Source organism: Kribbella italica (genome assembly GCF_014205135.1).
Classification (GTDB): Bacteria; Actinomycetota; Actinomycetes; order Propionibacteriales; family Kribbellaceae; genus Kribbella; species Kribbella italica.
The window spans coordinates 5004547-5230253 of sequence record NZ_JACHMY010000001.1 but is presented as its reverse complement, the minus strand read 5'-3'; the positions used below and the strand labels follow the sequence as shown (position 1 = coordinate 5230253).

The window sequence follows — 225707 nt, the reverse complement described above, 5'->3', positions numbered from 1 at the left end:
CAAGGGTCCCAAGGGTCAGCTCTCGCACGTCGTGGCTGAGCCCATCGTGGTCAACCGTGACGAGGACGGCACCATCGCCGTCGCGCGTCCGGACGACCAGCGCAAGAGCAAGGAACTGCACGGCCTGTCCCGCACTCTGATCGCCAACCTGGTGACCGGCGTGACGGTCGGCTACGAGAAGAAGCTCGAGATCGTCGGCGTCGGGTACCGCGTCCTGGCCAAGGGACCGACCCAGCTGGAGTTCTCGCTCGGCTACAGCCACACGATCACGGTGGACGCGCCCGACGGCATCACGTTCGCCGTCGAGTCGCCGACCAAGTTCTCGGTGCAGGGAATCGACAAGCAGTCCGTCGGTGAGGTCGCCGCGAACATTCGCAAGCTGCGCAAGCCCGAGCCGTACAAGGGCAAGGGTGTGCGGTACGCGGGCGAGCAGGTCCGCCGCAAGGTCGGAAAGGCTGGTAAGTAACGATGGCGATCGGTTTGCGGCACAACAAGCACGCCGCCAGGACGACAGCTTCGCGGCTGCGTCGGCAGATCCGCGTCCGGAAGAAGATCAACGGCACGGCCACGCGGCCGCGCCTGGTGGTCAGCAAGTCGTCGAAGCACCTGTTCGCTCAGGTCATCGACGACGTGGCCGGCGTGACGCTGGTGTCGGCCTCCACGATGGAGTCCGACCTGCGCGGCGCGGAGGCGAACAAGACCGACAAGGCCAAGACGGTGGGCGGCCTGATCGCCGACCGTGCCAAGGCTGCCGGGATCGACTCGGTCGTGTTCGACCGGGCCGGGAACAAGTACCACGGCCGCATCGCGGCACTGGCCGACGCCGCCCGCGAGGGCGGGCTCGGCTTCTGATGACGGCGACAAGGGAAGAAGGTAGTTCGAAATGAGCGGAGGCCAGCAGCGTCGCGGAGGCGGCGCCGGTGGTGAGCGCCGTGGCCGCGACGGTGGTCGCGGTCAGGCAGCTGACAAGACCGCCTACATCGAGCGCGTGGTAGCCATCAACCGGGTCGCCAAGGTCGTGAAGGGTGGTCGTCGCTTCAGCTTCACCGCCCTCGTGGTCGTCGGCGACGGTGAAGGCACCGTCGGTGTGGGGTACGGCAAGGCCAAGGAGGTGCCCGCGGCGATCGCCAAGGGTGTCGAGGAGGCCAAGAAGTCGTTCTTCAAGGTCCCGAGGATCCAGGGCACCATCCCGCACCCGGTCCAGGGTGAGAAGGCCGCCGGCGTGGTCATGCTGCGCCCGGCCGCTCCTGGTACCGGTGTGATCGCGGGTGGCTCGGCGCGCGCCGTCCTGGAGTGCGCGGGGATCCACGACATCCTCAGCAAGTCGCTGGGTTCCTCCAACGCGATCAACGTGGTGCACGCCACGGTGGCCGCGCTGCAGGCCCTGGAGACGCCGGAGGCCGTGGCCGCGCGCCGTGGTCTGCCGGTCGAGCACGTCGCTCCGGCGGCACTGCTGAAGGCGCGGGCGGAGGCGACATCCTGATGGCACGCTTGAAGGTGACGCAGACCCGTTCCGGCATCGGTGGCAAGCAGAACCAGCGCGACACGCTGCGTACCCTGGGCGTCAAGCGGATCGGCGACACCGCCGTCCACGAGGACAAGCCCGAGGTGCGCGGCATGGTGCGCACGGTTCGCCACCTCATCACCGTCGAAGAGGTTGACTGACATGGCGCTCAAGGTTCATCACCTGCGTCCGGCGCCCGGAGCCAAGACCACCAAGATCCGCAAGGGTCGTGGTGAGGGCAGCAAGGGCAAGACGGCCGGCCGCGGTACCAAGGGCAGCAAGGCCCGTAACAACATCCCCGAGTGGTTCGAGGGTGGCCAGATGCCGCTGCACATGCGGCTTCCGAAGCTCAAGGGCTTCAAGAGCAGGAACCGAGTGGAGTTCCAGGTCGTTAACCTGGAGAAGCTCGGACAGTTGTTCCCCGAGGGCGGCGAGGTCGGTGTGACCGAGCTCGTCGCGAAGGGCGCGGTCCGAAGTGGTCAGCCGGTGAAGGTGCTGGGTGACGGCGAACTGACCGTGGCACTGCAGGTTTCGGTGAACAAGTTCTCCAAGTCCGCCAAGGAGAAGATCGCGGCGGCCGGGGGATCCACCACCGAGGTGTGAGTGCCAGGGCTCGTACGGCTCATGCGCTGATATTGTGCGCTGGTTGCCGGACGAGCCCTGGTTCGTCTCTTGCCCAGCTGCTTTGCTAGGCCCTTGCCCTGAGCGGGCATCGGATAACTGTGGGAGGACAGGGTGTTAGGCGCCTTTGCCAACGCGTTCAAGACTCCGGACCTGCGCCGGAAGATCTTGTTCGTGCTCTTCATCGTCGTGATCTTCCGAATCGGTTCGGTCGTGCCGGCGCCTGGCGTCAACGTCAAGTCGCTGGACACCTGTTTGCAGCTCTCCCAGCAGGGTGAGAACGCGAACCTCTACAACCTGATCAACCTGTTCTCCGGCGGTGCGCTGCTGCAGCTCGCGATCTTCGCGCTCGGCATCATGCCGTACATCACCGCCAGCATCATCCTGCAGCTGCTCACCGTGGTGATCCCGCGGCTCGAGGCGCTGAAGAAGGAGGGTCAGGCGGGACAGGGCAAGATCACCCAGTACACCCGGTTCCTGACCGTCGGCCTGGCCGTCCTGCAGGCGACCGCGTTCGTCGCGCTCGCCCGGACCCCCGGCCGCCTCTTCCAGGGCTGCAACGAGCAGCTGCTGCACAGCGACAAGGTGTTCCCGGTCGTCGTCATGGTGCTCACCATGACCGCCGGTACCGGTGTGGTCATGTGGCTCGGTGAGCTGATCACCGACCGCGGTGTCGGCAACGGTATGTCGATCCTGATCTTCACCCAGATCGTCGCCACCTTCCCGACCCAGCTCTGGGCGATCCGCAAGAGCCACGGCATCCCGACGTTCCTGGCGGTGCTGGCGGTCGGTCTGGTGATCATGGCCGCGGTCATCTTCATCGAGCAGGCGCAGCGCCGGATCCCGGTGCAGTACGCCAAGCGGATGGTCGGCCGGAAGATGTTCGGCGGGACCTCGACGTACATCCCGCTGAAGGTCAACCAGGCCGGGGTCATCCCGGTGATCTTCGCCTCCAGCCTGCTCTACCTGCCCGTCCTGGTCAGCCAGTTCCGGCAGGACGAGAAATGGGCGCAGTGGATCCAGGGCAACCTCGTCAAGGGCGACCACCCCATCTACATGGTGACGTACGTCGCGCTTATTATCTTTTTCACGTACTTCTACGTCTCGATTACCTTCAACCCGAAGGAAGTTGCTGACAACATGAAGAAGTACGGCGGCTTCATTCCGGGGATCCGGGCTGGGCGGCCGACGGAGGAGTACCTCTCCTACGTTCTGTCCCGCATCACGCTGCCTGGCGCGCTCTACCTCGCGGTCATCTCGATGATCCCGCTGATCGCGCTGGTGCTCTTGAACGCCAGCCAGAGCTTCCCGTTCGGTGGTACGTCGATCCTGATCATGGTCGGCGTCGGACTGGACACGGTGAAGCAGATCGAGAGTCAGCTGCAGCAGCGTAACTACGAAGGGTTCCTGCGCTGATGAGAATGTTGCTGATGGGTCCGCCCGGGGCGGGCAAGGGCACGCAGGCAAAGGTGCTTGCGGAGCGTCTGAACATCCCGGCAGTCTCCACCGGCGACATCTTCCGGCAGAACGTGAAGGACGAGACCGAGCTGGGTCTCGAGGCGAAGCGGTTCATGGACGCGGGCAACTACGTCCCCGACGAGGTCACGAACGCAATGGTGCGGGACCGGTTGTCCGAAGCGGACGCCGGCGCGGGCTTTCTCCTGGACGGTTACCCCCGGACACTGCCGCAGGTCGGCACGCTGGACGACATCCTGGCCGAGCACGGCCACAAACTGGACGCGGTGGTGGCGCTGGTCGCCGACGCCGACGTCCTGGTGGACCGGATGCTCAAGCGGGCCAAGATCGACGGCCGGGCGGACGACTCCGAGGAGGTCGTCCGGCACCGCCAGGACGTCTACACCGCCGAGACCAAGCCGCTGCTGCAGGTGTACGCGCAGCGCGGTCTGCTGGTCGAGGTGGACGGCGTCGGCGAGATCGACGAGGTCAGCGAGCGCGTGCTCGCCGCCCTGAAGTCGCTCGGCGAATGAACTCCGGGTCCGCCCGGCGACCACACGTCGCCGGGCGGACCTTTTTGCTGTCCAGGGGCCGAACGGGCCGCCACCGAAGTGGAGTACGGAGCAGATGATCTTCAAGGACCGCGGGATCGAGATCAAGACCCGCGAGCAGATCCTGGCCATGCGCAGGGCCGGCCTGGTGGTCGGCCGCACGCTGGAGCTGCTCCGGGCCGCGGTGAAGCCCGGCATCACCACCGGTGAGCTGGACGCGATCGCCGAGGACCACATCCGGTCCTCCGGCGCGACGCCGTCGTTCCTGGGCTACCACGGCTTCACCGGGTCGATCTGTGCCTCGGTGAACGAGGAGATCGTGCACGGCATCCCCGGTGACCGGGTGCTGGCCGACGGCGACCTGATCTCGATCGACTGCGGTGCGATCGTCGACGGCTGGCACGGCGACGCGGCGATCTCGGTCGGCGTCGGCACCATCTCCGACGAGCTGCAGGACCTGGCCCGGGTCTGCGAGGAGTCGATGTGGCGCGGCTTCGCGGCGGCCAGGCTCGGTGGGCGGCTGACCGACATCTCGGCCGCGGTCGAGGCGCACGTGCGCGCCAGTTCGCCGTACGGGATCGTCGAGGACTTCGTCGGGCACGGGATCGGGTCGGCGATGCACCAGCCGCCGAACGTCCCGAACTTCGGCAAGGCGGGCAAGGGCCCCAAGCTGGTCGAGGGGCTGGCCCTGGCGGTCGAGCCGATGATCACGCTGGGCAAGCAGGACAACCACACGCTCGAGGACGACTGGACCGTGGTCACCGACGACGGCACCGTGGCCGCGCACACCGAGCACACGTTCACGCTGACCCCGCAGGGTCCGTGGGTGATGACCGCGCTCGACGGTGGCGAGGCCAAGCTGGCCGAGCTCGGGGTGACGTTCGGCCCGCTGGCCGACTGAGCTGCTCACCCGGGCAGACTTCGGGGCAGCCGTCCGGCGGACGCGCGGGTCAACCCATCGGGGGACGCCGCGCGGTCCCGCGCTGAGGCACACTGGGGGCATGCCCAGCTCGTACCAGCCCCACCAGCGCTTCACCGAAGCCGATCGCGACAAGATCGCCGGCCGGTTGCGCGACGCCTTCGCGGACGGGCGGCTGGACCAGCCGGAGTTCAGCCGGCGACTCGACGACCTGTACGGCGCGCAGACCTACGGCGAGCTGGAGCCGCTGGTGCGTGACCTCCCGCCGGTCCGGACGTACCAGACGCCCGCGGTGGTGCAGAACGTGCAGCCCGCCCCGGAGCCCGGCACCTTCCCGGAACGCAAGAAGGAGAACCAGCCGCAGCGCAACCTGCAGGGGCTGCTCGGCGGTTTCACCGGCGTCGTCGTCATCAACGTGATCATCTGGTTCGTCATCGGCGTCGCCAACGGCGGCGAATGGCCGAACTTCTGGCCGGTCTGGCTGCTGATCCCGTGGGCCCTGATGGGCATGGGTCACTTCGGAAAGCGTCGGTGACCGAGACCGGCGCCGAGGGGTCGCGGCTGCGCCCGGACTGGGCCTGGCAGCTGCGCCAGGGCTCCGCACTGGTCTACGTGCTGTGGTTCCTGGTCGCGGTCCCGCTGGTCGTCGTCGGCCTGCTGGTCGAGCCGCGCTGGGTCGGCTGGCTGGTGCTCGCGTGGTTCCTGGTGCTGGTCGGGCTGACCGCGGCGTTCCGCATCTCCGAGAACCGCCAGCGCCGGGCCTGGTCCGACATGGCCCGGCAGCTGGGCTGGCAGGTCAGCGCGGGCGATCCCGAGCTGATCGACCGCTGGCCGTTCCCGCCGTTCGACGTCGATCCCGCGGCCGAGGTGTACGACGTGACGATCGGCCGGCACCGGGGCCGGGAGCTGATCGCCGGCCGGTTCCGGCACAAGGTCCGGCGCCGGCAGCTCGGCTTCGACTTCCTGGACCTGGAGGTTGACCGGCCGCTCCCGCCGATGCAGTTGCTGCCGACCTCACTGGCGCCCGTCGCCGCGGCCAGCCTGGTGCCGCTGAAGCTGACGGTCGACGGGCTGCCGGAGAAGTACTGCCTGTTCAACGGTCGCGAGGACCTGGCGCTGGAGGTGCTGCACCGGCGGGCGGTCGACGTACTGGGTCAGGTGCCGCCGTTCGGCTTCAGCTGCGAGGGCCGGCGGTTCGTGGCGATCTTCCCGGCGTACCGGGAGGCCTCGGTCGTACTGGCCCACCTCGACGCCGCCTGCGACCTGCTCGCGCTGATCCCCGAGCACGTCTGGCAGACCGGCGAGCAGTGGGCGGCTACCCAGCAGTCCTGAGCAGCGGTACGACGGCCGCGATGTCCTCGTCGCCGTGTCCCTCCCGTACGGCGCGGGCGAGCAGTTCTCCCATCGGGACGAGCAGAGCCGGATCGACGCCCTGATCGCGAGAGGCGTCGAGCAGGTTCACGAACCCGGCCGACTGCATCGCCAGGTTCGAGCCGGCCGCGTCGTCGGCGCCGTACTCCAGTTCCCTTGCCAGAGCAGGGATGCCGGCCATCATGGCGGTGAGCCAGGGGACCAGGAGCTGCTCGGTGAACGCGGTGGGGGAGACCTTCTCGCTGGAGGTCAGCGCGAGGGCCTGGATCGCCCCGGAGAACATGCCGTACATGCCGCTCAGCAGCGCGAGGTCGTGCAACGCGGCGAGGCCCGGGTCAGCTCCGACGAACTGTGGACGAGCGACGGTGGAGAGCGTCGGTCCGTGCTTCTCGAAGGCGGCTTCGGACCCGCTGTAGAGGACGAAGGCGGCCGGACCGCCGATCATCGCGGGGACGGCCATGATGCCGCCGTCCAGGTAGTCGGCGCCCTGCTGCGTGGCCCAGTCGGCGGTACGACGGGCGTGCGCGGGCGTGCCGTTGGTGAGGTTGACCAGCGTGCGGCCGGCGAACTCGGTGGCGGCCGGCGCGAGCGCTTCCTGGACGGAGGCGTCGTCCAGCAGGCAGACGAGGACCAGCGAGCTCGCGCTGACGGCGTCGGCGACGGTCTTCGCGCGGGTGACGCCGGTCAGGTCGGGCGCGCGGCCGGGAGTGCGGTTCCAGACGGTGGTCGGGTGGCCGGCGGAGACGAAGGCCTGGGCGAGGGCGGTTCCCATCGCGCCGAGGCCGAGAACGGTCACGGGTGTCTTCATGGGCCAAGCCTCACGGACACGGTTTAGGATGGACAAGTACCGACTAATTAGTCAGGTACTCACCGAAAGGTAAGTATGAAGCCGTACACCTGTGGGCTGGACGCCGCCGCCGACGTGATCGGCGGGAAGTGGAAGCCGCGCATCCTGTGGGCGCTCAGTCACGGACCGCTACGGTTCGGTGAGTTGCGCAAGGAGGTCTCCGGCGTCACCGAGAAGATGCTGATCCAGCAGTTGCGTGAGCTGGAGTCGCGGCGGATCGTGCACCGGGAGGTCTACCGTCAGGTCCCGCCGAAGGTGGAGTACTCGCTCACGCCGCTCGGCGAGACCCTGAACGTGGCGCTCGGGCCACTGGATCTGTGGGGCGCGGAGCACATGGTGGAGTTGGAGTCCAGCCGTTGCTGAGGCCCGATTGGGTTTCTCACCGGTCAGTGGCGTAGACTCTTCCCTTGGCTCTTTGTAGCCTCTGGTCGCTATGCCCAACGCTCGTTCCGGGCCCGGCGATCGCGCACCAACCATCATTCAGTACGTCGTCTACAGAAGTGCGAGGACATGCCCAAAAAAGAGGGAGTCATCGAACTCGAGGGCACCATCGTCGAGGCTCTGCCGAACGCGATGTTCCGTGTTGAGCTGTCCAACGGGCACAAGGTGCTCGCGCACATCAGCGGCAAGATGAGGCAGCACTACATCCGGATCCTCCCCGAGGACCGGGTCGTCGTGGAGCTGTCGCCGTACGACCTCACCAGGGGTCGGATCGTCTACCGGTACAAGTAACCACAGCCACCTGTCGAAGAAAGAAGCTCGATGAAGGTCAATCCGAGCGTCAAGAAGATCTGCGACAAGTGCAAGGTGATCCGCCGCCACGGCCGGGTCATGGTGATCTGCGAGAACCCGCGGCACAAGCAGCGGCAGGGCTGATCCAAGCCTTACCTCGCACCACAGCACTTTCGCACCACAGCGCGCACGCTCGTCCAGCACCGCAACACGCTGGACGTCGCCCCCGGAACAGAGGCCGGGGCCTTGCCGGTGAAGGAAACATCACCGAGGCGGGCAAGGACGCGGCGCGCCCCCACACCTCTGCCGACGAAAGGAACACCGCCACATGGCACGCCTCGTTGGCGTCGACCTCCCGCGTGACAAGCGCATCGAGGTCGCACTCACCTACATCTTCGGTGTAGGTCGTACTCGCGCCCTGAAGACGCTCGAAGCCACCGGCATCTCCGGTGACAAGCGCGTCCACGAACTGGGCGACGAGGAACTGGTCAAGCTCCGGGACTGGATCGAAGGCAACTACAAGATCGAAGGTGACCTCCGTCGCGAGGTGACCGCGGACATCCGCCGCAAGATCGAGATCGGGTCGTACCAGGGTCGCCGGCACCGCAGCGGCCTGCCGGTGCGTGGTCAGCGCACGCGGACCAACGCCCGTAGCCGGAAGGGTCGCAAGAAGGCGATCGCCGGCAAGAAGAAGAAGTGACCCGGATGACCGTCGTCGACCACCCCAGGAGCAACTGACTTATGCCTCCCAAGAGCCGCACCGCGGCCGGCGCGAAGAAGGTGCGCCGCAAGGAGAAGAAGAACGTGGCCGCCGGCCACGCGCACATCAAGAGCACGTTCAACAACACGATCGTGACGATCACCGACCCGACCGGCGCGGTCATCTCGTGGGCTTCCGCGGGCACCGTCGGCTTCAAGGGTTCGCGCAAGTCGACCCCGTTCGCCGCGCAGATGGCCGCCGAGGCCGCCGGGCGCCGGGCGATGGAGCACGGCATGCGCAAGATCGACGTCTTCGTGAAGGGTCCCGGCTCCGGCCGTGAGACCGCGATTCGTTCGCTGGGTGCGGTCGGCCTCGAGGTCGGCACCATCCAGGACGTCACCCCGACCGCCCACAACGGCTGCCGCCCTCCCAAGCGGCGCCGGGTCTGATCCCAGGAAAGGTAGGCAGCGAAAATGGCCCGTTACACCGGACCCATGACCAAGAAGTCGCGCCGTCTCGGGGTCGACCTCGTCGGTGGCGACAAGGCGTTCGAGCGTCGTCCGTACCCGCCGGGTATGCACGGCCGCGGCCGTCCCAAGGAGAGCGAGTACCTGCTTCAGCTCCGTGAGAAGCAGAAGGCCCGCTACGCCTACGGCGTGCTCGAGAAGCAGTTCAGCCTGTACTACAAGGAGGCCTCGCGGCGTCCGGGTAAGACCGGTGACAACCTGCTGATCATCCTCGAGTCGCGTCTCGACAACGTCGTGTACCGCGCCGGTCTGGCCCGGACGCGTCGTCAGGCCCGTCAGCTCGTCGTGCACGGTCACTTCACCGTGAACGGCATCAAGGTCAACATCCCGTCGTACCGCGTCGCGGCGCACGACGTGATCGACGTCCGCGCGAAGTCGAACGAGATGACCCCGTTCATCATCGCGCGGGAGACGCACTCGGAGCGGGTCGTCCCGGCATGGCTCGAGGCCCTGCCGGAGCGGCTGCGGATCCTCGTGCACCAGCTGCCCACCCGGGCGCAGATCGACACCCAGGTCGCAGAGCACCTGATCGTCGAGCTCTACTCGAAGAACTGATCCGCTTCCCGCCGGCGGCCTCCGGGCCGCCGGCGGGATCGGTCGTTCTTCACCTCGCGACCTCAAATAGTGGTCGTCGCGACAGAAGAAGGAAGTAGCACAAGTGCTTATTGCACAGCGCCCCACCCTGACCGAAGAGGTCGTCGGCGAGCACCGCTCGCGGTTCGTGATCGAGCCGCTGGAGCCGGGCTTCGGCTACACCCTCGGCAACTCCATCCGCCGCACCCTGCTGTCGTCCATCCCGGGCGCCGCCGTGACCAGCATCAAGGTGGACGGCGTGCTGCACGAGTTCTCGACGGTCGCGGGGGTCAAGGAAGACGCCACCCAGCTGATCCTGAACCTCAAGGACCTGGTCGTCTCCTCCGAGCACGACGAGCCGGTCACCATGTACCTGCGCAAGCAGGGCCCCGGTGACGTCACCGCCGCCGACATCGCGCCGCCGGCCGGCGTCGAGGTGCACAACCCGGACCTGAAGATCGCCACCCTGAACGAGAAGGGCCGGCTCGAGATGGAGCTGGTCGTCGAGCGGGGCCGCGGTTACGTGTCCGCGATCCAGAACAAGTCCGCCGACGCCGAGATCGGCCGGATGCCGGTCGACTCGATCTACTCGCCGGTCCTCAAGGTCACCTACAAGGTCGAGGCGACGCGTGTCGAGCAGCGCACCGACTTCGACCGGCTGGTCGTGGACGTCGAGACCAAGCCGTCGATGCTGCCCCGCGACGCCGTCGCGTCGGCCGGTAAGACGCTGGTCGAGCTGTTCGGCCTGGCCCGCGAGCTGAACGTCGAGGCCGAGGGCATCGACATCGGCCCGTCGCCGGTCGACGAGCAGATGGCCGCCGACCTGGCGCTGCCGGTCGAGGACCTGCAGCTGACCGTCCGGTCCTACAACTGCCTCAAGCGCGAGGGCATCCACACCGTGGGTGAGCTGATCTCGCGCAGCGAGCAGGACCTGCTGGACATCCGCAACTTCGGCTCCAAGTCGATCGACGAGGTCAAGCTGAAGCTGGCCGAGATGGGCCTGTCGCTGAAGGACTCGCCCCCCGGCTTCGACCTGCGCGCCGCTGCCGAGGCCTACGGTGACGACGCCGAGGACGAGGACGAGAGCTTCGCCGAGACCGAGCAGTACTGACCTTTCGAAGGCCTCACGGCCCGTTCCCAAGGTCCGCACCCGGGCCTGAGATTTCTGGAGTTGGACAATGCCTACCCCCACCAAGGGATCCCGCCTCGGCGGCAGCCCGGCGCACGAGAAGCTGATCCTCAGCAACCTCGCGACGTCGCTGTTCGAGCACGGCGCGATCACCACGACCGCGACGAAGGCCAAGCGCCTGCAGCCGCTGGCCGAGTCGTTCATCACCAAGGCCAAGCGCGGCGACCTGAACTCGCGCCGTCAGGTGATGAAGCGGATCAAGGACAAGAGCGTCGTGCACGTGCTGTTCACCGAGATCGGTGAGCGGTACGCCGACCGTCCGGGCGGCTACACCCGGATCATCAAGCTCGGCCCCCGCAAGGGCGACAACGCCCCCATGGTGAAGATCGAGCTCGTCGAGGCGCTGGCCGACTCCCCGAAGGCCAAGAAGGCCGCCGCGAAGAAGGCTCCCGCCAAGAAGACCACCGCGAAGAAGGCGGCCGCCAAGGCCGACGACGCGCCGGTGGCCGACGAGGTCAAGGACGACGCCGAGGTTCAGGACGTCGTCGCGGCCAAGTACGAGGGTTCGGCCGCTCCGCTGGCCGACGGCTCGGCGCCCGAGGGCTTCGACATCAAGGGCAACGAGAACTCGATGAAGTTCCACACCACCGACTCGCCGTGGTACGACCAGACCGAGGCCGAGGTCTGGTTCGCCACCGAGGAGGCGGCCGCGGCCGCCGGCTTTACCAAGGCCGGCGAGACCGAGGACAAGTAACACCCAGTACGTCACAGCGCCCCCGCACCGGTCACGGTGCGGGGGCGCTGTTGCGTTAGATTGCCCTGTGCGTTGGCGGATAGACCTGAGATACGACGGGACGGGATTCCACGGCTGGGCCAAGCAGGCCGGGCTCAGGACGGTGCAGGGCGACTTCGAGGAAGCTCTCCGGACGATCCTGCGGACCGAGCTCGCCCCGACCGTGACCTGTGCGGGCCGGACCGACACCGGGGTCCACGCCCGTGGCCAGGTGGCCCACGTGGACCTGGACACCCCGATGACTGCCCGGGAGTTGCATCGCCGGCTCAACGGCGTCCTGCCCGAGGACGTCTGGGTGACCTCGGCCGCGGTGGCCCCGGAAGGCTTCGATGCCAGGTTCTCGGCGCTCTACCGCCGGTACGTGTACCGGATCTGCGACGACCCGGTCGGCTGGGATCCTGTCCGCCGTCAGGAGGTCCTGCGGGTCGGCCTCGCGCTGGACGTCGACCGGATGAACGACGCCGCGCAGCGGCTGCTCGGTGAGCACGACTTCGCCGCCTTCTGCCGCAAACGCGAGGGCGCGAGCACGGTCCGGGCGCTGCGCGAGTTCTCCTGGGTCAGGGTCGCTCCCGGACGGATCGAGGGCACGGTGATCGCCGACGCGTTCTGCCACTCGATGGTGCGCGCGCTGGTCGGCTCGATCGTCCCGGTCGGAGACGGACGCCGCGAGGCGGACTGGCCGGCGACGGTGCTCGCGGCGCGCGTCCGCAACTCGGCGGTGACGGTGCTGCCGGCGCACGGGCTCACGCTGGAGGAAGTGCGCTACCCCGCGGACGACCAGGTGGCTGCCCGAGCTGTCGAGACCCGCCAGGTCCGAGGAGAGGTGCACCGCCGTGGCTGACCACTTCTTCTCGGAGGACCCGGCCTCGGCCGACGTACGGCGTACTGTGCAGGCCCGGATCTGGGACCGGGACTACGAGTTCATCACCGCGAGCGGCGTCTTCTCCCGGGACCGGCTGGACCTCGGTACGTCGATCCTGCTGCGCGAGGTGCGCCCTTCGGGCAGCCTTCGGACGATCCTCGACCTCGGCGCCGGCTACGGGCCGATCGCGTGCGCGCTGGCCGTCGAGCTGCCGGAGGCCGACGTCTGGGCCGTCGACGTGAACAACCGGGCGCTGGAGCTGACCGGGCTGAACGCCGCCGCCGCGGGCGTCGCCGAGCGCGTGCACGCGGTGCAGCCCGACGACGTACCGGACGACGTGGTGTTCGACGAGTTGTGGTCCAACCCGGCGATCCACATCGGCAAGCCGGAGCTGCACAAGATGCTGCTGCGCTGGTTCGGCCGGCTGAAGCCCGGGGGCGTCGCGTGGATGGTGGTCGGCAAGAACCTCGGTGGCGACTCGCTGCAGCGCTGGCTGACCGAGCAGGGCTACCCGTGCGAGCGAGTGGCCAGTTCGAAGGGCTTCAGGATCTTGAAGGCCACTGCAACGAACCGAGGCGGATCGCCGTCCTGAGGGTATGGAGGCAGCCTTGGCCGAACCGATGACCAGCGCGCCCGCACTCGACTTCGAGACCTTCGTCGGCGAGCGGGCCGACGCGCTGCTGCGGTTCGCCTACGTGCTGACCGGTGACAAGTCGCTGGCCGAGGACGCCGTCCAGGACGCGCTGACGACGGCCTGCGCCCGTTGGGGCCGGGTCAGCCGCGCCGACGACCCCGAGGCGTACGTCAAGCGGATGGTGGTCAACGCCCACATCTCCTGGTGGCGCCGGTTCCGCCGGCGGGAGGCGCCGGTGCCGGAGCCGGACCGGTCCGCGGCGGCCCCTGACGGTACGGCGGACCGGGCGCAGGCCGAGGCGGTCTGGGAGCTCTGCAAGACCCTGCCCGACCGGCAGCGGGCGGCGGTGGTGCTGCGCTTCTACGAGGAGCTGTCGTACGCCGAGATCGGCGTGCTGCTGCACTGCGCGGAGGCGACGGCCCGGTCCCACGTGCACCGGGCGCTCGCCGTACTGAAGAAGACGCTGACCAAGGAAGGAGCCGACGATGCCTGAGTACGACGACCAGGAGCAGGAGCTCGGCCCTGCCCTGACGGACGCGTTCAAGACCAAGGCCGACACCACCTTCGAGCTGCACCGGCGGGGGCTGGCTGCCAAGGCCCGCCAGCGGGTTCGGCAGCGGCGGAAGAACCTGCTGGCTACCGCGGCCGCGGTGGTCGCTGTGGCGGTGGTCGGCGGTGGTGTGTGGGGTGTGATCGGTTCGCAGTCGCCCATAGCCACCAATAGCGCCGGCAGTGCCGACAGCCGGGCGGACGCTCCCGAGTACCAGGGCGAGCAGCAGCCGCAGAAGGACACGGCCATGGGCTGCCTGCCCAAGCCGGCGATCTACAGCGGGGACGCCGGTCCGTCAGCCGCCAGCGGTCTCGACCTGGCCGACCCCGTGTCCAGCTTGGAGGCCTGCCGGTACCGGCTGACCCCGGGCAACCAGGAGTTGCTCGGCTCCGAGCGCTTCAACGAGAACACCGCCCAGCAGGTCGTCGACGCGATCAAGGTGCTGCCCGAGCGCAACCCGGCGCTACCGGTGTTCAAGTGCACGCCCGAGGCAGCCCGGCCGTCCGAGGCGATCGTGCTGCGCTTCACCACCGCGGCCGGTGTCCGCGAGATCTGGGTCCAGTACGACGGCTGCGCGACCGCCGGATTCCTCAACGGCAGTACGACGTACGGGCTGTTCGCCGCGCCGCTCAAGCTGTTCATGACCGGCTCGGTCCGCCCGTCCGGCGGCATCTACCTGGACCGCCTCGAGGGCTGGTAGGCGATAACCGTTCGCCGTCCGAGCGACCGGCCCGTCAGACTGGGGCCATGGGTCATGTGGACGTCGCCGGGATCGGGTTCGAGCTGCCGGACGGGCGGGTGCTGCTGGACGACATCACGTTCCGGGTCGGCGACGGCGCCAAGGTCGCGCTGGTCGGTGCGAACGGGTCCGGCAAGACGACGCTGACCAAGATCATCGCGGGCGACCTGAAACCGCACAGCGGCAGCATCGCGCGCTCCGGCGGGCTGGGCGTGATGCGCCAGTTCGTCGGCTCGGTGCGGGACACCTCGACCGTGCGCGACCTGCTGCTCAGCGTCGCGCCGGAGGCGATCCGGACCGCCGCGGCCAAGCTCGACGAGGCCGAGCTGAAGATGATGGAGGCCGACGACGAGAAGACCCAGCTGCGCTACGCCCAGGCCGTCTCGGACTGGGGCGAGGTCGGCGGGTACGACGCCGAGGTGCTCTGGGACGTCTGTACGACGGCCGCCCTCGGCATCCCGTTCGACAACTGCCGCTGGCGCGAGGTGAAGACGCTGTCCGGCGGCGAGCAGAAGCGGCTCGTGCTGGAGGCGCTGCTGCGCGGTCCGGACGAGGTGCTGATGCTGGACGAGCCGGACAACTACCTCGACGTACCGGGCAAGCGCTGGCTCGAGGAACAGCTCAACGCGACCACCAAGACCGTGCTGTACATCAGCCACGACCGGGAGCTGCTGGCCAACACGGCGACCCGGATCGTCACCGTCGAGCTCGGTGCGGCCGGCAACACGATCTGGACGCACGGCAGCGGCTTCAAGACCTACCACGAGGCCCGCAAGCACCGGTTCGAGCGGCTGGAGGAGCTGCGCCGCCGCTGGGACGAGGAGCACGCCAAGCTCAAGGCGCTGGTGCTGATGTACAAGACCAAGGCGGCGTACAACGACGGCCTGGCGTCGCGCTACAAGGCGGCGCAGACCCGGCTGGCCAAGTTCGAGGAGGCCGGCCCGCCGCAGGCGATCCCGCGCGAGCAGAAGGTCAGCATGCGGCTCACCGGCGGCCGGACGGGCAAGCGGGCCGTCGTGACCACCGGGCTCGAGCTGACCGGTCTGATGAAGCCCTTCGACCTGGAGGTCTGGTACGGCGAACGCGTGGCCGTGCTGGGCTCCAACGGCTCCGGCAAGTCGCACTTCCTGCGTCTGCTGGCCAACGGCGGCTCCGACCCGGACGTCGAGCACCAACCGGTCGGCGAGGTCGAGATCCCGTCGGTCGCCCACACCGGCGGCGCCAAGCTCGGCGCGCGCGTGCGGCCCGGCTGGTTTGCGCAGACCCACGAGCACCCGGAGCTGGCCGGCCGGACGCTGCTGGAGATCCTGCACCGCGGCGACGAGCACCGCGACGGCATGGGCCGCGAGCTGGCGTCACGGAAGCTGGACCGGTACGAGCTGGCGCACGCGGCCGAGCAGTCGTTCGACAGCCTGTCGGGTGGTCAGCAGGCCCGCTTCCAGATCCTGCTGCTCGAGCTGTCCGGTGCGACGCTGCTACTGCTCGACGAGCCCACCGACAACCTCGACGTCGAGTCCGCCGAGGCGCTGGAGGAGGGCCTCGACTCGTTCGACGGCACCGTCCTCGCCGTCACCCACGACCGCTGGTTCGCCCGCGACTTCGACCGCTACCTGGTCTTCGGCTCCGACGGCTCGGTCTACGAGTCGACCGAGCCGGTCTGGGACGAGGGCAGGGTCGAGCGCGCTCGCTAGGGCCGGTCGACCCGGTAGACGAAGTGCAGCGGGTCGTCGACCGGGTTGTCCGGCTCCATCGCCCCCTCGGCGACCCGCCGTAGCCCGGCGCGCTCCAACGCCCGCCAGGAGTTCCGGTTCGCCGCGACGACGGCGACCAGCACCGCCGGCGTACCGGGCAGGTCGGTCCAGGTCCGTTCGATCAGGGCGGCGATCATCGCCGTACCCAGCCCATGCCCGGTCTGTTGCTCGGCACCGATGAAGTAGTCCACGATCACCGTGCCGTCCGGGACCTCGGTCAGCTCGGCGAAAGCCTCGAGCTCCTCGGGGTAGTCGGCCAGCCGGCTGCGCTGGATCAGGCCCGCCCGTACGCCGTCCACCAGCAGCAGGAAGTCCTCGGAGGGCTCGGTGCCGTCGACGGCGGCGCCGAAGTCCCGCTCGACTGCTTCGGGGCTGGTCTCGTGGTTCCACCAGCGAGCGACGTGCGGATGCGCCAGCCACTCGGCGAGCAGCGGGAAGTCGGCACGAGTGACGCGGCGGAAGGTGACTGCGTTCATTGCTTGACCCATCCGTTCCCGTACGCCGTCCAGTCGGCCTCGGTGGCGGTGAAGTCGACGTAGATGGCCAGGCCGAAGTTCTGCTTGGTCGACGAGCCCAGGCCGAGGCGGGCGCCGCGGACCGCGGCCTCGACGGTTTCGGCGTTGCCCCAGTGGCTGGGGTTGTTCTCCCAGTACGCCGGGAGGCCCATCAGGAGGTCAACACGGTCGGGGGTGACCTCCAGGGCCAGCTGGGTCTGTTTGGCGACGTAGCCGCCGTACAGGGACTCCAGGGGCATGGCGGTGTCGTAGGACATCACCGCGATCTGCTCGACCCGGCGGGCGACCTCGGCGAAGTAGTCCTGGGACCACCACTTGCCCTCGTCGGCGATGGCCAGCGGGACGGCGTTCAGCTTCCACAGCGGGTCGATCTGCGCGGCGGCGACCGACAGGGGGACGTTGCGGGCGGCGGTGAGCTGGTGGACCTGGTCCAGGACGGCGAGGAAGCCCTGCGACCCGGAGCGGACCGGCTCGAAGTCGAAGTGGATGCCGTCGAAGCCCTGGTCGAGCACAGCCTCGGACGACGCGGTCACCCGGTCGCGGACGGCCTGGTCGTCCAGGTCCATGCCGGGGTTCTTCGCAGGCTGTACGACGTCGCCCAGCCAGCCCTGCACCCGTACGCCGGGCGCGGCCTTGCTCATCGCGTCGGTGAACCAGCGGGCCTTGGGGGAGACCTCCGTCAGCGGCAGGCTGCCGTCGTGCTCCAGCGGGCCGGCGTGGACGTACAGGTCGCGCACTCCGGTCGTGGAGAGCCGCTTGGCCAGTGCGGTGACGTCAACTGCGGTCTTGCGGCCGTCCACCCAGGCATGGCCGAGCCAGACGGCGTCCTGGCCGCGGGTGAGGGCCTGCGGCGACGGGTCGCCGGTGTACTGGAGCCGGAGCGACACGGCGTACGCCCCGAGAGGTACGGGGATCGCCAGCAGGAAGACCAGCAGCAGGACGGTGATCACCCGGCGTCGCCTCGACCAGCGCCTCTACCGCTTCACCGGCGCGGCCGCAGCCCGTCGTACAGGACGGCGAGCATCCGGTCGCGGACCTCCAGATCCAGACCGGTGGCTGTCGCTCCGCGGGAGGCCCCGACGAGCAGGGCGTACACCTCGGCGAACTGGGCGTCGGCGCGGACCGCTCCGCTGCGCTGGGCCCTGGCGAGCAGTTCGCCGAAGGCCTGGCGCATTTCGAGGCCGGCCTGCCGGGCGTGCTCGCCAGGAGCGCTGCCGGCCGCGCCGAGCGCCTCCGCGATCGCCAGCTTGGACCCGGCCTCGGCGACGACCTGGCTGAAGAACTCGTAGAACGCCGTCCCGGGGTCGCCCGCACCGGCCAGCTCACGGGCGGTGTCGCGCAGCCGCTGCAACCGCAGCGTCAGCACCGCCTCCAGCAGCTCCACCTTGGTCGGGAAGTGCCGGAAGACGGTCGCGATCCCGACCCCCGCCAGTTTGGCCACGTCGTCGGTCGAGGCGGCCGTCGACCGCCCGAACACCTGCTCGGCCGCGGTCAGGATCCGCTCCCGGTTGTCCCGCGCGTCAGCTCGCACCCGCCCACCCTCCTTCGTCCCGCACAGCGTAGGAGACGCACGCCGAGCCCATTCGGTTGTAACCGAAGTTTGTACTCCATATATTCGGAGTCACCACTTCGTTTAGGAGCCTCAGATGACACCCACCGAAGTCTTCCTGCGCCTGGTCCACGGCGTCGCCGACGGCGACTACGCCAACCTCCCCGGCCTGTACGCCGAACAGACCGACGTCCGGCACCCGTTCGCGCCCGGCGGCGACCATCCGCTGCTCACCCGCGACGCGCTCCGCGAGCACTTCGGCGGCACCGGCCCGAAGGTCGCCCAGGCCATCGCGTTCGAGCCGGACAACATCCGGGTCCACGAGACCGCCGACCCGGAGGTGATCGTCGCCGAGTTCGAGTACGCCGGGACGCGGGCCGCCGACGGCGCGTCGTTCCGGGTGCCGTGCATCTTCGTCCTGCGGGTGCGGGACGGGCTGATCGTCGAGTCCCGGGACTACGTCGACCACGTCGGGATGGCGCGGGCCCGCGGAACGCTCGACCAACTCTTCGCCGTGGCCCGGGAACCGCGTGGCCCAGTGGCTGCGTCCTAGTCGGCAGAAGCGCAGAACGGCCCCGGTCCGCGGCAGACATGCCGGGCCGGGGCCGTCCCAACTCCTCAAGCCCGCAGGCCTTTGAGCGGCGCCAGGGCCTTGGTCGCGATCACCAACGCCGCGGCCGCGAGCACGATGTCCTTCAGCACGTACTGCGCCTCCAGCGTCGGCGCCCCCGGGAAGAGGTCGCCGAAGAACAGCACCAGCGGCGACATGATCCCGACCAGCGCCGCTCCCAGGACCAGCAGACCGGTCCGGAGGAACTTGCCGGTCATCAGTGTGAGCCCGATGAAGCACTCCATCGCCGCGGTCAGCAGGACGGCGTACCGGCCCTCGATCACGCCGAAGGTGAGGGTGTCGAGCGTGCGCATCACCAGCGCCTCGGCCGGACTCGCGCCGGGGAAGAACTTCAGCAGCCCGAAGCCCAGGAAGATCAGGCCGAGGCTGATCCGCAGGATGTCGACGCTGCGCCGGCCGACCCAGTCGGTGAGCAGGTTTCCCTTGTGCAGAACGGTGTTCATGGTGGTGTCTCCTGTCGTGGTCGATGTCCATGACAGCGTCGCGAAGATCACCTCTCCACCGCGTCGGGTCAGCGACGGCACCTGCCCTACGCCGTACGGCGTACTGCTCGGGGTGACCCTGAGGCTCGGGGGAGTACGGCAAAGGCCCCCACGGAGCACCGTGGGGGCCTTTGTTGCTGAGGGCAAGCGGTCAGCGGTCGCCCATCGGCACGTAGTCGATACCGCGCGCGCCGGTGTAGATCTGCTTCGGGCGGGCGATCTTCTGGTCGCTGTCGCCGAGGCTCTCCAGCCACTGGGCCAGCCAGCCGGACGTCCGCGGGATCGCGAACAGCACGGTGAACATCTCCGGCGGGAACTGCAGGGCCTCGTAGATCAGGCCGGAGTAGAAGTCCACGTTCGGGTAGAGCTTGCGGGAGACGAAGTACTCGTCCTCCAGTGCGATCTTCTCCAGCTCGACGGCGATCTTCAGCAGCGGGTTGATCCCCGTCACCTCGAACACGTCGTCGGCGGCCTTCTTGATGATCTTGGCGCGCGGGTCGTAGTTCTTGTAGACCCGGTGGCCGAAGCCCATCAGCCGCTCTTCGCCGTTCTTCACGCCCTCGATGAACGACGGCACGTTGTCGACGGTGCCGATCCGGCGCAGCATCTTCAGCACGGCCTCGTTGGCGCCGCCGTGCAGCGGGCCGTAGAGGGCGGCGATGCCGCCGGTGACGGCGCTGTACGGGTCGACCTGGGTCGAGCCGATCGCCCGCACCGCGTTGGTGGAGGCGTTCTGCTCGTGGTCGGCGTGCAGGATGAACAGGATCTCCAGCGCGCGCACCAGGCGGTCGTCGGCGGCGTACTTCGGCTCGCTCATCTTGAACAGCATCGACAGGAAGTTCGCCGCGTAGCTGAGCTCGTTGTCGGGGTAGACGTACGGCTTGCCCTGCGCGTGGCGGTAGGCGAACGCGCCGAGCGTCGGCATCTTCGCGATCAGCCGGCGGATCTGCAGCGCCCGCGACTGCTCGTCGAAGATCTCGCGGGACTCCGGGTAGAACGTCGACAGCGCGCCGACCGAGGCCAGCAGCATGCCCATCGGGTGGGCGTCGTACCGGAAGCCCTGCATGAAGGTCTTCAGGTTCTCGTGCACGAACGTGTGATACGTCACGTCGTGCGCCCAGCCCTCGTACTCGGCCTTGTTCGGCAGCTTGCCGTTGACCAGCAGGTAGGCGACCTCGAGGTAGTTCGACTGCTCGGCGAGCTGCTCGATCGGGTAGCCGCGGTACTCCAGGATGCCCTTGTCACCGTCGATGAAGGTGACCGAGGAACGGGTCGAGGCGGTGTTGACGAAGCCGGGGTCGTAGGTGGCCAGGCCACCGTCTCCGTCGGTAGCGCTGATCTGCTTGAGATCTGCGGCACGGATGGTGCCGTCGGTGATGGCAAGGTCGTAGTCCTTGCCGGTCCGGTTGTCCCGGACGGTGAGCGACTGTTCGGTCACGGTGCCCTCTTCGGAAGCTGGCGTCATCGCCGGTGCCAGTGAGGGTGATCGTCAGCGGCGGGACGCGGTTCGGACTTCTGTTCTTCACCGCTAAACTAGTGCGGTCGGAGTTCGGTTCCAACCCGGGGTCCCCGGGTCGTTCACGCTCACTTTGACCCCGACGTGTCCCCGCCGGTATTCTGGGCTGCTGTTGTGCGTTCCAGGTCTGCACCGGTCTTCGGTGATACCGCTCGCCGACGTCCTATTTTTGTCAACCTCTGAGAAACGAAGGTCAACGACCGTGCGCACGTACAGCCCGAAGCCTGCTGACGTCACCCGTGAGTGGCACGTGATCGACGCCACCGACGTCACGCTCGGTCGGCTCGCCGTCCAGATCGCAATTCTTCTGCGTGGCAAGCACAAGCCGACCTTCGCCCCGCACATCGACGGAGGCGACTTCGTCGTCGTCGTCAACGCGTCCAAGATCGCCCTGTCCGGCAGCAAGCGGACGGACAAGCTGGCCTACCGTCACTCGGGTCACCCGGGTGGTCTGACCGCCACGCCGATCGGCGACATCCTGGACAAGGACCCCCGTAAGGCCGTCGAGAAGGCTGTCTGGGGCATGCTGCCGAAGAACCGCCTGAGCCGGAAGCTGCTCACCAAGCTGAAGGTGTACGCCGGTCCGGAGCACCCGCACGCGGCCCAGCAGGCGAAGCCGTTCGAGATCACCCAGATCGCCCAGTAGAGCGATCGACGAGCCAGGTAAACGAGGATTTCCAGCGTGAGCGACGTCACCACCACCGAGACCGAGAACGACCTTGAGGTCCCCATCGACAACGAGGGCCCGGTCGCCTACACCTCCGAGACGAACCCGAGCCCGGAGCAGCGCGCCGAGTCCGGCCGCGTCGCGGTGATCAACCCGGCCGGCGCGACCGGTCGCCGCAAGGAGGCCGTCGCTCGCGTCCGCCTCGTTCCCGGCACGGGCACCATCACCGTCAACGGCAAGCCGATCGACGTGTACTTCCCGAACAAGGTTCACCAGCAGCACGTGAACGAGCCGTTCGTGGTCGCCGGTCTCGAGGGCTCCTACGACGTGATCGCCCGGATCAACGGCGGTGGCATCACCGGCCAGGCCGGCGCCCTGCAGCTCGGCATCGCCCGCTGCCTGAACGCCGCCGACGAGGAGGCGAACCGTCCGGGTCTGAAGAAGGCCGGTCTGCTCAGCCGCGACGCGCGGATCAAGGAGCGCAAGAAGGCCGGTCTCAAGAAGGCCCGTAAGGCTCCGCAGTACAGCAAGCGCTGATCACCTGATGGCGCGTTTGTTCGGCACGGACGGCGTCCGTGGCCTGGCGAACGTGGACCTGACCGCGGAGCTGGCGCTCGACCTCTCGGTCGCCGCCGCTCACGTACTCGGCGAGGCCGGTGCCTTCGAAGGGCACCGGCCACGCGCCGTTGTGGGCCGGGATCCACGTGCCAGTGGTGAGTTCCTGGAAGCCGCCGTCGTGGCCGGTCTGGCCAGTGCCGGCGTCGACGTCTTCAAGCTCGGCGTACTGCCGACCCCCGCGGTCGCGCACCTGACCGGTTCGACCGGCGCCGATCTCGGCGTGATGCTGTCGGCCAGCCACAACCCGATGCCGGACAATGGCATCAAGTTCCTGGCCCGGGGCGGGATCAAGCTCGACGACGTGATCGAGGACGCCATCGAGGCCCGGATGGGCGAGGAGTGGCAGCGTCCGACCGGCAAGGCCGTCGGGCGGGTGCTCGACGACGGCCAGGGGTTCGAGACGTACGTCGCGCACCTGGTCCGGTCCGCGCCGAACCGGTTCGACGGTCTGAAGGTCGTGATCGACTGCGCGAACGGTGCCGCGTCCCTGACGGCACCGGAGGCGCTGCGGCGTCTCGGGGCCGAGGTGATCACGTACGCCGCCAGCCCGGACGGCCTGAACATCAACCTCGAGTGCGGCTCCACCCACATGGAGGGTCTGCGCCGCGAGGTGATCGGGCACGGCGCCGATCTCGGCATCGCGCTCGACGGCGACGCCGACCGCTGCCTGGCGATCGACGACACCGGCGAGATGGTCGACGGCGACCAGATCCTCGCCGTCCTGGCGCTCGCGATGCGCGACAGCGGGCGGCTGTCCAACGACACCGTCGTGGCGACCGTGATGAGCAACCTCGGCTTCGTCCAGGCGATGGTCCGGGAGCAGATCGCGGTCGAGCAGACCAAGGTCGGCGACCGGTACGTGCTGGAGGCGATGAAGGCCGGCGGCCACAAGCTCGGCGGTGAGCAGTCCGGGCACGTGATCCTGTCCGACCACGCCACCACCGGCGACGGCACGCTGACCGCCGTCATGCTGCTGGCCCGGGTCGCCTCGACCGGCAAGTCGCTGCGGGACCTGGCCGCCGTGATGACGCGGCTGCCGCAGGTCCTGGTCAACGTCCCGAACGTCGACAAGAACCGCGCGGGCACCGACCCGGACGTCCAGACCGCGGTCACCGAGGCGACTCGGCGGCTCGGCGACACCGGCCGCGTCCTGCTCCGCCCCTCCGGCACCGAGCCGCTGGTCCGGGTGATGGTCGAGGCGGAGTCCTCGGACACCGCTCACGACGTGGCCCACTCGCTGGCCGACGTCGTCGCGGGCGCACTGAAACTCTGAGCACGATGCAACGCCCAGGCCTGTTCCGAACGTGGCGCATGGCCTGGGCGTTCCTGCTCGTGGGGCTGGTGACGTCGGTCAGCCAGTTCCTGTCCGGCCGGGTGCTGTTCGGGATCTTCGAGCTGGTCGCCTTCGCCGCTGTGGCCGCCGTGCTCTCGCCGGTGGTGTTTCCGCGTTCGACGCCCGCTGCCGAGGCCGAGCGCCTGGCGGCCGTCGACGGCCGGCCGATCATCTACTGGCGGCCCGGGTGCTCGTACTGCCTGCGCCTGCGACGCAAGCTCGGCCGGCGCGCGCGTACGGCGTACTGGGTGAATGTCTGGGCCGACGCCGACGGCCTCGCCGGCCTTCGCGAGCTCACCGACGGGTACGAGACCGTTCCGACCGTGGTCGTCGGCGAGGAACACCGGGTGAACCCGGATCCGCGGTGGGTTCGCGAGCAGGTCGGCTGACCTTTCGGCGAGGAGCGAATTCTCGTGAGATCGGCGCGCGGGACTGATTGGCTCTGCGCATGACTGGATTCCGTCGCTTGTTCGTTGCCGTCGCCGCCCTGCTCGTCGTGACACCGGCCGTCGCCGTCGCCCAGCCCCGCGCGGTCACCACCGTGCCGGTGCTCACGTACAACATCCACCACGCGCAAGGCGTGGACGGCGTACTGAACCTCGAGCGCATCGCCACGGTGATCAGCCAGTCCGGGGCCTCGGTGGTCGGCCTGCAGGAGGTCGACGTGCACTGGAGCGAGCGCAGCGACTGGGTCGACCAGGCCGCCTGGCTCGCGAACCGCCTCGGCATGGAGTACCGCTTCGCGGCGAACCTCGACCTGGACCCACTCACCCCCGGCGACCCGCGCCGCCAGTACGGCACGGCGATCCTGTCGCGCTACCCGATCAAGGACTTCAGCAACACCCTGCTGCCCTTGTACGCCGGCAGCGAGCAACGCGGCCTCGCCGTCGCCACCGTCGACGTCAACGGCCAGGACGTCCGCTTCGCCACCACCCACCTGTCCAAGCTCACCTCCGCCGAGCGCGTCGAGCAGGCCCAGAAGATCATCCAGCTCCTCGCCGGCCCCACCACCCCGACCCTCCTCACCGGCGACCTCAACGGCGTCCCCACGTCCCCCGAGATCAAGGCCCTGACCGCCACCTGGAAAGACACCTGGCCCGAGGCCGGCCTCGGCCTCGGCCTCACCAACCCGGCGATCTTCCCCCTCTCCCGCATCGACTACGTCCTCCACTCCCCAGCCTTCAAGGCCAAGTCCGCCCGAACCCCCATCACCCACGCCGCCGACCACCTCCCGGTCGCAGCAACCTTCGAGCTCTCCTAGCCTTCAACTCCCGGCCTCGGACAGGATCCGGCACCTTGAACGACTGCCGACCTGTCCGAGGCCGAAAACTGCCCCGAGCTGCCCCTGAATGCCCTGGGCACGTCGCCGCCGATCAGCCGACGGAGGCTGCAGGATCCGAGGATGCCCAGCTCTGTCGCCGGACCCAGCCCACTGGCCTGGGTCGACGAGTCGATCGTCACCGCCCGCCCAGGAATCGAGGGAACTTACACGATGGCGGCGGTCGTCACCGCTGCCCAGTGCGACGACCTGCGGCGCATCGCTCGCGATCTGGCGGTCCGGCCCGGCGTACGGCTGCATTGGGTGACCGAGTCGGTCAAGCGCCGGGACCGGATCGCGGCCGTGATCGCGAACCTCGACGTACAGGCGATCGTGGCGGTCGGAGCACCGATGGCGAACACGAAGCAGGAGCGGGCTCGAAGCTGCTGCCTCGAGCGGCTGCTGTACGAGCTGGACCAGCTCACCGTCCGCGAGGTCTGGCTGGAGTCTCGGCGTGAGATCCAGGACGGGCGGGATCTTGCGCTGGTGGACAGTGCCCGTGACAAGGGCTTGGTGTCGAGGCACCTGAAGGTCGGCTTCGCGAAGCCGGCTGACGAGCCGATGCTGTGGTTGCCCGACGGCGTCGCTGGAGCGGTGACCGCGGAAGTGCTGGGGGATCGGCGGTGGATCGACGTGCTGGTGGGGATCATCACCCGGCACAGGGTGGCGCTTCGATGACCCCGGAAAGCGCGAAAGCTGGGGCCCGTCGTTCCGGCGGGATGCCCAGCTTCACTTCTCTCCAAGCTGCACCTGGTGAGCTGGCTCAAGCTTCGCACACCCGACGACATGCTGTCTGCCAGTTGAGTGATCTGCCCCGGGAAGGCCCGAGATGCCCCGGAATCACCGCGGAGGGCCGACCGACTCGCCGGGTAGCAGTCGGGCGGGGACGAGTTGTGGGGGGAGGGGGTCGGCACCCTCCAGGTGGCGGATGAGGGACTGGGTGCCGAGGCGGCCGAGTTCGGGGCCGGGGGTTCTCATGATGGTGAGTTCCGGGTTACTCATGGCGGCCGTCTCGGGGACCATCAGCAGGGGGAGGACCGAGAGGTCGCCGGGGATGTCGCGGCCCAGGCGTTGGAGGCCGGCGGTGACGCCGAGGGCGGCGAACTCGTTCATGACCAGGACGGCCGTCGTACGAGCGTGGTCGCGGAGGATCTGGGCGGCGGCTTCGTGGCCGGCGCGGGTGGTGTCGGAGCACTCGACGACGACGATCTCGAGGCCGTGCTCGGCGGCGATGCGGCGGTAGGCGTCGCCGATCCGGACCCACGGGCCGTAGGCGTGGAAGCGGGGATCGTCGAGGTCGCCGGAGACCAGGACGAGCCGCCGGTGGCCTAGGTCGTACAAGTGCTGAACGGCATCGGCGACCGTGGTGTCGAAGTCGATGTCGACGTGGGTCAGGCCCTCGAGCTCGGTCGTCCGCCCGATCATCGCGAACGGCGTACCGGTCTCGCGCAGTACGCCGACCCGCGCGTCGTCGAGCTGCACCTCCATCAGCACGACCCCGTCGACCAGTCCCTGCCCGAGCAGCTCGCGCAGCTCGACGCCGTCGTTGCCGACCGGCCAGAGCACCAGGTGGTAGTCGTCCTCGCGGGCGGCCTCGGCCGCGCTGGTGAAGAACTCCGCGGTCGACGTCCCGAACTTGTGCTCCAGCGCCGGGTACGCCATCGCGATGATGTGCGTACGCCGGCTCGCCAGCGCCCGCGCCACCACGTTGCGCCGGTAGCCGAGGTCGGCCATCGCTTGCTCGATCCGCGCCCGGGTCGCGGCGGCGACCGGCTTGGTGTCGTTCAGCAGGAACGACACCGTCGCGATCGACACCCCCGCGCGGTCCGCGACTTCCTGCATCGTCGCCATACGTCCCCCTCGAACCCTTGACAGCCACGTGACCCAAGGAACATAGTCCTAGCCAACTCAGTTAAGCGCTTTACTGCTGATGCTGCAAGCGTGGTCAAGCGCTGTGATCGTCGATTCCCCGAAGGAGTCCGATGTCATGATCAGCAAGCGGATCACCGCTCTTCTGGCGGGTGCGACAGCGCTTCCACTCCTGCTGGCCGCCTGTGGCGGCAGCGGCGACAGTTCGTCCGCGTCGGGCGCGAGCGTCAGCAGCCTCACCGTGCTCGACTACTACAACAACGACCCGGACAAGGCCCTCGTGCAGAAGGGCCTCGACGGTTGCGCGACCAAGCTCGGGATCAGCATCCAGCGGGAGACGGTGCCTGGTGACACCTTGATCCAGAAGGTGCTGCAGCAGGCGTCGTCGAAGACGCTGCCCGACGTCCTGATGCTCGACAACCCCGACGTCCAGCAGATCGCCGCCACGGGGGCGCTCGCTCCGCTGAACGACCTGGGCGTGACCGCGGACGGCTTCGCGCAGGGCATCGTCGACGCCGGCTCGTACGACGGCAAGCTCTACGGCCTCGCGCCGGTGGTCAACACGATCGCGCTGTTCTACAACACGCAGATGCTCACCGAGGCGGGCGTTCAGCCGCCGAAGACGTGGGACGAGCTGAAAGCGGCGGCGAAGAAGCTGACCAAACCGGGCCGGTACGGCATCGCCTTCAACGCCAACGCGACGTACGAGGGTGCCTGGCAGTTCCTGCCGGCGATGTGGACGAACGGCGGCGACGAGACCGACCTGAACAGCCCGCAGGTGGCCGAAGCCCTGCAGCTGTGGACGGATCTCGTGCAGTCCGGGTCGGCGTCGAAGAGCGTCGTCAACTGGACGCAGGGCGACGCGAAGGACCAGTTCGCGGCCGGCAAGGCCGCGATGATGGTGAACGGCCCGTGGCAGATCCCGTCGCTGCAGTCCACGCCGAACGTCAAGTGGGGCGTCGTCCAGTTCCCGGTGAACAAGGCCGGCCAGACGCCGGTCGCGCCGCTCGGTGGCGAGGCGTGGACGGTGCCGCTGAACAAGGACCAGGCCAAGCAGCAGAAGGCCGCGGACTTCGTGAAGTGCCTGACCTCGGACGAGAACGAGCTGACCTGGGCGAAGGCCCGGTTCACCGTGCCGACCCGGACCGCGCTGCTCGACACCTACGTCAAGGACGTGCCGTCGATGGCCGCGTTCACCGAGCAGGTCAAGAACGCCCGGTCCCGGACCGGCAAGCTGGGTGAGAAGTGGCCGGACGCCGCCAAGGTGATCTACCAGGCGGTCCAGCTGGCCCTGACCGGCAAGGCCTCTCCCCAGGACGCCTTCAAGCAGGCCTCCGGCGGCTGAGCGCGATGGCGGACGGAACGCTGACCCGCACGGCCGTACGCCGGTGGCCGCGCGCCGCCGGCCGCGGTCGCCGGGGCGAGGAGCTGACCAAGATCCTGTTCGTCCTGCCGGCGGCGGTCGCGATGGTCGCGCTGTTCGGCTACCCGGTGGTGAAGAACCTGCTGATGAGCCTGCAGGACTACGGCCTGCGGACCTTCTTCACCGGCGAGGCGCCGTTCGTCGGGCTGGCCAACTACACCGCGATGGTGAAGGACCAGCTGTTCTCGCAGGCGATGGTGAACACCGGGCTGTTCACGATCGGGTCGATCGCCTTCCAGTTCGCGATCGGGCTGGGACTGGCGCTGTTCTTCCGGCGCCGGTTCCCGCTCAGCGGGTTCCTCCGGTCGATGCTGCTGCTCCCGTGGCTGCTGCCGCTGATCGTGTCGAGCGCGACCTGGCGCTCGATCCTCGAGCAGGACAACGGCATTCTCAACCGGACGCTGATCGGCGCCGGCCTGCTCGACGACCCGGTGCCGTGGCTGAACTCGCCGTCGGTGGCGCTGATCGCGGTGATCGGGGTGAACGTCTGGATCGGCATCCCGTTCAACGTCACGCTCCTGTACTCCGGGCTGACCGAGATCCCCGACGAGCTGTACGAGGCCGGCCAGCTGGACGGCGCGACCGGGTGGAGTGCCTTCGTCCACATCACCTGGCCGAACCTGCGAGCCGTCGCGAGCGTGGTGCTGATGCTCGGCGTCGTCTACACGATCAAGGTGCTGGACATCATCCTCGGCCTGACCGGCGGTGGCCCGGCCAACGCGACGCAGACGCTGGCCACCCAGTCGTACGAGCGCTCGTTCGTCGACTTCAAGTTCGGTGAGGGCGCGGCCCTGAGCAACCTGCTGATCGCCCTGTCCTTCCTGTTCGCCATCTTCTACCTGCGCGGCACCCGCCGCGCCGTCGACGAGTAGGGGCTCCCGATGACCGACTCGACCGTACGTCGCGTGGTGTTCTCCGTGCTCGGCGTCCTGATCCTGGTCGTGATGCTGTTCCCGGTCTACTGGATGGTGAACGCGTCGCTGCAGCCGTCGGGCAACACGTTGACGGCCGGCCTGCTGCCGCTCGACCCGAGCTTCTCCGGGTACCGGCGGGCGCTCGACGAGCAGGGCGGGAACCTGGTGACCAGCCTGATCATCGCGACCGGGACGGTCGTGCTCAGCCTGCTGATCGCGACGCCGTGCGCGTACGCGCTCTCGCAGTTCCGGTCCCGCTGGGTGTCGATCGGGCTGCTGGCGATCCTGATCTCGCAGATGATCCCGGGCATCGTGATCGCCAACGCGCTCTACACGGCGTACGAAAGGATCGGGCTGCTGAACTCGATCCCGGGGCTGATCCTGGCCAACTGCAGCAGCGGGATCCCGTTCGCGATCCTGATCCTGCGCTCGTTCATGCTCTCGCTGCCGCCGTCGCTGGTGGAGGCCGCGCGGGTGGACGGTGCCGGGCTGGTCCGCGCGTTCGTCGCGATCGTGCTGCCGATCTCGAAGAACTCGTTGATCACCGCGGGACTGTTCGGTTTCCTCTTCTCCTGGAGCGACTTCCTGTTCGCGCTCACGCTGACCACCAAGGGTGGCGCGCGGCCGGTGACGCTCGGGATCTACCAGTACCTCGGCACCCAGGTGCAGAACTGGAACGCGGTGATGGCCACCGCGGTGCTCTCGGCGATCCCGGCCGTCGTGCTGCTGATCGTCGCGCAGAAGTACATCGCCGCCGGCGCCGTCGGCGGAGCCGTCAAGTAAAGGACAACGGATATGAGCATTCGTGTACTCGTCTGGGGCGAGAACCGGCACGAGCAGGTCGAGCCGCACGTCGCCGAGCTCTACCCCGACGGCATGCACGGGGCGATCGCCGCCGGCATCGCGGAGAACCTCGGCGACCGGGCAACGGTCGGTACGACGACGCTCGACGAACCCGAGCACGGCCTCACCGAGGAGGTGCTGGCGACCACCGACGTCCTGGTCTGGTGGGGCCACGCGGCCCACGGCGAGGTCGAGGACAAGGTGGTCGACCGCGTGCACCAGCACGTGCTGGCCGGGATGGGCCTGGTCGTGCTGCACTCGGGCCACTGGTCGAAGATCTTCGGCAAGCTGATGGGCACGTCGTGCACGCTGCGCTGGCGCAGCGAGCGCGACCGCGAGCTGGTCTGGACGGTCGCGCCGACGCACCCGATCGCGCAGGGCGTCCCGCACCCGATCGAGATCGAGCAGCAGGAGATGTACGGCGAGTACTTCGACATCCCGGTGCCCGACGAGCTGATCTTCGTCTCGTCGTTCACCGGCGGCGAGGTGTTCCGGTCCGGCTGCACCTGGCGGCGCGGGCACGGCAAGATCTTCTACTTCTCGCCCGGCGACCAGGACTTCCCGGTCTACCACCACCAGGACGTCCGCAAGGTGATCGCGAACGGCGTCGCCTGGGCGCAGACGGTCCGGCCGGAGCGCGCCGTACCGACGTTGCTGCGGTACGAGACGGGTGAGTTCTTCACCGGGCAGGGGTACCAGGGCGCGATCGAGGAGCCTGCCGATGCCTGAACCGCTGCGACTGATCCAGGTCGGGGCCGGCGGGATGGGCCGCGCCTGGTTGCGCACGATCGCCACCAGCGACGACGTCGTACTGGCCGGGCTCGTCGATCTGGACCTGGAGGTCGCGCGGTCGGCGGTCACCGGCGAGGTCCCGGTCGCCAGGTCGCTGGACGAGCTGGCCGTCGAGGCCGACGCGGTGATCGACGTGACCGTGCCGGCCGCGCATCCGACCGTCAGCATCGCCGCGCTGCTGCGGGGGCTTCCGGTGCTGTGCGAGAAGCCGCTGGCCGAGACGGTCCGTGAGTGCCTGCCGATGGTCGCCGCGTCGGAGGTGAGCGGCAAGCTGCTGATGGTCTCGCAGTCCCGTCGCTACTTCCGGGTCGGTACGGCGTTCGGCCGGCAGCTCGCCGAGCTCGGCCCGGTCGGCACGCTGACCTGCGAGTTCTTCAAGGCACCGCACTTCAGCGGCTTCCGCGAGCGGATGGCCGAGCCGCTGCTGGTCGACATGGCGATCCACCAGTTCGACCTGGCCCGCAAACTGATCGGTGCCGAACCGGTCTCGGTGTACTGCGACTCGTACAACCCCGACTGGAGCTGGTTCGACGGGCACGCGGCGGCGAACGCGCTCTTCACCTTCGCCGACGGCACGCGCTTCTCCTTCACCGGCAGCTGGTGCGCACCCGGCCAGGAGACCTCCTGGAACGGCCGGTGGCGAGCAGTCACCGCGGCCGGCACCGCCACCTGGGACGGCGACAACCCACCGGTTTCCGAGGGCCTCGGCGCTGAGTTGCCCGACGAGCCGGAGGAGATCGCCGGCTCGCTGGCCGAGTTCGTCGAGGCGGTCCGGTCCGGCGGAACTCCGCAGTCCGAGGTGCACTCCAACCTGGTCAGCGTCGCCATGGTCGAGGCCGCCGTACGGTCCGCTGCCCTCGGCGTACCGGTCCTGATCGCCGATGTCGTCAGCGACGCGTTCACCCAGGCGCTCGACACGGTTCAGCAGCCGGAACTGCTCGCGGCCCTCAAAGCCTGGGAGGATGACTTGCCGTTTCCCCTTGACCCACCTGGGTGACGTGGGTAACTTTCGCGTGCGGGGGACACGCGTGTTACTCAATTACCTCAAGGGGTCGGTCATGTCGTCGTTGCGCCGCTCTGCTACCGCCAGTCTTGCCGTCGCGACCGTGGCCGCACTCGTGCCCGCGGCCGCGGTGGCCGGTCCATCGCCCCAACCGAAGCAGCCGATCACCAGCCTCCAGCAGGCCACCCAGGCGATGAAGGGCATGTCGCTGGAGGAGAAGATCGGCCAGCTGTTCGTGCTGTTCGCCTACGGCCCGGACGCGAGCAAGCCCGATCCCCGCAACACCGCCCTGTACGGCGTCGCGACGCCGGCCGAAGTCGTCGCGAAGTACAAGCCGGGCGGCTGGATCTACTTCAACGCCCGCGACAACGTGCAGAACCCGACGCAGCTGGCGACGTACTCGAACCAGCTGCAGTCGGCGGCCATCAAGACCGGCCTGCACCTGCCGCTGACGATCGCGACCGACCAGGAGCAGGGCGTCGTGGTCCGGATCGGGCCGCCCGCGACGCAGTTCGGCGGCAACATGGCCCACGGCGCCACCCGCAGTACGGCGGACGCCCGGACCGCGGCCGGCATCACCGGCCGGGAGCTGAAGGCGATGGGCATCCGGCAGGACTACGCGCCGGACGCCGACGTGAACGTGAACGCGCTCAATCCGGTGATCGGCGTCCGCTCGTACTCCAGCGACCCGAAGCTCGTCTCCGACATGACCGTCGCCCAGGTCCAGGGCTACCAGCGCGACGCCGGCATCACCGCGACCGCGAAGCACTTCCCGGGCCACGGTGACACCCGCGACGACAGTCACAACTCGCTGCCGACGATCAACCACACCCTCGAGGAGTGGAACACGATCGACCGGCCGCCGTTCGAGGCCGCGGTCAAGGCCGGGATCGACTCGATCATGACCGCGCACATCGCGGTCCCGTCGCTCGACCCGTCCGGCGACCCGGCGACGCTGAGCAAGCCGATCATGACCGGCATCCTGCGCAACCAGCTCGGCTTCAAGGGCCTGATCATCACCGACGCGCTGGAGATGGCCGCGGTCCGGGCCAAGTACGGCGACGCCGAGGTCGCGGTCCGCGCGCTCGAGGCCGGGGCCGACCAGCTGCTGCTGCCGCCGGCTCCGGACGTCCAGTTCAAGGCCGTCGTGGACGCGGTGAAGTCGGGCCGGATCAGCGAGCGCCGGATCGACGAGAGCCTGCTGCGGATCCTGCTGGTCAAGCTGAAGAACGGCAGCCTGCTGTCGCCGTTCTCCGACCCGGCGAAGATCCCGAGCAAGGTCGGTACGCCGGCCAGCCTGGCCACCGCGCAGAAGATCGTCGACAAGTCGATGACCCTGGTCAAGAACGACACCAACACGCTGCCGCTGAGCAACACCGCGCGCAAGATCCTCGTCACCGGCTGGGGCGTCAGCACCACGCAGTCGCTGGCCAACAGCCTGACCACCCGCGGCGCGACCACCACCGTGGCACAGACCGGCGCGGCCCCGACCGACGCGGCGATCGCCGACGCGGTGACGAAGGCGCAGGCCAACGACGTCACCGTCGTCCTGACCCAGAAGGCGTGGGACACCACCGTCACCGACAAGCAGGCCAAGCAGCAGAAGCTCGTCAAGGACCTGCTGGCCACCGGCAAGACCGTGATCGTCGCCGCCGTCCGCGACCCGTACGACATCGCCTACTTCGACCAGGCGCCGACCTACGTGGCCACCTACGGCTACCAGGCGGTCTCGATGGAGTCGCTGGCCAAGGTCCTGTACGGCGAGATCAAGCCGACCGGCAAGCTCCCGGTCGACATCCCGGTGGCAGGCGACCCGGCCACCCCGCTCTACCCGTTCGGCCACGGCCTGAGCTGGTGACCCGGATGGAGCTCACCCGACGCCAGACCCTCGGCCTCGCGGCAGCGGCCGTCGCCGGTACGACGCTGGGCGCGACCGCTCCCGCGGAGGCGGCGGGCAGCCGCTGGGTCCGCGAGACCCTGCGTGGGATGACGCTGGAGCAGAAGGTCGGCCAGCTGTTCGTCTGCTACGCCTACGGCCCGACCGCGACCACCGCCGATCCCCGCAACACCGACCTGTACGGCGTCGCGACGCCGGCCGAGGTGGTCCGCAAGTACCACCTCGGCGGTGTCATCTACTTCGCCTGGACCGACTCGGTGAAGGACCCGCAGCAGATCGCCCGGCTGTCCAACGGCCTGCAGTCCGCGGCGCTGGGCACCGGCGGCGTTCCGCTGCAGATCAGCACCGACCAGGAGCACGGCGTCGTGTTCCGGGTCGGCCCGCCGGCGACCCAGTTCCCGGGCGCGATGGCGCTCGGCGCGACGCGGTCCACGCAGTACGCCCGCCAGGCCGGCGGGATCGGTGGCCGCGAGCTGAAGGCCGTCGGCGTGACGACCGACTTCGCGCCGGTCGCCGACGTGAACGTGAACCCGCTCAACCCGGTGATCGGCGTCCGCTCGTTCTCGTCCGACACCCGGCTGGTCTCGGACCTGACCGCCGCGCAGGTACAGGGCTACCAGCGCGACGGCCGGATCGTCTCGACCGCCAAGCACTTCCCGGGCCACGGCGACACCGCGACCGACAGCCACACCGGCATCCCGGTGATCAACCACACCGTCCAGGAGTGGAACGCGATCGACCGGCCGCCGTTCGCCGCGGCGATCCGGGCCGGGATCGACTCGATCATGACCGCGCACATCGTCGTACCGGCGCTGGATCCGTCCGGTGACCCGGCGACGCTGAGCCGGCCGATCCTGACCGGGATCCTGCGCGAGCAGCTGCGTTTCGACGGGGTCGTGATCACCGACTCGCTCGGCATGCAGGGCGTTCGGGACAAGTACGGCGACGCCGAGATCCCGCTCCGGGCGCTCGAGGCGGGCGTCGACCAACTGCTGATGCCGGTCGATCTGGACCTCGCCTACAACTCGGTCCTGAGCGCGGTCCGCGGTGGCCGGATCAGCGAGCAGCGGATCGACCAGAGCGTCGAGCGCGTGCTGAAGCTCAAGCTCAAGACCGGTGTGGCCGATCGTCCGTACGTCGACCTCGCGCAGGTCGCGAAGGTCGTCGGTACGCCGGCCAACTACGCCGTCGCGCAGAAGATCGCCGACCACACGACGACCGTGCTGCGCAACGACGCCGGCCTGCTCCCGCTCTCGCCGGCGCCGCGCACGATCCTGGTCGCCGGCTACACCCCGGCTCTCCTCGGGACAGCCCTGCAGAGCCGCGGTCACACCACGGTCGTCAAGGACACCGGCGCGACGCCGACCGACGCGAAGATCACCGACGCGGTGGCAGCGAGCGCGGCGGCCGACCTGACCGTCGTCCTGACGATGAAGGCCTGGGACACCGCCGTCACCGACAAGCTGGCCAAGCAGCAGAAGCTGGTCAACGACCTGCTGGCCACCGGCCGTCCGGTGATCGTGGTCGCCGTGCGGGACCCGTACGACGTCTCCCGCTTCCCGGCGGCGCAGACCACGCTGGCGACGTACTCGTACGCCGCGGTCTCGATGGAGGCGCTGGCCAAGGTCCTGACCGGGGAGATCGCGCCGACCGGCAAGCTCCCGGTCGACATCCCGACCGTGGACGACCCGGCGACAGCCCTGCACCCGTTCGGTCACGGGCTCACCTGGGACGCGCGCGAGACCCGGCTGACGGTGGCGTCGTACAACATCCACACCGGCGCCGGCGAGGACAACGTGTTCGACCTCGACCGGACGGCGCTGGCGCTGAAGGCGCTCGACGCGGACGTGATCGGCCTGCAGGAGGTCGACGTGCACTGGGACGCACGCAGCCAGTGGCTCGACACGCTTGCTCTCCTGGCCGAGAAGCTCGGGATGCACGCCGGGTTCGCGCCGATCTACGACCTGGATCCGCCCGCCGCCGGACAACCTCGCAGGCAGTACGGCGTCGGGGTGCTGTCGCGGTTCCCCCTGGTCCGCACGGAGAACCACCCGATCACCCGGCTGTCGACCCAGGACCCGAACCCGGTGCCCGCGCCGGCGCCCGGCTTCCTGGAGGCCGAGCTCGACGTACGGGGTCGCCGCGTGCACGTGTACGTCACGCACCTGGACTACCGCGCCGATCCCGCCGTACGCCGGGCGCAGGTCGACGACACGGTGAAGATCCTGGCCCGCGACCGGTCGAAGGACCTGCAGATCCTCACCGGTGACTTCAACGCCGAAGCGAACGCGCCGGAGCTCGCCAAGCTCTGGCGGCGGTTGACCGACAGCTGGTCGGCCGCGGAATCCACGACCGGCGGGCCGTCGACCTACCCGGCCGGTGTCCCGGTGAAGCGGATCGACTTCGTCACCGTCGGCCGCGGCTTCCGCGTCGACCACGCCGCCGTACCGCCCGAAGCTGAAGCCAGCGACCATCGCCCTGTGGTCGCCGGTCTGTACTTCCGCCCGTAACCTCCCCTGCCTGAAGGAGAACCCGATGAAGCGCCGCAGTCTGCTGGCGGGTGCCGGAGCCCTGGCCGCCGCACCACTGATCGACACTCAGGCCGCGTCCGCGGCCGCGCAGCCCAAGCACGGCGGCAGGGGTGTGCTGACCGGTGCCCAGGCGCTGGCCAAGGACAACTGGCGGGCGCTGGCCGGCCAGAAGGTCGGCGTGATCAGCAACCCGACCGGCATCCTGAACGACCTGAACCACGTCGTCGACACCATGCACGCCTCCGGCAAGGTCAACGTGGTCGCGGTCTTCGGCCCCGAGCACGGCTTCCGGGGCAGCGCGCAGGCCGGCGGTTCCGAGGGCGACCACGTCGACCCGCGGACCGGGATCATGGTCTACGACGCGTACGGCGCGAACGCGGCCAAGCTGGTCACGCTCTACCAGAAGTCCGGTGTCGAGACCGTCGTCTTCGACATCCAGGACGTCGGCGCGCGGTTCTACACCTACATCTGGACGATGTACGAGGCGATGCTCGCGGCGGTCCAGACCGGTGCGAAGTTCGTCGTCCTGGACCGGCCGAACCCGGTCGGCGGGTACGCGCGCGGGCCGATGCTGAAGCCCGGTTTCACCTCCGGCGTGGGCAAAGAGGAGATCATCCAGCAGCACGGCATGACGGTGGGCGAGCTGGCCCGCCTGTTCAACGCCGAGTACCTGCCGGTCGACGCGAACGGCGCGCGGCTCAAGGAGCTGCAGGTGATCAAGGTCGAGGGCTGGAAGCGTGACCAGATCTACAGCGACACCGGGCTGACCTGGGTGATGCCGAGCCCGAACATGCCGACGCCGGACACCGCGCTGCTCTACCCGGGCACCTGCCTGTTCGAGGCGACCAACATGTCCGAGGGCCGCGGCACCACGCGGCCGTTCGAGCTGATCGGCGCGCCGTACATCGACTACAAGTGGGCGCAGGCGCTGCAGGCCAAGAACATCCCGGGCATCGACTTCCGCGAGGCGTACTTCACGCCGTTCATCTCCAAGAACGCGAACGTGCTGTGCGGCGGCGTCCAGGTGCAGATCACCGACCCGCACAAGGTCGAGGCGATCGTCGCGGCGACGCACATGATCGTCGAGGCGAAGAAGCTGTACCCGGGCTTCGCCTGGCGGACCGGTGACAACCCGCCCGGCCGCTGGATCGACCTGCTGACCGGGTCGGACCGGTTCCGGACGATGCTGGACGGTGGCGCGAGCGCCGAGCAGATCGTCGCGGCCTGGAAGTCCGAGACCGACGCGTGGACCGCGCGGCGGGCCAAGTACCTGCTCTACAAGGGAGCCCACCGGTGAGATCGCGAGTCCTCGGCGTAGCGGTAGTGTCGACCCTGATGCTCACCATGGCCGCCCCTGCAGTTGCTGGGGGCAACAAATCTGGACGTTTCGACGAGCCGTTCTCCGGCTACGCGCCGAAGGGAACGCTGCTGCGCGACTCGACGCCCGCCAAGGCCGGACTGGACCCGGCGCCGATCGACGCGGCGCTGGCCCAGGTCACCGGCTGGACGCAGCCGAGCGGCACCGTCAAACCCCTGTACGCCGGCGCGGTCACGCTGCTCGGCCACGACGGCAAGGTCGTCACCCGCAAGGCGACCGGTCTGGCGCTGAAGTACGCCGACGGCAGCGGCACCGAGCTGCCGGCCGACCAGCAGATCCCGATGCGCACCGACACGATCTTCGACATGGCCTCGGTCTCGAAGCTGTTCACGTCGATCGTCGTACTGCAGCTGGTGGAGAAGAACAAGGTCTCGCTGGACGCGCCGATCGCGACGTACGTGCCGGAGTTCGCCGAGAACGGCAAGGCGGCGATCACGGTCCGGCAGGCGCTCACGCACACCACCGGCCTGCCCGCGTTCCTGCCGCTGTGGAGCGCCCAGCCGGACCCGGCGTCGCGGATGAACATGGCGCTGACCGCCAAGCTGGTCAACCCGCCGGGCAGCACCTACCTCTACAGCGACCTGAACCTGATCGCGCTCGGCGAGCTGGCGCACCGGGTGACCGGCAAGACGCTGGACAAGCTGGTCGCCGACGGCATCACCAAGCCGCTGCAGATGAAGGACACCGGCTACAACCCGGACCCGAAGAAGAAGCCCCGGATCGCCGCGACGGAGTTCCAGGTGACCCCGAACCGCGGCATGGTCTGGGGCTCGGTGCACGACGAGAACGCCTGGTCGCTCGGCGGCGTCGCCGGTCACGCCGGTGTCTTCAGCACCGCGGACGACCTCGCCGTCCTGGCGCAGACCTTCCTGAACGGCGGCAGCTACCGGCACGCCCGGATCCTGAAGGAAAGCTCCGTCACCGCGATGATCACCAACTTCAACCAGGGCTTCCCGGGCAACGACCACGGCCTCGGCTTCGAGCTCAACCAGCGCTGGTACATGGGCGGCCTGTCCGGTCCCCGCGCGGCCGGCCACACCGGGTACACCGGGACCTCGGTCGTGATCGACTTCGACTCCCGTTCGTTCGCGATCCTGCTGAGCAACCGGGTGCACCCGAGCCGGAACTGGGGCAGCAACAACCCGGCCCGGCGCGCGGTCGCCCAGGGGCTGGCGCTGTCGCTCGGTGTCGCGCCGCGGCACGGCCGGGACGCCTGGTTCTCCGGTACGACGGACGCGGCGACGACGACGCTCGCGCTGCCGGTCGCCGTACCGGCTGCTGGGGCGAAGCTGGCCTTCGACCTGTTCGTCGACACCGAGGACACCGACCTGCTGTACCTGGAGAGCTCGACGGACGGGACGACGTGGACCAAGGTCCCGTTCACCATCCGCGACCGGGGCACGGTGATCGACACCGACGGCTCGACCAGCGGGTCCGGTGACCGGCACTGGCACCAGGTGTCGGCCGACGTCGCCGGCGGCGACCAGACCCTGCGCTGGCGCTACACGACCGACCCGCTGTACCAGGGCCGAGGCGTCTACGTGGACGGTGTGAAGCTCACCGACGGCCGGAAGGTGCTGTTCGACGGCGAGCGCAACCCGGAGGCATTCACCGCGACGGGTTGGAGACTTTCGCGTCGGTGACCCCGTCCGGTGCTCATTCGCCGTACCGTGGCGTCATGACTTCCACGACCTCTCCAGGACCCACGGGGCCGCTGCTGGTCCGGGTCCGCGCGGTGATGCCCGCGCTGGCCCCGGCCGAGCAGCGGGTGGCGAACGCGGTCCTCGCGGACCCGGGCGGAGTCGCGGCGATGACGATCTCCGAACTGGCCGAGGTGGCCTCCACCTCGGAGACCACGGTCATCCGGTTCTGCAAGCAGATCGGCGTGCCCGGCTACCCGCAGCTCCGCCTGCAACTGGCGGCCCAGTCGGCCCAGGAGATGGTCAGACCCGAGGTCGGCGGTGACATCGCACCGGGTGACTCGCTCGACGACGTGGTCGGCAAGGTCGCGTTCGCCGACGAGCGGGCGGTCCGTGAGACCGCCCAGCAGCTCGACGTGGTCGCGCTGAGCAAGGTCGTCGCCGCGGTCGCCAAGGCGCCGCGGGTCGACCTGTACGGCGCGGCCGCGAGCGCGTTCGTCGCGCTCGACCTGCAGCAGAAGCTGCACCGGATCCGCCGGGTCGCCTTCGCCTGGTCCGACGTGCACGTGATGCTGACCAGCGCGGCCCTGCTGGGCGACGAGGACGTCGCGATCGGGATCTCGCACACCGGCACCACGGTCGAGGTGATCGAGGCGCTGGAGGAGGCCAAGCGGCACGGCGCCACCACGGTCGCGGTGACCAACTTCCCGCGCTCGCCGCTGGCGCAGACGGCGGATCTCGTTCTGACCACGGCCGCGCGCGAGACGACGTACCGGTCCGGGGCGATGTCGAGCCGGATCGCGCAGCTGATGGTGATCGACTGCCTGTTCATTGGGGTGGCCCAGTCGGTGCTGCCGGACGCCCGGAAGGCGCTCGAGGAGACCGCGACCGCGGTCCGTGGGCACCGGGTGAAGAGTTCCGTCAACGATCAACAGAATTGAAAAATCTTCAGTAGAAAACTAACATCGAGGGTGTGATGACACCCACGGAAGCGCGCAACCCCCGGACGCTCGCGATCGACGCGGTGGGGACCGCCGAGATCCTGCGGATGATGAACGCCGAGGATGCCCGGGTCGCCGACGCGGTGGGTGCCGTCGTGCCGCAGCTCGCCAAGGTCGTGGACGCGGCCGTGGAGGCCGTGCGGGCCGGTGGGCGGGTGCACTACTTCGGAGCCGGTACTTCGGGCCGCCTGGCGGTGCTGGACGCCGCTGAGCTGCTGCCGACGTTCCACGCGCCCGACGACCTCGTGGTCGCCCATCACGCCGGAGGGATGCCCGCGCTGCTGCGCGCGGTCGAGAACGTGGAGGACTCCGAGGAGGGCGGGGCGGCCGACGCCTCCGAGGTCACCGGGCTGGACGTGGTGATCGGGCTCGCGGCCTCCGGCAGTACGCCGTACGTGGCTGGTGCGCTGCGTCAGGCCCGGTCGGTCGGCGCGACGACGGCCCTGATCACCTCGAACCCGCAGGCGCCGCTCGCGCCGCTGGCCGACGTACTGATCGCTGCGGACACCGGGCCGGAGGTGATCGCCGGCTCGACGCGGCTGAAGGCCGGGACCGCGCAGAAGCTGGTGCTGAACGCGTTCTCCACCACGCTGATGATCAAGCTCGGCCGGACCTGGTCGAACCTGATGGTCGACATGGTTGCCACCAACAACAAGCTGCGCGGGCGGATGCTGCGGATCCTGGCCGAGGCCACCGGCGCCGAGCCCGACGCGTGTGCGGCCGCGCTGGTCGAGGCCGACGGTGAGCTCAAGCCGGCGCTGGTGCACCTGCTGACCGGCAGCCCGGTCGCCGCGGCCCGCCAGGCGCTGGCCGACGCAGACGGCCGCGTGGCCGTCGCGCTCGGCAAGCTCGGCGCGCCTGCGTAAAAGTGTTGTGGTGGCTCGTGGGGCCGTCTCTAGAGTGAGGCGGTGAGCACACCGGAGCGAGTGGACCCGTCCGACAGTTCGGCCTTCGACGCCTGGTTCGACGTCTTCAGCGTGGCGGACGACGACGGCCGGCCGTACGCGGTGGGGTTGATCCGCGAGGACCTGCGCGTGAGTTTGAACCGTCCGGACCCGTACCGGGCCATCGAGCTGTGGGCACTGCGCGACGACGCCGGAGAAATCGCCGCGACGATGATCCTGGACGTGCCGCTGACCGACAACACCTTCCGGCTGGGCGCGGGCATCGCCGTACGGGCTGATGTCCGGCGGCAAGGGTTCGGGCGGGCGCTGGGGCGGGTGCTGGACGATCGAGCGGCTGCGCTCGAACGGACCACGCTGGTCACCCAGGTCGAGGTCCCGCTGCCCCCGGCCATTTCGTGGGTTAACCCACCAGGTGGGCTGTTGGCCCCCGAAATTCCGGTGGGCCAACGGTCCACCTCGCGGGTTGACCCACGAAATGCGCAGCGGGTGGAGGGGATGACGGCGGGACAGTCCTTTGCTATGGCTCTGGGGTTCTCCGCGGCGAACTTCGAGGTGCACCGGGTGCTGGAGCTGCCGTTGGCCTCGGCGTTACTCGACGAACTGTCCGCGAAGGCCGCCGAGCGGCATCAGGGGTACGTGCTGCGCAGCTGGCGGGATCGTTGCCCGGACGACCTGGTCGACGCGTTCGCGGCGCTGCAGACCACGTTCGTGCTCGAGGCGCCGCAGGGGGACCTGAAGGTCGAGGCCGTGCAGTGGGATGCGGTACGGATCCGGAGGGCTGAGGAGCTGAACGTCGCCCAAGGGCGGAAGTCGTGGACCACGGTCGCGATCGCGCCGGACGGGACGCTGGCCGGGCACACCGAGCTGGTGATGATCAGCCAGGACGCCGGCAAGGTGTTCCAGTGGGGAACGCTGGTTTCGCCCGCGCACCGCGGGCACCGGCTCGGGCTGGGGCTCAAGGCCCACAACCACCGCGAGCTGCAGAGGGCGTACGGCGAGCCGTCGGTCGTGCACACCTGGAACGGCGAGGAGAACACCGCGATGAACGCGGTCAACGCCCAACTCGGCTTCCGGCCGGTGGAGCGGCACGAGGAGTGGCAGAAATTTCTCCCGGCCCAGACCCTTGCTAGCGACTGAAGTGTTGTTTGTTTCTAACCGCTGAAAGCTGACCTTGTGGTTTGTTTTATGAGCTAGTGCTTGGTTTCTGAGGCCATTTCACAGGTCCCGTACCGGCGGTTGCATTGGGTAGTACGGTCATCACTTTCGGTCCGTAGCGCACGCTCCGTTCCGTGTCGTATCGTCACGTCATCGCCAGGCCTTGGTGGGGGTGCTGGTGCTTCGAATCCTTTGTGTTCAAGGCGAACTCGGAGCCCTCATGACCATGGACGGTGCTGTCGTGGTGCCCGGAACCACCGTGGGTGCCCAGTGGGTCGACGACGTGCTGCTGGCTGGACCGGCAGGCGACGTCTGCTTTTCGCTGCCCGCTGTTGTGGACCGTGGAATGCTGCGCCGGTTGGTGCGGGACCGGCAGGCGGAATTGGCCCAGTCCGGTTTACGTGCCGGTGGGGCGGCCGCATTGCGTTTACCGCCGTCAATCGCATTTGTGACGCATTTGCTGGCGGTCTGGCGCAGCGGCGGGCAGGCGATCCTGCTCGACCACCGGCTGACCGACTACGAGGTCCGGCGCGCGATCGAGCGGCTGGTGCCGCAGGTCGTGGTGTCGCCGCAGCGGCCGGTCGCCTCCGGGCTGCGCACGTTCGTGGACATCGACACGGACGTCGCGTCGTACTCCGGGCATCCGGCGGGGACGTCGCACGCCGTCGTACAGCTGAGTTCGGGGTCGACCGGGCCGTCGAAGGTGATTGGGCGGACCGCTGAGGATCTGGTCGAGGAAGTCCTGCGGTACACGCAGATCGACGGGGTCCCTGAGCCTGGCGAGCGGATCATTCTGCTGCCGTCGATGGTGCACGTCCTCGGGCTGGTGGGCGGGTTGCTGTACGGGTTGCACGCGGGCGTCGAGCTGGTGCCACCGGCGCGGCTGACCGGGGACGCGATTCTGCACGCGATCGCCGGTGGGTCGAAGCCGGCGACGGTGCTCGGGGTGCCGTTCCACATCGGGCTGCTGGCGTCGGTGGAGAACCCGCCGTCGTTGCCGCAGTTCAAACGGATGACCACGGGCGGCGAGCTGGTGCCCGCGTCGGTCTCCTCGGCCTTCGAGGAGAAGTACGGCGTACCGCTGGGCAACATGTACGGGATGACCGAGGTCGGTGTCATCGGCACCGACCTGTTCGGCGCCCACCGCCCGCAGATCCTCCCCGCACCGGGCCTCGAGGTCCGCGCGGTCGACGGCGAGCTGCAGATCCGCCGGCCGGAGTCGCCGTACCTGGGCCTGACGGACCCCGCGCGCTGGTCGGACGGCTGGCTCCACACGAAGGACGCCGGGGTCGTCGATCCGGCGACTGGGCTCGTGTCCATCCGCGGCCGGCTCGACTCGCAGGTCTCCGTCGGCGGGCTGAAGGTCGACCTCACCGAGGTCGAGTACACGCTGGGCACGCTGCGCGGCGTCGAGTCCGCGGTCGTCGTCTACGACAACGCCATCACGGCGTACGTCCAGCTGAACCAGCCCCGCGAAATCCCTTCCCTGGAAGCCGAACTCGCGCAACAGCTGGCGCCGTACAAGCGCCCCCGCACGCTGCGGCTGCTGACTCAGTTGCCCCGCACAACCACCGGAAAACTCGTCCGGGACCTGACGGTCCTCCGCAAGGCGGTCCCGTGATGCAGAACCACTTCACGCACGGACACCGGAAGAGCAAGGGCAAGCACGACTTCCCATGGCAGGTGGACCACCGCGAGCTCGGGTTCGGACGGAACCACGTGGGCGATCAGATGGCTGCCGGTGGTCGGTTGGTGCGTGAGTTCAGCCGGCATGGGGCGGCTGAGGCCGCTGCCTCTGAGACCTCTTCCTTTGGCTTTGCCTACTGCTTCTTTGGCGGTCCAGAGGTGGAGGAAGGCCTCGGGGTCGGTGGTCGTCTCCGAGGGGGCGAACCAGCGGCGGGAGAGCGCCTCGACGGGGAAGTCCCGGCGGAGCTCGACGTCGATGCCTACCGGGCCTGCGTGGGTGGCGGCTACAGCCGCGACGCCGGTGGTGTGGGTGAGGGAGATGTGGAGGCCTTCGATCACCGGCTGGCCGGTGGGGGTGTGCGTCAGGGGGTCCTCGTGGCCGAGGGACGTGGCGAGGTCGCGGAGCAGGTGGTGGGCGGTTTCGTGGGGGGTTTCGGTGCTGGTGCTCACCCAGACGTGAACGGGTTCCGGTGTGGGGCCCGCGGGTTCATTCACAGGGAGAAGGTAACGCGATGAGGGACGAGGTTCGCGAGTTCGTGCTCGCGCAGCTGGTGGACATGAACTACGACGTCGAGGGGATCGACGACTCGACCACGCTCGGACCGGCGGGAGTCGACCTGGAGTCGCTGGCGCTGGCGGATCTGTCGGTGCGGGTGGAGGACAAGTTCGGCGTACGGTTCTCGGACGACGAGTCCGAGCAGCTGGCGCTGATGACCGTCGGTGAGTTCACCTCCGAGGTGGCCGGCCGGGTTGCGCAGCAGGTCTGATGAGCCAGATCGTCCCGCCTCCGTCTCAGGCTCCGGTGCCATCGCCGCCCGGGCCTCGGACCACGCCGCCCCCGCCCGGGCGGGCGGAGATCGTCGACTGGCTCGCCGGCCTCGGTGAACGCCCGCCCGGCAGCGAGCGGATCGACTCGATGGAACTCGCCTGGCTCGTTCACCAGGTCGAGCAGCGCTACGCCGTCGAGCTCACCGACGACCAGCTGGAGCGCATCCACACCATCGACGACGCGGTAGCCGTCTTCGCGGAAGTGCTAGCACGCCATGTCTGACTTTCGTTCGGTGGCAGTCACCGGTGTCTCGGTGATGAGTGCGTTGGGGCGTGGGGCTGAGGCTCAGCTGGCGGGGGTGTTGACGGGGGCTGCTGCTTTCAACGAAGTACTGCGGTTTGAGACCGGGTTGCGGCGGGTGCGGGTGGCGGCTACTTCACCGGACGCGGGGGCGTTGGAAGAAGAGCTGCTGGAGGCGGTGACCACCGCCTGTGCGGAGGCTGGGCTGACTCCTGGGCAGCGGGCGAGTACGCCGTTGATGCTGGCGGTGCATGGACGGTCCGAGGTGCGAGCGCTGGCCAGTAGAGCAGGACGGATCTACACGAGTGCTTGTGTTTCAGCTAGTACGGCGGTGGCTGATGCCGCCACGTTGATCAGCCGGGGCGCGGTCGATCGGGTGGTGGTTGCCGCGGGCTACCTGGTCGAGGCCGACCAGTTCGCGCTGTTCGACGCCGGCCGGGCGTTGGCCGACGACGGCGTGGTGCGGCCGTTCAGTCTCGATCGTCGTGGACTGCTGCTGGGCGACGGCGTGGCGGCCGTCGTACTGGAGGCCGGTGAAGGAATCGCCGAGATCGCCGGCTGGGGTCGCGCGGGCGACGCCTACCACCCGTGCCGTCCCGACCCGGACGGCCGCGGCCTGTCGCGCGCCATCGAGTCCGCCCTGAAGAAGGCCGGCCTCCCGCCCGACGTCGTCGGTTACATCAACGCCAACGCGACCGGGACCAGCTACAGCGACGCCTCCGAGGCCGCCGCGATCAACCGGGTCTTCGCGACCGACGTACCGGTCAGCTCGACCAAAGCCGTGCACGGTCACGCCCTCGAAGCCTCCGGTCTTCTCGAGCTGGTCCTCACCATCCAGGCCCTGCGCGAAGGCAAGCTCCCGGTCAACGCCGGCTTCACGACCGCGGATCCGGACTGCCGGCTCGACGTCATCGCCGACGCCCCGCGCCCGGCCGGTTCGGCGTACGGGCTGACGCTGAACGCCGCCTTCGGTGGCGCCAACACGGCTCTGCTGGTGCGTGCTGCATGATCCCTACGCTCGGAATCCCGGACCCCGTTGTGGTCACCGTCAGTCACTGGCCGCAGCCGGGCGACGACGCGGCGGCAGGCCCGCCCGCGCTGCCGGGCTTCGTCGGCTCGACCTTCAGCCCGATGGTTGCCGTCGTCGCGGAGCGTTGCTTCGAGCAAACGACTCCGCTGGAGCGGACCGGGATCGTTCTGGTCAGTCGCACCGGAGACCTCGAGAGCACCCTGCACGTGCGCGAGGCGGTTGCTGGAGGCAAGCGAATCGGCCCGCTGTACTTCTTTCAGTCCGTCCCGAACTCGGTCGCCGGGTACGTCGCGTCGCGGTTCGGTCTGCACGGTCCCGTGGTCTGCGTCAGCCCGTCGATCGACCCGCACCGCGCCGGTCTCGACGAGGCCGCGCTGCTGCTGGCCGACGGGGAAGCCGACCAGGTGCTCGTCGTCCTGGTCGAACAAGCAAGCACCGGCGACACCGCAGTCGCCCTGTTGGTGAGTGGGGGAGAACAGTGAAGAGAAGCCTCCGGGCCCAGCTGGCCGCGGACCCGTCCGTCGGTACCGGCAACGTCCTGGCCACGGTGATCGCACTCGGCGCCGACCTCGACGGTCCGGGCCTGACGTTCGACACCGCCGTCGACCACTTCCCGGCCGAGCACCCGCTCACCCTCGGCGAGCTGGACGACCGGGTCCAGGCCCGTACGGCGTGGTTGCACGTCCACGGCATCGGCCGGCGCGACGTGGTCGCGATCTGGGCGACCGACGCCGCCGACATCGTGCTGAGCTTCCTCGCGCTGACCCGGGTCGGCGCGATCCCGGCGTTGCTGAACGGCAAGATGGCACCCGCGATCGCGTCGGAGTACATCCGCCGCCTCCGGGTGAACGGCATCCTCGCCGACAGCACCCACCGTGAGCTTCTTGCCGGTGAGTCGGACCAGCCGGGTTCGTTGCACGGGGCGCCGATTCTCGGAACACCGAAAGAGCTTGGGGCCGGTGACTCGGCCAAGGCTCCTGTGCACTACAGGCACCACCGGGACGACCCCGTCGTGATCACGCATACCAGTGGGACGACCGGGGTGCCGAAGGCTGTTTTGCATACGCACACAACGCTGTACGCCGCGCTCAAGCATCTGCTGACGATGCCGCAGGCGCAGGGGACCGATCGGATTCTGAATGCGTTGCCGATTCCGCATACGGCGACGATCTTGATGGTCAACCAGGTGCTGGGGAATCGCGCCGACATGTTGTTGCTGTCGAGTCAGGACGCGCCGGTGGTGCTGGCGGCGATCGAGCGGTGGAAGCCGCGTGGTGTCTACGGGTTCGCGGTGACCTGGGCGGGGCTGGCGCGGGAGGACCTGAGCCGGTACGCCGTGGGTTCGGTGCGGATGTGGTTCAACACGGGGGACTGCGCGCACGAGCCGCACATTCGGAAGCTGGTCGCGGCCGGGGCGCGGGAGGTTGTGACGCGGGAGGGACGCCTGATGGTGCCGGGGTCGCACTTCGTCGACGGGCTCGGGTCGAGCGAGATGGGGCACAACGGGTTCCACGTCACGCACACGCCGGACAGTACGCACTACGGGCGGTGCATCGGGAAGCCGTACCAGTTCGCGTCGGCCGCCGTACTGGATGCTGAGGGCAACGAATTGCCGGACGGTACGCCGGGGATGCTGGGCTTCAAGTCGCCGTCGGTGTCGCCGGGGTACTGGAACGACTCGGTGAACACGTACCGGTTCCGGCTGAACGGGTGGTTCCTGACCGGCGATCTGGCCTACCGGGAGGCGGGTGGGCATTTCTTCCACCTTGACCGGGTTCCTGACGCGGTGGCCGGGTTCGACGGGCCGCAGTTGTACACGTCGCTGTCGGAGGAGCGGATCCTGGCCGCGCTGCCGGAGGTGCTCGACTGCACGGTGATCGTGGTGCCCGAGGGCGATGGCTTTGTGACGGATGTGTTGCTGGAGCTCAAGCCTGGTGTGGATGCGGAGCTGGAGGCGGAGGTCCGGGCGGCTGTCGGTGAAGAGGTTGCGGCGACGATCCGGCGGGTCAGTGTGGTGGGGGCCGAGGGCGTGCCGGTGACGGTGACGGGGAAGGTGCGGAAGGTTGCGCTTCGGCAGGACCGGCTCGCGGAGGCGACACCGTGACGGGGGCCGGTACTTGGGACGTGGGCGGCGGCCGTGAGTCGTCCGGCGAGGTTGGCGGGGAGCTGGCCGGCAGGGCCGTGACGATCACCGGGATGGGCCTGCTCACGCCGGTTGGGCGTGGGGTCGAGGAGGTCTTCGATGCCCTGCTGCACGGGCGGTCGGGGATCAGCCGGCCTCCGGAGGGACATCCGGTCGAGAACTCTGTCGAACTGGGCGGGTTCCTGGGACCAGTAGATGCCGGCGCCATCACCAAAGGCCCCGACGGCAAGGTGATGGACCGGACGGTGATCCTCGCGCAGCTCGCTGCCGAGGACGCGCTCGAAGACGCAGGACTGGTGGTCGGAGAGAACGTCGATCCCGAGCGGATCGGCGTGATCATCGGGGGCGTGGGTGGCATGGCCACCCTCGAGAACCAGGTCCTGGCGCGCGCCGAGCGGGGGCGGGCTGCTGTCAGTCCTTACCTCCTGACCGGAATCCTGCCCAACATGCCCGCCGCCCGCGTGGCCATCCGCTTCGGTTTCCGCGGCTACACCAGCTCGGTCGGTACGGCGTGCGCCTCCGGCGCGCAGGCGATCGCCGACGCCGTACGACTGATCCGCGCCGGCGAGGCGGACGTCGTACTGGCAGGGGCGAGCGAGGCACCGCTGTTCCCGACCTTCGCCGAGACCTTCGGCAACGCGCGAGCGCTGGCCCGCGGGTGGGACGACCCGACCCAGGCCAGTCGCCCGTTCGACCTGCGCAGGAACGGCTTCGTGCTGTCCGAAGGCGCCGGCCTGCTGGTGCTGGAGAGCGCCGAGCACGCGAGAGCCCGCGGTGCACGGGGATACGCGGATCTCGCCGGGTACGGCGTCAACGCCGACGCCCACCACCCGACGGCTCCGCGGCCGGACGGCGCCGGAGCGGCCGCCTGCATGCGCCAGGCGTTTGCCAACGGCAACGTCCAGCCCGAGCAGGTTGGCTACGTGAACGCCCACGGGACGAGCACCAAGCTGGGCGACGTCGCCGAGTCGACAGCGATCGGGCTGGCCTTCCCAGGCGTCCAGCCGGCGGTCAGCTCGACGAAGGCGCTGACCGGCCACATGCTCGGCACCTCCGGTGTCGTCGAAGCCGCCGCGAGCGCGCTCGCCGTGCAGCGGGGGCTGCTGCCCCCGACGTACAACCTCGACGACCCGGACCCGGCCTGCCCGCTGGACCACGTCCGGAAGGAACCGCGCGAGGCGCGGCCCCAGTACGCGCTGTCGAACTCGTTCGGGTTCGGCGGCCAGAACGTGAGCCTGCTGCTCGGACCGTCGAGCACGCCGCGTACCGAGAAGAACCAGTGAGGGGATGGGATGGAGATCTACGGGATCGACCATGTGGAGCTGTACGTCGGTGACGCGAAGCAGGCGGCGTTCTACCTGACGCACGCCTTCGGTCTGCAGGTGCACGGCCACGGAGGGCCGGAGACCGGGCTGGCCGATCAGCGGTCGCTGCTGCTGCGGGAGAGCGCGGTGCAGATCGTGCTCACGTCCGGGCTGTCGTCGGACCACCCGGCGGCCGAGTACGTGCAGCGGCACGGGGACGGCGTCGCGGTGGTCGGCCTGGAGGTCGACAACGCCGCCGTCGCCTACACCGAACTGCTGGGCCGCGGCGCCGAGTCGGTCGCCGAGCCCACGACGTACACCGACGAGCAGGAGACCACCGTCGTGGTCGCGGAGGTCGCGGGCTTCGGCGACGTGATCCACCGGCTGGTCGAGCGGCACGGGCCACGGCGGGAGTTCCTGCCCGGGGCGTTCCAGATCAGCGAGCCGTCGAGCGGGCCGGACGAGAAGCTGTTCAGCGAGATCGACCACCTCGCGATCTGCGTGCCGTCCGGGCAGCTGAAGCCGACCGTCGACTTCTACGAGAACGTCTTCGGCTTCCTGCCGATCTTCGACGAGTACATCGAGGTGGCCGGCCAGGGCATGGAGTCGACGGTCGTGCAGAGCCCGTCGAAGCACGTCACGTTCACGCTGATCGAGCCGGACCCGAACCGCCGGCCGGGCCAGATCAACGACTTCCTGACCTGGCACGCGGGGGCCGGCGTCCAGCACATCGCGCTGCGCACCAGCGACATCGTCGAAGCGGTCGGCACGCTGGCCGGGCGTGGCGTCAACTTCCTCGCGTCGCCGTCGACGTACTACCAGGCCCTGCCCGGACGGGTGGGTGAGGTGGAGACGCCGATCGAGGACCTGGAGAAGCTCGGCATCCTGGTCGACCGCGACCACTGGGGTCAGCTGCTGCAGATCTTCACCGAGTCGATGCACGTCCGCCGGACGCTGTTCCTGGAGATCATCGAGCGGCGCGGCGCGATGACGTTCGGCAGCGGCAACATCAAGGCGCTGTACGAGGCGAAGGAGCGCGAGCTGCAGGGGGTCGAGGTATGACCGCGCTGGAGTTCCGGCTGTCCGAGGAGGAGGTCGAGCTGCTGCCGTCCGACGAGGACGTCGCCTTCTACGCCGAGCACGGCTGGTACCTGTCGAAGAAACTGCTGACCGACGACGAGACCGACGAGCTGGTCAACGCCAGTGAGCGGTACTACGCCGGCGAGCGCGACCGGACCCTGCCCGCGGCGCCGCCGAAGCTGGCGTACTGGGACCCGTCGAAGGGCGACGTCCAGCGGCACAACGACTACGTGCACTACGAGCACGACGGCCTCGCGAAGATCCTGCGCAAGCCACTGATCGGCGCGGTCGCGGCCCGGCTGGCGCGGGTGGACGAGATCCGGATCTTCCAGTCGACGCTGATCTACAAGCCGCCGATCTCCGGCGAGCCGTCGAACATCGTGCCCTGGCACTTCGACAAGCACTACTGGTCGTCGTCGTCCTCGGAGCGGATGCTGACCGCGTTCATCCCGTTCCACGACTGCCCGCCGGAGATGGGCACGATCACGATGGTCGACGGCAGTCACCGCTGGCAGGAGATCGGCTCCGACGACACCGTGGTCCGGCACTTCGCCGAACGCGACCGGTCGCAGCTGGACCAGATGCTGACCGAGAACGCTGAGCACAACGGCGTCGAGGTGGTGAAGATCCCGGTCACCATCCCGCGCGGGCACCTGAACTTCCACCACTGCCGGACCTACCACGGCTCGGGCGCGAACGTCAGCGACCGCCCGCGCCGCGCGATCTCCCTGCACCTGCAGGACGGCGGCAACTCCTACCGGGAGTTCCCGCTGTCCGACGGAACCCTGGCGGCGTACAACCACGACGCCGTCGTCCGCCGGACACCCGACGGGCGGCCGGACTACGCCGACCCCGACTTCTGCCCCACCCTCTGGGCCGACCGCTAACAAGGAGCATTGTCATGTCACGTTACGACTGGGGTCAGACCCACCCGGGCATCGAGCGGCTGGAGAAGGCCGTCAGCGAGGCCCGCGACACGGTGGTGCAGCACCCGCTCTACGCGAACCTGGACACCCACGAGTCGCTGGTCACGTTCATGGAGCACCACGTCTTCGCGGTGTGGGACTTCATGTCGCTGCTCAAGTCGCTGCAGCGCGAGCTGACCTGCGTCACGGTGCCGTGGATCCCGACCGCGCACCCGGGCAGCCGCCGGCTGATCAACGACATCGTCATGGTCGAGGAGAGCGACGAGCTCGGTGACGGATTCATCAGCCACTTCGAGCTGTACGTCAACGGGATGAAGGAAGCCGGCGCGGACACGGCGGCGATCGAGAAGCTGATCGACCTGCTCCGCGACGGCGGCACGGTGGTCGAGTCGCTGCACGCGGCCGGCGTACCGCAGGCGTCGATCGACTTCGCCGGGACGACCTGGCAGATCATCGAGCAGGCGCCGGTGCACTGCCAGGCGGCGGCGTTCGCGTTCGGCCGCGAGGACCTGATCCCGGACATGTTCACCCAGGTGGTCGCGGTGAACGAGCGGTCGAAGAAGCTGAACACGTTCGTCGACTACCTGGAGCGGCACATCGAGGTGGACGGCGAGTTCCACACCCCGATGGCGATGCAGATGGTCGCCGACCTGTGCGGTGACGACGACACCAAGTGGGACCAGTGCGCGGACACCATCAACTCCGCCCTGGCCGCGCGCGCCCGCCTGTGGGACGCGATCCTGGCTGCGATCAAGGCCTGACATGGGCACCGTCGATCTTTACCGGACCGTGCGACTGATCCGGCGCTTCGAGGAACGGGCGATCTCCTTCGTCCGGTCCGGGGAGATCGTCGGTGGCATCCACCCGTACGTCGGGCAGGAGGCGATCGCGGCCGGCGTGTGCGCGGCGCTGCGCCCGGACGACGTGATCACCAGCACTCACCGCGGGCACGGTCACGTGCTCGCGAAGGGGGCGAACCCGGCCCGGATGCTCGCCGAGCTGATGGGCCGCGAAAGCGGGCTGAACAAGGGCCGCGGTGGCTCCATGCACGCGGCCGACTTCGGCCTGGGCATCCTCGGCGCGAACGCGATCGTCGGCGCCGCCGGGTCGATCGCGACCGGCGCCGCCTGGGCGTACCAGCGCCAGGGCAAGGACATCGTTGCCGTCAGCTTCTTCGGGGACGGCGCGATGAACGAGGGGATGTTGCTGGAGGCCTTCAACCTGGCCGCCCTCTGGCGGGTCCCGGTCGTGTTCGTCTGTGAGAACAACGGCTACGCCACCACGATGCCGGTGGAGTCAGCGGTGGCCGGCAGCATCACCGGCCGGGCCCGGGCGTTCGGGATGCCGGCCTTCACGATCGACGGCCAGGACCCGGAGAAGGTGCTGGCGGCAACCACTGCCGCCGTCGGCCGGGCCCGGTCGGGCCGGGGGCCGACGTTCCTGGAGTGCACGACGTACCGGTTCGACGCGCACCACACGTTCGAGCACCGGGCGAGGCTGAACTACCGCAGTACCGAAGAGCTCTCGACTGGGCGGTCGCGGGACCCAGTGGAGATCCAGGGCGCACGGCTGGCTGCCGAACAACGGGCGGCCGTGGATGCCGAGATCGAGGCCCTGCTCGATGCGGCGGCCGGGATCGCGATGGGTTCCGCCCATCCCGACCCGGCTGCCGCGCTCGAGTTCTTGTACGCCTCTGCGGAGGTGATGCGCTGATGCCGAAACTGTCGTACCTGAAGGCTTTGAACCGGGCGCTCGGCGACGAACTGGCCTCCGACGAGTCGGTGTTCGTGCTCGGCGAGGACGTCCGCGTGGCGGCCTCGAACCTGACCGCCGGGCTGTTCGACCGGTTCGGGCCGGAGCGGGTGCTGGACACGCCGCTGTCGGAGCAGGCGTTCACGAACTTCGCGACCGGGGCCGCGCTGGCCGGGTTGCGGCCGGTGATCGAGTTCCAGATCCCGTCGCTGCTGTTCCTGGTGTTCGAGCAGATCGCGAACCAGGCGCACAAGTTCTCGCTGATGACCGGTGGGCAGTGCCAGGTGCCGGTCACGTACGTCGTCCCGGGGTCGGGATCGCGGACGGGTTGGGCCGGTCAGCACTCGGACCATCCCTACAGCCTGTTCGCGCACGTGGGGGTGAAGACGGTGGTCCCGTCGTGCCCGGCCGATGCGTACGGGTTGTTGCTGTCGGCGATCCGGGACAACGATCCGGTGGTGGTCTTCGCGCCGGCGGGAGCGTTGGGGATCCGGGACGACGTCGAGTACGCCGACCTGAAGGCCGTGCCGTTGGGCGTCGGGCAGGTCGTGCGCGAGGGATCCGACGTGACTGTCGTTGCCCTGGGCCACTTGGTACAGGAGGCGCTGGCGGTCGCCGACGAGTTGCCGGGGCAGGTCGAGGTCTTCGACCCGCGGACGGTCTACCCGCTGGACGTCGACGGGCTTGCCGCGTCGGTCGCGAAGACTCGGCGGCTGGTGGTGATCGACGACTCGAACCGGACCAGCGGGTTCGCCGCGGAGGTGCTCGCGGTCGCGGCCGAGCGCTTCGACCTGGTCGTGCCGCCGCGGCGCGTGACGCGGCCGGACGGCGCGGTGCTGCCGTTCGCGCTGGCGCTCGATCGCGCGGTGCAGCCGGGGCGGGACCACCTGGTGGCCGCGATTCACGCCGTACTGAAGGGGGATCAGTGACTCGACGACCGTCGGCCGCCGAGTTGTGGCCGGAGCTGCCGGAGCCGGTGCGGGCGAAATTGCTTGCCTACGGCCACAAGTACTGGGAGCAGATCTACCACGACGTCGCGCTGCAGAACCAGAACTGGATCCCGCTGCGGTCCCCGGTGGCCACCCACGCGGCGTACGACGAGATGAACCGTGTCACCCAGCAGGTGTCGCGGCTCGTCCTGGAGTGCTGCCGGCGACGCGCGCGGACGGCGGGGGAGCTGCGCAAGCTGCTCGGCGTACCGGAGGACCGGATCCAGCTGCTCGACGACAGCGAGCCGCTGACCGGGCGGCTGATCAACGCGATCCGCTCCGACCTGCTGCTCGAACGCGGCGTCCCGCGGATGGTCGAGTGCAACGTGGAGAGCGCGCTCGGTGGCGTGCTGGACGCGGACGGCGTGATCAAACGCTGGATGGAGGCGTACGCCGAGGAGCCGATGTTCCGCGACCTGAAGGCCGCGGCGCCGCCGTCGGCGGTCGACGCGCGGTTCGACGCGATCCGGGCCGACGTCGGGCCGGGCAAGGTGACGGCGATGCTGTTCACCGCGGGCGGCGGCTACCCGGGTGCGGACCGGCCGAACTACATGATCAACCGGCTGCAACCCTTCGCCGACCGGGGGCGTGAGCTCGGGGTCGACCTGATCGTCTACCCGATCGAGTGGCTCGAACAGGACAGCCAGGGACGGTTGGTCGCCGGGGAGCTGACGCTGGACGCGGTCTGGCGGATGTACGTCCCGACGTACGTGAACGACAGCCCGGGGCTGGCCGCCGTACGGGATGCGCACGAGGCCGGGACGTTCCGGATGTACCTGCCGAGCGCGGTCTGGCTGCTGAGCAACAAGACGATCTTCGCGTGGCTGTGGGACGACCTGGGCAGCCTGCCCGACGAGGACGCCGAGGTGATCCGCGCGCACATCCCGCGGACCTGGGTGTACGGGCCGGAGCTGCGGCAGCGCGCGATCGACGACCGGGAGCGGCTCGTGCTCAAGCCGACCGACGACTACGGCGGGCACGGGGTGTTCATCGGCCCGCTCACCTCCGACGAGGACTGGGTGGCCGCACTCGACGCCGCCGCCGGGCCGCACATCCTCCAGGAACTGATCGAGGCGGACCCGCTGACCATGCAGTTCCTCCAGCCGGCGAGCGGTGACGTCGTCGAGGCCGAGGTCTCGTACTGCGTGTCGACGTACCTGTTCGACCGCATCCCCGCGGGTGTCTTCACCCGCTTCTCGCCACCCGGAGCCGGTGGCGTCGTGAACCTCACCCAGGGCGCGCTGACCGGCGGTCTGCTGCTCGTGGACGAAACGGAGCTGAAGCGATGGACCTGAGCTACGACTGGCGGACCGAGCCGTTCGACGCGTGGGAGAAGGTGCCCCAGGCAACACGCGAGAAGGTGATTGTCGCCGGCCACGAGGACTGGAAGCGCGTCTTCGACCGGGTGCTCACCTTCAACCGGTCCTGGCGGCCGCTGCGCCCGGTGCTGATCGACCGCGGCCGGTACGACGAGCTGGGCCGCGTGATGGACCGCCTGATCGGGCTGGTCCTGGAGACCGCGTTGCGCCGGGCAACCACTGCCGGTGAGCTGCGGAAGTTGCTCGGGACACCGGACGGGCTGATCGAGTACCTGGACGACGACGAACTGCTCGGTGAGCACCTGCTGCAGTCCGGGCGGCCCGACGTACTGATCAGTGAGGGGATCCCGAAGTTCGTCGAGTTCAACCTCGGCAGCGAGGTCGGGTGCGTGTGGGACACCGAGGGAGTGTCGACGCGGTTCCTGGAGATGTGGCGCGGGCACGGGCTCGACTCGTTGCTCGCGGTCGACGCGCCGCCGTCGCCGGTCGACCAGCGGTACCGGGCGATCGTCGACCTGCTCGGGCTGGAGCCCGGGAGCCGGCTGACGATGGTGCTGCGGACCGAGGGCGAGTACCCGGGCAGCGACAACATCCCGGCGATCCTCAAGCTGCTCGACCCGTTCATCGAGCGCGGCAAGGCGTTCGGGCTGGACGTCGACGTGGCGCCGGTGCACTGGCTGTCGAGCGACTCTGACGGCCGGCTGGTCAACCAGGGCCGGTTGGTCGAGTCGGTGTTCCGGCTCTTCGTCTGCACGGACATGCCGCAGAACGAAGGACAGGCGGCGCTGAAGGCCGCGGTCTCCTCCGGCCAGTCGCGGCTGTTCACGTCGTCGGCGGGCTGGTTGCTGGCGAACAAGCTGCTGCTGGCCTGGCTGTGGGACGACCTGGACCTGCTCAGCCCTGACGACCAGGTCCTGGTCCGGCGGCACATCCCGTGGAGCCGGGTGATGACTCCGGAACTGGTCGAGGCCGCGACCGATCGGCAGGCGGAGCTGGTGCTCAAGCCGGCCGACGAGTACGGCGGGTCCGGCGTACTCGTCGGGCACGAGTGTCCGGTCGACGAGTGGCGGGCCGGGTTGGCGGAGGCCGTGGCCGGGAATGGGTCGTTCCTGCTGCAGGACTACGTGCGGCCGGACCGGCTGACGATGGACTTCGTCCACGTGGAGACCGGGGAGCAGTTGCAGGCCGAGGTGCCGTACTCGGTCGGGCAGTACACGTTCGGGCGGCAGGCGGCCGGGTGCTTCCTGCGGGTCGGGTCGCACGAGCACGGTGAGGTGCTGAACCTCAAGCGGGCCGTGCACGTGACCGGCCCGCTCCTGGTCGAATGACGTGGTCAGGCCGTGTACTCGAGGGCGCGTGGTCCCGCCGGTGGGGTGTGGATGCCGGTACGGCGCAGGCCGGCCGCGGCCGCCAGTTCGTCGTACTGGGCGAGTGTGCGTTCGCGGCCGTGTCCGAGCACCAGGACGATCAGGTCCATCGCGGTGAAGGCCGCCTGATGGGTGTCGGCCGCCTCGGCGACGAAGACCGAGCCGCCGGGCCGGAGGGCCTGGCGGCAGCGGGTCAGGACGTCGACCGCCTGGTCGTCCTCGAACGAGTGCAGCAGCATCCGGAGCAGGAACGCGTCGGCCGTCGGCAGCTCCAGCTCCAGCACGTTGCCGGCGAGGACGTCGCAGCGGCCGGTCAGGCCGGCCTGCTCGAACCGCTGCCGGGCGGCGTCGACGCTGGTGGGCAGCTCGACCAGCGTGCCGTGCATCTCCGGGGTGGCCGCGAGGATCGCCGCCAGCTGGACGCCGGTGCCGCCGCCGACGTCGACCAGGTGCTCGAACCGGCTCCAGCCGATCGCGCGGACCAGCAGCACCGCCTCGTTGCGGGTGTTGGCCTCCATCAGCTGGTCGTACGACGCGGCGGCCGTCGCGTCGAGGCTGGTCTTGTTGGCGGCGGTCTCCGGTCCTCCTCGTCTGGTGATGCCGAGCAGGTCGAGGTGGGCGCGGTCCATCGTCGCGCCGTACCCGGTCTGGTCGAGCCAGCGGCGGGCCGCGCTCGGATCGTCGTCGAGCAGCCAGCGCGCGGTCTCGCCCAGCGCGAAGCGGTCGCCGCCTGCTTCGGCCACTTCGAAGACCCCGCGGGCCGCCAGGTAGCGCAGCACGCGCCCGAGGGCGTCCGCGTCGGCGTTCGTGGCGAGGGCCAGGTCCTTGAGGTCCTTCGGTCCTTCCGCGAGGTGGTCGGCAATGCGCAGAGTCGCGACGGTCCGTAACGCCATCGGGGTGACCAGGTCGGTCATCGCCCAGAATTCGAGCAGTCCGAGGTGTGTCATTCAGCGGCCTCTCTGCGTTGTTTCTTTGTCTTTTGTCGAATTGCGCTTCTGCGCGCCCAAAAGGCGAATTGTTTCGGCGGTGGCGACGGCGTCGCTGCGCGCATTTCCGTGCCGCCCGTCGCTGGAATACAGTCCGGGGTCGGTGGACAGCGCGTGCGTGGTCAGGTGCACGTGGATCGTGCCGTGCTCCCCGGCCAGCGCGCGGGTCCTTTCGGACAGCAGCCGCATGCGCTGGTGCAGGCCCGGGCGGAGCCAGCCCTGGATGGCCGGGCTGGCCGAGACGTCGAACATGCCGAGCGTGATCACGTCCGCTCCCGCCGCCTGCAGCGCGGTGATCATCGCGGTCAGCTCGCGGTCGACCCGGTCGGCGTCGTACCGGGCACTGAAGGCGTCGTTGCCGCCACCGACCACGAGGGCCAGGTCGGGCTGGAACGCCAGCGCTGGGGTCAGCTGGGTGGCGTGGATCTCGTGGGCTCTGAGGCCGCTGACGCCCAGGTTGAGGTAGTCGAGGCCCGGCGCTGCGGCGGTCAGCTCTGCGGCGAGGCGGTCGGCCCACTGGAGGTCGCTGTAGCCCTCGAGCGGTTCGCAGAGGCCCTCCGCGACGCTGTCACCCAGTACGACGAAGCGGCGCCAGGGGTGGCCGGCCAGGAGCTCGGCACTCTCGCCGGGGCGGAGGCAGTAGGGGTCGGTGTCCTCGGTCAAGCGGGCTCCTCCTCTGGCTTGCGGCTGCCGCTGAACTGCGGTGCTGCGTCGGGACGGCGGTAGAGCTGGACGACGGGGATGAGGGTGGCGAGCAGGAAGAGGCCGCCGGAGAGGAGGAGGGCCGGGCGCAGTCCGAGCGCCGAGGCGCTCCAGCCGCCGAGCAGGCTGCCGACAGGGATGCCGGCGAAGGTCATCGCGCCGATCACGCCGAACACGCGGGTCTGGAGGGCCGGCGGGACCCGCCCGAAGAGGGTGGCGCCGATGACCGGGTTGAGCGAGGCGTTGGCGATCCCGCAGAGGAAGCTGACCGACACCACGAGCCAGACCGTGTCCGACAGCCCCATGGTCAGCAGGCGTGGCGCCCCGCCGACCAGAGCCCCGATGACGAACGCCCGGTACGGCGGGATGCGGTCGGCGTACACGGTGAAGATCACGTTCCCGAGCAGCGCGCCACCGGCGAACCCACCGAACAGCAGCCCCAGCACGACCGGCGACCCGACCACCTCCTCCACCCACAACGGCGTGTAGACCGCCGCACTGGCCTGCCCGAACACGTTGATGGCGAAGGTCATCAACATCATCCCGATCAGCACCTGATCCCCCCGAAGGAAGGTGAAGCCGCCGCGCAGAGCGGTCCAGTACGGCTCAGTCTTCGGTTGCTCCTCGGCCGGTGCTTCAGCCGGCAGGTGGACCAGGGTTGCGACCAGCACCGCACACGCGACGAAGCTGAAGGCGTCTGCCCAGAGGGCTCCGTGGGTGCCCAATAGGGCGATGAGGAGGCCGCCCAGTGGAGCCCCGACCAGGGTGGCTGCGCGGCTCAGGCCCTCGTACAGGGAGGTGATGCGGAGCATCGACACCTCGCACTGCTCGGCCAGTGGGCGGAGCATCACGTGCTTCACCCGGTCGCCGATGCCCCGGAGGGAGCCTCCGACGGCGACCAGGAGGGCCAGTTCGAGGAACGACGTGCCGGGGAGAAGGATGATCGCGATCAGCGCCAGGGCGCTGCCGGTGTCGGCGATGATCGACGTGCGGCGGTGGCCGAGGCGGTCGGCGACGGGTGCGGCCAGGACCCCGGTGAGCGCGTACGGGAGCATCTCGCAGGCGGCGATCACGCCCATCTTCGCGGCGCTGCCGGTGCTGGTCAGGACCAGCCAGGGGATCGCGACGGCCGACACCCGGGTGCCCAGGGCGGACAGGATGTCCGCGGTGAACAGGCTGATCAGCGCTGCCCGAGGCGACGGCTTCATGTCGCGTGCCGGGCGCGCAGGGCGACCTTGTCGACCTTGTGGGCCGACGTCAGAGGCAGCTCGTCGAGCCACTCGATCGACCGCGGCACCCACATGTCGTTGAACTCGTCCCGGACGGCTTCCCGCAGGTCAGCGGCGTCCAGCAACGCTCCGGCGTACCGGACGACGTACGCGTGCGGCACCTCACCGAACTCCTCGTCCGGTACGCCGACCACTGCCGCCGCCCGCACCCCAGGCTGCGCCTGCAGGAGGTCCTCGATCGGCCGGCAGTAGACGTTCCAGTTGCTCGCCCCGGTGACGATCGTGTCCTGCACCCGGTCGACGACGTACAGGTACCCGTCGGTGTCCAGGTAGCCCAGGTCACCCGTCCGCACCCACCCGTCGACGATGGCCCGCTCGGTCAGGTCCGGCCGCCCCCAGTAGCCCGCGAACCGCAGCTTGCTGGTGGCGTAGATCTCCCCGGTCTCACCAGCCTGCAGGGGGTGTCCGTCAGCGCCGCGGATCTCCACCCGCACGTCCCCGTACGGCGTACCGGACGACCGCAGCCGCTCCGGGTGCTCCGGGTCCTCCGTGAGCCCCGGCTGTGCCGTGACGACGATGACCTCGCTCAGCCCGTACACGATCCGCAGGACCGGCCCGAACCGCGCGATGGCCTGCCGCAGCCGCGACGGCGCCGCCGGTCCGGCCCCGACGTTCAGCATGAACATGCTGGTCACGTCGGTCGTGGCCAGGTCCGGGTGGTCGAGCAGCTGGTAGAGCAGCGGCGGTGACACGTACGTCGAGTTGATCCGCTCGCGCTGGATCGTGGCCAGCGCCCGGCCGGCGTCCCACTGGTCCTCGACGTACAGCACGCCGCCCTGGAACAGGTTGAAGAACGTGGTGATCTGACCGCTCGCGAACGCCATCGGCGAGTGCGACAGGTGCCGCAGCACCGGCAGCCCGGCGGCCAGGTAGTCCGCGGCCAGGGTCAGGATCTGCTCGTAGAACGCCTGCCGGTGGTGCACCAGCTTCGGCTCGCCGGTCGTCCCGCTGGTCTGCAGGCAGGTGGCCGGCTCGGCGTCGCCGTCCTCGGCAGTGAAGGCTCCAGCCGGCGGTTGCAGCAGGTCCGGGCCGAGCCCACCAGGACCCAGGCAGTGCACCGGTACGCCGAGCTGTACGGCCAGCCGCTCGCCCAGCACGGCCTTGCTCGTCGGGTCGTAGACGAACACGTCCGGCGCGGACAGCCGCGCGAACGCCTCGATCTCCCGGCGCCCGGCGATCGGTGCGATCCACATGCTCCGCGCACCGACCAGGTGCAGGGCCAGCTGGAGTGCGGGCAGCTCCAGCGTGTTCCCGGCCAGCACCAGGACGCCGGTGCCCGGACCGACGCCGCGCTCCTGCAGCGACGCGGCCAGGTCGAGCACCTGGGCCCGGAGCCCGGCGTAGCTCAGCCGGCGGTCCCCGGCGACGATCGCGGGCCGCTCGCCGTACGCGGCGAACAGGCCGAGCGCGGTCACCACGTAGGAATCGGAATGCTCCAGGTTTTCGCCCACCACGAGATCGACCGACATGGCACCCCACCCTTCTCGATCCGGGCAGGACTGTACTTGGCGAATTAGCGCGCGGCCAGGTTTCAGGTGAATTCAAGTGGCCGATTAAAAGTATCCGTTGACGTTACAGCTTTCCGGAACTAGGTTTCCGACACCGCCACTCGCGCCGGGTATTTCTGGCCCCGCGCGCTTCAACCCAATGGGGGGTTGTTCCATGCGCATTCCCAGTACCGTCCGAACGGCCGCGCTCGCCGCCGCCGTCTCGCTGGCCGGATCAGCTCTGGTCTTCACCGGATCCGAGGCCCAGAGCACCAGCTCGTCGTCGTACGGCGGCCAGGGGGGCAAGTCCACGTGGGTCGGCAGCTGGTCGGCCGGCATCACCCGGCCCGAGGCCGCCGGCTTCAGCGCCACCGGCCTGACCGACCAGAGCGCCCGGTACGTCGTCCGCCCGTCGGTCGGCGGGGACAAGGTCCGGATCCGGTTCACCAACATCTACGGCGACCGGCCGGTGCAGATCGGCGGCGCGACCGTCGCCAAGGCGAACGCCGCCACGCCGGCGATGTCCGACCTCGACCCGGCCTCGAAGCGCACGCTGACCTTCGGCGGCAAGACGACCGCCACCATGAACAAGGGTGCCGAGCTGCTCAGCGACCCGGTCAACCTGCGCGTTCCCGACCTGGCCACGCTGGTGATCAGCGTCTACTACCCGACCGCGACCGGCCCGACCTCCTGGCACGCGCAGACGTTCCAGGAGAACTACTTCGGTCCCGGCAACCTGACCAACGAGACCGCCGGTACGGCGTACACGACCACCCGGCCCTGCTGCTGGACGTTCCTGTCCGGTGTCGACGTGCAGACCTCCGACGCCGACGGCGCGGTCGTCGTACTCGGCGACTCGATCGCGGAGGGCGTCGGCAGTACGGCGAACGCGAACAACCGCTGGCCCGACCAGCTCGCCGAGCGGCTGGCCGCCGACCACCGGCGCGGCACGGCCGGCGTCCTGAACGTCGGCCTGTCCGGCAGCCGGCTGAACCGCGACGGCACCGAGCCGATCCTGGGCTCGCCCGGGTTCGAGCAGCTCGGCCTGAACGCGCTGGCCCGGCTGAACGAGGACGTCCTGGCCCAGACCAGGCCGGAGACCGTGATCACCCACCTCGGGATCAACGACCTGTGGATGAACGGCGCGTCCGCCGACCAGATCATCGCGCAGCTGCAGCAGGTCAACGCGCAGCTGAAGGAGCGCGGGATCCGCAGCCTCGGCGCGACCATCACGCCGTACGAGGGCTTCACCACGCCCGGCGGCTGGACCGCGGAGAAGGAGACGAACCGCCAGGCGGTGAACTCCTGGCTGCGCAACTCGCACACCTTCGACGGCGTGATCGACTTCGACCGGGTGCTCCGCGACCCCGCGGCGCCGAGCAAGCTGAACGCCGCGTACGACTCCGGCGACCACATCCACCCGAACGACGCCGGCTACCAGGCGATGGCGAACTCGATCCCGCTGCAGCTGGTCCGGTGAGTTGAGATGACCACCGCCGCCCAGGTGCTGCAAGGACTGTTCAGCGCAGAAGGTCTCGAGGACCCCTATCGGTACTACGCCGATCTGCGAAGGCACGGTCCCGTCTCCCTCATCGGGGGCAGCGGCCCCTACGCGGCGGTGGTCACCGGGTACGACGCGGTGAACCAGGTGCTGCGGGACCCGCGGGTGCGCGTCACCGACGACGCGTTCGCGGACTCGCACGGTGGTGCGGCCTGGCGGGAGCATCCGCTGCTGGCCGCGCTCAACAACTCGATGATGTACAGCAACGGCGAGCGGCACGTGCGGGCCCGGCGCCTGTTCCAGCAGGTGTTCACGCCGCGGCGGGTGCAGGAGCTGGAGCCGGCGATGGTCGCGCAGATCTCGTCGCTGATCGACGGGCTGGAGGCTCGATTGCTGGCCGACGGGGAGGCGGACTTCATGGCGGAGTTCGCCTACCTGCTGCCGAGCTCGGTGGTCGCGGCGCTGCTCGGGATCCCGGCGGAGGATCTGGCGTGGTTCAGGCCGCGGGTGCAGCGGATCAACGAGTTCCTGGACGTGACGGGGAAGACCGCGGAGGTCCTGGCCCGTGCGGACGAGGCGACGGTCGAGCTGAGTTCCTACTACCGTCGGTTGATCGCCGTACGGCGTACTGAGCCGGCCGACGACCTGATCAGCCAGTTGGTTGCCGAGGACACCGATGTGACGGACGAGGAGCTGGTCTGCAACCTGCTGGTCCTCTTCAACGCCAGCTTCGTCACGACGATCCACCTGCTGGGCAACGGGTTGTCGTTGCTGCTGGCCCACCCCGAGCTCCGCTCGGCCCCGATGGGACCGTTCGTCGAAGAGGTGCTCCGCTACGAGTCGCCGGTCCAGTACGTCGCCCGCTACGCCGACGACGTGATCGAGATCGCCGGGACGACGATCCCGCCGAAGGAGGTGGTCCTGGTGATGCTGGGCGCCGCCAACCGCGACCCGGAGAGCTATCCGGAGGCAGACCGCTTCGACCCGACACGGTTCGCAGCTGACCCGATCGTCTCGACAGCCGAGAGAAGAGCTTCTCAAGGGAGTGTTCGTCCGTTGAGCTTTGGAGCTGGTCCGCACTTCTGTCTCGGGGCTGCGCTGGCTCGGGCCGAGGCGCAGTTGGCGTTTCCGTTGTTGATGTCGCGGCTACCAGGGCTCCGGGCGGCGCGGGCGCCGGTGAGGTACCCGCAGCAGTTCCTTCGGGGGTTCGAGTCGATGCCAGTGGAGGTGGGCGATGCCCCTTGACCCGCAGGTGGAAGCGATGCGTGCGCAGCGCGCGGCGGACGGCGTACCGCAGCTCTACACCCAGACTCTCGCCGAGGCGCGCGCCGCGGACCTCGCGTCGATCCAGGCCGCCGGTGGTGAGGTCGAGCCCGTCGATTCCGTCGAGGACGTGTTCGTCGACGAGCTCGGGCTGCCGCTGCGGATCTACCGGCCTCTCGGAGACGGCCCGATGCCGACGCTGGTCTACTTCTTCGGCGGCGGCTGGACGCTCGGCAGCATCGAGACCGCCGACGGCATCTGCCGCCGGCTCGCCAACGCCGCCGGGTGTCAGGTGATCACGGTTGGCTATCGGTTGGCGCCCGAGCACCCGTTCCCGACGGCGGTCCACGACTGCCACCGCGCAACGGCGTGGATCGCCAAGGCTTCGTTCGTCGACCCCGAGCGCGTCGTCGTCGGCGGCGACAGCGCCGGCGGCAACCTCACCGCGGCCACCACTTTGCTTGCCCGAGACAACGGTCCTGCGCTGGCCGGGCAGCTGCTCGTCTATCCCAACACTCTCTACGGCTCAGACACCCCGTCGATGCGCGCCGGGGTCGATCCGCACCTGTTCAACCAGACGTCGGTCAACTGGTACTGGAAGCACTACCTCACCGACCCGGCCCAGGGCGTCGATCCACTCGCGTCCCCTCTCTTGGCGGACTCCCATGCCGGCCTCCCACCGGCGTTGGTGATCACCGCCGAGTACGACCCGCTCCGCGACGAGGGCGAGCTCTACGCGGAGAAGCTGTCCGCCGCGGGAGTGCCGACGACGCTCACTCGGTACGACGGCATGGTGCACGGCTTCTTCGCGATGTCCGGTGCATTGGAGGGCGGCCGCCGAGCGATCGCCGAAGCAGCAACGTGGCTGAGGGAGATCTTCGGTGGGGATTGAGCAGCCCGCCCCCGAAGCCGAGCGCGCTCCGCGCGCCGGCGCCCAGCTCCCGCCGGGCAAGCAGCTCTCGCCCGGCGTCCAGCTCCCGCCCGGCGCCGAGCTCCCGTCTGGTGTCCAGGTCCCCCCCGGCGACCAGGTCCCGCCCCGCGCCCAGCCCCTGCCCGGCGCTCAGGCCCCACGGGGCACCCAGCTCTCGCCCGGCGTCCAGTTGCCGCCCGGCGCTCCGCTCTCGCCCGACTCCCGGGCGGGCGTCGGCGGGGGGCGCGCTGGTGCGGGTGCGCTGTGTCTTGCCGACTACGAGTCTCTCGCCGGTGGTCTGCTTTCGGCGCCGGTGGGTGACTTCATTTCCGGCGGTAGTGGCGCCGAGCTGACCTTGCGGGGCAATCGGTCTGCTCTCGACCGGGTGCGCATCACCCCTCGAGTGATGGCTGGGGTTGAGGCTGCTGATCCGAGTGGTCGGCTCGTGGGGTCGGCTTCGGAGATGCCTGTTGCGGTGGCGCCGATGGCTTATCAGCGGTTGGTGCATCCGGAGGGGGAGCTGGAGCTGGCGCAGGCTGCTGCCGATGCCGGCGTGCCGTACGTGATCTCGACCTTGAGCAGCTACCCGCTGGAGAAGATCCCGGGGGAGTGCTGGTTTCAGCTGTACTGGTTGCGGGATCGGGCCGTGGTCGAGGGCCTGGTCGATCGGGCGGCCGGGTGTTCGGCGTTGGTGGTGACGGTCGACGTTCCGGTCATGGGACGCCGGTTGCGCGACGTACGGAACGGGTTCGCATTGCCGGACGACGTGGTGGCGGCGAACCTGCAGACCACGCGAGAGGCGCATGCGGCGGTCCCCGGAGTGTCGGCGGTCGCGGCGCACACGGCATCCGCGTTCTCGCCGACGGTGTCCTGGGACGACCTCGAGTGGCTGAAGCGCAGGACCGAGCTTCCCTTGGTGGTGAAGGGAATTCTGGACCCCCGAGATGCTCGACGGGCTGCGGAGATCGGAGCGACCGCGGTGGTGGTGTCGAACCACGGCGGCCGCCAGCTGGACGGCGCGGTGGCCTCGATCGACGCCCTGCCTGAGGTGGTCGATGCGGTGGGCAACGATATCGACGTGTTGATGGACTCCGGCATCCGCAGCGGCACCGACGTGCTGAAGGCGCTCGCCGTCGGCGCGAGCGGCGTACTGATCGGAAGACCGTTGCTGTGGGCCCTGGCTGTGGACGCCTGCGACGAGGCGTTCGGGTTGTTGCGGACCGAGGTGACCGACGCGATGCTGCTGGCCGGGTGCGCCGATCTCGCGGCCGTCAAGGGACTGACCTGGAGGAACGATGGCTGACCTCGACGTGAGCGACCTGCACGGCGCGCTCACCGACAAGGCACTGAACTCGATGAACTTCCTCAACGAGGTCGCGCAGCACTACCCGGACGCGATCTCGCTCGCCGCCGGCCGGCCTGCGGAGGAGTTCTACGCGATCGAGGACCTGCACTCCTACCTCGACACCTTCTGTGCCTACCTGCGCGACGAGCTCGGGTACGACGAGGCCGCGGTGCGCCGGACGGTCTTCCAGTACGGGCGGACGAAGGGGATCGTGCACCGCCTGGTCGCGCGGAACCTGCTCGCCGACGAGGGCATCACCGTCGACCCCGAGGCGCTCGTGGTGACGGTCGGCTGCCAGGAGGCGATGGTGCTCGCGCTCCGCGCCCTGCGCAAGGACGCGAACGACGTCCTGCTCGCGGTCGAACCGGCGTACGTCGGCATCACCGGCGCCGCGCGGCTGCTCGACCTGCCCGTCCTGCCGGTTGCCGGGGGCAACGATGGGATCGACCTGGACGACCTGATTGCCGTGGTCAAGGCCGCGAAGGCCGACGGGCTCAGGCCACGCGCGTGCTACGTGATGCCGGACTTCGCCAACCCGTCCGGTCTGAGCCTCGATCTGGAGACCCGGCAACGGTTGCTCGACGTCGCGGCCGAGCAGGACTTCCTGCTGCTCGAGGACAACCCGTACGGCCTGTTCCCCGTCGAGGGCGTCGACCGGGTGCCGACGCTGAAGACGCTCGACACCGAGCGCCGGGTGATCTACCTCGGGTCGTTCGCCAAGACGGCGCTGCCAGGCGCGCGCGTCGGGTACGTCGTCGCCGACCAGCTCGTCGCGCACCCGGACGGGACGACCAGCTTGCTGGCCGACGAGTTGTCGAAGATCAAGAGCATGGTCACCGTGAACACGTCGGCGATCGGCCAGGCGATGATCGGCGGCAAGCTCCTCCAGCACGAGTGCAGCCTGGTCGCGGCCAACCAGCGCGAGCGTTCGACGTACGCCGCGAACCTGCACGCGCTGACCAAGGGCCTCGCTGCTCGATTTCCTGACGGCGAGGTCACCTGGAACGTGCCGTCGGGCGGCTTCTTCCTGGTCGTCACGGTCCCGTTCGTGGTCGACGACGCGCTGCTCGCGAAGTCGGCCCAGGAGTACGGCGTGCTGTGGACGCCGATGGGTCACTTCTACGACGGCGATGCCCCGATCCACGCGCTGCGACTGTCCTGCAGTTCGGTCACGCCGGCCGAGCTCGAGCCGGCGCTCGACCGGCTGGCCGCACTCATCCGCGACCAGCTCTGAGCAACTGGTCCTCTACCCGGCGGACCAACTGGATCTGTCTGCGAGACCGGTTCGTTTCTAGCGTGGACGTATGACCAGCCTCGCTTGTGAACCCACCGCCGCGCTCCGGCCCGAACGCCTCGTCACCGCGCAGTTCGTGCGGCTGCTGCTGGTGACCTTCGGGTCCGGGCTGAGCATGTACCTGCTGACCTCGGTCGTGCCGCTCTACCTCGCGGCATCGGGATCCGGCGGGATCGGAGCCGGGCTGTCGACCGGCGCCATGATGTTCGCCGCGGTCGCCGTCGAACTGATCGTGCCGGCGACGCTGCGCCGGCTCGGCTACCGCACGACGCTGGCGATCGGGCTTGTCCTGCTCGGTGCGCCGAGCCTGCTGCTGATCCTCACCTCGTCGCTGCCGCTGGTCCTCGCCGTCTGCGTGATCCGCGGCGCTGGTCTGGCCATCATGGTCGTCGGAGCCGTCGCGCTGGTCGCCGAGTTGACGCCTCCCGGTCGCCGCGGCGAAGCGCTCGGTGTGTACGGCGTGGTGGTGGGTCTCCCGGCCGCTCTCGGTCTGCCGCTCGGCGTCTACCTGACCGGGGTGGTCGGTTTCGAGACCCTGTTCGTGCTGGCCGCGGTCTGCTCACTGGCCGGACTCGCCGTACTGCCGGGTGGTCCGGCCCGAGCCACCGACGACGAGCACCACGTGAAGGTGCTCGGCGGACTGCGCGGCAGCGGACTGCTGATGCCGGCCGGAGTCTTCGCCGCCGTAACGCTTGCCGCAGGCATCAGTATCACCTTCCTCCCGCTGGCTTCGCAGAACCACACGCTGGTCGCCGCCGCGCTGCTGGTCCAAGCAGTAGCCGCGCCCGGCGCCCGCTGGCTCGCAGGCTGGCTGGGCGACCGCATCGGCCCCCGACGCCTGCTGGTCCCGGCGCTCACGCTGGCCGCAATCGGCGCAGGAGCCCTGGCCTTCGTCGGCACCCCGGCCGCGGTCCTCGGTGGAGCAGCCTGCTTCGGCCTCGGCTTCGGCGCTGCCCAGAACCTGACCCTCGCGATCATGTACGACCGCTCCCCGCGCTCCCGCTACGGCCAGGTCAGCGCCCTCTGGAACCTCGCGTACGACGGCGGCTGGGGCGCCGGCGCAATCCTCTTCGGCTTCGTCGTCGCCGGCATCGGCTACCCGACAGCCTTCGCCCTGACCGCCGCAATCGTCGCCCTGGCCATCGTCCCGGCGACCCGAGGAACAGCTTCACCCTTGGGATGAGACCACCACTCCCGCGACCTCACCCGAAGAGCGATGGCCGCCGAACACGGTCGGTGACAGGCTGGATCCCACTCCGGGGGGAGGGCCGGGACCGTACCAACGGTCCCGGCACAGGGACCGTGCAGGGGGAGAGATCGTGGCGACCGAGCAGGAGTACCAGAACGCTTCTACCGGCCCGGGGGCGTGATGCGGGTCGTTGTCGTCGCGTTGCTCGGGTTCGTCTGCGCGGTGCTGGTCGGTCTCGTCGTCAACCTGCTGACGCCCAAGGATCACAAGGTCAAACCGCTGACGCTGTGGGGAGTCCTCGGCCTGCTCGTCGTGGCGTCGACGGGTGTCGCCGTCTGGCAGAACACACTGGACGACACGTCCGGCGACACCGCTGACGGAGGGACGCCGACCACGCCGGTGACGCCGACGCCGACGCCGCCGGTGGACTCGGAGTCGGCGCCCACGACGCCGCCGACCAGCACGTCGTCGACGCCGACGGATGATCCGGTGGTCGACCCGCCGGTGACGACTCCGGTGGTGACGCCGGTGGTGAAGCCGAGTCAGGCGCCGAAGAGTGCGGCGTGGGCGGATCAGTACCTGGCCGACCAGGTGCCCTTGTACGGCGACCCGGGCGAGGGCCCGGCGACTCTGGGCGGCAACAAGGTCGTGTGTGGCCGGAGCGTGCGGTTCCCGATCAACGGGTTCGCGAGCAAGTACACCGCGGAGTACGCGATCGACGCGAAGGCGACCTGGTTCCGGGCGACGCTCGGGATCGACAGCAGGACGAAGCCGGGAGCGAAGGTGCACTTCCTCATCTACCTGATCGGGACGCCGATCGACGACGGGTACCTGCTGACCTACTACGACGTGAAGGAGATCAAGGTCCCGGTCAAGGGGAAGGCGGTGCTCAAGCTGGTGACCGAGGCGGTCGAGGCCGGTGGCGTCGGCGGGACCGGGCGATCGGCCTGGGGGAACGGGCGGTTCACCCAGGTCTGAGGGCTTGGCAACTGTGTGTAGTCGGGGGATAGTGGCTCGGTGCCTGGAGGGGTGCCGAGGGGGAACGATGGGGGACGGGAAGGTCGCGCCGGCGCGGTTCGACGCGGGGACGGCGATCGTCCTGCGCGAGGCGTACCACAAGATCGACGCGCAGTTCCGGGGGAACCACTACGGGCTGTACGACTACGCGCGGGCGGTGGCGGCGAAGATCGCCCGGGTCGACACGTTCTACGTCGGGCTGCTGCACGGGTCGAACCGGGTGCGCTACCCGTTCGGGTACGAGGACGGGAAGTACGACGACCCGGCGACCCACACCTTCGGGCCGCAGGGGCCGACGGCCTGGCTGCTGCGGAAACGGCAGACCTACCGGTTCGCCTACGACAACGGCGCCGCGCTGATGGGCGGCATCCCGTGCGGGGACGTGACCAAGGTGTCGGCCGACGCCGTGATCGTGCCGATGTTCCGCGCCGACGGTGAGCGGATGTTCGGGATGATGTCGATCCAGAGCTACCAGCCGGGCGCGTACGACGACAACGCCGTCCGCGCGTTCGAGTGGCTGACCGGGACCGTGGCCCGGGTGCTCGACCGGGAGGCCGAGGACCGCGAGGCGCTCCGGCTGCTGCCGGCCGGCGAGGAGACGCCGAACCTGCTGACGTCGGACCACGTGATGGAGTACCTGTCCAACCGCATCGCCGTACTGCGTGGTCTGGCCGACGAGGCACTCGGCGAGCCGGAGGCGCGCGCCGAGCCGCTGCGCGGGCACCTGACCGCCTTGCGGACGACGGCCGAGAAGATCCAGTCCGAGTTGATCGAGATGATGCTCGACGCGGACGAGGGCCCTGAGCAACGGTTCGGGTCGCTCACCAAGGCCCAGCAGGGCATCGCGGTGCTGCTGGTCCAGGGGCTCGACAACGACGCGCTGGCGGCCGAGCTGGGGATCAGCCTGAACACGGTGAAGTCCCACCTCGGGACGATCCTGCGCAAGTACGCGATGGACAGCCGCGTGCAGGTGGCCGACGACGTGCGGAAGTACCTGGCTCGTTAGAGCTTGCGGAGGCGGACCCAGCGGACGGCGTGGTCGGCGCCCTTGCGGAGGACGAGGGTGGCGCGCGAGCGGGTGGGGAGGATGTTCTCGCGCAGGTTGGGGCCGTTGATGCCGTCCCAGAGAGACTCGGCCTTGGCGACGGCCTCGCCGCGGCTGAGTTCGCCGTACCGGACGAAGTAGGACTCGGGGTTGCGGAACGCGGTCTCCCACAGCTTCAGGAAGCGGTGGACGTACCAGGACCGGATGTCGTCGGCGGCCGCGTCGACGTACACGGAGAAGTCGAAGAAGTCGCTGACCGCGAGGCCGCTCTTGCCGTCGGCGTGACGCGGGGCCGGCTGGAGGACGTTGAGGCCTTCGAGCAGGAGGATGTCGGGCTGCTCGACCGTCGTCCGTACGCCGTCGAGGCGGTCGTAGTGCAGGTGCGAGTAGACGGGAGCGCCGACGTTGTCCATGCCGGACTTCACCTCGACCACGAACCGCAGCAACGCCTTGCGGTCGTAGGACTCCGGGAAGCCCTTGCGCAGCATCAGGCCGCGGCGTTCGAGCTCGGCGTTCGGCCAGAGGAAACCGTCGGTGGTGACGAGCGCGACGCGCGGGTGCTCGGGCCAGCGGGCCAGCAGTTCGCGGAGCAGCCGCGCGGTGGTCGACTTGCCGACGGCAACCGACCCGCCGATGCCGATCACGAACGGGGTCCGGGTCGCGGTGTGGCCGGCCACGGTGTTGCCCAGGAAGGTCTCGGTGTCGTTGTGCAGCGCGCGGGCGTGCCGGACGTACAGCGACAGGATCCGCGACAGCGGCAGGTAGACCTCACGCACCTCGTCGATGTCGATCTCGTCGCCGAGACCGCGCAACCGCTCGATCTCCTCGGCGGTCAACGGCGACTCGGTGGTCTCGGCCAGTTGCGCCCAGGCGGCCCGGTCCAGCTCGGTGTAGGGAGTCACCTCCCGCGGCGGCTGCAGCATGGGCCCCATTGTTCCCACATCACCGCGGGCTACGCTGACCGGCATGTGCGCCACTGACTCTGCGGGTGTGGTAGTTGTCACATCAGGAACCCTGTCCGGACCCCTCTCGTGATCGTCGGCGTGGGCATCGACGTGGTCGACGTCGAGCGCTTCCTGAAGACGCTGGAGCGGACGCCGGGCCTGCGCGACCGGGTCTTCACCCCGGCCGAGGCGGTCCGGCCGCCGGCGTCGCTCGCGGCGCGGTTCGCGGCGAAAGAGGCGCTCGCCAAGGCGCTGGGCGCTCCGGGCGGGATGCACTGGCACGACGCGGAGGTGCGCAGCGACGAGACCGGGCGGCCGTGGCTGGAGGTCACCGGGACGGTCGCGGCGAAGGCGTCCGAGCTGGGGGTCCAGAGCCTGCACCTGTCGCTGAGTCACGACGCGGGGATCGCGTCGGCGGTCGTCGTACTGGAGGGCTGAGATGCGCCGGGCACACACTGTCGAGCAGGTCCGGGCGGCCGAGGCGTCGTTGATGGCGACGCTGCCGGAGGGCACGCTGATGCAGCGGGCCGCGACCGGACTTGCTGTTGCCATTGGCAACTTTGTGGGGCGGACGTACGGGGTTCGCGTGGTGCTGCTGGTCGGGTCGGGGGACAACGGCGGGGATGCCCTGTACGCCGGGGAGAAGCTGGCGCGGCGCGGCGCTCACGTGGTGGCGGTGCTGCTGTCGGACAAGGTGCATGCGGAGGGACTGCAGGCTCTCCGCGTGGCAGGGGGACGGGTCGGTGCGGTGGAGGAGATCGCTGGTGCCGACTTGGTGGTGGACGGTGTGGTCGGGATCGGTGGGCGGCCGGGGCTGAAGCCGGCCGCGCTGGAGGCTGTCCGGCTCGCCGAGCAGTACCGCGTGCCGGTGGTTGCCGTCGACATCCCGTCGGGCGTCGACGTGGACTCGGGCGACGTGCCGGCGCCGGCCGACGGCAGGGCCGGCTACGTCCGGGCCGCGTTGACCGTCACGTTCGGGACGCACAAGATCTGCCACTTCGTGGACCCGGCCGCGTCAGCCTGCGGGCCGGTGCATCGGGTCGACATCGGGCTGGAGCTGCCGCCGTCGCCGGTGGAGGCGATGCAGGCGGCCGACGTACGGGCGCTGTATCCGGTGCCGCGGGGGGAGTCGGACAAGTACTCGCGCGGCGTGCTCGGATTGATGGCCGGCTCCCGGCAGTACCCAGGCGCCGCGGTGATCGCGACGGCGGGCGCGCTCGCCGGCCCGCTCGGAATGCTCCGGTACGTCGGGCCCGACGCGGTCGCGGAAGCGGTGCGCGCGGCCCATCCGGAGATCGTTGCCGGTGAGGGGCGGGTCCAGGCGTGGGCCGTCGGCTCAGGGCTGGCCGACGAGCTGGACCTCCGGAAGGTCCGCGACCTGCTCGACTCCGAGGAGCCGGTCGTGCTGGACGCCGACGGGCTGAAGACCCTGGACGACTCCGGCGACCACACCAACGTGCTGATCACGCCGCACGCCGGAGAGCTCGCCCGGCTGCTCGATGTCGACCGGGCAACGGTCGAGGCCGAGCGACTGAAACATGCGCGGCTGGCCGCCGAGCAGTACGACGTGACCGTGCTGCTCAAGGGATCGACCACGGTGATCACCGCGCCGGACGGGCGGACCAGGGTCAACCCGACCGCGACGCCGTGGCTGGCGACGGCCGGTTCGGGCGACGTACTGGCCGGGTTGTGCGGTGCGTTGCTGGCGGCCGGTCTGGACCCGCTGGACGCGGGGAGTGTCGGTGCCTACCTGCACGCGGCGGCCGCGCAGCTCGCGTCAGAGGCAGGGCCTATCACGGCGACGGCAATCGCGCGCGCTCTGCCCGTGGCGACCGGTCAGATCTTGTACTGACGAACTCCTCGGGATAGGACGGACTCTGTTGGGTCCCCGCCGCCCTGGGAGTTCGCCCGTGAAGCGTCTTGGTGTGTTGCTGTCCGTGGTCGCCCTGCTGGTCGCCGGTCTGCCGGCGACAGCGCAAGCCCAACCGGCGCCGTACAAGGCCGACCGGGCAACCAAGATCGACGTGATGGGCGAGTGGGCCCACCCCGACGACGACACCAGCATCATCGGGCCGTGCGGCGTCTGGCACCAGCGGTACGGCGTGAAGTGCGGCGTGATCATGGTGACGCGCGGTGAGGGCGGCGGGAACGCGGTCGGCACCGAACTCGGCCCGGACCTCGGGCTGCGCCGCGAGAACGAGGACCGGGTCGCGCACTACCGCTCCGGCACGGTCGACATCTTCAACCTCGACCGGATCGACTTCTTCTACAACCAGAGCGCGCCGCTGACGCAGTACTTCTGGGACGAGGAGGAGACCCTGCGCCGGGTCACCCGCGTGATCCGCACGACCCAGCCGGAGATCTACATCGGCTTCACGCCGACGCTCGCCGCGGGGCACGGCAACCACCAGCAGGCCGGTCGCCTGATCTGGGAAGGGGTGCTCGCCGCGGCCGATCCGACCCGCTTCCCCGAGCAGTTGCGCGGGAAGGACGCGTTGAGCACCTGGCAGGTGAAGAAGGTCTTCTCCGGCGGCAGCACGGCAGGCACCGGCGGTACGACGACCGCCGCGAACTGCACGACCGGCTTCGTCCCGGCCAGCGCGGACACCGTCGCCGGCGTCTGGACCGGCTACGACTCGCCGTACAAGTGGCCGGCCGGCAACGTCCAGGGCCGACCGGCCGGTACGGCGAAGTCCTGGCAGCAGGTCGCCGACGAGGGCCGCGCGGCGTACCCGACGCAGAGCCGGGTGATGTTCAAGGGCACCTCGGTGCCGGCCTGCCCGAAGTTCGCGATGACGCAGGCGTTCGTCCCGTTCCAGCCGAACAGCAGTCCGGCCGCCGGGCGCGACGACGCGATCCTGTTCGGCGCGACCAAGCCCGATCCCGGCGGCCTGCCGGTGGGCACGCTGCAGTACCTGACGTTCTCCCGCTTCGCCAACGTCGCCGGTGAACCCTTCCGGGCGACCGTGCACCTGCGCGCCCCGCGCGGAAAGCTTGCCAAGGGCAACATCACCCTGACCGTCCCGCCCGGCTGGACGACCGACGGCCCGAAGCGGGTCCCGGGCCGAGCGGACGCCGCGATCACCTTCACCGTCACCCCGTCCACGAGCGCCCCGGTCAACCAGCTCGCCAAGATCTCCGCGCTCTACAGCACCGGCAAGGCCACCGGCTACACCGACAACGTGGTCCGGATCGTCTCCGCGACCGAGGGCCGGTTCCAGCGCTGGGGCAACTGGCAGGAGTACGACGAGTGGCTGGCGCAGACCGCGCCGCAGGCGACGCGGCTCGGCCGCTCGCCCGCGATCCAGTCGATCGGCGTCGGCCGCACGCTCGACGTACCGGTCGTCGTGCACAACTGGTCGGCGACGCCCCAGAGCGGCAACGTCAGTCTGGCTCTGCCGGCGAACTTCACCGCGGACGCGACCACCAAGCCCTACCCGACCGTTGCCCCGGGCGCCGAGACCACCGTGACCTTCAAGGTCACCAACATCGACGCGACGCTGCCCGCGACGCAGAACGTCGACGTCCCGATCACCACCACGTACGCCGGTGGCACCGGCAGCGAGACGCTCACGCTGTCCGTCGTACCGACCACTGCGATCGCGCAGACGACGACCGCGCCGGCGGTCGACGGCACGGCCTCCGACGGCGAGTACCCAGGTCAGACGCTCGACCTCGGCCGGATCTGGCAAGGCGCGTCGACCTGCACCGGCATCGACGACTGCGGTGTGTCAGCGACCGGCGAGGGCAGTACGGCGAAGGTCAGCTGGTCCGGCGACGCGCTCTACTTCTTCGTGCACGTCCGCGACGACTACCAGTCGTACGCCGTCACGCCGGCCGAGTGCGTCGGCCACTGGCAGGCCGACTCGGTCGAGATCCTGCTCGACCCGCGCGGTACGGCCTCGCAGGCGCTGATGGACACGGCGAACACGTTCAAGCTCGGCGTCTTCCCGTTCAGCAACGACGCCGCCCGCGGCAACGGCCCGTGCTGGTCGCGCGACGCCGACAACCACCAGGGCTACTCCAGCGGCGCGCTCGACACCGGCAACGCGCCCGGTGTCGAGGTCGCGTCGACGGCGACCTGGGTCGGCAGCAACGAGACGACCGTCCCGCACACCTACACGGGCTACGACCTGGAGGTGAAGATCCCGCTCGCCACGCTCCCGGCCGCCGTCGACCCGGCGAACCTCGGGCTGAACATCACGCCGTACGACAACGACGACACGTCGGCGGCCGGTACGACGACGCTGCGGCACATCGACCAGAGCACGCGGCTCGGCTGGTCCGCGCTCGGCTCGGTCCAGTCCGACCCGTACCGCTGGGGCCGCGCGACGATGCCCGGCTACACCCCGCCCGCCGACCGGCCGACCACACCGGCACCGCCGGACGTGTCGAACCCGAACCTGAACGGTGCGCTCTCGCCGCAGACGATCGCTCAGTCGGCCCGCAACCACGTGCCGATCTCGGGCCGGGTCCCCACCAACGACCTGAAGATCCTGTACGCCGGGTTGCGGCCGGGTGCGTTGGATGTCTTGACCCACGCATCTGCTCCAGGAACTGCTCGACTGTTCTTGACGTCGGGGGACTTGGGAGCGATTCCGGTCTACACGACCAGTTGCACCACCGATCCGCCGCCGAACTACGGGCTGACGCCCTGCGCAGTCACCGACGGTGGGATCCCGCCCTGGGCGCCCGACCTGAGCGGCCGTCTGGTCAAGCAGTCGTCCAAGCAGCTCACGCGCGGCGTGCAGCACTGGTCGGTGCCGTTGACCGCGGCCCAGCAAACGAAGCTGAAGACCGACGGGCACCTGCTGCTGTCCTACGAGACCCCGGACGACAAGGTGCAGGCCTTCGACCTGAAGCTCAGCCGGCGGCCTTGAAGTCGAGGCCGTTCCCGGCCGGCGTCCGGAGCTGGAGCTTGTCGGCGTCGAGGGTGTAACTGACCTCGCCGTTCAGCGTGGCCAGCACGGTCTTCTCCAGGGCGCCGGCCTCGCCGGAGCACGCGCGGCGCGTCGTACCGATCTCGCCGAAGGTCAGCTTGTCGCCGGTCCGCGCGACCGCCCCCTGCAAGTCGTTGCAGCTGGTCGACCCGGTGACCCGGCCGCCGTTGAGGGTCAGGTACGCGCCGCCGTTGCCCGGCGTGGACGCGGTTTCGCCCGCGATCACGCTCTCCAGGACCCACTTGGTGCCGTCCAGAGCGACGTCGGGCTGCGCGGTCTCGCGGTCCTGCAGCTCGAGGACCGTGCCGCCTGCGGTGATCGTCAGCTTGTCCGCGGCGAGCTTCCAGGCCGGCTTGCTCTTCAGCAGCTCGAGCAGCCAGTCCTCCTGCTGCTGCCGGGGTGCGTCACAGGCCATGTTGGTCATGTTCAGGTCGCCAACGGTCAGCGTGCCGCCGTCGGTCGAGGCCTTGCCGCCGATCGAGTTGCACCCGGCGTTCGCCGACAGTGAGCCGTCGTCCTTGAACATGAGCGAGATCCGGGTGCTGGGCGCGAGCTTCTTCGGCGCGCCGTTCTCGGTCAGGGCCGTGGACAGGTAGGTCTTGCCGCCCAGCCCGCTCGCGCCGACGTCCTCCCCGCACCCGGTCAGCGCGACGAGTCCTGCTGCTGCCATCACCACGAAAGATGTCCTCACGCCCTACGGACGCCCGGGAGCCGCCCGGCGTTGCAGTCTGTTCGACAGTGAAGTCCAGGTAAAGCCGCGAGAATCCCGGGCCCCGGGGTGGCGGATCAGGTCACGAAACGATAACGTGCGGCGCGCTGACAGATCATGGCCGGTGTTCACCGGTCTCCCTGGGGATCCAACCGAACAACTGAGGGCCGACGCTGCAGCGCTGGGGCACGCGGCGACAGCCCGTCGAACAACGAAGGATGCGTTTCGCATGCCCCCCATCCGAACTGCCCGGCACCGCGCTGTGGTGCCCGCGGCCTTCCTCGCTCTCGGCGCCCTGGTGGCCGCACCGATCGCCGTACAGGCGGCCAACGGCGACTCCGTGACGACGAGTCCGTCCAGTGCCGCGGACAGCACGGCGACGGCTCTCCCGAGCGTCGGCCGGGTCGAGAACTGTGTGCTCGACGCGAAGTCCGGCTGTACCGTCCTGCACGGCTTCGGCCAGAAGCCGGTCGCGATCACCGCGACAGCCTCCGGACCGGCGCAGCTGTCGATCGATCCGAGCCTCACCACCGAGACGACCTACCGGCTGCGCGCTCTGCGTCGCGACGGCCAGAGCCACCGCCAGGGGACCAAGCTGCGCTACACCGCGCACTACGACTTCGTCGCCGCGCCGGCGCAACCGACCACGCCGGTGCCCCCGACGACCAAGCCTCCGACGACTCAGCCTCCGACGACCGAGCCGCCGACGCAGTCCCCGCCGACGGCCACCCCGACCAGCACCACCCCGAGCAGCACCCCGAAGCCGCCGACGACCACGCCGACCAGTACGCCGCCGACCGGCACCCCGGGGCAGACCTGCACGAAGCCGGGGTGGACGACCACGGCGACCGGCAACTCGGGTGAGGGCCGCAGCTACGGCCAGTACTACGTCCACAACAACATGTGGAACAACTCGAACGGCACCTACACGATGGCCGTCTGCAACTACAACAGCTGGTACGAGGACGTCACCCAGGCCAAGCCCGGTGACCTCGGCGTCCAGGCGTACCCGAACGTCCACAAGGACTACGACGACTTCCCGCTGGCCAAGATCCAGTCCGCGAAGTTCGCGGCCACCGCGCCGAACTGCGCCGGCTGCATCTACAACGTCGCGTTCGACGTCTGGATCAACAACGACTTCGAGAACGAGCTGATGATCTGGACCCAGAACCTCAACCAGCGGCCGGCCGGTGACAAGGTCGGGACGACCACCATCGGCGGTCAGGAGTACGAGGTCTGGAAGAGCGGCGGCGCCACGAAGCCCGGTGGCATCTTCACCTACAAGTCGGTGGTCACGCAGACCTCCGGCACGATGCCGCTGCAGGCCTTCTTCAAGGACCTCGAGGCGCGCAAGTGGATCCCCGCCAACTCCACCACCTGGCAGGTCGACTTCGGCGTCGAGGTCGTGTCCACCAACAACACGAAGCAGCGGTTCACCTTCGACGACTTCTCCATCCAGGAGGGCTGACCACCGCCGTCACCGGACCGGTCTCGTAGGGTTTCGTGCGTGACCGGTCTGGTGATCTTCGACAACGACGGCGTGCTGGTGGACTCCGAGCGGCTGGCCAACACGATCCTGGCCGAGCTGCTGACGGAGGCCGGGCTGCCGTACACCTTCGAGGAAGCCGTCCGTGACTTCATGGGCGGCAGCATGGTCTCGATGCGGCAGAAGACCGAGGCCCAGCTCGGCCGGCCGTTGCCGGCCGACCTGGAGGGCCGCTACCACCAGCAACTCTTCGACGGCTTCGCCAACCTGCGGGCCGTCGAGGGTGTGGGCGCCGTCCTGGACCACCTCGACAGCATCGGTACGCCGTACTGCCTGGCCTCGTCGGGCACCCACAAGCGCATCCACACCGCGCTCACCGCGGTCGGCTTCTGGGACCGTTTCGAGGGCCGGATCTTCAGCTCCGAGGACGTCGAGCACGGCAAGCCCGCGCCCGACCTCTTCCTGTACGCCGCGAGCACGATCGGCGTGAAACCGGCCGACTGCGTCGTGGTCGAGGACAGCCCGCTCGGCGTCGCCGCCGCCAACGCGGCCGGCATGACGGTCTTCGGGTACGCCGCCATGACCGACCCGGCGAAACTGGCCTCCGCGGACGCGATCTTCCACCAGATGACCGCCCTCCCGGCCCTCATCGAGGCTGCCTGAGACACTGGTAGGGCTATGTCTGAGTCTGTGGAGCCCACCGTGACCCCTGCGATGACCCGTGCCGAAGCCGTGGTCGATCTCGCCGCGATCCGGCACAACGTCGCCACGCTGCGTGCCCGGCTGTCCTCGGCCGAGCTGATGACCGTGGTCAAAGCCGATGCCTACGGCCACGGCATGGTGCCGGTCGCCCGGGCCGCCCGGCAGGCCGGCGCGGACTGGATCGGCGCCGCCGTACTCGAGGAGGCGCTGCAGCTGCGCGCCGCCGGGGACAACGGCCCGATCTTCTGCTGGCTGACCACGCCGGGCGAGCCGCTGGCCCAGGCGATCGCGAACGACATCGACCTGTCCGCGGGCGCGCCCTGGGAGATCGACGAGATCGCCGCGGGCGTCACCGAGCGGCCGGCCCGGGTGCACCTGAAGATCGATACCGGCATGAGCCGCGGCGGCGCCGTACCGGAGGAGTGGCCGGCGCTGATCCGGGCCGCGCTCAAGGAGCAGCAGTCCGGCCGGGTCGTGATCACCGGCCTCTGGTCGCACCTCGCGTCCGCCGACGAGCCGAAGAGCCCGGCGAACGAGGCCCAGCTGGAGACCTTCACCGCGGCCGTCGACGTCGCCGAGTCGTTCGGCATCGACCCGGGCTTCAAGCACCTGGCGAACTCGGCCGCCACGCTGGCGCTGCCCGAGACGCACTTCGACCTGGTCCGGCCCGGCATCGCGACGTACGGGCTGTCGCCCTTCGGGCACGCGCTCCCGTCGGCCGAGCTCGGACTGCGGCCGGCGATGACGCTGAAGGCGCGGCTGGCGATGGTCAAACGGGTCCCGGCCGGCGCCGGCGTCTCCTACGGACTGACCTGGACGGCGCCGCGGCCGTCGACGCTCGGACTGATCCCGATCGGGTACGGCGACGGCCTGCCGCGGCACGCGTCGAACGGCGGCCCGGTCCAGGCGCGCGGTCGTCGCCGGACCGTCGTCGGCCGGATCTGCATGGACCAGTGCGTGGTGAACCTCGAGGACGACGAGGGCACGGCCGGTGACGAGGTGGTGCTGTTCGGTCCGGGGACTGATGGCGAGCCGACCGCGGACGACTGGGCCGACGCCGCCGGCACGATCAACTACGAGATCGTGACGCGCCTCGGCCCGCGGATTCCCCGCCGGTACGTGAACGAGGAGCTCGATGTCTAAGGCAGGGCGCACCGCCGGCCTGATCGGCGCGGCGGTCGGGGTGCTGGCCGCGGGCGCGGCCGCCGGCGTCGCGGTCGAGCGGCAGGTGATCGGCCGCCGGTCCGGTCAGCGCGCGCAGCTGGAGGCCGAGCCGTTCGGCTCGTTGCGCGGGACGCCGCACGTGTTCACCGCCGACGACGGCGTCGAGCTGTACGTCGAGGTGGACGAGCTGAAGCGGTCCCGCCGGCCCGCGCCGCAGCGGCGCCGGCTGCGCAAGCAGGCGGTGCCCGAGGACCTGACGCTGATCTTCGCGCACGGCTACGGGCTGAACATGGACTGCTGGCACTTCGAGCGCCGCGACCTGGCCGGGATCGGCACGATGGTCTTCTACGACCAGCGCTCGCACGGCCGGTCCGGGCGGTCGCCGAAGGAGAACGTCAGCATCGACCAGCTCGGCCGCGACCTGAACGGGATCCTCGAGGAGTACGCACCCACCGGGCCGGTGGTCCTGATCGGGCACTCGATGGGCGGCATGTCGATCATGGCGCTGGCCGAGCAGCACCCCGAACTGTTCGGCGACCGGGTGATCGGCGTCGGGCTGTGCTCGACCAGCGCGGCCGGGCTGGACGGCGTACCGATCGTGTTCCCCGGCCGGGTCGGCATGCTGGCCCGCGCGCTGGCGACGCCGACCGTGGCCGCGCTGGCGCGGATCCCGGACGTGGTCGAGCGCAGCCGCAAGGCCGGGACCGACATCAGCTACCTGCTGACCCGGAAGTACTCGTTCGGCTCCGAGGTGCCGCCGGCCTTCACCGAGTTCGTCAACGAGATGATCGCCGCGACCCCGATCTCGGTGATCGCGGAGTTCTACCCGATCTTCGCGCTGCACGACAAGACCGGGTCGCTGGAGCCGTTGCAGAAGGTGGAGACCGTGGTGATCGGCGGCGACTCCGACCACCTGACGCCGTTCGAGCACTCCGAGCAGATCGTCCGGCACGTGCCCGGCGCGGAGCTGGTCGAGGTCCGCAACTGCGGGCACCTCGGGCTGATCGAGCACCACCGCGAGTTCACCGCCGCCCTGCTCGGGATGATCGAGCGGGCCGAACAATCCTTGGGACACAGATGACCGACCTGCACGTGGTGGACGCCACGGCCGAGCACGTGGACGAGATCGTCGGCGTGATCCATCACGCGTTCGCGAACCGGCGGACCCTGGACCCGCCCTCGACCGCGCTGTCGGAGAACGCGACGACGGTCGGCGCGGCGGTTTCGGCGTACGGCGGTCTGCTGGCGCGGATCGGTGGCGAGCCGGCCGGCGCGATGCTGTTCCAGGTGAACGGCGACGTGCTCGAGCTGCGCCGCGTCTCGGTGAACCCGCGCTTCCAGGGGCGTGGCGTCGCGTCGGCGATGGTCGGGTGCGCGGAGGACGCGGCGCGGAGCCGCGGGCTGACGCGGGTGCGGCTGGTCGCGCGGGTCGAGCTGCCGGAGACCATCGAGTTCTGGGGACGGCGCGGGTACTCGATCGTGACGCGGGAAGGGCAGAACCTGATCTACGCGAAGGCGATGCCGATCGAGCTGACGGTGCCGACGGCCGAGGAGATGCGTGCGCTGGCCGAGGAGCTGGCAGGGCAGCTGCGGGCGGGCGACGTACTGGTGCTGTCGGGTGATCTCGGGGCCGGGAAGACGACCTTCACGCAGGGGCTGGGTGCTGGGCTGAAGGTGCGCGGTGACATCACGTCGCCGACGTTCGTGATCTCGCGGGTGCATCCGTCGCTCGTCGGCGGGCCCGCTCTCGTGCACGTCGATGCCTACCGGTTGGGTGGGATCGCCGAGCTGGACGACCTGGATCTGGACGCTTCGCTCGACGACGCCGTGACGGTGGTCGAGTGGGGGCACGGGCTGGCCGAGTCGCTCGCACCCGATCGGTTGGATCTCACGATCACCCGTGGCGACGACGACGGGGACGAGACCCGGTCGCTGCGGATCGCGCCGGCGGGGGCTCGCTGGGCCGCTGCCGGAGTTCGTTTGACTGCTACTGCTGAGGTGAACTGATCGTGCTGCTTGCTTTTGATACCTCCAGCGCGGCGGTGACGGTCGCTCTGGCCGACCCGGTCTCGGGGGTTGTTGCTGCCTCGTCGACGACCGTCGACGCGTTGCGGCACGGGGAACTGCTGGCTCCGGCGATCGCTGACGTGCTGGCTTCGGCGGGGTGTGGGGTGAAGGACCTCTCGCGGATCGCGGTCGGGGCTGGGCCAGGGCCGTTCACCGGTCTGCGGGTCGGTTTGGTGACGGCGCGGACGATGGGTGACGTGCTCGGTGTTGAGGTCGTCGGTGTCTGCAGCCTGGACATTCTCGCGAAGCAGTCGAACCTCGCGCTGCCGGTTGCCGTCGCGACGGATGCCCGCCGCAAGGAGATCTACTGGGCCTTGTACGACGGCCCTGCGGCTGACGGGAGCCGTCGGCGCTTGGAAGGCCCGGCGGTGGACAAGCCCGCCGATGTCGCTCATGTGCTGGCCGGCCTGCCGGTGATCGGCCGGGGTGCTGTGCTGTACGGCGAGGTGCTCGGCGTGGAAGCTGCTGACGTTCTCGAGTACCCGTCCGCTGAGGTGCTGGCCACGGGTGTTGCCACCGGCACCTTGCAGGTGACGGCTCCTGATCCGCTGTACCTGCGGCGGCCGGACGTCACGCTGTCCGGCGGGCCGAAGAGCGTGCTGCCGAAGTGATCGGGCCAGCCGTCACGTCCGACCAGCCCGCCGTCGCCGCCCTCGACGCGGCGTGCTTTCCGAAGGACGCCTGGAGCTCCGGCTCCTGGGCCGACGAGTTCGCCCGAGAGGACCGCCAGATCCTGGTGGCCGAAACCCCGCCCGGCGACTCCGCGACCCCGCCCGGCGACCCCGCGACCCCGCCCGGCGACCCCGCGACCCCGCCCGGCGACTCCGCGACCCCGCCCGGCGAACGCTCCACTCCGCCCGGGGAAAGCTCCCAAGTAGTTCCCACCGCAGACACTGCCGGACCGGGCAGCATGCTGGGCTTCGTCGTGCTGCTGGTACCGGCCGCCGCCGAGGACCCCGTCGACCTGTTGCGGATCGCCGTCGACCCGGCGTACCGGCGTACTGGGCTCGGCAGACGGCTGCTGACGGCAGCTCTGGAGCACCACCCGACCCGCACCGTCCTGCTGGAAGTTGCTGCAGGCAACAAAGCGGCGATCGGGTTGTACCGCGGGTTCGGGTTCCGCGAGATCAGCCGGCGGCGCGGGTACTACGCGGCCGGCGAGGACGCAGTCATCATGCAACGCGCAGGAGAAGATTCATGAGTGAGAACGAGCCGCTGATCCTCGGCATCGAGACGTCCTGCGACGAGACCGGGGTCGGTCTGGTCCGCGGGCACACGCTGCTGGCCGACGCGATCGCGTCCAGCGTCGACGAGCACGCCCGCTTCGGCGGCGTCGTCCCCGAGGTCGCCAGCCGCGCGCACCTGGAGGCGATGGTCCCGACCATCCGCCGCGCGTGCGAGACGGCCGGCGTCAAACCGTCCGACGTCGACGCGATCGCCGTCACCAGCGGCCCCGGCCTGGCCGGCGCGCTCCTGGTCGGCGTCGCCGCGGCGAAGGGGCTCGCGCTCTCCCTCGAGAAGCCGCTGTACGGCGTGAACCACCTCGCCGCGCACGTCGCCGTCGACACCCTCGAGCACGGCGAGCTGCCCAAGGGCGCGATCGCGATGCTGGTCTCCGGCGGGCACTCCTCGCTGCTCGCGGTCGAGGACATCACCGACGGCGTCGAGCCGATGGGCAGCACGATCGACGACGCCGCGGGAGAGGCCTTCGACAAGGTCGCCCGGGTGCTCGGCCTGCCGTTCCCCGGCGGCCCGTATGTCGACAAAGCGGCACAGGACGGCGGGGATCGCGCGTACGTGACGTTCCCGCGCGGGCTGACGAGCCAGCGCGATCTGGAGCGGCACCGGTTCGACTTCTCGTTCTCCGGGTTGAAGACCGCGGTCGCGCGCTGGGTCGAGGCGAAGCGGCGCGACGGCGAGGACGTACCGGTGAACCACGTCGCCGCGGCGTTCCAGGAAGCGGTGTGCGACGTACTGGTCCGCAAGGCGATCGACGCGTGCAAGGACCGGGGCTACGAGCACCTGCTGATCGGCGGCGGCGTCGCGGCCAACTCGCGTCTGCGGCAGATGGCGGAGGAGCGGTGTACGGCGGCGGGCATCGCCGTACGGGTTCCGCGGCCCGGGCTGTGCACGGACAACGGCGCGATGGTCGCCGCGCTGGGCTCGGAGTTGGTGCGCGCGGGCAAGACCCCGTCGCCGCTCGGGCTGCCGGCCGACTCGTCGATGCCGATCACAACTGTCTTGAACTGACTGATGGTGGGGGATTGCTGATGCAGTGGACTGCTGGGGAGTTCGTCGCGGACGACGACCGGGAGCGGATCGACGTCGACGTGGTGCACGGGTTCCTGCGGACGACGTACTGGTCGCCGGGGATCTCGCGGGAGCTGGTGCGGAAGGCGATCGACGGGAGTCTGTGCGTCGGGGTCTATGCGGCCGACGGCGCGCAGGTGGCGTTCGCGCGGGCGGTGACCGATCGGGCGACGTTCGCGTGGATCGCGGACGTGTTCGTGCTCGATGCCGTACGAGGTCATGGGCTCGGCCGGTTCGTGGTGTCGACGTTGCTCGAGCACCCGGAGTTGCAGGGGTTGCGGCGGACGATGCTCGCCACCGCCGACGCGCACACCTTGTACCAGTCGTACGGCTTCCAGCCGCTGGAGAAGCCGGACGTGTTCCTGCACATCTCCCAAGACCCCACGGTCCTCTACCAGTGAGTGCCCCCGGCATCGACCTGGTCGCCGCGCCGGCCGGTGCCCGCGACCTGATCCTGCTCGCCCACGGCGGCATGGAGAACTCGACGGCCGCGACGTCCAGCTGGCGGGCGCCGATCCTGCGCATGTGGCCGTTCGCGGCGGTCGCCCGCAAGGCGGCGCCCGGCGCGGCCATCGGCCTGGTGCGCTACCGCTACCAGGGCTGGAACGGCGACGCCGCCGACGCTGCTGCGGATCTGCGTGCTGTACTCGATCGACTGACCACGACCGGTGCCGGGGCCACGACCGGTGCCGGGGCGAAGTTCGATCGGGTCATTCTCGTCGGGCACTCGATGGGTGGGCGCGCAGTAGTTGCTGCAGGCAATCACCCGCTGGTCGCCGGCGTCCTCGGTCTGGCGCCTTGGCTGCCCGAAGGCGAACCGCTAGTGCACCTCCGCGGCCCGGTCGCCTTCGCCCACGGCACCGCCGATCGCATCACCTCACCGATCGCCACCGCGTCGTACGCCGCCCGCCTGCGCGCCGCCGGCATCCCGGTCGCCCTGCTCTCACTCGACGGCGAGAAGCACGCGATGCTCCACCGAGCCCTCGACTGGAACACCATCGTCCGCCGCTTCGTCACCCATGCGCTGACCCCGGCCGCCTGTCCCCTCATCACCACCACCGACCGCACCGACCCCGTCCCCAGGAGCACCCCGAGCGACTCCGCACCGCGTGCGATCGCCGACATCGCCCGCACCCGCCTGACCCTCCGAGTCACCGCTCGCCTCTAGGGCCGAAGCTTCACGAAGAGCTCCCGCAGCCGGTCGTAGTACTCGTCGGTCCCGTCCCCGCCGAACGCAGTCACCTCGGCCCGCAACCGGTGCCTGATCAACTGCACCAGCATCTCGTCGTCCAGCTCACCAGCGGTCCCACCCTCGTCGTGGTACCAGGCAACGAACTCCCTCGCGCGCCCAAGGTCCGTCGACCAGTGGTCCCCGAACTCCCGCGCCGCCCCCGCCAGCTCCACCTCCGGAGCCCCCACCCAGGCTTCGTCCCAGTCGATCACCCCGCTGATCCGCCCGCGGTCGACCAGCAAGTTCCCCCGGTAGTAGTCCCCGTGCAACGGCTGCTTCCGCCGCCCGAACCCCGCCAGCCACCGGTCCAGTTCCCCATCGCCCCCGCCGAACTCCAGATACGACCGCTCCGGCCGGGCAGGCATCACCACATCCCGCAGTCCCCGATGCACCCGAGCCAACAGCCGAGCTGCCTGCTCCACCTCCGCGGTATCGCCCGCATCCAGCCACCGCCCACCCACGAACGGCCACACACTCACCGGCCGCCCACCAACCCGTACGACGCTGGCGCCGCTGGAAGTCCGCAGTGGCACCACCACCTCGTCGACCCCGGTCGAGCCGGCCACCCGATGACACCACTCGACCAGCGCGCTCCCACGGGCCGTGGACCCGAGCCGGACGACTACGCCCTCCCGGCCCTCGGCCCCGCCGACGCCCGCTCCGGCTCCAGCGGTGCCGACGACTACGCCCGCGGCTCCGCAGGCACCGGCCACCAGGTAGGCCGCTGACTCCTCCCCGCCGGTCAGGCGTTCAGCGGTCTCCACCCGGATTCCCCACTCGGCTTCTACCGCTTCGGCGACCTCAGCGGTCCACGGGATCTCGGCGTAGCCCACTACCTGTTGGCCAGCGCGAGTACGTGTTCCAGTTGCGGCAGGCCGTGCTCCACCTCCGGGTCCGGGAACAGCCCGACGTGGTGGACACCAGCGGCCTCCAGCGCGTCCAGGTGCGTGGCAGCGTCGTCGAGGGTGCCGATCGGGCCCAGCTCCAGCCACCAGTCGGTGGGCATCGAGACCAGCCCGGGGACGCCGAGCTCGTCGTAGCGGCGTACGAGGTCGTCGTAGAAGGGGAGCGCGGGCAGCGCCGGGTTCTTCTCCTCGAGCAGGCCGGCCAGCCATGGCGCGGTCCACTCGTACGCCGCCTGGCGGTCGGTCCGCACACAGAACGCGCTGAACGCCGCAACGACGAACCCCTCCGGCGACCCCGCGTTCTCCACCGAAGCACGCACGTACGACGGCGACGCGGGCTCCGCGAGCACGATCCCACCACCGACCCGGCCGGCCAGCGCCAGCGACTTCGGCCCGCGGACGCCGAGCAGGATCGGCGGCGCCTCGGCGGGAGGAGCGTCGAGCTTCACGTTGTCGAGGTAGACGGTCTTGCCGTCCATCGACACGGTCTCGCCGGCGAGCAGGCGGGTGACGGCGACGGTGACCTCGTCGAGCGCGGTCAGCGGCGACTTCGGCCGGACGCCCATCTGACCCATCCACTCTTGCACGCCGTGCCCGATCCCCGGCAGGAAGCGGCCGGGCGCGAGCGCGCACAGCGTCGCGATCTCCATCGCCGTGACGGCCGCCGTACGGGCCACGGCGGGCAGGATGCCGAGCCCGACCGTGAGCCGCTCGGTGACACTGAGTGCGGCCGCCGACAGCGTCGGCCCGGCCGTGTAGAAGCAGTCCTCGATGATCCACAGCTCGTCCGCGCCACCGGCGTCCAGCCGGCGCGCGACGTCGGTCACCAGGGCAGCGGGCCACGTCCGCGGGAAGCACATTCCGATCGTTGTCATACCGAGAACGTAAAGGTCTGCACCGACAGTCGTCCCGGCAGGCGTACGGGCCCCGTGGACGGGTAGGTTCGGAGCATGGCCCGTCCGCACTACTCCTCCCGGCTGGAGGACTGGTTCAACCTCGGGATCGGCGCGCTCCTGCGCCGGCGTGGCTGGCGGGAGCGGATCATCCCGCACGTCGGCTACGGCAACTCCGAGTACGTCCGCGTGCTCGCGCGCGTCGTGCTCAGCCGCGACCCCCGCAACCAGCCCCGGTACGACGAGGACCAGGTGGTGCGCGGCTGGAAGATGTTCGTCACCGCACCGGCCACCAAGGTCAAGGTGTCGGTCACGGTCGCCGGCGAGAGCTTCGACGCGGTGACCGACCGCGGCGGCTTCGTCGACCTCGCCGTACCGGTGGTGCTGCCTCCGGGCTGGCACGAGATCAGTCTCGGCGTGCACGGCGAGCGGCAGGCGCGCGGCAAGGTGTACGTGCCCGACCCGGATGCCACCTTCGGCCTGGTCAGCGACATCGACGACACGGTGATGCTGACGATGCTGCCGCGACCGCTGATCGCCGCGTGGAACACGTTCGTCCGCGACGAGCAGGCGCGCCGCGTCGTACCGGGCATGGCCGAGATGTACGCCGAGCTGCTGACCGACCAGCCGGGTGCGCCGATCTTCTACCTGTCGACCGGCGCCTGGAACACGGCGCCGACGCTGACCCGCTTCCTGGCCCGTCACGGGTACCCGGCCGGCCCGCTGCTGATGACCGACTGGGGGCCGACCAACACGGGCTGGTTCCGCAGCGGGCAGGAGCACAAGCGCACCGCGCTGCGCCGGCTGGCCAAGGAGTTCCCGGCGGTCCGCTGGGTCCTGGTCGGTGACGACGGCCAGCACGACCCGCAGCTGTACGGCGACTTCGCGCAGACCCACCCGGACCACGTCCGGGCGATCGGTATCCGCCAGCTGACCCCGGCTGAGCAGGTGCTGTCGCATGGTCTCCCGGTGCCCAACCCGGACCCGGGTGCTCACGACCCGCAGCGCCCGACCGCCGCCACGGTGCACGGGCCGGACGGCCACGCTCTGGTCGCGCAGTTGCGCGCCGTACTGTCCCGGCCGGAGGCCATGTAGGCGGTCCGCTCGCGCTCGGCGCGGTCGCGCCTGGCAGGCTTGGGCGTGTTCCGACGTACCCGAGGAGAGAACCGACAGTGACCGACAGCGCAGCCCGCACGCAGGTGCTCGACGACCTGGACAGCCGCGGCCTGATCGCGCACTCGACCGATCCGGACGCGCTGCGCGCCACGATGGCCGAGGGACCGATCACCTCGTACGTCGGTTTCGACCCGACCGCGCCGAGTCTGCACATGGGCAACCTGCTGCAGCTGCTGACGCTGCGCCGGCTCCAGCTGGCCGGGCACAACCCGATCGGCCTGGTCGGTGGAGCCACCGGACTGATCGGTGACCCCAAGGAGACCTCCGAGCGGGTGCTGAACCCGAAGGACGTCGTCCAGCAGTGGGTGGAGCGGGTCCGGAGCCAGGTGGAGCGGTTCCTGGACTTCGACACGTCGCTGCCGAACCCGGCGCGGATGGTGAACAACTACGACTGGACCAAGGACCTCAACACGCTCGACTTCCTCCGGGACATCGGCAAGCACTTCCCGGTGAATCGGATGCTCGGCCGGGAGGTGGTGAAGGCCAGGCTCGAGCAGGGGATCAGCTACACCGAGTTCAGCTACGTCCTGCTGCAGTCGCTGGACTACCTGGAGCTCTACCGGCGGTACGGGTGCACCCTGCAGACCGGTGGCAGTGACCAGTGGGGGAACCTGACGGCCGGGGTCGAGCTGATCCGGCGTACGGAGTCGGGCAAGGCGCACGCGCTGGCAACTCCGCTGGTGACGAAGGCGGACGGGACCAAGTTCGGCAAGACCGAGTCGGGGACCGTGTGGCTGGACCGGGAGCTGACGTCGCCGTACGCGTTCTATCAGTTCTGGTTCAACACCGACGACCGCGACGTGATGCAGCTGGTCCGGTACTACACCTTCCGTACGGCGGACGAGATCGCTGAGCTGGAGAAGGCGACTGCCGACCGGCCGCACGCCCGGGAAGCGCAGCGGGTGCTGGCCGAGGACGTGACGACGCTGGTGCACGGTGCCGCGGACACGGCGCACGTGCAACTGGCCGCGAAGGCGCTGTTCGGGCAGTCGGATCTGCGGGAGCTCGACGGGGAGACGCTGATCGCAGCGCTTCGCGAGGCGCCGCACACCGAGGTGTCGGCCGCGGCCATGCCGACGGTGACGGACCTGCTGGTGCAGTCCGGCCTGGTGGCGAGCAAGTCGGCCGCGCGGAGGACGGTGTCCGAAGGTGGCGCGTACCTGAACAACGAGAAGGTCAGCGACGCCGAGTACGTGCCGACGGCCGACGACCTGCTGCCGGGTGGCGCGCTGGTGCTGCGGCGCGGGAAGCGTTCGTTCGCAGGGGTTCTGGCCGGCTGACATATCCCACGGAGCCGATGCCGGAGGCAAATTACACCGTTGTGATGCTGCCCACCGGACGCCGATTTGACCGGCCACCTCGCAGCCACGTACTGTTCTTCTTGTTGGAGCGAGGCGCGGGACGCGAAAGCGGCCGGTCGCTCCGAACCCCCCAAAGTTAGCGCAGTCGATACGCGTCTTCGGACTCGGGTCGGCGGATCTGGCGCGGGAGGCGGACAGAAAAAATCGGGTCTTGACTCGGTGGATCTGATCCGGTAAAGTAACGCAGGTTGCCCCGGAGTCCTGGCTGGAAGGTCATGGACGCGGTGTGTGCCCGATTCTTGAGAACTCAACAGCGTGCCGAAAGTCAATGCCGAAATTTAGCATTAACCCCCATTCACGGATCATCGGGCTTGCTCGATGGTTTTGTGATTGGATTCCTTTGTAATTTTTCTGGATTCAAGTCAGTTTGATTTGTTTCTGATTGCATTGGATCGTTTTCTGTTTTGTCTGTTCTCCATGGTTCGCCGTGGTGGATATATAGATTTCAACGGAGAGTTTGATCCTGGCTCAGGACGAACGCTGGCGGCGTGCTTAACACATGCAAGTCGAGCGGTAAGGCCCCTTCGGGGGTACACGAGCGGCGAACGGGTGAGTAACACGTGAGCAACCTACCCTCAACTTCGGGATAAGCCTCGGAAACGGGGTCTAATACCGGATATCACTCCATTCTTCATGGTTTGGGGTTGAAAGTTCTGGCGGTTGGGGATGGGCTCGCGGCCTATCAGCTTGTTGGTGGGGTAATGGCCTACCAAGGCGTCGACGGGTAGCCGGCCTGAGAGGGCGACCGGCCACACTGGGACTGAGACACGGCCCAGACTCCTACGGGAGGCAGCAGTGGGGAATATTGCGCAATGGGCGAAAGCCTGACGCAGCAACGCCGCGTGAGGGATGACGGCCTTCGGGTTGTAAACCTCTTTCAGCAGGGACGAAGCGAGAGTGACGGTACCTGCAGAAGAAGGACCGGCCAACTACGTGCCAGCAGCCGCGGTAATACGTAGGGTCCGAGCGTTGTCCGGAATTATTGGGCGTAAAGGGCTCGTAGGCGGTTCGTCACGTCGGGAGTGAAAACTCGGAGCTTAACTCCGAGCCTGCTTCCGATACGGGCAGACTAGAGGTAGGCAGGGGAGAGCGGAACTCCTGGTGTAGCGGTGGAATGCGCAGATATCAGGAAGAACACCGGTGGCGAAGGCGGCTCTCTGGGCCTTACCTGACGCTGAGGAGCGAAAGCGTGGGTAGCGAACAGGATTAGATACCCTGGTAGTCCACGCCGTAAACGTTGGGCGCTAGGTGTGGGGGACATTCCACGTCCTCCGTGCCGCAGCTAACGCATTAAGCGCCCCGCCTGGGGAGTACGGCCGCAAGGCTAAAACTCAAAGGAATTGACGGGGGCCCGCACAAGCGGCGGAGCATGCGGATTAATTCGATGCAACGCGAAGAACCTTACCTGGGTTTGACATATAGGGAAATCCTCCAGAGATGGGGGGTCCGTAAGGGTCCTATACAGGTGGTGCATGGCTGTCGTCAGCTCGTGTCGTGAGATGTTGGGTTAAGTCCCGCAACGAGCGCAACCCTCGTCCTATGTTGCCAGCACGTTATGGTGGGGACTCATAGGAGACTGCCGGGGTCAACTCGGAGGAAGGTGGGGATGACGTCAAGTCATCATGCCCCTTATGTCCAGGGCTTCACGCATGCTACAATGGCCGGTACAAAGGGCTGCGAAACCGCAAGGTGGAGCGAATCCCAAAAAGCCGGTCTCAGTTCGGATTGGGGTCTGCAACTCGACCCCATGAAGTCGGAGTCGCTAGTAATCGCAGATCAGCAACGCTGCGGTGAATACGTTCCCGGGCCTTGTACACACCGCCCGTCACGTCATGAAAGTCGGCAACACCCGAAGCCGGTGGCCTAACCCTTGTGGAGGGAGCCGTCGAAGGTGGGGCTGGCGATTAGGACGAAGTCGTAACAAGGTAGCCGTACCGGAAGGTGCGGCTGGATCACCTCCTTTCTAAGGAGCATTCGGCGATCAACTCGTAAGAGTGGTCGCCCATTCGCTGTTTCCAAGACGAATGTTCTTGGGCAGCGGTGCTTCGGAATGTGGAACATTGACCATTAGATGTGCAGCGGAACTGCTGATACCAGTACTACTCACTTGTGAGTGTGGAACGTGGATGTGGTCGAGTGAATCATCGAGGCGCGCTGTTGGGTCCTGAGGGATCGGGCTGTTGGAATCTTTGCGGATTCCTGGTTCGGTTTTTCTAGGCCGCTTCTGCACTGGGGTCCTTTACTGGATTCTGGTGTGGGTGTGTGGCTGGGGCCGGCTCTCACCAAACTCCTGGTGATGGTGTTTCGAAGGGTGTGTTGTTCCCCCTGAAGGGATGCTTTCCGAGGGTAGTGGTGGACAAGGGCTGGTGTTCCTGCCCGTATTTTGAGAACTGTATAGTGGACGCGAGCATCTTTTGTAGCAATGTATTGTTCCTTATGTATGTGTGACAAGCTACTAAGGGCAATCGGTGGATGTCTAGGCACCAAGAGCCGATGAAGGACGTTGGAGCCTGCGATAAGCCCCGGGGAGTTGGCAACCAAGCTGTGATCCGGGGGTGTCCGAATGGGGAAACCCAGCTGGCATTCTAAAGCCAGTTACCAGTTCCTGAACACATAGGGTTCTGGAGGGAACGCGGGGAAGTGAAACATCTCAGTACCCGCAGGAAGAGAAAACAATAGTGATTCCGTGAGTAGTGGCGAGCGAAAGCGGATGAGGCTAAACCATGTGCGTGTGATAGCCGGCGTGCGTTGCGTATGTGGGGTTGTGGGAGCATTCAGACACTAATGCCGTGGTGTCGGGGAGTTATAAATCGTTGTTGAAGCCGAACCGGTTGGAATGCCGGGCCGTAGTGGGTAATGGCCCCGTAGGCGTAAGACAGTGACTTCCGAGTGTTTTCCCGAGTAGCACGGAACTCTTGAAATTCCGTGTGAATCTGGCGGGACCACCCGCTAAGCCTAAATACTTCTTGGTGACCGATAGCGGACTAGTACCGTGAGGGAAAGATGAAAAGTACCCCGGGAGGGGAGTGAAATAGTACCTGAAACCGGTTGCCTACAATCCGTCGGAGCGCTCACCTTGTGTGGGTGTGACGGCGTGCCTTTTGAAGAATGAGCCTGCGAGTTAGTGGTGTGTGGCGAGGTTAACCCGTGTGGGGTAGCCGTAGCGAAAGCGAGTCTGAATAGGGCGCTTTAGTCGCATGCTCTAGACCCGAAGCGGAGTGATCTATCCATGGGCAGGTTGAAGCGCGGGTAAGACCGCGTGGAGGACCGAACCCACCAGGGTTGAAAACCTGGGGGATGACCTGTGGATAGGGGTGAAAGGCCAATCAAACTCCGTGATAGCTGGTTCTCCCCGAAATGCATATAGGTGCAGCGTCGCGTGTTTCTTACCGGAGGTAGAGCACTGGATGGTCTAGGGGGCTTACCGGCTTACCGAAATCAGCCAAACTCCGAATGCCGGTAAGTGAGAGCGCGGCAGTGAGACTGCGGGGGATAAGCTCCGTAGTCGAGAGGGAAACAGCCCAGATCACCAGCTAAGGCCCCTAAGCGATTGCTAAGTGGAAAAGGATGTGGAGTTGCCCAGACAACCAGGAGGTTGGCTTAGAAGCAGCCACCCTTGAAAGAGTGCGTAATAGCTCACTGGTCAAGTGATTCCGCGCCGACAATGTAGCGGGGCTCAAGCAATCCGCCGAAGCTGTGGCATTCATATTAGTACTCGGCCAGAACTTGTTCTGGTCCAGGTGTGTGGATGGGTAGGGGAGCGTCGTGCAGCGTGTGAAGCAGCAGAGTGATCTAGTTGTGGATGCTGCACGAGTGAGAATGCAGGCATGAGTAGCGAATGACGGGTGAGAAACCCGTCCGCCGAATGATCAAGGGTTCCAGGGTCAAGCTAATCTGCCCTGGGTAAGTCGGGACCTAAGGCGAGGCCGACAGGCGTAGTCGATGGACAACGGGTTGATATTCCCGTACCGGCATTAACACGACCCGACCGAGGTCACTGATGCTAAGAACGAGAAACCATGATGTCTTCGGACGGATTGGCGGATCTTTCGACCCGAGGTGGTATTAGGTGCACTAAGGAGTGACGCAGGAGGGCAGTCCATCCGCGGCGATGGTAGGCGCAAGCTGATCCGCGGGCAAGGTGGTAGGGCGAGGCATAGGCAAATCCGTGTCTCATTGAGCCTGAGAACCGAGGCGGACCCGTTCAGGGGAAGTGGATGATCCCATGCTGCCAAGAAAAACTTCGTAGTGAGTGTTAGAGCCGCCCGTACCCCAAACCGACACAGGTGATCAGGTAGAGAATACCAAGGCGATCGAGTGAACCATGGTTAAGGAACTCGGCAAAATGCCCCCGTAACTTCGGGAGAAGGGGGGCCGGATGCGTTACACCACTTGCTGGTGGAAGCGTTGATGGCCGCAGAGACCAGGCCCAAGCGACTGTTTACTAAAAACACAGGTCCGTGCGAAGAAGTAATTCGATGTATACGGACTGACGCCTGCCCGGTGCTGGAACGTTAAGGGGACAGGTTAGCTGGTTTAGGCCGGCGAAGCTTTGAACTTAAGCGCCAGTAAACGGCGGTGGTAACTATAACCATCCTAAGGTAGCGAAATTCCTTGTCGGGTAAGTTCCGACCTGCACGAATGGCGTAACGACTTGGGCGCTGTCTCAACCATGGACTCGGCGAAATTGCATTACGAGTAAAGATGCTCGTTACGCGCAGCAGGACGGAAAGACCCCGGGACCTTTACTACAACTTGGTATTGGTGGTCGGTACAACTTGTGTAGGATAGGTGGGAGACTGTGAAATCCGGACGCCAGTTCGGGTGGAGTCATCGTTGAAATACCACTCTGGTTGTTCTGGCTGTCTAACTTCGGTCCATTATCTGGATCAGGGACAGTGCCTGGTGGGTAGTTTGACTGGGGCGGTCGCCTCCTAAAAGGTAACGGAGGCGCTCAAAGGTTCCCTCAGCCTGGTTGGCAATCAGGTGTCGAGTGTAAGTGCACAAGGGAGCTTGACTGTGAGACAGACATGTCGAGCAGGGACGAAAGTCGGAACTAGTGATCCGGCGGTGGCATGTGGGAGCACCGTCGCTCAACGGATAAAAGGTACCCCGGGGATAACAGGCTGATCTTCCCCAAGAGTCCATATCGACGGGATGGTTTGGCACCTCGATGTCGGCTCGTCGCATCCTGGGGCTGGAGTAGGTCCCAAGGGTTGGGCTGTTCGCCCATTAAAGCGGCACGCGAGCTGGGTTTAGAACGTCGTGAGACAGTTCGGTCCCTATCCGCTGCGCGCGCAGGAGACTTGAGAAGGGCTGCCCCTAGTACGAGAGGACCGGGGTGGACGAACCTCTGGTGTGCCAGTTGTTCCGCCAGGAGCACGGCTGGTTGGCTACGTTCGGGAGTGATAACCGCTGAAAGCATCTAAGCGGGAAGCACGCTTCAAGATGAGGTCTCCCACCGAGTTAATCGGGTAAGGCCCCCAGTAGACCACTGGGTTGATAGGCCAGAGGTGGAAGCACCGTAAGGTGTGGAGCTGACTGGTACTAATAGGCCGAGGGCTTGTCTCAACACCACACTTGTGGTCATACACGAGACGATATGCTGCGTAAGTAATGTTCGCGTTCACTGTACGGTTCCCGGAATACGGTCAACCCCAGCCAGATGTTATGTGGCTAGTGTGTGGTTGGTTGATATTTCTATAGAGTTACGGTGACCATAGCGTCGGGGAAACACCCAGTCTCCATTCCGAACCTGGAAGTTAAGCCCTTCAGCGCCGATGGTACTGCGACCGGGAGGTCGTGGGAGAGTAGGACGTCGCCGGACATTCACACTGTTAAGGGCCACCCCACACCGGGGTGGCCCTTAGCATTTTGTGGGGGCGCATGCTGTTCGTACGACCCTGTATTTTTGTCTGTCTGAGCGCAACACCTACGCACGACCGTTAGGAGTCACCGTGGCTACGCCACCTCGTAACCCCCGTCCCGGCTCGGGTGATCGCCGTGGTTCGTCCGGTGGAGCCGGCCGTCCCGGTCGGGCAGGCGGTGGGCGTTCCGACTCCACTGGCCGTGGTCGGTCCGGCGCCGGCAACTCTGGAGGATCGAGCGGTTCCGGCTCTTCCGGTGGCTCCGGCTACCGGGGTGCCTCGGGCCGTGGAGACGGTCCCCGTGCTGGTGGGCCGCGTAGTGGTGGTGCGCCGCGTTCTGGTGGCGCCCCTCGGACGGGTGGAGCTCCCCGCAGCGGAGGCGCTCCTCGTACCGGTGGACCTTCCCGTGACGGTGACAACCGGCGAGGCTTCGCTGGATCCCGCGGGGACGACAAGGCTGAGCGCGACCCCTTCAAGGGGCAGCTCTCCGGTGACTCGCGTGGCGACGACCGTGGTGGGTACCGCGGCCGGCGTGACGACGACGGATTCCGTCGCGACCGCCGGGAAGACGGTCCGGCTGGTCCGCGGGGAGGGCAGCGCGACGACCGCGGGGGCTCGAGAGACGACCGCGGTGGGTACCGCGCAGGCGGCCGCGACGACCGGGGTGCATCCCGGGACGACCGCGGCGGTTACCAGCGCGACGACCGTGGAGGCGCCCGTGAGGGCGGCTTCCGCCGCGACGACCGTTCCGGTGGTCGCTCCGAGCGCCCGACCGGCGGTTACCAGCGCGACGACCGCGGTGGAGAGCGTGCCGGCGGGTACCAGCGCGACGATCGCGGCGGTTCGCGCGGTGGAGAGCGTTCTGGAGGGTTCCAGCGGGACGACCGTGGTCCTTCGCGCGGTGGAGAGCGGTCTGGCGGTTACCAGCGCGACGACCGTGGGCCTTCGCGTGGTGGTGAGCGTTCTGGTGGGTTCCAGCGGGACGACCGCGGTGCGGCGCGTAGTGGCGAGCGGAGCGGTGGGTACCAGCGCGACGATCGCGGTGCCTCGCGGGGCGGTGAGCGGTCCGGTGGGTTCCAGCGGGATGACCGTGGTGGGCGGGACCAGCGGGGTAGCGGTGCGCCTCGGCGGGAAGAGCGTGGTGGGCGGGATCAGCGCGGGACCGGTGGGCCTCGGCGGGATGAGCGGGTTGCGGGACGGCGAGACGTCCGGGGCCGCGACAACCGGCGGGACGACCGGCGTGACGAGGAGAAGGCTGGTCCGCGCCGCGACGACCCGGCGATTCCGGCTGGGATCACCGGTGCGGAGCTCGACCGTGGGGTCAAGGCGGAGCTGCGGTCGTTGCCGCGCAGCCTGGCCGACCTGGTCGCCCAGCACTTGGTCGCCTCCGGACAGTTCCTGGACGACCAGCCCGAGCTGGCGTACCAGCACGCCCGGGTTGCGCGCCGGCTGGCCGCGCGCCTGGGTGGTGTCCGCGAGGCAGTCGCCATCACGGCGTACCTGGCTGAGCACTACGACGAGGCACTGACGGAATTCCGCGCGGTACGGCGGATGACCGGCAACCACGAGGTCCTGGCCATGATGGCCGACTGCGAGCGTGCGCTCGGCCGGCCGGAGAAGGCCCTCGCGCTGTCGCGGGAGCCGATCGTCCTGCAGCTCGAGGAGTCCACCCAGATCGAGATGCTGATCGTGGCGGCCGGCGCCCGGCGTGACATGGGCCAGACCGCTGCGGCGATCCAGACCCTCGACGTACCGGAGCTGAACAAGCGCACCCGCGCCGACTGGCTGCCGCGCCTGCGGTACGCGTACGCCGACGCGCTGGCCGAGGCCGGCCGGGACGAGGACGCGCTGATCTGGTTCCACCGCGCGGCCGGTTCCGACCAGGACGGTTCCACCGGCGCCGCCGAGCGCGCCGCGGAGCTCGAGGGCCTGCGCTTCACCGACCTCGACGACGAGGACGAGGAAGACACGATCATCGAGGTCACCGACGAGGCCGACACCGACGACGAGGCCGACGAGGTCACGGACGAGGTCGACGAGGACACCGACGACGAAGCCGAAAAGAAGGACTGAGCAGTAGGTACATTCAGACCGTGCTGACACTGGCCGGGCTCCTGCAGGACCACCTGCTGGAGCTCGGCCTGCTCGTCTCCGGAGCCGACGGAGCGCTCACCCGCGAAGCCCTCTGGGTCCACAACACCGAACTCCCCGACCCCTCGCCGTACCTGCGGGAGGGCGAGATCGTCCTCACCAACGGCCTTTGGCTGCCCGGGACGACCCCGAGTGCGTTCGTCGAGGCCGTCCACCGGGCAGGAGCCGCCGGCATCATCTTCGGCCTCCGCGCGGAGATCCCTCGAACGCCCGACGACCTGATCGAGGCCTGCGAGGAGTACGGACTCCCCCTGCTCCAGATCTCCATCGACGTGCCGTTCACGGCCGTCACCCAGGCAGCCTCCGCGACCCAGGCCGATCAGCGCCGCGAAGCCCTGGTCGACCTGGTCAGGCGAGGCGATGCGCTGGCGCAGGCGATCTCGCACGGCGCCGGCGCGTCCGGCGTACTGGCTGTGCTCAGGAGAGAGCACGACCTGCCGCTGGCCGTCGTCGACCGGATGGCGCGTCCACTGGCCTCAGCCGGTACGACGCTGTCGCCGGAGCAGCTGCGCCTGGCTGCTGACGGCCTGGCCCGGCACCCACCGCCGCTGGAGATTGACCTGGGTGCAGAGCAGGGCAAGGCCACAGTCTTCCTGGTCGGCGCTGTGGGTGACACCGACGCCGCACTGCTCTGCCTGAAGCCGGTTACCGAGCTGAGCCGGGCTGAGCAGGATGCACTCGACCAGGCCGCGCGGTTCCTGAGCCTGGAGGTGGCCAAGCAGCAGGCGGTCCAGGCGATCGAGCTGCGGTTCGCCAGCGAGCTGCTCGACATGATCCTGTCCGGTGCGCAGCGTGCCGCTGAGGTCCCGGACCGGCTGCGCGCCTTCGGCGTAGACCCGTACGGCGAACTGCTGGTCCTCGCCGCAGCCTTCGCACACCCCGACGCGACCCTGCCCGGCCTGTCCGAGACCGTCGGAGCCTTCTTCCTCGACCGGAGCCTCGCCGTAGTCGTCGCCGGCGGCAGCCAGGACGTCGTCGCCGTACTGCAGCGCCCCCAGCAGCAGACGCGCGAGCTGGCGGACGAGCTGCGCCAGGCCATCACCAAGCGCTTCCCAGACCAGCGCGTCGTGATCGGCCTCGGCGAACCAGCTCCCACAGCGCACCTGCTGCGTGAGCCACTCGTGCAGGCCCGCAAGGCCTGCCAGGTGCTCAGACGCCGCCCAGGCCAGTCAGTAGCCACCTTCAACGAGCTGGGCACCCACCGAGTGCTGCTCGGCCTCCAAGACCCCGAGACCCTGCGCAGCTTCGCCGCCGGCGTCCTCCGCCCACTACGCGAGTACGACCGCAAGCGGGACGCCGGTCTGGAGAGCACCCTCCGCGCCTTCCTCCAGTACGACGGCCAGTACGCCGCAACCGCCGCCGCCCTCTACATCCACGTCAACACCCTGCGGAACAGACTGGGCAAGATCACCGAGCTCACTGGCCGCGACGCCGTCCGCACCGAAGACCGAGTGGACCTTTACCTGGCCCTGGAGGCCGACGAGCTGGCTCAGGGGTAGACCGCCGGGTCGACAACCGGCAGCGACACCGGCCGGACCGGCAGCGACTCGTCAGCAGCAGCCCGTACGGCGAGGTCGCGGCACTGTGCGAAGCTCACATCCCCACAGGACAAGGCGTACTCGATCAGCTCACGCAGTGCGAGCAGCCGGCCGGGCCGCCCGGACAGGAACGGGTGCAGGCACAGCATGAGCAGGCAGCGGTAGACGCGCATCCCGTCCAGTTCCGCCTTCCACAGCTCCAGCACCTTGCGCGGCGACTCGATCACCGAGCCGATCTCCGGAGCCGGCAGGTACGCGTACTGCTCCCAGTCGTCCAGAGACCAGTGCACCGGCAGTTCGACCACGCCGCCGGCCTCCAGCAGGTAGGGCCGGTCGTCACCCATCAGCGACGAGTCGTAGAGCAGGCCGTGCTCCGCCACGAGTGCGGGCGTCTGCCGGCTCGCCTCCCACAGCGCTGCCCGGTGCCCGCTCACGGTGATGCCCTGCGCGTCGAACACGGCCAGAGCCCGCTCGAAGTCGTCCCGCTCCTCAGCTGGCGTCAGTGAGGTCGGTGGACGATGGCTGTACGAGTGGTGGGCCACCTCGTGCCCGCGCTCGACGATCGACGCCGCCAGCCCGGGCCGCTGCTCCGCTACCCAGCCAGGGACGAAGAACGTTGCCGGTACGGACAGGTCGTCCAGCAGGTCCAGGATCCTCGGTACGCCGACGTCCGGCCCGTACGACTGGTGCGACATGGTGGTGAGGTGCTCGGCGTAGTGCCCACCCCGTGCGAGCACCGGGGACTCCGCGTCCACGTCGAACGTGAGTGCTGCCACCGCTGCCGCGCCGTCGTGCCAGGTCATGACCTGACAGCCTGCCACGCCTGGGCGTTCGCCAGCGTGACCGCCGGGTGCAGCATGGTCCGGTCGAACGCTGCCAGCTCACGGCCTTCAGCCAGGCGCCGTGGCAGGTCCGGGTTGGCCAGTGCTCCCCGGGCGATCGCCAGCAGGTCGGCGTGCCCGTCGTCCAGCACCTGGGCGGCCTGGGCCGGGTCGTGCATGCCGCCGTTGACGATCACGGGCAGGCCGGTGAGCCGACGAGCCAGTCCGGTGATGGTCTGGCCTCCAGCGAGCCGGGCCGTGTCGATCCACTTCCGCCCCTCGCTAGCGATGTGCAGGTACGACGCTCCGGCGTCGGCCACCGCCGGGAAGATCACCGCGGCGTCCGCGGCGCCACCGGCCCAGCGGTGCACGAGGTCGTTCACCTTGGTCTGCGACAGCCGAACGCCGACGACGAACGACGCGGGGACGGCGGCGACCACCGCGGCGGCGATCCGGGCGATCAGCCGGACGCGGTTGGACACCGAACCGCCGTACGCGTCGGTGCGCTGGTTGGTGTAGTCGGTGAGGAACTGGTCGAGCAGGTAGCCGTTCGCGCCGTGCAGTTCGACGCCGTCGAACCCGGCGGCGAGAGCGTTGAGCGCGGCCGTCACGAAACCTTCGACGACCAGATCGAGGTCGACCGCCGTCAGCTCGCGCGGGGCCGGCCACGGGCCGCGGCCGCCGTAGTCGGGCATCATCTCGCCGAGCGGCTGGATCGCGGACGGGCCGACCGTGCCCTCGGCGTACGGGTTGCCCTGGGAGATCGCGCCGGCGTGCATCAGCTGGGCGATGATCCGGCCGCCGTTGGCGTGGACCTGGTGCGTCACCTCGCGCCAGCCCTCCACGTGCGCGGCGGTGACGAGGCCTGGCTGGTTGAGATAGGCCTGGCTGTACAGGGGATCCGTGTAGGTGCCCTCGGTGACGACCAGCCCGAAACCGCCGGCCGCGAAGCCGGCGTAGTACTCGGCCATCTCCAGGGTCGGTACGCCGTCGGGCGTCGCCGACGTCCGGGTCATCGGTGCGACGGTCAGACGGTTCGGGAGTCCGAGCGGGCCGAGAGTCGTTGGGGACAGAGCGGGATGGGCAGTCATCGAAGGTCCTCCAGGACGTCGAGCGCGAGATCGGTCGGGCCTGATCCGTTGATCACGGTCAGGTCCTGCGGGCAGGCCGACAGCACGACGACACAGTCGAGCTCGGCCCGAAAAGTGATCGAGTCACCGGCTGATGTTGCTGCGGGCAACCACTTCAGGTCGCCGCCGGGCGTGACGGGGACGCGCATGAACACGTTCACCGGCTGCGGTACGACGGGTGTCGTGTAGCCCAGCCCCGCCAGCGCCCGGGTCAGGTTCTCCGCGCAGGACGGATGATCCGGTACGCCGAGCGCGGCGTACCGGGCCGGGTCGCAGGCGGCGATCAGCAGGTCGTGGTCGCCGGGCGACGTGTCGGTGGTCAGGGTGAGGATCGGGCGGCGGCGGTTCGTCACGAACGCCTCGCCGATCGCGGGGAACAGCCTGCTGGTCGCCGTCCGGGTGTGGGACGCGCTCAGGTACTCGTCGGCGGCGAAGGCGAACAGGTCGCCGACCTGTTGCCCGGCGACGTCGGTGATCCGGAGCGACGTACCGCGTTTGAGCTCGACGGCTCGGCCGGATCGTGCCGGCACGGTGATGTGCATGACGGCAACTCAAGCAGCGCGGGACCCGCGATCGGGAGGGGCGATCCTCCAGTGTTCGGAGACGAACCTGGAGGATTCTCTAGTCGAGAGTGCGGAACAGCAGTCCGACCCGCGGCTTCGGGCCGAAGGATGTGGCCTTCTGCGGCAGCACGATCCCGCGGACGGCGGACTGCAGCACCTGGTCCAGCCGGGGAGCTACGAGTTCTACCGCGGCCTGCGAAGGCCCAGCTAGTGCCAGTGCATCAGCCAAAGCGTGGTGGAAGGTCACGTCGTCCACCGGTGCGCCCCACGCAGGCAGCAGCTCCTTGTGCAGCAGGGACACCGTCGGCTCGATCCGGTGGGCAGTAGAACGCAGCGTGACCCAGGAGGTCCCGTCGGAGACAGCCACCCGGTCCGGTACGCCGTCGACCCGTCCGGGGAGCACCTCCCAGCTGTCCGGCGTACGGCGGGCCACTGTGTCCAGCGACAGGCCTGGCACGAGCCGGTGGATCGGGTCGAGGGTCAGCGGGTGCCTGTCGTTGTCGACGAGCATGGCCAGACCTACTGCGGAGCCCGGGCGGTCCGGCTCGCGGCGGGCCCGCTCCAGGTACGCCGCGTACCGGTGGTGGCCGTCGGCGATCAGTGCCTCGTGCCGGGCCAGCTCGGCGGCGATCATCGCGAGCTGCTCGGGGTCGTCGATCCGCCAGATCCGGTGGTGCGCGCCGTTCTCGGTGTCGGCCACCAGCCACGGAGGGCCCGAGCGGGCCGCGTCGACGGCGTCGCTGGCCGCGCCACCACCGCCGTACGCGAGCAGGATCGGCTCCAGGTCCGCGTCGGTCGCGGTCATCAGCTCGAACCGGTCGTCGACCCACTGCGGCATCACGTCCTCGTGCGGGAGCACCACCCGGCGCTCCGGATCGAGGACGAGCGCGCCGACCAGTCCGCAGAGCACGGCACCCCGGAACTGCTGCTCGTAGACGTAGAGGGCGGGCCTGCTGTCCTGGATGACGACCCCGGCGCGCTGCCAGTCGATCAGGCGGCGGGCCGGCTCGTCGTACCGGCTGGAACCGAGGTCGGGGTCGCGTGGAAGGATGAGCCTCACCATGTTGTGCAGATCAGAGTCAGTCAGCCGCCGGACCAGCGCCGGTTCCAGCACGTCGTACGGCGGCGACGTGACCGCTCCCAGCGCACTCACCTTGCCCGCGACGAACCGCCAGGCCCGCAACGGATCGAGGCGCAAGGCGGCATCAGGCATGGGCGGCATCGTACGGGGGGACCGATGACTGACAAGCGCGAATCACCCGCACCACTGTCCGCTTGTGACGAACCGCTCGCCAGTCGGTACGACGTGGCGCTGCTGGATCTCGACGGGGTCGTCTACGTCGGACCGGACCCGGTCCCGGACGCGCCGGAGAACCTCCGCAAGGCCGCCAAGGAAGGGCTGCGGATCGGGTACATCACCAACAACGCGAGCCGGCCGGCCTCGGTGGTCGCCGAGCACCTCGCGTCGTTCGGGCTGGAGGTGATCGCGGAGGACGTGGTCACGTCGGCGCAGGCGGCGGCGAAGCTGATCGCGGAGGAGTTCCCGAAGGGGTCTCCGGTGCTCGTGGTCGGTGGCGAGGGGCTGACGTCGGCGCTGGAGGAGTACGAGCTGTTGCCCGTCCGGTCCAGCGACGCGCGGCCGGTGGCGGTCGCGCAGGGGTTCCACCCGGACGTGAGCTGGGTGATGCTCGCCGACGGCGCGCACGCGATCAACGAGGGCGCGAAGTGGTACGCGACGAATCTCGACCTGACGATCCCGACGGCGGGTGGGATGGCGCCGGGGAACGGGACGCTGGTCCAGGCCATTCGCGCCGCGGTGGAGGTCGATCCGGTGGTGGCGGGCAAGCCTGAGCCGCCGTTGCTGGAGACGAGCATCGAGCGGTTGAAGGCGAAGAAGCCGTTGATGATCGGGGACCGGCTCGACTCCGACATCGCCGGGGCGCACGCGGTGGGGATCGCGAGCTTGTGGGTGGCCACCGGGGTGCACGACGCGCACGACCTGGCGCGGGCGCCGAAGGAGCAGCGGCCGACGTACGTCGCGCCTGATCTGAGCGCGCTGGCGCAGAAACAGCCGGGCGTGAAGGTCGACGGCGCGAGGCACACGTGCGGTGGGTGGACGGCCGAGGTCGTCAGCGGTGCCGTCGCGATCAAGGGCGAGGGCGAGCCGTACGACGGGCTGCGGGCGATCCTGTCGGCGGTCTGGACGGCGACCGACGAGCCCGCTCCGAAGGCCAAGCCGGCCGCGAAGGCGGTCGGGCGGGGCCGGCGGCCACTGCCGAAGCCGGGGCCGGCGCTGGGCTCGATCGCGATCGACGCCGCGCTGCACCGGGTGGGGCTGGACAAGTAGTCCTTCGCCGGGTGTGAAGGGGGAGAGGTTCGTGCGGGGGCCGCCGCGGGGGTGCCGTGGGCGGCTAGGTGCGGAGGATTTGGGTTCGAGGCTTGGCACGGGGGAGGCCGGGAGAGCCGCCGGTGTGGATTGCGCGCACTACTTGTTGCCTTGGCGGTGGGGAATGCGGTGTTCGGGCGGCGGCTCGTGTTTCTCCGTGGGGGAATCGTTCTCCGGAGGGGTGTTCGGGGTGGCGGAGGGCGTCCGGGGTGGTGTACGGCGGGCGGCGCGATACCGTGGCGGGGACGACGCGAGGAGGCAGACATGGTGATGGACGCACTGCGCGGTTACGTACAGCTGGCGAACGGGCTGACCGAGGTGACGCGGCAGCGGGCCCAGCAGGCGGCGAGAGCGCTGCTGCAGCAGACGGGGGCCGACGCGCTGACGTCCGGGCTGACCACCAAGGTCACCGACCTGGCCGACGAGATCGTTGCCACCAGCAAGAGCAACCGGCAGCTGCTGCAGGCGATCGTGGCGAACGAGGTCGAGGGCGCGGTGTCGCGGCTCGGGTTCGTGCGTCAGGAGGAGGTCGGCGTACTGAGCCGGCGGGTGGACAAGCTCGAGAAGGAACTGGTCGAGACGCGCGCGGCGGCTGCCGCTGCTTCGACGACCGCCGCCGCTGCCGCGCGGCCGGCTGCTGCTGGCGACCCGCTCGCGCCTGCGAAGTCGAGCAAGGCACCGGCGGTGAAGAAGGCGCCGGCCAAGAAGGCTGCCGCGAAGAAGACGGTCGCGAAGAAGACGGTCGCGAAGAAGACGGTCGCGAAGAAGACGGTCGCGAAGAAGACGGCCAAGAAGGCTTCGGCGAAGAAGGCGTGACGTGACCGAACACCCCGGCGAGCAGGTGCCGCCCGCGTTCGACCCGGACGTCGAGCCCGGGTTCGACCCCGAGCCCTCGGAGCGCCCGGTGCCCGACTACGACACCGAGCCGGAGCCCGAGGACACCGAGCAGACCTTCGCGGCCTCGCTGGAGGAGTCCGCGCGCGCGGAGGCCGAGCGCTTGGCGGAAGCCGAGTTCCAGGCGGAGCTGGAGGCCGAAGAGGCCGAACGCCGGGCAGAAGCAGAGTTGATGGCTGAGCTGGAGGCTGAAGAAGCCGCCAAGTCCCAGCCGGAGCAGGCAGCTGCTCCTACGCCGGCACCACCTGCGGCGTACACGCCGAGGCCTGGTCCTCCGATGGGAATGCCGCGCCCTGCGCCGCCTGTGGTGGAGGGTTTCCAGCAGGTGTCGGCAGATGGCACGCCGGTGGCGGCGCCTGCTCAGCCGCAGGCGCCTCGCCCGGCGCCTCCTGTGGTTGAGGGCTTTCAGCAGGTGTCTGCTGACGGCACTCCGATCACTGGGTCGGCTCAACCGCCGGCCTCTGCGCCGCGGCCTGCGGCTCCCGTCGTCCAGCAGCAGACTGCGTACGAAGAGGCGCGGAGCGAGGTCAGCCCGGCGCCTGCGGAGCGTTCGTACGAAGCCGACGACGACGGCGTGCATCCGTTGGTCGAGGAGACGATGGAGCGGCTCGACGGGTTGCGGGAGCTGCCGGTGGGCGAGCATGCGGAGGTGTACGCCGAGCTGCACGAGCGGTTGCAGGCGGCGTTGGTGGAGGCGGACGCCGAACCGGGCGACCGGGGCTGACCGGAGTCGTGGCCAAGGGAGGCGTCAAGCGGTCTCGGCTCGATGCGGAGCTGGTACGGCGTGGGCTGGCTCGGTCGCGCGAGCATGCGAGTGAGCTGGTCGCGGCCGGGAAGGTGAAGGTCGCGGGCACCGTCGCGACCAAGCCCGCCACCGGCGTGGGCGCCGACGCGGCGATTCTCGTCGACACGTCCGAGACCGACGACCCGGGCTATGCGAGCCGCGGCGCGCACAAGCTGATCGGCGCCCTGGAAGCCTTCAGCGGCGTCCAGGTCAAAGGCCGTCGCGCCCTCGACGCGGGCGCGTCGACCGGCGGCTTCACCGACGTACTGCTGCGCAACGACGCCGAGAGCGTGATCGCCGTCGACGTCGGCTACGGCCAGCTCGTCTGGGCGCTGCAGACCGACGACCGCGTGACGGTGATGGACCGGACCAACGTCCGTACGCTCACTCTCGAGGCGATCGGCGGCGACCCGGTCGATCTGGTGGTCAGCGACCTCAGCTTCATCTCGCTCACCCTGGTGATGCCGGCGCTGCTCGGCGTGGTCAAGGAGGACGGCGACCTGGTGCTGATGGTGAAGCCGCAGTTCGAGGTCGGCAAGGAACGCCTCGGCAAGGGCGGTGTCGTCCGCGACCCCGAGCTGCGCGCCGGCTCCGTCCGTGGAGTCGCGGCGAAGGCGGCCGAGCTGGGCTGGGGCGTGCAAGGTGTCGCGGCCAGCCCGCTGCCCGGTCCGTCCGGAAATGTCGAGTACTTCCTGTGGATACGGCGTTCCGCGCCGCCGCTCGATGAGACGATGCTCCTGGAAGCCGTTCAGAACGGTCCGCAGTGAGTGTCGCCGTGAGCAGAGAGGCAGGTCCGCGTGGTTGAGCCGGTCGTCATCGAGCCGCGGCGCGTCCTGCTGGTCACGCACACCGGCCGCGACCAGGCCGTCGAGGTCGCCCGGCAGACGCACCGGCTGCTGACCGCGGCCGGCATCGTCGTCCGGCTGGTCGGCGCGGAGGCCGCGGAGCTCGACCTGCACCCGGTCGAGATCGCCGACGACACCGACCAGGCGGCCCAGGGCGTCGAGCTGATTATCGTGCTCGGCGGCGACGGCTCGATCCTGCGCGGCGCCGAGCTGGCCCGCCCGCACGGTACGCCGGTGCTCGGCGTCAACCTGGGTCACGTCGGCTTCCTGGCCGAGGCCGAGGTGGAGGACCTGGACCGGATCGTCGAGGTCGTGGTCGACCGCAGCTACACGGTCGAGGAGCGGATGACGCTCGCCGTCGACGTGTACGTCGGTGACGACCTGATCTTCGACACCTGGGCGCTGAACGAGGCGAGCGTCGAGAAGGCCGCCCGCGAGAAGATGCTCGAGGTGCTGGTCGAGGTCGACGGCCGCCCGTTGTCCCGCTGGGGCTGCGACGGCGTCGTGCTGGCCACTCCGACCGGCAGTACGGCGTACGCGTTCTCCGCCGGTGGGCCGATCGTCTGGCCGGACGTCGAGGCGATCCTGCTGGTCCCGCTGAGCGCGCACGCGCTGTTCTCCCGCCCGATCGTCGTCGCGCCGAACTCGCAGCTGATGGTCGAGCTGGTCGCGGCCTGGCACGGTCGCGGGGTGCTGTGGTGCGACGGCCGGCGGATGGTCGAGGTGCCGCCGGGTGCCCGGATCCAGGTCCGTCGCGGCAAGACCCCGGTCCGGCTGGCCCGGGCGCACGAGGCGCCGTTCACCGACCGGCTGGTCGCCAAGTTCGACCTCCCGGTGCTGGGCTGGCGCGGCGCCGCCGAACACCGCCGCAAAAGAAGTGCACAAGAGGAGACCTGAAGTGTCCTGTCAGCGATGTTGGTCACACGCTAACGGCGCCCAGGCACGCACCTCGCGGCGTTGGGCGAACGCCCACGATGAACCCCGCATCGAGGGCGCTCGCCCGCCTTGCGATGCACGCACCTGGACACCGTTATCGTGCAACCACCACCGCTGACAGGACACTGACATGCTCTCGGAGATCCGCATCACCGGGCTCGGCGTGATCGAGGACGCCACGCTGGAGCTCGATCCGGGGTTCACCGCGGTCACCGGCGAGACCGGCGCGGGCAAGACGATGGTCGTGACCGGGGTGAACATGCTGCTCGGCGGCCGCGCCGACAGCGGTCTGGTCCGGCACGGCGTCCGGCGGGCGCGGGTCGAGGGGCGGGCGAGCAAGGTGCCGCGCTCGATCGTGCAGCAGGCCGAGGACCGGGGCGGCGAGCTGGACGACGACGAGCTGCTGATCGCGCGGGAGCTGTCGTCGGAGGGTCGTTCCCGGGCGTTCCTCGGTGGGGCGTCGGTGCCGGTCTCAGTGCTCGCGGAGGTCTCCGGTGACCTGGTCGCGATCCACGGCCAGGCCGACCAGTGGCGGCTGCTCCAGCCGGCCCGGCAGCGCGAGACGCTGGACACCTTCGCGGGCAAGCCGGTGCTGGCTCCGCTCGGTGAGTACGCGACGGCGTACCGGCGGCACCGGGAGGTCGAGGCCGAGCTGACCGAGCTGACGACCCGGCAGCGCGACCGGCTGGCCGAGGCCGACCTGCTGCGCTTCGGGCTGGACGAGATCGCCAAGGCGGAGCCGCTGGCCGGTGAGGACGTGGAGCTGGCCGCGGAGGAGGGCAGGCTCGCGTACGCCGACGGCCTGCGGACCGCGGCGACCACAGCGGGTGAGGCGCTCGCGTCGGAGGACCTGGACGCGACCCGGCCGGGCGACGTACTGGGCCTGCTGTCGCTGGCCAAGCAGGTGCTCGACGGCGAGCGCGAGCACGACCCGAAGCTGGCCGAGCTGGCTGACCGGGCCGGTGAGCTGGGCTACCTGGCCGCGGATCTGGCCGGCGAACTTTCGTCGTACGTCGCGGACGTCGACACCGACCCGGCGCGGCTGGCGGTCGTCAGTGAGCGGCGCAGCCTGCTGACCGGTCTGGTGCGCAAGTACGGCGATGCCGAAGGCACCGTCGACGAGGTGATCGAGTGGACCAAGCGGTCCGCCGAGCGCCTGATCGAGCTGGACGGCAGCGACGAGCGGGTCGAGCAGCTGACCGCCGAGCGCGGCGAGCTGCAGGCCCAGCTGACCGAGCTGGGCGGCACGATCGGTGCGGCCCGCCGGGAAGCGGCCGCGCGGCTCGGGGTCGCAGTGTCGGAGGAGCTGAGCGGCCTGGCGATGCCGCACGCGACGCTGACCGTCGAGGTGCACGAGACGACACCAGGCCCGTACGGCGCGGACGAGATCGAGTTCTGCTTCGCGGCGAACCCGGGCAGCCCGGCCCGCCCGCTGCAGAAGGCGGCGTCGGGCGGTGAGCTGTCGCGCGTGATGCTGGCGCTCGAGGTGATCCTGTCCGACACCCACCCGGTGCCGACGCTGGTGTTCGACGAGATCGACGCCGGGATCGGTGGCCGGGCCGCGGTCGAGGTCGGCAAGCGGCTGGCCCGGCTGGCGGAGAAGGCGCAGGTGATCGTGGTCACCCACCTGCCGCAGGTGGCCGCGTTCGCGGACCGTCACGCCGTCGTCCTGAAGAGTGACGACGGGTCGGTCACCACCAGCGGTCTGGTCGCCCTCGACGACGACGCCCGGCTGAAGGAGCTGTCGCGGATGATGGCCGGCCTGGAGAACTCCGACGCGGCCCAGGCGCACGCCGAGGAGCTGCTCGCGCTGGCTGCGGAGCGTCGTACCAAACCGCGGAAGAAGAAGCGCTGAGCGTTCCTTCAAAGGAATGATTTGACGCTGTGTCACCTGGGTAGATGTCGATGAATGCTCCGCTCCGGCCGTCAAAAGGTCGGGAGGGGGCTCTTGACATGGCAGGATGAGAGCGCGATGAAACTGCCCAGTCTGCGAAGAGCACGCCCCACTGAGCTGCCCGGGATCGCCGGAGTGGTTCGGCTGGACCGCCGTACCAAGAATCTCACCAAACGGCTGAAGCCGGGTGAGATCGCCGTCATCGACCATGTCGACCTGGACCGGGTCAGCGCCGAGGCGCTGGTCGACTGCCAGGTCGCCGCGGTGGTGAACGTCGCCGACTCGATCAGCGGCCGCTACCCGAACCTGGGCCCGGAGATCCTCGTCGAGGCGGGTATCCCGCTGGTCGACGGGATCGGCCGCGAGGTCTTCTCGGTGCTGCACGAGGGCGAACGGGTCCGCCTGCACGAGGGCGAGCTGTACCGCGGCGAGGAAGTGGTCGCCAAGGGCGTCGTCCAGGACAGCCAGACCGTCGCGCAGCTGATGGACGACGCGCGCGCGGGCCTGTCGACCCAGCTCGAGGCGTTCACCGCGAACACGCTGGAGTACCTGCGGCGCGAGCGGGACCTGCTGCTCGACGGCGTCGGCGTACCGGCCGTGCACACCGCAATGGACGGCAAGCACGTGCTGATCGTCGTCCGGGGGTACGACTACCGCGAGGACCTGGTCGCGCTGCGGCCCTACATCCGCGAGTACCGCCCGGTCCTGATCGGGGTCGACGGCGGCGCCGACGCCCTGGTCGAGAACGGCTACGTCCCCGACCTGATCGTCGGTGACATGGACTCGGTCAAGGACGAGACGCTGAAGTGCGGGGCCGAAGTGGTCGTGCACGCCTACCGGGACGGCCGCGCGCCGGGCTCGGAGCGGCTGGAGCGGCTCGGGGTGGACTCGATCGAGTTCCCCGCGGCCGGGACCAGCGAGGACGTCGCGATGCTGCTGGCCGACTCCAAGGGCGCGTCGCTGATCGTCGCGGTCGGGACCCACAACTCACTGATCGAGTTCCTGGACAAGGGACGCGCCGGGATGGCCAGCACGTTCATCACCCGGTTGCGGGTCGGTGCCAAGCTGGTGGACGCCAAGGGTGTCGGCCGGCTCTACCGCAGTCGCGTCTCCACCTTCCAGATGGTCGCGCTGATCGTGTCGGGGCTGTTCGCGCTCGGGGTGGCGATGGTCGCCATCGGGGCCGACGACATCCTGTGGTCGATCCTGCGGGCGCGCTGGAACGAAATCTACTTCCACATCCGGGAGCTGTTCACGTGATCGACTTTCGCTACCACATCGTCTCGATCGTGGCGATCTTCTTCGCCCTCGGAGCCGGCGTGGTGCTCGGTGCCGGACCACTCAAGGGCACCGCGTCCCAGGTCGTCGCCGACCAGGCCGAACGGGACCGGACGGCGCTGGAGCAGGCCCGGACCGACGCGATCGCGGCCAAGTCGCTGGACAAGTACCGCGACGACTACGTCGCGAAGGTGACGGCGGGGCTGACCGACGGCAAGCTGACCGGCCGGAAGATCGTGATCGTCACCATGCCCAGCGCCGAGGGCGACCTGACCAACGCGGTCGAGGACTCGCTGGAGAGCGCCGGCGGCCAGGTGACCACGCGGGTCGCGCTGGACAGCAAGCTGTTCGACCAGGGACAGCGGCAGCTGATCGAGCCGCTGGTGAACGAGCTGGTCACGCCGGACATCACGTTCGCGCCCGACAGCAACACCTACCAGCGGGCCGGCCAGATCCTGGCCCGCAGCGTGCTGGCCAAGGAGCTGAACAAGCCCGTCGACGCCGAGTCGACCAAGATCATCAGCGGGATGTCGGACTCCAAGCTCCTCTCGGTCAAGCCCACCCCGAAGGACCGCGCCGACCTGGTCGTCGTGGTCGCCGCGAAGCCGCCGACGCCGCTGCCCGACAACTCGTCGTACACCGACGCCGTGGACTTCGTCGAGGGCCTCGACCTGGGCAGCGCCGGCGCGGTCGTCGCGGGCATGCCGGAGAGCGCGCAGAACGGCGGGATGCTGAAGGCCTTGCGCGGCGACAACGACGCCACCAAGATCGTCTCCTCGGTGGATGTCGCGAACATGCCGAGCGGCCAGGCCACGGTCGTCTTCGCCCTGGTCGAGCAGGCCGGCGGCAAGGCCGGCCAGTACGGCGGGGTCGACGCGAAGAACGGTGTGGCGCCGACCGCGGCGCAGGCGAAGGAGAACTGATGGGTCTGCTCGGAGCGGTCGTCGCGGCCGCGGCCACCGCGGGGCTGGAGCGTGCCGCGGCGAAGTTGCCGAAGGAGCAGCGCGCGCCGTTCGAGCGGACGAACCACCGCGGCGAGACGGTCACGCTGCTGGAGGGACCGGTCGCCGTACTGGGTGCGTTGGTGGGTGTCGCGGCGGGGTCCGGCAGCGGCCGGGTCAAGGCGGCGGCGCTGCTGGCCGGATCGGTGTCGGGTGCTGTCGGCGCGTACGACGACCTCGCGGGAGCCACGGAAACCAAGGGGTTTCGCGGGCACCTGTCGGCGTTGAAGCGCGGCGAGGTGACCAGCGGCGCGGTGAAGATCCTCGGCGTCGGTGCGGCCGGGCTCGCTGCTGCGGCGTTGTTGCCGCGCGGCACGAAGGGCGTCGGCGCGGTCGTGGAGATCGTTGCCGACGGCGCCTTGATCGCCGGGACGGCGAACCTCGCGAACCTGCTCGACCTGCGTCCCGGACGGGCGCTGAAGGCTCTGGCCGCGGTGAGCGCGCCGGTCGCCGTCGGCCCCGCGGGTGCCGTGGTCGGTGCCGCCGTTGCCTCGGCTCCGTCGGACCTCGGTGAGCGGTCGATGCTGGGCGACTGCGGCGCGAACGGCCTGGGCGCGATCACCGGTACGGCGCTGGCGGCGTCGCTGCCGCGGCCGCTGAAGGTGCTGGCGCTTGGCGCGGTCGTCGCGCTCAACCTGGCCAGCGAGAAGGTCAGCTTCACCAAGGTGATCGCGGGCAACCCGACGCTCGACAAGATCGACCAGTGGGGCCGACGGCCCCGGTGAACAGGTCGGTCTCGCCGGCTCGATCCCGGTGAGCGCCGGGAGCCGGATCGCTCGCGCCGCACTGCTGGTCGCGGGTGTCACGGTGCTCGCGCGCGTGGTCGGCTTCGGTCGGTGGCTGGTCTTCTCCAAGACCGTCGGCGCCGGTTGTCTTGCTGAGGCCTATGCGACGGCAAACCAGCTCCCCAACGTCCTCTTCGAAGTTGTTGTCGGTGGTGCACTCGCTGGCGCTGTCATCCCGGTCCTGGCCGGCCCGGTCGCTCGCGGCGACAAGGCCGCCCAAGGCCGGATCATCGGCGCGCTGCTGACCTGGTCCCTGGTGCTGCTGGCACCGTTTGCCTTGCTGGCTTGGCTTCTGGCGTCGCAGTACACGTCGGCGATGCTGGACGCCGGTCCTGAGTGTGGCGGGTCCGGTGCGACGGCCACGCGCATGCTGGTGATCTTCGTGCCGCAGATCTTCGGCTACGCGATCGCCGTGGTCGCGACGGCTGTTCTCCAGTCCCACAAGCGGTTTGCGGCCGGTGCGCTCGCTCCGCTGATCTCCAGCCTGGTTGTTGTCGCGACCTACTTCGTCTTCGCGGTGGAAGCTCCCGTTGCCGACCAGGCGTCGCGCGGCGCGGCCGACCTGCTCGCCTGGGGCACTACCGCCGGCGTACTGGCGCTGGCGCTGACTGTGCTCGTCCCGATGCTCCTGCTGCGCTTGCCGATCCGTCCCACGCTCAGGCTGGACCCAGGGGTCGGGCCGGTCCTGCGGAAGCTGGCCGCGGCAGGCCTCGCCGTACTGGTTGCGCAGCAGCTCGCCTTCCTCGTCACCACCTGGCTGGCCAACCACCGCGGCGTACCGGGCAGCATCGCCGTCTATACCTGGGCCAACGCGGTCTACCTGCTCCCGTACGCCGTACTGGCGGTGCCGATCACCACAGCGGTCTTCCCGCGCCTGGCCGCGGCCTTCGAGTCCAAGGACGAAGCATCCTTCGCCCTGTTCAGCGCGACCTCCACGCGGGCCGTCATGCTCGCTGGGGGAGCCGGTGCCGCCCTGCTGGTCGGTACGGCGACCCCGGTGGCCCGGATCTTCGCGTACGACGACGGGCGGGTGCAGGAAGCCCAGGCGTCCTCACTGGCCAACGGCCTGGTGGCGTTTGCTCCTGCGATCATCGGGTTCGCGGTGCTGATGCACGCCGGGCGGATCCTGTACGCGCGGCACTCGGGTCGCTCGGTCGCACTGGTGACCGGTGGTGCCTGGCTGCTCGTAGCGATCGCCGGACTGGTCCTGACGCTGGAGTGGGACGCCGTACCGGCGTTGGCCGCTGCCATGTCCGTGGGCATGCTCGCCGGCGCGGTGGTCCTGCTGGTGGTGTTGCAGCGCCTTGCTGGAGCTGGTGTGCTGCAGGGGCTGTCCCGGGCGACCGTCGCCGCTGTGGTTGGCGCTGCGCTGGCCGGCGCGGCAGGCTGGGCCGTGTCGCTGCCTGCTGGTGACGGAGGCTGGGGGAGTGCGCTGCTGTTCGCCGTACTGTCCGGGCTGGCTGTCGTGATCGTGTACGCCGTGGTCGCCATCCTGGTCGACCGTCCGGACGCCCGGGCGCTGCTGCGCCGGGGCGTCCCAACCGTGGTGGAGGAGAAGCAATGAGGATCGGCCTGCTGCTGGCGGAGTCGCGGGGCGGGATCGGTCAGCACGTCGCCTCACTGGTCCCGCGCTACCTGGCTGCCGGTCACGAGGTCGTGGTCTGCGCACCGCCGGGCACGGCCGAGCACTTCGACTTCGGCGACGCCACGGTCGTCGCTACCGCAGTGGGCCTGCGTGGCTCCGACGTAGTCCACGCACACGGGTACCGGGCGGGCATGGCCGCCCTGCGCGACAGGTCCCACCTGCGGCCGCTGGTGGTCACCTGGCACAACGCGGTGATCGCACCAGGCCCTCGCGGCGTCGTGATGCGGCTGGGACAGCGTCTGGTGGCCCGTGGCGCCGACTTGACGCTGGGAGCGTCCAACGACCTGGTCGAGCTCGCCCGACGCCTAGGAGCCCGCCAGGCGCGCCTCGCGCCCGTCGCCGCTCCAGCCATGCCAGAGGTCCATACGCCGTCCGCTGCCGTTCGTGAGGAGCTGGGGATCGGCGACGCGCCGCTGGTGCTCACCGTGGGCCGGCTGGCGCCGCAGAAGGACTACCCGACGCTGCTGTCCGTAGCGGCCGAGGTGGCGAAGACCGAGCCGGGCGTCGTGTTCGCGGTGGTCGGCGACGGTCCGCTGCGGGAGAACCTGCAGGCCAGGATCGACGCCGAGAGCCTGCCAGTCCGCCTGCTCGGGCACCGCAGCGACGTGGCCGACCTGCTCGGCGCGGCCGACGTCTTCCTGCTCACCTCGCACTGGGAAGCGCGGGCGCTGGTGCTGCAGGAGGCGCTGCAGGTCGGCGTACCGGCGGTGGCGACCGCGGTCGGCGGCGTACCGGAGCTGGTCGGGGACAGCGCGATCCTGGCTTTTCCGGGCGACACGCGCGGGCTCGCGGACGGCGTACGGAAACTTCTTTCCGAGCCCGAAGAGGCCGCGTTACGGCGGGCGGAGGGCCTTCAGTTGGCCGCTGGATGGCCAGACGAAGACGCTGTCGCGAAGAATCTTCTGGACATCTACGCGGGGCTCGTCGCGACCACTGCTTGACAGCAGGTAGGCTGAAGGCCCGTGGACAGGGCTTCGAATTCCCAGCAGACCAAGCACGTATTCGTCACCGGCGGCGTGGCCTCCAGTCTCGGCAAGGGGCTGACAGCGTCCAGCCTCGGCAGTCTGCTGACGGCACGGGGCATCCGGGTGACCATGCAGAAGCTGGATCCGTACCTCAACGTGGATCCCGGCACGATGAACCCGTTCCAGCACGGCGAGGTGTTCGTCACCAACGACGGCGCCGAGACCGACCTGGACATCGGGCACTACGAGCGCTTCCTCGACCGCGACCTGTCGCAGGTCGCCAACGTGACCACCGGGCAGATCTACAGCTCGGTGATCGCCAAGGAGCGCCGCGGCGAGTACCTGGGCGACACCGTCCAGGTGATCCCGCACATCACCAACGAGATCAAGGACCGGATGCTGGCGATGGCCGGCCCGGACGTCGACGTGGTGCTGCACGAGATCGGCGGCACGGTCGGCGACATCGAGTCGCTGCCGTTCCTCGAGGCGGCCCGGCAGGTGCGGCACGACGTCGGCCGCGACAACGTGTTCTTCCTGCACATCTCGCTGGTGCCGTACATGGCACCCAGCGGTGAGCTGAAGACCAAGCCGACCCAGCACTCGGTCGCCGCGCTGCGCTCGATCGGTATCCAGCCCGACGCGATCGTCTGCCGCGCCGACCGGCCGATCCCGGACGCGGTCAAGCGCAAGATCTCGCTGATGTGCGACGTCGACGAGGAGGCCGTGGTGGCCGCCGTCGACTCGCCGAGCATCTACGACATCCCGAAGGTGCTGCACTCCGAGGCGCTCGACGCGTACGTCGTACGGCGGCTGAACCTGCCGTTCCGCGACGTCGACTGGACCCGCTGGGACGAGCTGCTGCGGGTCGTGCACCACCCGAAGGACCAGGTCACCGTCGCGCTGGTCGGCAAGTACATCGACCTGCCGGACGCGTACCTGTCGGTCGCCGAGGCATTGCGCGCGGGTGGGTTCGACAACGATGCCAAGGTGAACCTGCGCTGGGTCGCCTCCGATGAGGCGGCCACGCCCGAGGCGGCCGCGAAGCTGCTCGGCGACGTGGACGCGATCTGCATCCCCGGTGGGTTCGGCGTGCGCGGGATCGAGGGGAAGATCGGCGCGATCCGCTTTGCGCGTGAGGCCGGGATCCCGATCCTCGGGCTGTGCCTGGGCCTGCAGTGCATGGTGATCGAGGTCGCCCGCGACCTGGCCGGCCTGATCGACGCGAACTCCAGCGAGTTCGACCCGGACGCCACGCAGCCGGTGGTGGCGACGATGGAGGAGCAGAAGCACATCGTCTCCGGCTCCGGCGACCTCGGCGGCACGATGCGCCTCGGCCTCTACCCGGCGAACCTGGCCGACGGGTCGATCGTCCGCGACCTGTACGGCGCTCCGTCGGTGCAGGAGCGGCACCGGCACCGCTACGAGGTCAACAACGCGTACCGGGACAAGCTGGAGAACGCCGGGCTGGTGTTCTCCGGGCTGTCGCCGGACAACGAGCTGGTCGAGTTCATCGAGCTGGACAAGGCAATGCACCCGTTCTTCGTCGCCACCCAGGCCCACCCGGAACTGCGATCGCGCCCGACCAAGCCGCACCCGCTCTTCTCCGGCCTGATCGCTGCGGCCCTGGTCCGCCAGCGCGAGTCCCGCCTGCCGGTCGAGGAGGTCCCCGCCACCAAGGAGCCGGTCAAGGCCGGCGCCACCAAGGCCAAGGCCCGATGACCGACACTGGTACGGCGGTCCCGCCGGGCTCCGGCGACGAGGTCGCCGGGAGCGTAGACCCCGCGGGCTCCGCCTCGGCGAACACCCCCGCTGGGGGCGCTCCGGTCGAGGGCGCGCCAACCGCGAGCAGCCCTGTCGAGGGCGCGCCAATCGCGAGCAGCCCTGTCGAGGGCGCGCCGGCTGCGAGCAGCTCCGCCGCGGGATCCGCCGCGGCGGGTGCTCCGGCGGAGAGCACTCCCGCCGCAAGCGCGCCCGCCGCAAGCGCGCCCGCCGCAAGCGCGCCCGCCGCAAGCGCGCCCGCCGCAAGCGCGGCCTCCGCGCCCTTCGGCTCCGCGAAGGTTTCCTCCGGGGAGTCCGCTGGAGCGGGCGCGACGGTCTCGGCGCCTGAGCTTCGGTTTGGCAGCGGGCTGGCTGACGTGCCGACCTCTTGGGACGTGAGGTCTTCCGAGACCGTGCATGCGACCGGGCGGGTGATTTCTGTGCGGCGGGACCAGGTGGTTCCGCCTGCGGGTGGTGAGGCGTTCACTCGGGACGTGGTCGTGCACCCGGGTGCGGTCGGTGTGGTGGCGCTCGACGAGAACCACCGGATGCTGCTCGTCCGCCAGTACCGGCACCCGGTCGGCTACCGCCTGCTCGAGCCGCCCGCCGGGCTGCTCGACGTCCAGGGTGAGGCTTACCGGCTCGGCGCTGAGCGGGAGCTGTGGGAGGAGGCCGCGACCAAGGCCGGCGACTGGCGGGTCCTCGTGGACGCGTTCACCTCGCCGGGGCTGACGACCGAGGCGGTGCGGATCTTCCTCGCGCGGGAGCTCTCGGCGGCCGACGAGGTGTACGACCGGCTGCACGAGGAAGCCGACATGGAGACGGTCTGGGCGCCGCTCGAGGACGTCGTGAAGGCGGCGCTGGCCGGCGACCTGCACAACCCGCTCCTGGTCATGGGTTCGCTGGCCGCCTGGGCCGCACTCCACGGCGAAGGCTTCGACGCGCTCCGCCCCGCCGACTCCCCCTGGCCCGCCAAAGACCACTAGAACGTTAGTGGCGGGCCCCCGGGAGTCGTCGGCAACGAGCGCAGCACCTCGCCCGTCGGCAGGCTCCCAGGGGCCCGCTCTCGTGTTCGAGTATATGTTCGAATACTCCGCGAGTGCAAGTCAGCCCGGACGCCGGCACGAGTACGCCACAGCGTCCCGCCCGATCCGCGTGATGATCAGCGTCGCCGTCTGCGAACCCTTCGGCGCGAGCTTCTTCCGCAGCACCGCCGGATCCACCTCGACCCCACGCTTCTTGATCTCCAGCGTCCCGATGTCGTTGGTCCGCACCCACGATTTCAGCGCCTTCTCCTTGTACGGCAGCGCTTCGATCACCTCGTACGCCGACGCCAGCGCCGTCTCCACCAGGAACGGCCCGGTCACGTAGGCGATCCGCGGGTCCAGCAGCCAGCCGTTCACCTCCGCAGCGACCGCCGTCACCAACCCGGCTCGCACCACAGCGCCGTCCGGCTCATAGATGTACCGGCCGACCGGCCCCACCTCAGCCTCTGGCGCGACAGCAACCGAAGCGCCACTCGGCAACAGCGTCGCCCGCCGCGCAGCGCCGCCGTGCAGCTTGCCGGACCACAGCGCAGCCTCTTTGACCTCACCGGCGTCGCTCACCCACTCCGCCTCGACCCCCTCCGGTACGGCGTCGTGCGGGATCCCCGGTGCGACCTTCACGCACGCCGTGCCCTCCAGCAGCGAGCTGATGAACGACCACGGTGGCGAGTACGCGTTGTGGTCGAACACCCGTCGACCGTCCGCCCGCCGCGCCGGATCAGCGAACACCACCTCGTACGGCGACAGGTCCTGCTCCTCCGCATCGCCCAGCAGCACCTCACCGGACAGGCCCAGCGCAACCAGGTTGGCCGCAGCCGCTGCGGCCGTTGCCGGGTCGCGCTCGACGCCGGTGACCCGCAGGCCGGCCCGTGCCGCGCTGATGAGGTCGCCACCGATGCCACAGCCCAGGTCGATCACCGAAGCGCCAGGCACTGCTGATGCGATCCGGGTCGAGCGGTGTGCGGCGACCGCGGTCCGCGTGGACTGCTCCAGCCCGTCCGGGGTGAAGTACATCCGGGCCGCGTCGTCCGCGCCGAACTTGGCGACCGCCCGGTGCCGCAGCGACGCCTGCGTGACCGCGGCGGTGACCACCGCGGCGTCGTACCGGCGGCGGAGCTTCTCGACCAGCTGTAGCTCGCCGCCGGGCGTGAAGGACGCACAGGCCTCGGCCAGTACGTCGGACCCGGGTGAGGTGAGCAGTGTGGTGATCGAGTGGGGTGTCACGCGCTCATTCTGCGCTGAGCACTCACAGCGAGCTGTAGCAGCCGCTGCTCCAGATGCCCTTGGCCGAGTGGTAAAGCCGCCAGTTCATCGCCGAACGGGTCTGCGGGCCGTAGATGCCGTCCGCTGCGAGCTTGTGGCGCCTCTGCACCTGCCTGACGATCGCGCGGGTGTTGCTGCCGTACACGCCGTCGACCGTGAGCTTGGAGCCGTAGCAGTAGTTCAGGTTCCGCTGGAGCGTGCGGATGGCGGTGTCCGGGTCGCCGAACCGCTCGTTGCCGCGCTGCGGGTCGTCGCCGTACTTCAGGTTGCAGCGGGTGCTGCTGCTCTCCCAGACCGACGGAGCCGGTACGCCCCACCCGTTCCCGGCAGGGACGAGCCGGGCGCTCCGGCACTGCTCCAGCGCAGCCGCCGCAGCAGCAGCCCGTACGCCGAGGTCGGCGGCCGGCCCGGCGACCTCACCAGGCGCCGGCTCGGGTGCGGTCGCGGCGGCCGGTGCGCCCGCGCCCTGCGGGGTGTCCGTGCCGGAGTGGCCACCAGCGGCAGCCACTCCCACGGCGATCGGACTGACCACCAGCGCGGCGATCGCGACCATCGCCTTGCCCGACGGCTTCTTCAACGCGAGGGAGAGTTTCATCCGGGCTCCTCGAACTGGTGGTCGCTCCACTCAGAACGGTCCCACGCCGAACCGCCCACGCCCAGTCCTCGGTCGCAGAAAGTACGGAACGGGTTACAGCGGGCTGTAGCAGCCGTCGCTCCAGATCCCGAGCTTCGGGTGCCACAGCCGCCAGTTCATCGCGGACCGGGTCTGCGGGCCGTAGACACCGTCCGCGGTGATCTTGTGCCGGCGCTGGACCGCCGCGACCGCCGCCTTGGTCCTGCTGCCGTACCGGCCGTCGACGGTGAGCTTGGAGCCGTAGCAATAGTTCAGGTTCCGCTGCAGCGTCTTGATGGCCAGCTCCGGGTCGCCGGTGTCGTAGCGCGGGTCACGGAACGGGTTGTCGCCGTACTTGAGGTTGCAGTTGCCGGCTCGAGGTTGAGTGCCCGGCCGGTTCGTGATGTTCGCCGACGGGTTATTTCTGGCACTCGAGTTGACCGAGTGCTAATCGCGGCCTAGATTCGGTGTTGGCACTCTCCCTCGGAGGGTGCCAGCGGCCCCGGCCCCTGACCCCCGCGACGGCAGGCGGCGGGACGGCCGTCCTGACGCACTGTGAACCATCAAGAACTCGACCGTGGAGGTCAGCAAGTGTCGGTCACGATCAAGCCGCTCGAGGACCGCGTCCTCGTTGCGCCGCTCGAAGCCGAGCAGACCACGAAGTCCGGCCTGGTGATCCCGGACACCGCCAAGGAGAAGCCGCAGGAGGGCGAGGTCCTCGCCACCGGCCCCGGCCGCATCGACGACAACGGCAACCGCGTCCCGCTGGACGTCGCCGTCGGCGACAAGGTCATCTACTCCAAGTACGGCGGCACCGAGGTCAAGTACGACGGCCAGGACTACCTGATCCTGGGCGCCCGCGACATCCTCGCCGTCGTCAGCAAGTGACGACTGCTCAGAGTTTCTGACTGACACCGCCCCGGTGCCGATCACCGGCGCCGGGGCGGAGTCGGTCCAGAACCGGCTGGGCCATTGAACGCAAGAATTCAGAGAGGGACTGGTTTTTCCATGCCGAAGATCCTCGAGTTCGACGAGAACGCGCGGCGCGCCCTGGAGCGTGGCGTCGACAAGCTCGCGAACACGGTGAAGGTGACGCTGGGGCCCAAGGGCCGCTACGTCGTGCTGGACAAGAAGTGGGGCGCCCCGACCATCACCAACGACGGTGTCACCGTCGCCCGTGAGGTCGAGCTGGACGACCCGTTCGAGAACCTCGGCGCGCAGCTGGCCAAGGAGGTCGCCACCAAGACGAACGACGTCGCCGGTGACGGGACCACCACCGCCACGGTGCTGGCCCAGGCGCTCGTGCACGAGGGCCTGCGGGCCGTCGCTGCCGGGGTCAACCCGATGGGGCTCAAGAAGGGCATCGAGGCTGCCGTCGAGGCCGTCTCCGCCCGTCTGATCGAGACCGCCCGCCCGGTCGACGACAAGGGCGACATGGCCCACGTCGCCACCATCTCCGCCCGGGACGCCGAGATCGGCGGCCTGATCGCGGACGCCTTCGACAAGGTCGGCAAGGACGGTGTGATCACCGTCGAGGAGTCGAACACCTTCGGCACCGAGCTCGAGTTCACCGAGGGCATGCAGTTCGACAAGGGCTTCATCTCGCCGTACTTCATCACCGACGCCGAGGCCGGCGAAGCGGTGCTGGACGACCCGTACATCCTGATCAGCCAGAACAAGATCTCCGCCGTCGCGGACCTGCTCCCGCTGCTGGAGAAGGTCGTGCAGTCGGGCAAGACGCTGCTGATCATCGCCGAGGACGTCGAGGCCGAGGCCCTGTCGACCCTGGTGGTCAACAAGATCCGTGGCAACTTCACCTCCGTGGCCGTCAAGGCCCCGGGCTTCGGTGACCGCCGCAAGGCGATGCTGGAGGACCTGGCCGCGCTGACCGGCGCGCAGGTGATCGCTCCCGAGGTCGGGCTGAAGCTCGACCAGGTCGGCCTCGAGGTGCTCGGCACCGCGCGGCGGATCGTCGTGAGCAAGGACAACACCACCGTTGTCGAGGGCGCCGGCAAGTCCGACGAGATCGAGGCCCGGGTCAACCAGATCAAGGCCGAGATCGAGCGCACCGACTCCGACTGGGACCGCGAGAAGCTGCAGGAGCGGCTGGCCAAGCTGGCCGGTGGCGTCTGCGTGATCAAGGTCGGCGCGGCCACCGAGGTCGAGCTGAAGGAGAAGAAGCACCGCATCGAGGACGCCGTCTCGGCGACCCGTGCGGCGATCGAGGAGGGCATCGTCGCCGGTGGCGGCTCCGCTCTCGTCCACGCCGCCTCGGTGCTGGAGGACAACCTGGGCCTGGAGGGCGACGAGCTCGCCGGTGTCCGGATCGTTCGCAAGTCGGTGGTCGAGCCGCTGCGCTGGATCGCCGAGAACGGTGGTTACGAGGGGTACGTCGTGACCGCCAAGGTGGCCGAGCTCGAGGTCGGAAGCGGCTTCAACGCCGCCACCGGTGAGTACGGCGACCTGCTCGCGCAGGGTGTTCTCGACCCGGTCAAGGTGACCCGTTCCGCGCTGGCCAACGCCGGCTCGATCGCGGCCCTGCTCCTCACCACGGAGACCCTGGTCGTCGACAAGCCCGAGGAAGAAGAGCCCGCCGCGGCCGGTCACGGCCACGGCCACGGTCACTGATTCCTCCGCACCACCCCGTAGTACGCCCACTGCCCGGCCGGTCCTCGGACCTGCCGGGCAGTGGCGTTTCCCGGCCCCCCGGATCGGCCACCCTGTGGATACCAGGGGGTAGTGACAAGTTGTAGTGAAAAATGCTCAGTGATCACAGATTGCCACTAGGCAGCGGGGCGTCCGGGCCGTAGCATCTTGCAGGCTGACCGGTCCGATACGAGGGGGCGAGGGGTGACCGAGGTACAAATGCCGCACACCCACGACCGGGTCGAGCTCAGGGATCTGGCCGCGCTGGCGGCCGGTGGGGATCCCGGGACTCTGAACGACCTGCTCACCAGGGTGCGCGCGGTCGCACATCGTTACGTGCGCTCCCGCCTGTGGACCTATCCGGGCGGGGCCGACATGGTCGACGACGTCGCGCAGGAGGTCTGCGTGGCGGTGTTCGGCGCGCTCGGCCGGTACCGCGACGAGGGCCGGCCGTTCGAGGCGTTCGTGTACGGGATCGCGGCCCGCAAGGTCGCCGACGCCCAGCGCGCGTTCGCGGTCGCGGACCTGTCGACGCCGGACCTGCCGGACGGGGCCGACGAGTCCCCGACGCCGGAGGAGCACGCGGTCAGGCACTCCGAGGTCCAGCACATCGTGGGCCTGCTGGAAAGATTGCCGGAGAAACTGCGGGAGATCCTGCGGCTCCGGGTGGTAGCGGGGATGTCAGCCGAGGAGACCGGCCGGGCACTGGGGATGACACCGGGGGCGGTGAGGGTCGCACAGCATCGGGCGTTGAACACGCTCAGGGGGTTTGTGGGGCATGAGGCAAAGCTGGAGCGAGGAGCAGGGGAGGAGCGACATGGCTGAGCGCTTTGATTTAGACGCGATCGAAGCCGATGACGCGCTGCTCGACCTGCTCGCAGCCGGTGGGGAGTCCGCGTGGGAGGCGGGCGAGCACGACCCGACCCTGAAACTGCTGGCCGAACTCCGGCTCGCGGTCGAGGTCGAGGACGAGCTCCCGGTGGAGACGATCGACGACGCGGCGGGCTTCCTGGCCCGCTGCGCGGCGCTGAACCCGGTCACCGATCCGTTCACCCGCAAGATCGCCGCCCGCGGTCTGGCCGTCGGTGTCGCCGCGGTGGCGGCGCTGTCGGTGTCGGGAGTCGCGGCGGCCGTCAACGGTGACCCGCTGGCGCCGTACGAGAAGATCGTCGAGAAGGTGGTCGAGCAGCTGCGGCCGCAGACCAGCTTCCCGCAGGAGAAGCTCGACGGATCGCCGCTGCTGGACAAGTCCCAGATCGTCAAGGTCACCAAGGACTACCAGCAGAAGATCAAGGACCAGCGCGAGGACGAGGTCCGCAAGGCCGAGCAGCGGCTGACCGACCCGCTCGCGCTCGGGCTGACCGAGCTCGAGACGGTGATGCCGAAGCCGCCGCTGGCCCGGCCCGAGCCGCCGAAGGTCGACATCAAGGCCGGTACCCGCGACCCGCTGATCCCGCCGGCCGAGCCGACCGACGAGAAGCCGGTCGACAAGCCGACCGTTCCGGTGGACGAGCCGACCGGCGAGCCGACGGACAAGCCGAGCGACCCGCCGCCGACCACGCCGAGCGACCCGCCGCCGACCGAGCCGACGGAGCCGCCGCCGACCACCCCGAGCGACCCGCCGCCGACCGAGCCGACCAACCCGCCGCCGTCCGGCGAGCCGACCGACAGCGGTGGCAACAACGGGCAGACCGGTGAGACGCCGGGCTCCGACCCGACGACCGTGCCGAGCGAGGGCGGCGGCGAGACCGGTGCACCGGGTGGCGAGACCGGCGCCGGTGACGGCGAGACGCAGCCGGGCGACTCCAAGGGCGACAGCAAGCCGGAGGACCAGCCGGCCGGTGAGCAGACCGGTGTGGGCGACCAGACCGGCGGTTCGGCCGACACCAAGCCGACGGACCAGCCGGGCGACGACTCGAAGCCGGCTGGGGACTCCAAGCCGGCCGAGGACTCGAAGCCCGCTGACGACTCGAAGCCTGCTGACGACACCAAGCCGGCGCTGCCGCCCGAGACGCCGGCCGAGCCGATCCGCCTCGAGCAGTACGTGAACAAGCAGCTCCAGGCGAACGCCAAGCACTCCAACGGTCAGTACTCGCTGGGCTGGGCCAAGCAGCAGTACGCCAAGGGCAAGCACTCCAACGGCCGGTACGTCGAGGGCAAGCACGCCGCCTTCGAACGGGCCCACGGCTCGATGAACCCGGTGACGCTGCGCCAGATCCTCTGGGTTCTGAACCACCCCACCGGCCGCTGAGTCAGCCCGGCCCGGTCCCCCTCGGAAGAGGCGGGACCGGGGTCAGGCGGAGCGGCGCCGCCGAGCCGATCCGTCCGGCGCCGCTGAGCCGATCCGTCCGGCGCCGCCGCGAGGCCGGGGCCGGGAGTTCCCCGGCGGACAGCGGTCGTCCACAGCGCGGCGGGACCGGTGCAGGGCGACGGCGCCGGGCGGCATACCATGGTGTCCCGTTCTCGCCGTGCAAAGGTGCCTGCATCCCTCATGGACATCACCCCCTCCGGAGTTCCCGACAAGTTCGCCGTACTCGGTCTGACCTTCGACGACGTGCTGCTGCAGCCCAACGAGTCCGACGTGATCCCGTCGGAGGCGATCACCAGGTCCCGGGTCAGCCGCAACATCGAGGTGAACATCCCGCTGCTGTCCAGCGCGATGGACACCGTCACCGAGGCCCGGATGGCGATCGCGATGGCCCGCCAGGGTGGTCTGGGCGTGCTGCACCGCAACCTGTCGATCGAGGACCAGGCCCAGCAGGTCGACCTGGTCAAGCGCTCGGAGTCCGGCATGATCGCGCAGCCGATCACGATCGGCCCGGACGCCACCATCGGTGAGGCCGACGCCCTGTGCGGGCAGTACCGGATCTCCGGTGTCCCGGTCGTCGACAACGCCGGCGTTCTGGTCGGCATCGTCACCAACCGTGACATGCGGTTCGAGAACAACCAGGACCGCCCGGTCCGCGAGGTGATGACCAAGCAGCCGCTGATCCTCGGCAAGCAGGGCATCTCCGCCGACGACGCGATGGCGCTGCTGAGCAAGCACAAGGTCGAGAAGCTGCCGCTGGTCGACGACGCCGGCAAGCTGACCGGCCTGATCACGCTGAAGGACTTCGTCAAGCGGGACCAGTTCCCGCTGTCCACCAAGGACGAGACCGGCCGGCTGCGCGTCGGTGGCGCGATCGGCTTCTTCGGCGAGGCGTACAAGCGGGCGATGACCCTGGTCGAGGCCGGCGTGGACCTGCTCGTGGTGGACACCGCGCACGGTCACTCCCAGGCCCAGCTGGAGATCATCCGCAAGCTCAAGGCCGACCCGGCCACCCGCGGCGTCGACGTCGTCGGCGGCAACGTCGGCACCCGGGCCGGTGCCCAGGCGCTGGTCGAGGCCGGCGCGGACGGCGTGAAGGTCGGCGTCGGACCGGGCTCGATCTGTACGACGCGCGTCGTGTCCGGCGTCGGCGTCCCGCAGGTCACCGCGATCTACGAGGCGTCCCTGGCCTGCAAGCCGGCCGGCGTCCCGGTGATCGGCGACGGCGGCCTGCAGTACTCCGGTGACATCGCCAAGGCGCTGGTCGCCGGTGCGGACACCGTGATGCTGGGTTCGCTGCTGGCCGGCTGCGAGGAGTCGCCGGGCGACCTCGTGTTCATCAACGGCAAGCAGTTCAAGGCCTACCGCGGGATGGGTTCGCTCGGCGCGATGCAGTCCGGCGGCCTGCGCAAGTCGTACTCCAAGGACCGGTACTTCCAGAGCGACGTCGGCAGCGACGAGAAGCTGATCGCCGAGGGCGTCGAGGGTCAGGTGCCCTACCGCGGCCCGCTGTCGGCCGTCGCGCACCAGCTGATCGGCGGCCTGCGCCAGTCGATGTGGTACTGCGGATCGCGCACCGTCGCCGAGCTCCAGGACAAGGGCCGCTTCGTCCGGATCACCTCGGCCGGCCTGCAGGAGTCGCACCCGCACGACATCCAGATGACGGTCGAGGCGCCGAACTACTCCGGCCGCTGACCCGCCTGCAACGTTAGGAAAACCACCAAGATGACCGAGATCGAGATCGGCCGGGCCAAGCGCGGCCGGCAGGCGTACGCGTTCGACGACATCGCGATCGTGCCGTCGCGGCGGACCCGGGACCCCGAGGAGGTCTCGGTGGCCTGGCAGATCGACGCCTACCGGTTCGAGCTGCCGATCCTGGCCGCGCCGATGGACTCGGTGATGTCGCCGGCCACCGCGATCGCGATCGGCAAGGCCGGCGGTCTCGGCGTCCTGAACCTCGAGGGCCTGTGGACCCGCTTCGAGGACCCGACCTCGCTGCTCGAGGAGATCGTCACCCTCGACCGCGTGCAGGCCACGACCCGCCTGCAGGAGATCTACTCGGCGCCGATCAAGCCCGAGCTGATCTCCCAGCGGGTGCAGGAGATCCGCGACTCCGGTGTCACGGTGGCCGGTGCGCTGTCACCGCAGCGGACCAAGCAGTTCGCCAAGCACGTGGTGGACGCGGGCGTCGACCTGTTCGTCATCCGCGGTACGACGGTCTCGGCCGAGCACGTCTCCGGTCAGGCCGAGCCGCTGAACCTCAAGCAGTTCATCTACGACCTCGACGTGCCGGTGATCGTCGGCGGTTGCGCGACGCATCAGGCCGCGCTGCACCTGATGCGGACCGGCGCGGCCGGCGTACTGGTCGGCTTCGGTGGTGGCGCCGCGCACACGACCCGCAAGGTGCTCGGTGTCGCGGTGCCGATGGCGTCCGCGGTCGCCGACGTGGCCGCGGCCCGCCGGGACTACATGGACGAGTCCGGCGGCCGGTACGTGCACGTCATCGCCGACGGCTCGGTCGGCCGGTCCGGCGACGTCGCCAAGGCGATCGCCTGCGGTGCCGACGCGGTGATGGTCGGCTCGCCGCTGGCCCGCGGGAGCGATGCTCCCGGTGGCGGTTTCCACTGGGGCGCCGAGGCGTGGCACGCGGACCTCCCGCGCGGTGAGCGCGTCGAGGTCGGCGTCACCGGCACGATGGAGCAGATCCTGTTCGGCCCGTCCTGGGTCCCCGACGGCACGATGAACCTCGTCGGCGCCCTCAAGCGCGCGATGGCCACCACGGGCTACACGGAGCTCAAGGAGTTCCAGCGGGTCGAGGTCGTCGTCGGCTGATGAGCACCGGCGTCCTGCTGCTGCACGGTTCCAGCGGTACGCCGGACGTCGGGCGGGCGCGGATCCTGGAAGCGGTCGGGTACGACGTTCTCGCGCCGACGTGGTTCGACGCGCGGGTCAGCGAGGTCCCGCTGGAGTCGTTCCCGGTGGACGAGTTGGCGGCCCGCAACGACCGGCTCGTCGTGATGGGCACGTCGTTCGGTGCCGAGGCGGCGCTGCTGCTCGGCACCGTGGACGACCGGATCGATGGGGTGGTGGCGCAGGCGCCGTCCGCGTACGTCTGGGCCTGGATCGAGGACGGCGTACAGACCTCGCACTGGACCTGGCAGGGCGAGCCGCTGCCGTTCGTGCCGTTCGATCCGGACTGGGAGCCGGAGGACGATCCGCCCGCGTTCGTCGACGCCTACCGGCAGCGGTTGCGGAGATTCCCAACCGAGGCGGAGGCAGCGGCGATCCCCGCCGAGAGGTTCCGTGGCGAGCTGTTGCTGCTGGCCGGAGGTGACGACAAGGTCTGGCCGTCGGTGGAGTTCGCCGAGCAGCTGGTCCGCCGTCGGGGTTCGCTGGCCACCGAGGTGCTGGTCTCGGAGCAAGCCGGGCACCGGCTGATCCTGCCGGGCGAGCAGCCGAAGAACGCCGGCCGGCGGATGGCTCGGGGTGGCAGTGACGACGCCGACCGGGCGTTCGGCGTACGGGCGTGGCCGCACATTCTGAGGCTTCTCCAGGACTGAGGCGTGGACTCGCCGTTCGTGAGGTGAGACACCTGTGGCGGCTGCTCGTGGGTTGGAGGGTTCTGGAAGGATTGAGCCATGGGACTGTTCAGCCGCCGCACCGAAGCCGACAACGTCGCCCTCGCCGCTGCGCGGGCGCAACTGGCGCCCGAGGACGTCGACCAGGTCAGGTTCCTGCTGACCACGCGCAAGAGCGTCTTCGCGGTCAAGTACGTGATGGATCGCACCGGTTCCGAGCTGAAGCACGCCAAGGAAGTGGTCGACGACATCCGGCTCGGGCGCTTCGTCCCGCCGGTCACCGGTACGCCGGTCGTCCGCGTGCCCGGTACCAACCTGGCCGAGCGCACCCGGGCCCTCAAAGCGGCGGGTGAGTTGCATCAGGCAACTGCTTTGGTGGTCAGCGAGACCGGGATGACCGAAGTCGAAGCAGGCCTGTTCGTCGGCGCCCTGAAGCCCGAGCTGCAGGACTGAGAAACACCTCAGGTCTGCAGCTGGGCCGCGGCCTCGTGAGCGTGTTGTGAGGCCAGGAAGTCGCCCTTCGCCGCGAGCAGATCGCCGTGGTGGCGGTAGCAGGAGCCGGCCAGGTCGGCGACCTCGTTGTTGCTGGTGGTGAACGGGATCAGCGCCGTCGCGACCTCCGCGCTCCAGCCGGCGAGGTCGAGAGCCATCTCGGTCTGACCGGCCGCGTGGTAGGCCTCGGAGATGTCCAGCAGCAGCCGCGCCCAGATCGGCGCGTACGTGCTGGTCTCGTACCGCATCCGCTGCGACTCGCGCTCCGACGAGATCGCGAACAGGTAGTGCGCCTCCAGGCCCAGCGTCAGCGCGGTCTCCGCGTCGTGCGCGAGCAGCGGGCGGACCAGCTCGGCCAGCTCGGTGGCGCGGACGCAGGCCGACTCCGGATCGGTCCGGCCGGACACGGTCGCCAGCGTCATCCCCGGCGCGGGCTCGCCGAGCGCCAGTAGCCGGTAGTACTGCTCGAACGGCCCGAGCTTGATCTCGGCCGTCTCCAGCGCGCTCCGCAGCGACGGCGGGATGCCACGGTCGAGCTCGTCGACGACGCGCTGAGCTGCCTCTTCGTCCGTGGCGAACGCCGTCCGCAGGCAGTTCTCGCCCTCCAGGACCCGGCCGACCTGGTTGAGGTGGCGGCCCTTGCGCGCGAGCGCCGCGACCAGCGTGCGCAGGTCGGTCGCCGACTCGGAGTCGGCCAGCGTGTCCGCCGTACTGAGTCCGATCTCGTCCGCCTCCAGGGCCAGGTCGAGCCGGCTCTCCGCGGCGTGGATGTCGGCCGAGACCGCCGTCGCCGAGCAGAGGTAGCGCGCGTACGACAGCGACTGGGCGCTCTCGTTGATCTGACCGGCCAGCTGCAGGAACAGCTGCACGGCCGCGTCGGCGGAGGCGACGGCCAGGTCCGGGTCGCCGTACCGGCGCAGGATCAGCGCGTTCATCGCCAGCACCCGGGCGAAGTCGGGCTGGTGATGCAGGCTGTCCGGACCGCCGACGAGCTGCCCGTACGCGATCACCGCGCCGTCCATCTCCAGTACGGCGGTCGCCCCCCAGCCGCGGTGGGCCTGGGTCATCGCCCGCCGAGCGCGGACGTCGGCCAGGAACGAGGTCGCATCCAGTACGCCGGAGTCGCTCAGCTCCGTGTAGCCCAGTTGGGCCTCGTGCAGCGCGGCGAGCGCCTCTTCGTGCCGGCCGGAGGCGTTGAGCGAGCCCGCCAGCTCGTACTGCGTGGCCGCCATCAGGTGCTTGGCCTCGTAGTGGTCCGGCCGATCACCGGCCCGTTCCCGGGCCAGCTCGATCACCCGTTGCTGGTAGGGCCCGGCCTCGTCGGCCCGTCCCTCCTCGATCAGCACCTGGGCGGTCTGCAGCGCCTCACCGAGCTCGTCCTCAGGAGGCGTCCAGAGCCCCCCGCTGTCCACCATCTTGACGTTCCACCCCTTCGCTGACTCAACGGATCACCTTAGTGCCAACCGCAGTGATCCACCTCACCTCGTCCCCGTGAGTCCGTGCCACTGGCGCGGTACTGACACATCTGATTACCCACAGGTAGCCTGGGGAGATGAGCGAGCAGACCTCGATCCCCGCGGACCCCGAGCTGGACCCGACCGCGTCCTGGGCCACCGACCAGTCGGTCGTCCGGCGGCTGGCCGGGCTGCTGCGGGCCACGGCGGGCACCCGTACGACGTACGCGCCGGCCACCGGGCAGCCGGTCGCCGAGCTGCCGCTGTCCAGTGCCGACGACGTGGTCGCCGCGATCCGCTCCGCCCGGCGTACGCAGCGCAGCTGGAAGGGCACCTCGCTGGCCGACCGCGCCGCGATCCTGCTGCGCTACCACGACCTCGTGCTGGACCACCGCCACGAGCTGGTCGACCTGGTCATCCTGGAGTCCGGCAAGGCGCGCAAGCAGGCGTTCGAGGAGGTCGCGCACGTCGCGCTGACCGCCCGGTACTACGCCCGCAAGGCGACCGAGCTGCTCGGGCCGCAGCGCAAGCTCGGCATGTTCCCGGTGCTGACCCGGGCCGAGCAGCGGTTCGTCCCGAAGGGCGTCGTCGGGATCATCTCGCCCTGGAACTACCCGTTGACGATGGCGATGTCGGACGGGCTGCCCGCCGTACTGGCTGGGAACGCGGTCGTGCTCAAGCCGGACAGCCAGACCCCGCTGACCGCGCTCCGGGCGGTCGAGCTGCTGTACGAGGCCGGTCTGCCGCGCGACGCCTGGCAGGTGGTGAACGGCGACGGCCCGACCGTCGGCGGAGCAATCATCCAGAACGTCGACTACGTCTGCTTCACCGGCTCCACCAAGACCGGCCGCCTGGTCGCCCGTCAGGCCGGTGAGCGGCTGATCGGCGCCAGCCTCGAGCTCGGCGGCAAGAACCCGATGCTCGTGCTGCGCGACGCCGACGTGCACCGGGCCGCCGAGGGCGCCGTCCGCGCCTGCTTCAACAGCGGCGGCCAGCTCTGCGTCTCGATGGAGCGTCTGTACGTCGCCGACCAGATCTACGACGCCTTCGTGACCGCGTTCCTCGACCGGGTGAAGAAGCTGAAGGTCTCGGCCGGCACCGGCTGGGACGTCGACATGGGCTCGCTGATCTCCAAGGCCCAGCTGGAGACGGTCAGCCGGCACGTCGACGACGCCCGCGACAAGGGCGCCGTCGTCCTGGCCGGCGGCAAGGCCCGGCCGGATCTCGGTCCGCTGTTCTACGAGCCGACCGTGCTGTCCGGGGTGACACCGGAGATGGTCTGCTTCGACAACGAGACCTTCGGCCCGGTCGTGTCGCTGTACCGGTTCTCCGACGAGTCCGAGGCGATCGAGCGGGCCAACGAGGGCGAGTACGGCCTGAACGCCAGCGTCTGGACGCGCGACGGCCGTCGCGGCCGCGCGATCGCCGCCCAGCTCGTGGCCGGCACGGTCAACGTGAACGAGGGCTACGCCGCCACCTTCGGCTCGATCGACACCCCGATGGGCGGGATGCGGTCGTCCGGCCTCGGCCGCCGCCAGGGCGTCGAGGGCATCCGCCGGTACGTCGACCCGCAGGCGATCGCGACCCAGCGGGTGGTGCCGATCGCCCCCTCGCACGGGCTCAGCGACCAGGCGTACGCCGAAGTGATGACGACCGCGCTGCGGGTGCTCAAGAAGCTGGGCCGGGCGTGAGATGAGCTTCGACCACGACGTCGTCGTCATCGGGTCCGGCTTCGGCGGCAGCGTGAGCGCGCTGCGGCTGACCGAGAAGGGCTACAAGGTCGCCGTCCTGGAGGCGGGCGCGCGGTTCGACGACGCCGGGTTCGCGAAGAACTCCTGGGACAAGAACCGGTTCCTGTTCGCACCGGCGCTCGGCTGGTACGGGATCCAGCGGATCAGCGCGCTGCGGGACGTGATCATCCTGTCCGGCGCGGGCGTCGGCGGCGGCAGCCTGGTCTACGCCAACACCCTGTACGAGCCGCTGCCGGCCTTCTACACCGACCGCCAGTGGGCGCACATCACCGACTGGAAGTCCGAGCTGGCGCCGTACTACGACCAGGCCAAGCGGATGCTCGGCGTCACGACGTACCCGCACTTCACGCCGGCCGACGAGGTGATGAAGCAGGTCGCCGACGACCTGGGCGTGGGGGACACCTTCCACCCGACGCCGGTCGGGGTGTTCTTCGGCGATCCCGGGGTCGAGGTCGAGGACCCGTACTTCGGCGGCGCCGGGCCGCGGCGCAGCGGCTGCATCGACTGCGGCGAGTGCATGACCGGTTGCCGGCACAACGCGAAGAACACGCTGACCAAGAACTATCTCTACCTGGCCGAGAAGGCCGGCGCGGAGGTCTTCCCGATGACGACGGTGACGTCGGTCGAGCCGCTGCCCGGCGGTGGCTACGCGATCGAGACCCGTCGTACGTCGAACCGCAAGCTCACGCGCCGGTTCACCGCCGAGCAGGTGGTCTTCGCGGCCTCCGCGCTCGGGACGGCGAAGCTCCTGCACCGGCTCCGCGACGAGGGCAAGCTGCCGAAGGTGTCGGACCGGATCGGTGTCCTGACCCGGACGAACTCCGAGTCGTTGCTCGGGGCAATCGCCGGGGACCGGTCGGTGGACTACAGCCGCGGCGTCGCGATCACGTCGTCGTTCCACCCCGACGAGATCACCCACATCGAGCCGGTCCGCTACGGCAAGGGCAGCAACGCGATGTCGCTGCTGCAGACCGTGCTGACCGACGGCGACGGGAACACGCCGCGCTGGCGGACCTGGTTGCGTGAGCTGGGCGTGCAGCGGAAGAACATCCGTCGCCTGTACGACCTGAAGCACTGGTCGGAGCGGACCGTGATCGCGCTGGTGATGCAGACCGCGGACAACTCGATCACCACGTTCGGCAAGCGGGACCGGTTCGGCCGCTGGCGGCTGACGTCGAAGCAGGGCCACGGCGCTCCGAACCCGTCCTGGATCCCGGTCGCGAACCAGGTGGTCCGGCGGATGGCGACGATCATGCGCGGGACGCCGGGCGGCACGATCGGGGAGCCGTTCAACGTGCCGATGACGGCGCACTTCATCGGCGGCTGCGCGATCGGCGACTCGGCGGCGACCGGAGTGGTCGACGCGTACCAGCGGGTCTACGGGTACGACGGCCTGCACATCGTGGACGGTTCGGCGATCTCGGCGAACCTGGGCGTGAACCCGTCGCTGACGATCACGGCGCAGGCCGAGCGGGCGCTGGCGTTCTGGCCGAACAAGGGGCAGGCGGATCCGCGGCCAGCGGTCGGTACGCCGTACGAGCGGGTGGCGCCGGTCACACCCGGTCATCCGGTGGTGCCTGTCGATGCACCGGGTGCATTGCGCTTGCCGATTGTGGAGATCAAGCGCTCTGTGACGAAACCGTAACGCCACGACAATGTGAAAAACCCTCAGCTCCGGTGAATTCCCGGGTGCTGAGGGTTTGTATTAGTGCCGACGGTGCTGATTAGTGCCATAAAAGGGAGCAGGCCCCTCGGGAACGTTTCCGCCCAAATCGTTTCCCGAGGGACCCACTCAAGCCGGGGTGAGGCGCCCGGCGCTTTGGGATCGGGTCACCAGCCACAGCTGGCGACCCGAGCTCATGAACCCCACTCTACATCCGATTCCTGGAGTTTCGAGCTGCTGCGAATGAATGTGATCACTCTGCGTGCTGTTCGTAATACTCTGGGTTTCGGAGCGGCGGTCTCCTTGCGGTGACCGCCTCTGCACACATCAACGAGCCCGTCTACAAGGGGTTACGAGGTTCTCCAAAAACTTTTCCGGCTTTCTTCGGGTCCGCGTGACGCCCCTCGCAGTGCTGCTCGGCAGGGCTGGCCTACTGTGACCCGCATGATCCTCGACGTCGCCCGTGAGCAGGTCCTCGGCCGTGGTGCCGGTCTGAACCAGGAGCAGCTGGTGGAGGTGCTGCGGTCGCCGGACGACCAGCTGGCCGACCTGCTGGCCCTGGCGCACGACGTCCGGGTGAAGTGGTGCGGTGAGGAGGTCGAGGTCGAGGGGATCATCTCCCTGAAGACCGGCGGCTGCCCCGAGGACTGCCACTTCTGCTCGCAGTCCGGCCAGTTCACCTCGCCGGTCCGCGCGGTCTGGCTGAACATCCCGGAGCTGGTCGAGGCGGCCAAGGAGACGGCCAAGACCGGAGCGACCGAGTTCTGCATCGTGGCCGCCGTCCGAGGTCCCGACGCGCGGCTGATGTCCCAGGTGAAGGCCGGCATCGAGGCGATCAACGCCGAGGTCGACATCAACATCGCCTGCTCGCTCGGCATGCTCAGCCAGGAGCAGGTCGACGAGCTGCGCACGATGGGCGTGCACCGCTACAACCACAACCTCGAGTCGGCCCGGTCGTACTTCGGCGACGTGGTCACCACGCACTCCTTCGAGGAGCGCTGGGAGACCTGCGTGATGGTCAAGGAGTCCGGCATGGAGCTGTGCTGCGGCGGGCTGGTCGGGATGGGCGAGACGCTGGAGCAGCGGGCCGAGCTGGCCGCCCAGCTGGCCGAGCTGGAGCCGCACGAGGTCCCGCTGAACTTCCTGAACCCGCGGCCGGGCACGCCGTTCGGTGACATGGAGGTGATGGACGGCAAGGACGCGCTGCGCACGATCGCGGCGTTCCGGCTGGCGATGCCGAAGACGATCCTGCGGTACGCCGGGGGCCGCGAGCTGACCCTGGGCGACCTGGGCACCCGCGAGGGCCTGCTCGGTGGCATCAACGCGGTCATCGTCGGCAACTACCTGACCACCCTGGGCCGGCCGGCGACCGCGGACCTGGATCTGCTCGCCGACCTGAAGATGCCGGTGAAGGAACTCCAGAAGACGCTATGACCCTTGTGTACTGCGGCCACTGCGGCCAGGAGCTGACCGGCAGCGGTCACGAGGACTGCCGTACGGCGTTGTCGATGGAGCCGCCGCGCTACTGCGACCAGTGCCGGCGGCGGATGGTCGTGCAGGTCCACCCGATGGGCTGGGCCGCCCGCTGCTCGGTGCACGGTGAGATCCATGGATGACCTGCTGAAGCGGGACGCGGCACTGCTGTGGCACCCGTACGCCTCGCTGACCGAACCCTCTCCGACCCGGCTGGTCACGGGCGCTTCCGGCGTACGGCTGACGCTCGACGACGGCGCCGGTGGCACGGTCGAGGCGATCGACGCGATGGCGTCGTGGTGGTGCATGATCCACGGCTACCGGAACCCTGTGCTGGACGCTGCGCTTCGGGACCAGATCGACTCGTTCAGCCACGTCATGTTCGGCGGGCTCACCCACGAGCCGGCCGTCCGGCTCGGGGAGCGGCTGGTCGAGCTCACGCCGGAGCCGCTGCGGCACGTGTTCTTCTGCGACTCCGGCTCGGTGTCGGTCGAGGTCGCGCTGAAGCTGGCACTGCAGTACCAGCGCGCCCGGGGCTTTGCCGGTCGTACGAGGATGCTGACCGTGCGGGGCGGGTACCACGGCGACACCTTCGCGCCGATGAGCGTCTGCGACCCGGTCAACGGCATGCACTCGCTGTTCACCGGTGCGCTGCAGGAGCAGGTGTTCGGCCCGCAGCCCCCGGCCGGGTTCGACCGGCCTGCTGACGACCCGGAGTACTTGGCCTGGGCGGAGGCGATGCGAGCGCTGGCCGCGGTGTACCGCGACGAGGTGGCGGCGATCGTCGTCGAGCCGATCCTGCAGGGCGCCGGTGGCATGTACCCGTACAGCCCGGCCTGCCTGCGGCTGCTGCGCGAGCTGGCCGACGAGTACGGCTTCCTGCTGATCCTGGACGAGATCGCGACCGGCTTCGGCCGTACCGGCACGCTGTTCGCGTCGGAGCACGCCGGGGTCGACCCGGACATCCTCTGCGTCGGCAAAGCCCTCACCGGCGGCTACCTGTCGATGGCAGCCACCCTCTGTACGACGGACGTCGCGCACACGGTCTCGGGCGGTCCCGGTGGCGCGCTGATGCATGGCCCGACCTTCATGGCGAACCCGCTGGCCTGCGCTGTCGCTCTGGCGAGCATCGACCTGCTGATGGCCTCCGACTGGTCTGCTGAGATTTCCCGCATCTCCGCCGGGCTGTCAACCGGCCTGGCTCCGGCGGCCTCGCTGCCGGGAGTGAAGGACGTCCGGGTGCTCGGCGCGGTCGGTGTCGTCCAGCTGGGCGGTCCGGTCGACCTGCCACGGATGACCGATGCCGTACTGCGGCGCGGTGTCTGGGTGCGGCCGTTCCGCGATCTGGTCTACACGATGCCGCCGTACGTGTGCACGGACGAGGAGATCGCGACGATCTGCACCGCGATCACCGAAGCCGTTGCTGAGGGCAACTGATGGCGGACGGTGCTGCGCCCGTGGGGCTGCTGACGCAGTGGTTGACGCCGCTCGCTGCCGGCCGGGATGCTCGCGGACTGACGCGCCGCCTGCGCCCCCGCGCCGCCGGGGACGACTTGATCGACCTGGCGGGCAACGACTACCTGGGGCTGGCTCGCGATCCGCGGGTGGTGGAGGCCGCGGTGGCTGCCGTCCGCGAGTGGGGCGCCGGCGCGACGGCGTCCCGCCTGGTCACCGGCACCACGACGCTGCACACCGAGCTGGAGTCGTCCCTGGCTGCCTTCACCGGGCACGCCGCAGGCCTGGCCTTCTCCTCCGGCTACCTCGCGAACCTCGGCGTCGTCACCGCACTGGGTGGCGCCGAGACGCTGGTGGTGTCCGACGCTCACGTCCATGCCTCGCTCGTCGACGCCTGCCGGCTGTCGCGCTCGCGGGTCGAGATCGTGCCCCACAACGACGTCGAGGCGGTCGGCAAAGCCCTTGCCAACCGCAACGAGCCCCACGCGCTGGTGCTGGCCGAGTCGGTCTACAGCGTTCTGGGCGACGCAGCTCCGCTGACCGCGCTTGCGGCCGTGGCGCTGGAGCACGACGCAGTCCTGCTGGTCGACGAGGCTCACGGGATCGGCGTGACAGGCCACGGCCGTGGCGGCGTAGCAGCAGCCGGCCTGGCCGGGCTGGACCACGTCGTCGTCACCGTGACCCTCTCCAAAGCCCTGGCCAGCCAGGGCGGAGTAGTGCTCGGCCCAGCGGTACTACGCGAGCACCTGGTCAACCGAGCCCGGTCCTTCATCTTCGACACTGGTCTGAGCCCAGCAGCCTGCGCAGCAGCTCTGGCCGCGCTACGGATCCTCACCGACGAGCCGACGCGGCCGGACTCCATCCACGCGACCGCTCGTCGGCTGGCTGACGAGTGCGGCGTGACGCCGTCGGCAGGAGCGGTCGTCTCCGTCCCGATGCCCGGTCCACGCGAGACGGTCCGGGCTGCTGAGCTCTGCCTGGCCAACGGCGTACGCGTCGGCAGCTTCCGGCCGCCGTCTGTCCCGGACGGAATCAGCCGTCTCCGCCTGACCGCCCGGGCCGGGCTGACGGCCGATGAGCTCGACCACGCCTGCCACACCATCACCGCTGCTCTCCAGGAGGTCTCGTGACCGTCCTCATCGTCACCGGGACCGACACCGGGGTCGGCAAGACCGTCGTCACCGCTGCGCTAGCAGCTGCCGCGCGCGGCAGCGTCGCGGTGATGAAGCCTGCACAGACCGGCGTGACAGCTGACGAGCCGGGCGACCTGCAGGACATCCAGCGCCTCACCGGCCTGACCGACCTGCACGAGGGAGTCCGCCTGCTGGACCCGCTGGCTCCTACGACGGCCGGTCGTCGCCAGGGGCTCGCACTGCCGTCCATCGACACCCATGCGAAGGCGATCGACGACCTGGCCGCCGACCACGACCTCGTCCTGGTCGAAGGCGCCGGGGGACTGCTGGTCGGGCTGGACGAGGACGGCCACGACCTGGCCGACCTGGCCGCGCTGCTGACGGTCCCGTTCGCGTTCGTCGTGGTCTGCCGCGCCGGACTCGGCACGCTGAACCACACCGGCCTCACGGTCGAGGCACTACGCAACCGCCAGCTCCCGATCGCCGGCCTGGTCATCGGCTCCTGGCCCGGCGAGCCGGACTTGGCCGAGCAGTGCAACGCCGACGACCTGCCCGCCACCACCGGCGTACCGGTCCTGGGCCGAATCCCTGCCGGTGCCGGGCAGCTGGACCGGGAGTCCTTCGAAGCGGCGGCCGACAGGTGGATTACAGCCCGGCTGACCTGCACCGATACCCTCTAGGCGTGACTGATCATGACCTGGTTCTCGTTGTCGACTTCGGTGCGCAGTACGCGCAGCTGATCGCCCGCCGGGTGCGTGAGGCGAAGGTGTACTCCGAGATCGTCCCGCACTCGATGGCCGTCGAGGAGATGCTGGAGCGCAAGCCGAAGGCGATCATCCTGTCCGGCGGGCCGCAGTCGGTGTACGCCGAGGGCGCGCCGCGGGTGGACTCGGCGCTGTTCGACGCCGGCGTCCCGGCGTTCGGGATCTGCTACGGGTTCCAGGCAATGGCGCAGACGCTGGGCGGCGACGTCCGCAAGACCGGGTTGCGCGAGTTCGGCCGGACGCCGGTCACGGTGAGCGCGGCCGGCACGCTGCTGGCCGGGATCCCCGAGGACCTGAACGTCTGGATGTCGCACGGCGACGCCGTGCACGCGCCGCCGGCGGGCTTCGCCGTACTGGCTGCTTCGGGTGGTGCGCCGGTCGCCGCCTTCGAGGACCTGGACCGCAAGCTGGCCGGTGTGCAGTGGCACCCGGAGGTCCTGCACTCGCAGGCCGGGCAGGCCGTGCTGGAGCACTTTCTGTACGACATCGCCGGCTGCACCGGCGACTGGACGACCAGCAACGTCGTGGACGAGCAGGTCGAGCTGATCCGTCAGCAGGTCGGCGACAAGCAGGTGCTGTGCGCGCTGTCCGGCGGGGTGGACTCCGCGGTGGCCGCTGCTCTGGTCAGCAAGGCGATCGGTGACCAGCTGACCTGTGTGTACGTCGACCACGGGCTGCAGCGCGCCGGTGAGTCCGACCAGATCGAGAAGGACTTCGTCGCCGCGACCGGGACGCGGCTGGAGATGGTCGACGCGGAGGACCAGTTCCTGACCGCGCTGGCCGGCGTCACCGACCCGGAGCAGAAGCGCAAGATCATCGGCCGGGAGTTCATCCGGACCTTCGAGGCGACCGCCCGCAAGCTGGACGCCGAGCGGCACATCGAGTTCCTGGTCCAGGGCACGCTCTACCCGGACGTGGTCGAGTCCGGCGGTGGGACGGGCGCGGCCAACATCAAGTCGCACCACAACGTCGGTGGGCTGCCCGACGACCTGCAGTTCTCGCTGATCGAGCCGCTGCGGACGCTGTTCAAGGACGAGGTCCGCGAACTCGGCGTCGCGCTCGGGCTGCCGGAGACGATGGTCTACCGGCACCCGTTCCCGGGGCCCGGCCTTGGCATCCGGATCGTCGGCGAGGTGACCAAGGACCGGCTGGAGATCCTCCGCGCCGCCGACCTGATCGCCCGCACCGAACTGACCGCCGCCGGTTTGGATCGCGACATCTGGCAGTTCCCGGTGGTGCTGCTGGCCGACGTCCGCTCGGTCGGCGTCCAGGGCGACGGCCGCACGTACGGCCACCCGGTCGTCCTCCGCCCGGTCACCAGCGAGGACGCCATGACCGCCGACTGGGCCCGCCTGCCGTACGACGTACTCGAGAAGATCTCCACCCGCATCACCAACGAGGTCGACGAGATCAACCGAGTCACCCTCGACATCACCAGCAAGCCCCCGGGCACCATCGAGTGGGAGTAGTTCGCTAGGAGACGACCCGCGCCGCGACGGCGCGGGCACACTCCAGCGACTCCGTGCTTCCCGTATCGACTTCTACGTCGTACTGCACGCCTTCGTGGACAACGTGTGCTTGGAGTTCTGCCATGCCTGGGGTTCTGTCGCCGCGGGCGAGTTCACGCTGGGCGGCGATCTCCGGCGCGCAGCGGACGCCGACCCAGAGCACGTTCAGCCCGTCGAGCTGAGCGCGCACCCGCGCCTGCGACTGTGCGCCGCCGAGGAACACGTCGTCCAGCACGATCCGCGCCCCGGCCCGCACCATCGCCGCGATCCCGGCCATCCACGCGGCCTCCATCGCCCGGAAGTCGTCCCCGACCGACACCTCGCCCTGGTCCCCGAACCCGATCCCGTCCCCGCCGTCCACCAGCGCTGGCGGCATCGCGTCGACGAGGTCGTCGACGCTGAAGCTCAACCAGGGATCCGCCAGCACCCCCTGCAGCTCCCGCGCCAGCCGCGACTTCCCCGAACTCGACCCACCGTTCAGCACGATCACTTGAATCACCCACCCACGCTAACCGCGCGCGGGTTCCCGCCGCCCGCCGGACAGCTCACCGGTAGGCGGCGACCTCGAGCTTCATCCCCCGGCTTTCCGGCAGTTGCACGTCCACCTGCGCGACCGAGTACCGCGGCCACCCAGCCGGTACGACGAAGTCGGTGAAAGTGATCGCGCCGACGCACGCCACCGACCGTGCGCCAGGGACCGGCGCGCCCGGCGGCGGGCCCGCCTGGCCGTTGGACGGCTCCAGCGACACCTCGAGCATCACCGGGTCCGGCCCGGACGCAGTCGGGCAGATCGTCCGGATCCGAACCAAGTCGTCGGCCCGCAGCCCGTCGAGCCCCAGGTAGAGACCACGCGGCGTGGCCTCGGGCTCGCGGTGCACCCGCGGGCGGTCCAGCAAGTGCCGGTCCCCAACCTCTGTAGGAGTCTCGCCGAGAGCACCCGGAGGCGTGTCCGCCGCGACCGGCCCGGCCGGCGCAGCATCGTCGCTCGACCACAGGTCGACAGCGCCGAACGCCCCGGCCGCAACCACCGCCGTACAGGCGACGGCGGCCGCGACCTGCGTGCGCTGGCGCCGACGGCCGCGCTTGCGGATGACGGCGACCGGGTCGCCGGGGGAGTCGACCGGCCGGCCGGCCTCCTTGAGCAGCGTGCGTAGTTCGTCGGTGTTCATCGGGTCTCCGTGGTCTCTTGGGAGGCGAGATCGACGCGTAGCTTGGTCAGCGCCCGGTGGGTCTGGCTCTTCACCGTCCCGATCGAGCACCCCAGTACGTCGGCCGTCTCGGCCTCGGACAGGTCTTCGAAGTACCGCAGGACCACAGCGGCGCACATCCGCTTCGGCAGCCGCCGCAGCGCCTGCATCAGGTCGGAGTGCTCGACCAGCCGCACCGAACCCCCGTACGCCGTGGGCGCGACCGCCGTCAGGTCGTCGGTCGGCAACTCCTGGCCGCCCCGCCGCCGGCGCCACCACTCGGTGTGCGTGTTGACCATCACCCGGCGTACGTACGCCGTCGGGTCGTCGGCCTGCACCTTGCGCCAGGACAGCCAGCACCTGGTCAGCGTGGTCTGCACCAGGTCCTCGGCCAGCCCACGGTCCTGCGTCAGCAGGTAGGCCAGGCCCAGCAGCGCGCCGTACCGAGCAGACGCGTAGGCCTCGAAATCGGCACGGGTGCGTCCCTCCACCACCCGGACCTCCACAACCCCCGCGTCACCCTGCATACCGGACAAGAGGCAGCTTCACCCGCGAAGGTTGCATCCGGCGCCGAACGACATCAAATGATACTTTGGCACTTAGTGCCATAGTTTCGGAGGTGACCATGCAGGGCGCGATGAGCGAGGTTCGGCGTACGCGGCTGCACCTGGAGATCTCCCGGGCGGCGACGAAACTGTTCTGGGAGCAGGGGGTCGCGGCCACCACCGGCGAGCAGATCGCCGAGTCCGTCGGCCTGTCGGTCCGGACCCTGTGGCGCCACGTCCGCAACAAGGAGAGTTGCGCCGAGCCGATCGTCGCGCACAGCTGGACCTGGTTCATCACCGTGATGCGCCGCTGGCCGGCCGGCATCTCGCTCGAGGAACACCTTGTCGCCGAGCACGCGCGGATGCGGCCGGAGCCCGAGGAGGCCGCCGACAACCTGGCCGCCGCCCGGATGATCGTGCTGAGCGCGTCCGAGCCGGCGATCCGCAGCGCCTGGCTGCTGAGCTGCGACCGGCTCGAGCGCGACCTGGTCCCCGTCTTCGCCGACCGGCTGCGGATCTCGGTCGACGAGCCGGGCCTCCGGGTGCACGCGGCCGCGGCCGCCTCGGTGCTGCGGGTGATCAGCGAGGAGGTGCTGACCGCCGTACTGGCCGGTGCCGACCGGGCCCGGATGGCCGATCCCTACCCACGGATCGCTCGCGCCGTCGGCGCGGCCACAGGCTTCGCGATCGGCGACGCGCTCGACGACTGAACCACCCGAACTCGACGCCACCGTCGGTGGCAGAGGAGGAACATCGTGCGAACGAAGTCCGTAGTCGCGTTGATCGCGGCGGTGGCGGTGCTGATGCCACCGGCGCAGTCCGTGGCGGCGCAGTCCGTCGCGGCACCGGCCGCGAGTCCCTTGCAGTGGGGGAAGTGCCCGGCGTTCGACCCACCGACCGTGACGCAGTCGGAGTGCGCGACGCTCGAGGTGCCGCTGGACTACAGCGCTCCGGACGGCGCGAAGATCCAGCTCGCCGTCTCCCGGCTGTCCGCTGCCGATCCGGCCAAGCGCCGCGGGGTGCTGCTGACGAACTCGGGCGGCCCGGGCGGCGCGGGCCAGCGCTTCCCGGCGGACCTGGTCGACGTCGGTCTGCCGAAGAGCGTGCGGGACACCTACGACATCATCGGCTTCGACCCGCGCGGCGTCGGCCGGAGCGCGCCGGTCACCTGTGACCTCACCGCCGAGCAGAACTACTCCAGCATCCCGCCGTACGCGCGGAACGCCGCTGACGTCCTGCAGCAGGCGAATCGGTCGCGGCAGATCGCGGACCAGTGCGGCAAGTCGAGTACGGCGGCCCTGCTGCCGCACATCAGTACGGCGAACACCGCGCGCGACATGGACACGATCCGGGCAGCACTCGGCGAGCGGAAGGTGTCGTACCTGGGCATCTCGTACGGGACGTACCTGGGCGCGGTCTACGCGACGATGTTCCCGCAGCGCACCGACCGCGTCGTGCTCGACAGCTCGACCGGTCCCGACGGCTGGGACTTCGGCTTCCAGCGCAACCTCGCCCGGGGCTTCGAGGAGCGCTTCCCGGACTTCGCCAAGTACGTCGCCGCGCGCCCGCAGCTCGGGCTGGGGACGACGCCGCGGCAGGTCCGCGCCAAGTACGACGCGTTGGCCGCACGGCTGGACCGGACCACGACGGCCGGCCGGTCCGACGGTGCGCTGTTCCGCCAGGCGACGTTCGCCCGGCTGTACTACGACAAGAACTTCCCCGAGCTCGCCGGGATCTGGCAGGCCGTCGACACCGGAACACCCCAGCGCGCCGCCGCGGCCGCGGCCGCGAACGACAACTACCTCGCGAGCCAGTTGCACGTGCTCTGCAACGACTCCCGCTGGCCGCGCTCGGTCCTGACCTACCAGGTCACGGTCGCCATCGACCGCATCCGCCACCCGATGTTCGGCGCGGCCGCCGGCGGCATCAACGCCTGCGCGTTCTGGCCGAACCGGACGCCGGAGCACGTCCGGATCGACGACCACGGCCCGTCGAACATCTTGATCGCGCAGAACCTCCGCGATCCCGCCACCCCGCTCGCCGGCGCCCGCGCGATGCAGGCGGCGCTCGGCGACCGCGCGCGGATGGTGACCGCCGACCAGGGCGGCCACCTCGGCTACCTGTTCAAGGACAACCGGTGCCTGAACGACGCCGTCACCACGTTCCTTGCCACCGGCAACCGTCCCCACCGCGACCTGAACTGCAAGGCCTGAGTCTCAGGCCTCGCCCAGGAGCACCTCCAGTTGGTCCGCCTCTTGGTGGCGGTCCAGCTGGCGGAGGCGGTCGGCCAGGAGGTAGCCGGTGCGGAGGTAGTGGGGGTGGCTGGTGGGGAGGGTGGTGAAGATCTGCTGCAGGGCGGTCTCGTCGCTGGTGGCGTGCTCGGCGAGGATGAGTCGGGCGTTGAGGTGCTGCTCCTCGTAGCCGCCACGTTCGTACGCCTCCGCGGCGCGCGCGGCGTCGGCCACGAGGGTGGTGATGTCCCCCTGCTGCAGAGCCAGGATGGCTCGGTCCCAGTGGATTCCTGCTTGCTGGAAGAGCACCTGCTCGTCAGCTGACGGCAGCGACTCCAGTGCGGGCTCGGCGCGGTCCAGCAACTCGCGGACCTGGGCGAAGTCACCGGCGTAGCGCGCCGACTGTCCGGCAAGGCGCAGCGCCTGGACATACTCGAGCGGCTGCTCAGCGGCCTCGAAGTACGCCGCCGCGGCCACGAACACGTCCACGGCCTCCTTGTCGCGGTCGAGGCGTTCCAGCAGGTTTCCCTCGTCCTGCTTGGTCTGAGCGAGCCAGTACGGGTGCGCGTCAGCCGGCGCCTCGGCCAGCAGTGCCCGCGTCTGCACCAGCGCGGACTCCATCTCACCAAGCGCCCGGTAGGCATCAGCCAGTACGCCGCGGACGTCGCCGAGCAGACCGGCGAGCTCCGGGTCGCGTAGCGCGGGCAGCGCCTCTTCGGCGGTCTCAGCCGCCTCCAGCGGTCGGCCGCTGAACAGGTACGACTTGGCGAGCTCCAGCCGGCAGATCGTCAGGTGGACCTCGCTGTCCGGCATGCCGACCGCCAGGGCGATCGCTTCTTCCAGGTCCCCAACGGCCTCGGCGGGGCGCTGCAGAGCGAGCCGGATCCACCCACGCTGGCGGTAGGCGAACGAGCGCGGCATCTGCTCCCGGGTGGTGGTCCCAGCGCTGGCAGCCTCTTCGGCCTCTTCCAGCCGCTCCAGCTGCAGCAGCAGGTTGCACTGCAGGATCCCAGCACCCGACTGCAGGTCCGGGTCCGCATCCGGGCGAGTCCGGAGTACCGACAGCTCGGCCAGTGCCTCCTCACTGCGTCCGGCCTGAGCCAGCATCGTCGCCAGCGAGTACTGCCACCCGCCACGCCGTCGCGGCTCGTCCTCCTCGATCAGCTGCCGCAGCGGGGCCTCACCGGTCGCCAGGCCTTCGTCCAGCTGCCCGGCGTCGCACAGGACTCGGCCGATCCGTCCACGGTCACGCAGTACTCGGACGTCCTCGCCCAGCTCCGAGTAGAGGGTCAGGGCCTCCCGCCACGACTCCAGCGCGAGCTCGACGTCTTCGTTGTTGGAGGCAACCAATCCGCGCCCGTCGAGCACCCGGGCCCGGTCCAGCGGCGTACGGTCGCTCTCCGGCACCTCCTGCTCGAACGCCGCCCACGCAGCGATCGCCTCCGTACGACGGTCCGTCTGCCAACCCTCCTCGGCCCGGTCGAGCCAGACCTGGCCGCCGCCCTCCGGCAGCGGTGCCTCAGGCACGGCATGCGGCGCCGCCTGTGCCCGCTGGTGAGCCTTGCGGGCCGTCTCCGACAGCGGCAGGTAGTCGACCCACGGCTCAGCAGCCAGCACCGCCCGCACGTTCTCGCTCTGCCGCTTCGTCCCGTTCCGCTCGTCGAACTGCGCGGCCAGCGCCAGCGCCTGCTGGGCCAGCTCTTCCGCGAGGTCCGCCGCTGCCACGTCCTCGGTCGACTTGGGCCGGCGGATCCGCAGGTCGACGCGGCTCAGCGCGTGTGACGCGGCCGCCGCGAAGTCCATGGTGGCCAGCGGGCTGGGGGAGTCGTCCAGGTCCGGCAGGTGCCGCTCGATCAGCTCGACCGCGCGCGGCAGATTCCCGGTGCGCGCGCAGAAGCGGATGTGGTCGGAGTACGCGCTCAGCTCACCCGGCTGGTTGCGGAGGATCCGGTACGCCCGCCGGTGCGCGTCGACGGCTTCGGCGTACATGCCCTCGGCGACGTAGGCAGGCAGCAGTGTGGTCAGCATCTGCTGCGGCTGCTCGTTGCAGGTCAGCTGCCCGTCCAGTACGCCGACCGACAGCGCCACTGCCTCAGCGGTCTGCCCGGTGGTCGTCAGGTGGTGCACCTTGTGCGTTGGGTCGCAGCCGATGCAGTCCGACAGGTCGTCGCGCGGTGCGGTCGACCAGAGCCGGTACTGCTCGGCCGCCGTCTCGTCGTCACCGATGTGCGCGGCCACCTGCCAGCGGTGCTGGTGCACGGCGTGCGGACTGTGCCCGCCGACCTGCCAGCGCCGCTCCATGTCGTCCAGCACGGCGTACGTCCGGTCCAGCGGCACCTCGGGGAACTTGGTCAGCGTGTTCGGCGCGTACTTGAAGCACCACAGGAACAGGTGCGAGTGCTCCTGGTACTTGGCCGGGTCGGCGTCCCAGTCCGCCACGCAGCGCGCGAACGGCACCAGCGACTTCCGCGGCTCCCCACCCATCACGTACGCCGTGACCAGGTTGAGCCGGCTGAAAAACGCCAGCTCCTCGGATCCGGCGGCGTCGGCCCGCCGGACCACGTCCTCCAGCATCGCGGTACGCGCTTTGCCGTACGGCGTCTGCTGGGCCTGGTGCAGGCGGTCGACCAGGTCGTCGGTCATCGCGTCGGGTCCTCCGAAGTAGGAACGGCCTGGTCGAGCAGGCCGAGGAACGACCGGTTCACCAGCGCGGAATCCGCAGGGCCGATCGGGTGGTAGCCGAGCATCAGCGCGTGCCCGTACAGGCCTTCCACCGCCAGCTTGGCGAGCTCCGGGTCGGCCAGCGCGGCCATCCGTCGTACGAGCGGACTGCGGTGGTTCAGCACGAGCTGTGGACGGCTGTCGTCGTCGGTGTCGAGTGCGCCGAGCACCTCCGACCAGAGCGCGTCGGTGCGCTCCCTGGTGGCGCGCAGCTCGCTGGCGAACTGTGCTGACCGGTCGACCAAGTAGATGGCCGACAGCGAGGCCGGGTCGAAGGCCCGGACGACCACCTCGCAGCCGACCGAGTCCAGCGCCTCCTGGGCCAACTGGACGAACGGGCGCAGCTCCAGCTCGGTCTGCGGGTCCAGACCGTCGAAGCTGGTGCTCAGCTCGGTCGGGTCGAACCTGCTGGTGACCAGACCCGGTACGACGTCCGGCAGGCGGTTCAGCAGCTCCGCGTCGTACGTGTAGCCGGCGTTGACGATGGTCAGGTCCTGCGCCGAGGCGACCGCGGCGAGCTGGCGGAACTCCTCGATCGTTCCGACATACCGGATCGTGCCCTTGCGCTCCTGCAGCTCGGCCGCGGTCATCCGGCCGTGGTTGGTCTCGAAGCGGAGCCAGCGGTGCACCAGCCGCAGCATCTCGTCGTCGTGCAGCGCCAGGGCCTTCACCCCGAGCTGGTGGATCGCCAGGAAGCGGTCCAGCTTCTGCGGGTCGGTACTACCGAGCCGGACCAGCCAGCCACGCAACTGCTCGCCGAGCGCTTCTCTGGTGCTCTCCAGGTGGCCGTCGTCGAACAGGGCCTCCCGGCTCGCAGTAGGCCGCAGCTCGGACGTGTCGATCACCGCGCGGATGAAGAACGCCCAGTCCGGCAGCAGCCCTTCGACACCTTCGGCCAGCAGCATGCGCTTCAGGTAGACACGGTGGGTCGCCCGCTCGGCCGGGTTCGCCGCGAAAGGCAGGACGAAGGCAACGCCGGTCAGACCGGCGGCCGGGTTGTTCAGCGGGATCACGTCGAACGGCGTGAAGCCCAGGTGGTCCTGCGCGTAGCCGACCAGGTCGGCGCGGCCGTTGCCCTCCCAGGGCGCGACGCCGTCGGTGACCCGCTCGCCGTTGACCGTGATCTCCAACGGCAGCAGGGCTCCGAAGAGCTTGACCAGCTCGATCACGGTCGCGGCCTTGAACCACTGCTCGGCACCGCGGCGGGCGTGCAGCGTGACCGTCGTACCGACTGCTTCCCGGTCGGCCGTCTCGCTGATCGTGTAGCGGCCGTCCGCCGTACCGTTCCAGCGTGTGGTCGGCCCGTCGGCCGGCCGCGTCACCACCTCGATGTCGTCGGCCACCATGAACGCCGACAGCAGGCCGATCCCGAACTGCCCGAGGAACTCGGTCCGCGCGAACCCGATCTCGTCCCGCTTCGAGCTCCGCCCGATCGTCGCCAGCAGCTCCCGCACCTCGTCCGGCCACAGCCCGATCCCGGTGTCGCTGACACTCAGCCGCTGCCCGTCCACGACGATCCCGATCACCCCCGGTGCCGCCGCGTCGCCGGCCCGCCGCGCCGTCACGGCGTCCACGGCGTTCTGCAGCAGCTCCCGCAGGTAGACCCGCGGACTGCTGTACAGGTGATGACTCAGCAGGTCGACCACACCCTGCAGGTCCACCCGGAAGTTCTCGCTACCCATGGCCCCTCCGCCTCAAAGCTGCCCAAACGCTACGGCATGGGCGGTCCGGCTACGTGCCCGCGGCGATCCCGTCGAGGAGGTGGTCGAGGCCGAACCGGTAGGCGTCGGCCGTGACCTCGCGCGTACCGTCGCCGTACGCCGCGCCGCCGCCGGCGCCGTCGTTCCAGACCGCGGTCATCGAGGGGTAGCGGTCGACGTCGAAGTAGTTCTCCCAGAGGTCGCCGCGCTCGTGCCACCAGGCGTCGTGGGTCTGGCCGGTGGAGCGCTCGATCAGGTCGCTCTCGGCCGCGCCGCCGGCGGCCGAGTCGACGTACGTCGCGATCGCCAGCGCGGCGAGGTTCGCGCGCGCCGCCGGCAGGCCGAGGGCGAACATGGTGGACAACAGGTACTCGCGGGCGGCCAGCATGCCCGGGCCGACCGGCGGGCGGATCGTGGAGACGCGGCCCAGCCAGGGATGGCGGGAGTACATCGCGCGGGTCTCGTCGGAGTACAGCTCGACCTGCGCGCGCCAGTCGGCCGGGCGCTCGTCGGCGGGGCCGGGCAGGCGGCGTTCGAGCAGGACCTGATCGATCATCAGGTCGAGCAGTTCCTCCTTGGACGGCACGTAGGTGTAGAGCGTCATCGTGCCGACGCCGAGGGCCTTCGCGACGTTGCCCATCGAGGCGGCGGCGATGCCGCGCTCGTCGGCCAGCGCGACCGCGGTGTCGACCACGGTGTCCAGCTGCAGGGTCGGCTTGCGGCCGCGGGCTCTTTCCTGGGCCGGCTGGGTCTTCCGCCAGAGCAACGCGAGCGTGCGCGCGGCCGGACCGCCGCCGCTGTGCTGCACCGTCATGTCGCACCTCTTCCCGTCGCCGCATCCTATGAGGGGTGATTCTCGTATACCCTACGAGAATTGCTTCCGGGTTGGAGGGACTGGGGAATGACGATCTTGGTGACGGGTGCCACGGGCAGTGTCGGGCGGCTGCTGGTGGACGAGTTGGTGGCGGCGGGCGTTCGCGACGTCCGGGCGCTGACGAACCATCCGGCGAAGGCGGCGCTGCCGTCCGGCGTCGAGGTGGCTCGCGGCTACCTGGGCAGGCCGGCGACGCTGCCCGCGGCGCTCGACGGGGTCGATACGGTGTACCTCGCGCCGCTGCCGGCGTACGTCGACGAGTTCGTGACGGCGGCGCAGAAGGCCGGCGTACGGCGGGTGGTCGTGCTGTCGGGGGAGCCTGCCGAGTACGAGGCGATGGGGGAGGTGGAGAGCTGGCACTACTACAAGGTCGAGCGCGCGATCGAGGACGGCGGGTTCGAGTGGGTGCATCTGCGGCCCGGGCAGTTCATGAACAACACACTCGACTGGGCGCCGTCGATCAAGGCCGAGGGGGTGGTGCGCGGCCCGTACGCCGGGGCGGTGCAACTGCCGATCGACCTCGGTGACATCGCGGCGGTGGCGAGCGTCGTACTGCGGGACGAGAGCTACACCGGGCAGAAGCTCGCGATGAGCGGGCCGGAGCAGTTGACCCAGCCGCAGGAGGTCGCGCTGATCGGTGAGGCGCTGGGCCGGGAGCTGCGGTTCGTGGAGCTGACGCACGAGGAGGCCGTGGCGGCGTGGGCGCCGTTCATGGGCGCGGAGACGGCGGAGTGGTTGGTGGACGGGTTCCGGATGATGGCCGAGTACGCCGCCGAGCCGTCGCCGACGGTGCAGGAGGTGACCGGGCGGCCGGCCAAGCCCTACCGGGAGTGGGCGCGGGACAACGCGGCGGCGTTCCGGGAGTGATTTGAAAGCTGGGCGAACATGTGTTCGACTGTACTCCATGAGATGGGCGGGGCAGCAGCTCGACGCGGAGGCTCCCGGGACGTTGCCGGGGCTGGGCTCGATCGCGGGCCTGGTCCGGTCGGTGACCACGCCGGAGTTCCAGGGTGTGACGTTCCACGAGGTGCTCGCGCGCTCGGCGCTGAACTCGGTGCCGGGGTCGGGGCTGCCGTTCAACTGGACGGTCAATCCCTATCGCGGGTGCACCCACGCCTGCCGGTACTGCTTCGCCCGGCCGACGCATAAGTACCTCGAGCTGGACGAGGGCGACGACTTCGACCGGCAGATCGTGGTGAAGACGAACGTCGCCGACGTCCTGCGCAAGGAGCTGGCCCGGCCGTCGTGGGGTGGTGAACAAGTTGCCCTCGGCACCAATACGGATCCGTACCAGCGGGCCGAGGGGCGGTACCGGTTGCTGCCCAGGATCATCTCGGCCCTGGCGGAGTCCAGTACGCCGTTGTCGATCCTGACCAAGGGGACGCTGCTCCGCCGCGACCTGGGATTGCTGCAGGAGGCGGCGGAGCAGGTCCCGGTCGGGATCGGGGTCTCGCTGGCGTTGGCCGACGAGGAGCTGCGGCGTCGGCTGGAGCCTGGTGTGCCGTCGGTCCGGGGGCGGCTCGACCTGATCCGTGCTGTGCGCGAGGCGGAGTTGCCGTGCGGGGTGATGGTCGCGCCGGTGCTGCCGTGGTTGACCGACTCCGCTGAACACCTGGACTACTTGTTCGGCCAGCTCGCCGACGCCGGTGCGACTGGTGTCACCACGCTCCTGCTTCACCTGCGGCCTGGCGTCAAACCCTGGTTCATGAAGTGGCTGGCCGAGGACCACCCCGACCTGCTCAAACGCTACGAGTCCCTCTACGCCCACGGCCCCAACGCGGCCCCCAGCTACCGCAACGCCTTCGAGTCCAAGGTCCTCCCACTGCTGGAGAAGCACGGCTTCGGCACGTCGTCCCACCGCAACTCCCAGAACGTCGTCGAAGCCTCCGGCCAAGGCTCCCGCTCCGGCTGGGGCGAACCCACCACCCGCTTCCGCAGCCGCCGCAGCAGCCCAGCCCCCTTCAACACCTCCACCACCCGCCGGCACCCTGCTCCTGTACCAGCCGCAGCACCCGACCCCGCCCAACAACCGTTGTTCTAACGGTCGCCCCGCTGCCCACCCACACCAGCAGCCGCCGTTCCAGCCAGCCCACCCAAGCCGATTCTCGGCGCCCCCGCCCGCCCGGCCGGCCCCGCGCCCGGCTGCCCCCGCCCCACCCCGAGCCCCTCTGGTCCACTCCACAACCTTCCTTGTTCCCGGCCGGTGCGGCATCAGCCACCGGTGACGTCGTCGGCCGCATGGTCGCCACCGGTGCCCACTGGCGGTGCGCAGGGCGTCTGCGGCCACAGCCCCAGCGTGCGCCACCGTTTGCAGCCGCTGCCCGCGCCCGCACCAGCGGCTTGCTGCCGTCGCCACTGCCGTCCTCGGCGCCTTGGCATCACCCCGGGAGGTGTGGAGATGGTGCTGAAAGTCGTTGTCCGCAAGGGGTGACGCCGGTTCGTGGAGACTTCGTGTCCGCGCCAGCGAGTATCCGCAGGTGGGGTGGTGTGCCGACGGGTGACTTTGTGCACCCACCAGCTGGGATCCGAGTCGGTGGGCGGCCTGGCTAGTGGCGAAGGGTGAGGATTTCCGGACCGTCTTCCGTGATGGCGACCGTGTGTTCGGCGTGGGCTCCTCGGGTGCCGTCGGTGGAGCGGAGGGTCCAGCCGTCCTGGTCGATGACGTAGGTGGAGCCGGGGCCTTGCCAGAACCAGGGTTCGATGGCGAGGACGTGGCCGGGGCGGAGTTTGAGGCCTCGGCCGGGGCGGCCGCCGTTGGGGATGTGGGGTTCCTCGTGCATGCGGCGGCCGATGCCGTGGCCCCCGAAGTCGAGGTTGGTGCCGACGCCGGCCTCCAGGCCGACGGCGCCGATGGCCGCGCCGACGTCGCCCAGGCGAGCACCCGGTACGGCGGCCGCGATGCCGGCGGCGAGGGCTCGCTCGGTCGTGGCGATCAGTTCGAGATCCTCCGCCCGCGGCGTACCGACGACGAAGCTGGTGGCGGAGTCGGCGCACCAGCCGTCGATCGACGCGCCGCAGTCGACGTTGAGCAGGTCGCCGTCCTCCAGGCGCCGGTCGGTCGGCAGCCCGTGCAGCACGCCGTCGTTGACCGACGTACAGATCACCCCGCTGAACGGCAACGTCGCGAAGCCGGGCTGGTACCCGTCGAAGAGCGAGACCGCGCCGGCCGACCGCAGGACGTCGCGGGCGACCTCGTCCAGTTCGAGCAGGGAGACGCCGGCGGCCGCCGCCTTCTTCACCGTGGTGAGCGCCGACGCGACCACCTGCCCGGCCGCACCCATCGCCTCGATCTCGGCCGGCGTCTTCAGGTCCACCATCGGCTTGTTCATCCTCCACGGCATCGGGAACCCCACGGGATAGTTATACCGGGAATCAACCTTTTCACCGGTCACGTCGTCTGTCAGGTGTCCACCTTTTCCGGTGGAGACCTGGGGGCAAGGACATGTGTGGTTGGCGTCGGCTACTGGCGGTGGGGTTGCTGCTGGCTGTCGCCGGCGGCTGTGCGGATGTCCCGGGCGCCGAAGGCCCAGACAGTACGCCGACCGGCACCGGATCAGGCCCGGGCGCTCAACCGTCCAGCGTTCCGCAGGAGATCAGCCTGGTCGCGACCGGCGACGTCCTCCTGCACGAACGCCTCTGGACCACCGCCCGCCAGGACGGCCGCGACGGCCAGTGGGACTTCGCGCCTCTGCTCAGCGGCGTCAGGCCACTCGTCCAGAGCGCGGACCTCGCCGTCTGCCACCTGGAGACACCGATCGGTACGCCGTACTCCGGCTACCCGCTCTTCCAAGGCCCGCCGCAGATCGCCCCGGCGCTGAAGAAGACCGGGTACGACGCGTGCTCGACCGCCAGCAACCACAGCTTCGACAAAGGGGCCGCGGGCATCGATCGGACGCTGCGGACCCTCGACCAGGCCGGCCTGAAGCACGCCGGCACGGCCCGTACGCCGCAGGAGGCTGGGACGCCGACCATCGTGGACGTGAAGGGCGTCAAGGTCGCGCTGCTCAGCTACACCTACGGCTTCAACGGCATGCCGTACCCGAACGGCGAGACCTGGCGGGCCGGCAAGCTCGATCCGGCCCGGATCAAGGCGATGGCGCGTACGGCGCGCGACGCGGGCGCCCAGATCGTCGTGGTCAGCTGCCACTGGGGCGACGAGTACTCGAACGCCGTCAACCAGGACCAGCGCACGATCGCCGCGGATTTGCTTGCCGACAGCAACATCGACCTGATCCTCGGCCACCACGCGCACGTCGTCCAGCCGATCCAGCAGCTCCACGGCAAGTGGGTCGTCTACGGCCTCGGCAACCTGGTCGCCGCGCACCGGACCCCGAACGCGCCGAAGTCCGAAGGGCTGCTGGTCAAGTTCACCTTCCGGCGCGACGGCGACCGCTGGACCGCCGCGGCGCCGGAGTACGCGCCGCTGCTGGTGACCGACACGCTCCCGGTCCGCGTGCTCGACGTACGCCGGGAGCTCGCGAAGGCCGACCTGTCCGACGCCAAGCGCCGGCGGTTGGAGTTGGCCGAGCGCCGGACCACCGAGACGGTCGAGCAACTGACGCCGGCGCCGAAGGCGTTGTAGCTCGAAGCTGGTGAACGCCGGCCCAGAACCCCTAAAACCCTTTGAGCGCAGGGCGCCCGGCACTCTAGGGTCGGCCTCATGATTACGTACTTCGTGATGGTCCGTCGTGCCCGCCTCCGGGCAGGCGAGGGGTGCCTGGGGATGGCATCCGCTCGATAGTCGTTGGGCCCAACGCGTCGTCGACGCCGCCGGGGTTCGTCCCGGTGAGCTCGTCCTCGACGTAGGGGCCGGGCTCGGTGCGCTCACCGGACCGCTGGTGAAAGCCGGCGCCGACGTGATCGCGGTCGAGCTTCACTCCGGCCGGGCCGACAAACTGCTGCAGAGGTTCGGCCCGAAGATCAAGGTGATCCGGGTCGACGCCGCAGATCTGCGGTTGCCGACCCGGCCGTTCCGGGTGGTCTCGAGCCCGCCGTACGGGGTTTCCACCGCGTTGCTGAAGAGGTTGCTGGCCCCAGGTTCACGCCTGGTGTCGGCCGATCTCGTGCTGCAGCGGCAGGTGGTGAACCGGTGGGTCGAAGGCCGCGCTCCCGGAGCCGCGCGCTGGACCCGGCACTACGACGCTTCGATCGGAATTCGCCTTCCCCGCAAGGCTTTCACCCCACCGCCCCATGTCGACTCCGCCGTCCTGCGGCTCAACAGGCTCAGCAGGACCCGACGCTAGAAGGCCCGAACGGCCCGCTCTCTCGAGGGAGAAAGCGGGCCGTTCGTGGTTGTTCAGCCGTGCCAGGACTTCCACAGCGCCGCGTACGAACCGTCGCGAGCGACCAGCTCGTCATGACTGCCCAGCTCGCTGATCTTCCCGTCCTCGACCACCGCGACCCGGTCGGCGTCGTGCGCCGTGTAGAGCCGGTGGGCGATCGCGATCACCGTCCGCCCTTCCAGTACGGCGGCCAGCGAGCGCTCCATGTGCCGAGCGGCCCGTGGGTCGATCAGCGAGGTCGCCTCGTCCAGCACCAGCGTGTGCGGATCAGCCAGCACCAGGCGCGCCAGCGCCAGTTGCTGTGCCTGCGCCGGCGTCAGCGCGAACTGCCCCGAGCCGACCCGCGTGTCCAGGCCGTCCGGCAGCGCCTCGGTCCACTCGCGCGCATCCACGGCGTCGAGCGCCTCCAGCAGGGTCTCGTCGGAGGCGTCGGGTGACGCCATCGACAGGTTGTCCCGCAGGGTGCCGACGAACACGTGGTGCTCCTGGGTGACCAGCGCGACCTGCCGGCGCAGCTCGTCGAGCGGCAGGTCGGTCATCCCGACCCCACCGACACTGACCGAACCGGTCCGCGGCGGGTGGATGCCCGCGATCAGCCGCCCGAGCGTCGACTTGCCCGCGCCGGACGGTCCGACCATCGCGATCCGCTCGCCCGGCTGGACGGTCAGGTCCACGCCGTGCAGCACGTCGCGGCCGTCGACGTACGAGAACCGCACATCGCGAGCCTCGACCAGCTCACCGTCGGGCTCCTTGCCGGACGGCGTCCGGTCGTCCGGTACGTCGGTGATGCCGAGCAGACGGGCCAGCGCGGCGCCACCGGACTGCAGCTCGTCCATCCAGGAGATCAGCCGGTCGACCGGGTCGATCAGCTGGCTGGCGTAGAGCACCGCGGCCGTGACCGCGCCGAGCGAGACGTGGCCGTTGATGTGCAGCCAGCCGCCGAACAGCAGCGTGCCGACGACGGGCACCAGGTAGCCGACCTCGACCACGGGGAACCAGACCGTGCGCAGGAACAGCGTGTACCGCTCGGCGTCGTACGAGCCGCGGATGTCGCGGTCGCCCTGGCGCACGCGCGCCTCGTACCGCCGCAAGGCCTCGACGGTGCGCGCGCCCTCGACGGTCTCGGCCAGCGAGCTGGTCATCTGCGCGTACGCCGCGTTCTCGCGCAGGTACCCGTCCTTGGCGCGCCGCAGGTACCACTTGGTGCTGATCCACAGCACGGGGACCATCGCCAGCAGCGGCACCAGCACCCAGACGCCGACCAGCATCGCGGCCGCGACGGTGAACAGCACGGTGACGAACGCGATGATCGTCTCCGGTACGGCGAACCGCACGGTCCTCGACAGCGTGTCCACGTCGCGCGACGTCCGCGACAGCAGGTCTCCGGTGCCGGCCCGCTCGACCGTGCCGATCGGCAGCGCCAGCGCGTCGTCGACGAAGTCCTCCCGCAGCTCGGCCAGCACCTGCTCGCCGAGCGCGAACGACCGGTACCTGGCCCAACGGGTGAGCAGCGACTGCGCCACCACGAACACGGCGATCACCACGATCACCTTGTTGACGGCGGCGGCCGTCGTCCCGCGCTGGACGTCCTCGACCAGCTCACCGATCAGGCGGGGCGTGGCCAGGCCGGTGATTGCGGCCAGACCGTGCAGGCCGAGCGCGATCAGCAGAGCGCGCGGGTGCCGCCGGGCCAGCCGACGGGCGTGCCGGCGGACCTGTGCGGAGTCTGCGATGGGCAGAATCCGGTTCATGCGAGCACCTCCTCTTCCTCGGTCTGGCGGGTGACGGTCCGGCGGTACTGCGGTTCGGTCTCCAGCAGCTGCCGGTGCCGACCGGTCGCGACGACCCGGCCGGCGGCCACGAAGATCACCTCGTCGACCCGGTCGAGCAGCAGCGGGCTGGACGTCAGTACGACGGTGCTGCGGCCCGACCGGTGCTCCCGGAGCCGGGCGGCGATCCGGGCCTCGGTGTGCGCGTCCACCGCGGACGTCGGCTCCACCAGCACCAGCACCGACGGGTCGGCGAGCAGCGCGCGGACCAGGACGAGCCGCTGGCGCTGGCCGCCCGAGAACGACCGGCCCTTCTCCTCCACGTCCGCGTCGAGTCCGTCGGCCAGTGCGACCAGCACGTCCTCGGCCGACGCCGTCCGGATCGCTGCCATCAGCTCGTCGTCGGTCGTCCGGCCGGTCGGGTCCAGCTCCTCACGCAGTACGCCGGTGAACAGCTGGGACCCGGTGTCGCTGACCAGGATGCGCTGCCGGACGTCGGCCCGGGTGGCGCTGGCCAGCGTGACTCCGCCGTACCGGACCTCGCTGGTGTCGTCGTACCGGCCCAGGACGTCGGCGATGAGCGCGGCGCGCTCGGACTCGGCAGCGACGATCGCGGTGAGGCGGCCGTCCCGCACGCGGATGCCGGAGACCGGGTCGACCAGGTCGCCGCGGTCAGGCAGGCGGACCGGCTCGGCCGGGTCGGCGACGTCGGGCGTCAGCTCGAGCACGCGGATGATCCGGCGGCCGGCGACCAGCGCACGCATCAGCGAGTTGGCCATCTCGGTCGCCGTCCGCAGTGGCAGGACGAGGAAGGTCGCGTACCCGTAGAAGGCGACCAGGCTGCCCGCGCTCAGGTCGCCGCGGACGGCGAAGTGCGCGCCCAGGCCCACCACACTGACCACGAAGATGCCCGGCAGGAACACCTGCGCCGCGTCCAGCACGGACTGGATCCCGGCCACCTTCACCCCGGCGCCGCGGACCCGCTGCGACTCGGCGCGGTACCGCTTGGAGAAGGACTCCTCGCCGCCGATGCCGCGCAGCACGCGCAGTCCGGAGACGATGTCGGAGCCCAGCGAGTTCAGCTCGCCGACCGCCTCGCGCTGCGCGGACTGGCGCTGGTGCAGCGGGCGCAGCATCGGGCCGAGCGCGAACAACATCAGCGGGACGCCGATCAGCACCACCAGACCGAGCGTGGTCGAGGTGGACAGCAGGATGACCGCGACCACGACGAAGGCGACGATCGCGCCGCTGAACCGGGCCGAGATCTCCAGCAGGTTGCCGATGTAGGCCAGGTCGCCGGCGCCGATGCTGACCACCTCACCGGTGGCCAGGTTCTTCGGCAGGGTGGCGCCCAGGTCGGCCGACTTGCGGGTGACCACCTGGACCGTGCGGTAGGCGCCGCTCAGCCAGTTCGACACCGCGAACCGGTGCCGCATGATGCCGGCCAGCGCCTGCACCACGCCGACCACGAACAGCAGCGCCGTCCACTCCAGCAACCGCTCGGTGTCACCACCGGCGATGCCCTCGTCGATCGCCTGGCCGAGGATCGCCGGGACGAACGCCTGCGCGCCCATCCAGAGCATGCCGAAGGTCATCCCGCCCAGCAGCGTGGCCTTCTGGCCGCGGGCCACCCAGAGCAGGTAGCGCGCGGCGGAACGGTGATCCGGAGTGCCGGGGTCGGCGACAGGAAGCTGTTTCATAACCGTTTCAGGCTAGGCCTGGCCACCGACAAATTGCATGTGGTTTAACCGGCCCCCGTGACCTCGGCTGAGCTTCATCTTGCGTTGGGCAACCAGTTCCCGCGGGGCCACCTCGGGCGCCTGTCCTGGATCGCATGCTGGTCATCGCGCATCGGGGAGCGAGCGGGTACCGCCCGGAACACACGCCGGCGGCGTACCGCCTGGCCGCGGCGCTCGGCGCCGACTACCTGGAGCCGGACCTGGTCGCGACGCTGGACGGCGTCCTGGTGGCCCGGCACGAGAACGAGATCTCCGGTACGACGGACGTCGCGGAGCACGCGGTGTTCGCCGACCGCCGGATCACCAAGATCGTCGACGGCGAGGCCGTCACCGGCTGGTTCGTCGAGGACTTCACCTACGCCGAGCTGTGCACGCTGCGCGCCCGCGAGCGGATGCCCGCCCTGCGCGCGGCCAACACCGCGTACGACGGCCGCGAGGCGATCGCCACCTTCGACGACGTGGTCGCGCTGGCCCGGCAGGAGTCGGCCCGGCTGGGCCGCCCGATCGGGGTGATCCCGGAGATCAAGCACCCGGCGTACTTCCGCCGGCTCGGGCTGCCGCTGGAGGAGTTGCTGGCCGAACGGCTGAGCGCGCTTGGCGTCCGGCGGGACGAGGCGATGGTGCAGTCGTTCGAGCCGACCAGCCTGCGCCGCCTGGCCGTGATGACGGACGTCCCGCTGGTCCAGCTGGTCGACTCCGAGGGCACCCCGAACGACTTCCTGCGCTTCGGCGACGACCGGACCTTCACCGACCTGACCGCACCGGCCGGGCTGCGCGAGATCTCGACGTACGCCGAGGTGCTGGCGCCGCACAAGGACCTGGTCATCCCGCGCCGCTCCGACGGCGCTCTGGGCGAGCCGACCCAGCTGGTCGGCCAGGCGCACCGCGCCGGCCTGAAGGTCCAGGTGTGGACCTTCCGCGCCGAGCGCCGCTTCCTGCCGACGGGTCTGGACCTGGCGGCCGAGCTGAGGGCCTTCGCCGCCACCGGCATCGACGGCGTCTTCGCCGACCACCCCGACATCGCCGTAGCCACCATGACGCGCCGCGCGACCCTGAAGGTCTAGAGCGAGGCCCGCAGGTCCTTCAGCACCCGCTCGGCAGCAGGCGCCAGCTCGCGGTCGATGGCGTGGTTGTCGTTCAGCCCCAGGACGACGCGGGCGCTGGTGGCCGGGCGGGCGCGGATCAGCTTGGTCCGCAGGTACGTCGGCGGGTGGCTGGAGTCGGTCCGGGTCTCGCGCAGCCGGCTGACCCGCAGCCGCCGCTCGATCTCCCGCTGCGGCGTCTCGGCCACAGCACGCCGTACGGCTTCCAGCGGCGGCAGGTCCTTCTCGAAGCGCAGGGCTCGCTCCAGCGCCCGGTACGACGAGTCGGCGAGCAGGGTCCGCTCCAGCGCCCAGGCGGCGGCCTCGGAGCCCGCTACCTCACCGGACGTGCGGTCGGCCAGGTACTCCGCCCGCTGGTTGCCCCGCAGGCTCACCCGGTCCAGCAGCCAGGCATAGCTCCGGATGATCGGCCCGACGATGCTGTTGATGATCCTGGTGAGGTGACCGACCGAGGTGTCGGTGTCCATCGCGTGGGCCGCGTCCAGCTTGTACTCGTCGTACGGCTGCTCGGTGAACGCGTCTTCCAGGTGCTCCAGCACCGACTCGGCCGCACCGACCACCCAGCCGTGCCGGGCGTCGCCGTTCTTGCCGTGGCCGAGCTCGTGGGCCAGCACGGCCACCCGCTCCTGCGGGCGCAGCCCGGTCCAGAGCGGCAGGCCGAGCCCGACGACCGGGCGGAATCGCCAACCGACCCGGAGGAAGCAGACGTTCGGCTCGGCGTCCAGGGCGACCGCGGCGACCCGCGGAGTGCCGATGGTCGCGGCGATCTCGTCCAGCAGCCGGAACAGCACCGGTGCGTCCTCGCGGAGGACCAACTGCGCCTCGGGATCGAGGTGGGCAGCGCGGGGGCGCAGCATCAGGCCGATCCCGATGGCGATCGCTGCGAGGGGGATGCTCAGCCAGAGCGGGCGGTAGAAGACCAGCAGGGCTACTCCGCCGGCCAGGGCCACCAGCGGTAGGAGCAGTAGGGCGGCCGACAGCAGGTACGCCGCCACACGCGCTGCGTCCCAGCCGGGGCGGTGGACCCGGCCGTTCTCCAGCTCGCGGTAGAGGGTGTCGGCCAGCTGGTGCTCGAGCTTGAGGCGCCAGGCCGGAGACCTACGGTCGGGCGCGGTCGGGTCGACGTTCCAGTCGCACTGGTCGCACCAGGTCACGTACCCGGGGTCGACACGGATCTGCTGGGCGCACTGCGGACAGCGGGTGACGCCGGCGTCGGTCTGCACGGCAGCAGTCTGGCAGTGGAACCAGGGTTCTTGGTGGAGCGTGGCCAGGGACGTCGAAGCCCGGGCTGCGGGGCAGCCCGGGCGGTTGACGGCACCGCGTTCCCACGCGCGGTAGAGAAGAGGTGTTGTCAGTGCAGCTGGGTCAGGCGGCCGGCGGCTTGTCGTCGTAGATGCGGGCGGCGATGTCGCCCTCCGGCGTGGTCTGCTGCTGCGGCTGGTGGTTCTGCTGCGCGCTCTGCCAGACGGCCTTGCCGTCGGACTCCGGCATCACGACCCAGGCGATCACGTACCCGATCAGCGCGGTGCCACCGGTGAGCAGGGTCAGCGCGACGATGCCCAGGCGGACCAGGGTGGCGTCGATGTTCAGGTACTCCGCGATGCCGCCGGAGACACCGGACAGCATCCGCTGGTCGCGCGAACGGCGGAGGGTCTTGCCGGACAGGTTCTGGAAGGGTGCGGTGTTGTTCGTCATGTCCACAACTGTGCCGTCCGCGGACCCTCCCGCACATCAGGATCGGTACCGACCGGCCCCTGACCCGACCCCTGGATCCCTGGTCGCACGCCCCTGACGACTTGTGGACCGAAACTGTCCGAGGCGGCGGTTAGCGTGAGTGGATGGACGCGGAAGCGGTGCAGAAACTGGTGCTGCGGTTACCAGGGGCGGAGGAGCACGAGGGCTGGGCGGGGCAGCCGGCCTTCAAGGTGCGCAAGAAGGGTTTCGCATACCTGTCGGAGGACGAGTCGAGGCTGTTCGTGAAGGCCTTCCGCGAGGAGCAGCAGGCGATGATCGCCGAGAACCCGGAGGTCTACGCGTCCTGGTGGGAGTCCGGCCGCTTCGGCTGGCTGGCGATCACCCTGGAGCTCGCCGACGACCAGGAGGTCGAGGAAGTGCTCACCGAGGCCTGGCGCCTGAACGCCCCGAAGTACCTGATCGCCCAGTGGGACGAGTGAGCGGTCACCCCGCCGCGGTCGGCTGGCTCCGCGCGGCCGCCCGCCGGTAGGCACTCGGCGTCGTACCGACCTCGCGCCGGAAGACCGTCCGGAAGCTCGCCGCGGTCCCGAAGCCGGTCGCGGAGGCGATCCGCTCGACCGACCAGTCCGACTCCTCCAGCAGCCGCCTGGCACCGAGCACGCGCTGCGTCGAGACCCAGCGCATCGGCGACTGCCCGGTCTCGGCCTCGAAGTGCCGGATGAACGTACGCCGTGGCAGGTGGCTGCGATCGGCCAGCTGCTGCACGGTGATCGGCTCACCGAGGTTCTCCAGGACCCACAGACGAGTGGGGGACAGGTCGGACCGCGCCGGAGCCAGTACGCCGAACCGCTGCCGGTGGTCGGCACTCCGGACCGGCGCCGCGACCACCCCCTGCCCGGCCGCGTGGGCGGCTGCCGCGCCGAAGTCGGACCGGATCAGGTGCAGGCACGCGTCGATCGCCGCGCCACCGCCCGCCGAGGTGAGGAGCAGGCCGTCCTCGACGAACAGCTGGTCGCCCAGCACGTTCACCGCCGGGTGGAGCGCCCGCAGCGAGTCGACGTACTGCCAGTGGGTAGAGGCGTCGCGGCCGTCCAGCACACCGCTGGAGGCCAGGGCGAACGTGCCGGTGCAGATGCCGACCAGCCGGGCGCCGCGCCCGGCCGTGGCCCGCAGCAGCTCCAGGTACTCCGCCGGTAGCGGGAGCTCCGGGTGGTCGTACCCGGGCACGACCACGATGTCCGCCGTCGCGGCCGCCGCCAGCGGAGCTGCCGGCCGGAGCGCGGACCCGGGAACGTCGCTCTCGCCGCACAGCAGCACGTCGTACCCGTCCTGTTTGCCGAGCAGGTACGCCGGGATGGTGACGTCCAGGTCGATCACCCGGGGCACGACCAGGATGGCGACGCTCAGCACGGGTCCTCCTCGGCGACGGCACGACGGGTGGCACGAACGGTGCCGTCTTTGGCACGGCCGCAGCTGGTGGCCGGCGGCCCGGCTTCCTAGGTTGATTGAACCTTAATCTTCCAGACCAAGGAGTGATCGCGGATGACGGTACGGGTGGAGAACCTCGGGGCGCCGTGGGAGCACGACTACGGCTACGTCCAGGCGCTCCGGCGCGGCGACACGATCTACGTGTCCGGCCAGCTGTCCCACGACGGCGCGGACCTGGTCGCGCCCGCGCCGGTCGACGAGAGCGGCGCGGTGACCGACTTCTCGGCGATGGGCGACCAGCTCCGCCGGACCTACGTGAACGCCGAGGAGTTGCTGAAGCGCTTCGGTGCCTCGCTCGACGACGTGGTCGAGGAGGTCGTCTACGTGCTCGACGTCGACGCCGCCATGGCGGTCGCCGGGGAGGTCCGCAAGGCGGCGTACCGCAGGGAGGACCCGCAGGTCGCCAGCACCATCGTGGGTGTCGCTCGGCTTGCGTTCCCGCGGCAGTTGGTGGAGGTCAAGTTCGTCGCGAAGGTGCCCGGTACGACGACCGCGTGAGGCGGGCGCTGGCTTGCACTCGGTGGGGTCGAGTGCTAATACTTGGTTAGCACTCAGTGGGCGAGAGTGATAACGCTCGTGCCTGCTGGGAGCTGTTAGATGACGGCCTCGATGAGGTGCCGGAGTCAGGCGGGACGTGACCGCGACGACCTCGGTGCCGTCCGTCGCGGGCATCGGGCCGGCTGAACCACCAGAAACTCGACGCGGGAGGACTCGCGGAGAATGCCCAAGCTGATTTCTTTCAACGAAGAGGCGCGCCGCGGCCTCGAGCGGGGAATGAACACCCTCGCCGACGCCGTCAAGGTGACGCTTGGCCCGAAGGGCCGCAACGTCGTCCTGGAGAAGAAGTGGGGCGCCCCCACGATCACCAACGACGGCGTCTCGATCGCCAAGGAGATCGAGCTCGAGGACCCGTACGAGAAGATCGGGGCCGAGCTCGTCAAGGAAGTTGCCAAGAAGACCGACGACGTCGCGGGTGACGGCACCACCACCGCGACCGTGCTGGCCCAGGCGCTCGTGCGCGAGGGTCTGCGCAACGTCGCCGCCGGCGCCAACCCGATGGGCCTGAAGAAGGGCATCGAGAAGGCGACCGAGGCCGTCAGCGAGCAGCTGCTCGCGCTGGCCAAGCCGGTCGAGACCCGCGAGCAGATCGCGGCCACCGCCTCGATCTCGGCGGCGGACACCCAGGTCGGCCAGATCATCGCCGAGGCGATGGACAAGGTCGGCAAGGAAGGTGTCATCACCGTCGAGGAGAGCAACACCTTCGGTCTGGAGCTCGAGCTCACCGAGGGCATGCGCTTCGACAAGGGCTACATCTCGCCGTACTTCGTGACCGACACCGAGCGGATGGAAGCGGTCCTCGACGACCCGTACATCCTCGTGGTGAACAGCAAGATCTCCAGCATCAAGGACCTCGTCCCGGTGCTCGAGAAGGTCATGCAGACCGGCAAGCCGCTGGCGATCATCGCCGAGGACCTCGAGGGCGAGGCGCTGGCGACCCTGGTCGTGAACAAGATCAAGGGCACCTTCAAGACCGTCGCCGTCAAGGCGCCGGGCTTCGGTGACCGCCGCAAGGCCATGCTCGGTGACATCGCCATCCTCACCGGTGGTCAGGTCATCTCCGAGGAGGTCGGCCTCAAGCTCGACACCGTGGACCTGGAGCTGCTCGGCCAGGCCCGCAAGGTCGTCGTCACCAAGGACGAGACCACCATCGTCGAGGGCGTCGGCGACGCCGACTCGATCCAGGGCCGGGTCAACCAGATCCGCGCCGAGATCGAGAAGTCGGACTCCGACTACGACCGCGAGAAGCTGCAGGAGCGGCTGGCCAAGCTGGCCGGCGGCGTCGCGGTGATCAAGGTCGGCGCGGCCACCGAGGTCGAGCTGAAGGAGCGCAAGCACCGCATCGAGGACGCCGTGCGCAACGCGAAGGCGGCCGTCGAGGAGGGCATCGTCGCCGGAGGTGGCGTCGCGCTGCTGCAGGCGTCGGTGATCGCGTTCGAGAAGCTGGAGCTCGAGGGTGACGAGGCGACCGGTGCCGCGATCGTGCGGTCGGCCGTCGAGGCCCCGCTCAAGCAGATCGCCGTCAACGCCGGCCTCGAGGGTGGCGTCGTGGTGGAGAAGGTCCGCAACCTCGAGCCGGGTCACGGCCTGAACGCCGCGACCGGTGAGTACGTCGACCTGATCAAGACCGGGATCATCGACCCGGCCAAGGTCACCCGCTCGGCGCTGCAGAACGCGGCCTCGATCGCGGCTCTGTTCCTCACCACCGAGGCAGTCATCGCCGACAAGCCGGAGAAGGCCTCGGCCGCTCCGGGCGGCGCGCCCGACATGGGCGGCATGGACTTCTGATCTCCGGAAGTTCCCAGTAGTACCTGCAGTACGAAGCGGTCCCGGGTCCCAGCCCGGGACCGCTTTCGCGTTCCCGGGAGAAGAGCACATGCGAACGCGGTGGGGAAGGGAAGGAAGGCGGGGGAGGGGGGAGCGGTCCCGGGTCCCAGCCCGGGATCGCTTTGCTGTGTCCCCGCCCGCTCGGTGGGGAAAGGAAGCGGGGCGCGTCGTCCGTAGCGTCCGAAGAACCCGCATGCGTCCGAAGGGACGTGCGCTATAGCCTCGGGTTCTTCGGACGCAACGAGATTCTTCGGACGCTACGGGCTCGCTGGGCGGGGACGGCTGCTGGGGCTGGACGGCTGTGGTCAGCCGGTGATCAGGCTCTTGGCCAGGGCCGGGGAGAACGTGCCGGCGGGGATGCCCGCGCCGATGCCGCAGTCGCCGTCGGAGTCGCCGGGGACCTTGAGCCACAGGAGCAGGTCGAGGGTCTGCGAGAGGTGATTGCCGTTGCGGGAGGTCTCGCCGAGTTTCCGGCCGGCCGGGTTGCACCACTCGCCGTTGGAGCCGTTGCCGTTGCGGCTGGTGTCGACGACGAACTGCGCGGTGCTGCCGAGCGCACCGCGGATCGCGTTGCCCTTGGCCACCGAGTCGGCGGTCTTGTAGTAGTTCGACGTGTTCAGCGCGAAGCCCCGGATCTTGCCGACCTCCACCAGCTTCAGCCGCCGCGCCATCTCGGCCGCGTCGATCCAGGTCGCGTTGCCGCCGTCCATGTAGGCCCAGGTGTTCGGCGCCTTCGCGGCGAGTTCGTTGACGGCGTACTTGAGCAGATCGGTCCGGGTCTTCTTCTCCGCGGCCGGGACGCAGTCGAGCTGCGCGAGCGCGTCCGGCTCGATCACGACCACGGCCGGGCGGTTGCCGATCCCGGCGGCGAACGCGCTGATCCAGGTCCGGTACGCCGCCGGCGACCCGGCGCCACCGCCGGAGTGACTGCCGCAGTCGCGCCCCGGGATGTTGTACGCGACCAGGATCGGCAGCTTGTCGGCGGCGTCCGCGGCCGACGTGTACGCCGTGACGGCGGCCTTGATGTCGCCGGACCAGTTCCCGAACCAGCGCCCGCCCGCCTGCTCGGCGATCCGGCCGCGGATCAGCGCGGCGTCCGGGTGCGACGGGTTGGTGCGCGCCCAGACGGCGGGGTTCGACCCGGGGTCGACGTAGAAGCCGCTGGTCATCGAGACCGGGTCGCCGGCGGCGTTGCCCAGGGCAACCGAACCGGAGGTGGACAGGGCGGCGGTGACGAGCACTGTGGACAAGACGGTGCGCAGGCGGGCCATGGAGGTCCTTCCGTGAGGGGCGGTCACGGCGAGAGTAGAGGGATCAGGACACCCTTGTCCCAGTGGACAACCGGGTCAGCCCTGGGCCGCACGCAGCAGTCGCAGCTGCCCGATCTCGGCGGCGTTCTTCATCAGCTCGGCGTTCACCCACCCGTACAGGTCGGCCACGGTGCGGCCCGCTTCCGGCGGCCAGGGAAAGGCCACCGGAAGCGCGAGCCGCGAGGAGTCCTCCAGTACGACGGACCACTCGTCGCGCAGGTGGTGCATCCAGTCGCGGGTGCCGAGCAGGGTGCCCGGCCACGGGACGTCGGTGCGGTCCGGCGGCACGGTCTGGCGGGCGTGGGCCAGCGCGGTGGTCCACCACCAGCCGATGTGCCAGGTCAGCCAGCCGGCCGTCGGCACCGGGATCGGGTCGAGCTCCTGGTCGGCCCAGTCCGGCCGCCAGACCCCGGCCGCGTCCGGCCGGACGGTCCAGTTCAGCCCGGCCGGCTCCCAGAGCAGGTCCTCCGGGACCAGCCGGTCCAGGTGGTACTCGAACAGGGACCAGGTCAGCTCGAACTGCCCGCGCAAGACACCCGTGATCGTCATCGGGAGATTCTCTCAAAGAGCGCAGACAAACCTCAGGCGTTTTCGTCCACGATGCAGAACGAGGCGTAGTGGTCGGCGGTGTAGTAGACGAAGGCCGGGTCGGTGGTCGTGCCGCCGCCGATCAGCCGGCGGGCGCCGCGGTCGGGAGAACCCGGCGTCTTCACGGTGTACTCGTGGTAGCAGGGTGTGCCTGACGACTCGTCCGGCAGGATGCCCTCCCGGTTCTGGAAGACGGTGCCGTCCTGGTCGTACGGGAACGGCCCGCCGGAGTGGATCAGGTCGAGCGTGTCGGACGCTTCGCCGGGCAGCGAGCTCAGATCGCACGAAGGGATCGCGGCGAGCTGCGGTACGGCGTACAGGGTGGTGGGGGCGGGAGCCGCGGTGGCGGTGCTGAAGCCCAGCAGGACTGAGGCGAGCACGGCGACGACGGCGCTGAGGACCTTCACGGAGGAGGTTCGCATGGGCTGGAGGCTTCCCGGTCCAACCGGCCGTCGTACATCCCAGCTGTGGTTAACCGGTGGACTATGACCCCGGCCGGGTCCTAGTGTTCTGGCTGCGAGAACGACTCGAGCGAAAGGAGCGACCGATGACCACTCTTCTGTGTTCCACGGCGCGTCCGGTCCACTCGTCCAGCTCGCACTGAGCGGAGCCCGCGCCTCTTTTCCGGAGGTACCGTGACCATCCGCACCATCGTCGAGTCCGATCTCGACAGCATTCACACGCTGATCGCCGACCAGTCGATCAACACCGTCACCCGCGAGCGGTACGACGAGTACGTCGGCGTCGGCTACTACCGCGACAACTGGACCTGGGTCGTCGAGCAGGACGGCCGGATCGTGGCCCTCGCCGTCTGGTGGGGCATGCCGCAGTTCGACCACCCGTTCAGCATCGACGGCCTGTACTACGCCGGCGACGGCGATCCCGTCCCGGTCTGGGCCGAGCTGATCCGGCACGGCCTGGAGTCGATACCGGCCGGCGCCGAGGAGCCGGAGTACCACCTCTTCGTGCCGAACGGCTGGCGCGAGCAGCCCGAGATCGTCGCCGCCCTGGAGCCCCGGCTCGCGGCGGCCGCGCAGGCGGGCCTGTCCGAGGTGACCGAGCGCCTGCGGTACGAGTGGCTCCCGTCGTACGGGCTGCCGGCGCGGTCGACACGGCTGCGCTTCGAGCCGGCCGACGACGACGCGTTCCTCGACGTCTTCGTCCGGGTGATCGAGGGCAGCCTCGACGCGTCCACCGCCCGGGCGGTGGCGAAGGGCGGCGCCGAGGCGTCGGCCAAGGAGGACCTGGCGATCTACCAGGAGATGCCGGGCGAGCGGGACTGGTGGCGTCTCGCGTACGACGACGCGCTGGTCGGCTTCATCCTTCCGTCGGCCAACAACGGCGGCCCGGTGATCGGGTACGTCGGCGTCCTGCCCGAGCACCGCGGGCACGGCTACAGCGACGACCTGCTCGCCGAGGGCACGCACCTGCTCGTCGAGACCGGGGCCGAGCGGATCCGCGCCGACACCGATCTGACCAACCGCCCGATGGCCGCGAGCTTCGAGCGGCAGGGCTACCGCAACCACGCGGTCCGGATGGTCGCCAGCTACCCGATCGCCTAGGTCCGACTGCCCCTCGGAAAAGTTGTTCCGAGGGGCAGACGCCCGGGCGGGCGCGCCCTATGCTCCCTGACATGTCAGAGACCTTCGGGTCTGATCGGGCGGGGTTGAGGGTGGACGATGCGCGACATCGCGCTGATTCTGCACGTGGCGACGGGGGCACTCGCGGTCGTGATCGGGCCGTTCGCGATCGTGGTCACGTTGCGGCGCAAGGGGCTCAACTGGGTCGGCGAGGTCTACCACTGGCTGATCGCGCTGGTCTGCCTCTCGGCGCTGGTGATGGTCCCGTACGACTGGGCGCGGCTGTGGATGTTCTGGCCGATCTCGCTGGCGTCGTACCTGTTCGTGTACCTCGGCCAGCGCTCGGCCGAGTCGCCGGGCGGCCTGTGGTACCGCGGCGTCCTGCGCGGGTACGGCGGCGGCTGGATCGCTTTGTGGACAGCGATCCTGGTGGTCAGCGTCGCCGGCCACCCCTGGACCTGGGCGCTACCGATCGTCCTCGGCACCGCCCTGATCGAGTGGCTGTGCTTCCGCCCCGCGGTCGCGTGGACCCGCGTCCAGGGCGGAAGCTAGGAGACCCGCCCTAGGCTTGGCCGGCCTGCTCCTCCGGGGTGGCCTTGCGGACGACCAGACGGGTCCAGGCGCCGACGTAGATGCGGTCGTCGGCGTCGAGTTCGCGGCGCTGGCCCGGCGGGACCGGGTCCTCGGGCAGCGGGCCCGAGGCCGGGCCGACGAAGGTGCCGTTGGAGGACTGGAGGTCCTCGACCCACCAGCGCTGGCCGTCGGTGGTCAGCTGGGCCTGACGACGGCTGACGCCGGTGTCGTCACCACAGTCGACCTCGGGGCTGATCCCACGGCTACGCGACGGCCGTCCGACCAGCACGCTCTTCTCGGTCAGCGGTACGACGACCGGCAGGCCCGGGGACGGGCACGGGTCGTCGCTCTGCTGGACGGCGTACCAGTCCGGGTCGACCCAGCGCTCGACGACCCACTCCGCGACCTCCTGCGGAGCAGGCGGCAACGGCGGCTGTGCCGTACTGGGCCCGAGGTCCAGCGACGAGGCCGGGCGGGGCATCGTGCCGGTGGTGAAGTCGTAGCCGCAGGACTCGCAGAACAGCGCGTCCACGGCAGCCGACTCGCTGCAGTTCGGACAGGCCTGGGTCGTCGGAGCCGCCGGAGCAGGCGCCGCGACTGCCGGAGCCGGTACGGCGGCCGCAGCCGGTGTGGCCGCTGCTCCGATCGGCAGTCCGCAGACGTCGCAGTAGTCGGTCGAGGTGGACGGGTGCCCGCTCGGGCACGTCACTGCGCTCATTTCTTCACCCGGGTCGTCTTGGTGGAGGCCGTGTCGAGAGCCATCTCGTCCACCTTCTCGACCGTGCGCTTGAGCCGCACGGTGCCGGTGTCCTGGTCGTCGATGTCGACCACCTTGCGCAGCCGCGAGGTGGCCTCCTCGTTGCCGGTCTGGGCCGCCAGCTGGACGGCCCGGCCGAGCTTGGTGGTCGCGGTCGCGGTGTCGCCGGCCGCCTTCGCCGCCAGGCCTTCCTGGATCGCGTCGGCCAGCTCGGTCTGCCCGGTGTAGTGGGCGACCTCCGGGCTGATCCGGGTGGTCAGGGCCTCGTCGGCCGACCACAGCGCCTTCACCAGGCCCTGGGCGAGTACCTGGTCACCGATCGCCAGCTGGACCCGGGCGGCGAGCTGCTCCTGCCCGATGCCCTTGGCCGCGAGCCGTACGGCGACGTGGTAGTCGCGGGACTCGTCACCCCACGAGCCGGTCGGGTAGGAGCTGGTCAGCGCGTTCACCTCGGTCCGCCGACCGGTCAGGTCGTCCACGGTCGGCGCGACCTGGCGGACGAACAGCACCTGCGCGCCCTGCGGCGCCCAGACCCGCAGGTCCGCGGCGGCGACGCCTTTGCTCATCGCCTGCTGGATCAGCTTCTGGAACTCGGCCGCCAACTGCTCCGGCGCCGGGATGATGTCGACCGTGCCGAGCAGGGCCGTGGCGATCCGGCGGACCTCGTCGACCTGCCAGGCCACGCCGACCCCGCGGCAGTCGCACTGGAACTGGCCGGTGACCGCCTCGATCGTCGCGGTCAGCACCTCCGGCGACTCGTGCTGGTTCTCGCCGTCGGTGAGCAGGATCGCGTGCTTCTGCGACAGCGACGGCACGGTCGCGAAGACCCGCGCGGCCAGCCGCAGCCAGGTGCCCATCGCGGTCCCGCCGTCGGCGTAGAACCGGGACACGGCCTCCTTGGCGGCCTGCCGGGTGTAGGCGTCCATCCGGACCATCACCGGCTCGGCCGACGGCGGGAACGCCAGCTGGGCCCGGTCGTTGCCGGAGATCACCGCGAACCAGACCCCGTCGAGGATCTGGTCGATCGCGGTCTGGGCGGCGTACGCCGCGGCCCGGACGCCCTCGGCGCCCATCGAGCCCGACGTGTCGACGATGATGATCTCGCCGACGTCACCGCCGCCGGACTGGCCCGCGGTACCGGCGCCGGCGCAGTCGACCGTGACGATCGCGTGCACGTCGGTGCCGCCGTCGGGCAGGAACTCGTTCTGGTAGACGGTGGCGGAGAACTCGGCCATCTCGTGGGGTTCCTTTCGTTCCGGCGAAATCAGGACAGGCGCGCGAGCGCGACGGTGATGTTGTCCTGGCCGCCCTGGGCGTTCGCCCAGTCGACCAGTGCGGACGAGGTGGCCAGCGGCTCGCCGCCGTTGGCCGCAGCGGTCTGACGGACCAGGTCGGCCAGCGGTGCCGCTTCGGAGCAGTAGTTCCACAGGCCGTCCGAGCAGACCAGCAGCCAGCCCGGACCGTCCACCCGCAGCGTGGTCGTCCGCGGTGTGTGATCAGGGGCGTCCTTGCCCAGCCAGCGCGTGATCGCGTGCGCCTGCGGACCGGTCTCGGCCTCGTGCCGCGGTACGCCGGTGGCGATCAGCTCGGCGGCCCAGGAGTCGTCCACGGTGAGCCCGACGGCCTCGGCGTTGTCGGGGAACCAGTACGCCCGGCTGTCGCCGACCACACCGGCCACCAGCAGACCTGCCTCGAGCACCGTCGCGACGAACGTGCAGGACGCCGGGTTCGGGCTGTCCGGACTCGTGTTCTGCAGTACGGCGTCGCTCGCGGCGTCAGCCGCCGCGTTGAGCCGGGCGATGACCGCCGCCTCGCGGGACGACTCGGTGCCCATGCCCTGCGCATGACCGGCGGCCAGTACGTCGCGGGCGGCGCGGGCAGCGGCCAGGCTGGCCACGTCAGAGTCCAGCGACGAGCTCACACCGTCGCAGACGACCAGCAGAGCCCGGCTGCCCGGCTCCGGGTCGGCGGCGATCGCCACGGCGTCCTCGTTGCGGCTGTGCCGGATGCCCCGGTCGCAGACGGCGGCGACCCAGGGCGCGGGCTGCTCGCTGAAGTGGTCGCGCGGCTTGCTGGCCTTCGTGCCGCAGGTCTCGCAGTAGCCGTCGGCACCGACCGTGCCGCCGCAGGAGCGGCACGGGCCGGGCGTGAACGCCTCAGCGGGAGCGCCGGTGTGCAGCTCGATCGTGGGCTCGGTGTCGGTGTCCAGCGCTGGAGTGCTCGGTGCCGCGCCGGCCTGCAGCTCGGCGCCGCAGCTCTCGCAGTACAGGTCGGCGTCGGACACCGGTTCGCCGCAGCTCGGGCAAACCGTCCGGGTCGTACTCGTCATCGCAACGTCCATCCTCGAACCTCGTTGGCCAGGTCGACCAGGGCGATCCGTTCCTCCCGGCTGGTGGCGTGGCCGGCCAGCTCACGGTAGGCCGACTCGAGGCCGTCGCGCAGGTCCGACTCGGTCGCGGCGCGCTGCGAGATCACCACCTGCGGGTCCGGGCCGTTGGCCAGCACGACGTCCAGCGCCGTCCGGAACACGTTCGCCGACAGGTTCGCCCGGTCCACCGGGTCGATCGTCAGGTTGTCGATACTGCCCATGGCCTCGGCCAGTGCGCCCAGCCCACGCCCCGATCCTGCCAGCAGACCGGCTCGCATCCGGCGGGCCCGGATGTACGCGCCGCTGGTCGGCGGCACCAGGTCGAGTGCCGCGACCGCTCCGTCGAGGTCGCCCCGCTCCGACCGGATCGCCGCCAGCCCGAAGGCCGACGGGGCGATGTAGTTGGCGTCCGTCCGGGCGCAGGTCAGGTACAGGCCCTCGGCAACGTCGTACTCGCCGCTGAGCTGGCAGGACACCGCGAGCGCCAGCTTCGGCGCCAGCTCGCCCGGCACCTGGCCGTAGACCGCGTTGAACGCCGACTGCGCGGTGGCCGAGTCGTTGCGGGCCAGGGCGACCAGTCCGGCCATCCAGACCGCGCGCCACTCCCACGGGTCCAGCTTCAGCAGGTCGGCGACGGCGGTGTCGACCAGGTCGTACTGGCCGACGTCCAGGGCGGCCTGAGCGAACTCCAGCAGCGTCTGCGGAGTCTGCTCCGGTGCGTTGGACACTGCCTCCAGCCGCTGCAGCGGGTCCTGCACGCTGACCGTCTTCAGCCAGCCGGCCATCCGGTCGCCCTCGTCCGGCAGCATCGACGGGAGGCGCTGGTGCGGCAGCGCGGCCTCGCCGAGCCCAGCGGCCCGGTCACCCGGGCTGCCGAACAGCAGGGACGACGTGGAGTGCTGCGCGGCGCCGTACGGCTGCTTGGCCGCGACCACCTCACGCAGTACGCCGAGCAGCTGCACCCGGAGCTCGTCCGCGGAGACGAAGCGGTCGGCCGGGTCCTTCGCGCAGGCCTTGAGCAGCAGGCGGTAGAAGGAGTCGAACTCCTGGAACAGCGGGATGTCGGCGACCGGCGGCAGCGAGGACAGGTACGTCGACTGGTAGCCGCGGAACTCCATCGCCAGCACGGTCAGCGTGCGGCCGAGCGTGTAGATGTCCGAGGCGATCGACGTGCCGACCTCGGGGACCTCCGGCGCCTGGTAGCCGACCGTGCCGTAGATCGCGGAGTCCAGGTCGTCGATCTGCCGGACACCGCCGAGGTCGATCAGCTTCACCGCGTCGCCGACCTGGATGATGTTGTCCGGCTTGAAGTCGCAGTAGACCAGGCCGAGGTCGTGCAGGTAGGAGAAGGCCGGCAGGATCTCCAGCAGGTAGGCGATCGCCTGGTCGACCGGCAGGGCGTCGTACCGGCCGTGGTTGGCCTGCATGCGCTGCTTGAGCAGGGTCTTCAGCGAGGTGCCGCCGACGTACTCCATGACGATGTAGCCGGCGCCGTCGTGGGTGACGAAGTTGTAGATCTCGACGATCAGCGGGTGCTCGACCCGGGCCAGGAACTGCTGCTCGGCGATCGCCGCGGCGACCGCGTCGGGGTCCTCGGAGTTCAGCAGGCCCTTGAGCACGACCCAGCGGTTGGACACGTTCTGGTCCTGGGCCATGTAGATCCAGCCGAAACCACCGTGCGCGAGACAGCCCGCGACCTTGTACTGCCCACCGACCAGGTCGCCGGGCTGCAGCTTCGGCGAGAACGAGAACGGGCTGCGGCACTTCGGGCAGAACCCCTCGGTGCGTCCCGGCTGGCCGTCACGCCCCCGGCCGACCGGGTTGCCGCAGTTGGGGCAGTTGCGGCGGTCCTCGGGGACCATCGGGTTCTTCAGGATCGCCTTGCTCGCGTCGATCGGCGGGATCGAGGGCACGCTGGTCAGACCGGCGCCCAGCCGAGCACCACGCAACCGGGTGGACGAGGTCCCCAGCCGCCGAGTCAGCTTCGACCCGGCCGCCTGAGCCCGAGCCGACCCCAGCGGCGTGGACGCCAACCGGTTGGAAGCCCGAGACACCGTCGAGGGCGAGCTGATCGGCTCGGCGGCAGCGCTCGTACTACTACCGTCGGCACCGCCAGGTGTGCCGCAGACATCGCAGTACCCGTCGACTACCGTCCCGGAGCAGCCAGGCTGCTGGCACGCTCCAGCTGCTGCAGGTGCGCCCAGTCCCGCAGTCCCACTCCCTGTTGTGGCGGCAGGCGATCCGCAGACGTCGCAGTACCCGTCGGCGATGGTGCCGGTGCATCCCGGCTGGGTGCAGGTCATGTTGTCCCTCCGACACTGTTGTCCAAGTAGGTCTGGTACGCCGCCGTCAGCGCGGCCAGCCGGACCAGATCCACCGGCTCCGCCTTCAGTACTTCCCGCCCGCGCCGGTACAGCTCGGCCAGGTCCTCGCTCGCCCCCGGTGTGCGAGCGACGCTGCCCGCCTTCACCTGGTAGGCATCCAGTCGTGCGGCCAGCTCGTCACGCCGCGCCAGCGCAGCGCCGTACGCCGACTGTGCCTGCCCCAGCGCACGCCGTACGGCGTCCAGCCGGGTCAGGTACTTCTCCAGCTCAGCAGGCGTGTTCGGCACGGCCCCCAGCGCATTCACATCCGGTACGCCGAGCCGCGGCGCAGGCGTGACCGCCGCGACGCACTGGTCGGCCAGGGCGCGGACAGCCGTCCCCTGCGCCGCCAACTCGGTCCGCAACGTCCGCGCGCGGGCCACGTCAGCAGCGCGCTCCCGCCGGGTCGCCGAACCGACGATCAGGTCCCGCTCGACCAGCGCCGCGTCGATCTCCAGCGGCCCGATCAGCCCGCCGACATCAGCTCCCCGCTTGGAGCGCTCGGCCAGATCGGTGACCCGCCGGTCCAGGTCGTGGTGCTTCGCGATCGCGTCGTTCCGGTGCACCGCGGGCTCCCGCGTGACCAGGTCGCTGATCCGTTCGACCTGCGCCCGCAGCTGCCGCAGCCGTGCCGCCAGGTCCGCGTCACCGGGCTCCAGCGCGAGCTTGGCCCGCAGCGTCGCCGCCAGCGCGTCCGACAAAGTGCATGCCTCAGGCAACGAAACGGCCAGCGACCCACCGGCGCCGGCGGCCCCCGAGGTGGTGTCGAGCCCGCCCCAGATCAGCGTCGAGATCCGCTCGGTCTCGGTCGCGCCGACCCGGCCGGAGTCCCAGGTCAGCAGGATCAGCTCGTACCGGTCCGAGACCGCCTTCCACACCGCCATGCTGAGCACGACGTCGGCGCTCAGCGCGTCGGCGTCCGCGGCGTGCAGGGCGGCCTGGTCGAGCTCGTCCAGCTCCGCGCGCCGCCGGTCCCGCCAGGTCCCGAGCGCGTCGAGGAACGCCAGCAGCTCCGTCGCCGGAATGCTGCTGCCGATCCTGCCCGGTGGCGCCGGTGCGACGGCGGTCGGCGTACGAACGGTCATCAGCCCCTGCCGTACAGGGCCACCGGCGGCGTCGGCGCCGGCCCGAGCGTCGGCGCGAGCCACTTGTCGTACGACGCCTTCCAGCGCCCGCTGGCCTTCATCTCCGCGAGCACCCCGTTGACGAACTGGACGAACTCCTTGTCGCCCCTCGCCATGCCCAGGCCGTACGGCTCGTCGCTGATCCGCTCGTCCTGGATGATCCGCGCGTACGGGTCCTGCGCGGCCTCGCCGGCCAGCACGGTGTCGTCACCGGTGATCCCGTCCGCCTTGCCCTGCTGGAACAGCACCAGGCACCCGGTGTCGGTGTCGGCGGTGATCGCCTTGACGCCGCGGTCCTTGTACTTGTTGAGGTTGTCCAGGCTGGTCGACCCGGCCGGTGCGCAGACCGTCTTGCCGCGCAGGTCGGCCAGGCTCTTGGCGGGTGAGTCGCGCTGCACCAGCGTCTTCTGGCCCGACCGGTAGTACTCGGCCGAGAAGGCGATCTGCTGCCAGCGCGCGCAGTTGATCGTCATGTTCCGGGCGACGATGTCGATGTCGGAGTTCTTGTTCTGCAGCACCGGGATCCGCTGCGGGCTGGAGATCACCACCAGCTCGACCTTGTTCGGGTCGCCGAAGATCGCCCGGGCCACCTCGCGGACCATGTCGATGTCGAAGCCCTCGATCGCGCCGCTGATCGGGTTGCGCGAGCCCAGGTTCAGGCTGTCCGCGGAGATCCCGGCCCGGAGCCGGTCCCGGCGCTTGATCTCGTCCATCTTCGAGCCAGGACGTATCTCGCCGGGCTGCGGCAGCGCACCGGCCGGCGCGTAGGAGCGCAGCTCGTCGCGCAGGTTGTTCGTACAGGTCGGCCCGGCCGGCGGCGCCGCCGTACTGGTCGGGGCGGCCGGCTTCGTCGGGATCTGGGTGGCCGCGTAGTCGCCCGAGCCGCACGCGGTCAGGGCGAGCAACGTCAGCACGCTGCCGGCGGCGATCAACTGCTTCTTCATTAGGTAGGTCGCGGCGAAAGCTCCGTCTTCAGGACGGCGGTGAACCGCGACTGCCTCCCTTCAAAGCGATCGCCGAACTGTCGGCGGGGGCTGGTTGGGTACGAGTTGTGTCCCGCTACCGCATGTATCCGGCGCCGACCCAGACTGCGGGTCTGCTGGCGCACTGTAGACATGCCCGGTACGTGTGGAACTTGGCTGTCGAGCAATCGGCGATGTGGACGCGCGACAAGGGATCCACCCCGGGATTCCATGAGCAGTCCCGGCAGCTGACCGAGGCCAGAGCAGCGTTCGACTGGTTGCGGGCCGGGTCGCAAACCGTCCAGCAGCAGGCATTGCGGGACTTCGACCAAGCACGCCGGAACTACTTCGCCGGTAGTCACGGCCGTCCGACGTGGCGCAGGGCCGGACGGCACGAGGGGTTCCGTGTTGTCGGCCCGCAAGCAGGCCGTGTCGAGCAGCTCAGCCGCAAGTGGGGTCGGGTACTGATCCCGAAAGTCGGGTGGGTCAGGTTCAAACTCAGCCGCGCGCTGCCGGCCGCCAGGTCGTACCGAGTTGCTCGCGACAGCGTGGGTCGCTGGCATATCGCGCTGGCTGTAGTCCCCGACCCGATCCCCGCGCCCGGCAACGGTTCGGTCGTCGGCGTTGACCGCGGTGTGACCGTGTCCGCCGCGCTGTCCACCGGGGAACTGCTCAACTGTCCACGACTGTCCGAGTCCGAACAGCGGCAACTGACGCACCTTCAGCGGCGACTCGCCAGAGCACAGCCTGGATCGAACCGCAGGCAGCGCGTCAAAGCCGCGATCGCGAAACTGCACGCCCGCGCTGCGGCTCGGCGCAAGGACTGGGTCGAGAAGACAACCACCGATCTTGCGCGCCGGTTCGATGTGATCCGCGTCGAAGACCTCCGGATCGCGCACATGACCCGGCGGCCGAAACCGAAACCCGACCCGGCCAGGCCAGGCGGCTATCTGCCGAACCGCCGACGTGCCAAGGCCGGTCTGAACCGGGGCATCCGCAGCAACGGGTGGGGGCTGCTGGTCCAGCGGCTCGAACACAAAGCCGCCGGAAGAGTCGAGAGGGTCTCTCCGGCGTACACGAGTCAGACGTGTTCGCGGTGCGGGCACTGCGCACCAGCGAATCGCGAGAACCAAGCGTTCCGGTGCCGGGCCTGCGGCCACAGCGACCACGCCGACGTGAACGCCGCCATCAACATCGCCGCCGGACGGGCGGTCAGCGCGCGCCGAGACAAGCCAGTACGGGTGTCGCTGAAGCGTGAACCTCAACTCACTACCTAGCTGAGCTGGAATCCTCGTCAATGACGGCGGGGAGGACGTCAACGGTATTCCCCCAGACGCTGGGACAGGCCCCAGGCGGCGAGCAGTGCGGCGGCGATCCCGATCGGGAGGCCGAGCCAGCCGATCGGTGGCAACGAGCCGCGCGCGTCGGCGAGCTGCGTCTGCGTCGCGCTGCTGGCCTCCCCGAGCTTCGTGGTCGAGGACCTGTCGAAGTTCGTGAACGGTGCCGTCGCCGTCTTCGGCCCGGTGCCGATCGCCTGGTCAACGGCGGCGTCCCAGTTGCCGCCGTCGTCGGCCTTGCGGATCGCGACGTGCGCGAGCTTGTACTCCTGCCACGCGCTGGTCGCGTTGCCGGCGCCCGTCCCGATCGTGGCGAGCTGCTTGTCCACCTGGTCGGCCGCCGCCTTCCAGGCCTTCTCGAAGTCCGCGCCGGAACCGCGGGCGATCAGCGTCAGGCTCTCGTTCGACTTGGCGTCGTACGCCGCGATCCGTGCTCGTGCCAGCACCAGCGCGTCGGAGTACTCGTCGGTGAAGGTGTCCTTCGCCGAGCTGCTCGCACCGGCCAGGCCGGCCCCGCCGACCACGATCGTCAGCAGCACCAGTACGGCGCCGGCGGCCAGCGGGACGTTCACGTACCGGCGGGTGCGCTTGGCCAGCCACACCATCGTCAGCACCAGTACGGCGAGGCTGATGAGCCCGCCGACGATCAGCCAGCCGTTGCCGGTGCCGACCCCGTCGAACTCGGTGTCGACGCGGTCCTCGTTGGCCGCGACCAGTGCGTTGAGCAGGGGGAGCGAGTCGTTCTGCAGGGTCGCGTTGGCGTCCTTGAGGTACTGCGAGCCGATCGGCAGGCCCTGGCGGTTGTTGGTCCGCGCCTGCTCGATCTGGCCGCTGTAGGTGAGCAGCGTCGTGTTGAGCTGGCCGAGCACGTTCTGGTCGGCCGGCTGCGCGGTGGCGGCCTCGGCGATCAGCCGGGAGGCCGTCGCCAGCGAGTCGACGAAGTGCTGGCGCTGGGCCGGCGGCTCGAGGCCACCGACCAGGAAGGCGTTGGTGGCGTCGGCGTTGGCGGCGACCAGGTTGGTGTGGATCGCCTGCACCCGGACCAGCTGGGCCGTGTTGGCCTCGGCTCGCTGCAGGGCTCCGTCGGACTGACGGAACCCCTGCGCCGCGGCCAGGCCGAACAGCACGGCGATCACCGCGGACAGGATGAGCAGGGCGCGCATGCGGCCCGGCGTACCGTAGAAGAAGACGTTGAGCACACCGTGGGGCTTCCGGGCTGATGGCTGCTGTGGTGCGCCACTCGGAGCCGCGGGCGTGGCCGGCGGCGACCAGGTCGCCGGGGGCGCACTGACTGTCTGGGTCACGCCTGTTCTCCTTGCTCGGGCAGCGCAGCGTTCTCGGTCGTCTCGCCGGGCGCGGGCTCGGCCAGCTCGGCTCCGACCTCGTCCTTCGGGACGGCCGGTGGGTGCAGGTCCTCGTCGGTGAGGTCCTCGGCGAGGATCTGACGCAGCTGGTCGGTGCTGGGTGCCGTCACGTCGCGCAGGCGCCAGGCGTGCCGGCCGATCGCGGCCTCCAGCGTGTTGCGGGCGAAGCGGCCGTTGCCGAACGAGCGGTTCCGCGCTGTCGACGACAGGACCACCTGGAAGTGCTCCACCGCCTCCGGGGTCAGCTCGTAGTCGGCGCCGGCGGCCAGGCCGGTGAGGATCTCGGTGAGCTCGGCGTCGGTGTAGTCCTCGAAGCCGATCGTGGTCCGGAACCGGCTGGCCAGTCCGGGGTTCGCGGCGATGAACGTCTCCATCGGCTCGGGGTACCCGGCCACGATGACGACGAGGTCGTCGCGGCGGTCCTCCATCTCCTTCACCAGGGTGTCGACCGCCTCCCGCCCGTACTGGTCGGTGCCTTGGTCACCGGAAGTCAGGCTGTACGCCTCGTCGATGAACAGCACGCCACCGGCCGCCGACGCGACCACCTCGGCGGTTTTGGTCGCTGTCTGGCCCAAGTACCCGGCCACCAGCTCGGAGCGGTCGACCTCGATCAGCTGGCCCTTCGAGAGCAGTCCCAGCGCCTTGTAGATCCCGCTGACCAGCCGGGCCACCGTCGTCTTGCCGGTCCCCGGATTGCCCACGAACACCAGGTGCCGCGTGATCGTCGGACTCTTCAGCCCGGCGTCGGTCCGCAGCTTCTCCACCCGCAGTACGGCGACCTGCCGGTGTACCTCCCGCTTGACCTTCTCCAGCCCGGTCAGCTCGTCCAGCTCAGCCAGCAGCTCTTCCACCGACCGCTCGGGGACGGGAGCCTCCTCCACCTGGGCCGCTGCCTGGGGGAGTGCCTGCTGAGCACCGGTGCTCAGCGGCGGCGTCTGGCCTGCCACCTGTAGCGGCCGGGCTCCCGCCGCCTGCAGCTGTGCGGCCGCGGCGACCGACGCGTTGCCGATGACTCGCATGGTCGGCTCACCGAGCGAGCAGGCGGCCGAAGCCACCTCAGCCAGCGCCTCGGCGTACTGGACCTTCTCCGGCGAGCTCTGCGCGACCAGCTCGCTCAGCACGGCGGTGGGCGAGCCCCGCCATCTCCTACCCCGTACGGCGGCGTCGAAGAAGTCCTGAGTGGTCGCACCCGGCGTCACCGCCGCCCAGTCCGCCGAAGCACCCGGAGCGGACTCGGCGAGCGCAGCGGCGAGGGAGAGAGCCTCCGCTCGAGCAGAGTCCTCAGTCACACCGGCGCGTGCGGCAACAGTCAGCAGCCCCGCCAGTGCGTCCTTCAGCGAAGTACCCCCCACGCTGCTCATGCCCCTCCTCGTCCTGGCGGTGGTTGCAACGGGCCCGCGCCCGGCGGGACGTCCGGTGCCGGACCGGACGGCGTCTCGCCCAGAGCGAGACTGCCACCGGTCGACCCGGTCCCGAACTTCTCCTGCAGGAACCTGCCGTGCGCGACCAGCGCGGCCGCGTCGGCCCGGTTCACCGCGTCGAACACCTTGTCCATCGTCGCCCCCAGCAGGTCCAGCTGGTCGATCAGCAGCATCAGCGACGTCTTGCCCCGGTCCACCGGCCGGCTGTCGGCCCACTGCCGCGGGAGCCGCAGGTACCCACCGATGGCCTCCGGCAAGTAATCCGTCGCCGTGGCCATCACCGAGTACGCCTGCATGCTGCCACCGAGGTTGCCGAGCCGCGGGATGGTCTCCCGGACGATCCGCACCACCCGGTTGACCCGCGACGCGACGACCGCCGGTACGGCGCCGTCCGCGACCAGCTGCTCGACCCGGACCAGTGCGGCGAGCAGGTCGTCGGTGGTCGGTGCGCGAGGGGCCGGGGCAGGCTCGGGCTCCGCCTTGCGACCCGTGAGCCGCGCGAAGAAGTCACCCAATGCCATGCAGTTCGTCCCGTCCCCCCGCTAGTCCTGAAAGGCTCAGCGACCGAGGTCGAGGCTGCCCTGGATCACGCGCTGGTCCTGCTGGGCGACCCGGTCCAGGTAGCTGCGGGACTTGGTCACCTCGCTCTCCAGCGTGCCGATGGTGGCGGCCATGCTGTCCAGCGCCTCCACCTTGAAGGTGTCGATCGCGTCCATCGTGGCGTAGATGTTGGCGAACGCGGCCTGCAGCTGCGGCAGCCCGATGGTCGCCGAGGCGGCCTGCTGCTGGATCGCGACCGAGTTGTCCCGCAGCATCTGCGAGGTGCGCTCGATCATCCCGCTGGTGGTCGTGTTGAGCGCGGTGATCTGGTCCAGCACGAGCTTCTGGTTGCCCAGCGCCTGCGCCACGATGACCGCCGTCCGCAGGGCCGAGACGGTCGTCGTGGAGGCCCGGTCGACGCCCTTGATCAGCTCGATGTTGTTCTTGATCACGATGTCGATGGCCAGGTAGTTCTGGATCGACACGGCCAGCTGGACGAGCAGGTCCTGGTGCTTCTGCCGGACGTAGAACAGCACGTCCTCGCGCAGCGCCTTGGCCTTGTCCGGGTCGGTCGTCTCCAGCTCGGCGATCGTCGCCGACAGCCGCGCGTCCAGCCGCTCGGCGACGTACACGTACTGGTTCAGCCGGCCCATCGCGTCCCAGAGCTGCTGCTTCTCCAGGTTCAGCGCGGCGTTGTCCTTGCCGAGCTCGTCCTGGCCGTTGCGCAGCGAGTGCAGGATGCCCTCGAGGTGGCTCTGCGCGCTCTGGTACTTGCGGAAGTAGTCCTCGATCTTGTCGCCGAACGGGATCATCCCGAGCAGCTTCTTCGGGCCGGTGGCTTCCTTCGGGTCCAGGTTCTCGACCGTACGGCGCAGCTCGAGCAGCGTCTTGCCCACCGTCGAGCCCTCGGCCAGGCCGCCGCTGGTCAGCGCCTTGACCGGCGACTGGAGCAGCCGGTTCGAGCTCTCGGCGGCGTGCCGGATGTCGGCGTCGCCCATGCTGCGCACGTCGGTCGCCTTGGCGGCGAACTCCGGCGAGCGCGGCGCGGCCGTCATCAGCGAGCTGAGGAAGGTGTCGACCTTCGAGTCCAGCCCCGGCAGCGCGGCCGGGTCGACCGCGGGCGCCATGCTCGGCGCGGCCGTCGTGGCCACCGCCTGTGTCGGCGCCGGTGCGGTGAGTATCAGTCCCGGCGCGGTCGCGGTCGGCGGCTGCAGCGGCGACACCGCGGGCTGGGCCTGCCCAGCGCCTGCTGCCGGTGTCCCCGCGGTGTTGTCGGCTTCGGTCATCGTCGTTCCCCTCCGGTGGCCTGCCACGGGCCCGCGCCCGCGTCCCCTGTCACACACTCCGTGACGCGCACACAATCTACGCGGTTCCCGGTCCGTTGGCGCCAGAAGTAACGCAGTCGTTGTCAGGACAAGGAGCGGGCGTAGCTGACGAACGTGAAGCCGTCGCGGGGGTCGCGGGCGGTCTCGGTCCAGGCGCCGGGGTCGATCGCGGGGAACGTGACGTCGCCCTCGGGGGACTGGTCGACCTCGGTGAGCTCCAGGCGGTCGGCCGACGGGAGGGCGAGGCGGTAGATCTCGCCGCCGCCGGCCACGTAGATGTCGTTGCCATCGGCAAGTTTCAGGGCATCGTCAAGGGTATGGACGACCTCGACGCCTTCGGCCGACCAATCGGCCTGCCGGGTGATGACGACCGTACGGCGGCCGGGCAGCGGGCGGCCGATGGAGTCGTAGGTCTTGCGGCCCATCAGCAGCGTGTGGCCGAGGGTGAGCTGCTTGAAGTGCTGCAGGTCCTCGCGGATCCGCCAGGGCAGGTCGTTGTCACGGCCGATCACACCGTTGCGGCCGACGGCCGCGATCAGGACGACGCTCATACCGCGATGGGGGCCTTGATCCAGGACTGCGGGTGGTAGTCCTTCAGAGCGACGTCGCCGATCTCGTAGGCGTCGATCGAGTCGCGCCGGCGCAGCTCCAGCGTCGGCAGCGGGCCCGGCTCGCGGGTGAGCTGGAGCTTCACCTGGTCGAGGTGGTTCAGGTAGATGTGCGCGTCACCGAGTGTGTGCACGAAGTCACCGACCTCGAGGCCCGTCTGCTGGGCGACCATGTGGGTCAGCAGCGCGTACGACGCGATGTTGAACGGGACGCCGAGGAAGATGTCGGCCGAGCGCTGGTACAGCTGGCAGGACAACTTGCCGTCGGCCACGTAGAACTGGAACATCGTGTGGCACGGCGGCAGTGCCATGTTGTCCAGTTCGGCGACGTTCCAGGCGCTGACCAGGTGGCGGCGGGAGTCCGGGTTCTTCTTGATCGCCTCGATGACGCCGCTGATCTGGTCGACGTGCCGGCCGTCCGGGGTCGGCCAGGAGCGCCACTGGTAGCCGTAGACCGGCCCGAGGTCGCCGTCGTCGCCGGCCCACTCGTCCCAGATCGAGATGCCGTTGTCCCGCAGCCACTGCACGTTGGTGCTGCCGCTGAGGAACCAGATCAGCTCACCGACGACCGACTTCAGCTGCAGCTTCTTGGTGGTCACCGCGGGAAACCCGGCGGACAGGTCGTAGCGGGACTGGTGCCCGAACACGCTCAGCGTTCCGGTGCCGGTGCGGTCGCCCTTCTCGGCGCCGTGAGTGAGGACGTGGTCGAGGAGCTCCAAGTACTGCCGCATGATCCGACCTTACAACCGCTTCCGGCGGCCCCGCCGGAGGCGCTCGGGGCTGGACGCGGGTGCCCGCCGGGGCCTGGCAGACTCGCCCGCGTGAGTGATGTGGAGTACGTGCTGACGCTGGTGCTGCACGTGGAGAAGTCCGACCGCCCGGCGCAGACCGACGCGCTGGAGACGGCGGCGCGCGCCGTACTGGCGATCCTGGCCGACGAGCGCTCGACCGGCGAGGGCGAGTGGGCCGAGGCGATGCACGCCTGGCAGGACGCCCGCATTCGTAAGGTCGTCCGCCGGGCCCGGGGCATCGAGTGGCGCCGGGCGGAGGCCCTCCCGGGGATCACGGTCAGCTCGGCCTTGCCCGCTCCTGCCGAGGAAACTCCCGTCGGGGAAGCCCTCGACGAGGAAGCTCCGGCCGGACCGCCTCCGGCTGAGGTCCGGGTCTTCCCGCCCGTCCCGCTCGACGAGGTACCGAAGGACCTGGCGAAGCTGCAGGTCACCGGCACCGACCTGGAGGACGGCGAGCTACCACCTGTTGCGCCAGGCATCCCCGTCCTCTGGGTCAACCCGGGTCTGGAGATGTCCACCGGCAAAACCATGGCCCAGGTGGGCCACGCCGCACACCTCACCTGGTGGCGCCTCTCCGAGGCCGCTCGCAAGGACTGGGCCGCCGACGACTTCCACCTGGCGGTCCGGACCGCCTCAGCCGCCGAGTGGAAGCAGCTACTGCGCAGCGGGCTGCCCGTCGTACAGGACGCCGGTTTCACCGAGGTCGAGCCGGGCAGCCGGACCGTCGTCGCGGATCACCCAGCCTTGACCCGGTAGTGCAGGTGCGTCACCCGGTCGCCCTGGACGACCGTCGGGTCGTCGAGCAGGACCTGCCCACCGGCGTAGTCGCCGAAGAAGCGGACGCCGGTGCCGAAGACGACCGGGACCACGTTGTAGGCGATCTCGTCGACCAGGCCGGCCGTCAGGGCCTGGCCGGTCAGGTTGCCGCCGGTGACCGAGACGTCACGGTCACCGGCGAAAGCGCGGGCCTGTGTGATCGCTTCCTCGATGCCGGAGACGAACGTGAACGGCGCGTCCGGGAACGGCCAGCCGGTCGGCGGCGTGTGGGTGACGACGAAGACGTGCTCGCCGACGGCCGGCACGCCGTGCCAGCCGTTGGTGAGGTCGAACAGGTGCCGCCCGATCACGCAGGCGCCGATCTTCGGCCAGGTCGCGTTCATGTAGTCGGCGCTGGCCCGGCTGACCTTGAACGGGCGGCCCTGGTCGGTCCCGTAGACCTCGACCGGGCCGTTGTTGTACCAGTCGAACAGCGGCCCGACCGCGTCCCCGGTGTCGGCGACGAAGCCGTCCAGCGAGACCGCTGCCGCGGCGATGACGTTGCCCATCACGCTTCCTTTCGTACGGCGTACGTGAGGTGCTGGGCGTGCGGGGTGGAGATGGCTGAGACCAGCTCCAGGTCGATCCGCGGTGCGGCGCCGACCGGGTAGAGCCGGGTCCCACCACCCAGTACGACGGGCGCCACGTGCAGCCGCAGTACGTCGGCCAGGCCGGCGGCGAGGACCGCGTGGCAGATCTCGCCACCGCCCATCACCACCACGTCCTTGGCGCCGGCCGCCTCGCGGGCCCGGCCGATCGCGTCGGCGAGGTCCGTGACGAACGTGAAGCGGTCGCCGAGCCGGGTCGTGTCCGGCGCCTGATGGGTGACGACGAAGATCGGCGGGTTCACCTCGCCGGTCGGCTTGGCGCCGTACCCCATCTCCGCGCTCCAGCCGTCGGGGGCGTCGATCACGTCGAACAGCCGGCGCCCCTGCACCACCGGGCCGGTTTCGGCGAAGCTGCGGTCGAGCACCTCCCGGTCGTCGTCGGTGCCGTCGAAGACCCAGGTGTGCAGCGCCTCGCCCGCGTCGCCGAGGCCGTTGCCGGGACCGGCGTTCGGCCCGGTGACGTAGCCGTCCAGGGAGACGGAGATGTCGACGACGACCGGGCTCATCGGCCGGTCTCCTTGGCGACCAGCGCGGCCAGCTTGTCGAGTCCTTCGGTGAGGCCGCGCTCCATCCCGCTGGCCACCATGCCGTCGCGGGCCTCGATCGACGGGAACACCGACCAGGTCCGCAGCTGGACGCCGTTCGCGGTCGCGGTGTACGTCGCCTTCTCCAGGCTGACCTCGCCCGGGAACCCTTCGTACTCGAAGGTCTGGATCACCATCGCGCCCGGCTCGATCGCGTGGAACACGCCGCGGAAGGCGAACTCGGCGCCGGAGGGGTCGCGGTGGATGTAGCGGTAGCGGCCGCCCGGGCGGACGTCGTACTCGACGACCTCCATCTCCAGGTTGTTCGGGCCGAGCCACTGCGCGATCAGGTCCGGGTCGGTGGAGACCTTGAACAGCTGCGCGGGAGTGGCGTCGAAGTCGCGGAGCACCTCGATGAACGGGGTGTTCGCGGGGGCGTTGATGATCGTGTCGCTCACTGGTCCTGCTCCTTCACGGTTTCGAGGACGGCGTCGATCCGGCGGAACCGGCGCTCGGTGGTCAGGCGGTACTGGTCGATCCAGCCGGTCAGCTGCTCGAGGGCGCTCGGGGCGAGGTGGCACGGCCGGCGCTGCCCGTCGCGGGTCCGGGTGATCAGCCCGGCGGCCTCGAGCACGGAGATGTGCCGGGAGACCGCCTGGAGCGTGATCGGGAACGGCTCGGCGAGCTCGTTCACCGTCGCCGGACCGCGCGACAGCCGGGCGATCAGCGCCCGCCGGACCGGGTCGGCCAGGGCCAGGAAGGCCCGGTCGAGTGCTGCTTCGTCGTACTCCATCTTTATCAACCAATTCCTTGATCAACTGATGTGTTGAATATAGAACCGGCGTCTCCGAGGAGTCAAGGGCTTACACCGTCGAGAAGGCGGCCATCATCGCCATGTCCTCGTGCTCGAGGTTGTGGCAATGGATCAGGTACTTGCCCTGGTGGGCGGTGAATCTGACCAAGACGTCGACGACCTCGGCGGGGCGGACGTCGACGGTGTCCTTCCAGCCGGCGTCGTACGGACCGGGTGGGCCGCCGCCGCGGCGGACGACCTGGAAGGGCGCGAGGTGGACGTGGACGGGGTGGTGCACGTCGGTGACGAACGACCACAGCTCGTACTGGTCGAGCTTCACCGTCGCCTGCATGACCTCGGGGTCGAAGGGTTTGCCGTTGATCGTCCATCCCCGGTGCTCGCCGGCCGAGCCGCGGCGGAAGCGCCATTTCCGGCGTACCAGACCTCCCGGCTCGGGGATTGGCGCGTACGACGAGAGCTTGGCCGGGACGTTGCTGTCGTCAACCGCCTTGTGGGCAACGACGAACCGCATCACCTCGGCCGCTCGACCTGTGCCGAGTTTGTTCTTCAGCGTGACCGCGGTGCCCACGGCGTACTGGGAGAAATCGACGACTACGTCGAACCGTTCGGCGGGCGCGATCACCAGGGTCTCGTGCGTCATCGGCGAGTCGAGCAGGCCGCCGTCGCTACCGATCTGGACGAACCGCCCCGGCCCGTCGAGTGCCAGCTCGTACCGGCGCGCGTTGGCCGCGTTGAGGATGCGGAAACGGTAGCGGGCGGCGTCGACCTCCAGCACCGGCCAGGGCGCGCCGTTGACCAGCTGCACGTCGCCGATCACCCCCTCCATGTACCGCGACTCCACACCCGGCCCCTCCTTCAGTGCCGGGTAGCGGAACGACCCGTCCTCGTTGAACGACCGGTCCGCCAGCACCAGCGGGACCTCCCGATCGCCTGCAGGCAAAGGAAGTGCGTCCTCCTCGGCGTCGCGGATCAGGTGCAGGCCGAACAGCCCGCGGTAGACCTGCGGAGCGGTGTAGTCCATCCGGTGGTCGTGGTACCAGAGTGTGGCGGCCCGCTGGGTGTTCGGGAACGTGTAGCTCCGGCTGCCGGTCTTGACGTCGCCGCCTGTCATCCCGTGGTGCCCGGCGTGGTCGTGGTGTTCACCGTTGGGCATCAGCAGGTCCAGCGGCCAGCCGTCGCTGCTGGCCGGGGTGTGCCCACCGTGCAGGTGGACGACGGTCGGTACGTCGAGCTGGTTGACCTGCTCGACCACGCTGGTCCGTCCACTCCGTACGTCGAACGTCGGCCCGGGCAGCAGCCCGTCGTACCCGAGTACTTCGGTCCGCAGCCCCGGCAGGATCTCCAGCGACGCCTTGCGCTGTACGACGCGGTAGTAGTCGGCCTGGGCGTCGCTGCGGACCGGCCGCTTCACCGGTGGGATCGGCAGTGGCACCTTGAACGCGGCCGGCAGCGGTACGGCGCTGGTGAGCAGTTCGGCGGTCTGGCCGGGGGACGGGTCGAGGCCGCAGCCGGCCAGGGTGGCGGCACCGGCGACTCCCAGGAACCCGCGGCGGGACAGTTTCATCGGACTACCTCCGGGCGGTGGCGGAAGGACCAGACCGTCATCGCCGCGACGGTGACGACGATCGCCGTACCGAGTGGCACGTGGACGACGAAGTTCTGCAGGTAGCCGAAGACCATCTGGGCCATCTCGGCGAGGAACAGCAGGATCGTGACGAGCGCCGGCCAGAGCCGGCCGTGGCCTGGCCGCCAGTAGAGGACCGCGACGACGAACTGGAGCATCGCGACCACCCACAGCGTCGACCCGATCGGTCCGTGGAGGTCGATCGCGTCGGCCTCGCCGGACAGGAAATACCCGGCCAGTACCGGCTGAGCGATCACCAGCCCGGCGTGCAGCAGCAGGACGATCCGCAGCATCCACAGGGTCACCCGAGGTCGCCGCGTTGAGGTCGCCGGTGTACCGGCGTCAGGCTGCCCGGCCGCTCGGGCTCCGCGCTTCACGCTGCCGCCGCCGTTTGCCGGACTGTCCAGACAGCGAGCGAAACGCTACCGGCGACTACGGCCATGCCCAGCGGGATGTGGACCGCCAGTTCGCGGCCGTAGCCCGCGTGGATCATCAGCGCCTCACCGGCGAGCACCGCGCCGGTCAGCAGCGACGGCCAGAGCAGTCGAGTGACGAGCGACGTCAGGACCAGCTGGGCCAGGCAAAGCGCGGTAGCGGTGAGGCCCACCGACTCGTGGATCGGGATCGCGCTGCCTTCGCCGTTCAGGTAGAGGCCGGCGAGCAGCGGCTGCGCGCAGACAGCGGCCGCGTGCAGCACGGCGACGACGCGGAGAAGCTTCATGCCGCCACAGTAGTAGTCTGTCTACATGTAGCGGCACCAGGTACAACCCTGGATCGACCCTAGGGAGTCAGCGCCCTCCGGACTGTTGTCGCCAGGGCCGCCCGGCGGCGCTCATGAGTCTTGTCAGGATCCTCCGGGGCTGCGGCGTGGGTGAGGCTCGCGGCGGCCCAGGTGTGGGAGAGCGAGATGAGCAGTGAGTGGATGTCGAGCGGGGCCAGGTCGTCGACGACCTGGCCGTCTCGCTGGGCCGCCTCGATCGCCGCCAGCTTGCCCTTGTCGTGGCCCTCCCAAGCGGCGAACAGGTCGCCGGTCGGCGACCGCTCGAGCCGTGACCAGGTGGCGAGCCGGACCAGTTCAGGATGTTCGACATAGGCGTCGTACAGGCGGACGGCGTACCCCGGCAGGTCCTCTGCGGTCAGCGGGATCTGGTCGAGATTCGACCCGACGTGTTCGGCCAGCACGGCGTCGAACAGGGCGTCCTTGTTGCCGTAGTAGGCGTAGAGCTGCGCCTTGTTCGCCTTGGCGTTCGCCGCGATCCGGTCGACGCGCGCGCCGGCGATGCCGTGCTCGGCGAACTCCGCGGCGGCGGCCTCGAGAATGCGCCGTCTGGTGGCCTGTCCGTCTCCCATGCGGTCGAGTCTAGCAAAAACAAACTGGTTCGTTTGCTTTTCGGGGAGTGCCGTTCTACGGTGGTGAACCAACTGGTTTGTTTCTGAGCGAGGAGCAGTGACATGCAGCAGCGCACACTCGGCCGGCAGGGCCTGACCGTCTCGGCACTGGGTCTCGGCACGATGGGCATGACGATGGCGTACGGCGACGCCGACCCCGAGGGCGGTCTGGCCACGATCCGGCGGGCCCACGAGCTCGGGATCACCTTCTTCGACACCGCCGAGCTGTACGGCGGCGGGACCGGCAGCAACGAGCAGCTGCTCGGGCAGGGGGTGAAGGGCTTCCGGGACGAGGTGGTGCTGGCCACCAAGTTCGGCTTCGACATGACGAAGAACCAGCTCGACGGCCAGGTGCTGAACAGCCGGCCCGAGAACATCCGGCAGGTCGCGGAGAACAGCCTTCGCTACCTGGGCACCGACCACCTGGACGTCTTCTACCAGCACCGGCCCGACCCGGCCGTGCCGATCGAGGAGGTCGCCGGGGTGGTCGGCGAGCTGATCCAGGCCGGCAAGGTCCGGTACTTCGGGCTGAGCGAGGCCGGGCCGGAGACGATCCGGCGGGCGCACGCGGTGCAGCCGGTGTCGGTGCTGCAGACGGAGTACTCGCTGTTCGAGCGCGAGGTCGAGGACACGGTGCTGCCCGTCGTACGGGAGCTGGGGATCGGGTTCGTGCCGTACTCGCCGTTGGGGCGCGGGTTCCTGACCGGGGACGTGCGGCCGGGCAACGAGTACCCGGAGTCGGACATGCGGAGCTTCGACGATCGCTGGCAGGGCAAGAACTACGAGGCGAACGTCGCGGCGGTGCAGGAGCTGAAGGTGTTCGCGGAGAGCAAGGGGGCCACGGTGACACAGCTGGCGCTGGCGTGGCTGCTGGCGCAGGGCGACGACATCGTGCCGATCCCGGGGACGCGCAAGGTGCACCGCGTCGAGGAGAACGCCGGCGCGGCCACGGTGGAGCTGACGGCGGCCGACCTGGACCGGATCCGGGAGATCCTGCCGCACGGCTCGTACGGGAGCCGTTACCTGGCCAAGCACATGCCGGAGTGGGCCCGCTGAGCTGCTAGGTGAGCTGACCCAGGCGGGAGACCGAGATGCCGGCGCGTTCGCAGACCCAGTGCGGATCCGGGCCGAGCTCGGGCTCGATCCGGAGCTCGTGGTCGTTGAGGTCGTCGCAGGCGGTGCAGCGCGGCCAGCGGACGCCGGAGTCGGTGAGCCGGTCCTGCACGTCCTGCGCGACCAGGCCGGCGATGTGCTCGGCGCCGTCCGGCCACTGGTCGAGCCACCACTGCCGCTCGGCGACCGCGTCCTCGAGTGCGGACACCATCGCGGCGTCGTCGAATCCCCGCGCGGCCAGGTCGTGGAGCACCAGCGCGCGGGCGGTCAGCAAGATCCCCGGCTCACTCATCGCCCCTCAGAGTGCCAGACCCCACCGACAAACCGAAGAAGAAGTTGAGGAGTTGGTGGTGCGGGAGGTCTTGTGGCGCCGGGGACGTTGGCTGTGGCTGAGGCCGGCGGCGGCGCAGAGTTGGAAGACAGGGCCCGGTGTCCGCGGCGAGGTGACGGGACCGGCGGACTGGTGTCCGCCGGTCCTGGTTTCAGTTGGCGCAGTGGGGGTCCAGGCGGTTGGCCAGGCGGAGTTCGCGGTCGGCGGCGGAGCGGAGTACGGCGACCAGGCCGGCGCGCAGGTTGAACGTACGGTGCGGCTCGTGCGGCTCCTGGGGAGCGTCGGGGAGGGCGGACTGGGACAGCGACCGCGCGTTCTCCACGGCGGTGTTTCCGGCGATGAACATGATGTGCTCCCTTCGAGAAGAGCGTGGTGGAGTGTCCGGCGGCCGGTCGGCCGTCGGTGGTTCGGTGGTGGTGAGGTTCAGTTGCGCGGAGCGGGCCCGCTGCTGGCGCGAACGACCAGCTCGGTCGGCAGCAGGATCTGCCGCTCCTCGACCGACGGGTCGAGCAGCACGCGCCCGACCGTCCGGCCCTTGTCCTTGATCGGCTGCCGGACCGTCGTCAGTCCAGCGGTCCCGGCCTGCGGGATGTCGTCGAAGCCGGCCACGGTCAGGTCCCGTCCGGGCACCAGCCCGCGGGCCTTCATCGCCTCCATCGCGCCGAGCGCCAGTACGTCGCTCAGCCCGACGATCGCGGTCGGCCGCTCCTGCGAGTCGAGCACCCACTCGGCCCCGATCACTCCGGAGCTGAACGCGTTGTGCCCGCCGGAGACCAGCCGGATCCGCGCGTCCGGCATCTCCTTCTGCAAGCCACGGATCCGCAGCTCGCAGTCGGTGTACCCGACCTCGTCCAGCGTCAGTTCGACCACCTGCGACCCGGCCGGCTCGGAGTTGTCGACCAGTACGACGATGTCGCGGTGCCCGAGTCGCGCCAGGTGCTTGCCGAGCTTCGCCGCGGCCGCGACCTCGTCGATCGCGACCCACGACAGGTCGGGGTGGTCGCCCCGGTCGGTCGACACCATCGCGACGCCCCGCGCCCGCAGGATGTCGAGCGCCGGGTGCCCGCCCGCGACGCAGAAGATCGCCGCCGCGTCGATCGCCGCCTGCTGCACGGCGTTCGTCCCGCCCTGGATGTCCGACGAGCTCAGCGGCATCAGCAGCAGGCTGGTCGCGAACTCCTCGGCCACCTCGGCGAGCCCGGCCAGGAAGCCCACGGCGTACGGGTCCGAGAACGCGTAGGCGAGCTTGTCGGTGAACAGCACCCCGACGGCCCCCGCCTTCCCGCTCCGCAGCGCCCGCGCCGAAGCGTCCGGCCCGGCGTACCCCAGCTCCTGGGCCGTGCTGAGGATCCGCTCCCGCAGTGCGGCCGACAGCTGGTCCGGCTTGTTGTAGGCGTTCGAGACGGTCGACGGCGACACCCCGACAGCCTGCGCGACGGTCTTGAGCGTGACTCCCGGCGACATCTCGCACACCTTTCTGCATCGTTCTACTAGATCGTTCTAGAAAAACGATACAGAAGACCCGTGGGGAGTGCAACAGGAAATTCGCTCCGGCCGTCCTGGATGATGGTGCCCATGGGGTCGTTGCTCGAGGTGATCGCGTTGCATCCGGCGGATGCCGAGGCGGCTCAGGAGGGTGGGGCGGACCGGCTGGAGTTGTGCGCCGCGATGGAGGCGGACGGGCTGAGTCCGTCGGTGTCCACGGTGAGCGCGATCCGGCGGGTGACGGACCTGCCGTTGCGGGTGATGTTGCGGCTGACCGACTCGTTCGCGGTGAACGGGGCGGAGCTGAACAGGCTGACCGCGATGGCGCAGTCCTACCTGGGCGCCGGGGCCGACGGGTTCGTGCTGGGGTTCCTGACGCCGGACAACGAGGTCGACGCCGAGTCCACCGCCGCCCTGGTCAGCACGTTCGCCGGTACGCCGTGGACGTTCCATCGCGCGATCGACAACGTGCTGGAGCAGCGGCCCGCCTGGCGGGCTCTGCGGACGTTGCCGGGGCTCGACACGGTGCTGACCGCGGGCTCTTCGCTCGGCGTACAGCACGGTCTGGACGATCTGACCGCGCTGGCCAAGGCCGATCCGTCGGTGGCCGGCGTGATGATGGCGGGCGGCTCGCTGCAGCCCGAGCACGTGCCGTGGCTCTACCAAGCCGGCGTCCGCAGGTTCCACGTCGGGTCGTCGGTGCGCCAGGACGGTTCGTGGACCAAGGCGTACGTGAACTCGCGCTTCGTCAAGGCGTGGCGCAACCTGCTCGACGCCCAGGACGCCAAGGAGACGACCGCGTGATCCTGATCGACCCACCGGTCTGGCCGGGCTGGGACCGGGTCTGGTCGCACCTGGTGAGCGACGAGTCGTACGACGAACTGCACGCGTTCGCCCGCAAGGTCGGCATCCCGGCGCGGGGGTTCGACCGTGACCACTACGACGTCCCGTCCGACCTGTACGACGACATGGTGGCCGCGGGCGCGACGCCGGTGGAGAGCCGGGTCCTGGTGCGCAGGTTGATCGACTCCGGCCTCAGACACAGAAAAGGTGCCCCGGGCAACTAGCCCGGGGCGCCCTGTTCTGGACGTTCTCTTCAATCGAGCAGTTCGGTCACCGTGCCGGCGGCGACGGTGTGGCCGCCCTCGCGGACGGCGAAGCCGAGACCGACGTTCAGCGCGACCGGCTTGGCCAGCTCGACACCCAGCTCGATCGTGTCACCGGGCATCACCAGGGCGATCTCGCCCAGGTCGATGCCACCGTCCACGTCGGTGGTCCGGATGTAGAACTGCGGCCGGTACTCCGCGCCGAACGGGCTGTGCCGGCCACCCTCGGCGGTCGACAGCGCGTGCAGCGTCGCCCGGAACTTCCGGTGCGGCGTCACACTGCCCGGCAAGGCGACGACCTGACCGCGACGGACCTCGTCGCGCTTCACGCCACGCAGCAGGATCGCCGCGTTGTCACCCGCCTCCGCGGACTCCAGCGACTTGCCGAACGTCTCCATGCCGATCGCCGTACTGACGACCGTCGGACCGAGCCCGACCACCTCGACGGCGTCGCCGAGCTTGAGCGCGCCGCGCTCGACCGCACCGGTGACGACGGTGCCGCGACCGCTGATGGTGAGCACGTTCTCGATCGGCATCAGGAACGGCTCGCCCAGCTCACGGTCCGGCGTCGGCACGTAGCTGTCGACGGCGTCCAGCAGCTCGCCCACGGAGGCGCTCCACCGCGGGTCGCCTTCCAGGGCACGCAGTCCGGAGACACGCACCACCGGCACCTCGTCACCCGGGAAGCCGTACTCCGACAGCAGCTCCCGGACCTCCAGCTCGACCAGGTCGAGCAGCTCGGGGTCGTCGACGGCGTCCGCCTTGTTCAGCGCGACCACCAGGTACGGAACCCCGACGCGTTGCGCGAGCAGCACGTGCTCACGGGTCTGCGGCATGGCGCCGTCCTGCGCCGACACGACCAGGATCGCGGCGTCCACCTGGGCGGCACCGGTGATCATGTTCTTCACGTAGTCGGCGTGGCCCGGCATGTCCACGTGCGCGTAGTGCCGGGTGGCGGTCTCGTACTCGACGTGCGAGATGTTGATGGTGATCCCGCGCTGGACCTCCTCGGGCGCCCGGTCGATCCCGTCGAAGGCGACGAACGAGTTGAGGCTCGGGTCGCGCTCGGCGAGCACCTTGGTGATCGCGGCGGTCAGCGTGGTCTTGCCATGGTCGACGTGCCCCATGGTTCCGATGTTCAGGTGCGGCTTGGTCCGCACGAACTGGCTCTTGGCCATGATGTGTGTTTCCCCTTGCTGGTCAGAAGATTCGACGAGAGCCAGGACCCCCGGCCACGACTTCACCGCACAGCAGGGCTTGCTGCGAGGGAGGGGGCCGGTTGCCGTGCCACCCTCCTCCGCGGGTCCTGCTTCAGCAGGAGGAGGGTCGGCTTCGCGCGCCGGTGAACAGATCTGAATCCGCTGACGCCGAGGTCCACGCGGCAGCGCCCGTCAGGCACGAGGCCGACAGGTACGCAACAGAATCCGCGCGGAACATGGTCATCACGATAGGGATCAACCACGCCGGCGGCAAAGGAATTCCCGGGCCCGGTACGCCGTACGAACCGCGCGACCGAGAGCCTCAGTTCATCGCGAAGAGGCGGACGCCGTCGCTGAAGATCGGGCGGCCGCCGGCCACCGCGACGGCGGGCTTGTCGCAGGTGACCTTGTCGCGCTCGGAGGCCTTGGCCGCGTCCGGGCCGGCGATGATCGGCCGGGGCTGGACGCCGGTGGTGCCGATCATGACCGGGGAGCAGACGCCGTTCTCCTGCGGCATCAGGGTGACCACGCGGCCGTCCGGCAGCAGGCCGAAGCCGTCCCGGGGGAACGACGGGTGCTGCAGCTTCGGCGGGATCCCCAGCAGGTGGTGCCACTGCGGTGTTCCGTCCGCGGGGCTCGCGGCCGACACGTCGTACGTCTGTGGCTCACCGGGCTCGGTGCTGGTCCTGCAGGTCACCAGGACGATCGTGGTGTGGGTCGCGGCGAGCTGCGCGTCGCAGGAGGCCGTGCCGAGCCGCGGCCTCGGCGTACCGGGCACTGGTGTGGTCCACAGCATCCGGCCCTCGCCGACGTCGACCGACCACTGGTGCAGTGTCCCGCCGGCGTCGCTGGTCCAGACCAGGCCGGAGACCTCCCGGGTGTCCGGTACGGCGACCAGGTCGCCGATCCAGGTGGACGGGTCCAGCTCGGCGCTCAGCTCGAACTGGATGCCCAGGTCGACGTCCCACTTGAGCTCGCCGTTGGTCAGGTCGAGACCGCGGACCTCGGCGCCGTTGCCACCACAGGCGTCGACGACGACCGCTTGGTCGGCCAGCAGCACGCCCTGTGTCACCGCGCACTGCAGTCTGGTCCGCCAGTGGGTCGGGTTGCTCACGCCGTGCGCCACGACGTACTTGCCCTCGGCGACGAGTAGCTGGTTCCTGTCGACGGCCAGCGCGGTGCCGTCGGTGTGAACCTCGGTGAGGACGTCACCGGTGTCAGCATCCAGTACGGCGTACGTCGGCAGGTCGATCCCGCTCGGTGCGCGGCTGCTGCCGTACGGCAGGTGTGCGGCGATCGTCCGGCCGTCGCTGGAGACCAGGAGGCCGCGGGAGCCGTTGGAGGCGGCGTCGACGACGTCGGCCCGGGAGTAGCGCCAGCGGATCTGACCAGTGGTCGCGTCGGACATCACCACGCCGTCCGGCCGGAGCTCGGCGACCCCACCGACGGTCCCGGCGATCGCACCGGTGGCCGGGACCTCCCGGCTCCAGGCGAGTTCGCCGTCCAACTGCACCGGCAGCACGCCGGCCGGCATGGTCGCGGTGGTGCTCACGGTGTTCGCCGTCTCGAGCCTGGCCTGGACGAAGGGCTCACCGGCGGACACCACGACCCAGGCGAGCGCTGCGGCGCAGACGACGGTCACGCCCAGGCCCAGCGCTCGCGGCGGAGCTACGGCGTACGGCGGTGCCAGTCGGAGGCGCCGGGCCAGAGCCAGCAGGGCTCCGGCGATCAGCAGGGCGACAGACGCGAGCATCAGGTACGGCCAGCGCTCACTCATCGCGGCACCGGGTGAGGTGGCGGGCCAGCGCCACCAGCAGACGCCGACAGCAACGACGCCGACAGCGCAGAAGACGATCGCTGGGATGGTGATCAGCTTCGGCTTGGCCCGCCGGAACCAGGCGCAGGTCAGTCCGGCCGCGACCGCCGTACCGGCGATCGGTGTCCAGACCGGGAAGCCGGTGGACTCGTCCGGGGCGACCGGCCAGTGGGCGGCGGCGCCGAGGCCACGGCCGAGCAGGACCGAGGCGGCGATCACCACCCCGAGCGCGGCACCCAGGTAGAGCATCGGGATCAGACCGGAGATCGGCCGGGCCGCCTTCGGGGCCCAGCGGGTCAGTTCGCGGTCGAGGTTCGCGTGGGCGGCCTTTTCCCAGTGCTCGCGGCCGTGGGCGGTCGCGTAGAGCGGGGTCTCGGCCAGGTTCTGCAGGAAGGTCATCCGGCCGCGGGCGAAGTCCCGGTCGGCGATGTGCGCGTACTCGGCGCGGATGCCGACCGCGTACTCGTCGTACCGGTCGGCGTCCAGGCTGAGGATGCGCAGGTCGGCGTCGCAGAGCACGGCGCCGTTGGCGTCGTCGGGCTCGCAGTCGTGCCGGGCGGTCAGCCGGATCAGCCGGCCGATCTCGGCGACCTTGTCCGCGTCCACGCCGTACGCCGCCAGCTCGAGCTCGGCCAGCTGCGCCGAGACCTCTTCGTTCTCGCCGGGGTCGGCCTGCGGGTCGTAGATCGCGTCGTGGAACCAGGCGGCCAGCCGGACCGCGTCGGCGTCGTCGGCCACCGCGCCCAGCTCGTCGATGGTGGTCAGCATCTCGGACAGGTGCCGCTGGTCGTGATAGTGGCGATGCAACTCTGCGTAACGAGCCAGCAGGTCCTCGCCCAGCGGCTGCGCGTGCGGCAGCAGGCGATTCCACTGGTCGCGCAGGTCCATGGTTATGGAGTCTGACACTCCGGAGTACCCCGGACCGACCGATCCGGGGTCCACGGTTAGGGTCGTGGCCAAAGCGATATCGGCTCGTCACCAGACCGCTGCCCGAGCCGGGCGGGTCTCGGAAATGGAGAACAGCATGCGGTTCGGCTTGGTCGGCACCGGTCCCTGGGCCCGGAAGACGCATGGACCTGGTCTGCGGGCTACCGAGGGCGTCGAGCTGGTGGGGGTCTGGGGACGTGACGCCGGCCGCGCGAACGCGTTGGCTACAGACCTCGGGACCACTGGGTACGACGACTACGCTGAGTTACTCGAGGTTGTTGACGCTGTTGCTTTCGCCGTCCCACCGCGGGTGCAGGCCACGATGGCACTGGAGGCTGCGGCCGTCGGCAAGCACCTGCTGCTGGACAAGCCGGTCGCGGACTCGCTGGACGACGCTCGCGCGCTGGCCGACGAGGTCGCCAACGAGGGCATCGCGTCGGTGGTCTTCTTCACCGGGCGGTTCCAGCCGGAGCTGCGGTCGTTCTTCGCCGAGGTGCGTGAGCGGGGTGGCTGGAAGGGTGGCTGGGCCCGGATGCTGGCCTCGCTGGACGCGCCCGGCAATCCGTACAGCGAGTCCAAGTGGCGCCGCGAGCAGCGCGGGGCGCTCTGGGACGTCGGGCCGCACGCACTGTCCAACCTGAGCGCCATGCTCGGCCCGGTCGAGTCGTTGCAGGCTGCCGGAGGCGAGGGCGACCTGGTCCACCTGGTGCTGACCCACGAGTCCGGCGCGACCAGTACGGCGAGCCTGTCGCTGTCCGTGCCGCCGGCCGGGATCAACTTCGAGACCGGCATCTGGGGCGAGACCGGTACGGCGCTGCTCCCGCCCACGGAGACCTCGTCGGTGGACGCCTTCGCGATCGCCGCGTCGGAGCTGGTCGCCGCGGCCGAGTCCGGCGAGTCCCACCAGATCGACGCGGCCTTCGGCACCCGGGTGGTCGAGCTGCTCGCCTCCGCGGAGTCCCAGCTGGCCTAGCCGGCTCCTGCGGACCTCAGTCGGCCCAGCGGGTTGGGCGGCGTTCAGCGCAGCTGGGCCGCGTTCAGCGCAGCGCGATGATGCTGCTGTTGCCCGAGGTCAGCAGCAGGTTGCCCACGGCCCGGATGTCGCGGCTGCAGGAGATGCCCTCGGGCAAACGGGTCCGGCGCAGCCCGGTGCGAGCGATGCTGTTGGCGTAGCAGCCGTCGAAGCCGCGGGCCAGGGAGACCACCCGGGCGTCCTCGGTCACGGCCACCCGAGCACGTGGGCTCACGGCGGCTGTGGTCTGCCAGGCCGTCCGGCCGCTGGCGGCGTCGATCGCTGTGACCACGGTCTTGTTGTTCTGCCGGGTGTCCGGGCCGGGACAGTCCACCACGATCAGCAGCTTGCCGGCCGGGCTGAGGAACGTCCGGCAGGACCAGTCGCGCGGCACCGGCCAGCGCCACTTGATCTCGCCGGTCCGCGGCTCGACCGCCACCAGCGCGCCCGGCGCGTTCGCCTCCTCGCCCTGCTCGGCCACGATCACCAGTCCGCCGACCACGACCGACCGGCGGAACAGGTTGCTCGGCGACTTGCTCCACAGCTCCTTGCCGGTCTTCAGATCGAGCCCGACGATGTCGTCCGGCTTGTCGTCGCAACTGTGCCCGAGGAACGCGACCACGGTGTCGGCGGTGGCCGCCGCTTCGACCGACGTACAGCGGCCGGGCTCGTAGGACCAGCGCTCGTTGCCGTCCGGGTCCACCCCGCGGAGCGTGTCCGAGCTCCGGCTCACCTCTTGCCGCGTGAGCAGCGGATCGGCCTGGACGATGGCGCGGTCCCGGGTCCGTCCCGGCCAGGCCGCCTGCCGGTGGCCGGTCTCGGCGTCGAGCAGCAGGTAGCCGATATCGGTGAACTCGGCCAGCACGTACCGCCCGTCGCCGGTCGCCGCGATGTTCGGCTTCTCGTCGGAGTCCGACCGGCTGTACCGCCAGCGCAGCTCACCCGTCGCGGCGTCCAGCATCTCCACCGAACCGGTCTGCCGCGGCACAGCGATCCCGTACGGCGTACTGACCGCCTCCTCGGCTCCTGCTCCGGTCAGTGCCCGGCTGACCCAGGCGACCCGGCCGTCGAGCACCGAGCGCGGTGCGGCACCCGCCGGAGGCGCTGAGCCTTCCACCCGCTCGTTGGACTCGAGCACGTAGTTCCTGGACAGCGGCTGCACGATCAGCAGCAGGACGAGGGCGATCACGCCGGGCACGGCCAGCCAGGCCAGTTGCTGGCCGACGTTCCGGGTCGGGGTGTAGCGGGCGGCTCTGGTCCGCAGCAGAGAGGCGACCATCGCAGCGGTGCCGGCGATGAGCAGCAGGATCAGTGCGGAGATCAGCAGCGGGATGCGGAGCCCCACACCCACAGCAGGGTTGGTCGTCGGGACCTGTGCCCAGGCGACGAGCAGTCCGGTCGTGGCGACGGCGATCACCGTGCCGGAGATGAGCTTGGCCCGCTGGGTGTTGCTGCGTGCGCTCCGGAAGAGCAGCGGGGCAGAGAAGAAGGAGAAGACGGCCAGCCCGATCGGAGGCCAGCCGGACTCGACGTCCACCACCGGGACCTGCCAGGGAGCGCCGGCCGCGGCGATGGCCACCACGACGGCTGCGATCGCGCCGAAGGTCGCGGCAGCCGCCAGCGCTGCCTGCTGCCAGCCGCGCCAGGGCGCAGGGAGTTCGCTGTCGAGGCCGGCCAGCTCGGTCTCCAGGTTGACCCGGGCGACCGCGCCCATGCGCTGCCGCGCCAGCTGGGTCCGGTAGAGGTGACCGTCGAGCAGGGCGCGCACTTCGTCGTACCGGCGGGCCATGGCGATGGTCCGCTCGCCCGCGTCCCGGCGTACTTCGGCGGCGTGGGCGGTGTAGCGACTCGGGTCGGTGGCCAGGACGGAGTTCACGGCGTCCAGCAGGACGTCGCCGTTCGCGTCACGGCGTGGGGGTGCGTACGAGTCGGTCGGGGGAGTGGCGAGCTCACCGGTCAGCCGGACCAGCCGGGCGATCTCGGCGATGCGGATCGGAGCTACGCCGTACTGCGGCAGCAGCTCCTCGGCCAGCCGGGCAGAGGCTTCGGCGTCCTCGGCGGGGTCGCCACCCGGCTCGTGCACCGCCCGGTGGAACCACGCGGCCAGCCGGACGGAGGTGGGGTCGGTGCTCAGCTGCAGCAGGGAGTCCAGCGAGGACAGCACGGTGTCGAGGTAGTGATCACGGTAGGCGCGGCGATTGCGTCCGACGTACCTGGCGATCAGATCGTCGGCCAACGTCTCGGAGCCGGGGATCGGCTCGTTCCATCGCTCGCGCAGGGCCACCACCGCCACAGTCTGCCAGCCGTCTGTCACAGCCGCGCACAGGTCCAGCGGCAGCTGCCCAGAGGTCGGGCCACAAGTCAGTGCACCGGCGGGCCCGCGGGGTGATGGGGCCGCCGGGCTGTGATGGAGTGGATGGGTGAAGATTGCTGAGCTCGAGCTGGTGGCGTTGCCCGGTGCTGACGACTGGCCGGTGCTGGTCGCGGTGGTGCGGACCGACGACGGGCTGACCGGGATCGGTGAGGTCGGGATGCGTGGCCGGGAGCGGGCCGCGGTGGGGGTCGTGGAGGACCTTCGGCCGTTGCTGGTGGGCGTCGACGCGACGCGGATCGAGCACATCTGGCAAGTGGGGTTCCGCTCGGTGTTCTTCCCGTCGGACCGGCATCACGGGTCGGTGCTGGCCGGGATCGACCAGGCGTTGTGGGACCTGCGGGGGCAGGCGCTCGGCGTACCGGTGTTCTCGTTGCTGGGTGGGCGGTCGCGGGACTACGTGCCGGCGTACGCGCATGTGCGGGGTGGCGGTATGGACGACGTGCTGAACCACGCTGCCGAGTTGGCCGAGGCGGGGTGGAAGCACCTGCGGTTCACGGCGTGGGACCCGCGGGAGCCCGAGTACGACGCTCGGCGGGCGGTCCGGTGGACTGTGGAGCTGATGCAGGAGCTGCGGGCTGGGCTGGGCGACGAGATCGAGCTGCTGATCGACGCGCACACCCGGCTCGACCTGGCTGAGGCGGTGCAATTGTGCCGGGAGCTGGAGCCGGTGCGGCCGTTCTTCGTCGAGGACCCGCTGCGGAGCGAGCACTTGGCGGCGTACAAGTCACTACGTGGGCGGGTCGGGGTGCCGCTGGCGGCGGGCGAGCAGTTCGTCACCAAGTGGGAGTTCCGGCAGTTGGTGGAGGACGAGCTGATCGACCACGCCCGGATCGACCTCGGGCACACCGGGATCACCGAGGGCCGCAAGATCGCCGCGCTCTGCGAGACGCACCACGTCCAGCTGGCGCTGCACAACTCGATCGGCCCGGTCTGTACGGCGGCCTCGACGCAGCTCACCACGGCGCTCCCGAACGTGAGCGTCCAGGAGCAGGCTCATCGGTTCGCGTCGCAGGTCGGTGCGTTCACCAGCAGCGTCGTACTGGAGCCTGGGCGGCTGATTGCCTCGGACACCGATCCTGGCATCGGCATCAAGGCCGACCTGTCTCAGGCCACGGCGCCGCAGACTGCCACCATCCCACGGCTGCACCGGCCGGACGGCTCAGTCACCAACTGGTGAGCTACTGCTCGGCGGCGAGTACGCCGTCGAGCAGGCCGGGGTACAGGGCGTCCAGGTCCTCGCGGCGCAGGCTGCTGATCCTGCGGGTGCCTTCGGTGCGAGTGGTGAGGACACCGGACTCGCGCAGCGTGCGCAGGTGGTGAGCGCGGGTCGACGCGGTCACGGGCAGGTCGAGCTCTCCGCAGGCGATGCCTTCGGGGACGTCCGCCAGCGCGCGCACGATGATCAGCCGGACCGGCTCGCCGAGGGCCTGCAGCACGGCGTCCACGCGGATCTCGCCGCGATCGGGCTGCGGCAGCTGTTTCGAGGTGCTCACGGTGTCCATAGTACGACCCCCGTCGAACTTCGATGAAGATCGTAGTACGATCAACATCGAATCATTCGACTTGGAGGGGTTTGCTGATGTCCGCACGCATCTACCTGCTGGCCGGCGGGGCCTTCGCCGTCGGGACCAGCGCGTACGTCGTGTCCGGAGTACTGCCGTCGGTCAGTTCCGAGCTGCACGTCTCGCTGACCGCCGCGGGCCAGTTGGCGACGGCCTTCGCGCTCTCGTACGCCGTCGGTGCGCCGCTGCTGTCCACGCTGACCGGCCGGTGGGAGCGCCGGACGCTGCTGATCGCCGCGCTGCTGCTGGCGGCACTGGGGAACCTGATCGCGGCCGTGGCGACGACGTACCCGCTGCTGATCGTCGGACGGGTGGTGGCGGCCTTCGGTGCCGCGGCGTACACGCCGGCGGCGACGCTGTTCGCCACAGGGTTCCTGCCGCCCAGTGAACGGGGTAGGGCGGTTGCTGTGGTGTTCGGTGGGTTGACGTTCGCGCTGGTGCTCGGCGTACCGGCGGGCAGTCTGCTCGGTGGGCCGCTGGGGTACCGCGGGGTGTTCGCGCTGATCGCCGCGGTTGCTGTGCTGTTTGCTGTGGCGGTGCGGCTGGCGTTGCCGCGGGTTGATGCGCCGCCTGCGGTGACTCTGCGGGAGCGGTTCGCCGGAGTGGCGGACCGGCGGGTGCAGACCGTGCTGGTGATGACAGTGCTCGGGGTGCTCGGGACGATGAGCGTCTACATCTACGTGGTGCCGCTGCTCGACAAGACCGCTCACCTGCACGGCGGAGTGGTCGGCGTACTGCTGCTGGTCTACGGGCTGGGCGCCGTACTGGGGAACTGGCTCGGTGGGCGGGCGACGGACCGGTTCGGCAGCCTGCGCACGCTGACGGTGACGATGACGGGCTTCGTGGTGGTGATCGGGTCGCTGTCGCTGACCGCGGTCAACGTCGGCGGGGCCGCGGTGGCGTTGTTCGTGTGGAGCGTGTTCACCTGGGCGTTCAACCCGCCGATCCAGAACCTGCTGCTGGAGATGGCGTCCGGTGGTGGGCTGCTGCTCGCGCTGAACGCGTCGGCGATCTACCTGGGCGCCGGGCTGTCCGCGATCATCGGCGGGGTGGTGATCAACCTGTTCGGCGTGGAGCTGCTGCCGCCGATCGCCGCCGTACTGGGGTTGATCGTGCTCGGGCTGGTGCTGCAGCTGCGGCGGAATCCGCAGCTGCAGGACGTGGAGCACCTGGAGCCCGCGGGGGTTCTGGCGGACTGATCCCTTGACACCCGCTCGGTTGTGACGCAACCATTCATCGAATCCGCCCATCGATGAATGGTTGTTTCATGTCGGATCCTTCCGCGGTTGGTGCCGGTCCGGACATCGCCGACCGGGTGCGGGCGACGCTGCCCCGGCTGACCGGTGCACTGCGGCTGGTGGCGGACCTCGTACTGGCCGAGCCGGGTGTCGCTGCTGAGCTGTCGACCGCTGCGCTGGCCGAGCGCGCGGGAGTGTCGCAGGCGAGCGTGACGCGGTTCGCGCAGGCGGTGGGGTTGTCCAGCCATCAGCAGCTGCGGATCGCGCTGGCTGCTCAGCTCGGGCGTGCGGAGGTGCCCGGGTGGAGCACGGACCTCGGGCCGCTGATCAACGACGACGACACGGTCGGACGGGTCGCGACGGTGGTCGCCAACGCGGACATCCGGGCGATCACGCAGACCGTCGACCAGCTCGACCTGGAGGCGCTCGACCGCTCGGCGCAGGTGCTCGCTGGTGCGCGGCGGATCGACGTGTACGGCGTGGGCGGCAGCTCCACGATCGCTGCCGAGCTGGAGATGCGGCTGTTCCGCATCGGCGTACAGGTGCGTGCCTGGCCGGAGGTGCACGGTGCTGCCACGTCAGCCGCGCTGCTGACTGCTGCAGACGCAGTGGTCGCCATCTCCCACTCCGGCTCCACCACCGAAGTCATGGAGCCGGTGGAGCTGGCCCGAGACCGCGGCGCCAAGGTCATCGCCATCACCAGCGACCCCCGCTCACCCCTGGCCGTGGTCGCCGACGAGGTCCTGGCCACCGCGGTCCTGGAAACCTCCTTCCGCAGCGGAGGCCTGGCCGCCCGCCACTCCCAACTGGTCGTCACCGACTGCCTCTACATCCGCGTAGCCCAACTCACCTCCGCCCAAGCCGCCCGCTCGATCGAACTCACCCAAACCATCAGCCCCCGCCACACCCGCCGCCGCTGAAGGCGCCGGTCCCTCCCGCAGCCCCCGAGGAGCCCACCGATGAAGCTGCCCCGCCCGCAGCACACCGCCCGAGTCCGCCGACTAGCAGTAGCCCTCCTGGCACTCACCACCGCGTTCGCGGTCCCGACCTCCGCCAAGGCGGAGGCCGGGACCGCGAACGCGGGGACAGGGGGAGGGGCCGTCGCCCCCGGAGCTCCTGGCTTCGCCGGAGCGGCGGCGGTGGGAGGGGCTGTCGCTCCCGGAGCTCCTGGCTTCGCCGGAGCGACCCTCGCCTCCGGCTCAGCTGCTGCCCAAGCGCCCGAGGGTGCTGGCTCTCTCCGCGAACTCCTGCCGGCCGCGGCGGGAAGTTCCAGCGGCGTTGCCCGGCCGTCGCGCGGCGGCCAGCCCACGGCGGTGCCGCAGGTGTTGCCCGCTTTGGCCGGCTGGCAAGCTGCCGACGGGCAGTTCGAACTGGGTCGGCACAGTCGGGTGGTTGCCAACTCCGCTCGGGCCGAAGCGGCAACGTTTGTTGAGGATGTCGGGCGTCGGCTGCCTGTGGTTGGAGGGAAGGCGAAGGCCGGTGACATCGTGCTGGCTGTTGATCCCCAGCGCAGTGAGCTCGGCGCCGAGGGCTACGAGCTGACGGTCGGGAAGACGATTGCGATCACCGCGAAGACCGACGCTGGAGTGTTCTACGGGACCCGGACTGTGCTGCAGCTGTTGAAGCATGGGAAGGTGCCGGCGGGCCGCGTCGTCGACGTACCGGCGTACGCCGAGCGCGGGGTGGGCGTGTGCGCCTGCCTGATCAACGTCTCGACCGCGTGGTTCGAGCGGCTGGTGAAGGACGCCGCGTACCTGAAGCTCAACCAGTTGTGGGTCGAGCTGAAGGTGAAGAGCGACGTGCACCCGGAGTCCGTCGAGTGGGGGTACTACACCAAGCCCCAGATCGCTGCCCTGCAACGGCTGGCGGACAAGTACCACGTGACGATCGTGCCGGAGGTCAACTCGCCCGGGCACATCGAGCCGTGGATCCGCAACCGGCCCGATCTGCAGCTGACCGACAACACCGGCGCCAAACAGGTCAGCCGGCTCGACATCACCAAGCCCGAGGCGTTCGAGTTCCTCACCTCGATCATCGACGAGAACCTGAAGACCTTCCGGACGCCGTACTGGCACATGGGCGCCGACGAGTACATGCTCGGCTCGGACTACGCCAAGTACCCGCAGCTGCTCGAGTACGCGCGAGCCAAGTTCGGCCCGGGCGCCGTGCCGCAGGACGCGTTCGTCGACTTCATCAACCGGGTCAACGCGCACGTGAAGGCCAAGGGCAAGACCCTGCGGATCTGGAACGACGGCATCACCGACGCCGCGACCGTCCCGCTCGACCGCGACATCGTCGTCGAGCACTGGCTCAGCGGCGGCGTCAAGCCGAGCCGGCTGATCGCCGAGGGCCGCAAGGTGATGAACTCGGCCTACGCGCTCTACAACGTCCGCGGCGGCTTCAAGACCAACGCCCAGCAGCTCTACGACTCCGGCTGGACGCCCCTCCGGTTCGAGGGCGAAACGCTTGCCAGTAGCAACGGTGTGACCGGCGCGAAGGTCACTCTCTGGCCGGACAACGGCTCGGGCAACACCGAGAACGAGATCGAGGCCGAGGTCCGGATGCCGCTGCGTCTGGTCGCGCAAGCCACCTGGAGCACCGTCAAGCCCGACCCGACGTACGCCGCCTTCACCGCCCGCGCCGACGTCGTCGGCCGCGCACCGGGCTTCGCCAACGTCGACCGTACGCCGGTTGCCGCCGGCACCTACTCGCTGTCCGCCGGTCGCGACTACCTCGGAGCGGCTGCCGCCGAAGGCGCTGAGCTGAAGCTGGACAGCACCGAGTCGGCCTGGGACGTCACGCCGACCACCGATGGCTACTACACCCTGACCAACCTGGCGACCGGCCGCTGCGCCGAGTCCCGTGTCGGCGTCCGCTACCTCAACACCCCGCTACAGCCGGGCACACCGATCACGGCGCAGACCTGCGACAGCACCAACCGCCTGCAGCGCTGGCAGCTCGCCAAGTCGGGCAGCCGGATCACACTGGTCAACGCGATCACCCGCATGGTCGCCGTGGTGGACCGCTCCGGCGGTCTGATCCAGCAGATCCCCGACGGCCACCGGGCGACACCGCTGACGCTCAAGCCCGTACTGCGTGCTGTTGCCTCCGTCGATCGCCAGACCGTCGTGTCGGGCTCCACGGCGCAGCTGACGGTCACCGTGACCGCCAAGGCCCGCGCAACCGACGTCACCGTGCGCCCGACCGCTCCCGCCGGCTGGAGCGTCACCCCGGCCAGCCGCTCCACGCGAGAGCTCACGGCGGGCGGCAGCTTCACGGCGACATTCACGGCGACCCCACCAGCCGACGCACCAGCCGGTACGGCGGCGCTCGGCGCGGCCACGTCGTACAAGCAGGGCGGTACGACGCATCGGCTGAGCACGACTGCCGGCGTACGGCTGAGCTGTGTGCCGGCTGCGACCAGTCCGGTCGCGGTGAAGTTCGTGGACAGCGAAGAGACCACCGGCGAGGACGGCCGGGCCGTCAACGCGATCGACGGGAACCCGGCGACGTTCTGGCACACGGAGTGGTCGGCACGTCAGCCGCAGCCGCCGCACGAGATCCAGCTGGACCTCGGCAGCGCCAAGTCGGTCTGCGCGGTGACCTACCTGACCCGGCAGAACGCGACCAACGGCCGCATCGCCGACTACGAGCTCTACCTGAGCGCAGACGGTGTCAGCTGGGGACAGCCGGCCTCCAAGGGGACGTTCGGCAACAGCCCGGACGCCAAGTGGGTGCCGGTCGCGGCGACGACCGCCCGGTACGTGCGGCTGGTCCAGCTCAGCGAGGCGAGTGGGAACCCGTTCGGGACCGCTGCCGAGATCACCGTCGACGCGAAGTAGGTGACTGGGATGCGCATCCTGCTGGCCATGAGCCTGTTGATCGGAGTGGTGAGTACCGTGCCCGCTGTGGCAGCTGATCCTGATGTGCTCGACGTGTCGTTCGGTGGCTCGTTCTCCAGCGGCCACACCTACACCGCGGCGACCGGTGAGGTGATGGGCGGCACGCTGACCCGTCGCAGCGGCGCCGAGTCGCAGGACCCGGCGCGTGGGCTGGTGCTCGCGGGTGGGCCTGACGGCGTCCTCTTTCAGCCCGGTACGGCGATCAGTGGTGGCGCGGTGCAGCGGTCGTTCCTGGTCGAGACGGCGTTCACTCCGGCTGCTGCGCAGGCCAGTCTGGCGACCGTGACGGCTGTCGGCGGCGCGATCTTCGGCCGGTACAGCGGGACCAACCTCCAGTACGGCTTCAGCTCCGAGGTCAACGGGGAGTGGCAGGACGTCGTCCAGTCCGTCCCGGTGCCGACTGCCGGTGAGCAGCACGTCCTGGCGCTGGCCTACGAGGTCGACGGGGGTGGTGCGACGCTGCACGCGTTCCTGGACGGGCAACAGTTGCCTGCTGCGGTCAGCACGGCCGGTACGGCGACCTGGCATGCCGATGCGGGTGCGGAGATCGGTGTGGGCAACGAAGTGCACCCGTCGGCGTTGCAGCGTGGTCTGGCGGGGTCTGTCCGGCAGGTGCGGCTGGCGACGTTCAGTGGGGCGTTCAACCCAGGTGATCTGCGGCTGGCGAAGCCGGTGGGGTCTACGGCCAAGGTGAGCGTGGGGTTCGAGGGGACGATTGAGCGAGGGGAATACGTGCCGGGGCTGGGGGAGAAGGCCTCGGAGCTGAAGGCTGCCGGGCGGATCACTGAGCCTGGGCGGCTGCGGCTGGACGGTGGTGGGGTCAGCTGGCGTGGGGAGCTCGACGGTGGGGTGCTGGCGGAGACTGTGGTGTCGCCTGACCTGCTTGATCGCGGGGCTGAGCTGATTGCGTTGGGTGAGGTGCGGTTGGTTGCTCTGGGCAAGCATGCTGTGGCGTTGCGGGCTGGGGGCAAGACCACCGAGGTGAGGCTGCCGAGGGCTTCGGTGAAGGAAGGGGTCGAGTACCACTACTTGGGGTTGGCGCTCGACGCCGGGACGGTTGATGTGTTGAAGGCGCCTGGGGTGACTGCGGTGAGTGTGGAGGTGGCCGGCGGGACGGTTGACGAGGTGCGGTGGCTGACCGGTGCGCGCGGTACGGCGTACGGGGTTGGTGTCAGCAGTTACTTCGGTGAGCCGTCGGCCGGGCTGAAGGCGTTGCCGTGTGTGGTGGGCAAGCTGAAGCCCGCGCAGACGATGCCGGTGGCGGAGGGGGAGTGTGTGACCTCCCTGGTGGCCAAGGCGTCGGCGATCCGGCCGGAGCCGCGGCAGGTGGAGTGGCAGCGGATGGAGCAGACGGCGTTCCTGCACTTCGGGGTGAACACGTTCACCGGGCTGGAGTGGGGACACGGTGACGAGGACCCCAACCTGTTCCAGCCGACCGGGCTGGACACCGACCAGTGGGCGCGCACGCTGCGGGACTCGGGCTTCAAGCTCGCCATCCTCACCGTGAAGCACCACGACGGTTTCCTGCTCTACCCGTCGCGCTACAGCGACCACAGTGTCGCGTCCAGCTCGTGGCAGGGCGGCCAGGGCGATGTGGTCGCGGCGTTCGTGAAGTCGATGCGCAAGTACGGGCTGAAGGTCGGCCTGTACCTGTCACCGGCCGACGAGAACCAGTACCTCGACGGTGTCTACGCCAACGGCAGTGCGCACACCCCGCGCACTATCCCGACGCTGCTCCCCGGCGACGACCGGGCCGGGCAGGACCTGCCGCAGTACACGCTGACCGCGTCGGACTACGGCGCCTACATGCTGAACCAGCTGTACGAGCTGCTGACCGAGTACGGGCAGGTCGACGAGGTCTGGTTCGACGGAGCGCAGGGCCGGATCCCACCGGACAAGGTGGAGACCTACGACTTCCCCAGCTGGTACGAGCTGATCCGCAAGCTCGCTCCGCGGGCGACGATCGCCGTCAGCGGCCCGGACGTGCGGTGGGTCGGCAACGAGTCCGGTCTGGCCCGGCCGGACGAGTTCAGCGTCGTACCGACGATCACCAAGCCGAACGGCTCGCCCGACTACGCACTCGGGTACGCCGCCGCCGACCAGGGCAGCCGGAAGGCCTTGCTGGCCGGGCGGGACGCGGGTGCGACCCAGCTGGCCTGGTGGCCGGCCGAGTCGGACGTGTCGATCCGGGAGGGCTGGTTCCACCACCCGGAGCAGTCGCCGCGCTCGGTGGAACAGCTGGCGGACATCTACTACAAGTCGGTCGGCCGGAACTCCGTGCTGCTGCTCAACATTCCACCGGACCGTCGGGGACGGCTGGACGATCAGGACGTCACCAGACTGGCGGAGTGGCGGGCCAAGCTCGCTGCTGACATGCCGCGGGATCTGGCGAAGGGTGCGCGGGTCAGCGGTGAGGGCACGGTGACCGTCCAGCTGCCTGCGAAGGCGACGGTTCGGAGAGTGTCGCTGGGCGAGGACATCCGCTTCGGCCAGCAGGTCGAGGCCGGGGTGATCGAGGTGCGTGATCAGGGCGGCTGGAAGCAGGTCGCCGCGTTCGGTGCTGTCGGCCACAAACGGATCCTCGCGCTAGACAGCCCGGTGACCACGGACCAGGTCCGCGTGAGGATCACCCAGTCCCGGGGGAAGGTGCGGCTGACCGCCCTGTCGATCTACTAGGACCTCGGGTGGGGCATGCTGGCGCGCATGCGTTTTCTGGCCGGACTGCTCCTGCTCACCACACCCCTGACCGGTCCCAGCACTGTGGTCCAGGGGTGGGACAGCAGTCCGGTGTACGTCGACCCGACGCAGCGAGCCTTGGTCCCCGACGAGGAGGCCAAGCAGCTCGCTGACCGGGTGGAGGGTCAGGACCAGGCCATCCGGATCGCTGTGGTGCCGGCGGCTTCGCTCGCGACCACGGGGACGCGTGAGCAGGCTGCACGTGTGTACGTCGACCAGGTGGTGGACCTGCGGCGCCAGGACGGTGTCTACATCGTCGTGTTCGGCGGATCGATCGTGTGGGGGAGTGCGGTCGGGGTGAACACACCGATTGCGGAGATCCTCACCGAGGAGCTGGGCAAGCACAGCCGGTCCGACCCGGTGGGCACGCTGAACGGGGTGCTGGACCAGATGGACGTGCCGAAGGCCGCCCAGTCCGGCTTCCCGGTGTGGGTGCTGGTGCTCGTTGTGGTGGCAGTCGTCGGCGGTCTGGGGTTCTGGTGGTGGAAGCGCCGGCCGGGCAAGGACGAAGGCCCCGCGCTCTACCGGCCGTCGTACGACGTACTGCCGGACGAGGCGGACACGCTGGAGGAGCGGCAGGCACTGGCGCGGGAGGACGTGACGCGCTTCGGCGAGGAACTGGATGCCGCCGACGTGCGTCTGGACGGCGTGGACACTGGAGCGGACGTGCAGGCGGCGATGGATGCGTACGCCGACGCCGGGCGAGTGGTCGACGCGTCGCCGACTGACGACCAGCTGCGTGAGGTGCGGAGGACGGTCGAGTACGGGCGCTGGCGGCTCGCCTGCGCCCAGGCACTCGTCGCCGGTACGCCGAAGCCGGCCCGCCGCGCGCTCTGCTTCTTCGACTCCTCGCACGGGACCTCCGTGACGGACTGGATGTACACCCCGCCAGCCGGCAAGGCCCGCGAGGTCCCTGTCTGCGCCGCCTGCCAAGCCCGCCTCTCGGGAGGAACCCGATGAACCCGCCCCGCAAGTACGTCCGGTACGGCGTCCGCCTGCCGCTGCTCCTGGCGGCGCTGGTCCTGACTGCTCTTCCGGTGACTGCCGGCCACGCCGCCACCCCGACGCCGACGCCTGGCAAGCCCAGTGCGACCAAGCCGACCCCTGGTAAGCCCAGCGCGACCAGGACCCGGCCGACCTACCGCTACACCCCGCCCGACACGGCGGGGGACAAGCGGAGGGCGATGGGGAAGGCCGGCCTCTACCTGGACAAAGTCGCCGCGGCCCTCGGTTCGCCCGGGCTGTGGGTCGACTCGAGCGTGAAGAAGCTGACCGCGCGGGAGACGGCCGAGCTGGACGCGGCGGCGAAGGCGTCGGCGGCGCCGATGCGGATCGCCGTCATCCCGGCGTCGGCGATCAACGTCGCGCCGAGCAGCTTCTCGTCGTCCACGCGGCTGGCATGGGAGGGCGAGGAGATCGCCGACCAGCTGTACGACCGGGTCGGCGTGGAGGGCGTGTACGCCGTACTGGTCGATGCGCGGTCGGAGTCGGCCGGCCGCGGGTTCCACGCGGTGCAGCGGGCCGACAAGGGGCCGACGTACCACGTGGGGAGCGCGGTCGACCAGGCGGTGGACTGCTGTGCGCCGGACTACGAGGAGATGCTCGAGCGGTTCATCCAGCGGGGGCAGGAGATCAACAAGCCGTTCTACATCGACGCGGCACCGTGGGCGGGTGGAGCTGCCGGGCTGGGCGGGCTCTGGTGGGGCGTGACCACGCTGGGCGCTCGCCGTGCTCGTCGCAAGGAGGAGCAGCAGCACCTGGAGATCACCAAGCCGCTGCTGAACGAGGAGATCATCGCGCTCTCGCAGCACGTGTCCGGGCTGCCGACGACGTCGGACCCGCAGCAGTCGAAGCTGTCGAAGGATGTGCTCGACACAGTGGAGAAGGCGCGGCACCGGCTTGACGAGGCTTCGGGGGACAGTGACACCGAGGCCGTGGCGACGCTGCTCGGGTCGGCTCGCTACGGGTTGCTCTGCCTGGACGCCGTACGGGCTGGCAAGCCGATGCCGGAGCCGACGGCTCCCTGCTTCTTCGACCCGCGCCACGGGCCGAGCACCGGCTCGGCGAACTGGACTCCCGAGGGCGGCCGAGAGCGAGCCGTCGACGTCTGCGACGCGTGCGCGGCCCGGCTGGCCGCTGACGAGCAGCCGGACATCCGCATGGTGACCGTGCGGGACCGGGCCCGGCCGTACTGGACGCTGGGTGAGGAACTGGCGTCGTACATCGACGGCTACTGGTCGCGGGGCGACGGGAGTCGCTGGTGGTTCCCCGACGAGGACGCCCGCCGAGCCGGCAACGAGATGCGTGCCCGCTGGGCCTCCCGCCGAGCCGGCGCCCGCTTCGGCCGAGCCGCCTCGGACCTCGGCACGTCGATCGGCAGCTGGTCCTCCAGCTCCAACTCCGACGACTCCGACGGAGGAGGCTGGAGCTCAGGCAGCTCCCGCCGCCGCTCCTTCTCCTCCCGCACCCGCTCCAGCGGAGGCGGCTCCAGCCGCCGCTCGTCGAGACGCTCAGGCGGTTCCAGAGGTTTCTGAGGAAGGGGAGGGGCGGTGCGCCCCCGAACGCTACGCGCTTCGCGCGTGCGTCTGCCCCCTGCGGCTTCTCAAGTAGTCAGCACCGCTGGGAGGTCCTCGGCGTGGAGGACTGCCAGCGATGTGACTGCACGGGTGAGGCAGACGTACAAGCGGCGGAGGCCTGTGCGCTCGTCGGCCTCGCCGGAAACGATGGCGGCCGGTTCTACCAGTACTACGTGGTCGAACTCGAGGCCCTTGGCCAGGCCGGCTGGTACGACGTCCAGGTGGGTCTCGACATCGTCCTCGTCGCCCAGGACGGCGAACGTGATGCCCTTGTCCTGCAGGGCTTTCCGGGTGTCGGCGACGAGCGCGTCGGGGACGATCAAACCGATCGAGCCAGGGCGCTCCGATACCTCGGCGACAGTGGAGACAGCAGCAGCGAGGCTGTCGGCGACTCGGGTGATGGTCAGTTCACCACGCGCACGCCGTACGGCGGTCGGTGGGGTCAGGTGCGGCGCGATTTGCGGCAGCAGCCGCGCGGCGTACTCGATCACCTGACCGGGGACCCGGAAGCCCGCCGTCAGCTCCTCAGTGTGAGCGCCAGACTTGCCCAGGTGGGTCAGTGCCTCGTCCCACGACGGTGTGGCCCACGGTGTGGTGCCCTGCGCGATGTCGCCGAGCACAGTCATCGAGCCGGTCGAGCAGCGACGCCCGACAGCCCGCAGCTGCATGGCCGACAGGTCCTGCGCCTCGTCCAGTACGACGTGACCCAGGCTCGGCGTCCGGTCGACCAGGTCGGCGATCTCGTCGATCAGCGTGGCATCGGCGACCGACCACCTGGCAGCTCCAGCCGAGCGCGGCGCCTTGTCCCACAGCAGGAGTCGCTGCTCGTCCTCGGTGAGGACTCCGTCGGCATGCTCGGCCAGCAGGTCCGCATCGGTGAACAGCCGGAACAGCAGCTTCACCGGATCGACCGCAGGCCACAGCGCCTCGGCGTACTGCTTCACCGGACGGCTCCGCGCGACAGCGTCCTGCACCCGGTCGTCAGGTGAGTCCCCAGCCGCCTCCATGCGCAGCAGTACGGCGTGCGCGAGCCGCTGCGGCAGCATCCCCCGGCCGGCGCCGTACCGGATGCCGCGGGTGCGTAGCTCGGAGACCAGCTCCTCAGCCTCGTACGCCGGAACGCGCCACCGATGCGAGCCGCGCGGCACCACCAGCGACTCCTTCGGCAGTTGGATGCCCGACCAGACCGCCCGGTGCAGCACCTCGGCCATCCGGGCGTCGCCCTTGAGCACGTCGACCGGCGCCGGACCCGGCCCGGCGATCTTCACCCGGGCGACCATCTCCTCGACGGTCGTCTGCTTCGCCTCGATCTCGCCGAGCGCCGGGAGCACGTCGCCGATGTAGCGCAGGAAGCTCGCGTTCGGCCCGACCACCAGGACGCCCGCGCGGCTCAACTGGTCGCGGTACGCATAGAGCAGGTACGCCGCGCGGTGCAGCCCGACGGCGGTCTTCCCGGTGCCCGGCGCGCCCTGGACGCAGATGGTCTGCTCGACGCCGGCCCGGACGATCACGTCCTGCTCGGGCTGGATGGTCGCCACGATGTCGCGCATCGGGCCGGATCGCGGGCGCTCGATCTCCGCGTCCAGGATGTTGCTGTGCTCCTCGGCGGCGGTCGTCGATGTGAGGTCCTCGTCCTCGAACGCCGTCATCTCGCCGTGCGTGAACCCGAACCGCCGGCGGGTGCCGACGCCCATCGGCTCGGTCTTGCTGGCTCGGTAGAACGGCACCGAGATCTCGGCCCGCCAGTCGACCACCAGCGGCTCGCCGGCCTCGTCGTTCACGTGCCGGCGGCCGATGTGGAAGGTCTCCGGCGTGGGCTCGAGGTAGTCCAGGCGGCCGAAGAACAGCGGCACGTCCGGGTCGTCCTCGAGTTCCTTCATCCGCCGCCAGATCGCCTGCTTGAGGAACTCGGTGTTCACCGGGTCCGCGCTGGCGATCTCCAGCGACCCGGTCTTCGCGCGCATCACCGCGAGGGCGGCGCGTGAGGTGGCGAGGTAGGACCGTTCGTCGTCGAGGGTGGGATCGTCGGGGGGCATGACAGAACCTCCGCTAAGCGGTCGACGGGTCAGGGAGCCCCGCTACGTTACTTGACGGCCACCGGCCGCGGTACCGAATTATCCGCGGCCCGCAGGCCGGGCCGCAGCAGCAGCGGCAGACTGACCGCCAGCAGCACCAGGACGACGATGCCGTCCATCCAGTAGTGGTTCGCTGTCACTACCACCACGCCGAACGTGATCACCGGGTGCAGCAGCCACAGCCAGCGCCACTTCGTCCGGGTGATCAGGATCATCGACAGCGCGATCAGCGCGGCCCAGCCGACGTGCAGGCTCGGCATCGCGGCGAACTGGTTCGCCACGCCGTCGGAGTGGTCCGGTCCGTAGACCGACTGACCGAACAGCAACCCGGTGTCGATGAAGCCGGGCATCATCCGCGGCGGTGCCAGCGGATACACGATGTGGCCGATCAGGGCGAGTGCCGTGACCGAGACGATCGTCCAGCGCACCCTGGAGTACGCCGTGGGGCGCCAGATGCTCAACCAGAGCAGGACAATGGCGGTGAGCGGCGCATGGACCGAGGCGTAGTACAGGTTGGCGCCCTCGATCAGGTGCGGGACCTGCAGTGCGTGCTGCTGGACCGCTACCTCGCTCGGCAGGTGCAGCCAGCGCTGGAGCGACAGCACCTGGTCCGCGTGGACGAAGGCCGAGCCGGTGTGCTTGGCGGCGATCTGCCGGCCGGCGCTGTAGACCAGGAAGAGCGTGGCCAGCAGGACTGCTTCCCGGACCACTCGCCAGACCACCGGGCCTGCTGATCGATGGCGTTCCCCCAGCCCGACGGGCTCCAGTGCCTGTGTCCCCATACTTTTCGACGGTACCGGCCGAGGCCTCCGGAATGGCCCAGGCTCGACCCTGATGTTGCCCTGGGCAACCCCCGAGGCACGCTCCGCCACCGGCCCGTCACCCCCTCTCCTGGGGTGCAACCCACGCCGGTGGCGAGCCAATTCCTGGATGACTCGTAGATCACAGTCCACACTGTCCGGATGGGAGATCTGGCGGGCGTTCTGCTGGCGGCCGGCGCCGGGACCAGGCTCGGGATGCCGGGCGGCCTGATGCGCGCGGCGGACGGTACGCCGTGGGTCGTCACCACTGTGGCCACCCTGCGAGCTGCCGGCTGCGGGCCGATCGGAGTGGTGGTCGGCGCTGCCGCGCCGGACGTGGTCGCCCTGCTCTCCGGGGAGGACGTCACCCTCGTACCGTCGCCGGACTGGTCCGACGGCCTGTCCCACTCGGTCAAGGCCGGCTTCGCCTGGGCCGAGCAGACCGACTCTCCGACAGCCCTCTTCCACATGGTCGACCGCCCGGAGGTGGGCCCGGCCGTACTCCGGCGAGTGGCCGAGGCCGCCGCGACCGGCGCCGACGCGGCAGGCGCCCCCGGCATAGCGGCCCTGGCTCGGGCAGGCTTCAACGGGTTCGCCGGCTACCCGGTCGTGATCGGCCGGGACCACTGGACAGCGGCAGCGGCCGCCGCCACCGGCGACCGCTCTATGGGCCCCTACCTCAAACGGGTCCCTTGCCCGCTGATCCCCTGCGACGACTTGCTCTAGGCGAAGAGGTTTTCCGCGTCCACGATCGTGTACGCGTAGCCCTGCTCGGCCAGAAAACGCTGGCGGTGGGCGGCGAACTCGGCGTCGACGGTGTCCCGGGCGACGATCGAGTAGAAGCGCGCCGTCCGCCCGTCACCCTTCGGCCGCAGGACGCGACCGAGGCGCTGGGCCTCCTCCTGCCGCGAGCCGAACGTCCCAGATACCTGTACGGCGACCGAGGCCTCCGGCAGGTCGATGGAGAAGTTGGCGACCTTGCTGACCACCAGGCGGTCGATCTCGCCGGTCCGGAACGCCTGGAACAACCGCTGGCGCTCCTTGACCGTCGTCTCGCCCTTGATCACCGGGCACTCCAGCCGCTCGCCGAGCTCGTCCAGCTGGTCGATGTACTGGCCGATCACCAGCATCGGCTCGCCCTTGTGGTGGTCGGCGATCCGCCGGACCAGCCGCGACTTGGCCGGGGTCGACGCGGCCAGCCGGTACCGGTCCTCGGGCTCGGCCGTCGCGTAGACGAACCGCTCGGTCTGCTCCAGGTCGACGCGCACCTCGACACAGTCGGCCGGTGCGATCCAGCCCTGCGCCTCGATGTCCTTCCACGGCGCGTCGTACCGCTTCGGGCCGATCAGCGAGAACACGTCGCCCTCGCGGCCGTCCTCGCGGACCAGCGTCGCGGTCAGGCCGATCCGCCGCCGCGTTTGCAGGTCCGCCGTCATCCGGAAGATCGGCGCCGGTAGCAGGTGCACCTCGTCGTACACGATCAGGCCCCAGTCGCGGGCGTCGAACACCTCCAGGTGCGAGTAGACGCCCTTCCGGCGGGTCGTCATCACCTGGTACGTCGCGATGGTGACCGGCCGGATCTCCTTGCGGGCGCCGGAGTACTCGCCGATCTCGTCCTCGGTGAGGCTGGTCCGCTTGAGCAGCTCGTCCTTCCACTGCCGCGCCGACACCGTGTTGGTGACCAGGATCAGCGTGGTCGCCGAGGCCTGTGCCATCGCGGCCGCGCCGACGATCGTCTTACCGGCCCCACAGGGCAGTACGACGACGCCCGAGCCGCCGTGCCAGAACGAGTCGACTGCCTGCTGCTGGTACGGCCGCATCTCCCAGCCGTCGTTGACCAGGTCGATCTTGTGCTTCTCGCCGTCGACGTACCCGGCCAGGTCCTCGGCGGGCCAGCCCAGCTTCAGCAGGGTCTGCTTCAGGTGGCCACGCTCGGACGGGTGCACCAGCACCATGTCGTCGTCGATCCGGTCGCCCAGCAGCGGCTTGATCTTGGCGGAGCGCAGCACCTCCTCCAGCACCGGCCGGTCCGTCGTGACCAGGACCAGACCGTGATCCGGGTGCTTCTCCAGCCGCAGCCGGCCGTACCGGTCGAGTGTCTCGGCGATGTCGACCAGCAGCGAGTGCGGGACCGGGTAGCGGCTGTAGCGCAGCAGGACGTCGATCACCTGCTCCGCGTCGTGCCCGGCGGCCCGTGCGTTCCACAGGCCGAGCGGAGTCAGTCGGTAGGTGTGCACGTGCTCCGGCGCCCGCTCCAGCTCCGCGAAGGGGGCGATCGCCTTGCGGCAGTCGTTCGAGTCCGGGTGCGCGGTCTCCAGCAGCAGGGTCTTGTCGGACTGCACGATCAACGGTCCGTCGGTCACGCAACATCTCCCGTCAGACGGTGTGATTCGAGGTGAGCCGGGCAGGATCACCCTGCCCGACCCTCCATTGTGCCTCGTCCGGCAAATCAGCCGACGGGGTCAGCCTCGAGAGCACCCGGTACGACGGCCGGCTGGACCACCGGCGGCGTGTGCTTGGGCAGGAACGCCGCGATCACCAGCGCCAGCAGCGACGCCCCGCAGCCGATCGCGAGGATCAGCCGGAACCCGTTCTGCGACGGCACCTGGAAGCCGCCGAACGAGATGGTCACCTGCGCCAGCACGAGTCCGGCGACGGCGCTGGAGACCGACGTTCCGATGGACCGCATCAGGGTGTTCAGGCTGTTCGCGGCGGCCGTCTCGGAGACCGGTACGGCGGCCATGATGAGCCCCGGCATCGCGCCGTACGCCAGACCGATGCCGGCGCCGATCACCGCGGCGATCACGACCAGCTGCCAGACCTCCGACATCATCACGATGCCCAGGCCGTAGCCGAGCGCGACGATCACCGCGCCGAGCATCAGCGTGACCTTCGGGCCGCGGGTGCGAGAGATCTTGGCGGACAGGGGAGCGGTCGCCATCATCACCAGGCCGGACGGCGCCAGCACCAGGCCGACGGCGAGCATCGAGCGGCCCAGCCCGTACCCGGTGGCCTTCGGCAGCTGCAGCAGCTGCGGGAGCACCAGCGACATGGCGAACATCGCGAAGCCGAACACTGCCGAGGCGATGTTGGTCAGCAGCACCTGGCGGCGCGCAGTGGTCCGCAGGTCGACCAGCGGCTGCTTGGTGCGCAGCTCGTACCAGCCCCACAGCACCAGGACCAGTACGGCGGCCGCGAACAGGCTGTCGGTCAGTCCGCTGCCCCAGCCCCAGTCAGCGCCCTTGGAGATCGCCAGCAGGAGGCAGAAGAGCCCGACGGACAGTCCGACCGCGCCGAGTACGTCGAAGCGGCCTCCGCTGCGTACGGAGGACTCCGGTACGAGCGCGACGACCACGCCGAGCACCAGTGCACCGGCTGCGGCAGCAGTCCAGAACAGCACGTGCCAGTTGGTGTACTCGGCGATCAGTGCGGCCGCCGGTAGACCCAGCGCGCTGCCGATGCCCAGTGAGGCGCTCATCAGCGCGATGGACGTGCCGAGCCGGTCCGACGGGAGCTCGTCGCGCATGATGCTGATGCCGAGCGGGATGACGCCGGCGGACAGGCCCTGCAGCGTGCGGGCGACGATCATCGGGGTCAGCGAGTCGCTCAGCGCGCCGATGATCGAGCCGATCACCAGCATGCTCAGGCTGAGCAGCAGCATCCGGCGCTTGCCGTACATGTCACCGAGCCGGCCGATCATCGGCGTCGCGATCGCACCGGCCAGCAGGGTGGCGGTGATCGCCCAGGTGGCGTCGCTCGGGGTGGCGTGCAGCAGGGCCGGGAGCTGCGGGACCAGCGGGATGATCAGGGTCTGCATCAGCGAGACCGTGATGCCGGCGCAGGCCAGCGCGGCGACCACCGCGTTGGGGCGCGGCGCGGCAGGGACAGCGGACATGCAGGGGCCTCTGGGCGGGGATGTTTGGTTGCGGAATACAACTAACCGTAAGTCAGTCAGTTGACTTAAAGCAAGCGAATCGGCAATCTGATGCCGACAAGCGGCGAACAACTGGGGCAGGGTGGGGCGATGGCAGTCCGGGCGCAGCAGACACGCGAGCTGATCCTGGCCGCCGCCGAGCGGCTGTTCGCCGAGCACGGCGTCGGCGCGGTCTCCAACCGGCAGATCAGCGAGGCCGCCGGCCAGGGCAACAACACCGCGGTCGGGTACCACTTCGGGACCAAGGCCGACCTGGTGCGGGCCGTCGTACGGCGGCACAGCGAGCCGATCGAGCGGATCCGCGCGCAGATGCTGGCCGAGCTGCCGGCCGAGCCGCAGCTGCGCGACTGGGTGGGGTGCATGGTCCGGCCGAACCCGGAGTACCTGGGGACGCTGAGTACGCCGACCTGGTACGCGCGGTTCGGCGCGCAGGTGATGACCGACCCGGCGCTGCGACAGATCATCGTCGAGGAGGCGATGACGTCGCCGCAGCTCCAGCAGGTGCGGGACGGGTTGAACACGTGTCTGCCCGCCGTACCGGCGACTGTGCGGGCTGAGCGGGGTGAAATGGCTCGGCACCTGATCGTGCACACGTGTGCTGAGTACGAGCGAGCTGTTGCGGAGGGTGTGCCGACGCCTAGTCCGACCTGGTCCCGGCTGGCCACTGGGCTGACCGACGCGATCACCGGGTTGCTGCTGGCGCCGGTGTCCTGAGGCTGTCGGCGGGCTGCTGTAGCTTTCGCGCATGCGGGTGACCGGGCTGCTGTGGAGTGGTGAGGAAGCGCAGCTGGAGTGGGCCACGGGGAAGGTCAGTCCGCTGATCGTCGGTGCCGAGCTGGCGTTCGTGTTCGGGGTGGACCGGCGGTGCATCGGGATCTGGCGGTCGGGGCGGCGGCTGGCGTGCTCGACCGCGACGGTCCTGGAGCCGACGAGCCGGAGTCCGCAGTGCCCCGACTGTCAGGCGATGGAGCGGTCCAACTCGATCGCGGCCGATACACGGCTGGACGATCCGCGGTCGTTCTCGGTGTACCTCGCGCACCACGGGAGCGTGGTGAAGGTCGGCATCACGGCGACCGAGCGTGGCGAGGCAAGGTTGCTGGAGCAGGGCGCGTTGTCGTCGACGTTCATCTCCAGCGGCTCGTTGCTGGGCGCCCGGCGCATCGAGAACCTGCTGATGACCACCCTCGGTCTGCCGGACCGGGTCTCCACCACCCGCAAGCGCGCTGCCCGCGGCCGTCCGGTTGCTGTTGCCGAGCGCACCGCCGCCCTGACCGACCTGACCAACCGAGCAGCTCAGCTGGAGTGGCCGGAAGGCCAGACCCGCTCCGAGTCACCGATCCGCGATCACACCACCGCCTACGGTCTACCTGCCGACGGGCTCCACCCCGACGCCGCCCTGCGCTCACCAACCGCCGGCAGCACGCTCAGCGGTGAGATCGCCTGCACGATCGCCGGAGATGTCTACCTGCGGACGTCGGCCGGCGTGGTCCTGCTGGACACCTACCTGCTCGCGGGCTGGTCCCTCAAAGCCGCTGAACCTGCTGCCCAGCTCTCCGTCCCACTCGAACCCGTGGAAGCATTGCCACCACCAGAGATCGAGCAGGACGCGCTCTTCTAGACCGGGCGGGCGGTCGCGATCCTGTGGAGGGCGTAGGTGCGGGGCTGGTCGGCCCCGTCGTCGTACGCCGTGAGCCAGCCGTCGGCGACTCGGACCGGCTCGACGACGCGTTCTGAGGCGTTGCCGTTGTGGTCGACGTACGAGATCCACGTGCGGCTGCTGGACTCGGCCGCGTTGGTGAGGACGCTGATCGTCTCGGCGGGGGCGCTCGGTTCCTGGCCGGCGTCCTCGGGGCGTTCGGCGGCTAGGCGGTCGCCGGTGCGGACCTTCTCGATCACGGCCTTGACCTGGTCCTCGGTGAGCTCGGTCGGCGTGTCGACGAAGTCCCGGCTGGTACGCCGACGCGGCGCGTCACCGCGGCGCGCGGTCGCCGTACTGATCTGGACGACGCCGTCGAAGGTCTCCGCGAGCGGCGCGAGACCGGCTTCGCGCAGGCGGGCCAGCACCATGTCCGGCGGTGACGGCGAGACCACGACCGTCGGCGCGAGCCGGCGGAAGCGCACACCGGGCAGGTTCGAGTTGAGCAGGTGCGTCAGCACGTCCTCGTCGTCGCAGCGCAGGTACGTCGTCGCCGTACCGATCCGCAGTACGCCGTGCCGCCGCGCGACGTCGTCGATCAGGTAGGTCAGCGGCTGCGGCACCGGCGTACGCGAGTGCTCGGCCAGCCACTTGTGCAGCTGGTCGCTGGTCCGGCCCATGTCGAACGCACGCCGTACCGAGCTCTCACTGAAGCGGAAGACCCCACCACCACCGTGCGACTCAGCATCGGCCATCGCCGCCAGGTCGTCCTGCACGGACCGCACCAGCGGCCCAGGCGCGACGGCGGTCAGGTCAGCCTGCAGCAGGAACTCCGTCACCGGCGCGGGCACCATCGGCTCGATCGCCGCGGCCAAGTCGTCCGCGGTCGGCTCCTCGTCCAGCAACGGCCGCGCATGAGCACTCAGTGAGCCAAGCCCTGTCAGCCCCAGCAGCGCGGCCTCCGTCAGCGTCCACTCGACCAGGTCGTCCCGGAACTGCCCACCGCGCCGCGGCCGATGCCAGGCCACCCAGGTCACCACCGACTCGGTCGCCGGCGCTGAGCCCGCTTCCGCTTCGGCCAGCGCCTCCAACGTCAGCTGACGCACCTCCGGCGCCAGCAGGCGCTCCAGGTCTGGTGCCAGCGCGTTGACCAGTCGCTCGCGCGCAGCAGCAGTCGCGCCGCCGCTGTCGCGCCGGCCGATCAGACCGATCGCCCGCAGGCCCGTGTGCCAAGCGATGACCAGCTGAGCCCAGCGGTGCGCGGTGTCGAGCTCCAGCCAGTCGTCGTACGCGCCGGTCGGCAGCCACAGGTCGCTGGAGCCGACCTCGACAGCGGCGACCAGGCCGGCGGCGTACGCGATCTCCAGCACCGCGCCGGCGGTCTGCTCCTCGACACCGATCCGCCCGGCGAGCGAGCGCAGCTCACGGACTCCGATGCCGCCGGTCCGCAGTACGGGCGGTGGCTCGGTGCCCAGCTGCTCCAGCGCGCGGTCGACCAGCCGGACCAGGTCCAGCGCGGCACCAGCAGCAGCCCGGTCCGCGATCGACGCCGACACCTGCTTGCCGTCCAGCGGCGGAGGAGTGGGCCGGGTCGACGGCAGCACGCGTCCACCGCGTAGGTGCAGACCGATCTGCCGAGGCAGTACGACGGTCGTCGGGTCCTTCGGTACGACGAGCCCGCGCGCGAGCAGCTGCTCCACCGGGCTCTTCGCCGAGGCGATGGTCACCGGGCGCTCGGCCTTCTCCACCGTGCCGGTCGGCGGCCCCCAGGTGAGCTTGGCGAGCACCTCCCGTGCCTCCGGGCCGGCCTCTTCGATCAGCTTGTCCAGGTTACCGAAGTGCCGCGTCGTGACAGGGCCCAGCCCAGCAGGTGTCGGGCCCAGCAGCTCGTGCACGGCTCTGATCGGGCGTAGGTCGTCCTCGGTGCCCCAGACCAGCGCCAGCGCCAGCAGCTCGATCACTCGGGGCTGGACGATCTCGACGGGCTGGTCGACACCCGCGGCGAGTCCGGCGACGTCCACCGGCTCGGGCAGCGCCGACAGCGCCTCCAGCAGGTCGACACCGAACTCGTCCAGCCGGTTGATCGCGCGGGCCGCGGAGGCGTTGGTGGTCGCCCTCGCCGCCAGCTGGCCGGTGTCGGCAGGGATCGGCGTCGCCAGATCGGGCCGGTGCCGCAGCAGGTGCCCGAGAGCAGCGTCGTCCCAACTCCGCAGTGCCTCGGCGAGGGTACGGGGGCGGGTCCGCTCGGTGTTGCTCATCCCTCCCACGGTACGGCCACCCGTCCACCCCGCACGACTCGCGGCCGAAATCTTCACCGACCGAACGAAACGGCCTCCGGATCGGCAGGCAGGTCCGCGGGCAGACCCAGGTCAACAAGTATCCGGCCCAGCACCGCTTCCATCTCCTGGTGCTCGTCGAACACGTGCTGCTGCTCGACGATTGCCGTGCCGCGGCCGAGCCGCGCTCGCAGTTGCCGAGCGGTCGTCGACTTGCCGGAGCCGGAGTTGCCTCGCAGGACGATCAGCCTGGACTGAACGCCACCGATCACTCGGCCCCGCCCGCGTGGCCGATGCGGCGGAAGCCGACCCGCTCGTACACGGCGGCGACCGCGTCGTTCTGGGCGGACAGGAGGACCAGGTCCACGCCGTTCGCGAAGGCGTGCTCGACCAGGCAGCTGGTCACCGCGGCGCCGAGGCCCTGGCGGCGGGCAGCCGGGAGGGTTGCGACGCCGACGATCTCCGACGACGTACCGACCGGCTGATGTACGCCGGACGCCAGCATCCCGTCGTCACCGAACGCGGCCGCCGTCACCGAGACGCCGGCCTCGGCCCGCTCCAGCAGGGCTTGCGCCGTCTCGTCCGAGACCTCGTACGCATCCCGCTCAGCCGCACCGGCGTCGCCGACGTCGGTGCCCGGCGTGCTGAAGCCGACGTTCGCCACTGCCCGCGCCTGTCGCAGCAGCTCGAGGTCGGCCGGCAGGATCTCGCACCGGGCTGCAGTCTCCACCGGCTTGAAGTCCGCGGCCTCCAGCACCAGCAGCGGGTACTCGACCACAGTCAGCCCGGCAGCCTCAGCGGCCGGTCCGAGCGTCGGGCAGGTCTCCACGACCCACTCGAAGCTCAGCGGTAGGTCCAGCTCGGCACACCGCTGCCGCACCCGCTCCACGTCGGCCT

At 69.8% G+C, this 225707-nt stretch carries 211 protein-coding genes and 3 rRNA genes (2 of these 214 only partly in view); 141 read left to right on the top strand and 73 right to left on the bottom strand.

Annotation, left to right across the window (positions count from 1 at the left end):
• The 10 genes from rplF to HDA39_RS24295 all read left to right on the top strand — a co-directional run.
• A protein-coding gene (rplF, locus tag HDA39_RS24340) for a 50S ribosomal protein L6 (protein WP_184798752.1) crosses the window boundary here: on the top strand, nucleotides 1-466 show its 3' portion. 77 nt of this gene lie to the left of the window's left edge; only the last 466 of its 543 coding nucleotides appear in the window; its start codon lies off the left edge, out of view; it ends in the stop codon at nucleotides 464-466.
• Between the two features lie 2 nt (nucleotides 467-468).
• Nucleotides 469-852 carry a 50S ribosomal protein L18 gene (gene rplR, locus HDA39_RS24335; RefSeq protein WP_184798750.1) on the top strand — a complete coding sequence of 128 codons (384 nt, stop codon included), beginning with the start codon at nucleotides 469-471 and terminating at the stop codon, nucleotides 850-852.
• A 31-nt stretch (nucleotides 853-883) separates the two neighbouring features.
• Nucleotides 884-1483, top strand: a complete 600-nt coding sequence (gene rpsE, locus HDA39_RS24330; RefSeq protein ID WP_184798748.1) for a 30S ribosomal protein S5 — start codon at nucleotides 884-886, stop codon at nucleotides 1481-1483.
• Nucleotides 1483-1665 (top strand): 50S ribosomal protein L30, encoded by a 183-nt coding sequence (rpmD, locus tag HDA39_RS24325; protein WP_184798746.1) that lies wholly within the window; start codon nucleotides 1483-1485, stop codon nucleotides 1663-1665. Before rpsE ends, rpmD begins: the two co-directional genes overlap by 1 nt.
• Nucleotide 1666: 1 nt before the next feature.
• A complete protein-coding gene (rplO, locus tag HDA39_RS24320; protein ID WP_184798744.1) occupies nucleotides 1667-2107 on the top strand; it encodes a 50S ribosomal protein L15 in 441 nt (146 codons plus the stop codon).
• Nucleotides 2108-2239: 132 nt separating this feature from the next.
• Nucleotides 2240-3541 (top strand): preprotein translocase subunit SecY, encoded by a 1302-nt coding sequence (secY, locus tag HDA39_RS24315; protein ID WP_184798742.1) that lies wholly within the window; start codon nucleotides 2240-2242, stop codon nucleotides 3539-3541.
• Complete coding sequence (locus tag HDA39_RS24310; protein WP_202893112.1) at nucleotides 3541-4113, top strand: adenylate kinase; 573 nt, start codon at nucleotides 3541-3543, stop codon at nucleotides 4111-4113. Before secY ends, HDA39_RS24310 begins: the two co-directional genes overlap by 1 nt.
• A 94-nt stretch (nucleotides 4114-4207) precedes the next feature.
• A complete protein-coding gene (gene map / locus HDA39_RS24305; RefSeq protein WP_184798739.1) occupies nucleotides 4208-5032 on the top strand; it encodes a type I methionyl aminopeptidase in 825 nt (274 codons plus the stop codon).
• A gap of 100 nt (nucleotides 5033-5132) precedes the next feature.
• A complete protein-coding gene (locus tag HDA39_RS24300) occupies nucleotides 5133-5585 on the top strand; it encodes a DUF1707 SHOCT-like domain-containing protein (protein ID WP_184798737.1) in 453 nt (150 codons plus the stop codon).
• Nucleotides 5582-6382, top strand: a complete 801-nt coding sequence (locus HDA39_RS24295; protein WP_184798735.1) for a type III secretion system chaperone family protein — start codon at nucleotides 5582-5584, stop codon at nucleotides 6380-6382. The genes HDA39_RS24300 and HDA39_RS24295 overlap by 4 nt, the downstream gene beginning before the upstream one ends.
• Here HDA39_RS24295 and HDA39_RS24290 read toward each other — a convergent pair.
• The gene (locus HDA39_RS24290) at nucleotides 6366-7229 is read right to left on the bottom strand and encodes an NAD(P)-dependent oxidoreductase (protein WP_184798733.1); all 864 of its coding nucleotides are present in this window, start codon (nucleotides 7227-7229) and stop codon (nucleotides 6366-6368) included. The two genes, HDA39_RS24295 and HDA39_RS24290, sit on opposite strands and share 17 nt — an antisense overlap.
• Nucleotides 7230-7304: 75 nt before the next feature.
• Here HDA39_RS24290 and HDA39_RS24285 point away from each other — a divergent pair, with 75 nt between their 5' ends.
• The 13 genes from HDA39_RS24285 (at nucleotide 7305) to HDA39_RS24225 (ending at nucleotide 16198) form a co-directional block, all read left to right on the top strand.
• Nucleotides 7305-7631 (top strand): winged helix-turn-helix transcriptional regulator, encoded by a 327-nt coding sequence (locus HDA39_RS24285; RefSeq protein WP_184798731.1) that lies wholly within the window; start codon nucleotides 7305-7307, stop codon nucleotides 7629-7631.
• A gap of 147 nt (nucleotides 7632-7778) precedes the next feature.
• Complete coding sequence (infA, locus tag HDA39_RS24280) at nucleotides 7779-8000, top strand: translation initiation factor IF-1 (RefSeq protein ID WP_012923661.1); 222 nt, start codon at nucleotides 7779-7781, stop codon at nucleotides 7998-8000.
• A gap of 30 nt (nucleotides 8001-8030) precedes the next feature.
• Complete coding sequence (gene rpmJ / locus HDA39_RS24275; protein ID WP_008361054.1) at nucleotides 8031-8144, top strand: 50S ribosomal protein L36; 114 nt, start codon at nucleotides 8031-8033, stop codon at nucleotides 8142-8144.
• A 184-nt stretch (nucleotides 8145-8328) separates the two neighbouring features.
• The gene (gene rpsM / locus HDA39_RS24270; RefSeq protein ID WP_184798729.1) at nucleotides 8329-8700 is read left to right on the top strand and encodes a 30S ribosomal protein S13; all 372 of its coding nucleotides are present in this window, start codon (nucleotides 8329-8331) and stop codon (nucleotides 8698-8700) included.
• A gap of 41 nt (nucleotides 8701-8741) precedes the next feature.
• On the top strand, nucleotides 8742-9149 hold the full coding sequence (rpsK, locus tag HDA39_RS24265; RefSeq protein ID WP_012923659.1) for a 30S ribosomal protein S11: 408 nt from the start codon (nucleotides 8742-8744) through the stop codon (nucleotides 9147-9149).
• 24 nt (nucleotides 9150-9173) lie between these two features.
• The gene (gene rpsD, locus HDA39_RS24260) at nucleotides 9174-9782 is read left to right on the top strand and encodes a 30S ribosomal protein S4 (RefSeq protein ID WP_184798727.1); all 609 of its coding nucleotides are present in this window, start codon (nucleotides 9174-9176) and stop codon (nucleotides 9780-9782) included.
• 103 nt (nucleotides 9783-9885) lie between these two features.
• The gene (locus tag HDA39_RS24255) at nucleotides 9886-10911 is read left to right on the top strand and encodes a DNA-directed RNA polymerase subunit alpha (protein ID WP_012923657.1); all 1026 of its coding nucleotides are present in this window, start codon (nucleotides 9886-9888) and stop codon (nucleotides 10909-10911) included.
• Between the two features lie 67 nt (nucleotides 10912-10978).
• Nucleotides 10979-11683 carry a 50S ribosomal protein L17, sunset domain variant gene (gene rplQ, locus HDA39_RS42505; protein WP_184798725.1) on the top strand — a complete coding sequence of 235 codons (705 nt, stop codon included), beginning with the start codon at nucleotides 10979-10981 and terminating at the stop codon, nucleotides 11681-11683.
• A gap of 67 nt (nucleotides 11684-11750) precedes the next feature.
• Entirely contained in the window at nucleotides 11751-12563 is an 813-nt protein-coding gene (gene truA, locus HDA39_RS24245) for a tRNA pseudouridine(38-40) synthase TruA (protein WP_184798723.1), read from the top strand.
• Nucleotides 12556-13176, top strand: a complete 621-nt coding sequence (locus HDA39_RS24240) for a methyltransferase (RefSeq protein WP_184798721.1) — start codon at nucleotides 12556-12558, stop codon at nucleotides 13174-13176. Before truA ends, HDA39_RS24240 begins: the two co-directional genes overlap by 8 nt.
• Nucleotides 13177-13192: 16 nt before the next feature.
• Nucleotides 13193-13711 (top strand): SigE family RNA polymerase sigma factor, encoded by a 519-nt coding sequence (locus HDA39_RS24235; RefSeq protein WP_238356135.1) that lies wholly within the window; start codon nucleotides 13193-13195, stop codon nucleotides 13709-13711.
• The gene (locus tag HDA39_RS24230) at nucleotides 13704-14468 is read left to right on the top strand and encodes a hypothetical protein (protein WP_184798717.1); all 765 of its coding nucleotides are present in this window, start codon (nucleotides 13704-13706) and stop codon (nucleotides 14466-14468) included. The genes HDA39_RS24235 and HDA39_RS24230 overlap by 8 nt, the downstream gene beginning before the upstream one ends.
• A gap of 47 nt (nucleotides 14469-14515) precedes the next feature.
• Nucleotides 14516-16198, top strand: coding sequence for an ABC-F family ATP-binding cassette domain-containing protein (locus HDA39_RS24225; protein WP_184798715.1), 1683 nt, complete (start codon nucleotides 14516-14518; stop codon nucleotides 16196-16198).
• Here HDA39_RS24225 and HDA39_RS24220 read toward each other — a convergent pair.
• Genes HDA39_RS24220 through HDA39_RS24210 form a run of 3 tightly spaced genes read right to left on the bottom strand, consistent with a single transcriptional unit; the run spans nucleotide 16195 to nucleotide 18304 of the window.
• Nucleotides 16195-16734: a GNAT family N-acetyltransferase gene (locus HDA39_RS24220; RefSeq protein WP_184798713.1), complete on the bottom strand. Its 540-nt coding sequence runs from the start codon at nucleotides 16732-16734 to the stop codon at nucleotides 16195-16197. The two genes, HDA39_RS24225 and HDA39_RS24220, sit on opposite strands and share 4 nt — an antisense overlap.
• Complete coding sequence (locus tag HDA39_RS24215; protein WP_184798711.1) at nucleotides 16731-17723, bottom strand: glycoside hydrolase family 18 protein; 993 nt, start codon at nucleotides 17721-17723, stop codon at nucleotides 16731-16733. The genes HDA39_RS24220 and HDA39_RS24215 overlap by 4 nt, the downstream gene beginning before the upstream one ends.
• Before the next feature lie 32 nt (nucleotides 17724-17755).
• Nucleotides 17756-18304, bottom strand: coding sequence for an SbtR family transcriptional regulator (locus HDA39_RS24210; RefSeq protein ID WP_184798709.1), 549 nt, complete (start codon nucleotides 18302-18304; stop codon nucleotides 17756-17758).
• Nucleotides 18305-18419: 115 nt separating this feature from the next.
• Here HDA39_RS24210 and HDA39_RS24205 point away from each other — a divergent pair, with 115 nt between their 5' ends.
• Nucleotides 18420-18875, top strand: coding sequence for a nuclear transport factor 2 family protein (locus HDA39_RS24205; protein ID WP_184798707.1), 456 nt, complete (start codon nucleotides 18420-18422; stop codon nucleotides 18873-18875).
• Nucleotides 18876-18940: 65 nt separating this feature from the next.
• Here HDA39_RS24205 and HDA39_RS24200 read toward each other — a convergent pair whose 3' ends face one another.
• Complete coding sequence (locus tag HDA39_RS24200) at nucleotides 18941-19396, bottom strand: DoxX family protein (protein ID WP_184798705.1); 456 nt, start codon at nucleotides 19394-19396, stop codon at nucleotides 18941-18943.
• A 190-nt stretch (nucleotides 19397-19586) separates the two neighbouring features.
• On the bottom strand, nucleotides 19587-20873 hold the full coding sequence (locus tag HDA39_RS24195; RefSeq protein WP_337925876.1) for a citrate synthase: 1287 nt from the start codon (nucleotides 20871-20873) through the stop codon (nucleotides 19587-19589).
• A 280-nt stretch (nucleotides 20874-21153) separates the two neighbouring features.
• Between HDA39_RS24195 and rplM the strand changes: the two genes are divergently transcribed.
• From rplM to HDA39_RS24165, 6 genes are all read left to right on the top strand, one after another.
• Nucleotides 21154-21597 carry a 50S ribosomal protein L13 gene (gene rplM, locus HDA39_RS24190; RefSeq protein WP_184798701.1) on the top strand — a complete coding sequence of 148 codons (444 nt, stop codon included), beginning with the start codon at nucleotides 21154-21156 and terminating at the stop codon, nucleotides 21595-21597.
• 36 nt (nucleotides 21598-21633) lie between these two features.
• On the top strand, nucleotides 21634-22155 hold the full coding sequence (gene rpsI / locus HDA39_RS24185) for a 30S ribosomal protein S9 (protein WP_420488734.1): 522 nt from the start codon (nucleotides 21634-21636) through the stop codon (nucleotides 22153-22155).
• A gap of 7 nt (nucleotides 22156-22162) precedes the next feature.
• The gene (gene glmM / locus HDA39_RS24180; RefSeq protein ID WP_184798699.1) at nucleotides 22163-23509 is read left to right on the top strand and encodes a phosphoglucosamine mutase; all 1347 of its coding nucleotides are present in this window, start codon (nucleotides 22163-22165) and stop codon (nucleotides 23507-23509) included.
• Nucleotides 23510-23547: 38 nt separating this feature from the next.
• Nucleotides 23548-23958, top strand: a complete 411-nt coding sequence (locus HDA39_RS24175; protein WP_184798697.1) for a glutaredoxin family protein — start codon at nucleotides 23548-23550, stop codon at nucleotides 23956-23958.
• A 59-nt stretch (nucleotides 23959-24017) separates the two neighbouring features.
• Nucleotides 24018-24830 (top strand): endonuclease/exonuclease/phosphatase family protein, encoded by an 813-nt coding sequence (locus HDA39_RS24170; RefSeq protein ID WP_184798695.1) that lies wholly within the window; start codon nucleotides 24018-24020, stop codon nucleotides 24828-24830.
• Between the two features lie 141 nt (nucleotides 24831-24971).
• Entirely contained in the window at nucleotides 24972-25565 is a 594-nt protein-coding gene (locus tag HDA39_RS24165; protein ID WP_184798693.1) for a hypothetical protein, read from the top strand.
• Nucleotides 25566-25727: 162 nt separating this feature from the next.
• Here HDA39_RS24165 and HDA39_RS24160 read toward each other — a convergent pair whose 3' ends face one another.
• The gene (locus HDA39_RS24160; RefSeq protein WP_184798691.1) at nucleotides 25728-26738 is read right to left on the bottom strand and encodes a LacI family DNA-binding transcriptional regulator; all 1011 of its coding nucleotides are present in this window, start codon (nucleotides 26736-26738) and stop codon (nucleotides 25728-25730) included.
• A gap of 136 nt (nucleotides 26739-26874) precedes the next feature.
• Here HDA39_RS24160 and HDA39_RS24155 point away from each other — a divergent pair, with 136 nt between their 5' ends.
• From HDA39_RS24155 to HDA39_RS24095, 13 genes are all read left to right on the top strand, one after another.
• Nucleotides 26875-28101, top strand: a complete 1227-nt coding sequence (locus HDA39_RS24155; protein ID WP_184798689.1) for an ABC transporter substrate-binding protein — start codon at nucleotides 26875-26877, stop codon at nucleotides 28099-28101.
• A 5-nt stretch (nucleotides 28102-28106) separates the two neighbouring features.
• Complete coding sequence (locus HDA39_RS24150; RefSeq protein WP_184798686.1) at nucleotides 28107-29051, top strand: carbohydrate ABC transporter permease; 945 nt, start codon at nucleotides 28107-28109, stop codon at nucleotides 29049-29051.
• Between the two features lie 9 nt (nucleotides 29052-29060).
• Nucleotides 29061-29876 (top strand): carbohydrate ABC transporter permease, encoded by an 816-nt coding sequence (locus tag HDA39_RS24145; RefSeq protein WP_184798684.1) that lies wholly within the window; start codon nucleotides 29061-29063, stop codon nucleotides 29874-29876.
• 12 nt (nucleotides 29877-29888) lie between these two features.
• Nucleotides 29889-30665 carry a ThuA domain-containing protein gene (locus HDA39_RS24140; RefSeq protein ID WP_184798682.1) on the top strand — a complete coding sequence of 259 codons (777 nt, stop codon included), beginning with the start codon at nucleotides 29889-29891 and terminating at the stop codon, nucleotides 30663-30665.
• Nucleotides 30658-31725: a Gfo/Idh/MocA family protein gene (locus HDA39_RS24135; protein WP_184798680.1), complete on the top strand. Its 1068-nt coding sequence runs from the start codon at nucleotides 30658-30660 to the stop codon at nucleotides 31723-31725. Before HDA39_RS24140 ends, HDA39_RS24135 begins: the two co-directional genes overlap by 8 nt.
• Nucleotides 31726-31786: 61 nt before the next feature.
• Nucleotides 31787-33589, top strand: a complete 1803-nt coding sequence (locus HDA39_RS24130) for a glycoside hydrolase family 3 protein (RefSeq protein ID WP_184798678.1) — start codon at nucleotides 31787-31789, stop codon at nucleotides 33587-33589.
• A gap of 5 nt (nucleotides 33590-33594) precedes the next feature.
• On the top strand, nucleotides 33595-36138 hold the full coding sequence (locus tag HDA39_RS24125) for a glycoside hydrolase family 3 N-terminal domain-containing protein (protein ID WP_184798676.1): 2544 nt from the start codon (nucleotides 33595-33597) through the stop codon (nucleotides 36136-36138).
• A gap of 25 nt (nucleotides 36139-36163) precedes the next feature.
• A complete protein-coding gene (locus HDA39_RS24120; RefSeq protein ID WP_184798674.1) occupies nucleotides 36164-37456 on the top strand; it encodes an exo-beta-N-acetylmuramidase NamZ family protein in 1293 nt (430 codons plus the stop codon).
• Complete coding sequence (locus HDA39_RS24115; protein ID WP_337925875.1) at nucleotides 37453-39180, top strand: serine hydrolase domain-containing protein; 1728 nt, start codon at nucleotides 37453-37455, stop codon at nucleotides 39178-39180. Before HDA39_RS24120 ends, HDA39_RS24115 begins: the two co-directional genes overlap by 4 nt.
• Nucleotides 39181-39215: 35 nt before the next feature.
• Nucleotides 39216-40118, top strand: a complete 903-nt coding sequence (locus tag HDA39_RS24110; protein WP_184798672.1) for a MurR/RpiR family transcriptional regulator — start codon at nucleotides 39216-39218, stop codon at nucleotides 40116-40118.
• Between the two features lie 35 nt (nucleotides 40119-40153).
• Entirely contained in the window at nucleotides 40154-41044 is an 891-nt protein-coding gene (locus tag HDA39_RS24105; protein ID WP_184806501.1) for an N-acetylmuramic acid 6-phosphate etherase, read from the top strand.
• A gap of 42 nt (nucleotides 41045-41086) precedes the next feature.
• Nucleotides 41087-42220, top strand: coding sequence for a GNAT family N-acetyltransferase (locus tag HDA39_RS24100; RefSeq protein WP_184798670.1), 1134 nt, complete (start codon nucleotides 41087-41089; stop codon nucleotides 42218-42220).
• Nucleotides 42221-42458: 238 nt separating this feature from the next.
• Nucleotides 42459-43859 carry a class I adenylate-forming enzyme family protein gene (locus HDA39_RS24095; RefSeq protein WP_184798668.1) on the top strand — a complete coding sequence of 467 codons (1401 nt, stop codon included), beginning with the start codon at nucleotides 42459-42461 and terminating at the stop codon, nucleotides 43857-43859.
• On the opposite strand, the gene HDA39_RS44135 is transcribed toward HDA39_RS24095, so the two are convergent.
• The gene (locus tag HDA39_RS44135) at nucleotides 43790-44263 is read right to left on the bottom strand and encodes a 4'-phosphopantetheinyl transferase family protein (protein WP_420488800.1); all 474 of its coding nucleotides are present in this window, start codon (nucleotides 44261-44263) and stop codon (nucleotides 43790-43792) included. The genes HDA39_RS24095 and HDA39_RS44135 overlap by 70 nt on opposite strands.
• A 173-nt stretch (nucleotides 44264-44436) precedes the next feature.
• On the opposite strand from HDA39_RS44135, the gene HDA39_RS24085 reads away from it, so the two are divergent.
• From HDA39_RS24085 to HDA39_RS24025, 13 genes are read left to right on the top strand one after another with little or no spacing between them, the layout of a single operon-like run.
• Nucleotides 44437-44691: an acyl carrier protein gene (locus HDA39_RS24085; protein ID WP_184798664.1), complete on the top strand. Its 255-nt coding sequence runs from the start codon at nucleotides 44437-44439 to the stop codon at nucleotides 44689-44691.
• Entirely contained in the window at nucleotides 44691-44975 is a 285-nt protein-coding gene (locus HDA39_RS24080) for an acyl carrier protein (protein WP_202894542.1), read from the top strand. The genes HDA39_RS24085 and HDA39_RS24080 overlap by 1 nt, the downstream gene beginning before the upstream one ends.
• On the top strand, nucleotides 44968-46002 hold the full coding sequence (locus tag HDA39_RS24075) for a beta-ketoacyl-[acyl-carrier-protein] synthase family protein (protein ID WP_184798662.1): 1035 nt from the start codon (nucleotides 44968-44970) through the stop codon (nucleotides 46000-46002). The genes HDA39_RS24080 and HDA39_RS24075 overlap by 8 nt, the downstream gene beginning before the upstream one ends.
• Nucleotides 45999-46505, top strand: a complete 507-nt coding sequence (locus HDA39_RS24070) for a beta-ketoacyl synthase chain length factor (RefSeq protein WP_184798660.1) — start codon at nucleotides 45999-46001, stop codon at nucleotides 46503-46505. The genes HDA39_RS24075 and HDA39_RS24070 overlap by 4 nt, the downstream gene beginning before the upstream one ends.
• Nucleotides 46502-48127, top strand: a complete 1626-nt coding sequence (locus HDA39_RS24065; RefSeq protein WP_184798658.1) for an AMP-binding protein — start codon at nucleotides 46502-46504, stop codon at nucleotides 48125-48127. Before HDA39_RS24070 ends, HDA39_RS24065 begins: the two co-directional genes overlap by 4 nt.
• Nucleotides 48124-49449, top strand: coding sequence for a beta-ketoacyl-[acyl-carrier-protein] synthase family protein (locus HDA39_RS24060; protein WP_337925874.1), 1326 nt, complete (start codon nucleotides 48124-48126; stop codon nucleotides 49447-49449). Before HDA39_RS24065 ends, HDA39_RS24060 begins: the two co-directional genes overlap by 4 nt.
• A 9-nt stretch (nucleotides 49450-49458) precedes the next feature.
• Nucleotides 49459-50532, top strand: coding sequence for a 4-hydroxyphenylpyruvate dioxygenase (gene hppD / locus HDA39_RS24055; RefSeq protein ID WP_184798656.1), 1074 nt, complete (start codon nucleotides 49459-49461; stop codon nucleotides 50530-50532).
• Nucleotides 50529-51437, top strand: coding sequence for a phytanoyl-CoA dioxygenase family protein (locus HDA39_RS24050; RefSeq protein ID WP_184798654.1), 909 nt, complete (start codon nucleotides 50529-50531; stop codon nucleotides 51435-51437). Before hppD ends, HDA39_RS24050 begins: the two co-directional genes overlap by 4 nt.
• 14 nt (nucleotides 51438-51451) lie before the next feature.
• The gene (locus HDA39_RS24045; protein WP_184798652.1) at nucleotides 51452-52237 is read left to right on the top strand and encodes a DUF3050 domain-containing protein; all 786 of its coding nucleotides are present in this window, start codon (nucleotides 51452-51454) and stop codon (nucleotides 52235-52237) included.
• A gap of 1 nt (nucleotide 52238) precedes the next feature.
• Nucleotides 52239-53189 (top strand): thiamine pyrophosphate-dependent dehydrogenase E1 component subunit alpha, encoded by a 951-nt coding sequence (locus HDA39_RS24040; RefSeq protein WP_184798650.1) that lies wholly within the window; start codon nucleotides 52239-52241, stop codon nucleotides 53187-53189.
• The gene (locus HDA39_RS24035) at nucleotides 53189-54157 is read left to right on the top strand and encodes an alpha-ketoacid dehydrogenase subunit beta (protein ID WP_184798648.1); all 969 of its coding nucleotides are present in this window, start codon (nucleotides 53189-53191) and stop codon (nucleotides 54155-54157) included. Before HDA39_RS24040 ends, HDA39_RS24035 begins: the two co-directional genes overlap by 1 nt.
• A complete protein-coding gene (locus HDA39_RS24030; protein WP_184798646.1) occupies nucleotides 54154-55512 on the top strand; it encodes a hypothetical protein in 1359 nt (452 codons plus the stop codon). Before HDA39_RS24035 ends, HDA39_RS24030 begins: the two co-directional genes overlap by 4 nt.
• Entirely contained in the window at nucleotides 55503-56864 is a 1362-nt protein-coding gene (locus HDA39_RS24025; RefSeq protein WP_184798644.1) for a hypothetical protein, read from the top strand. Before HDA39_RS24030 ends, HDA39_RS24025 begins: the two co-directional genes overlap by 10 nt.
• A 5-nt stretch (nucleotides 56865-56869) precedes the next feature.
• On the opposite strand, the gene HDA39_RS24020 is transcribed toward HDA39_RS24025, so the two are convergent.
• Genes HDA39_RS24020 through HDA39_RS24005 form a run of 4 tightly spaced genes read right to left on the bottom strand, consistent with a single transcriptional unit; the run spans nucleotide 56870 to nucleotide 61349 of the window.
• Nucleotides 56870-57850 (bottom strand): methyltransferase, encoded by a 981-nt coding sequence (locus HDA39_RS24020; protein WP_184798642.1) that lies wholly within the window; start codon nucleotides 57848-57850, stop codon nucleotides 56870-56872.
• On the bottom strand, nucleotides 57851-58552 hold the full coding sequence (locus tag HDA39_RS24015) for an SGNH/GDSL hydrolase family protein (protein WP_184798640.1): 702 nt from the start codon (nucleotides 58550-58552) through the stop codon (nucleotides 57851-57853).
• The gene (locus HDA39_RS24010) at nucleotides 58549-59799 is read right to left on the bottom strand and encodes an MFS transporter (RefSeq protein ID WP_184798638.1); all 1251 of its coding nucleotides are present in this window, start codon (nucleotides 59797-59799) and stop codon (nucleotides 58549-58551) included. The genes HDA39_RS24015 and HDA39_RS24010 overlap by 4 nt, the downstream gene beginning before the upstream one ends.
• Complete coding sequence (locus HDA39_RS24005; RefSeq protein ID WP_184798636.1) at nucleotides 59796-61349, bottom strand: class I adenylate-forming enzyme family protein; 1554 nt, start codon at nucleotides 61347-61349, stop codon at nucleotides 59796-59798. The genes HDA39_RS24010 and HDA39_RS24005 overlap by 4 nt, the downstream gene beginning before the upstream one ends.
• 193 nt (nucleotides 61350-61542) lie before the next feature.
• Between HDA39_RS24005 and HDA39_RS24000 the strand changes: the two genes are divergently transcribed.
• The 8 genes from HDA39_RS24000 (at nucleotide 61543) to HDA39_RS23965 (ending at nucleotide 70892) form a co-directional block, all read left to right on the top strand.
• A complete protein-coding gene (locus HDA39_RS24000; RefSeq protein WP_184798634.1) occupies nucleotides 61543-62847 on the top strand; it encodes an SGNH/GDSL hydrolase family protein in 1305 nt (434 codons plus the stop codon).
• A 6-nt stretch (nucleotides 62848-62853) separates the two neighbouring features.
• Nucleotides 62854-64113 (top strand): cytochrome P450, encoded by a 1260-nt coding sequence (locus HDA39_RS23995; protein WP_184798632.1) that lies wholly within the window; start codon nucleotides 62854-62856, stop codon nucleotides 64111-64113.
• A 16-nt stretch (nucleotides 64114-64129) separates the two neighbouring features.
• The gene (locus HDA39_RS23990) at nucleotides 64130-65023 is read left to right on the top strand and encodes an alpha/beta hydrolase (protein ID WP_238356133.1); all 894 of its coding nucleotides are present in this window, start codon (nucleotides 64130-64132) and stop codon (nucleotides 65021-65023) included.
• Nucleotides 65013-66344, top strand: a complete 1332-nt coding sequence (locus HDA39_RS23985) for an alpha-hydroxy acid oxidase (RefSeq protein WP_337925873.1) — start codon at nucleotides 65013-65015, stop codon at nucleotides 66342-66344. Before HDA39_RS23990 ends, HDA39_RS23985 begins: the two co-directional genes overlap by 11 nt.
• Nucleotides 66337-67620: an aminotransferase-like domain-containing protein gene (locus HDA39_RS23980; RefSeq protein ID WP_184798627.1), complete on the top strand. Its 1284-nt coding sequence runs from the start codon at nucleotides 66337-66339 to the stop codon at nucleotides 67618-67620. The genes HDA39_RS23985 and HDA39_RS23980 overlap by 8 nt, the downstream gene beginning before the upstream one ends.
• 70 nt (nucleotides 67621-67690) lie before the next feature.
• Nucleotides 67691-68863, top strand: a complete 1173-nt coding sequence (locus HDA39_RS23975; protein WP_184798626.1) for an MFS transporter — start codon at nucleotides 67691-67693, stop codon at nucleotides 68861-68863.
• Between the two features lie 186 nt (nucleotides 68864-69049).
• Entirely contained in the window at nucleotides 69050-69847 is a 798-nt protein-coding gene (locus HDA39_RS23970; protein WP_184798624.1) for an NPCBM/NEW2 domain-containing protein, read from the top strand.
• A gap of 67 nt (nucleotides 69848-69914) precedes the next feature.
• On the top strand, nucleotides 69915-70892 hold the full coding sequence (locus tag HDA39_RS23965) for a LuxR C-terminal-related transcriptional regulator (protein ID WP_184798622.1): 978 nt from the start codon (nucleotides 69915-69917) through the stop codon (nucleotides 70890-70892).
• Here HDA39_RS23965 and coaA read toward each other — a convergent pair.
• The gene (gene coaA / locus HDA39_RS23960; RefSeq protein WP_238356132.1) at nucleotides 70889-71854 is read right to left on the bottom strand and encodes a type I pantothenate kinase; all 966 of its coding nucleotides are present in this window, start codon (nucleotides 71852-71854) and stop codon (nucleotides 70889-70891) included. The two genes, HDA39_RS23965 and coaA, sit on opposite strands and share 4 nt — an antisense overlap.
• A gap of 108 nt (nucleotides 71855-71962) precedes the next feature.
• On the opposite strand from coaA, the gene HDA39_RS23955 reads away from it, so the two are divergent.
• From HDA39_RS23955 to HDA39_RS23945, 3 genes are read left to right on the top strand one after another with little or no spacing between them, the layout of a single operon-like run.
• Nucleotides 71963-72313, top strand: a complete 351-nt coding sequence (locus HDA39_RS23955; protein WP_184798618.1) for a holo-ACP synthase — start codon at nucleotides 71963-71965, stop codon at nucleotides 72311-72313.
• 1 nt (nucleotide 72314) lies between these two features.
• The gene (locus HDA39_RS23950; RefSeq protein WP_184798616.1) at nucleotides 72315-73727 is read left to right on the top strand and encodes an NAD(P)H-hydrate dehydratase; all 1413 of its coding nucleotides are present in this window, start codon (nucleotides 72315-72317) and stop codon (nucleotides 73725-73727) included.
• A 58-nt stretch (nucleotides 73728-73785) separates the two neighbouring features.
• Nucleotides 73786-76755 carry a sugar-binding protein gene (locus HDA39_RS23945; RefSeq protein WP_184798614.1) on the top strand — a complete coding sequence of 990 codons (2970 nt, stop codon included), beginning with the start codon at nucleotides 73786-73788 and terminating at the stop codon, nucleotides 76753-76755.
• Here HDA39_RS23945 and HDA39_RS23940 read toward each other — a convergent pair.
• The gene (locus tag HDA39_RS23940; RefSeq protein ID WP_184798612.1) at nucleotides 76739-77485 is read right to left on the bottom strand and encodes an META domain-containing protein; all 747 of its coding nucleotides are present in this window, start codon (nucleotides 77483-77485) and stop codon (nucleotides 76739-76741) included. The two genes, HDA39_RS23945 and HDA39_RS23940, sit on opposite strands and share 17 nt — an antisense overlap.
• 268 nt (nucleotides 77486-77753) lie before the next feature.
• Between HDA39_RS23940 and HDA39_RS23935 the strand changes: the two genes are divergently transcribed.
• The 10 genes from HDA39_RS23935 to HDA39_RS23890 are packed head-to-tail and all read left to right on the top strand — an operon-like array spanning nucleotide 77754 to nucleotide 86421.
• Complete coding sequence (locus HDA39_RS23935) at nucleotides 77754-78992, top strand: GH12 family glycosyl hydrolase domain-containing protein (RefSeq protein ID WP_184798610.1); 1239 nt, start codon at nucleotides 77754-77756, stop codon at nucleotides 78990-78992.
• Between the two features lie 39 nt (nucleotides 78993-79031).
• Complete coding sequence (locus HDA39_RS23930; protein ID WP_337925872.1) at nucleotides 79032-79673, top strand: HAD family hydrolase; 642 nt, start codon at nucleotides 79032-79034, stop codon at nucleotides 79671-79673.
• A gap of 51 nt (nucleotides 79674-79724) precedes the next feature.
• Nucleotides 79725-80855: an alanine racemase gene (gene alr, locus HDA39_RS23925; protein WP_184806494.1), complete on the top strand. Its 1131-nt coding sequence runs from the start codon at nucleotides 79725-79727 to the stop codon at nucleotides 80853-80855.
• Nucleotides 80848-81957, top strand: coding sequence for an alpha/beta fold hydrolase (locus HDA39_RS23920; RefSeq protein ID WP_184798608.1), 1110 nt, complete (start codon nucleotides 80848-80850; stop codon nucleotides 81955-81957). Before alr ends, HDA39_RS23920 begins: the two co-directional genes overlap by 8 nt.
• The gene (tsaE, locus tag HDA39_RS23915; RefSeq protein ID WP_184798606.1) at nucleotides 81954-82883 is read left to right on the top strand and encodes a tRNA (adenosine(37)-N6)-threonylcarbamoyltransferase complex ATPase subunit type 1 TsaE; all 930 of its coding nucleotides are present in this window, start codon (nucleotides 81954-81956) and stop codon (nucleotides 82881-82883) included. The genes HDA39_RS23920 and tsaE overlap by 4 nt, the downstream gene beginning before the upstream one ends.
• Before the next feature lie 2 nt (nucleotides 82884-82885).
• Nucleotides 82886-83554 carry a tRNA (adenosine(37)-N6)-threonylcarbamoyltransferase complex dimerization subunit type 1 TsaB gene (gene tsaB / locus HDA39_RS23910; protein ID WP_337925871.1) on the top strand — a complete coding sequence of 223 codons (669 nt, stop codon included), beginning with the start codon at nucleotides 82886-82888 and terminating at the stop codon, nucleotides 83552-83554.
• The gene (locus HDA39_RS42490) at nucleotides 83551-84144 is read left to right on the top strand and encodes a GNAT family N-acetyltransferase (protein ID WP_337925870.1); all 594 of its coding nucleotides are present in this window, start codon (nucleotides 83551-83553) and stop codon (nucleotides 84142-84144) included. Before tsaB ends, HDA39_RS42490 begins: the two co-directional genes overlap by 4 nt.
• Nucleotides 84141-85193, top strand: coding sequence for a tRNA (adenosine(37)-N6)-threonylcarbamoyltransferase complex transferase subunit TsaD (gene tsaD / locus HDA39_RS23900; RefSeq protein WP_184798603.1), 1053 nt, complete (start codon nucleotides 84141-84143; stop codon nucleotides 85191-85193). The genes HDA39_RS42490 and tsaD overlap by 4 nt, the downstream gene beginning before the upstream one ends.
• 20 nt (nucleotides 85194-85213) lie before the next feature.
• A complete protein-coding gene (locus tag HDA39_RS23895; RefSeq protein WP_184798601.1) occupies nucleotides 85214-85654 on the top strand; it encodes a GNAT family N-acetyltransferase in 441 nt (146 codons plus the stop codon).
• Nucleotides 85651-86421, top strand: coding sequence for an alpha/beta fold hydrolase (locus HDA39_RS23890; protein WP_184798599.1), 771 nt, complete (start codon nucleotides 85651-85653; stop codon nucleotides 86419-86421). Before HDA39_RS23895 ends, HDA39_RS23890 begins: the two co-directional genes overlap by 4 nt.
• Here HDA39_RS23890 and HDA39_RS43800 read toward each other — a convergent pair.
• Both HDA39_RS43800 and HDA39_RS23880 read right to left on the bottom strand, forming a co-directional pair.
• Nucleotides 86418-87317: a phosphotransferase gene (locus HDA39_RS43800; RefSeq protein WP_184798597.1), complete on the bottom strand. Its 900-nt coding sequence runs from the start codon at nucleotides 87315-87317 to the stop codon at nucleotides 86418-86420. The genes HDA39_RS23890 and HDA39_RS43800 overlap by 4 nt on opposite strands.
• A complete protein-coding gene (locus HDA39_RS23880) occupies nucleotides 87317-88264 on the bottom strand; it encodes an LLM class flavin-dependent oxidoreductase (protein WP_238356131.1) in 948 nt (315 codons plus the stop codon). The genes HDA39_RS43800 and HDA39_RS23880 overlap by 1 nt, the downstream gene beginning before the upstream one ends.
• Nucleotides 88265-88339: 75 nt before the next feature.
• Between HDA39_RS23880 and HDA39_RS23875 the strand changes: the two genes are divergently transcribed.
• The 7 genes from HDA39_RS23875 (at nucleotide 88340) to HDA39_RS23845 (ending at nucleotide 100336) form a co-directional block, all read left to right on the top strand.
• Complete coding sequence (locus tag HDA39_RS23875; RefSeq protein ID WP_184798595.1) at nucleotides 88340-89377, top strand: App1 family protein; 1038 nt, start codon at nucleotides 88340-88342, stop codon at nucleotides 89375-89377.
• A gap of 77 nt (nucleotides 89378-89454) precedes the next feature.
• The gene (tyrS, locus tag HDA39_RS23870) at nucleotides 89455-90738 is read left to right on the top strand and encodes a tyrosine--tRNA ligase (RefSeq protein WP_184798593.1); all 1284 of its coding nucleotides are present in this window, start codon (nucleotides 89455-89457) and stop codon (nucleotides 90736-90738) included.
• Nucleotides 90739-91264: 526 nt separating this feature from the next.
• Nucleotides 91265-92782: ribosomal RNA gene (locus HDA39_RS23865) — 16S ribosomal RNA — on the top strand.
• Nucleotides 92783-93264: 482 nt separating this feature from the next.
• Nucleotides 93265-96390 (top strand): 23S ribosomal RNA (locus HDA39_RS23860).
• A gap of 138 nt (nucleotides 96391-96528) precedes the next feature.
• Nucleotides 96529-96646: ribosomal RNA gene (gene rrf, locus HDA39_RS23855) — 5S ribosomal RNA — on the top strand.
• The 16S, 23S and 5S rRNA genes sit together here, the layout of an rRNA operon.
• A 1381-nt stretch (nucleotides 96647-98027) precedes the next feature.
• A complete protein-coding gene (locus HDA39_RS23850) occupies nucleotides 98028-98759 on the top strand; it encodes a tetratricopeptide repeat protein (protein ID WP_184798591.1) in 732 nt (243 codons plus the stop codon).
• Between the two features lie 20 nt (nucleotides 98760-98779).
• A complete protein-coding gene (locus HDA39_RS23845; protein ID WP_184798589.1) occupies nucleotides 98780-100336 on the top strand; it encodes a PucR family transcriptional regulator ligand-binding domain-containing protein in 1557 nt (518 codons plus the stop codon).
• Here the strand turns inward: HDA39_RS23845 and HDA39_RS23840 are convergent.
• The 4 genes from HDA39_RS23840 to HDA39_RS23825 all read right to left on the bottom strand — a co-directional run bounded on the left by HDA39_RS23840 (nucleotide 100327) and on the right by HDA39_RS23825 (nucleotide 104102).
• Nucleotides 100327-101178: a polysaccharide deacetylase family protein gene (locus HDA39_RS23840; protein WP_184798587.1), complete on the bottom strand. Its 852-nt coding sequence runs from the start codon at nucleotides 101176-101178 to the stop codon at nucleotides 100327-100329. The genes HDA39_RS23845 and HDA39_RS23840 overlap by 10 nt on opposite strands.
• Nucleotides 101175-102287 (bottom strand): oxidoreductase, encoded by a 1113-nt coding sequence (locus tag HDA39_RS23835; protein WP_184798584.1) that lies wholly within the window; start codon nucleotides 102285-102287, stop codon nucleotides 101175-101177. The genes HDA39_RS23840 and HDA39_RS23835 overlap by 4 nt, the downstream gene beginning before the upstream one ends.
• On the bottom strand, nucleotides 102284-102868 hold the full coding sequence (locus HDA39_RS23830; protein WP_184798582.1) for a DUF1989 domain-containing protein: 585 nt from the start codon (nucleotides 102866-102868) through the stop codon (nucleotides 102284-102286). The genes HDA39_RS23835 and HDA39_RS23830 overlap by 4 nt, the downstream gene beginning before the upstream one ends.
• A 79-nt stretch (nucleotides 102869-102947) precedes the next feature.
• On the bottom strand, nucleotides 102948-104102 hold the full coding sequence (locus HDA39_RS23825) for a DUF1015 domain-containing protein (protein ID WP_184798580.1): 1155 nt from the start codon (nucleotides 104100-104102) through the stop codon (nucleotides 102948-102950).
• Between the two features lie 24 nt (nucleotides 104103-104126).
• On the opposite strand from HDA39_RS23825, the gene HDA39_RS23820 reads away from it, so the two are divergent.
• The 13 genes from HDA39_RS23820 to HDA39_RS23760 all read left to right on the top strand — a co-directional run bounded on the left by HDA39_RS23820 (nucleotide 104127) and on the right by HDA39_RS23760 (nucleotide 119046).
• Nucleotides 104127-105236, top strand: coding sequence for an HAD-IIA family hydrolase (locus HDA39_RS23820; RefSeq protein WP_184798578.1), 1110 nt, complete (start codon nucleotides 104127-104129; stop codon nucleotides 105234-105236).
• 303 nt (nucleotides 105237-105539) lie between these two features.
• Nucleotides 105540-106091: a phasin family protein gene (locus tag HDA39_RS23815; protein ID WP_184798576.1), complete on the top strand. Its 552-nt coding sequence runs from the start codon at nucleotides 105540-105542 to the stop codon at nucleotides 106089-106091.
• Nucleotide 106092: 1 nt separating this feature from the next.
• Nucleotides 106093-106893, top strand: a complete 801-nt coding sequence (locus HDA39_RS23810; protein WP_184798574.1) for a hypothetical protein — start codon at nucleotides 106093-106095, stop codon at nucleotides 106891-106893.
• Between the two features lie 8 nt (nucleotides 106894-106901).
• A complete protein-coding gene (locus HDA39_RS23805) occupies nucleotides 106902-107720 on the top strand; it encodes a TlyA family rRNA (cytidine-2'-O)-methyltransferase (RefSeq protein WP_184798572.1) in 819 nt (272 codons plus the stop codon).
• A gap of 30 nt (nucleotides 107721-107750) precedes the next feature.
• Nucleotides 107751-108695: an NAD kinase gene (locus HDA39_RS23800; protein ID WP_184798570.1), complete on the top strand. Its 945-nt coding sequence runs from the start codon at nucleotides 107751-107753 to the stop codon at nucleotides 108693-108695.
• A 169-nt stretch (nucleotides 108696-108864) separates the two neighbouring features.
• Nucleotides 108865-110589 (top strand): DNA repair protein RecN, encoded by a 1725-nt coding sequence (recN, locus tag HDA39_RS23795; RefSeq protein ID WP_184798569.1) that lies wholly within the window; start codon nucleotides 108865-108867, stop codon nucleotides 110587-110589.
• A 117-nt stretch (nucleotides 110590-110706) separates the two neighbouring features.
• Complete coding sequence (gene steA / locus HDA39_RS23790; RefSeq protein ID WP_184798567.1) at nucleotides 110707-111888, top strand: putative cytokinetic ring protein SteA; 1182 nt, start codon at nucleotides 110707-110709, stop codon at nucleotides 111886-111888.
• The gene (locus tag HDA39_RS23785; protein ID WP_184798565.1) at nucleotides 111885-112829 is read left to right on the top strand and encodes a copper transporter; all 945 of its coding nucleotides are present in this window, start codon (nucleotides 111885-111887) and stop codon (nucleotides 112827-112829) included. The genes steA and HDA39_RS23785 overlap by 4 nt, the downstream gene beginning before the upstream one ends.
• A complete protein-coding gene (locus tag HDA39_RS23780; protein ID WP_184798563.1) occupies nucleotides 112829-113632 on the top strand; it encodes a hypothetical protein in 804 nt (267 codons plus the stop codon). Before HDA39_RS23785 ends, HDA39_RS23780 begins: the two co-directional genes overlap by 1 nt.
• A gap of 28 nt (nucleotides 113633-113660) precedes the next feature.
• Nucleotides 113661-115256 (top strand): lipid II flippase MurJ, encoded by a 1596-nt coding sequence (murJ, locus tag HDA39_RS23775; protein ID WP_184798561.1) that lies wholly within the window; start codon nucleotides 113661-113663, stop codon nucleotides 115254-115256.
• A complete protein-coding gene (locus tag HDA39_RS23770) occupies nucleotides 115253-116278 on the top strand; it encodes a glycosyltransferase family 4 protein (protein WP_184798559.1) in 1026 nt (341 codons plus the stop codon). The genes murJ and HDA39_RS23770 overlap by 4 nt, the downstream gene beginning before the upstream one ends.
• Before the next feature lie 21 nt (nucleotides 116279-116299).
• Nucleotides 116300-118021, top strand: coding sequence for a CTP synthase (locus HDA39_RS23765; RefSeq protein WP_184798557.1), 1722 nt, complete (start codon nucleotides 116300-116302; stop codon nucleotides 118019-118021).
• Between the two features lie 434 nt (nucleotides 118022-118455).
• Nucleotides 118456-119046, top strand: a complete 591-nt coding sequence (locus tag HDA39_RS23760) for an NUDIX hydrolase (protein WP_337925867.1) — start codon at nucleotides 118456-118458, stop codon at nucleotides 119044-119046.
• Nucleotides 119047-119166: 120 nt separating this feature from the next.
• Here the strand turns inward: HDA39_RS23760 and HDA39_RS23755 are convergent, their stop codons facing one another.
• The 3 genes from HDA39_RS23755 to HDA39_RS23745 form a co-directional block, all read right to left on the bottom strand.
• Nucleotides 119167-120330: a class I SAM-dependent methyltransferase gene (locus HDA39_RS23755; RefSeq protein WP_184798555.1), complete on the bottom strand. Its 1164-nt coding sequence runs from the start codon at nucleotides 120328-120330 to the stop codon at nucleotides 119167-119169.
• A 22-nt stretch (nucleotides 120331-120352) separates the two neighbouring features.
• The gene (locus HDA39_RS23750) at nucleotides 120353-120964 is read right to left on the bottom strand and encodes a peptidoglycan-binding domain-containing protein (RefSeq protein ID WP_184798553.1); all 612 of its coding nucleotides are present in this window, start codon (nucleotides 120962-120964) and stop codon (nucleotides 120353-120355) included.
• A gap of 93 nt (nucleotides 120965-121057) precedes the next feature.
• A complete protein-coding gene (locus HDA39_RS23745; RefSeq protein ID WP_273482844.1) occupies nucleotides 121058-121270 on the bottom strand; it encodes a peptidoglycan-binding domain-containing protein in 213 nt (70 codons plus the stop codon).
• 303 nt (nucleotides 121271-121573) lie between these two features.
• On the opposite strand from HDA39_RS23745, the gene groES reads away from it, so the two are divergent.
• The 8 genes from groES to HDA39_RS23705 all read left to right on the top strand — a co-directional run bounded on the left by groES (nucleotide 121574) and on the right by HDA39_RS23705 (nucleotide 129967).
• Nucleotides 121574-121870: a co-chaperone GroES gene (gene groES / locus HDA39_RS23740; RefSeq protein ID WP_184798551.1), complete on the top strand. Its 297-nt coding sequence runs from the start codon at nucleotides 121574-121576 to the stop codon at nucleotides 121868-121870.
• A 120-nt stretch (nucleotides 121871-121990) separates the two neighbouring features.
• On the top strand, nucleotides 121991-123610 hold the full coding sequence (groL, locus tag HDA39_RS23735; protein ID WP_184798548.1) for a chaperonin GroEL: 1620 nt from the start codon (nucleotides 121991-121993) through the stop codon (nucleotides 123608-123610).
• A gap of 222 nt (nucleotides 123611-123832) precedes the next feature.
• Complete coding sequence (shbA, locus tag HDA39_RS23730) at nucleotides 123833-124453, top strand: RNA polymerase sigma factor ShbA (protein WP_337925866.1); 621 nt, start codon at nucleotides 123833-123835, stop codon at nucleotides 124451-124453.
• The gene (locus tag HDA39_RS23725) at nucleotides 124446-125879 is read left to right on the top strand and encodes a hypothetical protein (protein WP_184798546.1); all 1434 of its coding nucleotides are present in this window, start codon (nucleotides 124446-124448) and stop codon (nucleotides 125877-125879) included. Before shbA ends, HDA39_RS23725 begins: the two co-directional genes overlap by 8 nt.
• Nucleotides 125880-126119: 240 nt before the next feature.
• The gene (gene guaB / locus HDA39_RS23720) at nucleotides 126120-127631 is read left to right on the top strand and encodes an IMP dehydrogenase (RefSeq protein ID WP_184798544.1); all 1512 of its coding nucleotides are present in this window, start codon (nucleotides 126120-126122) and stop codon (nucleotides 127629-127631) included.
• 30 nt (nucleotides 127632-127661) lie between these two features.
• Nucleotides 127662-128768, top strand: coding sequence for a GuaB3 family IMP dehydrogenase-related protein (locus HDA39_RS23715; protein WP_184798542.1), 1107 nt, complete (start codon nucleotides 127662-127664; stop codon nucleotides 128766-128768).
• Nucleotides 128768-129496, top strand: coding sequence for an acyl-CoA thioester hydrolase/BAAT C-terminal domain-containing protein (locus HDA39_RS23710; protein WP_184798540.1), 729 nt, complete (start codon nucleotides 128768-128770; stop codon nucleotides 129494-129496). Before HDA39_RS23715 ends, HDA39_RS23710 begins: the two co-directional genes overlap by 1 nt.
• 78 nt (nucleotides 129497-129574) lie before the next feature.
• Nucleotides 129575-129967 (top strand): hypothetical protein, encoded by a 393-nt coding sequence (locus HDA39_RS23705; protein ID WP_184798538.1) that lies wholly within the window; start codon nucleotides 129575-129577, stop codon nucleotides 129965-129967.
• Between the two features lie 8 nt (nucleotides 129968-129975).
• Here HDA39_RS23705 and HDA39_RS23700 read toward each other — a convergent pair whose 3' ends face one another.
• Nucleotides 129976-131421 carry a hypothetical protein gene (locus tag HDA39_RS23700; RefSeq protein WP_184798536.1) on the bottom strand — a complete coding sequence of 482 codons (1446 nt, stop codon included), beginning with the start codon at nucleotides 131419-131421 and terminating at the stop codon, nucleotides 129976-129978.
• A 137-nt stretch (nucleotides 131422-131558) separates the two neighbouring features.
• Between HDA39_RS23700 and HDA39_RS23695 the strand changes: the two genes are divergently transcribed.
• From HDA39_RS23695 to guaA, 8 genes are all read left to right on the top strand, one after another.
• Nucleotides 131559-133151: a succinic semialdehyde dehydrogenase gene (locus HDA39_RS23695; protein ID WP_184798534.1), complete on the top strand. Its 1593-nt coding sequence runs from the start codon at nucleotides 131559-131561 to the stop codon at nucleotides 133149-133151.
• Nucleotide 133152: 1 nt separating this feature from the next.
• Nucleotides 133153-134856, top strand: a complete 1704-nt coding sequence (locus HDA39_RS23690) for a GMC oxidoreductase (RefSeq protein WP_184798532.1) — start codon at nucleotides 133153-133155, stop codon at nucleotides 134854-134856.
• Nucleotides 134857-135318: 462 nt separating this feature from the next.
• Nucleotides 135319-136308, top strand: coding sequence for a biotin synthase BioB (gene bioB, locus HDA39_RS23685; RefSeq protein ID WP_184798529.1), 990 nt, complete (start codon nucleotides 135319-135321; stop codon nucleotides 136306-136308).
• A complete protein-coding gene (gene bsaP / locus HDA39_RS23680; RefSeq protein ID WP_184798527.1) occupies nucleotides 136305-136490 on the top strand; it encodes a biotin synthase auxiliary protein BsaP in 186 nt (61 codons plus the stop codon). Before bioB ends, bsaP begins: the two co-directional genes overlap by 4 nt.
• A complete protein-coding gene (bioA, locus tag HDA39_RS23675; RefSeq protein WP_184798525.1) occupies nucleotides 136483-137784 on the top strand; it encodes an adenosylmethionine--8-amino-7-oxononanoate transaminase in 1302 nt (433 codons plus the stop codon). Before bsaP ends, bioA begins: the two co-directional genes overlap by 8 nt.
• On the top strand, nucleotides 137784-138932 hold the full coding sequence (locus HDA39_RS23670) for an 8-amino-7-oxononanoate synthase (RefSeq protein ID WP_184798522.1): 1149 nt from the start codon (nucleotides 137784-137786) through the stop codon (nucleotides 138930-138932). The genes bioA and HDA39_RS23670 overlap by 1 nt, the downstream gene beginning before the upstream one ends.
• Nucleotides 138929-139615, top strand: a complete 687-nt coding sequence (gene bioD / locus HDA39_RS23665) for a dethiobiotin synthase (protein WP_184798520.1) — start codon at nucleotides 138929-138931, stop codon at nucleotides 139613-139615. Before HDA39_RS23670 ends, bioD begins: the two co-directional genes overlap by 4 nt.
• A 2-nt stretch (nucleotides 139616-139617) precedes the next feature.
• The gene (gene guaA / locus HDA39_RS23660; protein WP_184798518.1) at nucleotides 139618-141168 is read left to right on the top strand and encodes a glutamine-hydrolyzing GMP synthase; all 1551 of its coding nucleotides are present in this window, start codon (nucleotides 139618-139620) and stop codon (nucleotides 141166-141168) included.
• Nucleotides 141169-141172: 4 nt separating this feature from the next.
• Here guaA and cpt read toward each other — a convergent pair whose 3' ends face one another.
• Genes cpt through HDA39_RS23645 form a run of 3 tightly spaced genes read right to left on the bottom strand, consistent with a single transcriptional unit; the run spans nucleotide 141173 to nucleotide 142888 of the window.
• Nucleotides 141173-141706, bottom strand: a complete 534-nt coding sequence (gene cpt, locus HDA39_RS23655) for a chloramphenicol phosphotransferase CPT (RefSeq protein ID WP_337925865.1) — start codon at nucleotides 141704-141706, stop codon at nucleotides 141173-141175.
• A 46-nt stretch (nucleotides 141707-141752) separates the two neighbouring features.
• A complete protein-coding gene (locus HDA39_RS23650) occupies nucleotides 141753-142376 on the bottom strand; it encodes a hypothetical protein (protein WP_184798516.1) in 624 nt (207 codons plus the stop codon).
• Nucleotides 142373-142888 carry a SigE family RNA polymerase sigma factor gene (locus HDA39_RS23645; protein ID WP_337925863.1) on the bottom strand — a complete coding sequence of 172 codons (516 nt, stop codon included), beginning with the start codon at nucleotides 142886-142888 and terminating at the stop codon, nucleotides 142373-142375. Before HDA39_RS23645 ends, HDA39_RS23650 begins: the two co-directional genes overlap by 4 nt.
• 131 nt (nucleotides 142889-143019) lie before the next feature.
• On the opposite strand from HDA39_RS23645, the gene HDA39_RS23640 reads away from it, so the two are divergent.
• The gene (locus HDA39_RS23640; RefSeq protein WP_238356911.1) at nucleotides 143020-143649 is read left to right on the top strand and encodes a TetR/AcrR family transcriptional regulator; all 630 of its coding nucleotides are present in this window, start codon (nucleotides 143020-143022) and stop codon (nucleotides 143647-143649) included.
• A gap of 45 nt (nucleotides 143650-143694) precedes the next feature.
• Nucleotides 143695-145152 (top strand): alpha/beta hydrolase, encoded by a 1458-nt coding sequence (locus HDA39_RS23635; RefSeq protein ID WP_337925862.1) that lies wholly within the window; start codon nucleotides 143695-143697, stop codon nucleotides 145150-145152.
• 3 nt (nucleotides 145153-145155) lie between these two features.
• Here HDA39_RS23635 and HDA39_RS23630 read toward each other — a convergent pair whose 3' ends face one another.
• The 3 genes from HDA39_RS23630 to HDA39_RS23620 are packed head-to-tail and all read right to left on the bottom strand — an operon-like array spanning nucleotide 145156 to nucleotide 150405.
• Entirely contained in the window at nucleotides 145156-147813 is a 2658-nt protein-coding gene (locus tag HDA39_RS23630) for a hypothetical protein (protein WP_184798512.1), read from the bottom strand.
• Nucleotides 147810-149573, bottom strand: a complete 1764-nt coding sequence (locus HDA39_RS23625; protein ID WP_184798510.1) for an HSP90 family protein — start codon at nucleotides 149571-149573, stop codon at nucleotides 147810-147812. Before HDA39_RS23625 ends, HDA39_RS23630 begins: the two co-directional genes overlap by 4 nt.
• A gap of 49 nt (nucleotides 149574-149622) precedes the next feature.
• Nucleotides 149623-150405: a TetR/AcrR family transcriptional regulator gene (locus HDA39_RS23620; RefSeq protein WP_184798507.1), complete on the bottom strand. Its 783-nt coding sequence runs from the start codon at nucleotides 150403-150405 to the stop codon at nucleotides 149623-149625.
• A gap of 87 nt (nucleotides 150406-150492) precedes the next feature.
• Here HDA39_RS23620 and HDA39_RS23615 point away from each other — a divergent pair, with 87 nt between their 5' ends.
• Together HDA39_RS23615 and HDA39_RS23610 are read left to right on the top strand one after the other, a co-directional pair.
• Nucleotides 150493-151332 carry an NmrA family NAD(P)-binding protein gene (locus HDA39_RS23615; RefSeq protein WP_184798505.1) on the top strand — a complete coding sequence of 280 codons (840 nt, stop codon included), beginning with the start codon at nucleotides 150493-150495 and terminating at the stop codon, nucleotides 151330-151332.
• A gap of 37 nt (nucleotides 151333-151369) precedes the next feature.
• Entirely contained in the window at nucleotides 151370-152506 is a 1137-nt protein-coding gene (locus HDA39_RS23610) for an Rv2578c family radical SAM protein (RefSeq protein WP_184798503.1), read from the top strand.
• 505 nt (nucleotides 152507-153011) lie between these two features.
• On the opposite strand, the gene map (HDA39_RS23605) is transcribed toward HDA39_RS23610, so the two are convergent.
• A complete protein-coding gene (gene map, locus HDA39_RS23605) occupies nucleotides 153012-153782 on the bottom strand; it encodes a type I methionyl aminopeptidase (protein WP_184798501.1) in 771 nt (256 codons plus the stop codon).
• Nucleotides 153783-153934: 152 nt separating this feature from the next.
• On the opposite strand from map (HDA39_RS23605), the gene HDA39_RS23600 reads away from it, so the two are divergent.
• Entirely contained in the window at nucleotides 153935-155047 is a 1113-nt protein-coding gene (locus HDA39_RS23600; protein ID WP_337925861.1) for a CapA family protein, read from the top strand.
• 106 nt (nucleotides 155048-155153) lie between these two features.
• On the top strand, nucleotides 155154-155708 hold the full coding sequence (locus HDA39_RS23595) for an rRNA adenine N-6-methyltransferase family protein (RefSeq protein WP_184798499.1): 555 nt from the start codon (nucleotides 155154-155156) through the stop codon (nucleotides 155706-155708).
• A 53-nt stretch (nucleotides 155709-155761) separates the two neighbouring features.
• Here HDA39_RS23595 and HDA39_RS23590 read toward each other — a convergent pair whose 3' ends face one another.
• Together HDA39_RS23590 and HDA39_RS23585 are read right to left on the bottom strand one after the other, a co-directional pair.
• Nucleotides 155762-157498, bottom strand: coding sequence for an ABC transporter ATP-binding protein (locus HDA39_RS23590; RefSeq protein ID WP_184798497.1), 1737 nt, complete (start codon nucleotides 157496-157498; stop codon nucleotides 155762-155764).
• Nucleotides 157495-159216, bottom strand: a complete 1722-nt coding sequence (locus HDA39_RS23585) for an ABC transporter ATP-binding protein (RefSeq protein ID WP_184798495.1) — start codon at nucleotides 159214-159216, stop codon at nucleotides 157495-157497. Before HDA39_RS23585 ends, HDA39_RS23590 begins: the two co-directional genes overlap by 4 nt.
• A 134-nt stretch (nucleotides 159217-159350) precedes the next feature.
• Here HDA39_RS23585 and HDA39_RS23580 point away from each other — a divergent pair, with 134 nt between their 5' ends.
• Nucleotides 159351-160319 (top strand): glycerophosphodiester phosphodiesterase, encoded by a 969-nt coding sequence (locus HDA39_RS23580; protein ID WP_184798493.1) that lies wholly within the window; start codon nucleotides 159351-159353, stop codon nucleotides 160317-160319.
• On the opposite strand, the gene HDA39_RS23575 is transcribed toward HDA39_RS23580, so the two are convergent.
• Together HDA39_RS23575 and HDA39_RS23570 are read right to left on the bottom strand one after the other, a co-directional pair.
• Nucleotides 160316-161581 (bottom strand): M48 family metalloprotease, encoded by a 1266-nt coding sequence (locus tag HDA39_RS23575; protein WP_184798490.1) that lies wholly within the window; start codon nucleotides 161579-161581, stop codon nucleotides 160316-160318. The two genes, HDA39_RS23580 and HDA39_RS23575, sit on opposite strands and share 4 nt — an antisense overlap.
• A gap of 142 nt (nucleotides 161582-161723) precedes the next feature.
• Entirely contained in the window at nucleotides 161724-162053 is a 330-nt protein-coding gene (locus tag HDA39_RS23570; RefSeq protein ID WP_184798488.1) for a PspC domain-containing protein, read from the bottom strand.
• Nucleotides 162054-162196: 143 nt separating this feature from the next.
• Between HDA39_RS23570 and HDA39_RS23565 the strand changes: the two genes are divergently transcribed.
• Nucleotides 162197-162532, top strand: coding sequence for an MmcQ/YjbR family DNA-binding protein (locus HDA39_RS23565; RefSeq protein WP_184798486.1), 336 nt, complete (start codon nucleotides 162197-162199; stop codon nucleotides 162530-162532).
• A gap of 4 nt (nucleotides 162533-162536) precedes the next feature.
• On the opposite strand, the gene HDA39_RS23560 is transcribed toward HDA39_RS23565, so the two are convergent.
• The gene (locus HDA39_RS23560; protein ID WP_202893108.1) at nucleotides 162537-163463 is read right to left on the bottom strand and encodes a helix-turn-helix domain-containing protein; all 927 of its coding nucleotides are present in this window, start codon (nucleotides 163461-163463) and stop codon (nucleotides 162537-162539) included.
• Nucleotides 163464-163595: 132 nt separating this feature from the next.
• Here HDA39_RS23560 and HDA39_RS23555 point away from each other — a divergent pair, with 132 nt between their 5' ends.
• Both HDA39_RS23555 and groL (HDA39_RS23550) read left to right on the top strand, forming a co-directional pair.
• Nucleotides 163596-164039, top strand: a complete 444-nt coding sequence (locus HDA39_RS23555; protein ID WP_184798484.1) for a Rid family hydrolase — start codon at nucleotides 163596-163598, stop codon at nucleotides 164037-164039.
• A gap of 222 nt (nucleotides 164040-164261) precedes the next feature.
• Nucleotides 164262-165887, top strand: coding sequence for a chaperonin GroEL (gene groL / locus HDA39_RS23550; RefSeq protein WP_184798482.1), 1626 nt, complete (start codon nucleotides 164262-164264; stop codon nucleotides 165885-165887).
• A gap of 344 nt (nucleotides 165888-166231) precedes the next feature.
• Here the strand turns inward: groL (HDA39_RS23550) and HDA39_RS23545 are convergent, their stop codons facing one another.
• The 3 genes from HDA39_RS23545 to HDA39_RS23535 form a co-directional block, all read right to left on the bottom strand.
• Nucleotides 166232-167197 carry a glycoside hydrolase family 6 protein gene (locus HDA39_RS23545; protein ID WP_184798480.1) on the bottom strand — a complete coding sequence of 322 codons (966 nt, stop codon included), beginning with the start codon at nucleotides 167195-167197 and terminating at the stop codon, nucleotides 166232-166234.
• A gap of 75 nt (nucleotides 167198-167272) precedes the next feature.
• Nucleotides 167273-167785 (bottom strand): DinB family protein, encoded by a 513-nt coding sequence (locus tag HDA39_RS23540; RefSeq protein WP_184798478.1) that lies wholly within the window; start codon nucleotides 167783-167785, stop codon nucleotides 167273-167275.
• Between the two features lie 32 nt (nucleotides 167786-167817).
• The gene (locus tag HDA39_RS23535; protein WP_184798476.1) at nucleotides 167818-168246 is read right to left on the bottom strand and encodes a guanyl-specific ribonuclease; all 429 of its coding nucleotides are present in this window, start codon (nucleotides 168244-168246) and stop codon (nucleotides 167818-167820) included.
• A 213-nt stretch (nucleotides 168247-168459) separates the two neighbouring features.
• Between HDA39_RS23535 and HDA39_RS23530 the strand changes: the two genes are divergently transcribed.
• Together HDA39_RS23530 and HDA39_RS23525 are read left to right on the top strand one after the other, a co-directional pair.
• Nucleotides 168460-169386 (top strand): GNAT family N-acetyltransferase, encoded by a 927-nt coding sequence (locus HDA39_RS23530; RefSeq protein WP_184798474.1) that lies wholly within the window; start codon nucleotides 168460-168462, stop codon nucleotides 169384-169386.
• Between the two features lie 117 nt (nucleotides 169387-169503).
• On the top strand, nucleotides 169504-169956 hold the full coding sequence (locus HDA39_RS23525) for a hypothetical protein (RefSeq protein WP_184798472.1): 453 nt from the start codon (nucleotides 169504-169506) through the stop codon (nucleotides 169954-169956).
• A 10-nt stretch (nucleotides 169957-169966) separates the two neighbouring features.
• Here HDA39_RS23525 and HDA39_RS23520 read toward each other — a convergent pair whose 3' ends face one another.
• From HDA39_RS23520 to HDA39_RS23495, 6 genes are read right to left on the bottom strand one after another with little or no spacing between them, the layout of a single operon-like run.
• Nucleotides 169967-170695: an FHA domain-containing protein gene (locus HDA39_RS23520; RefSeq protein WP_184798470.1), complete on the bottom strand. Its 729-nt coding sequence runs from the start codon at nucleotides 170693-170695 to the stop codon at nucleotides 169967-169969.
• Nucleotides 170692-171969: a vWA domain-containing protein gene (locus HDA39_RS23515; protein ID WP_184798468.1), complete on the bottom strand. Its 1278-nt coding sequence runs from the start codon at nucleotides 171967-171969 to the stop codon at nucleotides 170692-170694. The genes HDA39_RS23520 and HDA39_RS23515 overlap by 4 nt, the downstream gene beginning before the upstream one ends.
• A 29-nt stretch (nucleotides 171970-171998) precedes the next feature.
• Entirely contained in the window at nucleotides 171999-173075 is a 1077-nt protein-coding gene (locus tag HDA39_RS23510) for a PP2C family protein-serine/threonine phosphatase (RefSeq protein WP_184798466.1), read from the bottom strand.
• A complete protein-coding gene (locus tag HDA39_RS23505) occupies nucleotides 173060-175405 on the bottom strand; it encodes a serine/threonine-protein kinase (RefSeq protein ID WP_184798464.1) in 2346 nt (781 codons plus the stop codon). Before HDA39_RS23505 ends, HDA39_RS23510 begins: the two co-directional genes overlap by 16 nt.
• Nucleotides 175402-176550, bottom strand: coding sequence for a hypothetical protein (locus HDA39_RS23500; RefSeq protein WP_184798462.1), 1149 nt, complete (start codon nucleotides 176548-176550; stop codon nucleotides 175402-175404). Before HDA39_RS23500 ends, HDA39_RS23505 begins: the two co-directional genes overlap by 4 nt.
• Entirely contained in the window at nucleotides 176550-177533 is a 984-nt protein-coding gene (locus HDA39_RS23495) for a glutamate ABC transporter substrate-binding protein (RefSeq protein ID WP_184798460.1), read from the bottom strand. Before HDA39_RS23495 ends, HDA39_RS23500 begins: the two co-directional genes overlap by 1 nt.
• A 107-nt stretch (nucleotides 177534-177640) precedes the next feature.
• On the opposite strand from HDA39_RS23495, the gene HDA39_RS23490 reads away from it, so the two are divergent.
• Nucleotides 177641-178828: an RNA-guided endonuclease TnpB family protein gene (locus tag HDA39_RS23490; RefSeq protein ID WP_184798458.1), complete on the top strand. Its 1188-nt coding sequence runs from the start codon at nucleotides 177641-177643 to the stop codon at nucleotides 178826-178828.
• 38 nt (nucleotides 178829-178866) lie between these two features.
• On the opposite strand, the gene HDA39_RS23485 is transcribed toward HDA39_RS23490, so the two are convergent.
• The 6 genes from HDA39_RS23485 to HDA39_RS23460 form a co-directional block, all read right to left on the bottom strand.
• Complete coding sequence (locus HDA39_RS23485; protein WP_184798456.1) at nucleotides 178867-180192, bottom strand: hypothetical protein; 1326 nt, start codon at nucleotides 180190-180192, stop codon at nucleotides 178867-178869.
• Nucleotides 180189-181613 (bottom strand): AAA family ATPase, encoded by a 1425-nt coding sequence (locus HDA39_RS23480; RefSeq protein ID WP_184798454.1) that lies wholly within the window; start codon nucleotides 181611-181613, stop codon nucleotides 180189-180191. The genes HDA39_RS23485 and HDA39_RS23480 overlap by 4 nt, the downstream gene beginning before the upstream one ends.
• Entirely contained in the window at nucleotides 181610-182194 is a 585-nt protein-coding gene (locus tag HDA39_RS23475) for a hypothetical protein (protein ID WP_184798452.1), read from the bottom strand. Before HDA39_RS23475 ends, HDA39_RS23480 begins: the two co-directional genes overlap by 4 nt.
• 36 nt (nucleotides 182195-182230) lie before the next feature.
• The gene (locus HDA39_RS23470; RefSeq protein WP_184798450.1) at nucleotides 182231-183499 is read right to left on the bottom strand and encodes a toxic anion resistance protein; all 1269 of its coding nucleotides are present in this window, start codon (nucleotides 183497-183499) and stop codon (nucleotides 182231-182233) included.
• 122 nt (nucleotides 183500-183621) lie between these two features.
• Entirely contained in the window at nucleotides 183622-184089 is a 468-nt protein-coding gene (locus HDA39_RS23465; protein WP_184798448.1) for a dihydrofolate reductase, read from the bottom strand.
• Entirely contained in the window at nucleotides 184086-184877 is a 792-nt protein-coding gene (locus HDA39_RS23460; protein WP_184798446.1) for a thymidylate synthase, read from the bottom strand. Before HDA39_RS23460 ends, HDA39_RS23465 begins: the two co-directional genes overlap by 4 nt.
• A 90-nt stretch (nucleotides 184878-184967) precedes the next feature.
• Between HDA39_RS23460 and HDA39_RS23455 the strand changes: the two genes are divergently transcribed.
• Nucleotides 184968-185693: a peptidyl-tRNA hydrolase gene (locus HDA39_RS23455; RefSeq protein ID WP_184798444.1), complete on the top strand. Its 726-nt coding sequence runs from the start codon at nucleotides 184968-184970 to the stop codon at nucleotides 185691-185693.
• Here HDA39_RS23455 and HDA39_RS23450 read toward each other — a convergent pair.
• From HDA39_RS23450 to HDA39_RS23415, 8 genes are all read right to left on the bottom strand, one after another.
• Entirely contained in the window at nucleotides 185672-186262 is a 591-nt protein-coding gene (locus HDA39_RS23450; protein WP_184798442.1) for a dihydrofolate reductase family protein, read from the bottom strand. The two genes, HDA39_RS23455 and HDA39_RS23450, sit on opposite strands and share 22 nt — an antisense overlap.
• Nucleotides 186262-186867, bottom strand: a complete 606-nt coding sequence (locus HDA39_RS23445; RefSeq protein ID WP_184798440.1) for a dihydrofolate reductase family protein — start codon at nucleotides 186865-186867, stop codon at nucleotides 186262-186264. The genes HDA39_RS23450 and HDA39_RS23445 overlap by 1 nt, the downstream gene beginning before the upstream one ends.
• Nucleotides 186864-187343, bottom strand: a complete 480-nt coding sequence (locus HDA39_RS23440) for an SRPBCC domain-containing protein (protein WP_184798438.1) — start codon at nucleotides 187341-187343, stop codon at nucleotides 186864-186866. Before HDA39_RS23440 ends, HDA39_RS23445 begins: the two co-directional genes overlap by 4 nt.
• A complete protein-coding gene (locus tag HDA39_RS23435) occupies nucleotides 187340-187678 on the bottom strand; it encodes an ArsR/SmtB family transcription factor (RefSeq protein WP_184798436.1) in 339 nt (112 codons plus the stop codon). The genes HDA39_RS23440 and HDA39_RS23435 overlap by 4 nt, the downstream gene beginning before the upstream one ends.
• A 70-nt stretch (nucleotides 187679-187748) precedes the next feature.
• Nucleotides 187749-189263 carry a multicopper oxidase family protein gene (locus HDA39_RS23430; protein ID WP_184798434.1) on the bottom strand — a complete coding sequence of 505 codons (1515 nt, stop codon included), beginning with the start codon at nucleotides 189261-189263 and terminating at the stop codon, nucleotides 187749-187751.
• Nucleotides 189260-189628, bottom strand: a complete 369-nt coding sequence (locus HDA39_RS23425) for a hypothetical protein (RefSeq protein ID WP_337925860.1) — start codon at nucleotides 189626-189628, stop codon at nucleotides 189260-189262. Before HDA39_RS23425 ends, HDA39_RS23430 begins: the two co-directional genes overlap by 4 nt.
• Nucleotides 189629-189696: 68 nt before the next feature.
• Nucleotides 189697-190044 carry a hypothetical protein gene (locus HDA39_RS23420; protein ID WP_184798430.1) on the bottom strand — a complete coding sequence of 116 codons (348 nt, stop codon included), beginning with the start codon at nucleotides 190042-190044 and terminating at the stop codon, nucleotides 189697-189699.
• Nucleotides 190045-190103: 59 nt separating this feature from the next.
• Complete coding sequence (locus HDA39_RS23415; RefSeq protein ID WP_184798428.1) at nucleotides 190104-190673, bottom strand: TetR family transcriptional regulator; 570 nt, start codon at nucleotides 190671-190673, stop codon at nucleotides 190104-190106.
• Nucleotides 190674-190775: 102 nt separating this feature from the next.
• Here HDA39_RS23415 and HDA39_RS23410 point away from each other — a divergent pair, with 102 nt between their 5' ends.
• Nucleotides 190776-191768 carry an aldo/keto reductase gene (locus HDA39_RS23410; RefSeq protein ID WP_184798426.1) on the top strand — a complete coding sequence of 331 codons (993 nt, stop codon included), beginning with the start codon at nucleotides 190776-190778 and terminating at the stop codon, nucleotides 191766-191768.
• A gap of 4 nt (nucleotides 191769-191772) precedes the next feature.
• On the opposite strand, the gene HDA39_RS23405 is transcribed toward HDA39_RS23410, so the two are convergent.
• The 3 genes from HDA39_RS23405 to HDA39_RS23395 form a co-directional block, all read right to left on the bottom strand.
• A complete protein-coding gene (locus tag HDA39_RS23405) occupies nucleotides 191773-192117 on the bottom strand; it encodes a hypothetical protein (RefSeq protein WP_184798424.1) in 345 nt (114 codons plus the stop codon).
• 190 nt (nucleotides 192118-192307) lie between these two features.
• Entirely contained in the window at nucleotides 192308-192502 is a 195-nt protein-coding gene (locus tag HDA39_RS23400) for a hypothetical protein (protein WP_184798422.1), read from the bottom strand.
• A 77-nt stretch (nucleotides 192503-192579) separates the two neighbouring features.
• Nucleotides 192580-193620 carry a LacI family DNA-binding transcriptional regulator gene (locus HDA39_RS23395; protein WP_184798420.1) on the bottom strand — a complete coding sequence of 347 codons (1041 nt, stop codon included), beginning with the start codon at nucleotides 193618-193620 and terminating at the stop codon, nucleotides 192580-192582.
• A 111-nt stretch (nucleotides 193621-193731) separates the two neighbouring features.
• On the opposite strand from HDA39_RS23395, the gene HDA39_RS23390 reads away from it, so the two are divergent.
• Both HDA39_RS23390 and HDA39_RS23385 read left to right on the top strand, forming a co-directional pair.
• Nucleotides 193732-194445, top strand: a complete 714-nt coding sequence (locus HDA39_RS23390) for a copper homeostasis protein CutC (RefSeq protein ID WP_184798418.1) — start codon at nucleotides 193732-193734, stop codon at nucleotides 194443-194445.
• Nucleotides 194442-194708 (top strand): DUF4031 domain-containing protein, encoded by a 267-nt coding sequence (locus HDA39_RS23385; protein WP_184798416.1) that lies wholly within the window; start codon nucleotides 194442-194444, stop codon nucleotides 194706-194708. Before HDA39_RS23390 ends, HDA39_RS23385 begins: the two co-directional genes overlap by 4 nt.
• A 29-nt stretch (nucleotides 194709-194737) precedes the next feature.
• Here HDA39_RS23385 and tuf read toward each other — a convergent pair whose 3' ends face one another.
• Together tuf and HDA39_RS23375 are read right to left on the bottom strand one after the other, a co-directional pair.
• On the bottom strand, nucleotides 194738-195925 hold the full coding sequence (tuf, locus tag HDA39_RS23380; RefSeq protein ID WP_184798414.1) for an elongation factor Tu: 1188 nt from the start codon (nucleotides 195923-195925) through the stop codon (nucleotides 194738-194740).
• 343 nt (nucleotides 195926-196268) lie between these two features.
• The gene (locus HDA39_RS23375; RefSeq protein ID WP_184798412.1) at nucleotides 196269-198650 is read right to left on the bottom strand and encodes a hypothetical protein; all 2382 of its coding nucleotides are present in this window, start codon (nucleotides 198648-198650) and stop codon (nucleotides 196269-196271) included.
• A gap of 136 nt (nucleotides 198651-198786) precedes the next feature.
• On the opposite strand from HDA39_RS23375, the gene HDA39_RS23370 reads away from it, so the two are divergent.
• On the top strand, nucleotides 198787-199662 hold the full coding sequence (locus tag HDA39_RS23370) for a Gfo/Idh/MocA family protein (protein ID WP_184798410.1): 876 nt from the start codon (nucleotides 198787-198789) through the stop codon (nucleotides 199660-199662).
• Between the two features lie 64 nt (nucleotides 199663-199726).
• Here HDA39_RS23370 and HDA39_RS23365 read toward each other — a convergent pair whose 3' ends face one another.
• The gene (locus HDA39_RS23365; protein WP_337925859.1) at nucleotides 199727-201988 is read right to left on the bottom strand and encodes an outer membrane protein assembly factor BamB family protein; all 2262 of its coding nucleotides are present in this window, start codon (nucleotides 201986-201988) and stop codon (nucleotides 199727-199729) included.
• Between the two features lie 133 nt (nucleotides 201989-202121).
• Here HDA39_RS23365 and HDA39_RS23360 point away from each other — a divergent pair, with 133 nt between their 5' ends.
• Entirely contained in the window at nucleotides 202122-203252 is a 1131-nt protein-coding gene (locus HDA39_RS23360) for an enolase C-terminal domain-like protein (protein WP_184798407.1), read from the top strand.
• A gap of 1 nt (nucleotide 203253) precedes the next feature.
• Here the strand turns inward: HDA39_RS23360 and HDA39_RS23355 are convergent, their stop codons facing one another.
• The gene (locus HDA39_RS23355; RefSeq protein WP_184798405.1) at nucleotides 203254-203577 is read right to left on the bottom strand and encodes an ArsR/SmtB family transcription factor; all 324 of its coding nucleotides are present in this window, start codon (nucleotides 203575-203577) and stop codon (nucleotides 203254-203256) included.
• A 77-nt stretch (nucleotides 203578-203654) separates the two neighbouring features.
• Here HDA39_RS23355 and HDA39_RS23350 point away from each other — a divergent pair, with 77 nt between their 5' ends.
• From HDA39_RS23350 to HDA39_RS23325, 6 genes are all read left to right on the top strand, one after another.
• Complete coding sequence (locus HDA39_RS23350) at nucleotides 203655-204836, top strand: MFS transporter (protein ID WP_184798403.1); 1182 nt, start codon at nucleotides 203655-203657, stop codon at nucleotides 204834-204836.
• A 68-nt stretch (nucleotides 204837-204904) separates the two neighbouring features.
• Nucleotides 204905-205795 carry a MurR/RpiR family transcriptional regulator gene (locus HDA39_RS23345; RefSeq protein ID WP_184798401.1) on the top strand — a complete coding sequence of 297 codons (891 nt, stop codon included), beginning with the start codon at nucleotides 204905-204907 and terminating at the stop codon, nucleotides 205793-205795.
• Between the two features lie 39 nt (nucleotides 205796-205834).
• A complete protein-coding gene (locus HDA39_RS23340; protein WP_184798399.1) occupies nucleotides 205835-208717 on the top strand; it encodes a family 20 glycosylhydrolase in 2883 nt (960 codons plus the stop codon).
• 27 nt (nucleotides 208718-208744) lie between these two features.
• A complete protein-coding gene (locus tag HDA39_RS41880; RefSeq protein ID WP_202893106.1) occupies nucleotides 208745-211453 on the top strand; it encodes an alpha-L-fucosidase in 2709 nt (902 codons plus the stop codon).
• A 27-nt stretch (nucleotides 211454-211480) separates the two neighbouring features.
• A complete protein-coding gene (locus HDA39_RS23330) occupies nucleotides 211481-212473 on the top strand; it encodes a hypothetical protein (RefSeq protein ID WP_184798397.1) in 993 nt (330 codons plus the stop codon).
• Nucleotides 212470-214047 (top strand): hypothetical protein, encoded by a 1578-nt coding sequence (locus HDA39_RS23325; RefSeq protein WP_184798394.1) that lies wholly within the window; start codon nucleotides 212470-212472, stop codon nucleotides 214045-214047. Before HDA39_RS23330 ends, HDA39_RS23325 begins: the two co-directional genes overlap by 4 nt.
• Nucleotides 214048-214115: 68 nt before the next feature.
• Here the strand turns inward: HDA39_RS23325 and HDA39_RS23320 are convergent, their stop codons facing one another.
• Nucleotides 214116-216125 carry a HelD family protein gene (locus tag HDA39_RS23320; RefSeq protein WP_184798392.1) on the bottom strand — a complete coding sequence of 670 codons (2010 nt, stop codon included), beginning with the start codon at nucleotides 216123-216125 and terminating at the stop codon, nucleotides 214116-214118.
• A gap of 47 nt (nucleotides 216126-216172) precedes the next feature.
• Nucleotides 216173-216946 (bottom strand): phosphatase PAP2 family protein, encoded by a 774-nt coding sequence (locus tag HDA39_RS23315; RefSeq protein WP_184798390.1) that lies wholly within the window; start codon nucleotides 216944-216946, stop codon nucleotides 216173-216175.
• A gap of 180 nt (nucleotides 216947-217126) precedes the next feature.
• Between HDA39_RS23315 and HDA39_RS23310 the strand changes: the two genes are divergently transcribed.
• Entirely contained in the window at nucleotides 217127-217690 is a 564-nt protein-coding gene (locus tag HDA39_RS23310) for a nucleotidyltransferase family protein (RefSeq protein ID WP_184798388.1), read from the top strand.
• Here the strand turns inward: HDA39_RS23310 and HDA39_RS23305 are convergent.
• Together HDA39_RS23305 and HDA39_RS23300 are read right to left on the bottom strand one after the other, a co-directional pair.
• Nucleotides 217687-219327, bottom strand: a complete 1641-nt coding sequence (locus HDA39_RS23305; protein WP_184798386.1) for a DNA repair helicase XPB — start codon at nucleotides 219325-219327, stop codon at nucleotides 217687-217689. The genes HDA39_RS23310 and HDA39_RS23305 overlap by 4 nt on opposite strands.
• An 86-nt stretch (nucleotides 219328-219413) precedes the next feature.
• Nucleotides 219414-220859, bottom strand: a complete 1446-nt coding sequence (locus HDA39_RS23300; protein WP_184798384.1) for an MFS transporter — start codon at nucleotides 220857-220859, stop codon at nucleotides 219414-219416.
• Between the two features lie 129 nt (nucleotides 220860-220988).
• On the opposite strand from HDA39_RS23300, the gene HDA39_RS23295 reads away from it, so the two are divergent.
• The gene (locus HDA39_RS23295) at nucleotides 220989-221612 is read left to right on the top strand and encodes a TetR/AcrR family transcriptional regulator (protein ID WP_184798382.1); all 624 of its coding nucleotides are present in this window, start codon (nucleotides 220989-220991) and stop codon (nucleotides 221610-221612) included.
• A 31-nt stretch (nucleotides 221613-221643) separates the two neighbouring features.
• Entirely contained in the window at nucleotides 221644-222516 is an 873-nt protein-coding gene (locus tag HDA39_RS23290) for a DUF2797 domain-containing protein (RefSeq protein WP_184798380.1), read from the top strand.
• Here the strand turns inward: HDA39_RS23290 and HDA39_RS23285 are convergent.
• The 3 genes in view from HDA39_RS23285 to HDA39_RS23275 are tightly spaced (at most 53 nt apart) and all read right to left on the bottom strand, a layout consistent with a single transcriptional unit that may run on beyond the window.
• Nucleotides 222513-224792: a helicase-associated domain-containing protein gene (locus tag HDA39_RS23285; protein WP_184798378.1), complete on the bottom strand. Its 2280-nt coding sequence runs from the start codon at nucleotides 224790-224792 to the stop codon at nucleotides 222513-222515. The genes HDA39_RS23290 and HDA39_RS23285 overlap by 4 nt on opposite strands.
• 53 nt (nucleotides 224793-224845) lie before the next feature.
• Nucleotides 224846-225082, bottom strand: a complete 237-nt coding sequence (locus HDA39_RS23280; protein ID WP_184798376.1) for a P-loop NTPase family protein — start codon at nucleotides 225080-225082, stop codon at nucleotides 224846-224848.
• Nucleotides 225079-225707: the 3' portion of a GNAT family N-acetyltransferase gene (locus tag HDA39_RS23275; RefSeq protein ID WP_184798374.1), read on the bottom strand. It continues 151 nt past the right edge of the window; the window shows 629 of its 780 coding nt (coding positions 152-780); its start codon lies off the right edge, out of view; the stop codon is at nucleotides 225079-225081. Before HDA39_RS23275 ends, HDA39_RS23280 begins: the two co-directional genes overlap by 4 nt.

What these genes read in the sequence shown, in the direction of transcription:
- rplR (WP_184798750.1), top strand. Translation starts at nt 469, where the DNA reads ATGGCGATCGGTTTGCGGCACAACAAGCACGCCGCCAGGACGACAGCT.
- rpsE (WP_184798748.1), top strand. Translation starts at nt 884, where the DNA reads ATGAGCGGAGGCCAGCAGCGTCGCGGAGGCGGCGCCGGTGGTGAGCGC.
- rpmD (WP_184798746.1), top strand. Translation starts at nt 1,483, where the DNA reads ATGGCACGCTTGAAGGTGACGCAGACCCGTTCCGGCATCGGTGGCAAG.
- rplO (WP_184798744.1), top strand. Translation starts at nt 1,667, where the DNA reads ATGGCGCTCAAGGTTCATCACCTGCGTCCGGCGCCCGGAGCCAAGACC.
- HDA39_RS24310 (WP_202893112.1), top strand. Translation starts at nt 3,541, where the DNA reads ATGAGAATGTTGCTGATGGGTCCGCCCGGGGCGGGCAAGGGCACGCAG.
- map (WP_184798739.1), top strand. Translation starts at nt 4,208, where the DNA reads ATGATCTTCAAGGACCGCGGGATCGAGATCAAGACCCGCGAGCAGATC.
- HDA39_RS24300 (WP_184798737.1), top strand. Translation starts at nt 5,133, where the DNA reads ATGCCCAGCTCGTACCAGCCCCACCAGCGCTTCACCGAAGCCGATCGC.
- HDA39_RS24290 (WP_184798733.1), bottom strand. Translation starts at nt 7,229, where the DNA reads ATGAAGACACCCGTGACCGTTCTCGGCCTCGGCGCGATGGGAACCGCC.
- HDA39_RS24285 (WP_184798731.1), top strand. Translation starts at nt 7,305, where the DNA reads ATGAAGCCGTACACCTGTGGGCTGGACGCCGCCGCCGACGTGATCGGC.
- infA (WP_012923661.1), top strand. Translation starts at nt 7,779, where the DNA reads ATGCCCAAAAAAGAGGGAGTCATCGAACTCGAGGGCACCATCGTCGAG.
- rpmJ (WP_008361054.1), top strand. Translation starts at nt 8,031, where the DNA reads ATGAAGGTCAATCCGAGCGTCAAGAAGATCTGCGACAAGTGCAAGGTG.
- rpsM (WP_184798729.1), top strand. Translation starts at nt 8,329, where the DNA reads ATGGCACGCCTCGTTGGCGTCGACCTCCCGCGTGACAAGCGCATCGAG.
- rpsK (WP_012923659.1), top strand. Translation starts at nt 8,742, where the DNA reads ATGCCTCCCAAGAGCCGCACCGCGGCCGGCGCGAAGAAGGTGCGCCGC.
- rpsD (WP_184798727.1), top strand. Translation starts at nt 9,174, where the DNA reads ATGGCCCGTTACACCGGACCCATGACCAAGAAGTCGCGCCGTCTCGGG.
- rplQ (WP_184798725.1), top strand. Translation starts at nt 10,979, where the DNA reads ATGCCTACCCCCACCAAGGGATCCCGCCTCGGCGGCAGCCCGGCGCAC.
- HDA39_RS24230 (WP_184798717.1), top strand. Translation starts at nt 13,704, where the DNA reads ATGCCTGAGTACGACGACCAGGAGCAGGAGCTCGGCCCTGCCCTGACG.
- HDA39_RS24225 (WP_184798715.1), top strand. Translation starts at nt 14,516, where the DNA reads ATGGGTCATGTGGACGTCGCCGGGATCGGGTTCGAGCTGCCGGACGGG.
- HDA39_RS24220 (WP_184798713.1), bottom strand. Translation starts at nt 16,734, where the DNA reads ATGAACGCAGTCACCTTCCGCCGCGTCACTCGTGCCGACTTCCCGCTG.
- HDA39_RS24205 (WP_184798707.1), top strand. Translation starts at nt 18,420, where the DNA reads ATGACACCCACCGAAGTCTTCCTGCGCCTGGTCCACGGCGTCGCCGAC.
- HDA39_RS24200 (WP_184798705.1), bottom strand. Translation starts at nt 19,396, where the DNA reads ATGAACACCGTTCTGCACAAGGGAAACCTGCTCACCGACTGGGTCGGC.
- glmM (WP_184798699.1), top strand. Translation starts at nt 22,163, where the DNA reads ATGGCGCGTTTGTTCGGCACGGACGGCGTCCGTGGCCTGGCGAACGTG.
- HDA39_RS24175 (WP_184798697.1), top strand. Translation starts at nt 23,548, where the DNA reads ATGGCCTGGGCGTTCCTGCTCGTGGGGCTGGTGACGTCGGTCAGCCAG.
- HDA39_RS24170 (WP_184798695.1), top strand. Translation starts at nt 24,018, where the DNA reads ATGACTGGATTCCGTCGCTTGTTCGTTGCCGTCGCCGCCCTGCTCGTC.
- HDA39_RS24165 (WP_184798693.1), top strand. Translation starts at nt 24,972, where the DNA reads ATGCCCAGCTCTGTCGCCGGACCCAGCCCACTGGCCTGGGTCGACGAG.
- HDA39_RS24160 (WP_184798691.1), bottom strand. Translation starts at nt 26,738, where the DNA reads ATGGCGACGATGCAGGAAGTCGCGGACCGCGCGGGGGTGTCGATCGCG.
- HDA39_RS24155 (WP_184798689.1), top strand. Translation starts at nt 26,875, where the DNA reads ATGATCAGCAAGCGGATCACCGCTCTTCTGGCGGGTGCGACAGCGCTT.
- HDA39_RS24150 (WP_184798686.1), top strand. Translation starts at nt 28,107, where the DNA reads ATGGCGGACGGAACGCTGACCCGCACGGCCGTACGCCGGTGGCCGCGC.
- HDA39_RS24145 (WP_184798684.1), top strand. Translation starts at nt 29,061, where the DNA reads ATGACCGACTCGACCGTACGTCGCGTGGTGTTCTCCGTGCTCGGCGTC.
- HDA39_RS24140 (WP_184798682.1), top strand. Translation starts at nt 29,889, where the DNA reads ATGAGCATTCGTGTACTCGTCTGGGGCGAGAACCGGCACGAGCAGGTC.
- HDA39_RS24135 (WP_184798680.1), top strand. Translation starts at nt 30,658, where the DNA reads ATGCCTGAACCGCTGCGACTGATCCAGGTCGGGGCCGGCGGGATGGGC.
- HDA39_RS24130 (WP_184798678.1), top strand. Translation starts at nt 31,787, where the DNA reads ATGTCGTCGTTGCGCCGCTCTGCTACCGCCAGTCTTGCCGTCGCGACC.
- HDA39_RS24125 (WP_184798676.1), top strand. Translation starts at nt 33,595, where the DNA reads ATGGAGCTCACCCGACGCCAGACCCTCGGCCTCGCGGCAGCGGCCGTC.
- HDA39_RS24120 (WP_184798674.1), top strand. Translation starts at nt 36,164, where the DNA reads ATGAAGCGCCGCAGTCTGCTGGCGGGTGCCGGAGCCCTGGCCGCCGCA.
- HDA39_RS24110 (WP_184798672.1), top strand. Translation starts at nt 39,216, where the DNA reads ATGACTTCCACGACCTCTCCAGGACCCACGGGGCCGCTGCTGGTCCGG.
- HDA39_RS24105 (WP_184806501.1), top strand. Translation starts at nt 40,154, where the DNA reads ATGACACCCACGGAAGCGCGCAACCCCCGGACGCTCGCGATCGACGCG.
- HDA39_RS24095 (WP_184798668.1), top strand. Translation starts at nt 42,459, where the DNA reads ATGACCATGGACGGTGCTGTCGTGGTGCCCGGAACCACCGTGGGTGCC.
- HDA39_RS24085 (WP_184798664.1), top strand. Translation starts at nt 44,437, where the DNA reads ATGAGGGACGAGGTTCGCGAGTTCGTGCTCGCGCAGCTGGTGGACATG.
- HDA39_RS24080 (WP_202894542.1), top strand. Translation starts at nt 44,691, where the DNA reads ATGAGCCAGATCGTCCCGCCTCCGTCTCAGGCTCCGGTGCCATCGCCG.
- HDA39_RS24075 (WP_184798662.1), top strand. Translation starts at nt 44,968, where the DNA reads ATGTCTGACTTTCGTTCGGTGGCAGTCACCGGTGTCTCGGTGATGAGT.
- HDA39_RS24070 (WP_184798660.1), top strand. Translation starts at nt 45,999, where the DNA reads ATGATCCCTACGCTCGGAATCCCGGACCCCGTTGTGGTCACCGTCAGT.
- hppD (WP_184798656.1), top strand. Translation starts at nt 49,459, where the DNA reads ATGGAGATCTACGGGATCGACCATGTGGAGCTGTACGTCGGTGACGCG.
- HDA39_RS24050 (WP_184798654.1), top strand. Translation starts at nt 50,529, where the DNA reads ATGACCGCGCTGGAGTTCCGGCTGTCCGAGGAGGAGGTCGAGCTGCTG.
- HDA39_RS24045 (WP_184798652.1), top strand. Translation starts at nt 51,452, where the DNA reads ATGTCACGTTACGACTGGGGTCAGACCCACCCGGGCATCGAGCGGCTG.
- HDA39_RS24040 (WP_184798650.1), top strand. Translation starts at nt 52,239, where the DNA reads ATGGGCACCGTCGATCTTTACCGGACCGTGCGACTGATCCGGCGCTTC.
- HDA39_RS24035 (WP_184798648.1), top strand. Translation starts at nt 53,189, where the DNA reads ATGCCGAAACTGTCGTACCTGAAGGCTTTGAACCGGGCGCTCGGCGAC.
- HDA39_RS24025 (WP_184798644.1), top strand. Translation starts at nt 55,503, where the DNA reads ATGGACCTGAGCTACGACTGGCGGACCGAGCCGTTCGACGCGTGGGAG.
- HDA39_RS24020 (WP_184798642.1), bottom strand. Translation starts at nt 57,850, where the DNA reads ATGACACACCTCGGACTGCTCGAATTCTGGGCGATGACCGACCTGGTC.
- HDA39_RS24010 (WP_184798638.1), bottom strand. Translation starts at nt 59,799, where the DNA reads ATGAAGCCGTCGCCTCGGGCAGCGCTGATCAGCCTGTTCACCGCGGAC.
- HDA39_RS24005 (WP_184798636.1), bottom strand. Translation starts at nt 61,349, where the DNA reads ATGTCGGTCGATCTCGTGGTGGGCGAAAACCTGGAGCATTCCGATTCC.
- HDA39_RS24000 (WP_184798634.1), top strand. Translation starts at nt 61,543, where the DNA reads ATGCGCATTCCCAGTACCGTCCGAACGGCCGCGCTCGCCGCCGCCGTC.
- HDA39_RS23995 (WP_184798632.1), top strand. Translation starts at nt 62,854, where the DNA reads ATGACCACCGCCGCCCAGGTGCTGCAAGGACTGTTCAGCGCAGAAGGT.
- HDA39_RS23990 (WP_238356133.1), top strand. Translation starts at nt 64,130, where the DNA reads ATGCGTGCGCAGCGCGCGGCGGACGGCGTACCGCAGCTCTACACCCAG.
- HDA39_RS23980 (WP_184798627.1), top strand. Translation starts at nt 66,337, where the DNA reads ATGGCTGACCTCGACGTGAGCGACCTGCACGGCGCGCTCACCGACAAG.
- HDA39_RS23975 (WP_184798626.1), top strand. Translation starts at nt 67,691, where the DNA reads ATGACCAGCCTCGCTTGTGAACCCACCGCCGCGCTCCGGCCCGAACGC.
- HDA39_RS23970 (WP_184798624.1), top strand. Translation starts at nt 69,050, where the DNA reads ATGCGGGTCGTTGTCGTCGCGTTGCTCGGGTTCGTCTGCGCGGTGCTG.
- HDA39_RS23965 (WP_184798622.1), top strand. Translation starts at nt 69,915, where the DNA reads ATGGGGGACGGGAAGGTCGCGCCGGCGCGGTTCGACGCGGGGACGGCG.
- coaA (WP_238356132.1), bottom strand. Translation starts at nt 71,854, where the DNA reads ATGCTGCAGCCGCCGCGGGAGGTGACTCCCTACACCGAGCTGGACCGG.
- HDA39_RS23950 (WP_184798616.1), top strand. Translation starts at nt 72,315, where the DNA reads ATGCGCCGGGCACACACTGTCGAGCAGGTCCGGGCGGCCGAGGCGTCG.
- HDA39_RS23940 (WP_184798612.1), bottom strand. Translation starts at nt 77,485, where the DNA reads ATGGCAGCAGCAGGACTCGTCGCGCTGACCGGGTGCGGGGAGGACGTC.
- HDA39_RS23935 (WP_184798610.1), top strand. Translation starts at nt 77,754, where the DNA reads ATGCCCCCCATCCGAACTGCCCGGCACCGCGCTGTGGTGCCCGCGGCC.
- alr (WP_184806494.1), top strand. Translation starts at nt 79,725, where the DNA reads ATGACCCGTGCCGAAGCCGTGGTCGATCTCGCCGCGATCCGGCACAAC.
- HDA39_RS23920 (WP_184798608.1), top strand. Translation starts at nt 80,848, where the DNA reads ATGTCTAAGGCAGGGCGCACCGCCGGCCTGATCGGCGCGGCGGTCGGG.
- tsaE (WP_184798606.1), top strand. Translation starts at nt 81,954, where the DNA reads ATGACCGACCTGCACGTGGTGGACGCCACGGCCGAGCACGTGGACGAG.
- tsaD (WP_184798603.1), top strand. Translation starts at nt 84,141, where the DNA reads ATGAGTGAGAACGAGCCGCTGATCCTCGGCATCGAGACGTCCTGCGAC.
- HDA39_RS23895 (WP_184798601.1), top strand. Translation starts at nt 85,214, where the DNA reads ATGCAGTGGACTGCTGGGGAGTTCGTCGCGGACGACGACCGGGAGCGG.
- HDA39_RS23880 (WP_238356131.1), bottom strand. Translation starts at nt 88,264, where the DNA reads ATGACAACGATCGGAATGTGCTTCCCGCGGACGTGGCCCGCTGCCCTG.
- HDA39_RS23875 (WP_184798595.1), top strand. Translation starts at nt 88,340, where the DNA reads ATGGCCCGTCCGCACTACTCCTCCCGGCTGGAGGACTGGTTCAACCTC.
- HDA39_RS23840 (WP_184798587.1), bottom strand. Translation starts at nt 101,178, where the DNA reads ATGACCTGGCACGACGGCGCGGCAGCGGTGGCAGCACTCACGTTCGAC.
- HDA39_RS23835 (WP_184798584.1), bottom strand. Translation starts at nt 102,287, where the DNA reads ATGACTGCCCATCCCGCTCTGTCCCCAACGACTCTCGGCCCGCTCGGA.
- HDA39_RS23830 (WP_184798582.1), bottom strand. Translation starts at nt 102,868, where the DNA reads ATGCACATCACCGTGCCGGCACGATCCGGCCGAGCCGTCGAGCTCAAA.
- HDA39_RS23825 (WP_184798580.1), bottom strand. Translation starts at nt 104,102, where the DNA reads ATGCCTGATGCCGCCTTGCGCCTCGATCCGTTGCGGGCCTGGCGGTTC.
- HDA39_RS23820 (WP_184798578.1), top strand. Translation starts at nt 104,127, where the DNA reads ATGACTGACAAGCGCGAATCACCCGCACCACTGTCCGCTTGTGACGAA.
- HDA39_RS23815 (WP_184798576.1), top strand. Translation starts at nt 105,540, where the DNA reads ATGGTGATGGACGCACTGCGCGGTTACGTACAGCTGGCGAACGGGCTG.
- recN (WP_184798569.1), top strand. Translation starts at nt 108,865, where the DNA reads ATGCTCTCGGAGATCCGCATCACCGGGCTCGGCGTGATCGAGGACGCC.
- steA (WP_184798567.1), top strand. Translation starts at nt 110,707, where the DNA reads ATGAAACTGCCCAGTCTGCGAAGAGCACGCCCCACTGAGCTGCCCGGG.
- HDA39_RS23780 (WP_184798563.1), top strand. Translation starts at nt 112,829, where the DNA reads ATGGGTCTGCTCGGAGCGGTCGTCGCGGCCGCGGCCACCGCGGGGCTG.
- HDA39_RS23770 (WP_184798559.1), top strand. Translation starts at nt 115,253, where the DNA reads ATGAGGATCGGCCTGCTGCTGGCGGAGTCGCGGGGCGGGATCGGTCAG.
- HDA39_RS23750 (WP_184798553.1), bottom strand. Translation starts at nt 120,964, where the DNA reads ATGAAACTCTCCCTCGCGTTGAAGAAGCCGTCGGGCAAGGCGATGGTC.
- groL (WP_184798548.1), top strand. Translation starts at nt 121,991, where the DNA reads ATGCCGAAGATCCTCGAGTTCGACGAGAACGCGCGGCGCGCCCTGGAG.
- HDA39_RS23725 (WP_184798546.1), top strand. Translation starts at nt 124,446, where the DNA reads ATGGCTGAGCGCTTTGATTTAGACGCGATCGAAGCCGATGACGCGCTG.
- guaB (WP_184798544.1), top strand. Translation starts at nt 126,120, where the DNA reads ATGGACATCACCCCCTCCGGAGTTCCCGACAAGTTCGCCGTACTCGGT.
- HDA39_RS23715 (WP_184798542.1), top strand. Translation starts at nt 127,662, where the DNA reads ATGACCGAGATCGAGATCGGCCGGGCCAAGCGCGGCCGGCAGGCGTAC.
- HDA39_RS23710 (WP_184798540.1), top strand. Translation starts at nt 128,768, where the DNA reads ATGAGCACCGGCGTCCTGCTGCTGCACGGTTCCAGCGGTACGCCGGAC.
- HDA39_RS23705 (WP_184798538.1), top strand. Translation starts at nt 129,575, where the DNA reads ATGGGACTGTTCAGCCGCCGCACCGAAGCCGACAACGTCGCCCTCGCC.
- HDA39_RS23700 (WP_184798536.1), bottom strand. Translation starts at nt 131,421, where the DNA reads ATGGTGGACAGCGGGGGGCTCTGGACGCCTCCTGAGGACGAGCTCGGT.
- HDA39_RS23695 (WP_184798534.1), top strand. Translation starts at nt 131,559, where the DNA reads ATGAGCGAGCAGACCTCGATCCCCGCGGACCCCGAGCTGGACCCGACC.
- HDA39_RS23690 (WP_184798532.1), top strand. Translation starts at nt 133,153, where the DNA reads ATGAGCTTCGACCACGACGTCGTCGTCATCGGGTCCGGCTTCGGCGGC.
- bioB (WP_184798529.1), top strand. Translation starts at nt 135,319, where the DNA reads ATGATCCTCGACGTCGCCCGTGAGCAGGTCCTCGGCCGTGGTGCCGGT.
- bsaP (WP_184798527.1), top strand. Translation starts at nt 136,305, where the DNA reads ATGACCCTTGTGTACTGCGGCCACTGCGGCCAGGAGCTGACCGGCAGC.
- bioA (WP_184798525.1), top strand. Translation starts at nt 136,483, where the DNA reads ATGGATGACCTGCTGAAGCGGGACGCGGCACTGCTGTGGCACCCGTAC.
- HDA39_RS23670 (WP_184798522.1), top strand. Translation starts at nt 137,784, where the DNA reads ATGGCGGACGGTGCTGCGCCCGTGGGGCTGCTGACGCAGTGGTTGACG.
- HDA39_RS23650 (WP_184798516.1), bottom strand. Translation starts at nt 142,376, where the DNA reads ATGAACACCGACGAACTACGCACGCTGCTCAAGGAGGCCGGCCGGCCG.
- HDA39_RS23640 (WP_238356911.1), top strand. Translation starts at nt 143,020, where the DNA reads ATGCAGGGCGCGATGAGCGAGGTTCGGCGTACGCGGCTGCACCTGGAG.
- HDA39_RS23630 (WP_184798512.1), bottom strand. Translation starts at nt 147,813, where the DNA reads ATGACCGACGACCTGGTCGACCGCCTGCACCAGGCCCAGCAGACGCCG.
- HDA39_RS23625 (WP_184798510.1), bottom strand. Translation starts at nt 149,573, where the DNA reads ATGGGTAGCGAGAACTTCCGGGTGGACCTGCAGGGTGTGGTCGACCTG.
- HDA39_RS23620 (WP_184798507.1), bottom strand. Translation starts at nt 150,405, where the DNA reads ATGACGGTGCAGCACAGCGGCGGCGGTCCGGCCGCGCGCACGCTCGCG.
- HDA39_RS23615 (WP_184798505.1), top strand. Translation starts at nt 150,493, where the DNA reads ATGACGATCTTGGTGACGGGTGCCACGGGCAGTGTCGGGCGGCTGCTG.
- HDA39_RS23610 (WP_184798503.1), top strand. Translation starts at nt 151,370, where the DNA reads ATGAGATGGGCGGGGCAGCAGCTCGACGCGGAGGCTCCCGGGACGTTG.
- map (WP_184798501.1), bottom strand. Translation starts at nt 153,782, where the DNA reads ATGGTGGACCTGAAGACGCCGGCCGAGATCGAGGCGATGGGTGCGGCC.
- HDA39_RS23590 (WP_184798497.1), bottom strand. Translation starts at nt 157,498, where the DNA reads ATGAACCGGATTCTGCCCATCGCAGACTCCGCACAGGTCCGCCGGCAC.
- HDA39_RS23585 (WP_184798495.1), bottom strand. Translation starts at nt 159,216, where the DNA reads ATGAAACAGCTTCCTGTCGCCGACCCCGGCACTCCGGATCACCGTTCC.
- HDA39_RS23580 (WP_184798493.1), top strand. Translation starts at nt 159,351, where the DNA reads ATGCTGGTCATCGCGCATCGGGGAGCGAGCGGGTACCGCCCGGAACAC.
- HDA39_RS23570 (WP_184798488.1), bottom strand. Translation starts at nt 162,053, where the DNA reads ATGACGAACAACACCGCACCCTTCCAGAACCTGTCCGGCAAGACCCTC.
- HDA39_RS23565 (WP_184798486.1), top strand. Translation starts at nt 162,197, where the DNA reads ATGGACGCGGAAGCGGTGCAGAAACTGGTGCTGCGGTTACCAGGGGCG.
- HDA39_RS23555 (WP_184798484.1), top strand. Translation starts at nt 163,596, where the DNA reads ATGACGGTACGGGTGGAGAACCTCGGGGCGCCGTGGGAGCACGACTAC.
- groL (WP_184798482.1), top strand. Translation starts at nt 164,262, where the DNA reads ATGCCCAAGCTGATTTCTTTCAACGAAGAGGCGCGCCGCGGCCTCGAG.
- HDA39_RS23545 (WP_184798480.1), bottom strand. Translation starts at nt 167,197, where the DNA reads ATGGCCCGCCTGCGCACCGTCTTGTCCACAGTGCTCGTCACCGCCGCC.
- HDA39_RS23540 (WP_184798478.1), bottom strand. Translation starts at nt 167,785, where the DNA reads ATGACGATCACGGGTGTCTTGCGCGGGCAGTTCGAGCTGACCTGGTCC.
- HDA39_RS23535 (WP_184798476.1), bottom strand. Translation starts at nt 168,246, where the DNA reads ATGCGAACCTCCTCCGTGAAGGTCCTCAGCGCCGTCGTCGCCGTGCTC.
- HDA39_RS23525 (WP_184798472.1), top strand. Translation starts at nt 169,504, where the DNA reads ATGCGCGACATCGCGCTGATTCTGCACGTGGCGACGGGGGCACTCGCG.
- HDA39_RS23520 (WP_184798470.1), bottom strand. Translation starts at nt 170,695, where the DNA reads ATGAGCGCAGTGACGTGCCCGAGCGGGCACCCGTCCACCTCGACCGAC.
- HDA39_RS23515 (WP_184798468.1), bottom strand. Translation starts at nt 171,969, where the DNA reads ATGGCCGAGTTCTCCGCCACCGTCTACCAGAACGAGTTCCTGCCCGAC.
- HDA39_RS23510 (WP_184798466.1), bottom strand. Translation starts at nt 173,075, where the DNA reads ATGGACGTTGCGATGACGAGTACGACCCGGACGGTTTGCCCGAGCTGC.
- HDA39_RS23505 (WP_184798464.1), bottom strand. Translation starts at nt 175,405, where the DNA reads ATGACCTGCACCCAGCCGGGATGCACCGGCACCATCGCCGACGGGTAC.
- HDA39_RS23500 (WP_184798462.1), bottom strand. Translation starts at nt 176,550, where the DNA reads ATGACCGTTCGTACGCCGACCGCCGTCGCACCGGCGCCACCGGGCAGG.
- HDA39_RS23495 (WP_184798460.1), bottom strand. Translation starts at nt 177,533, where the DNA reads ATGAAGAAGCAGTTGATCGCCGCCGGCAGCGTGCTGACGTTGCTCGCC.
- HDA39_RS23480 (WP_184798454.1), bottom strand. Translation starts at nt 181,613, where the DNA reads ATGAGCAGCGTGGGGGGTACTTCGCTGAAGGACGCACTGGCGGGGCTG.
- HDA39_RS23475 (WP_184798452.1), bottom strand. Translation starts at nt 182,194, where the DNA reads ATGGCATTGGGTGACTTCTTCGCGCGGCTCACGGGTCGCAAGGCGGAG.
- HDA39_RS23470 (WP_184798450.1), bottom strand. Translation starts at nt 183,499, where the DNA reads ATGACCGAAGCCGACAACACCGCGGGGACACCGGCAGCAGGCGCTGGG.
- HDA39_RS23465 (WP_184798448.1), bottom strand. Translation starts at nt 184,089, where the DNA reads ATGAGCGTCGTCCTGATCGCGGCCGTCGGCCGCAACGGTGTGATCGGC.
- HDA39_RS23460 (WP_184798446.1), bottom strand. Translation starts at nt 184,877, where the DNA reads ATGCGGCAGTACTTGGAGCTCCTCGACCACGTCCTCACTCACGGCGCC.
- HDA39_RS23450 (WP_184798442.1), bottom strand. Translation starts at nt 186,262, where the DNA reads ATGGGCAACGTCATCGCCGCGGCAGCGGTCTCGCTGGACGGCTTCGTC.
- HDA39_RS23445 (WP_184798440.1), bottom strand. Translation starts at nt 186,867, where the DNA reads ATGAGCCCGGTCGTCGTCGACATCTCCGTCTCCCTGGACGGCTACGTC.
- HDA39_RS23435 (WP_184798436.1), bottom strand. Translation starts at nt 187,678, where the DNA reads ATGGAGTACGACGAAGCAGCACTCGACCGGGCCTTCCTGGCCCTGGCC.
- HDA39_RS23430 (WP_184798434.1), bottom strand. Translation starts at nt 189,263, where the DNA reads ATGAAACTGTCCCGCCGCGGGTTCCTGGGAGTCGCCGGTGCCGCCACC.
- HDA39_RS23420 (WP_184798430.1), bottom strand. Translation starts at nt 190,044, where the DNA reads ATGAAGCTTCTCCGCGTCGTCGCCGTGCTGCACGCGGCCGCTGTCTGC.
- HDA39_RS23415 (WP_184798428.1), bottom strand. Translation starts at nt 190,673, where the DNA reads ATGGGAGACGGACAGGCCACCAGACGGCGCATTCTCGAGGCCGCCGCC.
- HDA39_RS23410 (WP_184798426.1), top strand. Translation starts at nt 190,776, where the DNA reads ATGCAGCAGCGCACACTCGGCCGGCAGGGCCTGACCGTCTCGGCACTG.
- HDA39_RS23405 (WP_184798424.1), bottom strand. Translation starts at nt 192,117, where the DNA reads ATGAGTGAGCCGGGGATCTTGCTGACCGCCCGCGCGCTGGTGCTCCAC.
- HDA39_RS23400 (WP_184798422.1), bottom strand. Translation starts at nt 192,502, where the DNA reads ATGTTCATCGCCGGAAACACCGCCGTGGAGAACGCGCGGTCGCTGTCC.
- HDA39_RS23395 (WP_184798420.1), bottom strand. Translation starts at nt 193,620, where the DNA reads ATGTCGCCGGGAGTCACGCTCAAGACCGTCGCGCAGGCTGTCGGGGTG.
- HDA39_RS23390 (WP_184798418.1), top strand. Translation starts at nt 193,732, where the DNA reads ATGGGGTCGTTGCTCGAGGTGATCGCGTTGCATCCGGCGGATGCCGAG.
- tuf (WP_184798414.1), bottom strand. Translation starts at nt 195,925, where the DNA reads ATGGCCAAGAGCCAGTTCGTGCGGACCAAGCCGCACCTGAACATCGGA.
- HDA39_RS23375 (WP_184798412.1), bottom strand. Translation starts at nt 198,650, where the DNA reads ATGGACCTGCGCGACCAGTGGAATCGCCTGCTGCCGCACGCGCAGCCG.
- HDA39_RS23370 (WP_184798410.1), top strand. Translation starts at nt 198,787, where the DNA reads ATGCGGTTCGGCTTGGTCGGCACCGGTCCCTGGGCCCGGAAGACGCAT.
- HDA39_RS23355 (WP_184798405.1), bottom strand. Translation starts at nt 203,577, where the DNA reads ATGGACACCGTGAGCACCTCGAAACAGCTGCCGCAGCCCGATCGCGGC.
- HDA39_RS23350 (WP_184798403.1), top strand. Translation starts at nt 203,655, where the DNA reads ATGTCCGCACGCATCTACCTGCTGGCCGGCGGGGCCTTCGCCGTCGGG.
- HDA39_RS23345 (WP_184798401.1), top strand. Translation starts at nt 204,905, where the DNA reads ATGTCGGATCCTTCCGCGGTTGGTGCCGGTCCGGACATCGCCGACCGG.
- HDA39_RS23340 (WP_184798399.1), top strand. Translation starts at nt 205,835, where the DNA reads ATGAAGCTGCCCCGCCCGCAGCACACCGCCCGAGTCCGCCGACTAGCA.
- HDA39_RS41880 (WP_202893106.1), top strand. Translation starts at nt 208,745, where the DNA reads ATGAGCCTGTTGATCGGAGTGGTGAGTACCGTGCCCGCTGTGGCAGCT.
- HDA39_RS23330 (WP_184798397.1), top strand. Translation starts at nt 211,481, where the DNA reads ATGCGTTTTCTGGCCGGACTGCTCCTGCTCACCACACCCCTGACCGGT.
- HDA39_RS23325 (WP_184798394.1), top strand. Translation starts at nt 212,470, where the DNA reads ATGAACCCGCCCCGCAAGTACGTCCGGTACGGCGTCCGCCTGCCGCTG.
- HDA39_RS23320 (WP_184798392.1), bottom strand. Translation starts at nt 216,125, where the DNA reads ATGCCCCCCGACGATCCCACCCTCGACGACGAACGGTCCTACCTCGCC.
- HDA39_RS23315 (WP_184798390.1), bottom strand. Translation starts at nt 216,946, where the DNA reads ATGGGGACACAGGCACTGGAGCCCGTCGGGCTGGGGGAACGCCATCGA.
- HDA39_RS23310 (WP_184798388.1), top strand. Translation starts at nt 217,127, where the DNA reads ATGGGAGATCTGGCGGGCGTTCTGCTGGCGGCCGGCGCCGGGACCAGG.
- HDA39_RS23300 (WP_184798384.1), bottom strand. Translation starts at nt 220,859, where the DNA reads ATGTCCGCTGTCCCTGCCGCGCCGCGCCCCAACGCGGTGGTCGCCGCG.
- HDA39_RS23295 (WP_184798382.1), top strand. Translation starts at nt 220,989, where the DNA reads ATGGCAGTCCGGGCGCAGCAGACACGCGAGCTGATCCTGGCCGCCGCC.
- HDA39_RS23290 (WP_184798380.1), top strand. Translation starts at nt 221,644, where the DNA reads ATGCGGGTGACCGGGCTGCTGTGGAGTGGTGAGGAAGCGCAGCTGGAG.
- HDA39_RS23285 (WP_184798378.1), bottom strand. Translation starts at nt 224,792, where the DNA reads ATGAGCAACACCGAGCGGACCCGCCCCCGTACCCTCGCCGAGGCACTG.